Annotated in this window: 190 protein-coding genes, 12 tRNA genes, 3 pseudogenes and 2 riboswitches (1 of these 207 cut by a window edge); of the genes and pseudogenes, 83 read left to right on the plus strand and 122 right to left on the minus strand. The window is 43.1% G+C overall.

Going from position 1 to position 230,686, the window contains the following annotated elements; all coding sequences use genetic code 11:
- Nucleotides 1–581: 581 nt before the first annotated feature.
- Nucleotides 582–1,181, minus strand: a complete 600-nt coding sequence (locus tag KIH41_RS02285) for a TlpA family protein disulfide reductase (RefSeq protein WP_214161375.1) — start codon at nucleotides 1,179–1,181, stop codon at nucleotides 582–584.
- A gap of 485 nt (nucleotides 1,182–1,666) precedes the next feature.
- Between KIH41_RS02285 and KIH41_RS02290 the strand changes: the two genes are divergently transcribed.
- The 4 genes from KIH41_RS02290 to KIH41_RS02305 all read left to right on the plus strand — a co-directional run bounded on the left by KIH41_RS02290 (nucleotide 1,667) and on the right by KIH41_RS02305 (nucleotide 10,166).
- Nucleotides 1,667–5,500 (plus strand): T9SS type A sorting domain-containing protein, encoded by a 3,834-nt coding sequence (locus KIH41_RS02290; protein ID WP_214161376.1) that lies wholly within the window; start codon nucleotides 1,667–1,669, stop codon nucleotides 5,498–5,500.
- An 88-nt stretch (nucleotides 5,501–5,588) separates the two neighbouring features.
- Nucleotides 5,589–6,122 carry a COG1470 family protein gene (locus KIH41_RS02295; protein ID WP_214161377.1) on the plus strand — a complete coding sequence of 178 codons (534 nt, stop codon included), beginning with the start codon at nucleotides 5,589–5,591 and terminating at the stop codon, nucleotides 6,120–6,122.
- Between the two features lie 333 nt (nucleotides 6,123–6,455).
- On the plus strand, nucleotides 6,456–8,681 hold the full coding sequence (locus KIH41_RS02300) for a T9SS type A sorting domain-containing protein (RefSeq protein ID WP_214161378.1): 2,226 nt from the start codon (nucleotides 6,456–6,458) through the stop codon (nucleotides 8,679–8,681).
- A gap of 1,068 nt (nucleotides 8,682–9,749) precedes the next feature.
- On the plus strand, nucleotides 9,750–10,166 hold the full coding sequence (locus KIH41_RS02305; protein WP_213946166.1) for a hypothetical protein: 417 nt from the start codon (nucleotides 9,750–9,752) through the stop codon (nucleotides 10,164–10,166).
- A 1,541-nt stretch (nucleotides 10,167–11,707) separates the two neighbouring features.
- Here the strand turns inward: KIH41_RS02305 and KIH41_RS02310 are convergent.
- The gene (locus KIH41_RS02310; protein ID WP_214161379.1) at nucleotides 11,708–14,122 is read right to left on the minus strand and encodes a zinc-dependent metalloprotease; all 2,415 of its coding nucleotides are present in this window, start codon (nucleotides 14,120–14,122) and stop codon (nucleotides 11,708–11,710) included.
- Nucleotides 14,123–14,695: 573 nt separating this feature from the next.
- Nucleotides 14,696–16,846: a S9 family peptidase gene (locus KIH41_RS02315; protein WP_214161380.1), complete on the minus strand. Its 2,151-nt coding sequence runs from the start codon at nucleotides 16,844–16,846 to the stop codon at nucleotides 14,696–14,698.
- Between the two features lie 155 nt (nucleotides 16,847–17,001).
- Here KIH41_RS02315 and KIH41_RS02320 point away from each other — a divergent pair, with 155 nt between their 5' ends.
- The 8 genes from KIH41_RS02320 (at nucleotide 17,002) to KIH41_RS02355 (ending at nucleotide 31,484) form a co-directional block, all read left to right on the plus strand.
- Nucleotides 17,002–21,333: a PAS domain S-box protein gene (locus KIH41_RS02320; protein ID WP_214161381.1), complete on the plus strand. Its 4,332-nt coding sequence runs from the start codon at nucleotides 17,002–17,004 to the stop codon at nucleotides 21,331–21,333.
- Between the two features lie 62 nt (nucleotides 21,334–21,395).
- The gene (locus KIH41_RS02325; RefSeq protein WP_213946162.1) at nucleotides 21,396–22,703 is read left to right on the plus strand and encodes an outer membrane protein; all 1,308 of its coding nucleotides are present in this window, start codon (nucleotides 21,396–21,398) and stop codon (nucleotides 22,701–22,703) included.
- 116 nt (nucleotides 22,704–22,819) lie between these two features.
- Nucleotides 22,820–22,921: riboswitch (SAM riboswitch) on the plus strand.
- Between the two features lie 69 nt (nucleotides 22,922–22,990).
- Complete coding sequence (locus tag KIH41_RS02330; RefSeq protein ID WP_214161382.1) at nucleotides 22,991–24,043, plus strand: homocysteine S-methyltransferase family protein; 1,053 nt, start codon at nucleotides 22,991–22,993, stop codon at nucleotides 24,041–24,043.
- A complete protein-coding gene (gene metH, locus KIH41_RS02335) occupies nucleotides 24,040–26,721 on the plus strand; it encodes a methionine synthase (RefSeq protein WP_214161383.1) in 2,682 nt (893 codons plus the stop codon). Before KIH41_RS02330 ends, metH begins: the two co-directional genes overlap by 4 nt.
- The gene (metF, locus tag KIH41_RS02340) at nucleotides 26,722–27,675 is read left to right on the plus strand and encodes a methylenetetrahydrofolate reductase [NAD(P)H] (RefSeq protein WP_214161384.1); all 954 of its coding nucleotides are present in this window, start codon (nucleotides 26,722–26,724) and stop codon (nucleotides 27,673–27,675) included.
- Nucleotides 27,676–27,716: 41 nt separating this feature from the next.
- A complete protein-coding gene (locus KIH41_RS02345) occupies nucleotides 27,717–28,562 on the plus strand; it encodes a hydroxymethylglutaryl-CoA lyase (protein WP_214161385.1) in 846 nt (281 codons plus the stop codon).
- A gap of 378 nt (nucleotides 28,563–28,940) precedes the next feature.
- Nucleotides 28,941–30,560 (plus strand): LVIVD repeat-containing protein, encoded by a 1,620-nt coding sequence (locus KIH41_RS02350; protein ID WP_214161386.1) that lies wholly within the window; start codon nucleotides 28,941–28,943, stop codon nucleotides 30,558–30,560.
- A 105-nt stretch (nucleotides 30,561–30,665) separates the two neighbouring features.
- On the plus strand, nucleotides 30,666–31,484 hold the full coding sequence (locus KIH41_RS02355; protein ID WP_213946156.1) for a ZIP family metal transporter: 819 nt from the start codon (nucleotides 30,666–30,668) through the stop codon (nucleotides 31,482–31,484).
- On the opposite strand, the gene KIH41_RS02360 is transcribed toward KIH41_RS02355, so the two are convergent.
- The gene (locus tag KIH41_RS02360; RefSeq protein ID WP_214161387.1) at nucleotides 31,485–31,877 is read right to left on the minus strand and encodes a group III truncated hemoglobin; all 393 of its coding nucleotides are present in this window, start codon (nucleotides 31,875–31,877) and stop codon (nucleotides 31,485–31,487) included.
- Between the two features lie 235 nt (nucleotides 31,878–32,112).
- Here KIH41_RS02360 and KIH41_RS02365 point away from each other — a divergent pair, with 235 nt between their 5' ends.
- Both KIH41_RS02365 and KIH41_RS02370 read left to right on the plus strand, forming a co-directional pair.
- A complete protein-coding gene (locus KIH41_RS02365; RefSeq protein ID WP_214161388.1) occupies nucleotides 32,113–32,541 on the plus strand; it encodes a hypothetical protein in 429 nt (142 codons plus the stop codon).
- A gap of 532 nt (nucleotides 32,542–33,073) precedes the next feature.
- Entirely contained in the window at nucleotides 33,074–34,354 is a 1,281-nt protein-coding gene (locus KIH41_RS02370) for a DUF445 domain-containing protein (RefSeq protein WP_214161389.1), read from the plus strand.
- Between the two features lie 4 nt (nucleotides 34,355–34,358).
- On the opposite strand, the gene thiH is transcribed toward KIH41_RS02370, so the two are convergent.
- The 7 genes from thiH to KIH41_RS02405 form a co-directional block, all read right to left on the minus strand.
- Nucleotides 34,359–35,492, minus strand: coding sequence for a 2-iminoacetate synthase ThiH (gene thiH, locus KIH41_RS02375; protein WP_214161390.1), 1,134 nt, complete (start codon nucleotides 35,490–35,492; stop codon nucleotides 34,359–34,361).
- Nucleotides 35,485–36,255, minus strand: coding sequence for a thiazole synthase (locus KIH41_RS02380; protein WP_214161391.1), 771 nt, complete (start codon nucleotides 36,253–36,255; stop codon nucleotides 35,485–35,487). The genes thiH and KIH41_RS02380 overlap by 8 nt, the downstream gene beginning before the upstream one ends.
- Nucleotides 36,230–36,859 (minus strand): thiamine phosphate synthase, encoded by a 630-nt coding sequence (thiE, locus tag KIH41_RS02385; protein ID WP_214161392.1) that lies wholly within the window; start codon nucleotides 36,857–36,859, stop codon nucleotides 36,230–36,232. The genes KIH41_RS02380 and thiE overlap by 26 nt, the downstream gene beginning before the upstream one ends.
- Nucleotides 36,859–37,467, minus strand: a complete 609-nt coding sequence (locus KIH41_RS02390) for a thiamine phosphate synthase (RefSeq protein ID WP_214161393.1) — start codon at nucleotides 37,465–37,467, stop codon at nucleotides 36,859–36,861. Before KIH41_RS02390 ends, thiE begins: the two co-directional genes overlap by 1 nt.
- 1 nt (nucleotide 37,468) lies before the next feature.
- The gene (gene thiS, locus KIH41_RS02395) at nucleotides 37,469–37,678 is read right to left on the minus strand and encodes a sulfur carrier protein ThiS (protein ID WP_213946148.1); all 210 of its coding nucleotides are present in this window, start codon (nucleotides 37,676–37,678) and stop codon (nucleotides 37,469–37,471) included.
- A gap of 49 nt (nucleotides 37,679–37,727) precedes the next feature.
- Nucleotides 37,728–37,819, minus strand: a riboswitch (TPP riboswitch).
- A 36-nt stretch (nucleotides 37,820–37,855) separates the two neighbouring features.
- Nucleotides 37,856–38,614, minus strand: a complete 759-nt coding sequence (locus KIH41_RS02400) for a TIGR03915 family putative DNA repair protein (protein ID WP_213946147.1) — start codon at nucleotides 38,612–38,614, stop codon at nucleotides 37,856–37,858.
- Complete coding sequence (locus tag KIH41_RS02405; RefSeq protein ID WP_214161394.1) at nucleotides 38,611–39,333, minus strand: hypothetical protein; 723 nt, start codon at nucleotides 39,331–39,333, stop codon at nucleotides 38,611–38,613. The genes KIH41_RS02400 and KIH41_RS02405 overlap by 4 nt, the downstream gene beginning before the upstream one ends.
- 239 nt (nucleotides 39,334–39,572) lie before the next feature.
- Here KIH41_RS02405 and KIH41_RS02410 point away from each other — a divergent pair, with 239 nt between their 5' ends.
- From KIH41_RS02410 to KIH41_RS02485, 16 genes are all read left to right on the plus strand, one after another.
- Complete coding sequence (locus KIH41_RS02410) at nucleotides 39,573–40,118, plus strand: SAM-dependent methyltransferase (RefSeq protein ID WP_213946113.1); 546 nt, start codon at nucleotides 39,573–39,575, stop codon at nucleotides 40,116–40,118.
- Between the two features lie 232 nt (nucleotides 40,119–40,350).
- Nucleotides 40,351–40,596, plus strand: coding sequence for an AbrB/MazE/SpoVT family DNA-binding domain-containing protein (locus KIH41_RS02415; protein ID WP_214161395.1), 246 nt, complete (start codon nucleotides 40,351–40,353; stop codon nucleotides 40,594–40,596).
- Nucleotides 40,587–40,910: a type II toxin-antitoxin system PemK/MazF family toxin gene (locus KIH41_RS02420; RefSeq protein ID WP_214161396.1), complete on the plus strand. Its 324-nt coding sequence runs from the start codon at nucleotides 40,587–40,589 to the stop codon at nucleotides 40,908–40,910. Before KIH41_RS02415 ends, KIH41_RS02420 begins: the two co-directional genes overlap by 10 nt.
- 977 nt (nucleotides 40,911–41,887) lie before the next feature.
- On the plus strand, nucleotides 41,888–42,115 hold the full coding sequence (locus KIH41_RS02425) for a hypothetical protein (RefSeq protein WP_214161397.1): 228 nt from the start codon (nucleotides 41,888–41,890) through the stop codon (nucleotides 42,113–42,115).
- Nucleotides 42,115–42,519 carry a type II toxin-antitoxin system VapC family toxin gene (locus KIH41_RS02430; protein ID WP_214161398.1) on the plus strand — a complete coding sequence of 135 codons (405 nt, stop codon included), beginning with the start codon at nucleotides 42,115–42,117 and terminating at the stop codon, nucleotides 42,517–42,519. Before KIH41_RS02425 ends, KIH41_RS02430 begins: the two co-directional genes overlap by 1 nt.
- 253 nt (nucleotides 42,520–42,772) lie before the next feature.
- Entirely contained in the window at nucleotides 42,773–43,114 is a 342-nt protein-coding gene (locus KIH41_RS02435; protein WP_214161399.1) for a cyclic-phosphate processing receiver domain-containing protein, read from the plus strand.
- Nucleotides 43,115–43,167: 53 nt separating this feature from the next.
- The gene (locus KIH41_RS02440; RefSeq protein WP_214161400.1) at nucleotides 43,168–43,371 is read left to right on the plus strand and encodes a hypothetical protein; all 204 of its coding nucleotides are present in this window, start codon (nucleotides 43,168–43,170) and stop codon (nucleotides 43,369–43,371) included.
- Between the two features lie 262 nt (nucleotides 43,372–43,633).
- Entirely contained in the window at nucleotides 43,634–43,900 is a 267-nt protein-coding gene (gene rhuM / locus KIH41_RS02445; RefSeq protein WP_214161401.1) for a RhuM family protein, read from the plus strand.
- A gap of 501 nt (nucleotides 43,901–44,401) precedes the next feature.
- Entirely contained in the window at nucleotides 44,402–45,064 is a 663-nt protein-coding gene (locus tag KIH41_RS02450; protein ID WP_214161402.1) for a trypsin-like peptidase domain-containing protein, read from the plus strand.
- A 1-nt stretch (nucleotide 45,065) separates the two neighbouring features.
- On the plus strand, nucleotides 45,066–45,500 hold the full coding sequence (locus KIH41_RS02455; protein ID WP_214161403.1) for a hypothetical protein: 435 nt from the start codon (nucleotides 45,066–45,068) through the stop codon (nucleotides 45,498–45,500).
- Nucleotides 45,501–46,312: 812 nt separating this feature from the next.
- Nucleotides 46,313–49,378 carry a type I restriction endonuclease subunit R gene (locus KIH41_RS02460; RefSeq protein ID WP_214161404.1) on the plus strand — a complete coding sequence of 1,022 codons (3,066 nt, stop codon included), beginning with the start codon at nucleotides 46,313–46,315 and terminating at the stop codon, nucleotides 49,376–49,378.
- Nucleotides 49,379–49,410: 32 nt separating this feature from the next.
- A complete protein-coding gene (locus tag KIH41_RS02465) occupies nucleotides 49,411–51,033 on the plus strand; it encodes an HsdM family class I SAM-dependent methyltransferase (protein WP_214161405.1) in 1,623 nt (540 codons plus the stop codon).
- Nucleotides 51,026–52,327: a restriction endonuclease subunit S gene (locus tag KIH41_RS02470; RefSeq protein ID WP_214161406.1), complete on the plus strand. Its 1,302-nt coding sequence runs from the start codon at nucleotides 51,026–51,028 to the stop codon at nucleotides 52,325–52,327. Before KIH41_RS02465 ends, KIH41_RS02470 begins: the two co-directional genes overlap by 8 nt.
- A gap of 2 nt (nucleotides 52,328–52,329) precedes the next feature.
- Nucleotides 52,330–53,043: an AbiU2 domain-containing protein gene (locus KIH41_RS02475; RefSeq protein ID WP_214161407.1), complete on the plus strand. Its 714-nt coding sequence runs from the start codon at nucleotides 52,330–52,332 to the stop codon at nucleotides 53,041–53,043.
- Nucleotides 53,044–53,255: 212 nt separating this feature from the next.
- On the plus strand, nucleotides 53,256–53,543 hold the full coding sequence (locus tag KIH41_RS02480; protein ID WP_214161408.1) for a helix-turn-helix domain-containing protein: 288 nt from the start codon (nucleotides 53,256–53,258) through the stop codon (nucleotides 53,541–53,543).
- A gap of 99 nt (nucleotides 53,544–53,642) precedes the next feature.
- Nucleotides 53,643–54,086 (plus strand): CHY zinc finger protein, encoded by a 444-nt coding sequence (locus KIH41_RS02485; protein ID WP_214161409.1) that lies wholly within the window; start codon nucleotides 53,643–53,645, stop codon nucleotides 54,084–54,086.
- Between the two features lie 1,002 nt (nucleotides 54,087–55,088).
- Here the strand turns inward: KIH41_RS02485 and KIH41_RS18100 are convergent.
- The 3 genes and pseudogenes from KIH41_RS18100 to KIH41_RS02495 all read right to left on the minus strand — a co-directional run.
- Nucleotides 55,089–55,319: pseudogene (locus KIH41_RS18100) on the minus strand (GxxExxY protein); the annotation flags it as partial.
- A 38-nt stretch (nucleotides 55,320–55,357) separates the two neighbouring features.
- Nucleotides 55,358–55,480, minus strand: a complete 123-nt coding sequence (locus KIH41_RS18105; RefSeq protein ID WP_246538913.1) for a GxxExxY protein — start codon at nucleotides 55,478–55,480, stop codon at nucleotides 55,358–55,360.
- Between the two features lie 200 nt (nucleotides 55,481–55,680).
- A pseudogene (locus tag KIH41_RS02495) lies at nucleotides 55,681–56,001 on the minus strand (energy transducer TonB); the annotation flags it as partial.
- Nucleotides 56,002–57,772: 1,771 nt separating this feature from the next.
- On the opposite strand from KIH41_RS02495, the gene KIH41_RS02500 reads away from it, so the two are divergent.
- Both KIH41_RS02500 and treF read left to right on the plus strand, forming a co-directional pair.
- The gene (locus tag KIH41_RS02500) at nucleotides 57,773–59,638 is read left to right on the plus strand and encodes a PLP-dependent aminotransferase family protein (RefSeq protein WP_214161410.1); all 1,866 of its coding nucleotides are present in this window, start codon (nucleotides 57,773–57,775) and stop codon (nucleotides 59,636–59,638) included.
- 282 nt (nucleotides 59,639–59,920) lie between these two features.
- Entirely contained in the window at nucleotides 59,921–61,456 is a 1,536-nt protein-coding gene (gene treF / locus KIH41_RS02505; protein WP_246538915.1) for an alpha,alpha-trehalase TreF, read from the plus strand.
- A gap of 106 nt (nucleotides 61,457–61,562) precedes the next feature.
- Here treF and KIH41_RS02510 read toward each other — a convergent pair whose 3' ends face one another.
- From KIH41_RS02510 to KIH41_RS02535, 6 genes are all read right to left on the minus strand, one after another.
- On the minus strand, nucleotides 61,563–61,910 hold the full coding sequence (locus tag KIH41_RS02510; RefSeq protein WP_214161411.1) for a hypothetical protein: 348 nt from the start codon (nucleotides 61,908–61,910) through the stop codon (nucleotides 61,563–61,565).
- Between the two features lie 117 nt (nucleotides 61,911–62,027).
- Nucleotides 62,028–63,098 carry a 6-bladed beta-propeller gene (locus KIH41_RS02515; RefSeq protein ID WP_214161412.1) on the minus strand — a complete coding sequence of 357 codons (1,071 nt, stop codon included), beginning with the start codon at nucleotides 63,096–63,098 and terminating at the stop codon, nucleotides 62,028–62,030.
- Between the two features lie 72 nt (nucleotides 63,099–63,170).
- On the minus strand, nucleotides 63,171–63,416 hold the full coding sequence (locus KIH41_RS18110; protein ID WP_214161661.1) for a nucleotidyltransferase family protein: 246 nt from the start codon (nucleotides 63,414–63,416) through the stop codon (nucleotides 63,171–63,173).
- A complete protein-coding gene (locus KIH41_RS02525; protein ID WP_214161413.1) occupies nucleotides 63,413–64,207 on the minus strand; it encodes a hypothetical protein in 795 nt (264 codons plus the stop codon). Before KIH41_RS02525 ends, KIH41_RS18110 begins: the two co-directional genes overlap by 4 nt.
- The gene (locus KIH41_RS02530) at nucleotides 64,207–64,422 is read right to left on the minus strand and encodes a hypothetical protein (RefSeq protein WP_213946648.1); all 216 of its coding nucleotides are present in this window, start codon (nucleotides 64,420–64,422) and stop codon (nucleotides 64,207–64,209) included. Before KIH41_RS02530 ends, KIH41_RS02525 begins: the two co-directional genes overlap by 1 nt.
- A gap of 83 nt (nucleotides 64,423–64,505) precedes the next feature.
- The gene (locus KIH41_RS02535) at nucleotides 64,506–64,907 is read right to left on the minus strand and encodes a helix-turn-helix domain-containing protein (protein ID WP_214161414.1); all 402 of its coding nucleotides are present in this window, start codon (nucleotides 64,905–64,907) and stop codon (nucleotides 64,506–64,508) included.
- A 209-nt stretch (nucleotides 64,908–65,116) separates the two neighbouring features.
- Here KIH41_RS02535 and KIH41_RS02540 point away from each other — a divergent pair, with 209 nt between their 5' ends.
- Nucleotides 65,117–65,386 (plus strand): hypothetical protein, encoded by a 270-nt coding sequence (locus KIH41_RS02540; protein WP_213946646.1) that lies wholly within the window; start codon nucleotides 65,117–65,119, stop codon nucleotides 65,384–65,386.
- Nucleotides 65,387–66,448: 1,062 nt separating this feature from the next.
- The gene (locus KIH41_RS02545) at nucleotides 66,449–67,294 is read left to right on the plus strand and encodes a hypothetical protein (protein ID WP_214161415.1); all 846 of its coding nucleotides are present in this window, start codon (nucleotides 66,449–66,451) and stop codon (nucleotides 67,292–67,294) included.
- Nucleotides 67,295–67,799: 505 nt separating this feature from the next.
- Here KIH41_RS02545 and KIH41_RS02550 read toward each other — a convergent pair.
- Nucleotides 67,800–69,431 (minus strand): YecA family protein, encoded by a 1,632-nt coding sequence (locus tag KIH41_RS02550; RefSeq protein WP_214161416.1) that lies wholly within the window; start codon nucleotides 69,429–69,431, stop codon nucleotides 67,800–67,802.
- Between the two features lie 195 nt (nucleotides 69,432–69,626).
- Nucleotides 69,627–71,024, minus strand: coding sequence for a KAP family P-loop NTPase fold protein (locus KIH41_RS02555; protein WP_214161417.1), 1,398 nt, complete (start codon nucleotides 71,022–71,024; stop codon nucleotides 69,627–69,629).
- A 472-nt stretch (nucleotides 71,025–71,496) separates the two neighbouring features.
- Here KIH41_RS02555 and KIH41_RS02560 point away from each other — a divergent pair, with 472 nt between their 5' ends.
- Entirely contained in the window at nucleotides 71,497–74,025 is a 2,529-nt protein-coding gene (locus KIH41_RS02560) for a DUF4268 domain-containing protein (protein WP_214161418.1), read from the plus strand.
- 377 nt (nucleotides 74,026–74,402) lie between these two features.
- On the opposite strand, the gene KIH41_RS02565 is transcribed toward KIH41_RS02560, so the two are convergent.
- From KIH41_RS02565 to KIH41_RS02605, 9 genes are all read right to left on the minus strand, one after another.
- Complete coding sequence (locus KIH41_RS02565; RefSeq protein ID WP_214161419.1) at nucleotides 74,403–74,654, minus strand: hypothetical protein; 252 nt, start codon at nucleotides 74,652–74,654, stop codon at nucleotides 74,403–74,405.
- A 47-nt stretch (nucleotides 74,655–74,701) separates the two neighbouring features.
- A complete protein-coding gene (gene mnmE / locus KIH41_RS02570; protein WP_214161420.1) occupies nucleotides 74,702–76,084 on the minus strand; it encodes a tRNA uridine-5-carboxymethylaminomethyl(34) synthesis GTPase MnmE in 1,383 nt (460 codons plus the stop codon).
- Nucleotides 76,085–76,087: 3 nt separating this feature from the next.
- On the minus strand, nucleotides 76,088–76,537 hold the full coding sequence (locus KIH41_RS02575; RefSeq protein ID WP_213946656.1) for a thioredoxin family protein: 450 nt from the start codon (nucleotides 76,535–76,537) through the stop codon (nucleotides 76,088–76,090).
- Nucleotides 76,538–76,602: 65 nt separating this feature from the next.
- Complete coding sequence (locus tag KIH41_RS02580; RefSeq protein WP_213946638.1) at nucleotides 76,603–77,499, minus strand: metal ABC transporter permease; 897 nt, start codon at nucleotides 77,497–77,499, stop codon at nucleotides 76,603–76,605.
- The gene (locus tag KIH41_RS02585) at nucleotides 77,489–78,778 is read right to left on the minus strand and encodes a metal ABC transporter permease (protein WP_214161421.1); all 1,290 of its coding nucleotides are present in this window, start codon (nucleotides 78,776–78,778) and stop codon (nucleotides 77,489–77,491) included. Before KIH41_RS02585 ends, KIH41_RS02580 begins: the two co-directional genes overlap by 11 nt.
- A 1-nt stretch (nucleotide 78,779) precedes the next feature.
- Nucleotides 78,780–79,568, minus strand: coding sequence for a metal ABC transporter ATP-binding protein (locus tag KIH41_RS02590; RefSeq protein ID WP_213946636.1), 789 nt, complete (start codon nucleotides 79,566–79,568; stop codon nucleotides 78,780–78,782).
- A 1-nt stretch (nucleotide 79,569) separates the two neighbouring features.
- Nucleotides 79,570–80,484, minus strand: coding sequence for a metal ABC transporter solute-binding protein, Zn/Mn family (locus KIH41_RS02595; protein WP_214161422.1), 915 nt, complete (start codon nucleotides 80,482–80,484; stop codon nucleotides 79,570–79,572).
- A 261-nt stretch (nucleotides 80,485–80,745) separates the two neighbouring features.
- The gene (locus KIH41_RS02600) at nucleotides 80,746–81,411 is read right to left on the minus strand and encodes a metal-dependent transcriptional regulator (protein WP_213946634.1); all 666 of its coding nucleotides are present in this window, start codon (nucleotides 81,409–81,411) and stop codon (nucleotides 80,746–80,748) included.
- A 303-nt stretch (nucleotides 81,412–81,714) separates the two neighbouring features.
- Nucleotides 81,715–82,578, minus strand: a complete 864-nt coding sequence (locus tag KIH41_RS02605) for a glycosyltransferase family protein (RefSeq protein ID WP_214161423.1) — start codon at nucleotides 82,576–82,578, stop codon at nucleotides 81,715–81,717.
- A 287-nt stretch (nucleotides 82,579–82,865) separates the two neighbouring features.
- Between KIH41_RS02605 and KIH41_RS02610 the strand changes: the two genes are divergently transcribed.
- Together KIH41_RS02610 and KIH41_RS02615 are read left to right on the plus strand one after the other, a co-directional pair.
- Nucleotides 82,866–83,678, plus strand: coding sequence for a 2,3,4,5-tetrahydropyridine-2,6-dicarboxylate N-succinyltransferase (locus KIH41_RS02610; RefSeq protein WP_213946632.1), 813 nt, complete (start codon nucleotides 82,866–82,868; stop codon nucleotides 83,676–83,678).
- Between the two features lie 15 nt (nucleotides 83,679–83,693).
- Complete coding sequence (locus KIH41_RS02615) at nucleotides 83,694–84,296, plus strand: tetratricopeptide repeat protein (protein WP_213946631.1); 603 nt, start codon at nucleotides 83,694–83,696, stop codon at nucleotides 84,294–84,296.
- Nucleotides 84,297–84,560: 264 nt separating this feature from the next.
- Here the strand turns inward: KIH41_RS02615 and KIH41_RS02620 are convergent, their stop codons facing one another.
- The gene (locus KIH41_RS02620; protein ID WP_214161424.1) at nucleotides 84,561–85,259 is read right to left on the minus strand and encodes a tetratricopeptide repeat protein; all 699 of its coding nucleotides are present in this window, start codon (nucleotides 85,257–85,259) and stop codon (nucleotides 84,561–84,563) included.
- Nucleotides 85,240–86,208, minus strand: a complete 969-nt coding sequence (locus KIH41_RS02625) for a DNA/RNA non-specific endonuclease (protein ID WP_214161425.1) — start codon at nucleotides 86,206–86,208, stop codon at nucleotides 85,240–85,242. Before KIH41_RS02625 ends, KIH41_RS02620 begins: the two co-directional genes overlap by 20 nt.
- 490 nt (nucleotides 86,209–86,698) lie before the next feature.
- Here KIH41_RS02625 and KIH41_RS02630 point away from each other — a divergent pair, with 490 nt between their 5' ends.
- Both KIH41_RS02630 and KIH41_RS02635 read left to right on the plus strand, forming a co-directional pair.
- The gene (locus KIH41_RS02630) at nucleotides 86,699–87,907 is read left to right on the plus strand and encodes a BaiN/RdsA family NAD(P)/FAD-dependent oxidoreductase (protein WP_213946628.1); all 1,209 of its coding nucleotides are present in this window, start codon (nucleotides 86,699–86,701) and stop codon (nucleotides 87,905–87,907) included.
- A gap of 6 nt (nucleotides 87,908–87,913) precedes the next feature.
- Nucleotides 87,914–88,273 carry a hypothetical protein gene (locus KIH41_RS02635; RefSeq protein ID WP_213946627.1) on the plus strand — a complete coding sequence of 120 codons (360 nt, stop codon included), beginning with the start codon at nucleotides 87,914–87,916 and terminating at the stop codon, nucleotides 88,271–88,273.
- 6 nt (nucleotides 88,274–88,279) lie between these two features.
- Here the strand turns inward: KIH41_RS02635 and KIH41_RS18195 are convergent, their stop codons facing one another.
- The gene (locus KIH41_RS18195; RefSeq protein ID WP_262897954.1) at nucleotides 88,280–88,411 is read right to left on the minus strand and encodes a hypothetical protein; all 132 of its coding nucleotides are present in this window, start codon (nucleotides 88,409–88,411) and stop codon (nucleotides 88,280–88,282) included.
- 164 nt (nucleotides 88,412–88,575) lie between these two features.
- On the opposite strand from KIH41_RS18195, the gene KIH41_RS02640 reads away from it, so the two are divergent.
- Nucleotides 88,576–89,538, plus strand: coding sequence for a YheT family hydrolase (locus KIH41_RS02640; protein WP_214161426.1), 963 nt, complete (start codon nucleotides 88,576–88,578; stop codon nucleotides 89,536–89,538).
- Here KIH41_RS02640 and lhgO read toward each other — a convergent pair.
- The 3 genes from lhgO to KIH41_RS02655 all read right to left on the minus strand — a co-directional run bounded on the left by lhgO (nucleotide 89,535) and on the right by KIH41_RS02655 (nucleotide 93,873).
- Nucleotides 89,535–90,731: an L-2-hydroxyglutarate oxidase gene (lhgO, locus tag KIH41_RS02645; RefSeq protein WP_214161427.1), complete on the minus strand. Its 1,197-nt coding sequence runs from the start codon at nucleotides 90,729–90,731 to the stop codon at nucleotides 89,535–89,537. The genes KIH41_RS02640 and lhgO overlap by 4 nt on opposite strands.
- A 642-nt stretch (nucleotides 90,732–91,373) precedes the next feature.
- The gene (locus tag KIH41_RS02650) at nucleotides 91,374–91,634 is read right to left on the minus strand and encodes a hypothetical protein (protein WP_213946624.1); all 261 of its coding nucleotides are present in this window, start codon (nucleotides 91,632–91,634) and stop codon (nucleotides 91,374–91,376) included.
- A 223-nt stretch (nucleotides 91,635–91,857) separates the two neighbouring features.
- Nucleotides 91,858–93,873, minus strand: a complete 2,016-nt coding sequence (locus tag KIH41_RS02655) for a M3 family metallopeptidase (protein ID WP_214161428.1) — start codon at nucleotides 93,871–93,873, stop codon at nucleotides 91,858–91,860.
- A gap of 60 nt (nucleotides 93,874–93,933) precedes the next feature.
- On the opposite strand from KIH41_RS02655, the gene KIH41_RS02660 reads away from it, so the two are divergent.
- Complete coding sequence (locus KIH41_RS02660; RefSeq protein WP_213946622.1) at nucleotides 93,934–94,689, plus strand: DUF3891 family protein; 756 nt, start codon at nucleotides 93,934–93,936, stop codon at nucleotides 94,687–94,689.
- Here KIH41_RS02660 and KIH41_RS02665 read toward each other — a convergent pair.
- The 14 genes from KIH41_RS02665 to KIH41_RS02730 all read right to left on the minus strand — a co-directional run bounded on the left by KIH41_RS02665 (nucleotide 94,660) and on the right by KIH41_RS02730 (nucleotide 100,921).
- Nucleotides 94,660–95,838 (minus strand): class I SAM-dependent rRNA methyltransferase, encoded by a 1,179-nt coding sequence (locus KIH41_RS02665; RefSeq protein WP_214161429.1) that lies wholly within the window; start codon nucleotides 95,836–95,838, stop codon nucleotides 94,660–94,662. The genes KIH41_RS02660 and KIH41_RS02665 overlap by 30 nt on opposite strands.
- Nucleotides 95,816–97,225, minus strand: a complete 1,410-nt coding sequence (locus KIH41_RS02670) for a sodium:solute symporter family protein (RefSeq protein WP_213946620.1) — start codon at nucleotides 97,223–97,225, stop codon at nucleotides 95,816–95,818. The genes KIH41_RS02665 and KIH41_RS02670 overlap by 23 nt, the downstream gene beginning before the upstream one ends.
- Before the next feature lie 6 nt (nucleotides 97,226–97,231).
- Entirely contained in the window at nucleotides 97,232–98,851 is a 1,620-nt protein-coding gene (locus KIH41_RS02675) for an ABC-F family ATP-binding cassette domain-containing protein (protein WP_214161430.1), read from the minus strand.
- A 169-nt stretch (nucleotides 98,852–99,020) separates the two neighbouring features.
- Nucleotides 99,021–99,149: a GIY-YIG nuclease family protein gene (locus tag KIH41_RS18310; RefSeq protein WP_394369785.1), complete on the minus strand. Its 129-nt coding sequence runs from the start codon at nucleotides 99,147–99,149 to the stop codon at nucleotides 99,021–99,023.
- Nucleotides 99,150–99,289: 140 nt separating this feature from the next.
- Nucleotides 99,290–99,547 carry a GIY-YIG nuclease family protein gene (locus KIH41_RS02685; RefSeq protein ID WP_213946882.1) on the minus strand — a complete coding sequence of 86 codons (258 nt, stop codon included), beginning with the start codon at nucleotides 99,545–99,547 and terminating at the stop codon, nucleotides 99,290–99,292.
- 61 nt (nucleotides 99,548–99,608) lie between these two features.
- Nucleotides 99,609–99,682: transfer RNA gene (locus KIH41_RS02690), tRNA-Asp, on the minus strand.
- A gap of 282 nt (nucleotides 99,683–99,964) precedes the next feature.
- Nucleotides 99,965–100,038, minus strand: a tRNA-Asp gene (locus tag KIH41_RS02695).
- 27 nt (nucleotides 100,039–100,065) lie between these two features.
- A tRNA-Asp gene (locus KIH41_RS02700) sits at nucleotides 100,066–100,139 on the minus strand.
- A gap of 27 nt (nucleotides 100,140–100,166) precedes the next feature.
- Nucleotides 100,167–100,240: transfer RNA gene (locus KIH41_RS02705), tRNA-Asp, on the minus strand.
- 27 nt (nucleotides 100,241–100,267) lie between these two features.
- Nucleotides 100,268–100,341, minus strand: a tRNA-Gly gene (locus KIH41_RS02710).
- Between the two features lie 27 nt (nucleotides 100,342–100,368).
- A tRNA-Gly gene (locus KIH41_RS02715) sits at nucleotides 100,369–100,442 on the minus strand.
- A gap of 27 nt (nucleotides 100,443–100,469) precedes the next feature.
- Nucleotides 100,470–100,543, minus strand: a tRNA-Gly gene (locus KIH41_RS02720).
- 115 nt (nucleotides 100,544–100,658) lie between these two features.
- A tRNA-Asp gene (locus KIH41_RS02725) sits at nucleotides 100,659–100,732 on the minus strand.
- A 115-nt stretch (nucleotides 100,733–100,847) separates the two neighbouring features.
- Nucleotides 100,848–100,921 (minus strand) — tRNA-Asp (locus KIH41_RS02730).
- A 359-nt stretch (nucleotides 100,922–101,280) separates the two neighbouring features.
- Here KIH41_RS02730 and KIH41_RS02735 point away from each other — a divergent pair.
- The 7 genes from KIH41_RS02735 to KIH41_RS02765 all read left to right on the plus strand — a co-directional run bounded on the left by KIH41_RS02735 (nucleotide 101,281) and on the right by KIH41_RS02765 (nucleotide 107,099).
- Nucleotides 101,281–102,075, plus strand: a complete 795-nt coding sequence (locus KIH41_RS02735; RefSeq protein ID WP_214161432.1) for a HipA family kinase — start codon at nucleotides 101,281–101,283, stop codon at nucleotides 102,073–102,075.
- Nucleotides 102,041–102,436, plus strand: a complete 396-nt coding sequence (locus KIH41_RS02740) for a DUF3037 domain-containing protein (RefSeq protein ID WP_317194908.1) — start codon at nucleotides 102,041–102,043, stop codon at nucleotides 102,434–102,436. The genes KIH41_RS02735 and KIH41_RS02740 overlap by 35 nt, the downstream gene beginning before the upstream one ends.
- Nucleotides 102,437–102,821: 385 nt before the next feature.
- Nucleotides 102,822–103,769, plus strand: a complete 948-nt coding sequence (locus tag KIH41_RS02745; RefSeq protein ID WP_214161433.1) for an acetyl-CoA carboxylase carboxyltransferase subunit alpha — start codon at nucleotides 102,822–102,824, stop codon at nucleotides 103,767–103,769.
- 63 nt (nucleotides 103,770–103,832) lie between these two features.
- Nucleotides 103,833–104,678, plus strand: coding sequence for an MBL fold metallo-hydrolase (locus tag KIH41_RS02750; protein ID WP_213945496.1), 846 nt, complete (start codon nucleotides 103,833–103,835; stop codon nucleotides 104,676–104,678).
- On the plus strand, nucleotides 104,668–105,453 hold the full coding sequence (locus tag KIH41_RS02755; RefSeq protein WP_213945495.1) for a patatin-like phospholipase family protein: 786 nt from the start codon (nucleotides 104,668–104,670) through the stop codon (nucleotides 105,451–105,453). The genes KIH41_RS02750 and KIH41_RS02755 overlap by 11 nt, the downstream gene beginning before the upstream one ends.
- 4 nt (nucleotides 105,454–105,457) lie before the next feature.
- Nucleotides 105,458–106,018 carry a 1-acyl-sn-glycerol-3-phosphate acyltransferase gene (locus KIH41_RS02760; protein ID WP_213945494.1) on the plus strand — a complete coding sequence of 187 codons (561 nt, stop codon included), beginning with the start codon at nucleotides 105,458–105,460 and terminating at the stop codon, nucleotides 106,016–106,018.
- Nucleotides 106,019–106,082: 64 nt separating this feature from the next.
- On the plus strand, nucleotides 106,083–107,099 hold the full coding sequence (locus KIH41_RS02765) for a YihY/virulence factor BrkB family protein (protein ID WP_214161434.1): 1,017 nt from the start codon (nucleotides 106,083–106,085) through the stop codon (nucleotides 107,097–107,099).
- 43 nt (nucleotides 107,100–107,142) lie between these two features.
- Here KIH41_RS02765 and KIH41_RS02770 read toward each other — a convergent pair whose 3' ends face one another.
- From KIH41_RS02770 to KIH41_RS02785, 4 genes are all read right to left on the minus strand, one after another.
- Nucleotides 107,143–107,361 (minus strand): hypothetical protein, encoded by a 219-nt coding sequence (locus KIH41_RS02770; RefSeq protein ID WP_213945492.1) that lies wholly within the window; start codon nucleotides 107,359–107,361, stop codon nucleotides 107,143–107,145.
- Between the two features lie 111 nt (nucleotides 107,362–107,472).
- Nucleotides 107,473–108,177 carry a TetR/AcrR family transcriptional regulator gene (locus KIH41_RS02775; RefSeq protein ID WP_214161435.1) on the minus strand — a complete coding sequence of 235 codons (705 nt, stop codon included), beginning with the start codon at nucleotides 108,175–108,177 and terminating at the stop codon, nucleotides 107,473–107,475.
- Nucleotides 108,178–108,280: 103 nt separating this feature from the next.
- A complete protein-coding gene (gene tyrS / locus KIH41_RS02780; protein WP_214161436.1) occupies nucleotides 108,281–109,573 on the minus strand; it encodes a tyrosine--tRNA ligase in 1,293 nt (430 codons plus the stop codon).
- Between the two features lie 47 nt (nucleotides 109,574–109,620).
- Nucleotides 109,621–110,529: a TolB family protein gene (locus tag KIH41_RS02785; RefSeq protein ID WP_214161437.1), complete on the minus strand. Its 909-nt coding sequence runs from the start codon at nucleotides 110,527–110,529 to the stop codon at nucleotides 109,621–109,623.
- 54 nt (nucleotides 110,530–110,583) lie between these two features.
- Here KIH41_RS02785 and KIH41_RS18115 point away from each other — a divergent pair, with 54 nt between their 5' ends.
- The 5 genes from KIH41_RS18115 to KIH41_RS02810 all read left to right on the plus strand — a co-directional run bounded on the left by KIH41_RS18115 (nucleotide 110,584) and on the right by KIH41_RS02810 (nucleotide 113,381).
- The gene (locus KIH41_RS18115; protein ID WP_214161438.1) at nucleotides 110,584–111,648 is read left to right on the plus strand and encodes an oxygenase MpaB family protein; all 1,065 of its coding nucleotides are present in this window, start codon (nucleotides 110,584–110,586) and stop codon (nucleotides 111,646–111,648) included.
- 123 nt (nucleotides 111,649–111,771) lie between these two features.
- Nucleotides 111,772–112,080: a DUF2752 domain-containing protein gene (locus KIH41_RS02795; RefSeq protein ID WP_246538917.1), complete on the plus strand. Its 309-nt coding sequence runs from the start codon at nucleotides 111,772–111,774 to the stop codon at nucleotides 112,078–112,080.
- Nucleotides 112,073–112,462 (plus strand): TM2 domain-containing protein, encoded by a 390-nt coding sequence (locus KIH41_RS02800; RefSeq protein ID WP_214161439.1) that lies wholly within the window; start codon nucleotides 112,073–112,075, stop codon nucleotides 112,460–112,462. Before KIH41_RS02795 ends, KIH41_RS02800 begins: the two co-directional genes overlap by 8 nt.
- A complete protein-coding gene (locus KIH41_RS02805; RefSeq protein ID WP_214161440.1) occupies nucleotides 112,446–112,604 on the plus strand; it encodes a hypothetical protein in 159 nt (52 codons plus the stop codon). Before KIH41_RS02800 ends, KIH41_RS02805 begins: the two co-directional genes overlap by 17 nt.
- 30 nt (nucleotides 112,605–112,634) lie before the next feature.
- Nucleotides 112,635–113,381: a DUF4097 family beta strand repeat-containing protein gene (locus KIH41_RS02810; protein WP_214161441.1), complete on the plus strand. Its 747-nt coding sequence runs from the start codon at nucleotides 112,635–112,637 to the stop codon at nucleotides 113,379–113,381.
- 29 nt (nucleotides 113,382–113,410) lie between these two features.
- Here KIH41_RS02810 and rlmF read toward each other — a convergent pair whose 3' ends face one another.
- From rlmF to KIH41_RS02835, 5 genes are all read right to left on the minus strand, one after another.
- On the minus strand, nucleotides 113,411–114,283 hold the full coding sequence (rlmF, locus tag KIH41_RS02815; protein ID WP_214161442.1) for a 23S rRNA (adenine(1618)-N(6))-methyltransferase RlmF: 873 nt from the start codon (nucleotides 114,281–114,283) through the stop codon (nucleotides 113,411–113,413).
- Nucleotides 114,270–115,772, minus strand: a complete 1,503-nt coding sequence (locus KIH41_RS02820) for a M28 family peptidase (protein WP_214161443.1) — start codon at nucleotides 115,770–115,772, stop codon at nucleotides 114,270–114,272. Before KIH41_RS02820 ends, rlmF begins: the two co-directional genes overlap by 14 nt.
- Before the next feature lie 61 nt (nucleotides 115,773–115,833).
- On the minus strand, nucleotides 115,834–116,550 hold the full coding sequence (locus KIH41_RS02825; RefSeq protein WP_214161444.1) for a pseudouridine synthase: 717 nt from the start codon (nucleotides 116,548–116,550) through the stop codon (nucleotides 115,834–115,836).
- An 11-nt stretch (nucleotides 116,551–116,561) separates the two neighbouring features.
- A complete protein-coding gene (mnmA, locus tag KIH41_RS02830) occupies nucleotides 116,562–117,770 on the minus strand; it encodes a tRNA 2-thiouridine(34) synthase MnmA (RefSeq protein WP_214161445.1) in 1,209 nt (402 codons plus the stop codon).
- Nucleotides 117,771–117,862: 92 nt separating this feature from the next.
- The gene (locus KIH41_RS02835; RefSeq protein WP_213945480.1) at nucleotides 117,863–118,174 is read right to left on the minus strand and encodes a hypothetical protein; all 312 of its coding nucleotides are present in this window, start codon (nucleotides 118,172–118,174) and stop codon (nucleotides 117,863–117,865) included.
- Between the two features lie 99 nt (nucleotides 118,175–118,273).
- Between KIH41_RS02835 and KIH41_RS02840 the strand changes: the two genes are divergently transcribed.
- Nucleotides 118,274–119,434, plus strand: coding sequence for a THUMP domain-containing class I SAM-dependent RNA methyltransferase (locus KIH41_RS02840; protein ID WP_213945479.1), 1,161 nt, complete (start codon nucleotides 118,274–118,276; stop codon nucleotides 119,432–119,434).
- Nucleotides 119,435–119,466: 32 nt separating this feature from the next.
- Here KIH41_RS02840 and KIH41_RS02845 read toward each other — a convergent pair whose 3' ends face one another.
- The 5 genes from KIH41_RS02845 to KIH41_RS02865 form a co-directional block, all read right to left on the minus strand.
- A complete protein-coding gene (locus tag KIH41_RS02845) occupies nucleotides 119,467–121,551 on the minus strand; it encodes a M28 family peptidase (protein ID WP_214161446.1) in 2,085 nt (694 codons plus the stop codon).
- 46 nt (nucleotides 121,552–121,597) lie between these two features.
- Nucleotides 121,598–122,776: a C40 family peptidase gene (locus KIH41_RS02850; protein ID WP_214161447.1), complete on the minus strand. Its 1,179-nt coding sequence runs from the start codon at nucleotides 122,774–122,776 to the stop codon at nucleotides 121,598–121,600.
- Between the two features lie 84 nt (nucleotides 122,777–122,860).
- Complete coding sequence (locus KIH41_RS02855; protein WP_214161448.1) at nucleotides 122,861–124,171, minus strand: amidohydrolase family protein; 1,311 nt, start codon at nucleotides 124,169–124,171, stop codon at nucleotides 122,861–122,863.
- A gap of 33 nt (nucleotides 124,172–124,204) precedes the next feature.
- Nucleotides 124,205–125,584, minus strand: a complete 1,380-nt coding sequence (locus KIH41_RS02860; RefSeq protein WP_214161449.1) for an amidohydrolase family protein — start codon at nucleotides 125,582–125,584, stop codon at nucleotides 124,205–124,207.
- Between the two features lie 9 nt (nucleotides 125,585–125,593).
- Nucleotides 125,594–127,276, minus strand: coding sequence for an amidohydrolase family protein (locus KIH41_RS02865; RefSeq protein ID WP_214161450.1), 1,683 nt, complete (start codon nucleotides 127,274–127,276; stop codon nucleotides 125,594–125,596).
- A gap of 226 nt (nucleotides 127,277–127,502) precedes the next feature.
- Between KIH41_RS02865 and KIH41_RS02870 the strand changes: the two genes are divergently transcribed.
- The 9 genes from KIH41_RS02870 (at nucleotide 127,503) to msrA (ending at nucleotide 135,861) form a co-directional block, all read left to right on the plus strand.
- Nucleotides 127,503–127,865, plus strand: coding sequence for a response regulator transcription factor (locus KIH41_RS02870; RefSeq protein ID WP_213945473.1), 363 nt, complete (start codon nucleotides 127,503–127,505; stop codon nucleotides 127,863–127,865).
- Between the two features lie 42 nt (nucleotides 127,866–127,907).
- Nucleotides 127,908–129,788, plus strand: coding sequence for a HEAT repeat domain-containing protein (locus KIH41_RS02875; RefSeq protein ID WP_214161451.1), 1,881 nt, complete (start codon nucleotides 127,908–127,910; stop codon nucleotides 129,786–129,788).
- Complete coding sequence (locus tag KIH41_RS02880) at nucleotides 129,785–131,233, plus strand: glycosyltransferase family 2 protein (protein ID WP_213945471.1); 1,449 nt, start codon at nucleotides 129,785–129,787, stop codon at nucleotides 131,231–131,233. Before KIH41_RS02875 ends, KIH41_RS02880 begins: the two co-directional genes overlap by 4 nt.
- A gap of 7 nt (nucleotides 131,234–131,240) precedes the next feature.
- On the plus strand, nucleotides 131,241–132,491 hold the full coding sequence (locus tag KIH41_RS02885; RefSeq protein WP_214161452.1) for a YaiO family outer membrane beta-barrel protein: 1,251 nt from the start codon (nucleotides 131,241–131,243) through the stop codon (nucleotides 132,489–132,491).
- 313 nt (nucleotides 132,492–132,804) lie between these two features.
- Nucleotides 132,805–133,164, plus strand: coding sequence for a response regulator transcription factor (locus KIH41_RS02890; protein ID WP_213945469.1), 360 nt, complete (start codon nucleotides 132,805–132,807; stop codon nucleotides 133,162–133,164).
- Nucleotides 133,165–133,215: 51 nt separating this feature from the next.
- Nucleotides 133,216–133,758, plus strand: coding sequence for a class I SAM-dependent methyltransferase (locus KIH41_RS02895; protein WP_213945468.1), 543 nt, complete (start codon nucleotides 133,216–133,218; stop codon nucleotides 133,756–133,758).
- Between the two features lie 58 nt (nucleotides 133,759–133,816).
- Nucleotides 133,817–134,872 (plus strand): PA0069 family radical SAM protein, encoded by a 1,056-nt coding sequence (locus KIH41_RS02900; protein ID WP_214161453.1) that lies wholly within the window; start codon nucleotides 133,817–133,819, stop codon nucleotides 134,870–134,872.
- A gap of 2 nt (nucleotides 134,873–134,874) precedes the next feature.
- Complete coding sequence (locus tag KIH41_RS02905) at nucleotides 134,875–135,183, plus strand: DUF3253 domain-containing protein (protein ID WP_213945517.1); 309 nt, start codon at nucleotides 134,875–134,877, stop codon at nucleotides 135,181–135,183.
- A 21-nt stretch (nucleotides 135,184–135,204) separates the two neighbouring features.
- Complete coding sequence (gene msrA / locus KIH41_RS02910; protein WP_317194910.1) at nucleotides 135,205–135,861, plus strand: peptide-methionine (S)-S-oxide reductase MsrA; 657 nt, start codon at nucleotides 135,205–135,207, stop codon at nucleotides 135,859–135,861.
- Between the two features lie 11 nt (nucleotides 135,862–135,872).
- Here the strand turns inward: msrA and KIH41_RS02915 are convergent, their stop codons facing one another.
- The 3 genes from KIH41_RS02915 to KIH41_RS02925 are packed head-to-tail and all read right to left on the minus strand — an operon-like array spanning nucleotide 135,873 to nucleotide 137,767.
- A complete protein-coding gene (locus tag KIH41_RS02915) occupies nucleotides 135,873–136,559 on the minus strand; it encodes a TetR/AcrR family transcriptional regulator (protein ID WP_214161454.1) in 687 nt (228 codons plus the stop codon).
- 14 nt (nucleotides 136,560–136,573) lie between these two features.
- Nucleotides 136,574–137,329 (minus strand): YoaK family protein, encoded by a 756-nt coding sequence (locus KIH41_RS02920; RefSeq protein ID WP_213945465.1) that lies wholly within the window; start codon nucleotides 137,327–137,329, stop codon nucleotides 136,574–136,576.
- 12 nt (nucleotides 137,330–137,341) lie between these two features.
- A complete protein-coding gene (locus tag KIH41_RS02925) occupies nucleotides 137,342–137,767 on the minus strand; it encodes a lipocalin family protein (protein WP_213945464.1) in 426 nt (141 codons plus the stop codon).
- Between the two features lie 225 nt (nucleotides 137,768–137,992).
- Here KIH41_RS02925 and KIH41_RS02930 point away from each other — a divergent pair, with 225 nt between their 5' ends.
- Both KIH41_RS02930 and KIH41_RS02935 read left to right on the plus strand, forming a co-directional pair.
- A complete protein-coding gene (locus KIH41_RS02930; protein ID WP_214161455.1) occupies nucleotides 137,993–139,660 on the plus strand; it encodes a DUF6909 family protein in 1,668 nt (555 codons plus the stop codon).
- Between the two features lie 168 nt (nucleotides 139,661–139,828).
- Entirely contained in the window at nucleotides 139,829–141,199 is a 1,371-nt protein-coding gene (locus KIH41_RS02935; protein ID WP_214161456.1) for a DEAD/DEAH box helicase, read from the plus strand.
- A 41-nt stretch (nucleotides 141,200–141,240) separates the two neighbouring features.
- Here the strand turns inward: KIH41_RS02935 and KIH41_RS02940 are convergent, their stop codons facing one another.
- On the minus strand, nucleotides 141,241–142,464 hold the full coding sequence (locus KIH41_RS02940) for a serine hydrolase domain-containing protein (RefSeq protein WP_214161457.1): 1,224 nt from the start codon (nucleotides 142,462–142,464) through the stop codon (nucleotides 141,241–141,243).
- Between the two features lie 103 nt (nucleotides 142,465–142,567).
- Here KIH41_RS02940 and KIH41_RS02945 point away from each other — a divergent pair, with 103 nt between their 5' ends.
- The 3 genes from KIH41_RS02945 to KIH41_RS02955 all read left to right on the plus strand — a co-directional run bounded on the left by KIH41_RS02945 (nucleotide 142,568) and on the right by KIH41_RS02955 (nucleotide 145,675).
- A complete protein-coding gene (locus KIH41_RS02945) occupies nucleotides 142,568–143,860 on the plus strand; it encodes a protoporphyrinogen/coproporphyrinogen oxidase (RefSeq protein WP_213945460.1) in 1,293 nt (430 codons plus the stop codon).
- Between the two features lie 90 nt (nucleotides 143,861–143,950).
- Nucleotides 143,951–144,895 (plus strand): aldo/keto reductase, encoded by a 945-nt coding sequence (locus KIH41_RS02950; protein WP_214161458.1) that lies wholly within the window; start codon nucleotides 143,951–143,953, stop codon nucleotides 144,893–144,895.
- Nucleotides 144,896–144,985: 90 nt separating this feature from the next.
- Nucleotides 144,986–145,675, plus strand: coding sequence for an N-acetylmuramoyl-L-alanine amidase (locus KIH41_RS02955; RefSeq protein ID WP_214161459.1), 690 nt, complete (start codon nucleotides 144,986–144,988; stop codon nucleotides 145,673–145,675).
- On the opposite strand, the gene KIH41_RS02960 is transcribed toward KIH41_RS02955, so the two are convergent.
- Both KIH41_RS02960 and KIH41_RS02965 read right to left on the minus strand, forming a co-directional pair.
- Complete coding sequence (locus KIH41_RS02960) at nucleotides 145,664–147,859, minus strand: B12-binding domain-containing radical SAM protein (protein ID WP_246538920.1); 2,196 nt, start codon at nucleotides 147,857–147,859, stop codon at nucleotides 145,664–145,666. The two genes, KIH41_RS02955 and KIH41_RS02960, sit on opposite strands and share 12 nt — an antisense overlap.
- A gap of 21 nt (nucleotides 147,860–147,880) precedes the next feature.
- Nucleotides 147,881–148,591 (minus strand): hypothetical protein, encoded by a 711-nt coding sequence (locus KIH41_RS02965; RefSeq protein WP_214161460.1) that lies wholly within the window; start codon nucleotides 148,589–148,591, stop codon nucleotides 147,881–147,883.
- A gap of 63 nt (nucleotides 148,592–148,654) precedes the next feature.
- Here KIH41_RS02965 and KIH41_RS02970 point away from each other — a divergent pair, with 63 nt between their 5' ends.
- The 4 genes from KIH41_RS02970 to KIH41_RS02985 all read left to right on the plus strand — a co-directional run bounded on the left by KIH41_RS02970 (nucleotide 148,655) and on the right by KIH41_RS02985 (nucleotide 150,930).
- Nucleotides 148,655–149,182 carry a HEAT repeat domain-containing protein gene (locus KIH41_RS02970; RefSeq protein WP_213945456.1) on the plus strand — a complete coding sequence of 176 codons (528 nt, stop codon included), beginning with the start codon at nucleotides 148,655–148,657 and terminating at the stop codon, nucleotides 149,180–149,182.
- Between the two features lie 72 nt (nucleotides 149,183–149,254).
- A complete protein-coding gene (locus KIH41_RS02975; protein WP_214161461.1) occupies nucleotides 149,255–149,851 on the plus strand; it encodes a hypothetical protein in 597 nt (198 codons plus the stop codon).
- Between the two features lie 381 nt (nucleotides 149,852–150,232).
- Complete coding sequence (locus KIH41_RS02980; RefSeq protein WP_213945454.1) at nucleotides 150,233–150,463, plus strand: VF530 family protein; 231 nt, start codon at nucleotides 150,233–150,235, stop codon at nucleotides 150,461–150,463.
- 35 nt (nucleotides 150,464–150,498) lie between these two features.
- On the plus strand, nucleotides 150,499–150,930 hold the full coding sequence (locus KIH41_RS02985) for a hypothetical protein (protein WP_246535375.1): 432 nt from the start codon (nucleotides 150,499–150,501) through the stop codon (nucleotides 150,928–150,930).
- Nucleotide 150,931: 1 nt separating this feature from the next.
- Here the strand turns inward: KIH41_RS02985 and KIH41_RS02990 are convergent, their stop codons facing one another.
- Together KIH41_RS02990 and hrpB are read right to left on the minus strand one after the other, a co-directional pair.
- Nucleotides 150,932–151,159, minus strand: coding sequence for a cold-shock protein (locus KIH41_RS02990; RefSeq protein ID WP_213945453.1), 228 nt, complete (start codon nucleotides 151,157–151,159; stop codon nucleotides 150,932–150,934).
- 220 nt (nucleotides 151,160–151,379) lie between these two features.
- A complete protein-coding gene (hrpB, locus tag KIH41_RS02995; RefSeq protein WP_246538922.1) occupies nucleotides 151,380–153,104 on the minus strand; it encodes an ATP-dependent helicase HrpB in 1,725 nt (574 codons plus the stop codon).
- Nucleotides 153,105–153,110: 6 nt separating this feature from the next.
- Between hrpB and KIH41_RS03000 the strand changes: the two are divergent.
- Nucleotides 153,111–153,962, plus strand: a pseudogene (locus KIH41_RS03000) (molybdopterin cofactor-binding domain-containing protein); the annotation flags it as partial.
- 53 nt (nucleotides 153,963–154,015) lie between these two features.
- On the opposite strand, the gene KIH41_RS03005 reads toward KIH41_RS03000, so the two are convergent.
- The 9 genes from KIH41_RS03005 to KIH41_RS03045 form a co-directional block, all read right to left on the minus strand.
- Nucleotides 154,016–154,492, minus strand: a complete 477-nt coding sequence (locus KIH41_RS03005) for a hypothetical protein (RefSeq protein WP_214161464.1) — start codon at nucleotides 154,490–154,492, stop codon at nucleotides 154,016–154,018.
- Nucleotides 154,493–154,599: 107 nt separating this feature from the next.
- Nucleotides 154,600–155,850, minus strand: a complete 1,251-nt coding sequence (locus tag KIH41_RS03010; RefSeq protein WP_214161465.1) for an alkaline phosphatase family protein — start codon at nucleotides 155,848–155,850, stop codon at nucleotides 154,600–154,602.
- An 87-nt stretch (nucleotides 155,851–155,937) separates the two neighbouring features.
- Nucleotides 155,938–157,146 (minus strand): tetratricopeptide repeat protein, encoded by a 1,209-nt coding sequence (locus KIH41_RS03015; RefSeq protein ID WP_213945446.1) that lies wholly within the window; start codon nucleotides 157,144–157,146, stop codon nucleotides 155,938–155,940.
- Between the two features lie 11 nt (nucleotides 157,147–157,157).
- Nucleotides 157,158–159,713: a DNA gyrase subunit A gene (gyrA, locus tag KIH41_RS03020; RefSeq protein ID WP_213945445.1), complete on the minus strand. Its 2,556-nt coding sequence runs from the start codon at nucleotides 159,711–159,713 to the stop codon at nucleotides 157,158–157,160.
- Between the two features lie 96 nt (nucleotides 159,714–159,809).
- Nucleotides 159,810–160,727, minus strand: coding sequence for a hypothetical protein (locus tag KIH41_RS03025; protein ID WP_317194912.1), 918 nt, complete (start codon nucleotides 160,725–160,727; stop codon nucleotides 159,810–159,812).
- Between the two features lie 175 nt (nucleotides 160,728–160,902).
- Nucleotides 160,903–161,430 carry a hypothetical protein gene (locus KIH41_RS03030; protein ID WP_213945444.1) on the minus strand — a complete coding sequence of 176 codons (528 nt, stop codon included), beginning with the start codon at nucleotides 161,428–161,430 and terminating at the stop codon, nucleotides 160,903–160,905.
- A gap of 146 nt (nucleotides 161,431–161,576) precedes the next feature.
- A complete protein-coding gene (gene rpe / locus KIH41_RS03035) occupies nucleotides 161,577–162,230 on the minus strand; it encodes a ribulose-phosphate 3-epimerase (RefSeq protein ID WP_213945443.1) in 654 nt (217 codons plus the stop codon).
- Nucleotides 162,231–162,259: 29 nt separating this feature from the next.
- Nucleotides 162,260–163,897: a S8 family serine peptidase gene (locus KIH41_RS03040; protein WP_213945442.1), complete on the minus strand. Its 1,638-nt coding sequence runs from the start codon at nucleotides 163,895–163,897 to the stop codon at nucleotides 162,260–162,262.
- Nucleotides 163,887–164,561 (minus strand): hypothetical protein, encoded by a 675-nt coding sequence (locus KIH41_RS03045; protein WP_214161466.1) that lies wholly within the window; start codon nucleotides 164,559–164,561, stop codon nucleotides 163,887–163,889. Before KIH41_RS03045 ends, KIH41_RS03040 begins: the two co-directional genes overlap by 11 nt.
- Before the next feature lie 118 nt (nucleotides 164,562–164,679).
- Between KIH41_RS03045 and KIH41_RS03050 the strand changes: the two genes are divergently transcribed.
- Nucleotides 164,680–165,303, plus strand: coding sequence for a phosphoribosylanthranilate isomerase (locus KIH41_RS03050; protein ID WP_214161467.1), 624 nt, complete (start codon nucleotides 164,680–164,682; stop codon nucleotides 165,301–165,303).
- Nucleotides 165,304–165,361: 58 nt separating this feature from the next.
- Here KIH41_RS03050 and trmB read toward each other — a convergent pair whose 3' ends face one another.
- The 9 genes from trmB to holA form a co-directional block, all read right to left on the minus strand.
- Nucleotides 165,362–166,021, minus strand: a complete 660-nt coding sequence (trmB, locus tag KIH41_RS03055) for a tRNA (guanosine(46)-N7)-methyltransferase TrmB (protein ID WP_214161468.1) — start codon at nucleotides 166,019–166,021, stop codon at nucleotides 165,362–165,364.
- 2 nt (nucleotides 166,022–166,023) lie between these two features.
- Entirely contained in the window at nucleotides 166,024–167,301 is a 1,278-nt protein-coding gene (locus KIH41_RS03060) for a bifunctional folylpolyglutamate synthase/dihydrofolate synthase (RefSeq protein WP_214161469.1), read from the minus strand.
- A 10-nt stretch (nucleotides 167,302–167,311) separates the two neighbouring features.
- The gene (locus KIH41_RS03065) at nucleotides 167,312–168,265 is read right to left on the minus strand and encodes an energy transducer TonB (RefSeq protein WP_213945437.1); all 954 of its coding nucleotides are present in this window, start codon (nucleotides 168,263–168,265) and stop codon (nucleotides 167,312–167,314) included.
- Between the two features lie 9 nt (nucleotides 168,266–168,274).
- Nucleotides 168,275–168,667 (minus strand): ExbD/TolR family protein, encoded by a 393-nt coding sequence (locus KIH41_RS03070; RefSeq protein WP_213945436.1) that lies wholly within the window; start codon nucleotides 168,665–168,667, stop codon nucleotides 168,275–168,277.
- A gap of 3 nt (nucleotides 168,668–168,670) precedes the next feature.
- Nucleotides 168,671–169,363 carry a MotA/TolQ/ExbB proton channel family protein gene (locus KIH41_RS03075; protein ID WP_214161470.1) on the minus strand — a complete coding sequence of 231 codons (693 nt, stop codon included), beginning with the start codon at nucleotides 169,361–169,363 and terminating at the stop codon, nucleotides 168,671–168,673.
- 1 nt (nucleotide 169,364) lies between these two features.
- Nucleotides 169,365–170,138 (minus strand): SPOR domain-containing protein, encoded by a 774-nt coding sequence (locus tag KIH41_RS03080; RefSeq protein WP_214161471.1) that lies wholly within the window; start codon nucleotides 170,136–170,138, stop codon nucleotides 169,365–169,367.
- 98 nt (nucleotides 170,139–170,236) lie between these two features.
- Nucleotides 170,237–171,889 (minus strand): TonB-dependent receptor, encoded by a 1,653-nt coding sequence (locus KIH41_RS03085; protein ID WP_214161472.1) that lies wholly within the window; start codon nucleotides 171,887–171,889, stop codon nucleotides 170,237–170,239.
- A gap of 31 nt (nucleotides 171,890–171,920) precedes the next feature.
- On the minus strand, nucleotides 171,921–174,905 hold the full coding sequence (locus KIH41_RS03090) for a tetratricopeptide repeat protein (RefSeq protein WP_214161473.1): 2,985 nt from the start codon (nucleotides 174,903–174,905) through the stop codon (nucleotides 171,921–171,923).
- 28 nt (nucleotides 174,906–174,933) lie between these two features.
- Nucleotides 174,934–175,956, minus strand: a complete 1,023-nt coding sequence (gene holA, locus KIH41_RS03095) for a DNA polymerase III subunit delta (protein WP_214161474.1) — start codon at nucleotides 175,954–175,956, stop codon at nucleotides 174,934–174,936.
- A gap of 125 nt (nucleotides 175,957–176,081) precedes the next feature.
- Between holA and KIH41_RS03100 the strand changes: the two genes are divergently transcribed.
- Complete coding sequence (locus KIH41_RS03100; RefSeq protein WP_213945430.1) at nucleotides 176,082–176,768, plus strand: tetratricopeptide repeat protein; 687 nt, start codon at nucleotides 176,082–176,084, stop codon at nucleotides 176,766–176,768.
- On the opposite strand, the gene KIH41_RS03105 is transcribed toward KIH41_RS03100, so the two are convergent.
- From KIH41_RS03105 to KIH41_RS03115, 3 genes are read right to left on the minus strand one after another with little or no spacing between them, the layout of a single operon-like run.
- Complete coding sequence (locus KIH41_RS03105) at nucleotides 176,765–177,604, minus strand: universal stress protein (protein WP_213945429.1); 840 nt, start codon at nucleotides 177,602–177,604, stop codon at nucleotides 176,765–176,767. The two genes, KIH41_RS03100 and KIH41_RS03105, sit on opposite strands and share 4 nt — an antisense overlap.
- Before the next feature lie 15 nt (nucleotides 177,605–177,619).
- On the minus strand, nucleotides 177,620–178,543 hold the full coding sequence (locus KIH41_RS03110; protein WP_214161475.1) for a 2-hydroxyacid dehydrogenase: 924 nt from the start codon (nucleotides 178,541–178,543) through the stop codon (nucleotides 177,620–177,622).
- Nucleotides 178,540–179,145, minus strand: coding sequence for a DNA-3-methyladenine glycosylase (locus tag KIH41_RS03115; protein WP_213945427.1), 606 nt, complete (start codon nucleotides 179,143–179,145; stop codon nucleotides 178,540–178,542). Before KIH41_RS03115 ends, KIH41_RS03110 begins: the two co-directional genes overlap by 4 nt.
- Before the next feature lie 97 nt (nucleotides 179,146–179,242).
- Between KIH41_RS03115 and KIH41_RS03120 the strand changes: the two genes are divergently transcribed.
- Entirely contained in the window at nucleotides 179,243–180,094 is an 852-nt protein-coding gene (locus KIH41_RS03120) for a DUF2911 domain-containing protein (protein ID WP_213945426.1), read from the plus strand.
- Nucleotides 180,095–180,140: 46 nt separating this feature from the next.
- Here the strand turns inward: KIH41_RS03120 and KIH41_RS03125 are convergent, their stop codons facing one another.
- The 6 genes from KIH41_RS03125 to KIH41_RS03150 all read right to left on the minus strand — a co-directional run bounded on the left by KIH41_RS03125 (nucleotide 180,141) and on the right by KIH41_RS03150 (nucleotide 187,314).
- A complete protein-coding gene (locus KIH41_RS03125; RefSeq protein WP_214161476.1) occupies nucleotides 180,141–181,856 on the minus strand; it encodes a sodium:solute symporter in 1,716 nt (571 codons plus the stop codon).
- A gap of 81 nt (nucleotides 181,857–181,937) precedes the next feature.
- Nucleotides 181,938–184,415 carry a PIG-L family deacetylase gene (locus KIH41_RS03130; RefSeq protein ID WP_214161477.1) on the minus strand — a complete coding sequence of 826 codons (2,478 nt, stop codon included), beginning with the start codon at nucleotides 184,413–184,415 and terminating at the stop codon, nucleotides 181,938–181,940.
- A gap of 149 nt (nucleotides 184,416–184,564) precedes the next feature.
- Nucleotides 184,565–184,637: transfer RNA gene (locus KIH41_RS03135), tRNA-Thr, on the minus strand.
- Between the two features lie 8 nt (nucleotides 184,638–184,645).
- Nucleotides 184,646–184,718, minus strand: a tRNA-Thr gene (locus KIH41_RS03140).
- Between the two features lie 126 nt (nucleotides 184,719–184,844).
- Complete coding sequence (locus tag KIH41_RS03145; protein WP_214161478.1) at nucleotides 184,845–186,686, minus strand: DUF349 domain-containing protein; 1,842 nt, start codon at nucleotides 186,684–186,686, stop codon at nucleotides 184,845–184,847.
- Nucleotides 186,687–186,744: 58 nt separating this feature from the next.
- Nucleotides 186,745–187,314, minus strand: a complete 570-nt coding sequence (locus KIH41_RS03150; RefSeq protein ID WP_213945422.1) for a YqgE/AlgH family protein — start codon at nucleotides 187,312–187,314, stop codon at nucleotides 186,745–186,747.
- 102 nt (nucleotides 187,315–187,416) lie between these two features.
- On the opposite strand from KIH41_RS03150, the gene pdxH reads away from it, so the two are divergent.
- Nucleotides 187,417–188,052 carry a pyridoxamine 5'-phosphate oxidase gene (pdxH, locus tag KIH41_RS03155; protein ID WP_214161479.1) on the plus strand — a complete coding sequence of 212 codons (636 nt, stop codon included), beginning with the start codon at nucleotides 187,417–187,419 and terminating at the stop codon, nucleotides 188,050–188,052.
- A 34-nt stretch (nucleotides 188,053–188,086) separates the two neighbouring features.
- Here the strand turns inward: pdxH and bshB1 are convergent, their stop codons facing one another.
- From bshB1 to KIH41_RS03195, 8 genes are all read right to left on the minus strand, one after another.
- Nucleotides 188,087–188,803, minus strand: a complete 717-nt coding sequence (gene bshB1 / locus KIH41_RS03160) for a bacillithiol biosynthesis deacetylase BshB1 (RefSeq protein WP_213945420.1) — start codon at nucleotides 188,801–188,803, stop codon at nucleotides 188,087–188,089.
- 24 nt (nucleotides 188,804–188,827) lie between these two features.
- Nucleotides 188,828–189,862 (minus strand): peptidoglycan DD-metalloendopeptidase family protein, encoded by a 1,035-nt coding sequence (locus KIH41_RS03165; RefSeq protein WP_213945419.1) that lies wholly within the window; start codon nucleotides 189,860–189,862, stop codon nucleotides 188,828–188,830.
- A 7-nt stretch (nucleotides 189,863–189,869) separates the two neighbouring features.
- Nucleotides 189,870–190,814: a thioredoxin-disulfide reductase gene (gene trxB, locus KIH41_RS03170; RefSeq protein WP_214161480.1), complete on the minus strand. Its 945-nt coding sequence runs from the start codon at nucleotides 190,812–190,814 to the stop codon at nucleotides 189,870–189,872.
- Nucleotides 190,815–190,988: 174 nt separating this feature from the next.
- Entirely contained in the window at nucleotides 190,989–191,852 is an 864-nt protein-coding gene (locus KIH41_RS03175) for a sigma-70 family RNA polymerase sigma factor (RefSeq protein ID WP_143960983.1), read from the minus strand.
- Nucleotides 191,853–191,939: 87 nt separating this feature from the next.
- Nucleotides 191,940–194,081 (minus strand): polyribonucleotide nucleotidyltransferase, encoded by a 2,142-nt coding sequence (gene pnp, locus KIH41_RS03180; protein WP_214161481.1) that lies wholly within the window; start codon nucleotides 194,079–194,081, stop codon nucleotides 191,940–191,942.
- Between the two features lie 113 nt (nucleotides 194,082–194,194).
- Nucleotides 194,195–194,470, minus strand: a complete 276-nt coding sequence (rpsO, locus tag KIH41_RS03185; protein ID WP_213945416.1) for a 30S ribosomal protein S15 — start codon at nucleotides 194,468–194,470, stop codon at nucleotides 194,195–194,197.
- Between the two features lie 74 nt (nucleotides 194,471–194,544).
- Nucleotides 194,545–196,380, minus strand: coding sequence for an LptF/LptG family permease (locus KIH41_RS03190; protein ID WP_214161482.1), 1,836 nt, complete (start codon nucleotides 196,378–196,380; stop codon nucleotides 194,545–194,547).
- Nucleotides 196,381–196,460: 80 nt separating this feature from the next.
- Nucleotides 196,461–196,856: an START-like domain-containing protein gene (locus tag KIH41_RS03195; RefSeq protein ID WP_213945414.1), complete on the minus strand. Its 396-nt coding sequence runs from the start codon at nucleotides 196,854–196,856 to the stop codon at nucleotides 196,461–196,463.
- 307 nt (nucleotides 196,857–197,163) lie between these two features.
- Here KIH41_RS03195 and KIH41_RS03200 point away from each other — a divergent pair.
- The 3 genes from KIH41_RS03200 to KIH41_RS03210 all read left to right on the plus strand — a co-directional run bounded on the left by KIH41_RS03200 (nucleotide 197,164) and on the right by KIH41_RS03210 (nucleotide 198,638).
- Nucleotides 197,164–197,237: transfer RNA gene (locus tag KIH41_RS03200), tRNA-Met, on the plus strand.
- Nucleotides 197,238–197,291: 54 nt separating this feature from the next.
- Nucleotides 197,292–197,516, plus strand: coding sequence for a GIY-YIG nuclease family protein (locus KIH41_RS03205; RefSeq protein ID WP_214161483.1), 225 nt, complete (start codon nucleotides 197,292–197,294; stop codon nucleotides 197,514–197,516).
- Between the two features lie 24 nt (nucleotides 197,517–197,540).
- Complete coding sequence (locus tag KIH41_RS03210; RefSeq protein WP_214161484.1) at nucleotides 197,541–198,638, plus strand: hypothetical protein; 1,098 nt, start codon at nucleotides 197,541–197,543, stop codon at nucleotides 198,636–198,638.
- Between the two features lie 23 nt (nucleotides 198,639–198,661).
- On the opposite strand, the gene KIH41_RS03215 is transcribed toward KIH41_RS03210, so the two are convergent.
- The 11 genes from KIH41_RS03215 to KIH41_RS03265 form a co-directional block, all read right to left on the minus strand.
- A complete protein-coding gene (locus KIH41_RS03215) occupies nucleotides 198,662–199,108 on the minus strand; it encodes an Hsp20/alpha crystallin family protein (RefSeq protein WP_246535371.1) in 447 nt (148 codons plus the stop codon).
- A 165-nt stretch (nucleotides 199,109–199,273) separates the two neighbouring features.
- Nucleotides 199,274–200,824 (minus strand): N-acyl-D-amino-acid deacylase family protein, encoded by a 1,551-nt coding sequence (locus tag KIH41_RS03220; protein WP_213945411.1) that lies wholly within the window; start codon nucleotides 200,822–200,824, stop codon nucleotides 199,274–199,276.
- Nucleotides 200,821–202,365: a glutamate racemase gene (locus tag KIH41_RS03225; RefSeq protein WP_214161485.1), complete on the minus strand. Its 1,545-nt coding sequence runs from the start codon at nucleotides 202,363–202,365 to the stop codon at nucleotides 200,821–200,823. Before KIH41_RS03225 ends, KIH41_RS03220 begins: the two co-directional genes overlap by 4 nt.
- A complete protein-coding gene (locus tag KIH41_RS03230) occupies nucleotides 202,362–203,396 on the minus strand; it encodes a serine hydrolase domain-containing protein (RefSeq protein ID WP_214161486.1) in 1,035 nt (344 codons plus the stop codon). The genes KIH41_RS03225 and KIH41_RS03230 overlap by 4 nt, the downstream gene beginning before the upstream one ends.
- Before the next feature lie 118 nt (nucleotides 203,397–203,514).
- The gene (locus KIH41_RS03235) at nucleotides 203,515–203,982 is read right to left on the minus strand and encodes a DUF4843 domain-containing protein (RefSeq protein ID WP_213945408.1); all 468 of its coding nucleotides are present in this window, start codon (nucleotides 203,980–203,982) and stop codon (nucleotides 203,515–203,517) included.
- A 10-nt stretch (nucleotides 203,983–203,992) separates the two neighbouring features.
- Nucleotides 203,993–205,402, minus strand: a complete 1,410-nt coding sequence (locus tag KIH41_RS03240) for a RagB/SusD family nutrient uptake outer membrane protein (protein WP_213945407.1) — start codon at nucleotides 205,400–205,402, stop codon at nucleotides 203,993–203,995.
- An 11-nt stretch (nucleotides 205,403–205,413) separates the two neighbouring features.
- Entirely contained in the window at nucleotides 205,414–208,749 is a 3,336-nt protein-coding gene (locus KIH41_RS03245; RefSeq protein WP_214161487.1) for a TonB-dependent receptor, read from the minus strand.
- 183 nt (nucleotides 208,750–208,932) lie between these two features.
- Entirely contained in the window at nucleotides 208,933–210,012 is a 1,080-nt protein-coding gene (locus KIH41_RS03250) for a FecR family protein (RefSeq protein WP_214161488.1), read from the minus strand.
- Nucleotides 210,013–210,102: 90 nt separating this feature from the next.
- Nucleotides 210,103–210,726: an RNA polymerase sigma factor gene (locus KIH41_RS03255; RefSeq protein WP_214161489.1), complete on the minus strand. Its 624-nt coding sequence runs from the start codon at nucleotides 210,724–210,726 to the stop codon at nucleotides 210,103–210,105.
- A gap of 179 nt (nucleotides 210,727–210,905) precedes the next feature.
- Entirely contained in the window at nucleotides 210,906–212,495 is a 1,590-nt protein-coding gene (locus tag KIH41_RS03260) for a beta-N-acetylhexosaminidase (RefSeq protein ID WP_246538926.1), read from the minus strand.
- A gap of 62 nt (nucleotides 212,496–212,557) precedes the next feature.
- Nucleotides 212,558–213,826: a M14 family metallopeptidase gene (locus KIH41_RS03265; RefSeq protein ID WP_213945403.1), complete on the minus strand. Its 1,269-nt coding sequence runs from the start codon at nucleotides 213,824–213,826 to the stop codon at nucleotides 212,558–212,560.
- A 564-nt stretch (nucleotides 213,827–214,390) separates the two neighbouring features.
- Between KIH41_RS03265 and KIH41_RS03270 the strand changes: the two genes are divergently transcribed.
- Nucleotides 214,391–216,817, plus strand: a complete 2,427-nt coding sequence (locus KIH41_RS03270; protein ID WP_214161490.1) for an outer membrane beta-barrel protein — start codon at nucleotides 214,391–214,393, stop codon at nucleotides 216,815–216,817.
- Nucleotides 216,818–216,919: 102 nt separating this feature from the next.
- Here the strand turns inward: KIH41_RS03270 and KIH41_RS03275 are convergent, their stop codons facing one another.
- From KIH41_RS03275 to KIH41_RS03285, 3 genes are all read right to left on the minus strand, one after another.
- Nucleotides 216,920–218,071 carry a hypothetical protein gene (locus KIH41_RS03275; RefSeq protein ID WP_213945401.1) on the minus strand — a complete coding sequence of 384 codons (1,152 nt, stop codon included), beginning with the start codon at nucleotides 218,069–218,071 and terminating at the stop codon, nucleotides 216,920–216,922.
- 200 nt (nucleotides 218,072–218,271) lie between these two features.
- Entirely contained in the window at nucleotides 218,272–219,672 is a 1,401-nt protein-coding gene (locus KIH41_RS03280; RefSeq protein ID WP_213945400.1) for a M16 family metallopeptidase, read from the minus strand.
- A gap of 4 nt (nucleotides 219,673–219,676) precedes the next feature.
- Nucleotides 219,677–220,990 carry a M16 family metallopeptidase gene (locus KIH41_RS03285; RefSeq protein WP_214161491.1) on the minus strand — a complete coding sequence of 438 codons (1,314 nt, stop codon included), beginning with the start codon at nucleotides 220,988–220,990 and terminating at the stop codon, nucleotides 219,677–219,679.
- Between the two features lie 1,061 nt (nucleotides 220,991–222,051).
- Here KIH41_RS03285 and KIH41_RS03290 point away from each other — a divergent pair.
- The gene (locus KIH41_RS03290; RefSeq protein ID WP_214161492.1) at nucleotides 222,052–227,136 is read left to right on the plus strand and encodes a PAS domain S-box protein; all 5,085 of its coding nucleotides are present in this window, start codon (nucleotides 222,052–222,054) and stop codon (nucleotides 227,134–227,136) included.
- A gap of 194 nt (nucleotides 227,137–227,330) precedes the next feature.
- A protein-coding gene (locus tag KIH41_RS03295) for a PAS domain S-box protein (RefSeq protein ID WP_214161493.1) crosses the window boundary here: on the plus strand, nucleotides 227,331–230,686 show its 5' portion. It continues 907 nt past the right edge of the window; 3,356 of the gene's 4,263 nt are visible here — the first part of the coding sequence; its start codon is at nucleotides 227,331–227,333; its stop codon lies off the right edge, out of view.

Genomic DNA, 230,686 nt, shown 5'->3' on the forward strand with positions numbered 1-230,686 from the left:
ATGACTTGGTCTTTTCCTATCATCGCTGTAATGCCAGGTGGAGGCACGATAGCATTTGGCTTTTTTGCAGTGGCCATGATACTTCAATTTGGATTTGTGATTAAATATTTTCCTGAAACGAAGGGAAAAGTACTGGAAGAGGAACTTGCATAACTGACGGGCTACACCTTCTGGATTGGGTATTCGCCCTGCGGCCTGGTTTAGGGGTTTAGAAACCGCGAAGCGACGAGGAAGATGAGGCGTTGGTTTCACGCCACGAGCGCAAAGAGAATGCGCAAAGGGCGCGGCGTTGCCTACAGCTCCGTTAGGAGCGGCCGATATAATAACCGCCGGTGGCAACCGGCGGGCAGCAAACACCTACCACATCACAAGTCCCAGAGGGACGCACCATATAAATTCCTGAGTGAAGCCGCAGGATGGGGATGGCGTGGTTTGCTCTAAACTACTAAACCTCCCGATCCCCGCAGGGATGATCAAGGAATAAACTTCTAACCTACGTAGTTTAGGAGGTTATTCGGCCTGCGGCCTAGTTTAGGGGTTTAGAAATCGCGAAGCGGTGAAAACGATTAGGGGGGTGGGGGCTAGTGGGTAGCAACGGATATGTTATCCAGTTCCCCATCAATAAATTCCCGAATGATCCTGTTGTAAGAGGTGGAGGCACCTGGGAGTACTTTGCCTAGGGTTCCGTCGGATTTGATCAAGAGGTGGAAGGGTACTGCCCTGCCTTTTTTGTTTGTTTCAAAGGATTTGATGTATCGGTTTACTTCGAGGTTGCCGAAGACCTGCTCGTAATTGAAGATCAGGTCCGGGCGCTTATTGTTATAGTTTCTAAAGTTGAACATGCCCAATTTATCAGGGTGTTCATCGGAGAAAGCGATAAACCTTACTTTTTCATTTTGGTAGTCTTCCACTATCTGGTTGAGATCCGGGATTTCCCCTATACAGGGCTGGCACCAGGTTCCCCAAAAGTTGACGATCAATATTTCATCCTCCTTAATGTCTTCATCAATCATATCGCTGATGGCTTTTCTGACATTGGCAGGGGAATCAGCTTTATATAGGCTCGCATCTGGTAAGGCAAAAGCCAGAAATATTATGATGAAAGCGGCTGGAAAGGTATAAGGTTTGGTCATGTGAATCTTGTAAAAATCAGTGGGTTGATACCTAAATAATCTTTTCAATATAGATGTTTTAGTTTTGCGGTGCAAATACAGATGGTGGTACCCACCGCAAAGAAAATAAAGAAGCGCAAAGAATTATTAGTTTAATGGTAAGGGAAGCCGCAGGGTGGTGATGGCGTGGTTTGCTCTAAACTCCTAAACCTCCCTATCCCCGCAGGGATGATCAAGGAATAAACTTCTAACCTACGTAGTTTAGGAGGTTATTCGGCCTGCGGTCTGGTTTAGGGGTTTAGTAACCGCGGCCAGCCCTCTAACCCATCTACCATTTTAATATTCTGCAATCTCATGCATCTAAATGTATTTTATGGATACAAATATGATTTGCAAAATATTGTTTTAATTTATAGGGTCTGAAAGTTTGTAAATATTGGGGATTTAGTTTTAATTAGGGGCTAAATAAATACCAGTACTTCAGTGGTTTGGGTTAAAGGAAAAGTTAGAAGGTACAGGGAATATTCAATTATTGTCCATTTTAACTTTACCCTATGAAAAAAACTCTACTGTTTTGTATTGCCTTCCTTTTTGCCTTTTCAGCTTTTTCACAACATGTCTTTGACGCCAATTTTGCGCCTAAGTTTTATGATTATGCCAAAGCAGAGCAGGCCCTGGCCCAGCCCGACGGGAAAATCATTGTTGCAGGTAATTTTATCGAAATCGATGGGAAGGAAGTGTCCGGATTGGTCAGGCTTAACCCTGACGGTACGCTGGACCCAAGCTTCAAATTCGACTGGGCGCCCATTACCATGGTGCGGAGGATGGAAATCGGCCCTGACAACAAAATCTATGTCCTTAATGGCAGCAGGGTAGGAAAGGGGCAGACGCTCTTACGGCTTTTTGAGGATGGGTCGGTGGACACCTCCTTTGAAATCTCCCTGGATACGGAGATCATGGAATTTGCCATCCTCCCTTCCGGAAACATCGTGGCCCGTCATTTCCAGCGCCATGGCCCCTTGCTTCATATGTATGATGCGCAAGGGAAAAAGGTTGAGGATTTCCAGGTGGAAAGTAACACTGTAGACTTTACCCACCTTGCGGTGCAGGGGGAGAAAATCCTGGCGCTTATCCCTTCTTTTGAGGAAGGACCGTCCAGCTATAAGCTTAGCAGGCTTATGCCCGACGGCAAGTTTGACCCAACTTTTGATTCGCCGGTTCGCTACAGTACCATTCCGCATTACCACCAGATTGTGGTATGGCCGGACAATAAATTCACCTTATACGGATTCCTATCTTCTGAGCAAAGGCAACTTGCCAGGTTTATGCCTGACGGGGAGTTGGATCCCACCTATGCCAATCCGGTGTTCGGCTCAAATTATGACATCCTGAAATATTCACCGGCTCAAAACGGAGAGCTGTTTATCCTCGACAGGGAGGATTTTAGGGAGGTCACACTGCGCAAACTCAGCAACCAGGGGGGGCAGCAGTTTTCCTTTCCCGGTATGACGTTGAGTTCCGAGGAGAGAAGCGAGTCCGAACAGGGCATCATCCCCCTGGCTTTGCCTGACGGGGGACTGCTGGTGTATGGAGCCTTCAGCAAAATTGCCGATCATAATTCTTTCGGAATTACCAAAATTGACCTGTTCAACAGGATTGTGGAGAACTTCAATCCGGAACTTTTAAAAGCAGGTTCTACACAAGTGGCCAAAATGGACCATCAGGGAAGACTTCTGGTCGGGGGGGATTTTGTGAAGGTCAACGGGCATTTTGCCAACAGTTTGACAAGGTTTAAGAGAACCGGTGAAGTGGACGTCACTTTTACTGCAAATTACCTCAAGCAGCGGAAAAATGCGGTTACCGATATTTTTATAAATGAGGATCATGAGGTTTATGTGGGGCTGGAAGTTCCTTGGACCTCAGCGGATTTTCTCCACCAACTCAACGATCAGGGAGTGTTGATGGATGATTTCAAGGAGAAATTTATGGTGCTGTCCTTGGGCGATGGAGTCCGGAAAATTCTGCCTTTGGAAGACGGAGGATTTTTGGTTGGCGGAAACTTTATGGCCGATAAAAACAACCTGAAGCCCCAATACCATCTGGTCAAATTCAACAGGGACCATTCCTTTGATCAGGACTTTAACGTGACGCCCCACTTCAGCAATATGACAAGGCTTTACACCATGGGCATCTCAAACGGGCAGCTTTACACCTCCTCTTTTGACAGAGACGACAATTACCATTTGAAGGTGTTTGGCCTAGATGGCGAGTTTGTCCGGGATTCGGTTTTCCAGGAAAGCGCCAATTATTCCGTCAGGGCGATCACGGCCTTGCCGGGAGGTAAAACACTTATTTCCGGAGGACCCAACCGCCAATTCAGTGAAAATGACAGCTTCAGGAATTTTGTACTGGACAGCCTTGGAAACATAACTGAGGGTAATTTTTCGCATAGACGCTTTATGGTGAATGACGTACAGGTGCTGCTGGATTCAACGCTATTGTGGGGAGGAACCTTTTCTTCTTTCAACAATTTCAACACCCCATATATTGCCAGAACTGACATGGAGGGGATGATCAAGGCGGTGGATACCGAGCTCAATGGACCGATTGAAACCATCAATTATTTGGAAAATGGTTTTCTGGCCTTGTCCGGTACATTCACGGAAGCCAATAAACAGCCCAGATTTGGCTTTGCAATCCTACGAGGGCCGCGCATTTCCCCAAGAATCATTGGGATTAAGGGACCGGGCATTTTTGGCCAAAATGAAACCATTGACCTTGGGGACCTTTTGGAGGTCATCGATATGGACAACAGTTTTCCTACAGGATATACTTTCAAAATCTTGGGCAATGAAGTCGGCTACAGCATTGGGGAGGGAAGTATCACTACCGAAAAGGGTTATGTGGGCCCTCTGACATTTGAGGTGCAGGTCAACGACGGGGAAAGGGACAGCAATATTTTTGCGGTGGAGCTCCAAGTGGAAAGCTATACCAAGATTCAAGTGTTGGGGACCAGCCTTCCTGAGATGATTGCCAAAAACGGGTATCTGGAAATCAAGTTGGAGGACCTGGAACTGAACCTTGACCCAGAAGATGAGGGGTACAAAGATCTTCTGATCGTGATCGAGGAAGGTGAGCATTATTCTGTAGTTGATGGAAAAATCATACCTGACACCGATTATTTGGGTGAACTCAAAGTAACCTTCAGGGTGGATTTTGGCAGTGTAGAAGGATTGCCTTATATCCATAATCTGTTGGTAAGGGACTTTGAAATGCCTGTGATAGTAGGGACAACCTTGACATCTGACCGCTATTTGAATGAAAAGATAGGGGTGACCATTGGGGAGCTTGTTTTCGAAGAAAACCCAGAAATGAACCTCCAAGGTTTTGTGCTAAAACTTCATGCAGGAGCCAATTATATTATTGAAGGGGATACCATTGTTCCTTCAGACCATTTTAAGGGAACCGTTAGGGTAGGCATCAGTCTGGTCAAAGGAGAAGAGGAAACCAATGTATATATAGCTGAATTCAACATGGGTGCCTTGGAACTTCCACGGCCTCAAATCACCAGAGTAGCCTTGCCAAGGGTGATCAACCTGAATGATAGCCTGATCCTGACTTTGGAGGATCTGGTGTTGAGTATAGGACTTACGGAACAGGAGAAGGAGTATTATAAGGTAAATATCAGTGAGGGGGAAAACTTCCGGATAAATGGACAGAGCATATCCCCGGTGAGGGCCTTTACCGGAAAGATGACCATACCGATATTCCTTACCGCTCCGGATTACATCAGCAATGTTTACCTCTGGGAGGTCACCGTGCTTGATCTGGTAATTCCAAAGATTGCGGAAGTGAAGCACGAAAAGGTAATCCCTCCGGGCCAGAACCTTCGGATCAAAGCAGAGGATTTGGAGTTTGATGAAGATATCCCGGCAGATCAAATGGAGTTTTTGAAGATTAACATTCTTCCCGGCGAGCATTACGAAGTTGAGGAAGAGGATATCATCCCTGAGAAGAATTACGAGGGCATGATCACCGTGGGCCTTGAGGCAGAGTTTGGCAAATACAACACCCAGACCGCCTATATCAACTTCAGGGTTTCGGCAGTTACAGGCATTTCCATGCTGGAGAACGTCTCCAACAAAGTGAGAACCTATCCCAACCCGACAACAGGTGAGCTGAACATAGAGGTCAACTACCTGCAGCAGGGCACCACCATGATAGAGGTGATGAATCCGGCAGGCAAAGTGTTGCTGCAGCAGCTGATCGATAAGGACAGCGAGAAACTGATGCTCAACCTCTCCTTGGCCAATCTCCCAAATGGCCTGTACATTCTGAGAATCAGGACGCAGGACAAGGTTGCCATTAAGAAGGTTCAGAAGAGGTAGGGTTGTATCCCCCCTTGTAGGGGCGAAAAATTTTTCGCCCCTACAAGGGGGGATACTTTTTTATTAGAATCAAATACATTTTATCAAAATGAAAAAGTTTTTGCTTTTGGGGATCCTGCAGGTCCTGGTTTTACAGTTTGCTTTTGCGAAGGGAAGCTCTTTTGTTGATTTGGGTGATCGGGTGGTATGGCAAACAGCTGAATTCCAAGTAGAATTAAGCAATTCTGGTGAGGATGATCTCAATTTTGATGCATTGTGGGAGATAGGGCTCCCCAGTCTAAGGATTTTGGATGATTTTCCTTTGACCCTTTCACCAGGTGAGACTACATATCTTAGAATGAGTTTTGTCCCTGAAAATGTTGGGGAATTTAAAGGAGAGATAGGATTTGATAATGGGTTTAGAGTATATATTGAAGGAAGGATCCTGGATTTTGAACAAAAAGTATCTATTATCCTACTGGGCAAAAAAAGCTTTGGGTATGTAGGAGAGGAGCTTACTTTTGAGGTGGAAGTTGAAAATACAGGTGACATTGCCATTGAAAGTTTTACAATCAGGGAGGAGCATACAGGTTATGATGGTGATATTGGGCCTATTGAACCAGGAAAGAAGTTGAGCCTGTAGATACCCTATACGGTAACCCAGGAGGATATAGAGAGAAATAGTATCCACTTAACGGTTGTGGGGACTACTGAGAATGGGTTTCAATTTTTTCATGAAGAACTCTGGCGGTTTAAACCTGGTGCGATGGTTTCCGTGCCGGAGTTGATTGATTTGGGAGAAATATTTTATAAAGGGAATTTTACAGAATATCATTATTTTCTTATTGATATTTATAATCCTGGCACAGATACCTTGGAAATTAGGAGCAAACCGCAGAAAGGTTTAAACTTTTTTGAACCTACAAGTTCTGAACAATTTTTAAAGATATTACCTGGAACATCCCAAAGTTATTCAATGATGTTAACCTTTGGAAAATATGGAGTTTATGAAGGAGAAATAGTATTTGTCAATAACAGTGTAGACAATTCCGAATTAATAGTGAATTTAAAAGCTACAGTGACTTTTGGACCTCCTGATTGGGATATATCAGCGAGTGTTTCTAAAAAAGATTTTTCTAAATTGGGAGATTCTATCACTGTATCCATTTCAATTGATAATAAAGGTGATTATGCAATTGGTCTAATAACAGGGCAAGAAAATAGATTTTTCTATATAGCAGAATATTTAAAACCCAATAGTTCTATGGATTTCTCTTTTGATTCGCCTGTGACGGAAGATGATATTTTAAACGGAAAAAAAGAAATTGACTTTATCATTGATGAATTTTCAGGAGAAAGGGTTTTTATTAAAAAAGTAATTCCACTAAAAACTCCGGGAGATGACGCTTTGCTACGCAAAATAGAGCCTTCAATCACCCCAGAGGGAAAAACTCCATCTGCGATCCAATTTCAATATGACTGGGAAGAAGAAGTGCTTTCTTTGGCCATTGATCTGGAGATCAAGCCGGGTTTTGCTATAGATTGGAATGCTATTGAGCTTCCTTCTCCTTTAAATGAAAGCCATCAATTAATCGTAGAGGAGGCAGGGGCTGCGAACAGTAGGGTGATGAATACTTTCCAAAGAATTAAAATCGCATCAAAGGATGGCAAACCTTTGCCCAAAGGAGATGGCGTATTATTGGAAATACCTATTGAACCTGATTTTTCAGAGGAGTATGAGGTGATTTACGATAATATTATACTGCTTGCTGCCACGGGTGAGGTATTGCCGATCAAGGCAGAAACTTATAGGCTATCTGTCAATGATCCTACAACAAAAAAACCTTTGGTTTCAGCGCCGGAGTTGATTGATTTGGGGGAGGTGTATTTTGGTAATATTGATTCATTGTTCAATATTGAAATCCACAATCCTGGAACAGATACTTTGACAATTAGAGATATCAAAACAAGTGGATATTTTTATTCTGATGATATTGCCTTTTATAGAGAAGCTTTAATTATACCTCCTGGAGAGTCGGGGGGATGGCCAATTAGATTTAAGAAAAGAGCTGTGAATATGGTTTTTGAAGGGGAGGTCATATTAGTTAACAATAGTATTAACCAACCTGAAATAAGTGTTCAATTAAGAGCGGAAGTCGTCTATGGCCCTGCTATTTGGGAGTTAAATGGTTTTCTAAAGGAGACCTTTTCAAATGTTGGGGAAGAAATTGACATTAAAATACAAGCTGTTAACTTAAGAAATTATATTATAGGTAGACTGAGAGGTTTGGAAAGAAACTTTAATAGGGAATTATCTTTTCCATATTGGATCGGCGAATATGATACCTTAGAATTTGATTATAAACATATTGTCACAGAAAATGACATCTTGAACAGCAAAATCGACTTTGACTTTTTTACTTCTGATGTCACGGGAAATGAGGTTTCCCTTCATAAGGAGGTCACCTTAAAGATCCAGGAAGATGACGCTTTGCCACGCAAAATAGAGCCTGTTATCATCAGGGAGGGAAATACTCCTTCGGCCATACAGTTTAAGTTTGAGTGGGAAGAAGAGGTGCTTTCTCTGGCCTTTGATCTGGTGATTAAACCCGGCTTTGCCATCGATTGGAGTAAAGTAGAGCTGCCGATTCCCCTTAGGGATACCCATCAATTGACGGTAGAAGATAATGGGGCTCCAAATAGTAGAATGCTGGAAAATGTTGTCAGGGTAAAAATCACCTCCAAGGATGGGAAACCGTTACCTCAAGGCGAGGGGATACTGTTTAACATTCCCATTGAAGCTGAAGATTCTGAAGAGTATGAGGTGAACTTCGACAATATTGTCCTGCTTGCTGCCACAGGCAATGTATTGCCAATCAATGCTGGGAATTACAGACTGGCCGTGAATGATCCGGTGACCGGGATCTACCCGGAATTCAGGCACCTCAACATCTTAACCCAGAACTACCCGAATCCCTTTAGTAGGGCAACCACCATTAAGGTAAACCTGCCCAAGGAGATGAAGGCCAGGTTGGCGGTGTACAGCGTGACCGGCGAAGAGATCATGGTCCTGCTGGATGGCCCGCTGAAGGCTGGCGAACACGAGGTAATGCTGGACGGAATGGATTTGAAACCGGGGCTCTATCTTTATCAATTGCAGGCTGATGGGATGGTGTTTCATAGGAGGATGATAAAGCGATGATATATGGTGGTTTAGTCGGCCTGCGGCCTGGTTTAGGGGTTTAGAAACCGCGAAGTGGCGAAGATGAGGGTTTGGATCACGCAGCGGCGCTAAGAAAATCGCAAAGGCCGCGACGTTTAGTGTGGTTAATCTCTTCTTCCCCTCGCCCCGGTCCTTGAGCACAGGTTGGTTAAAATGGTTATTATTCCACTGGGCGTAGTTACGCTGTATTCCCAGCGGTGACTGATTAATGGATTAAGGAGCTGGCGTACCTAACCTTAATCCCTTAATCCTTTCAACCCTTCAACCTTATCACGGGTTGGTTTAAAGGTACAACGTCCAGAAGGGAATAGCTGCGCTGTTTTCCCAGCGGTGACTGATTAAGGGATTAAGGAGCTGGAGTACCTTACGTTAATCCATTCAACCCTTCAACCTTTTCACGGGTTGGTTTAAAGGTTCAACGTCCAGAAGGGAATAGCTGCGCTGTATTCCCAGCGGTGACTGATTAATGGATTAAGGAGCTGGCGTACCTAACCTTAATCCCTTAATCCTTGCAACCCTTCATCCTTATCACGGGTTGGTGTAACGGTTTAAGGTCCAGAAGGGACTAGCTGCGCTGGGTTCCCTGCTGGACTGATTAATGGATTAAGGTGCTGGAGTACCTAACCTTACGCCCTTAATCCTTTCAACCCTTCAACCTAATCACGGGTTGGTTTAAAGGATTAAGGTCCAGAAGGGAATAGCTGCGCTGTATTCCCAGCGGTGACTGATTAATGGATTAAGGAGCTGGAGTACCTAACCTTAATCCCTTAATCCTTTCAACCCTTCAACCTTATCACGGGTTGGTTTAAAGGTTTAAGGTCCAGAAGGGAATAGCTGCGCTGGGTTCCCTTCTGGACTGATTAATGGATTAAGGAGCTGGAGTACCTTACGTTAATCCATTAATCCATCCACCCCATCAACCTATTCATAGATTCGCGAAGCGGTTATCGGGAAATAACCCTGCCATTGCCGGCCGGCAAGCCTCTAAATCAACACTCTAAACCTTACTGATAATCAGATTGTTATAATTAAAATATTCTGATTGTGATGAAGGCTTTTGTTGTGGTGTTTGTGGTGATGTGGATGGCTGTTTTTGATGCGATGGGACAGCAGAATGATGTGAGAAGGGAGCTCGAGGAGATCAGTTTGGCAAATAAGAGGATACAGGAACAATGGGAGTCAAGAAGTACGAAGTACGAGGTACGAGGTACGAAGACGGAAGTGCAAGGTACGAAAGAACCATGGTATGAGGAAAGGACGATGCCGGACAGTGTGCCCATACAGCAATATGTGATGGCTTATTACAGGGACCTTTACCGACAGGAATATAGACCTGAAAATCTCCTGAGAAGGGTAGGTGATGTCAACTTTATCCATTTCATACAAAGAGGGGATTTTTCGGTTTTCATACTTGGAACACCCAGGCCGGTCACGCCGATCCGTGGGGCTGGTATATGGAAGTGACACGTCGTGTGGTTTAGGAGTTTAGTCGGCCTGCGGCCTGGTTTAGGGGTTTAGAAACAGCGAAGCCACGAATGGTTTCACGCAACGGGAATCGCAACGGCCGCAACGTTTTAGTGTACTTCATTCTCTTTTTCGACCGTCTTGGTCCCTGAGCAAAGACGAAGGGCACGAGCTGGTTTAAAGGTTAAAGATCCAGGAGGGAATAGCTGCGCTAGATTCCCTTCTGGACTGATTAATGGAGTTGGGAGCGGAAGTACCTAACGTTAATTCCTTAATCCATTCAACCCTTCAACCTTTTCTGGAGTTGGTTGTAGGGTTTAACGTCCAGAAGGGACTAGCTGCGCTGGGTTCCCTTCTGGACTGATTAATGGATTAAGGAGCTGGAGTACCTTACCTTAATCCCTTAATCCTTTCAACCCTTCAACCTTTTCAGGAGTTGGTTGAAGGGTTTAACGTCCAGAAGGGAATAGCTGCGCTGGGTTCCCTTCTGGACTGATTAATGGCTGTGGGAGCGGAAGTACCTTACGTTAATTCCTTAATCCATTCAACCCTTCAGCCTTTTAACGGGTTGGTTTAAAGGTTCAGCGTCCAGAAGGGAATAGCTTCGCCCTATTCCCTTCTGGACTGATTAATGGATTAAGGAGCTGGAGTACCTTACCTGAATCCCTTAATCCTTTCAACCCTTCAACCTTTTCAGGAGTTGGTTGAAGGGTTTAACGTCCAGACGGGAATAGCTGCGCTGGGTTCCCTTCTGGACTGATTAATGGATTTGGGAGCGGAAGTACCTTACGTTAATTCCTTAATCCATTCAACCCTTCAACCTTTTCACGGGTTGGTTTAAAGGTTCAGCGGCCAGAAGGGACTAGCTTCGCCATATTCCCTGCTGGACTGATTAATGGATTAAGGAGCTGGAGTACCTTACCTTTATCCCTTAATCATTTAAACCCTTCAACCTTTTCAGGAGTTGGTTGAAGGGTGTAACGTCCAGAAGGGAATAGCTGCGCTGGGTTCCGTTCAGAACTGATTAATGGATTTGGGAGCGGAAGTACCGTACGTTAATTCCTTAATCCATTCAACCCTTCAACCTTTTCACGGGTTGGTTTAAAGGTTCAGCGTCCAGAAGGGAATAGCTTCGCCATATTCCCTTCTGGACTGATTAATGGATTAGGGAGCTGGAGTACTTTACGTTAATCCATTAATCCATTCAACCCTTCAACCTTTTTACGGGTTGGTTTAAAGGTTAAAGGTCCAGGAGGGAATAGCTTCGCCATATTCCCTTCTGGACTGATTAATGGATGAGGGCGCTGGAGTACCTTACGTTAATCCATTAATCCATTCAACCCGTCAACCTTTTTACGGGTTGGTTTAATGGTGAAAGGTCAAGGAGGGAATAGCTTCGCCATATTCCCTTCTGGACTGATTAATGGATGAGGGCGCTGGAGTACCTTACGTTAATCCATTAATCCATTCAACCCTTGAACCTATTTCAGCAGGGATGATCGGGAAATAATCCTGCCTTTGCCGGCAAGCAGGCTTCTAAACTACCAGCAGAATATGTCATCCTGCCCAATTGGGGCGCCGGCGGGGATGTCGAGGGGTTTGGTGGGGGTGAGCTCCTCGGGTTGGGAGAGGAAATGGTGGATATGGCTGGCCAGATAGTTGTCGTGGGCTTCCTGGGCATAATTGCTGCCTCCTTGCCTCTTGGTAATCTGCCTTGATTTATATTCCCCACTGTACAAATCCTCCAGCTTCTTGCGCGTGATGGCCCGTACGGATGCTGAGGCCTCCGAACTTTTGGCCAGGGAAATCAACTCCTCCACCAAAATCCTTGAATTTATCATGTTGATTTCCTGTGCCCAGCCTTCTTTTCCGCTTTCAAAAAACTGGTTGGTCAACTTGTCCACCGTTTCCTGAAAGGAGGGAAGGGAATTGTCACTCAGGTGCTGCTGGTAAAGCCTGTTAGCCCTGGCGGGATGAAAAAGGAAGCCCAGGGTCATTTTGGCCACATTTTCCGCAGGGGCGGCGGGGTCAAAATTAAGTGCGTTTCTGGATGAAAAGGTCTCTCTTCTTCTCCCAAAGCCCATAGGCCGGGGGGGAATCAAATCCGCGATATGCCCAGGAAGCACCAGGTGTTCCGGGGAAAGGGTGGCCAGCAGTGCATCCAGTGCCTGGCGCTGCATGCTGCCTTCCACTCTGCTCTGGGATTTTTGGTTGTCTCCTTTTACCTGATAGGTATAGTCCACGCCTCCCAGCAGCTTGCTGGCGGCCTCAATCTGATATCGGTGCATGAGGTATAGTGGCACCAGCACTTCTTCCAAACTTGCCACAGGACGGCCTTCTTGCAGGGCGTTCAGGCCAAAATCCTCAAGTTTGCGCTTGCGGATGGTCAACAACCTGCTGAGTTCCTCGGCCGGATTCTCTTGGTTGTCCCAAAGGTGGGCACGGGGATGGCTGCCTCCCGGATGTCTGGCGTCCATATCGGCGATGAACTCCAAACCCTCCTCAGCGGCATCCCGGAGGATCCTATCCAATTCTTTATCTTCATCTTTTCCTTCCCCAAACTGTGCATAGCCATACTTTATCGCCACTTTATCCCAGTTGCCTATGGCTTGATCGTAGGCATTGCTAAGATCGATTTTGCCATTTGCATCCATGTCTATCTGGGGGTAAGGGTAGTCCATCACCGAACTCATATTTGGCGAAGCCGCATAATTATGGGACAGGCCCAGGGTGTGGCCGATCTCGTGGGCAGAAAGCTGGCGCAGGCGGTCCAATGCCATATGTAGCATGCCACTGTCGTATTCAGCTCCCTCTTCAAAAGGCTGGAGCAGCCCCTGAGCGATCAGGTAATCCTGCCGTACTCTCAGACTCCCCAAAGTCACATGGCCCTTGATAATTTCCCCGGTTCGGGGGTCACGAACAGACGCTCCATATGACCAGCCCCTGGTGGATCGGTGAACCCATTGGATCATGTTGTACCTCACATCCATTGGATCAGCACCCTCAGGGAGCAATTCCACGCGAAAGGCATCCTGAAAACCGGCTGCCTCAAAGGCATCATTCCACCAATTTCCTCCTTCAATCAATGCGGACCGGATAGGTTCGGGAGTGCCTTTATCAAGGTAATAAATGATGGGTTCAACAGCTTCCGACCGTTCCTGCTCGGGGTTTTTCTTCTCCAGCCGGTGGCGGGAGATAAAGCGTTTCTCAATGGATTGGTTGATTGGGGTGGCAAAATCCATGTAGCTGATGCTGAAGTAACCAGCTCGGGGATCAAACTTTCTCGGTTTATAATTCTCATCGGGAAGTTCGATAAAGGAGTGTCGCTGCCTTACTGTTACTGCTTCTGGCGAAGGGGTTACCGACCTGATGTGGCTTCCCTTTGGCGTGCCGGTTACGGTGATGTAAGCCTCCACCTCGGTGTTTTGGGGAAAGTTTTTGGTATTTTCAAAATTGAGCGCACTGCGGGAGGATTCCAGTTTGTAGGTCCCCTGATTTTGGTTGCCTAGCTTTTCGGCTATCTGGTGGGCGTCTTGAAGAAAAAAGGAGGTGGCGTCGACTTTATATTTTCCATCACTGTTTTCCTGAATTTCAAAACCCCAAAGCACCGATTCGGCAAAGGCATCCTGTACCGCTTTTCGTTCATCCTCATTATCGCTTTCAGCTCGGAAGTCAAGGTTTTTGTGCACCAATAGTATTTTGTTCCCCGCTTTGCGGAATTCCACTACCCGGGTATTGCCCAGCTGTCCGCGGTCCATGCCCAGGTCGTTGGAGCCTATCCCGGCCGGGAGGGAGTTGACGTATAGAAACTCCTTTTCCAGATCGTCTATCTCTAAAAAGATCTTACCCTTGTCCTCATCGGTTTGCATATTGATAAAGCCTTCAGAAGATTTCTGGGAAAAGGATAAATGGGTTAGAATTAATAGGGGAAACAATAAAAGTAAATGTATTTTCATGGTCGAAGCTTAGGTATGAATTGTGGTTTTATGTAATCTAATCTAGCTACAAAGGCGCTAAGACTCAAAGAAATGTTTGGGTTGAGAATGTCTTCAACATGAACTTCTTTGCGCCTCTGCATCTTTGTGGCTAGCTTATATACTAAGTATTTTCTTAGTGCCTTCGGGCCTTTGTGGCTCATCTAATCTAGCTACAAAGGCGCTAAGACTCAAAGAAATGTTTGGGTTGAGAATGTCTTCAACATGAACTTCTTTGCGCCTCTGCATCTTTGTGGCTAGCTTATATACTAAGTATTTTCTTAGTGCCTTCGGGCCTTTGTGGCTCATCTAATCTAGCTACAAAGGCGCTAAGACTCAAAGAAATGTATGGGTTGAGAATGTCTTCAACATGAACTTCTTTGCGCCTCTGCATCGTAGTGGCTAGCTTATATACTAAGTATTTTCTTAGTGCCTTGGGGCCTTTGTGGCCCATCTAATCTAGCTACAAAGGCGCTAGGACTCAAAGAAATGTTTGGGTTGAGAATGTCTTCAACATGAACTTCTTTGCGCCTTCGGGCCTTTGTGGCTAGTTAATTAATCTCTGTACCTCTCAAAGAATTCGATGATGCGGGCGATGCGGTCGATACGGCGGTTGATGTTTCCGGAGCGGGAAAGCTCGTGGCCCTCGCCAGGGTAGCGCACATACTCCACAGGCTTGCCGAGGATCTTGAGGCTTTTGTAAAGTAGCTCACTTTGTCTGACTCCGGTTCTGTAATCCACGTCCCCGTGCTTGATCAGCAGAGGAGTTTGGATCTGGTCCACGTAGCTTTGAGGGGAGTTGTAGTCCAGAATCTCCTTCACGCCTTCTTCCCAGGGGTAGCCAAAGTGGTTGGGGACCAATCTCCAGGCGTTTCCTTCTCCCAAAAAGAAAGTGAGTTCGTAAACCCCTCTTTGGGCAAATGCAGCCTTAAACCTGTGGTCATGGCCTACAATCCAAGCAGTAAGGTAACCGGCATAGCTTCCTCCTGTCAAAAACAACTGATCACCGTCGATCCAGTCGTAGCGGCTCTGGGCATCATCCAAAGAGCCTAGCACATCACTTGCCGGGCCGTCTCCCCAATCCTGGAAATTGCCTTTTTGGAATGCCCTTCCATAACCTCCCGAACCTCTTGGGTTGGCATATACCACGCCGTAACCTCTGGCGGTCATGGTCTGGTATTCATGCCACATGGAAAACTCTCCCGGTCCCCACATGGCCGAAGGTCCCCCGTGCATCTGCAGCACCGTAGGGTATTTTTCCCCCTCTCTGCGGTCCACCGGCTCCATTACCCAATAATCGATTTCAAAGCCATCCTGACTTATTTGATGGGCGGTAGGCTTTGAAATTTTGCGCTCTGCCAACCAGCTGTCGTTGAATGAGGAGAATTTTTGGGCATTTCCAGCATCCAGATCCGCTAGATAGATTTCACTAGGGTTCTCTATTTGGGTCAAGGCATATACCAGCCTGTCACTGTCGATGTCAAAACTTTGAACGCCTACTGGCCCTTCGATCAATGGGGTAGTGCTGCCTCCCTCTATGGAGGTTCTGAAAAGTGTCACGCCTCCAATATTTGGAGCGGTATAATAAATGTGTTGCCCGTCTTTGGTCCATTTGCCGGAATAAACGCTTCTGTCAAGGTCTTCGGTGATCCAGCGGAACTGTGAGCCATCTGGCTTCATTATGCCCAGCATGCCCAAATTGTAACTTGGCTCCGTGATGTCCTGACCGGACACCAACACCCATTCCCCATCAGGGGAAAACGATGGATTTCCAACCCTGTGGTCCTCTATATGCAAAACCTGCGTTGGGGAGCCGCCATCTAGCGGTATTCTGTACACATCCGTGTGCATGGTCTCGTCTGGGTGATCCTCATATTTCACCGACGAGGCCAGCAGGAAATTGCCGTCAGGAGCCCAGTCAGCGGAGAAATAATTCTGGAAACCATTGGTTAACTGGCGGCTTTCCTTGGTGTTAATGTCAATTACCGATAGGTGGCTGAATTGCATGTCGGGGCTTAAATCTTTTTCCCCGAGAAAATTAAGTCTGGTGATCACCTTTGGGTCCTTATCGGCGGCATTTTTGGCCAAATAAGCCCTCATTTCTTCCAAGGAGCCATCTACATTCGGCTTAACGTCTTCTTTGGCTTTTCCATCCTTAATTGCGCCATAATGTGGTTCATCACCAAACTCTCTGCCCGGTCTTTCGTATTCCCATGTGGGTTCGCCCTCCAGTTCCCAGATGGGCAGGGTGCTGCTGAAAAGGATTTTCTTGCCATCGGGAGACCATTTTGGGGAGGAAGCCCCGTGTTTGGCCGAAGTAAGCACTTGGGCCTCTCCACCTTCCAGTGAAAGGAGATAGATTTGGGCCTTGCCGTCTTTGGATCTCACAAAGGCCAATGTTTTGCCATCGGGTGATAGTTCTGCGCTACGGGTGGAATTGTCGCTGCTGGTGAGGGGCCGGGCGCGGTCGGGATTGTCAATGGGGGCTATGAATACCTGGCTTTTGTATTGGTATTTTTCCTTTTCCTGCTCGATGAAGTTTTTGACAAAAATCAGGTGCTTCCCATCCGGGGTTAACTTGTGGTCAGAAGTACTTACGATCTTGGTCAAGTCACTGATCTGTACAGGCTTTTTTTCTTGTGCCAAGGCCGATAATAGGCTTAGCTGAAGGAAGAGAAGGAAAATCAAACTGTTTTTTTTAATCATAGTCCTTAGATAAGTTGGGTTGAATAGGAATGAATATAAAAAATATTGCTATTATTAAGCACGTATTTTTATATAAATGGTAAAAAAAGTAAGTATAACAAATAGCTGGGTGCAAATCCCAGAAATGTTTATTTGTAGGAAAAATTGTGTATAGCGTGGAATCCAGCATCTTTCAGTCAATTGATATTGCAGAGTATTTTGATAAAATAAATGACCCTCTGTTTATATTCAGTGAGAGTGAAGTAATATATTTTAATAATAGTTTTAAAAATCATTTTGAAAGCCTTCCAAAGAGCTGGGAACAGTTCTTTAAGGAACCCAACTTGGTGGAAGAGCTTCAGAATTTTTTTAATGGGGGCAATTTGCCTTCTCCACAGGTGGCCAAAGATTCCCTGGAGCAGGCCGAGAAGAAATCATTCTATATCTGGGAGTTTGTAAAGATGCCTTCCAAGGAGGGGCAACCGCTCTGCATGGCCAAGGGCCGCAAGAAGGTGACCTTCACCGAGATTCTTTTCGACCACCTAAGTCAGGAATCGGAAGAGGTAAAAAGGAGTGAGGTGAGCCTTATCCACAATATCCTGCGAAACAGCCACGATATGATTGCCATTTTGGACAAAAATGGCATTTTCAGATACATCAGCCCTGCCACCGTACAGATATTGGGCTATGACCTCCATGAGGTGATCGGCAAATCCTTTATGTACCTGGTCAAAAACGGCTTTATCACCATTGAAAAAGGGAATTTCGAAGACCTGGACGACAGTGAGAAGGAGATTGAAATAGATTTTTGGATCAAGACCAAAGATGGGAAAAACCTGTTTTTGGAGAGCTTCGGGAAAAACCTGCTCAATGATCCCGAGATCAACGGCCTGCTTTTCAGTGCCCGGGACATCACTGCCATCAAGAAATCGGAAAAGTCGCTCAAGAAACGGTACGAACTAGAGCAACTGATCAACCGGATTTCTGCCCGGTTTGTAAACTCGGATGTCAAAAACTTCGACGAAGTATTCAATGAAGCCTTGCGCTTAATTGGGAAGTTTGAAAAAGCAGACCGCAGCTACATTTTCTTGGTTCATCAGGACCTGAAGGTGCTTGAAAACGTCTATGAATGGACGGCCGATGGGGTGGAACCCCAGATTGAGTATTTAAAGGAGCTGCCTTACTCTGAAGAGGAGATCATTATCCAAGGGCTACTCAGAAGGGACATTACGGTGATTCCTGATATTGAGAAATTGAGTGACCGCTATATGTATGAAAAGGAAATCTACCGGCAGCAGGGAATTAAATCCCTTATGGTGATTCCTATTTTTTCCGAACATCAGCTGATTGGTTTCTTTGGGCTCGATGCCGTAAAAGAAAGGCGGGAATGGCATGCCAATGACGAGTATGTATTGCGTCAGTTGGGGGATGTGTTTGCCGGAAGCTTTATCAACCGCTCTATCAAGGTAAAGCTTGAGCGGAATGAAAACCTATTGGCTTCCACGGAGCTGTTGGCCAAATCGGGTTCCTGGAGGTTCAGCAACACCAAAAAGCGGATCTATTTTTCCAAAGGCCTCAACAATATCTTTGAGCTGGACGAAAATCTGGAATACGCCAAGATCAACGATTTCTTCAAACTGGTGAGCCCCAAAGTGAGGATGGAAATCACTACCAATGTGAAGCGTTCCCTGAAATATAGGGAGTCCTCCAGCGGGGAGTTTTCTATCACTGCCAAGGGGGGAGGTTTGAAACACATCACTTATTCCATTCAGGTAAAGGAAAACTATACCAATTCCGAGTTGGAGATTTTCGGCTATTGCAGGGACATCACCTCCAAGAAAAATGCGGAGAAAAACCTCTTGTTGCAGTCCCAGATCCTGGCCCAGGTCAATGATGCCATATTTGTGACCGACAAAAACTTGAGGGTAATCTATATGAATCAGTCGGCGGATAGGGGTTATTCCACGGATGATTTTGAAGAAAATAAAACCACGCTTTCCCAATTGATCAGCGTCATTCTTCCCAACAGCAAAAAGCTGGAGGAGCTAAAGATAAAGGTGGATGAAAATGGGTCTTGGGTGGGAGAGGTGGAAATTGAAACCAAGCAGGGGAGGTTTGAACCCCATGAGCTTGCCGTTAATCCCTTTAAGGATGATGAGGGCAAGCCGATTGGGTATTCCTTTTTGGCCAAGAACCTTACTTTCCAGAAAAACAGTGAGGAGATAGCCAAAAAATCCAGACTGATCATTGAAAACAGCCCTGCGGTACTGTTTACTCTGGATCCCAATGAGAATTTCAGGATTAATTTCATTACGGATAACATCAGCCAGTTTGGGTACAATGCTGAAGAGGTAGTTCGAAATCAGACTTCCATACTAGATTTCATCCACCCCGATGATGCCAAGGAGTTGCTCCATTACCATAAGAGTAACACCACGGATACGGGGGTTCCTTCTTTTTCGGGGGAATACCGGTTTAGGACAGCTGATGGGGCCTACAGATGGGTGGAAGACAGGACTCGGGAGATCTATGACAAAAACGGCAAGATTCTTCTACATGAAGGCCTTTTCCAGGATGTTACCGAAAGGAAAAAGCACCGCCTGGAGATTGAAAGAAACGAAAAGCGGTATAGGGTGTTGGCTTCCAACATCCCTTTTACCAATGTATTTCTGATAGATAAAAACCTCAAATACATTGTGGCTGAAGGACCAAACTTCAAATATTGGGGGATGGATTCAGGTACATTTGAGGGAAAAACAATCTATGAGGTGCATACCACCAATTTGGAAAAGATAGAACCGGTAGTGGAGGCTGCGCTCAAAAAGAGGCGAACTGTACAGGAAACCATCACGCTGCTAAGCCGAGTTTACGAGCTTACGGCCAAGCCGATTATTGCGGGTGATGAGGTGGAATATATCCTAGGCATAGTGCGGGATATCACGGAGGAATACCGTGTGAAGCAGGATCTTCAGCGCAGTGAGGAGAAGTACAGAAACCTGGTGGAGGAATCCACCGAGATCATCTTCTCCCTCGGTGCCGATTTGGAATTGACCTATATCTCACCCAATGTCAAGCAGTTTTTAGGCTATGAGCCTCATGAAGTTACGTCGGCTAGCTTAAATAAGTTTTTACACCCTGAGGACACCGAAGTCTTTGTGGAGAAGATGAAGGAAAATGATATTTTCTTCCAGGACAACCAATATTTGGAGTTTAGGCTTGTCCATAAAAAAGGGGAATACCGAATCTTTTCTGCCAATGGAAAAGTGATCAAAGACCAGAACGGCAAATTTAAATATTACACCGGTATAGCCAGGGATATCTCAAAGCTCAAGGAAGCCCAGCGTGAACTTTACATTGCCAAGGAAAAAGCCGAACAGGCATCCATGGTCAAGTCGCAGTTTCTAAGTATCATGAGCCACGAGATCCGTACGCCTATGAATGCCGTGATTGGGATGTCCCACCTTCTGATAGAGGAGGATCCTAGGCAGGACCAGCTGGAGAACTTGAGGACGCTGCAGTTTTCGGCAGAAAACCTGCTGGGTCTGATTAATGATATTTTGGATTACAGTAAAATCGAGTCCGGAAAAATCGAGCTGGAGCACGTGGATTTTGAGCCGAGAAACGTGCTTAACCGCATGATGCACAGCCATACCTTCCAGGCCAGGGAAAAATCCCTTGAAATCATCCCCAAAGTGGATAACAGGGTGCCTGAGATACTCAACGGTGACCCGGTTCGGTTGGGTCAGATTATCAACAACCTGATTTCAAACGCCATCAAGTTTACAGAAAAAGGCCATGTGAAGATTTCCCTGAGTAACATAGGGGAAACCGATGACAAGGTTACGGTAAGGTTTATGTTTGAAGATACCGGTATTGGTATCGATGAGGATAAAAAGGATATCATCTTTGAGGCCTTTACCCAGGCCAGTACCGAAACTACGCGTAAGTTTGGTGGAACGGGGTTGGGCTTGGCCATTGTCAAGAAACTGGTTGAGCTGTTTGATAGCCGCATAGTGGTGCAGTCCCAAAAAGGGAGGGGTACGCTTTTCATGTTTGACATTGAGTTTAACAAGTACATCAAGAAATCTATCGTCCATAAGGACAGTCAGGATTCCAGTGTTAAGAATCTAACCCAGGCCAGGATATTGGTAGCCGAGGACAACTTGGTCAACCAGATCATGATCCGCAAGTTTCTCACCAAATGGGAGGCCGGGCATGTGGAGTTTGCCAATGACGGGGTGGAGGCCTTGAAGCTTTTTGAGGCGGGAGACTTCAACCTTATTTTGCTTGACCTGCAGATGCCCGAAATGGATGGATTTGAGGTTGCCAAGGTAGTCAGAAGCCATCCCAACGAGCAGAAAAGGACCATTCCGATCATCGCCCTTACGGCCTCCAGCCTCATCGAAGTCAAGGACCAGTTGGATGAAGTGGGCATGGACGATTACATTCCCAAGCCGTTTAACCCGGATAATCTATATGCCAGGATGATAAAATACCTGCAGAAGTAAAATTCAGGTATCATTTCTGTTATGTGAAGGAATAGCTTAATTTTGGGCCCAAATTCAAGTTGATGCGGATATTCTTTACCATTCTCATAAATGTATTGCTGGTCAGCCTGGCTTCCGCCCAAGGTTCCAGACACCAGAGAAGCACACTGCACCTCATCCAGGGTAATGCCGGTGCCAACCTAAGGGAGTTTAACCAGCTGCTGGAAGATAAGGGAATCAGCCCCCTTCGCAGGGGCTATTCCACTTTTGGCATAGGTTACCAAAACAGGTTCAACGATTTTGTGCTCGGCTTTGAGCTTTACCACAACAACGGTCCCCAGTCCACATTCCGTGACTATACCATTGATTACCGCACCTCTAGGGCCTACTTGAATGTCGGTTATGCCTTTACGGAGGAAGGGCGCTTTCACCTGATTCATTATATGTCCATAGGTGTAGGCTACCTCAATTTTGAGATGCTGGAGGAAAACCGCCCCGAATCGATGGCCGGCTTTCTGGCGGATCCCGAGATGGGTTTTATTTTGCGCCAAAACAATATTCATAAAGGCAGCCAGAAATTTGGTGGGCTGCTTACTGAAATAGGTTTTCAGGTCGGCTATGATATAGACCTGCCGGTGATGGAAGAATCAATTGAGGTGATTGCCAAATTCGGGTATTCATTCAGCCCCTTTGAAAATGCCTGGAACAGGAAAGGAATAGCTTTTGACAATGCCCAAAGTGGTCCATTTCTGCGCTTGGGAGCGGGGATAAGCCTTCCAGACTATAATTATTTCTACAGGGATGCCTCCCTGGGCGTACACTTGCTATATGGTTTGCACTTTACCCGGCCTAGCCAGTTGAATGAATCCTTGAGCACATATGGATATCAGCAGTTCCAAGGCAGGCCCAGCAATTGGGGCTTGAAGATCCTGGGGGAAAACCGCGGGACGCTATACGGTCTGGATATCTACAACCTCGCCTATGGCGGACAGGCAAATGCCGAAAGGTCGCATACGCTGAACAGTGTGCGGGTTTACGGCAACTTCGGTCAAAAGCTTTATGACCACAAGAATGTGGAAATGGGCGTATTGGGGGGCTTTGGATATGGCAACCTCCGCTACACCACTTTAAAGGATATGAAGCCAGACTTCCCATTGTTGTTTGAGGAGCCAAACCATGACGGGTATTTACGGACTTGGGGCTTTTTGGCCAAGCCGGAGCTTTACCTGGCCTATGCCATGCCGTTGAGCAAGCGTAAATCCTTTGACCTGATTTATAGTGCACATTTCGGCTATGAACTTCCTGTGGGAAGGTTTAGGCTGGCCGATATGGGGATGAACAAATACGTGGCAGGGCCCTATGTGCAGTTTGGGTTTGGGATCAGGCCGTAATGTGCAAAGAGGGGAAGTGATTTGGTTTTAGCTCCCACCCCTAAAGGGACTTTTGATTTTTTAAGAATGATGCAAGTTTATGTATTTATAAATAAATTTGCTTACTTTGTAATATTAGCTTATCAAGAAAGACCGAGGGAAGGGCCCGTTGACGTCTTAGCAACCTGTAGAAAGAAGGTGCTAACTCCCGTTCCGGAAACGCCGGAAAAAGATGAGCCGTATGAAAATACTCGTTATTTTTATCCGTTCGTGTCTGTCTATGATAAGCTTTTTAAACTACGAACTATATGCCAAACCGAACAGACCTATTACTCCAAGCCCTCCGTCAAAAGATCCTGATTCTGGATGGGGCCATGGGGACCATGATTCAGCGCTACCAGCTTACAGAAGAGGGTTTTAGAACTCCAGAACTACAAGATCATCCCAAATCCCTAAAGGGAAACAATGACCTTTTGTCCTTGAGTCGTCCCGATGTGATTGCGGCCATCCATAGGGCATATTTGGATGCTGGGGCGGATATTATCGAAACCAATACCTTTAGCAGCACCACCATTGCCCAAGCCGATTATGGACTTGAGCATTTGGCCTATGAGCTGAATCTGAAGTCGGCCGAGATCGCCAAAAAGGAAGCATTGGCCTATTCTGAGCAAAATCCGGATAAGCCCAGGTTTGTGGCCGGAGCCATTGGTCCCACCAACAGGACGGCATCCATTTCCCCTGATGTCAACGACCCGGGATTTAGGGCCATTACCTTTGACCAACTAGCCGAGGCATATGCCGAGCAGGTGAGGGGGCTGCTGGATGGAGGGGCAGATATTTTATTGGTGGAAACTATTTTTGATACCTTGAATGCCAAGGCCGCTCTATACGCTATTCAAGATGTGTTTGAAGAAAAAGGTATTCCCCTTTCCCCAGAGGAAGGAGGGATCCCTATTATGATCAGTGGCACCATTACCGATGCCTCTGGCAGAACCCTTTCCGGCCAGACTACTGAGGCTTTTCTGATCTCACTTTCACATGTCCCCTTGTTAAGTATAGGCCTTAACTGTGCTTTGGGGGCCAAGGAGCTGAGACCTTATTTAAAAGTACTTTCTGAAAAGGCCCCATTCTACGTGTCTGCCTACCCCAATGCCGGTTTGCCTAACGAGTTTGGGCAATACGACCAGGGTCCAGAAGAAATGGCCAAGCAGGCGGAGGTTTTTCTCAAGGAAGGGTACATCAATATCCTTGGAGGGTGCTGTGGCACTACTCCGGATCATATTGCTGCATTGGCACAAGTCTCAGCTAGCTATTCACCCAGAAAAGCAACATTGCAAACCGAATCAAACCTACCTATATGAATAAGACATTTCCATTGAAACTTTCAGGGTTGGAGCCTTTGCTCATCACTCCTGAAATCAATTTTGTCAATATCGGAGAAAGGACCAACGTGACCGGCTCCAAGAAATTTGCCCGTTTGATTTTAAATGGGGATTATGAGGAGGCTTTGGAAGTGGCTCTTGAACAGGTGAGAGGCGGTGCCCAGGTGTTGGATGTATGCATGGATGAAGGCATGCTGGATGGAGAAGCGGCCATGGTGAAATACCTGAACCTTATTGCCTCAGAACCTGAAATATCCAGAATCCCCATCATGATAGACAGCTCCAAGTGGAATATCATCCTGGCGGGACTCAAATGCATACAGGGGAAGGGGATTGTGAATTCCATAAGCCTGAAAAACGGGGAGGAGGAGTTTCTCCACCAAGCCAAAACCATCAAGAAATTTGGAGCGGCTGTCGTGGTGATGGCTTTTGATGAGGACGGACAAGCCGATACCTATGAGAGAAGGGTGGAGATCTGTAAGAGGAGTTATGACCTGTTGACCCAAAAGGCCAGGTTTAACCCTGCCGATATCATTTTTGACCCCAATATTTTTCCGGTGGCCACCGGGATGGAGGAGCATCGCAGAAATGCGCTTGATTTCTTTGAGGCCACCAAATGGATCAAATCCAACCTGCCAGGGGCAAGGGTAAGTGGAGGAGTAAGTAATGTCTCCTTTTCTTTCCGGGGTAACAACCCCGTAAGGGAAGCTATGCATGCCTCTTTTCTATATCACGCCATCAAACACGGGATGGACATGGGGATTGTGAACCCCACCATGCTGGAAGTCTATGATGACATTGACAAGGAGCTACTGGAAAGGGTGGAGGATGTATTTTTCGACCGGAGGGAAGATGCTACTGAGAGGCTGCTTGAATTTGCCGAAACGGTGAGGTCCAAGGATAAAAAAGAGGTGGCTTCTGAAGAATGGCGTCAGGAAAGTGTGGAGAAAAGGATAGAGCATGCTTTGGTGAAGGGCGTTATCGATCATATCATTGATGATACCGAAGAGGCCAGGTTAAAATATCAAAGTCCATTAAAGGTGATTGAAGGCCCATTGATGGACGGAATGAACGTGGTGGGAGACCTTTTTGGTGAAGGGAAGATGTTTTTGCCCCAAGTGGTGAAGTCAGCCCGAGTGATGAAAAAAGCAGTGGCCTACCTTGAGCCCTTCATGCCCAAAGCGGGAGATGAGGGCTATGAAGCCAGCCAGGGCAAGATCAAAAAAGTGCTTTTAGCCACTGTAAAAGGGGATGTCCACGATATTGGAAAAAACATTGTCGGGGTAGTTTTAGCCTGCAACAGCTACCAGATCGTGGATTTGGGCGTGATGGTGGATGCACAGAAGATCATCGATGAAGCCGTAAAACAGGATGTGGATGTGATAGGTCTAAGTGGTCTGATTACCCCTTCTTTGGATGCCATGGTTAATGTGGCCAGTGAGATGGAACGTCAGGGGCTAAAACTACCTCTCCTGATAGGCGGCGCCACCACCAGTAAAATCCATACTGCGGTGAAAATTGACCCCGTTTATTCCGGTTCTGTGGTCCATGTACAGGATGCCTCGAAGTCCGTTCCCATTGTGGGTGAGTCGATCCAGGAGAGCGGCAGGGAAGTGTTTAAAGAAAAGGTAAAAACTGAATATGCCTCCCTCCGTGTGGCCCATGAGGCTAAGCAAGAAGCCAAGCAGTTGGTTAGCTTTGGGCAGGCGGTGGAAAATGCCGCAGACCTATCCGCTACTAAACCGGTGGTGCCAAAAAGCTTGGGAAGAAAAACGATTGGGTTTGATATAGCGGTTTTGCGCCATTATATTGATTGGACTCCATTCTTTAGCACCTGGATGCTAAGCGGGCGGTATCCGAAGATTTTGGAAGACAAGGTGGTTGGGAATGAAGCCAAAAAGCTTTTCGCAGAGGCCAACGCCTTGCTGGATAGGATTGTAGAGGAGAAGTGGTTTGAGGCAAGAGGAGTGTATGGGATATTTCCCGTTCAAAGGATTGGTGAGGATGTAGAAGTAGAGGCCGATGGAAACCCAACCTTTCATTTTCTGCGTCAGCAGGGGAAAAAGGGAAAAGGGGTTCCAAACCGTTCCCTGGTGGATTTTCTTTCACCTAAAGAAAAAGATTATCTTGGGGCTTTTGCCGTGGCAGCTGGTATTGGCATGGAAGCCAAGCTTGCCGAATATGAAAAGGCAGGTGATGACTATAATGCCATCATGCTCAAAGCCCTAGCCGACAGACTGGCTGAGGCCGCAGCGGAATACCTTCATCAAAAAGTAAGAAAAGAAGAATGGGGGTATGCGGAAGGGGAGACTTTGGAAAATGAAGACTTGATCCGTGAGAAATACCAGGGGATCAGGCCGGCTCCGGGCTATCCAGCCTGTCCCGAACACTCGGAAAAAGCAACCTTGTTTGACCTGCTAAACGCTGGAGAGATAGGGGTGAGGCTTACGGAGAGCTTTGCCATGTTGCCTACTTCTGCAGTGAGCGGCTTTTACTTTGCCCATCCGGAGAGCAAGTATTTCGGTTTGGGGAAAATCGGCAAAGACCAGGTAGCCGATTATGCCAATAGAAAGGGGATCAGCCTGGAACTTGCTGAGCGCTATCTTTCGCCCAATCTTGCCTATACACCAGAAATCAAACCTATAGAACAGCTATAAATGAAAATTACAGAATATATAGAGCAGGCGGATAAATGTCTGTTCTCTTTTGAAATCCTACCTCCCTTGAAGGGGCAGAGTATCCAGCATTTAATGGAGGGAATCTCCCCCCTCATGGAATTTAATCCCCCATTCGTGGATGTGACCTACCATAGGGAGGAATTTATTTATAAAAAGCACCCCAATGGACTTTTAGAGAAGGTCAGCACCAAGAAAAGACCTGGCACAGTAGGGATATGCGCCGCCATCATGCATAGGTTTCATGTGGAGGCCGTTCCCCATCTGCTTTGTGGAGGATTCACGAGAGAGGAAACTGAAAATGCGCTTATTGACCTGAATTTTATAGGTGTCCAAAATGTGTTGGCCCTAAGGGGGGATGCCCCAAAAACCGAGTCCAAATTCACGCCTGAGGATAACGGCCATCATTATTCCAAGGATCTGGTCAAGCAGATTGTGGACATGAACCATGGAAAGTATCTGCATGAGGAGACGGAAGTAGGCTTCCATACTAACTTTTGTGTGGGTGTGGCCGGATATCCCGAAAAACATTTCGAGGCCCCAAACATGAAGTTTGACCTCAAGCATCTCAAAGCCAAAGTGGATGCTGGTGCGGAATATATTGTGACGCAGATGTTTTTTGACAATAAGAAATTCTTTGATTTTGTGGACAAGGTTAGGGAGTTGGGTATCACCGTTCCCATCATTCCGGGTCTGAAACCCATTACCACGCTTAGTCAGTTGACCAACCTGCCCCGTACTTTCTTTTTGGATCTGCCGGATGACTTGCTCGACGAACTTGAAAAATGCAAGTCCAACCAGGATGTAAAAGAGTTGGGAATAGAATGGTCAATCCACCAAAGCAAGGAACTTATCGAGAGGGGTACCCCTTGTCTCCATTACTACACCATGAGTAAGGCGGATGCAACTTACCGAATAGCAAAGGCCCTATTCTGAGGAAATTTGCCTAATTTTAGGCTGAACCTGAATATGACCCCATGAAAATAATCGAATGTCCGCGGGATGCCATGCAAGGCATGAGCGGATTTATTGATACGGCCATGAAGGCCGCTTACATCAACCAGCTGCTGGAAGTTGGCTTTGATACCATTGACTTTGGTAGCTTTGTAAGCCCTAAGGCCATCCCACAGATGCGGGATACGGCGGAAGTGCTTGAGCTTTTGGATTTGTTTAAAAGCAAGTCCAAGCTTTTGGCCATCATAGCCAATGTACGGGGTGCAGAGGATGCACTTCATTTTGATGAAATTGACTATTTGGGATTTCCGCTTTCGATTTCCGAAAGCTTCCAGCAGCGCAATACCAATAAATCCATCCAGGATGCCTTGGAAACTGTGGAGAATATCCAGAATCTCTGTGAAACCAAGGGTAGAACATTGGTCACTTATATAAGTATGGGTTTTGGGAATCCATATGGGGAGGATTTTTCCCCGGAGCTTGTGGCGGAGTTTGTGGAAAAGCTAGATGAAATAGGCGTCCAGATCATTTCATTTGCTGACACAATCGGTGTTGCCCAGCCGGAATTGATCAAGAGTATATTTGAGACCAATATCCAGGCATTTCCCCATATCGAGTTTGGGGCACACTTCCATAGCACCCCGGATACTATCCAGGAAAAAGTGGAGGCAGGTCTCCAAGGAGGCTGCCGCAGATTTGATGGAGCCTTGAGAGGGTATGGTGGCTGCCCTATGGCCAAGGATGATTTGGTAGGTAATGTGGCTACCGAGAAGTTGATTGAGGTATTAGAGGCCAACGGCCATGAGCTTGGCCTAAACAAAATGGAGCTTGGAGAGGCGATGAAGCTTGCCCAGGTGATATTTCCCTAGGTTAGAACTTATTATATAGTACTTAGTACGTAGTACCTAGTACAGAAAAAGGTACCAAGTACAACGTACCAGGTACCAGGTATTCGCGGCGGCGGATTAAGGTTGCCCACTGCGTGGGTATTTGCGGGTTTGAAGGCGCAGCCTTCATTTTCCTTATCCCGAGGCGCAGGCTCGGGAAAACTTTCGGCTTTATACTTGGTACGTGGTACCTGGTACTTGGTACCATAATTCCCTCTACAGTTGCATTTGAAACCATCAAAAAACATTTTTCAACAATAATTTTTGCATTTCAAATAATATTTCTTGCTTTCTAAATATTTAGGATTTAATTTGCGCCTAATATTTTAATCCTATTATTGGTTATTTTAAAGAAGTATTATGAGAATTTTACAGGTTTCTGCTTTGGCAGTTTTCTTTTTAGGCTTAATGGCCTGTAACAATGAGGATTCAGTTCCAAATGCTAGACAGGACTCAACTATTAGTATCAACAACGATTCCGAGAGTTTGTCCAAAAGAATTAAGACTTCTTCTGCAGGTGTGGTGGGAATGAGGGGTTTTTCAGATGCGGCCTCCAGAGGCTTGGATTCTGAAAATATGCCGGCAGGTACTATGGCTCTTGAGCTAGTGGGACAGGTGGCTCCGCCGGTGGTCCACGGTGTGACGCTTCAGGCAAACCACGTCGCTATCGATGGGGATTATGCATATGTGGCTTACACTACACAAGGTCCGATTTTCCACGGGGCTATTGAGGTTTTGGATATCAGCAATTTGCCTACTCCAAATATGGTGAGCCAGGCTATATTTAAGCATTCCAACATCAACTCCATCACTTACGATGCAGGTAAGCTTTACATGGCCATTTCTTCTGATATTTATAAGGAGGAAGGGGTTGAAGCTCCATCAAACCTGCTAAGTGTATCTGTGGCAAACGGACAACTTGCAAATGATTTTAAGTTTCACGCTGTGTCAGGTTCTGCCGGTACGGATGTGATCCATACTGAAAACAAGGTGATTGTAACCAGCGGTACTTCCGGTGCGGCCAGTATTTTTGATATCAATACGATGGAAATGGTGAAGGAGGTAGAAATGGAAGACCTTCGCTCCGTAGTATATGGCAACGGCAAATTGGCCGTGCTTGATGGAACTAAAGGTGTCAATTTCTTGGATTTGGCAAATTTCTCTGTGACGGGCAATATTCCGGTCAACTTGACCATTCCCCATTCCAAAAGAACCATGGATATTCATGGCGACCAGCTTTTGGTTGCCGAAGGACCTAATGGTGTTGGCGTATATGACATGATCAGCGGTGCGTTGGTAGACAGATTGGCTATCCCAGAAGGAGAAAATGAGGTTGCCATTGAGGACTTTGTAACCAATGCCGTTTCTACCAACCAAGGTCATATCTTCATGGCCAATGGGGGAGCTGGGCTGAGCGTATCTGAGTTTGGTGCAAATAAAATTGAGGAACTAGGCGTACTTGAGATCGGAGGATCGTCAAACTATGTAAGAGTAAATGATGATTACATTTTTGTAGCAAGTGGAAAAGAAGGCCTTCAGGTTATCAAAACCAACAGAATCGATGAGGTAACCGACCCTATATGTGATGGCCTTCCTAGATACACGGGAAATGCTACCATGAATGTGAATAACGGGGCACAGGGTTACTCCGGAACGGCCCTGGTGCACGTGGTAAACGTAAATGATGAGTTGACATATTGCGGTTCTTTGGCCGTAACCAACCGTGTAAATGTAAATCAACAAGGGCAGTTTAACATGAGAGGAAATCTTGTGGTTGGTAAGCAGGGAGAAAATTCAGGTTTGATTATCAATGGAAAAATGACTGTAAATGGACATTTGGTTGTCTACGGAGATCTTACCTTAAATAATAGAGCTGTGTTGGAGTTTGTTGGTGAAAACTCAACTTTAACGGTGTTTGGAAGAACAAGCATTCACAATCAGGCCTCCATGACAGGCAATTTTAAGAACTTAACCAAATAGAACTTCGAATATATTTTAACATAAAAGTTAGGTTACTAGCCTGGATCTTTGATTCAGGCTAGTTTTTTTTCCAAACATTTTTTGTCTTTTAAGGCTAGTATATTGATGGAAGACAATCTGATTTTTGCCTTTGTACTGACTTTGCTGGCCGGAATGTCAACCGCTTTAGGTGGTGCAGTGGCCTTTACCAAGTACGGAAAGAAAGAATCCCTATTATCATTTGGACTCGGTTTGGCGGCAGGAGCGATGATTTTTATTTCCTTTTTTGAGCTCATTGTGGAGGCCATGAAATTTTTTGCCGATGAGGAGGGGAGCTCGGCAGCCTTTATCAGAGTTTCCTTGGCCTTTGTGGGAGGAATGGCTGTTTTGGCTGTGATTGGGCATGTGAGCAAAGGCGTAACGGATAAACTTAAGGTCAGTAAATTTGAAATTGAAAAGCTTTCCCAAGATGAGGAAAGTGATGAGAAACAGACCAAACTTTATCGGGCGGGCATGGTCACAGCTGTGGCATTGGCAGTGCACAATATCCCTGAAGGCCTGGTTACTTTCTTGACTGCCATTCAAGATCCCAAATTGGGAATTGGGATTGCCATAGCTATAGGTTTGCACAATATTCCGGAAGGGATGGCGGTGGCAATGCCACTCTATCATAGTCTTAAGGTTAAAAAAAGGATCATCTGGTTAACTCTGATACCCGCCGCTGCGGAACCTTTGGGCGCGCTGGTTGCCTATCTGTTGTTCTTTAGAAGCTTCGACATGCATGCCATACAGATGGTCAATGTTTTCTTGGCCAGCATCATGGTGTATATATCCCTTTTCGAGCTGCTTCCCACGGCCTTTCAGTTGAAACATGAAAGTTATTCGAAATGGGGCTTACTGGTAGGCATGATCTTGATCGGGATTACTTTGGCAGTGACCGGGTAATTACCCTCTGCCTTCCATAATCCTAAAAAACAGGATATGCGCCATCCTGCGGGCGTGTTCTTTGGCGAAGTTGGTGTTGGGGCCTTGGAAATGCTGATCCAAGGTGGTGAACCAGAGCTCAAGCCAATTGCCAAAATGGGCCTGCTGGATTTGTTGGTCGGTTTCCTGATCCACATCCCTATGCACTTTTACGGGGTTGAATTTTCCAGCACCGGGACCGGTGTTTAGTATCACCATTTCCCAAAAGTCTGTCAGCCTTTCGAGATGGGTGGGCCAATCGTGTACAATGCCGTTGAATATAGGTCCCAAAGTATCATGAGCCCTTACTTTATCATAAAAACTATTCACCAGTAGGGAAACTTCTTTTCTACTTTCTATATCCGTTTTGATCATGGTTATTGGCCTTTAGGCGGCCAATTTAGCAAGATTTGGATAAAGCCTCTGCAGAATTTTGGGAAACCTTGGGAAATTCTTGTCGCAGAACTACCTTTAGGGAAAAGTTTAAAAGTTATGCTCCATGATGCCTTTTGCCAGTTTTTTGGGATTGAGGGGACGGAAGACCGAAGACGGGAGACGGAAGAGGGGAGATGTGGGCAGCAATTTTATCGTTTTACTGATGCAATTATAAATGAGAAACTTCCTGGTTTTAGCCATTTTTATCCTTGCCTCCTGTCAGGCCAGCACTTCTGATGACAAAAAGCGCGATAGCAAACGCTACCCAAATGATGATGCACCATTGGCTTGGCTGATGAGAGAGATGTTTGAGGACATGGAGGAAATTAAAGCTTCTGTGGAGAGGGGGGAGCAGATCAAGTCTTATGTGGAGAAGCATCAGGAGCTGTTGACCTTACGGGGTACCGAGCCTCATAAATCCCAGCAAGCCAGTTTTCAGGTGATGGGAAATGGGTATCTGGAAAGCCTAAAGGTACTTGAGTCCTCCGATGAACCTGAGGAATTGCTCTCCAATTATCAAACCCTGGTCAATTCCTGCCTCGCCTGCCACACCAACTATTGCCCCGGCCCGATGCAGCGTATAAGAAAGCTGGAAATGAATTAAAAATGGGTGACAAAGGACGAAAAAATGGGTCACGAAGGGCACAAAGTTTAAAAGAAGTAGCACAAAGTTGTTTTAATTACGAGGTGTAAAGTGGTCTAAGGTCAGTCACGTTTGTTAAAATGATGAATGTTGAATTATGAATGATGAATAAATGAAGGTTATTTACGTTGCACTGATGCCCCATCCGAAGGGCGCAGCTCGAAGGGAGGGCCCCGGGTAATAAAGACGTTAAATAATAGAAAAGCCTTCAAGTTACTCCTCAAGGCGGCTTGCCTTGCGGTATACTTTGTACTTGGTACCTAGTACTTTGTACCCATTCGTAAGTACGAAATTAGGAATACTAGGAGCGAAGTGGTCTAAGGACAGTCAAGCTTGCTAAAATGTCGAATAATGCTTGCCCGCTACGCCACGGCGCACAGGCGGGGCGAGAATAACGAAGTTTAATCCCGATGTACCTAATGCTCCATTCCTCCCCGCGAGCAACAATTCCCCAGCAGATTGATTATACTATCTACACCAAATCATTTTTAATTTGAAAAGCAAAATTGGGCTTTATTCTTTGATTGCGGCGATTAGCGGGTTTGTGGTAGCAGAAGTGCTGATCCATGTGGGCTTGTTGGAAGGTGTTGGTTGGAGGGTTTTGGCTACTGGTTTTGAGGCCGCCACAGTGGGGGCGTTGGCCGATTGGTTTGCCGTGAGCGCACTTTTCTATGAAATCCCCATTCCCTACGTGAGAAGGCATACCAATATCATTGTCAAGAACAGGGATAAGCTTACCGAGGGTATTGTCGAAATGGTTACCACCAAGTGGCTGTCCCCAGAGATTATTCAGGAAAAGCTCCAGGGAGTGGAAATTACCAAGTATATATTGAAGCTGCTTGATGATCCGGAAAACCTTGACAAAACCCTGATTGCTTTCCGAAAGGTTATCCTTAAATTTTCCGAAGGCCTGGATGATCCTAAAATGGCCAGGTTTATCCAAAACATGCTCCATGACCAACTGAAGGACTTTGAGGTGGCTGAACCGTTGGGCAAATGGCTGGAAGAAACCGTATCAACCCAAAAGCACCAACAGGTAGTCAGTATGGTAATCGGGGAGGTGGAAAAATCCCTACGCACTCCAGAAACACGCCAAGTTGTCTTTGAAAAACTAAAGCTGGTGCTGGAGGAGTACCGCAAACTCGATTGGATAAAAATGTCTGCCATCTGGGTGGGGAAACGGACCGGAGGAATTGATCTAGACATTCTCACCGAGCAATTGATTGAAGTGGCTCTGGTCATGGCCAGAGAAATTGAGGGGGACACCACCCACCCGGTGAGACGAAAGATGGACGCGTACTTTTTGGAATTTGCCAATAACCTGAGAATAGGGGACAAAAAATCCGTGCGGTATATTCAGGACCTCAAGGACCAAATGGTATTGAATGTGGGCGCCAGCCACATCATTCAGAGCATACTCACCAAGCTGCAGTCCACCCTTGCTTCCCAGCTCGAGCATGATGAGACTGAGTTAATGATAATGATCAAAGATGGAGTGAAGAAGTATATAAATCAGATCCGTAATGATGTTGATTTACAGTTGAATATAGATAATTGGTTAAAGAATAAAATTACCTATATGATCAATGAATTTCACCCCCATGTTGGGACCTTGGTCAGGGACAGTTTGGGAAGGTTGGATGATAAGGAGATCATGACCCAGATCAAAGATAAGGTAGGGGATGACCTCCAATACATCCGACTCAATGGAGCAGTGGTGGGTTTTTTGGTCGGGGTTACCATTGCTTTAGTCCGACTCTTTTCGGGTATCTGAAAATTTACTGACCTACAAACCAGTCTTTCCATACTGGCTCGTATCCCTTCTTCCTGATCATGTTGGCAATCGCAGATGCCGGGCGCTCATCACAGATTTCAAATTGCTCCAGGGTTTCAGGCTCCACGGCATAGCCTCCTGGGTTGGTTTTGGACTCGGCGCTCATGCTCGTTGCGCCCAAGGGTACCACGGATTCTCTGAATTTCTCCGATTCCCTCGTGGAAATGGAAAGTTCCACGTCAGGGTTAAACATCCGGTATGCACAGATCAACTGCACGAGGTTTTTGTCCGATACGATCACATTTGGTTCAATTATACCCTCAGCAGGTCTCATGCGCGGAAAAGATATGGAATATTTGCTTTGCCAGTAGGTCTTTTGCAGATAATCCAGATGCAGGGCACAGAAGAAACTGTCGGTTCTCCAGGCCTCCAAACCCAGAAGCACACCTAGTCCAATTTTGTGGACTTTCGCCTTACCGACGCGGTCAGGTGTTTCTAACCGATAATTGAAGTTGCTCTTTTTTCCCTTTGGATGATAAACTTTGTAGGTATCTCGGTGGTAGGTTTCCTGATAAACCAGCACGGCATATACACCCAATTCCTGCAATCTTTCGTATTCTTCCTGCTCCAAAGGTTGTACTTCGATCGATATGTTGGCAAATTTATCCCGGATCAGCTTGACCGCATTGGAGAAGTAATTGATGTTGACGGTATAATTCGCCTCGCCGGACACCAATAGCACGTGTTGGAAGCCCAGGGCCTTGATGGCTTCGACTTCTTCCAGCAATTCGGAGTCAGAGAGCGTCTTTCGCGGGACACGGTTGTTGAAGCTGAAGCCGCAGTAGGTACAGATGTTTTGGCACTCGTTGCTCACGTACATGGGCGCGTACATCTGTATGGTTTTGCCAAATCTCTCCTTGGTCAGTTGGTGGCTCACCTGGGCCATTTCTTCCAGAAACGGTTCGGCCGCAGGACTGATCAGGGCCATAAAATCCTCTAAATTTCGCTTTGGACTATTGATGGCACGGATTACGTCTGCTTCCTGCTTGCTGTTGATTCTTTCGCTGATTTCATCCCAGCTGTGGTTTTCAAATACTTCTACGAAACTCTTCTGCACAATTCGGTCTTGGTTATTCATTCAAAAATTGGGTGAGGGGAGAGGATGCCTCAGCGTGGCTGCTGATTTTACCCAATCTGGCTTCAAATGCCATTCTACCAGCCTCAACAGCTAATTTAAAGGCCTTGGCCATTTCCCTTGGATTTCCAGCCACGGCAATGGCTGTATTGACCAAGACCGCATCGGCACCCATTTCCATAGCTTTGGAGGCGTCCGATGGAGCTCCAATGCCGGCATCTATGATCACTGGCACACGGCTTTGCTCAATAATGATCTCCAGGAAGGTTTCGGCTTTGAGTCCTTTGTTTGTCCCAATGGGGGCACCCAGTGGCATCACAGCAGATGTCCCGGCATCCTCCAGCCTCTTGCATAGCACAGGGTCGGCGTGGATGTAGGGCAGTACAATAAAGCCCATTTTGGCAAGTTCCTCAGTGGCCTTAAGCGTTTCGATGGGGTCCGGCATCAGGTATTTTGGATCCGGGTGGATTTCCAGCTTCAGCCAATTGGTCTCCATGGCCTCCCTGGTAAGCTGGGCAGCAAAAATGGCTTCCTTGGCATTTCTGACTCCGGAAGTATTAGGCAAAAGGTTAATATGCGGATGTTGCAGATGGGTGATGATCTGGTCGGTATCGGTTTCCATATCCACCCTCTTAAGTGCCACGGTTACCATTTCACTTCCCGAAGCCAGCACAGCCTCCTCCATATCCTTATTGCTCCCGAATTTTCCAGTTCCCAGAAAAAGGCGGGAGGTAAATTCCTTATCTGCTATTTTTAGCGGCTTCATAAAGTTTTCTGTTAAAATTTTTAATACTTGAATTGGGATCGTCCAGAAGGGCAGATGATACCGCCACTCCATAAACTCCGCATTCCAGTAATTGCGGTATATCCTCGGCATTTACGCCTCCTATGGCATAAATGGGTACCTGACCCGAGGTCAGTTTGCTGCAGATGTCCGTGTATCCCTCAAAACCGAGGATTGGGCTTAGTTTCTCTTTGGTGACTGTAAATCTCAATGGGCCCAAGCCTACATAATCCACTCCCTCATCAAGTCTTTGCTGTACATGCTTCAAGGTATTGGCTGTTCCACCGATGATTTTCTTTACGCCCAAAATCTTACGTGCTTCGGGAATGCTTCCATCATCAAGGCCCAAATGTAACCCATCTGCATCAAGCTCCTGAGCGGCTTTGACATGATCGTTGATCAGAAGTTTGGCTCCATAGGCCTCAGTAAGGCTTTTGACTTCCGTTCCGATTTTTAGAATCTTGTTTAAGGAGGCGCTTTTCCATCTAAACTGCACCCATTTGCAGCCGGCATCCAAAACCAATTTAATTCCCTCAAGTTGCTCTTCGGCCGTATGGCCATGACTGATAAACTGCAATCTTTCCATCACACACTTTCTTTAAATTGTAATGCCAAATTTAGTTCTTCCAAGGCTTTGGGTTGGGTGGATTTCCATATGCCTCCTAACAGTGCGGCACCTGAAAAACCCATCTCCATCACCAGGGGAAGCTTTTCGTTGGTAATGCCCCCTATGGCAATGAGATTGTGGTCAATATCCCTTACCTTTTCCCATTTTTTTGGATCAAAGGGTTCCCCATATCCTTTTTTGCTAATGCTTGGAAAGACAGGTCCCGTGAAGATGTAATCAAAGTAGGGTGGTAGTGTTTCCAGGGTGTCAAATGAATGGACAGAGGTGCTTAGGTGAAATCCCTGATTTTTCTGGTTTTCAATTTCCTCGACCGGCGTACTTTCCCGAAGGACCTCAGAAAAGTGGAGTCTTTTGATCCCTAAGGGGCGGGCAATATGGTGATGGGAATGCAGGGCAAGTTTCTCCCTGTGCTCATGTCCTATGAGCTCAACCAAGCGGACAAGGGCATTTTCGGGAAGAAGGGGTTTTTTGAGGTGAAAACGTTCTACTCCACAGGCTAGATAGCTCCGGATGAGCTCAGCTTCTTTGCGTACCGGGACGGGTGAAGAGAACAGTATAATTTTCATCTCAGCCCCCTTGAGTTGCTTTGAATACTACCACTTTTGCGGAATCCCTGATGATGGTTTCCGTCCATTTATTGCGAGGAATCACCTGATTTTCTATAGCTAGGGCAATTCCTTTTCCATTATTGGGAAAAGTCACCGATACCAATTCTGCAGCGCTGATTTGCTCATACTGGGGTAGGGACTTGGGGGTGTTGTTCAGAATTATTTCCATTTATGGTGAAATTTTGACTCAGAAATACAACACTTTAGGTTTGGTCTCTATGTGGACCTAGACTTTTCCCTTCGACAGTCCGAACTGCATCAGGTTCAAAGGGTATGATCTCAGCCCGCCGGGGCACCCCTAAAGTATTTAATACAAAGATAATAGTTTTGGGCAGAAGACCTACCTTCATTTCTCCACTAAGTATTTCCAGTACCTCTTCGGTACGTGTTGCAGGTGCAGCTTTGGATTTTTGCGGCTGGCTATATTGGTGGATTTAAAGTAGTTTTTCCATAAGGATTGAAATTCCATTTCCGTATCGTCCCATTCTATGCTGATAAGGGCAGGGGTTTCTGAATTTTCAGTTTGGTGAAATTCTACGGGTACTACTTTAGTCAAATCATAAAAGACCCCGTAATTTCTCTTGAGGTCAAATATCATCCACTTTTGGTCTGCATACCGGTTTTTGAAATGCTCCGAAATCAGCGGCAGCACATCAAAGTCTGGCTCAATGGTGGCATAGTAAATCTGGTCTGAGGCCAACTTGAACCTGACAAAAGCGGTCATCCGGTGCCTTTCCCTGCTGAGCTTTTTCATGATTTCCTGCAAGGCCAACACAGATGGGTGTCCGTAATCCTTGAGCACATCTTTTTCTGACTTCAGGGCATAGCGCACCACTCCAGATACGATATTCCCCACGTTTGTCTGCTCCGAAAGGGTGGCTTTCCATAAACTCTGAAGACCACTTTTTCCCAAGAGTGATTGGATTTTCGTTTTTACTCTTTCTGCTTTTTCCTGATCGGCAGACACTTTATGTATTTTTTCAAAAAGCTGTGGCCCCAGATCACCTTCAATATATATTTGAGGCTCGGCTATTTTTAGGGCGTAGCTTTCAAAAATTGCCGTCAGCAAGCCGTCAAATGATCCGTCATAGGTAAAATAGCTCATTGGAAAAGGGAAAGTTGAGGGGAGAAGTTTGCGGAAAATTTGCTGCTGCCATTTTGGAGGATAAGTTGACGCAGGGTCAAGCTGTCCATGTCCCTGGCACCCACGTGATTTCCACAGGTGATAAAATGCTGGGCGCGGTTCATGGCAATTCCAAATTTGCGAAGCTTGTCCATATTCAATGCCCCAAATTTTCTGGCCGCTATTATCTTTTTGGCAGATTTCACTCCCACGCCCGGTATTCTGAGTATCAAGTGGTAATCAGCCTTATTGACGTCAATAGGAAAATATTCCCGGTTTCTCAAGGCCCAACTTAACTTTGGGTCAATTTCGAGATCTAGATTGGGATGGTCCTCATTTACAATCTCCTGGGGATTGAATTGATAAAACCGCATCAACCAATCGGTTTGATAGAGCCTATTTTCTCTCACCAATGGGACTGGCGTGCCTAGTATGGGCAAATTTTTATGCTCCAGCACAGGCACGTAACCCGAGAAATAAACCCTTTTGAGGTTAAATTTCTGATAGAGAGTGGTGCTGGTTTTGATGATGTCCAGGTCACTTTCTTTGGTCGCCCCGATAATCATCTGGCTGGATTGGCCAGCAGGAGCAAAAATGGGGGTGGATTTGATCAGTTTCTTTTCCTCCTTAAATTTCAAGATATCCTGATGAATAGAGGCCATGGGCTTGATCATGTCCTTGTGGTTCTTGTCAGGAGCCAACAATTTTAGGCCTGAAGCTGGTGGGATGACTTCCGGATTTGGAGAGCAGTAAAGAAGACCGGAGACAGAAGACGGGAGACCAGAGAGGAAAGGCCTCTTCGCATTAAATAATTAGAAAAGTGTCAACGTCCACCCCGGATGATTCACACGCACCTTGGGCGGATTTAAGATTAAATAAATAAGAACCGCTTTCTTGGAGAGCGGTTTCTTTTTTACGGTTACATCGTTAAATAGGAAGTATGAGAGTTTATATTACAGCTATTGTGATTCTGATATTTACAGGTACATTAAAAGCCCAGGATGAAACCTCACCTGGTTTTTCGGATTATGTACCATATGTACCCACACCCAAGGAAGTGATGGAAGTGATATTTGAATTGGCGGAGATTAAAGATGGGGATGTGCTCTATGATCTAGGTTCTGGCGACGGACGGATTCCCATAGAGGCCAGCGTGAGGTATGGCATCAGGTCGGTGGGGGTGGAGATCGATGATGAACTGGTAAGAAGGGCCCGCGTAGGAGCCGAGCGCAAGGGTGTGGAAGAGCTGGTGACCATCATTCAGGGGGATTTGTTCCAGCAGGATTTTTCGGATGCTACCGTTTTGGTGCTTTATTTATTCCCGGATATCAACGAAAAGCTCCTCCCCAAAATCCAACAGCTCCCCGCCGGCACCCGCATCATCTCCCACCGTTTCCCTATCGGCGATTGGACCCCCGATCAAACCAGGAAAGTGGAGATGGAGGATGGAAGGGTTCATGAGGTGTTTTTTTGGATAGTGAGGTAGATTTGGGGTACTAGGTACCAAGTACAAGGTACACCGCAGGACAATCTGCTTTTTGGAGAAATTTGGAGGTTTTTTGTTATTAACCGTCTTTATTTACGTAGCCCTCCCTCAGAGCTTCGCTCTTCGGATGGGGTGTCAGTGGAACGTGAATCAACTCGGTCCTCATATTTGCGCCTAAACTTTCCATGCAATCCTGCCGTTAAAGTAATAACTTTGTAATCACAAAAAAGCTATGGAAGCATCAATCATCAAAATAGGGAATTCAAAGGGTCTTAGGTTGAGTAAGGCGATAATTGATAAATACAATATCAAGGATAAGGTTGAAATTATCCTTGAGGAGGATAAGATTATCCTAAAGCCGATAAACTCTCCGAGAAAAGGGTGGGGAGAGGCATTCAAGAAAATGAATGAACGCGGAGAGGACCAACTCCTGATCGATGATGTCTTTGAGAGTGAAAACTTTGACGAATGGAAGTAATGCAGTATCAAATCGTCCTGGTGAACCTCGACCCGACTGTCGGCAGTGAAATAAAGAAAACCCGGCCTTGTGTCATTATTTCTCCTGACGAAATGAATGATAACTTAAGAACTATAGTGATCGCCCCGATGACTACCAAGACTCATAATTACCCCACAAGAGTTAAGGTAAACCAAAATGATCAACTTAGCTGGGTAATCCTTGACCAAGTCAGGACAATTGACAAATCCAGGATTATCAAAACGCTAGGTGGTTTATCCGCCAAGGAACAAGCAGCCTGTAAAATGGTAATCAAGGAAACCTATGTGGATTAATTTAACCGCAAAGCATTATAAGGAACGCAAATTTATCAATCAATTCTTCGCGCCACTTTGCTTCTTTGCGGTTGAAGAAAATAAACTCAAAAAAATACAATGAATTCTTGGTTTTTAGCCAAACAGGCGGGAATGTGTTAAGTATGTGGCTGACATCATGCCTACATCCCTTAGACATCCAGCCCTGGTTAGGCCTACATTTATCGGGTATCCTACTATAATAACACCTACATCTATTCACTATCGTCGGACCATTCCAATAACAAGCGTCTTGTATATTAACGTGTCCATCTTGCCAAGGCTTCCTTCGTTCGACCCCTTTCAGGGTCGGGAAAGAGCATAATTTGAACCTCCCTGGGTCCACTTTCCTGCATTTGCAGTCAGGCGGACCCAGGGTTACTGTTGTTCAACCCTTACAGGGTTGGTTAATATCAAATACCAAATTGACAGATTGTATAGTCTAAAAAAGAATCCTGAAGGGATTCAATTACAGTAACCCAGGGTGACGCCTGAAGGGCTAGCCCTGGGACAAGATCCGCCACCAAGCAACAACCCTGAAAGGGTTGAACAGCAATCGCTTAAAGCAGAGACCACGAGGTCCAGACGTATCTTTAGACCACCAATACCCTGACAAAAAATAAGTTATTAACTTGAGTTTTCAATATTGAAAATCCCGAAAAAAATGCTCCTCCACGATTAAATCCACATGGTAGACAAGGTGTTGAGAAGAAAAAATATTCCTACCGTGTTTTTCATAAGAAATAATAATTTTTACCATATGAAAAGAATCATCCTAGAACTTATCCATAAGCAGTAAGTGGTGTTATGGACACTAATTAAACGTACCTACCAATCGGATCTGGAAAACGAATCCTTCTCCGGTTATGCTTTTCAACTGAATCATACGCTGAGGAAAATAGGAAAATTAAACCTTGAAAGGTAAATTGGGGTATAATTAGGGAAAGGAGGTTAAAGTTATGAGCAATAACGAATTAAAGGATAAATTAAAAAGGCGGATAGACCACCTTTCCGAAGATAAACTTCATGATGTTTCTCAATTTCTAGAATCTCTCGAAAAAAGAAACAACAAGGGGAAGATATTATCTTTTGCAGGGTGCTGGAGTGATTTAGAAGATGATATTTTTAATGAGTTAACGAGGGATTTAGAAGGTAGAAGGAAAAACAATAGGACACGATTTTTTTAATGGAACCAGCTTTAATTGATACCGACATTGTATCCTATTTTTTGAAAGGAAATGAGAAGGTGGTGACTAAATTCCAAGAATACCTAAAGTCCTTTGACAGCATCAATCTTAGTATTATTACTTACTATGAAGTTGTAAGTGGTTTGACTTTTAAGAATGCTTCAAAACAGCTTGAAGTCTTTGAGGAATTTTGTTCTACTGCCAAAGTTTTGAATCTTACCAAGGAATCCATTAGAAAATCAGCAGAAATTTATTCCGTACAGCGATTTAAAGGAGAGCCTATAGATGATATCGATATCTTAATTGCTGGAATTGCCTTATCGCTCGACCTGACCTTGGTAACCAATAACACCAAGCATTTCGGAAGAATTGATGAGCTGAAACTAGAAAACTGGAATGAATAAACAGGATGTCGATCTTTCAGCCTGATGTTCAAGGAGCAGTAAGTATTGGGTATTGAGAGATGAGCATTGATTTTTATTATTAGTATTTCAACCATTAAGAAGTTAAGGGAATTAAGAGGAAGGTGGAGAAGGGGGCACTGTTAACCTTTAACCTTTTAAATTTTAAACCAAAAATATAACGACAGCTTCTGTCACTGTCATGGTTAATAAAAATATATAGGACTATCTTGAGCCTACAACTCAGAAAATCCCCATGAAAAAGCTCTTTCTCGATGATCTCCGCACTGTAGACTTGGTCTATGATTCATCAATGGTAGGGGAGTTTGAGGTAGTGAGGAGTTTTGATGCTTTTGTTGAATATATCAAGACTAACGGCCTGCCGGATTTTATCAGTTTCGACAATGACCTGGGAGAGGACGAAAATGGCAATCTGTTGCCGGATGGCTACGCTGCCGCCAAGTGGCTGGTGTACGAGTCCGGCCTTGACCTCCGCAACCTGAAATACCATGTCCACTCCGCCAATCCCGTCGCCGCCGAACAGATAAGGGGATTGCTGGGGAATTATATCAGGTTTTTAAATGAAGAAGGAAAGTAGTTCGGAAATATTCCCTAACCCATTCTTAGGAGACGATAATAGTTTTTTATCATATGAAAAAAATCATCATAGGACTCACCGACAAGCAGTACGAGGAGTTAGAGTCCCTTATCAACCGTACCCACCAAACGGATTTGGAAAACGAAACTTTGTCGGGCTATGCTTTGCACCTGAACCATACTCCGATTGACAGCTGGCTGGAGTTTGAGAGCAATGGGATTACGGATTTGGGGCCGGTGAATTGGGAGATTGAGTGATTATGGGCAGGAAAGAAATGAGGAACTACTTTTAAAATCGCTTTGGTAATTGTAAATCCACTAGTTCCTTAATATCTTTTCGGATTAATTTTTTACCGAAAATCCCAAAATTTATACAGATGAAACCCCAGGACATTCTTTTGTTCAACACCGAGGATAGGAAAGTCAACGTCTCGGTTTATTTCCAGAACGGAACCTTTTGGCTGACACAGAAGGCGATGTCTGAATTGTTTGGTGTTAATGTACCCGCTATCAGTAACATTTGAAAAACATATTAGAGACTGGGGAGCTAGAGGCAGATTCAGTTGTTTCCAAAATGGAAATAACTGCCGCTGATGGGAAAAATTACGAGACAAACTTCTATAGGCTTGAAGCCATATTGGCAGTAGGCTATCGGGTAAATTCCATTCAGGCTACCGACTTCAGGAAGTGGGCTATCCAAAAACTCAACGAGTTTATCAACAAAGGCTTTGTGCTGGATGATGAGCGTATGAGAAGTGAGCACTGGAAGATGAGCGCTGAGCACTGAGCACTGCGAGAAGAATGGAGGACGTGGGCACTGGGCGTTGAGCTCGCACTGCCGTTAATCCTTTAATCCCATAATCCCTTAAACCTCTTTCATAAATTCCTTAAACTTTTTCCCCCTTTTGAGTAAAAATACCCTGATCGCAGTATTGTGGGGGGAGCTGAGCAGGGAGCGCTGTGCACTGAGCACTGCGAGTAGAACGGGTAGGTGGTCGCTGGGGATATAGCTCGCAAGCCATTAATCCTTTAATCCCATAATCCCTTAAACCTCTTTCTAAAAATTCCTTAAATTTTTTTCATGTTTTGAGTAAAAATACCCTGATCGCGGTATTGTGGGGGGAGGGGGAATGGGTTAGTTTTAGGGGGTAAATGAAAATTAGGATTACTAGCGGTCAGCCAAGTGGGTTGAATTTTTCCAGATATGCGTACTTTATGCTTATTTTAGAGTTGTACGCAATGGGGAAAAGTCGCATAACATCGCTACTATTCTTCGACTAAACCAAAAATGAACATCAGAGATATGGCCATAGTATTACCCCTCGCATCAGATGACCAATTGGTTTCAAGCGCCGTGCTTGTATCACAAAAAGATGGATTTCCAATTTTTGTTTCTACATTGCATCAATTAGGCGCTTCAACAAATTATAAGATTGCAATTCCTCCACACTTGGGAGATATCAGTGCGAGTCAAAGATATCCCTTACAAGAAACTGCGGCAATTGAAATTGATCTAGTAAAGATTGATCCTGCACACGACTTAGCGATCTTTAAGGGAAGAACCACCGATTTTCGCGCAGCTTTTCCAAAGATACATACCCAATTTAACGAGATTAGTGTTGGCGAGGAACTCGTAGTTGTAGGTTACCCTTATTCAACGTTGGGTTCCTTCTTAGAGACAGCTCAGATAACAAATGTTTCGGCTAAAGGTGTAAGGCTGTTCATGGATACGCTGGAAATCAAAGAGTTGATTATTTCACACCAGACTCTTCAAGGAAGTTCTGGGTCAGCGGTGATTCGGAGGTCAGATGGCGCTCTTTGTGGCATATTAAGAGGCACTTTAGCTCCACCTAGCGTTGTTTCTATTGGAAACATTCCATTAGCTTCGGACACTAACGTAACATATGTGACTTATAGTTCAATACTTCCAAACCTCTTATCAACTATTTAAAATGCAAACTACGCTTGAGAAGTTTAAATACACTGACTTTTTAAATCAATTGGATGAGCCTTTAAGGTCGGCAGTTTTATCAATGGATAGCAGGGGGATACCACTTGATACAATTGGTAATGAGATTGCTGCCCAGCCTACATTTGGGATGTCAACAAAGGGTTCTAACAATTGGGACCAATCAATTTTTCAAAAGTTTTTACACGAATTGGCTTTGCTTATATGCGACTCACCAGAGAATGAACTATCAAAAAAGCTAACATCTGAAGCTAATGTTACTGTGCTAGTTGTTGTATCAGCTGCTTCTGGAATTATAGGTGATAAGCTTGGTTTTGCGGCGTCCATGTGTACACCATTCATTGTTCTTGCTTTTGCTACTATTTTGAAAGCGGGATTGAATACATTCTGTAGCCATTTCAAGCCTCAAGGAAAATGAGAATAGCGTTTTTGTTCAATCAGAGTCTTTAGCTTTTAGGTCTCCACGAGCAACATGGGCTATTGTACTATGGCCGGTCGTTTTTATTTAAAATTCTAATTTAGGTTAGGCCACAGCACAAAACCTTGGTCGGTAGCCGATATGATAAACCAAACTCAAACTCATCAACATATCATGTACGAACAATATTCAAGACAAGCATTACCGTCGAAGCAATATCGAGAATTACTAGGATCAGCAATTAGTGTTTTTAACTCTAATAATCACTTCGTAATTGAAAATATACTCCGAATTGACAATACAAATTTTAATTGGTATGATTTGATAGATAAAACATCTGGTCAATTAAACGAGCCTATTAAAAAAACAATAACAGAGAATTCATGCGATCAAATTGCTAATTTATTTTAGGGGTTAGTCGAAAAAAGAAATCGAATCATTCATAGTTATTAAGTAACACATGAAGACGAGCAAATACTAGCTACAAAAGATAAAAATCATAATTAATTTATAGTTACTAAGGAATATTTATTAGACTTTATAAAAGAGAATGAATTATTATCTTCTAAACTACATGAACTAAGGGGGCATTAATAAATCAAAATTGGCTACCAGGGTTTAGCAAAAGCAGGCTCAAATGCTTCAATTGAGCATTTTTCAAAGTTAACATTAGTGATTCTATTGAGCTTTTGTCCTAATATCCTCACCTTTTGCAAGCTTCAAAAAGTTAAATATAACCTATCCTCCCCCTTTTGCAAATCCCCTAATTCCTTAATATCTTCCCATCACCATTTTTCAAGTAACTTTTGCCTATGGCTTTCAACGAGGATTCTAGAGTTAAAATACCGGCAGTGCTGCACCTGGTGAGGTTGGGGTATACTTATCTTTCCCTTAAAGAGCAGCAGTGGGATCCGGAGACCAATATCTTTACAGATATTCTTTTTGAAAGGATCCATGGGCTTAATCCGGGGCTTTCGGAGGGGGATGTGGAGCGGATATATGCGGAACTCTCGCTTTCGCTGGAAAATGAGGATCTGGGGAGGGCTTTTTACCAGAAGCTGACCGAGCAGAGCGGGATCAGGTTGATCGATTTTGAGGATTTCGATAACAACCGCTTCCATGTGGTGACGGAACTTACCTACCGAAAGGATGAGGAGGAGTTCAGGCCGGATATCACGCTGCTCATTAATGGCATGCCCCTGGTCTTCATAGAGGTGAAGAAGCCCAACAACCGGGAGGGGATTTTGGCCGAACACAAGCGCATTAAAACCCGCTTCGAAAACAAGAAATTCAGGAAGTTTGTCAACCTTACCCAGTTGACGGTTTTCTCCAACAACATGGAGTATGACGACAATTCTCCTCAGGCCATAGAAGGGGCTTTCTATGCCACCTCGTCGTATCAAAAACCGCAGTTCAATTACTTCAGGGAGGAACATTCCTTTGACCTTGCCAAAATCCTACAGCCCGAAGACGATGCGCTGGAGTCTTTTGTGCTGAAAGATACCAACCTGGTCGGCATCAAGTATTCCAAGGAGTTTCTTCTCAACAAGAACCCCAACGGCCCAACCAACAGGATTTGCACTTCCCTCTTTCAGCGGGAGCGCCTAGCCTTTATCCTCCGATATGCCATTGTCTATGTGAAGAAGAAGCATTTGGAAAAGCATATCATGAGGTATCCGCAGCTATTTGCCACCAAAGCCATCGCTTCCAAACTGGATGCGGGTATCCGAAAGGGCATCATCTGGCATACGCAGGGTAGTGGCAAAACCGCCTTAGCTTATTTCAATGTGAAGTTCCTGACGGATTATTTCAGCAATCGGGGTGTGGTGCCCAAGTTTTATTTCATAGTAGATAGGCTTGACCTGCTCACCCAGGCAGCGGGGGAATTTAAGGACAGGGGGCTGGTTGTTCATACGGTCAATTCCAGGGAAGATTTTGCCAAAGACATCAAGGCCACCAGCGTTATCCACAACCACTCCGGAAGAGCCGAAATCACTGTGGTTAATATCCAGAAGTTCCAGGATGATCCCGATGTGGTGCGCAACACGGACTATCAGGTGAATATCCAGCGGGTTTACTTCTTGGATGAAGTGCACCGCAGTTACAATCCCAAAGGCAGCTTTCTGGCCAACCTCAAGGAATCCGATCCCAACTCTATCAAGATAGGCCTGACAGGCACCCCGTTGTTGGGTACGGATTATAATTCAAGGGCCCTGTTCGGGGATTACATCCACAAGTATTATTACAATGCCTCCATAGCCGATGGCTATACCTTGCGACTGATCCGGGAGGAAATAGCAACCAGCTACAAGCTAAAACTCAAGGAAGCTCTGGAAGAAATCGAGATCCTGAAGGGCAACGCCGACAAGAAAGTGGTGTATGCACATCATAAGTTTGTGGAGCCCATGCTGGATTACATTGTACGGGATTTTGAACAAGCCCGGATTACCATGAATGACGCTTCCATCGGGGGCATGGTTGTCTGCGATTCTTCGGATCAGGCGAAGATGATGTTTGAAATCTTTCAAGAAAAGTATGCCGAAAAGGAATTGGAGGAGGAGTTTGGGATGGCCGCTGAGCCGGTGCTTTCCTATAGCCGCCACAAAAACAGGATGAGCAAGGTTACTTCGGCTGCGCTGATTTTGCATGACATAGGCACCAAACAGGACCGGAAGGACCTGGTCGAGGATTTCAAGGATGGAAAGATTGATTTCCTCTTTGTCTACAACATGCTCCTGACCGGATTTGATGCCAAGCGCTTGAAGAAGCTTTACATCGGCCGGGTCATCAAGTCCCACAACCTTTTGCAGACTTTGACCCGGGTAAACAGAACCTACAAGGAATTCAGATATGGTTACGTGGTGGATTTTGCGGATATCCAGAAGGAATTTGACAAGACCAACCGGGAGTATTTCAACGAGCTTCAGAATGAGTTGGGGGATGAGATGCAGCATTACTCCAACATCTTCAAGTCCGCTGAAGAGGTAGAAACAGAGATCCGGGAAATCAAGGAGGTGTTGTTTCACTATGATACTGAAAACAAAGAAGCCTTTTCCCAGCAGATCAGCCAGATCAACAGCCGGTCGGAGATGCTAAAGATCACCAAGGCACTCAACGATGCCAAAAGCCTCTACAACCTTATCCGTTTGGGCGGAAATTATGACCTGCTGGAAAAGCTTGACTTCCAGCAATTGACGGTTCTATCCAGGGAAGCCAACGATAGGCTGGCCTTGATCAACACCAAAGAAGCCCTGGAGAAAAATGTAGATACCACCAATTTGCTTAATATTGCACTCGAGGATGTCCTGTTTGCCTTTACCAAAGTCAAGGAAGAGGAAATGGTGCTGGCAGATAAACTGAAGGACACGCTTCAGCGCACCAGAGAAGCATTGGCGGGCAATTTTGACCAAAGGGATCCGGTTTTTATCTCCCTTCGGGAGGAGTTGGAGCGCCTTTTCAAAAAGAAAAACCTCAATGAGGTGACCAAGGAGGAAATGGAGCTGAACATCCAAGCCTTGGACAAAATCCACCGCGAGGCAAAGGAATTGGAACGCAAGAACCAATTGCTGCGGGCCAAGTATGACAATGATGAAAAATATGCCCGGCTCCACAAGCGCCTGATGGAAAAGGACCCTTTGACCGACAGCGAGAGCAAACTGTTTGAGGCGCTGCAGGGGCTCAAGGAGGCGGTAGATGCCCAGATTCTGCAAAACTCCAGGATGCTCGAAAACGAGAGCTTTGTGGAAAAGATGATGGTGCGGCAAGTCATCGAACAATTGAAAAACAAATACCATCTGCCCCTGGATGCGGCCACTTCCAAGCGCATCAACAGCCTGATGGTGAAGGAATACATGAATGAATATTATGGAAGGATCTAGGACTTCCATTTCCCAATAGCTTAAAATTAAATATGACCCCTACAGTAGTTTTTGAGAAAGACACAAAAGCACTTATTGATAGCCTGAAAAGTGTATGCGCCAATTATGGATTGGGCAACGACGGCAACGAGTTTAAAATCATCACGCAGGTTTTCTTATACAAGTTTCTGAACGACAAGTTTGTACATGAGGTCAAAAAACTTGACCCAAAGATAGCCGAGGCCGAAAATTGGGAGGCCGTACTAAAAAGCTACCCTGCAGAAGAGTATGAAATGCTCTTGATGCAGATGAGCGAAAGCACCGCCCGCCTGCAGCCCGAGCATTTGATTTCAAGCCTTTTCCACCAGCAGGACAAGCCCAAGTTTTCCGAAATCTTTGACAATACCCTGCTGGATATCGCCAAGGAAAACAGCGACATCTTTTCGGTGGTGACCAATGGGGGCGAAAAGGTGGTACTATTTGAAAACATCAGCAAGTACGTGACCGATCAGCGGGATGAGTTCTGCCGGGCCATCATCAACAAGCTCATCAATTTCAGTTTTGAGCATATCTTCCACCAGAAGTTTGATTTCTACGCCACCATTTTCGAATACCTGATCAAGGATTACAACACCAACAGTGGGGGCAAATACGCCGAGTACTTCACCCCGCATGCCGTGGCCAAAATCATGGCCAAGTGTCTGGTGCAGGAAGAGGTGAGCAACGTGACCTGTTATGATCCATCGGCGGGATCCGGGACCCTTCTGATGAACCTGGCCCATGAGATAGGGGAGAACAAGTGTAGTCTTTACTCCCAAGACATATCCCAAAAGTCCTCCAACCTGCTGCGGCTAAACCTTATCCTAAATGATCTGGTGCATTCGATTCCAAATATTGTCAAGGGCAACACCATCCTGGACCCTTACCACAGGGACCCTTCCGGAGCCCTGCAGCAATTCGATTACATCGTTTCCAACCCGCCGTTCAAGCTCGACTTTTCCGATTTTGTGCAGGATCTGGACAGAAAGGAGAATGCAGAACGCTTTTTCGCTGGTTTTCCCAATGTGCCTAAGACCAAAAAGGAAAGCATGGCCATCTACCTGATGTTTTTGCAGCACATCATGTTTTCGCTAAATGAAAAGGGCAAGGCGGCCATCGTGGTGCCGACAGGTTTCATCACCGCCCAAAAAGGCATAGAAAAGTCCATCCGGGAGCGCATGGTAGAACAAAAGATGCTGGCAGGAGTGGTGAGTATGCCGAGCAATATCTTCGCTACCACCGGCACCAACGTATCGGTGATTTTCCTCGACAAGCAAAACAAGGGCGATGTGGTGCTGATAGATGCCTCTGGGTTGGGAACTACCGTGAAGGAAGGCAAGAACCAGAAAACCCTTCTTTCCCCTGATGAGGAAGACCACATCATCGCCACCTTCAACAAAAAGGAAGCAGTGGATGATTTTTCGGTGGTGGTAAGCTATGAGGACATCAAGGCCAAAAACTATTCCCTGAGTGCAGGGCAGTATTTTGAGGTGAAGATTGAGTATGTGGATATTACGGAGAGGGAGTTTGAAGCGAAGCTGAAGGGGTTTGAAGATAAATTAGCAGATTTGTTCACTAAATCTAATGAGCTTGAGAAGGAGATTCAGGAAAATATAAAAAGCTTGAAATATGAGTAAATTAAAAACCTATAAATTCAGCAATTTATATAGAATGAGTTCAGGAATATCTTCCAGACCTGAACAAGCTGGACATGGAGCTCCTTTTCTGTCTTTTAGTACAGCTTTTAACAATTACTTTTTACCAGAAAACCTACCTGATTTGATGGATACGTCAGAGAAGGAAAAAACTGTCTACTCGATAAAAAGTGGTGATATTTTTTTAACGAGGACTAGTGAAACCTTGGATGAATTGGGAATGAGTTCTGTTGCCATTAAAGATTATGAAATGGCTTCATTCAGTGGATTCCTTAAAAGATTAAGACCCACTCAAGAGGATATTACCTATCCAAAGTACATGGCATTTTATTTACGGAGTAAATTGTTTAGAAAAACAATGACCAATAATGCTATTATGACTTTACGGGCCAGTCTAAATGAGCAGATTTTTTCTTATCTGGATTTGGTGCTTCCGGAATTTGAAGAGCAGAAGAAGATAGGAGATTTCCTTTTTCAATTAAATTCGAAAATCGACCTCAACAACAAGATCAACACCGAGCTGGAAGGGATGGCCAAGCTGATCTATGATTACTGGTTTGTGCAGTTTGACTTCCCCATCTCCGTCGCCCAGGCCCAAGCCATGGGCAATCCTGCACTCAAAGGCAAGCCCTACAAAAGCTCCGGCGGCAAAATGGTCTGGAACAAGGAGCTGAAAAGGGAAGTGCCTGAGGGGTGGGCTAAGGGTAAACTGAAGGATGTTTTGGATTTTAATTATGGGAAACCATTAAAAAAAGAAGTTAGGAGTGGAAGTGGGTTTCCTGTCGTAGGCTCTGGGGGGATAGTGGGGTATCACAACAAAGCTTTAGTGAAAGGTCCTGGGATAGTTGTGGGAAGAAAAGGAACTGTAGGGAATATCACCTATTTATATACAGATTTTTTTCCCATAGATACATCATATTATGTAGAACCTAAAGATAATTTAGAAATTCAATACTTTTATTTCTTATTAAATACCCTCGGTTTACAAATGATGAATAGTGATAGTGCTGTTCCTGGTCTAAATAGAGAGAGAGCTTTGGGGACAGATATTCTTATTTGTGATAATAAATTAGTACAAAAATTTAATCAAACCGTCAGTCCTTTTTTTAAAAAAGCAAGTCAATTACTTGAAGAAAACGAACAATTAGCTTCTTTGAGAGACTGGCTGCTGCCGATGTTGATGAATGGCCAGGTGAAGGTGGGGGAGCAGTATCCGGAAGGTAAGGAGGAGCTATCTGTGGCTGCGGAGCCGGAGGTGGGGTATGGCGGGGAGTAATTATGGATTTAAAAGACGCGATAGAAAAAGGAATTGCGAGTGACCTCTTCCTAAGCCAGCGGCATTACTTTGTGTATAGGTCCATTGGGGAACATTATAATCTTCTGGATTCACTGGAAAAATCTTCCGATCAGGAATTGATGGGGTATCTGCAATCTTCGGCCCAGGATCTTTGTGTTTTGCATCTTGCGAAAGTTTATGATAATGCCCATTCAAAATATAAAATCAGGTCAATTAAAGGACTACTACAAGAAGCTTTCAAATTGCAATTGACCGATGTAATCCATCTAAAATATGCCGATAATATTCATTGCTTAGGCAAATTATCAGACTACAATCTTGATTGGGACGGGACAATACCCCAAATAGATTTACTGAGATATTTAAAAGCCGTCCTGGATTCAGAGGTTATAGAGTCCAAAGTTAAAAACCTTAAATTTGCTAGAAACAAATACATTGCACATAATGAACATAACCTATCAGATCCCGGGCTTGATTCTTTTTGGGATGATGTAAGGTTTCTTCAGGATATCGCATCCCTTTACTTGCGAATAATCGGTAGGCATTTTTTAGGATCTGAATATTTCCAGTTTGAAGCAAGGGGAAATGATCACGTTCATTTTGGATTATTTTCTAGTGTTTGGTGGGTTTACGAGCAGCTAGAAAGAGTTTTAGGAAAAGAAGACCTGGTGTATTGGTGGAATGGAGATGATTAATTTTCCTTCAACTTAGAAGCGGGCACATTCTGTCCATTCGCTTTTTTGGTTCATTCCAAGGTTTTCCATAAATCAAAAAAGCCTTTAACGCTCCAAGTCAAAGCAGTCGAGAAATCAGTACGATTAAGAGGGTGTTCCTGAAAGTGCAGGCTTAGGACATAACTGTAAACCATTTGGCTACTAAGGAAATGTGAAAGTCAAGCCTATCCGAAATGAAAGACCGGTATATCGGGCAGGAGGGAACTCCTGAGCGGGATGCCTATGAGTACGAACTTAGAATGGAGGTGCTGGGCAAAATGATAAAGACTGCCCGGAAAGAGCGGAATTTGACCCAAGAGCAGTTGGGCAAACTCGTCGGGGTACAGAAATCACAAATATCCAAATTGGAAAGTAGTGCAAACAGTGCAACCATCGGCACTATTTTAAAAGTGTTCAAAGCATTAAAAGCAGAAATAAACTTTCATGTAAAAATTGAAGACAATTTTGTAAAACTGGCCTAGAGAATTTATGCTGTAATTCTTGAATTTCTGGTTGAAAGAGCGGGCTTCTCTTAATTTTTGTATTTTTGCTCTCATTAAACATTTAGCCCAACCTACCCCATGAATAAAACCCTTTTCACTCTTCTTTTCCTGTTCCTTTTTTCCATAGGCAATGCTTTTGCCCAGGAAAAGGAACCTGAAGTATTCAACCTGGTCAAAATCGGGGATGTCAATGTCTTCGGCAAATCGGTCGACAACCATACCCGCTGTGTGCACTGGCACTCGGCACTGGATATCATCGCCATCAAATTCAAATGCTGCGACAAATATTATCCCTGTTTTTCCTGTCATGAGGAGGAGGCCGACCATGAGCATGAGGTGTGGCCGAAGGATGAGTTTGATGAAAAGGCGATCCTGTGTGGGGCATGCGGGCATGAGCTGAGTATAAGGGAGTATATGGATTCGGAGAATACGTGTCCTAAATGCGAGGCGAGTTTTAACCCGGGGTGTAGTAATCATTATCATTTGTACTTTGATGTAGCCACAAAGGCGGGAAGGCGCTAAGTTTTAGGGAAGAAGGTTTTTGGCCACTAAGGCGCAAAGGCGCTAAGTTTTTAGGGAAGAAGGTTTTGGGCCACTAAGGCGCAAGGGGCGCTAAGTTTTTAGGGAAGAAGGTTTTGAGCCACTAAGGCGCGGAGGCGCTAAGTTTTTAGGGGAGAAGGTTTTTGGCCACTAAGGCGCCAGGGGCGCTAAGTTTTTAGGGTAGAAGGTTTTGGGCCACTAAGGCGCAAGGGGCGCTCAGTTTTTTAGGGGAGAAGGGTTTTGGCCACTAAGGCGCAAGGGGCGCTAAGTTTGTAGGGAAGAAGGTTTTGAGCCACTAAGGCGCGGAGGCGCTAAGTTTTTAGGGGAGAAGGGTTTTGGCCACTAAGGCGCAAGGGGCGCTAAGTTTGTAGGGAAGAAGGTTTTGAGCCACTAAGGCGCGGAGGCGCTAAGTTTTTAGGGGAGAAGGGTTTTGGCCACTAAGGCGCAAGGGGCGCTAAGTTTTTAGGGGAGAAGGTTTTGGGCCACTAAGGCGCGGAGGCGCTAAGTTTTTTATGGAAGAAGGTTTTTGGCCACTAAGGCGCAAGGGGCGCTTGTTTTAGGGGAGAAGGTTTTGGGCCACTAAGGCGCGGAGGCGCTATGTTTTTTCTGGAAGAAGGTTTTTGGCCACTAAGGCGCGGAGGCGCTATGTTTTTTCTGGAAGAAGGTTTTTGGCCACTAAGGCGCGGAGGCGCTATGTTTTTTCTGGAAGAAGGTTTTTGGCCACTAAGGCGCGGAGGCGCTATGTTTTTTCTGGAAGAAGGTTTTTGGCCACTAAGGCGCGGAGGCGCTATGTTTTTTCTGGAAGAAGGTTTTTGGCCACTAAGGCGCGGAGGCGCTATGTTTTTTCTGGAAGAAGGTTTTTGGCCACTAAGGCGCTAGGGGCGCTAAGTTTTTAGGGAAGAAGGTTTTGAGCCACTAAGGCGCGAAGACCCAAAGTTTTTTTTTTCTCTTTGTGCCTTAGGGTCTTAGTGGCCAGTAAAAAAATCACCTCTTAAATCTTCTGATACCATTTTTGATTAGGGGAACTTTGAAATTTATGAGGTAGCCCAGGTTAAGGTTTGTAAGTTTTAGGTGACTGATGATCTGGGCTTCCCAGACGGGATTTACAGCGTCTACAGCTTTCAATTCCACAATAACTGAATCTTCGACCAGCAAATCCAATCTTAAGCCCTCGTCGAAACTAATCCCATCATATACAATGGGGATTGTCACCTGCCTTTTTACATTAAATCCGACTTTATTTAATTCATGGGCTAGGCAAACTTCATAACCCTTTCTAAAAGTCCAGGGCCAAGTTTTACGTGAATATTGTAAGCAGCGTTTACAATCGCTTTTCCAATTTTTTCCTCTTTTTCGGTTAAATCCAAAAATTCCATACCAAGATTTTAAAAAATAAATAAAAAAATAACTTGCTAACAGTGAGTCAATTTAGTGAAAAAAATATTGTGATATATAAATGCGGAAAGTTTTTTATTGCCACTAAGGCGCGAAGGCACTAAGTTTTTATTCTTTGCCACTAAGGCGCGAAGACGCTAAGGATTTCTTTTGCGCCTTCGGGCCTTTGTGGCAGGTTTTTTTAAGCTTCCGGCAATTGAAACTTGATGGGAACGCGCATCCGTACGTTTACGGTTTGGTCTCGTTGTTTGCCGGGCTCCCAGTCGGGGGCGTTTTTGACGACTCTCATGGCTTCCTCATCGCAGCCTCCGCCTATTCCTCTGAGGATTTCCACTCCCTGTATGGAGCCATCCACTTCCACTACAAAGGATAAATAAACTGTTCCCTCTATTCCATCCTGCTTTGCCTTGTCGGGGTAGATCAGGTTTTGGCTGAGGTAGGCGATCCATGCCTCATATCCTCCGTTAGGTACGGGTGGGGTTTCCACCAAATCAAATACTTCCCCCGAGGAGGCGCGCAGGGCCAGTTCACCACTCACATCCTCTTCAAGGATCAGTTCATGGTCCTCATCAGGCGCACAGGAGAAGACCAACATAAGGGTTGCAACCAAGGCTATCCCAAATAAACAGCTACGTTTGGCCAAGGCATTCTTTTCAGTTGTAAGCATCATCATGATTTGTTTTTTGGTTAGTGATTATTTTAAAAAGGTACTTAATTGTCTGTAATCGAGTATTTAATGCCCCGAAAGGATTCTTGAGCAATTCTTAACTAAAGATATAAAAATATTTTTACTTTTACTACTTAAAGTTTAGGTTTTATTGAGAAGGATTTGAAGGGTTTAGCCACAAAGGCGCGGAGGCGCTAAGGTTTTAAGGGGAGAAGAGGTTTTTTTGGCCACAAAGGCGCGGAGGCGCAAAGTTTTTTAGGGGAGAAGAGGTTTTTTGGCCACCAAGGCGCGGAGGCGCTAAGGTGTAAGGGGAGAAGAGGTTTTTTTGGCCACCAAGGCGCGGAGGCCCTAAGGTTTAAGGGGAGAAGAGGTTTTTTTTGCCACAAAGGCGCGGAGGCGCTAAGGTTTAAGGGGTGAAGAGGTTTTTTTGGCCACAAAGGCGCGGAGGCGCTAAGTTTTTTAGGGGAGAAGAGGTTTTTTGGCCACAAAGGCGCGGAGGCGCTAAGGTTTAAGGGGAGAAGAGGTTTTTTTGGCCACCAAAGCGCGGAGGCCCTAAAGTTTAAAGGGAAAAGATGTTTTTTTGGCCACAAAGGCGCGGAGGCGCGAAGTTTTTTAGGGGAGAAGAGTTTTTTTGGCCACCAAGGCGCGGAGGCGCGAAGGTTTAAGGGGAGAAGAGGTTTTTTGGCCACCAAAGCGCGGAGGCGCTAAGGTTTAAGGGGAGAAGAGGATTTTTTGGCCACCAAGGCGCGGAGGCCCTACGGTTTAAGGGGAGAAGAGGTTTTTTTGGCCACCAAAGCGCGGAGGCCCTAAAGTTTAAAGGGAAAAGATGTTTTTTTGGCCACAAAGGCGCGGAGGCGCTAAGGTTTAAGGGGAGAAGAGGTTTTTTTGGCCACCAAGGCGCGGAGGCCCTAAGGTTTAAGGGGAGAAGAGGTTTTTTTGGCCACAATGGCGCGGAGGCGCTAAGGTTTAAGGGGAGAAGAGGTTTTATTGGCCACCAAGGCGCGGAGGCCCTAAGGTATAAGGGGAGAAGAGGTTTTTTTGGCCACAATGGCGCGGAGGCGCTAAGGTTTAAGGGGAGAAGAGGTTTTATTGGCCACCAAGGCGCGGAGGCCCTAAGGTATAAGGGGAGAAGAGGTTTTTTTGGCCACAAAGGCGCGGAGGCGCTAAGTTTTTTAGGGAAGAAGAGGTTTTTTTGGCCACAAAGGCGCGGGGGCGCTAAGTTTTTAGGGAAGAAGGTTTTGGGCCACTAAGACGCAAGGGCGCTAAGTTTTTTAGGGAAGAAGGTTTTGGGCCACTAAGGCACGGAGGCACTAAGTTTTTTAGGGAAGAGGGTTTTAGCCATGGAGGCGCGGAGGTGCTAAGTATTTTTAGGGAATAAAGTTTTAGCCACGAAGGTGAGTAGTTTCTAAGTTATTATCTTTGTTTTTGGAATATCCATAATGTTGCCAGGGCACTTAGAAAAATATAAATGAGGGGTTGTAGGTCCCAAGTTAGCAGGTTAGCACCTTAGGTGCTGAAAAATATAAAGTGGTGCCTTTGCCTTAAATCCTACATAGAGACTTGGCGCCTTCGTGGCCAATTTATTAGAATTCTTTAATTTATTAAAATGAATAAAAAAGTACTAAACTATATTGAGAATGTGCTGGCCAATATGCCGGAGGAATGGTTGAGCCTGACTACGCATAGGCTGGATATTTATAATGAGGGGTTGGCGAAGACGGAATTTCTGGAGGGGTTGGAGGGTCTTTTCCATTCCGATATTTCCGATAAGTCAGCGCTCAGCGAATTGCCTACCGCCTTTGATTATATCCGACTCGGGCATCCGCTGTCCTGCATAATGGAGTGGGGGATTGGGCAGGTGAACGGGTTGAAGGCGGATAATGTCATCAGCTTTTCCTCCAGGACAGTGCCTGTTTTGGCCATCCTAAGGAAAAACCTTATGCTCGGCAGAGACACCCAAATCTATTATACCGGAGCGTTGCCCGATTTTTTTGATGCGGATGCCGTCAGACAGGTTTATGGTTATACCTTTGACTTGAACCCGGTTCAAAGCCTTATGGATGTAACTTCCACTGAGGAAACAACTGTTTTTATCGCCAATGGTGACAATGGGCTTTTGACTGAGCAAGCGGGGATGGTAAAGATGTCTGAAACGGTTGATTTTTACATCAGCGATCAAGGAAAGCTTGGAAGTCTGCTGTTGGTAAACGGTGAGAAAAATGAAAGCTATATTTCGGAAATCCAGCACGTGAGAAGGAGGGAGACCATCTCCATGACGCCAGTGAACTCTCTGATTGCCCTGCAGCAGTTGATCGGCAAGCCTGTTTCCCAAGATCCGGGAAGGAATGTTGATGCCCAGAAAACAGCCATTCAAAATTTGGTCAACGAAATTACCGCCACGGATGCTAAGCCGCTTTTCGGTTCGAGTGGCCTTTCCATGCAGTATGCCATCATGATGGGGTTGGTGCATGATGCGCTGGTGAACCATCCCGGAAAAGGGATCAGGTTTATCGTGCCGCCAAACTGTTACGGGGGCACCAATGACCAGGCCAGGAGAGTAGAAGCCTGCATTGATAACGTCAAGGTGCTGGATCTGCCTGTGGATGGGGACAACAACATGGTGCAGAGCATAGACCGTGTGCTTGCCCAGGTGGCAAGCGATGATGCCGTGCCTTATATCATTGCCGAGATCCCGACCAATCCAAGGGTAGAGGTTCCCGATCTGGACAAGCTCCGAGCTGCCCTGAGCCAAGAACGCAGGACAGCTGCTGGCGCGACTGCCATTGATCCGGTGTTTATCCTGGATCAGACCTTCTGTCCAAATGTACAGTTCCTGAGTGAGGAAGGGATTTTTTCAGAGATCAGGGCCATTTCCTATGTGAGTGGATCCAAATTTCCGAGTGGTGGCAAGGTTACGGCCGGATATTGTGTAGCCAACCGGAAAGCCGAGGCACTGCTAGAAAAAATCGAAAAGCATTTGATTCTTTGTGACAACGAGGCTACCGCACTTCAGGTGGAGTTGCTGGCCGAGCAGCTCCCATCCATGAACCAAAGGATAGCGGATGCTTATAAGAATACCAGGGAATATGTGAATTTTATCCGGGAGGTGTTGCCTCAAGCGAAGATCAATTTTGTTTCAGAGAAATTGGCGGAGGAAGGGTTTACACCATCCGTATTCTCCCTAGACCTGCCGACTATGGGCAGCACCCACGAGGAAAGGGAGATTTATAAGCGGGCGCTCAACCTGAAGCTGATCAGCCGCATGATCGGGGAAATCCCGAACGAGGGCAAGTACTGTGTGAGTTACGGGCAACTGAAAGGCTGCTATTGGACCATTCCGGCCACTTCCACCCAGGGGACGACCAAGGAAGGAGACAAGGATTATATCGTGAGGGTGGCTTTATCGGGTAATATGGATATGGAGCTGCATAAGCGGGTGTTTATGGATTTTGTGAAGGAGGAGGTTAGGTAACCACAGAGGACCAGAGGTTTAAATTTCACCGCGAAGGGCGCTGAGGGGCGCGAAGGATGAGTAGGAGGTAAGTGGTTGAAAATAAGTAGCCACAAAGGCGCCAGGGCGCAAAGATTTTATTGTAGAAAATAACCACAGAGGACCAGAGGAACAGAGATTTAAATTTTACCGGGAAGGGCGCTGAGGGGCGCGAAGGATGGGTAAGTTAGGGACGCGTATACCCAAATTTGGTAGGGAAAGATGGGTTTTAAAACCATGGGGGAGGTTTTGGGTTATAATCTAATGAATTCTACCAAAGACCCTCAAGTTTATAGTACTGTGCCGGCCATATTGCCCCCAGACCAGTTGTTTGGACCTTTGTTTCATGATGTCCAGATGAATGAAGTTTTTGACGATTCCATCACTTTTGCAGACTGCTTTCCCAAGCGGGCCCCGGAGGAAATCCTGAGTCTGTACGAAATGGAGAAGCATAAGAAGGACTTCAACCTGCGGGATTTTGTGGAAGAGTATTTCGATATTCCCGCCAAGGTGGAGACGGATTATGATAGTGACCAGCAGCTTCCAGTAACCAAACATATTGAAAAACTGTGGCCGCTTCTGACTCGGGAATCCCAAACGAATTGCTCCATGCTGCCCCTGCCCATGCCCTATGTGGTGCCGGGTGGGAGGTTTAGGGGCTTGTATTACTGGGACAGTTATTTTACCATGCTGGGGTTGCAGTGCAGCGGGGAGCATGAACTGATCCGGCATATGGTGGAAAACTTTGCCCACCTGATTGATGCCTATGGGCATATCCCCAATGCCAACCGGAGTTATTACATGTCCCGTTCACAGCCCCCGTTTTTTGCCAAGATGGTGCGGCTATTATCAGAGATTGACGGGGATGACATTTTGACCAAGTACCTGCCCCACATGCAAAAAGAGTACAACTACTGGATGGATGGGTATTTTCGACTTTCGGAACGAGAGACCAATTTTCGAAGGGTGATGCATATGCCGGACGGGAGTGTTCTGAACCGGTATTTTGACGACTTGCCTGCGCCGCGTCCGGAATCCTATGTGGAAGATGTGAATATGGCCCACAGCTGCGCCCCTTATGGCATCAAACCTGGTGAACTTTACCGGCATATCCGGGCAGCCTGTGAATCGGGTTGGGATTTCAGCTGCCGGTGGTTCAGGGAGGAAACAAAAATGGAGACCATTCACACCACTGAGATAATTCCCGTGGATCTCAACTGTCTGCTATACGACCTGGAGTTGACGCTATGTGATGCTTATGAGCACTACAAATATCCCGAGACTGCCGTATATTTTAGGGAAAAGGCCAATAAGCGGAAAAAGGGAATAATGGAAAACCTGTGGAGTGAGTCTAAAAAGTTCTTTATGGATTTTGATACCACTTCGAGCAAGTCTACCAAAATCATGTCCTTGGCCGGGGTGTTTCCGCTTTTCTTCAAAATGGCCACCGAGGAGCAGGCGGGGCATGTTCACCAGCATATCAAGGAAAGCTTTTTGAAAAAGGGTGGGGTTGTGGCAACCCTCCATGAAAGCGGTCAACAGTGGGATTCGCCAAATGGCTGGGCCCCCATGCAGTATATGACCTATGTGGCCTTGAGGAATTATGGGTTTGATGAAACCGCCGAGGAACTGAGAAGCCGATGGATTGCTATTAATGAGCAGGTCTTCAAGGAGACGGGCAAGATGATGGAGAAGTACAATGTGGTCGATCCCGAAGAATCCGCCGGTGGGGGAGAGTATCCCAATCAGGATGGCTTTGGGTGGACGAATGGGATTTATTTGTGGTTTAAGAATCAGTAATTATTAGCCACTAAGGCGCAAAGACGCTAAGGAGATTTAACCTGCCAGGTTTTTTTTGGAATTTTGAATTGAATCTGGCAGGTTTTAAAGGGCGGAATTGTGCTGGTTAGAAAAAGTCGTCATCATCGTCAAACAGGCCTCCTAGTCTATTCAGGTTGAGTTTTACGGGCTTGACATGGAAGACTATGCATGGTCCATAAACGTCATTGGGGCCAACATCACCCCATTCAATTCTCTTGACTTTTACCGATTCCAAAATAAACCCTTGTATATCATCCAACACAGCTGCTACATGATCTGGTACAAAGGGCCTGATGTTCACATAATCGCCTTTTGCCGGCAGTTGAACCTGTTTCCAAGTCATTGGAAACTCTTCCATCAAATGAGTCTGATAGTCTTCGGGAATTTGTTTAAATACGGATTCCCCAAACGTTAATCTGAAAAAAATATCCATAGGTTAAAAGTTTATGGAAATGAAAATATGGAAAAAATAGGGAATTACCAAATATGAGGGTATAGGACGTATATTTCACCGAAGTGCCCTTGAATTTTCCATAATTTTTTTTTTCAATTAATTATGGGAAGATGTTATGCAATATAACAAAATCAATGGATTTTTCTCCTCAGTTCCCGACTCATTCCTTAGTATAGAGTAAAATACATCCCCATCCAATGGTTTTGGAATAATTTCTTCGGTCAAATCCCTATCAAATAGTTGTCTTAAATGAATTATGGGGTGTTGGTTTTCTAAGTCAATTATTACGTGATAGGAACGATTATCATATCCAACACGCAAAAACACGAAGCTATTAGACATAACAACATGGTTTATGCCCAGTTGATGTGAATCGTCAAATCCAGTGAATTGAAGTGTATATTCTGGAACCAGTTGATAACCCTCCTTTTTAAAGATCGTATCAGTAGCATTATGCGACGATATATCTCCTCGAATAATTGGCTTGTAAAACAAGTCTACATTATTTACCCGACTTAAAATCCTTGGGATTGGATGGATAATTGTATAATTTGAATTATAACCGTAAAGTGGCTTTTCCCATTGTTTGACTTCAAGCGTTTTGGGTTCAATTAGGCTTACCAGCACCTGTCGAGGTTTCTCTTTATTACCATTAATCGTCTCCTGAATTACCGAAAGGGTGTCATCGTTTTCGTAAAAGGAAATCGGGTGCCCTTGCAATTTTTGACTTGAGAAGCTAAGGTCTCCCTCAAGGTCATAGGAAATCACTATCCTTTTCTGCCAATCTGCCACAAGCACGATATTTTCCTTCAAATGAATGGCATAGGGCATAATATATTCATCAGGACCTTCTCCCATCTTCCCGATTTTCCGGAGAAGATTACCTTGGTTGTCAAATTTTAAAAGCCCTTGTTTTCTGTCTAGCAAGAGGAAAAAGTTCTGCGCGAAGACCATATCCTGGATTGCCGAAATAGGGGGATTTTCTGTAGCCTCAAGGTTTATAGTGTCAAGAATTTCAATTTGTAATTCCGGTGAATCGCTAAGCAAAAAGTCTCTTTGGATCTCTATGGTCTTTTTAGACACTTGGACATCCGAAATGTCTTTATCTCCACAATTCTGCAACAAAAAAACTAGAAAAATGAATAGGGAAAGCTTGATGTTCCTCATTTTCAATATTTTAAAACATGTAAGATGAATTTACCTAGCTCACTGGCTACAACTCAATTAGGCATGAATAGCTTAGGCTGCAAACAAATCTACTTTGGACTGGTAAACCTCCTCTTTTAGAATTGGGTTCTTTAGTGATTTACTTGAGACAAGATCTACTTTTCTATTAAGAATTTTTTGAAGTTGATCTAATAAAGAGAAGTAATTGTCCGCATGGTCCAAAACATCAATATCATCAGAAAACTCAACAAGAAAATCGATATCGCTGCCATCATGTAAAGTATTTTTTTTTTGAGGAGGGGTGAGGGGATAGCTTATTTGATCTTTGCAGAATAGTAATGTTTAAACCATTCGGGGACTTCTTCATTTTTAATTTCAGTCCAAACCTTTTCCCCCTTGGCATTGAGTTTAAATTGAGCAAATAAATTGTGTTCTATGGATTCTTTTGAGTTGTCGAAAAAATAAGCTTGGTAACAATATTGGGAGGCTTCGTAAAGTAGCTCCATTGAGCGGTAATAACGTGAAATGATTTTACCTTCAGGCACATCATGTCCTTTTTGCGGAACCCGTACTTGTTTTACACGGTGGACATTGATTGTGGGGTCTTCGGTAGAAACAAAATATAAATAGACTTTATAGCCCTGCTCTTTTGCCTGTTTGATAATTTCTACTTTTCCAGGATGGGAAAATACCGTCTCGAAGGAAAGTTTTTTTCTTTCTTTTAATAGCTTTTTTCTAAAGTAATCAGCGATTATTTGAGCAATTCTTTCATAAGGTGAATCATCTACTTGTCCTGCTACTTTTTTAAGAATAGAAATTTTATTCTTAGAGAATTTAATATAACTGCTGAATCGCGAATAAGGGAAATCAGCATTGATTAATCCTGACCCCTGTACTATATCTTGAAACTCTTTTCTATTCAACTCTATTTCAAGCGAAGATAAATTAACACCATTAGAAAATAGTTGTTGTGCAATGTCATCGGCATTTACATAGATGCCAAAGTCAAGCTTTCTTCCAGCATGGACTTCTGTACTTCTTATAGCCTTGATTATTGAAGTTTTGCCAGATCCATTTGGTCCGGCAAATATCCTCATTCTTTTTTCCATTAATCCAACACCACTTTTAGATGTTCGGATCCATGGCTAATTTGCTTTAATTTTACTATTGTCCCGTCTTGATATTTTTTGACCACCCAGCCATCATGGGCAATTACTACATACCCGTTGATCTCCATGGCTTTTTTGGCACCTTCTTTAAATGCTTTGGCGGATTTTCTCTGTACCAATCTGCTACTTATATATTTTAAATCTTTTTTGCTCATATTCTTTCCCCTTATTGGGGCCTTTATGATTTTTTAACGTGGCAAACTATAGTCCTGTTCCCAAAATTTTAATCTTATTTGATTCATTTGTCGGCTTGACCACTTTTCACCATCCTTTCCAACAACTCTACCTTCTCCTTCTCCGCAAGTAATAGTCGCTCGTAAAGCTCAACAATTTTGTCCACCGGGTTAAAAGTACATCCATAATTTAGAGAAGAGGCATTATCATGATAAGTGTTTCCCATGATGTTAAAAACAGCCTCTTCCGAAAAAGCCTTTATCGCCTCCTTTTTCACCCCCAGCACCTTTGCGACTTGCTCGAGGCGGTCCTCTTCGATTTCGGCAGATTGTTCGAGTTTGGAGACGGCTTGCTGGCTTATGCCGAGTTCGGCGGCCAATGTGTCCTGCTTCATACCGCGGAGCTCGCGGATGCGGGAGATTTTTCTGCCTATGTGCATGGTCGGGATCGGGGCGGTGTTTTCCATAACTAAAGTTAGATCAAAATTTGGTAAATCGGAAAAAGGAGGCAAAAAAAGGACACAGAGTTTAAAAGAGTCTGGGAAAAGAGTTTCACAGAGATTCTTTATATCAGTAAAATACAATTTGGTATTTGTAACCCACAACCTCCATGGTTTTATACCCCACGTTTGTCTTTCGAAATTAGTGTCATTCATAACCGCAAAAACTATAATATATGACACAAGTAAAAGCACTTATTTTATCCAATATACATAACTCCACTATTGCATTTAATGGAGATGTGGTGCATAATCAAGGGGTTGATTATGACGAATTGTTGGCTCTTTTGCTCGCTTATGCGAGCCACAGCCGTGAACTATACCATTTGGTAAATGCGGAATGGGATGATGAGGAGGCCCAAGTTAAGGAATTGAGCCGGTTGCTGGAAGAAGGAAGGAATTTGGAGGGGAGAGTGCGGGAAATCGGTGGGCTCCCTCACCCCTAAATCCCCTCTCCCTGAGGGAGAGGGGACTTTTTAATCAGGGTGCTTTGGGAGTCAGAGACTCCTGACTCATCGTGCGCAAGTCGGAGACTTGGCACAACGGTTTGGTGCCATTTGAAAAGTACAACGGATTCTTGGATTTTAGCCAAACACTAACGAACCTATGGGACACCTATGGAACACCCATGGGACATCCCTTACACATCTATGGATTGTACATGGGGGAATGTTGCCGAACACTTGGGAGAGGGTAGGGAGTACCATTGGGGACTGGGTTTCTTAAATACCTACCGGTTAGTGGATATGTTGAATCTTAAGCATTGCAAGAATATAAATCTAGATTAGGGATCAGCAAGGCATAAAACTTCTCTTCTAAATATCTCTCTCTAAAGCTGAAAGTCCCGGGGAGTCGGAGACTCCTGACTCATGGTGCGCAAGTCGGAGACTTGGCACAACGGAAAAAATAGGTCACAAAGGGCACAAAGTTAAAAGAAGTCGCACAAAGGCTTCTTCGCGGAATGTAAAGGGACATAACTTGTCCCGACGCTTTTTGCGGATAGCGTGTGTACAAGTCGGAGACTTGGGGCAACGGCGGCTTGGCACAGCTTAGAGTTGTGGTACTAGAAAAATACAATGGATTCTTGGATTTTAGCCAAACACTGACGAACCTATGGGAGACCTTTGGGACATCCATGGGACACGCATGGATTGTAGATGGATTATTGCTGCTGTAAACCTGGGAGAGGGGTGGGAGTCAGACACTCCAGACTCACGGCGCACAAGTCAGAGACTTGGCACAACAGAGACTTGGCACATCGGAACAACCGGGCATTCGCGCAACTGTAGTTGCATGAAAAGAGCCCAAATCACCGTCCGAATATTACCTGTTTTTTCCTAAGATTCCGAAGATTCCATATATTCCACGGTCATTTGGTAGGTAAATTAAACCGTTGTTAATTAGGGGGTTGAATAGCTATGCTGCGGGTTTACCATGCGTTAAACACGCGATAAACACGGGATAAAGGCCGTTCGATTTTATAACAGTATCCACTAAAAACCCACTTAATGATGGCTAGAGTAAAAAGTATAATATCCTTTGAGGGCAGTCTATTTGATACGACCTTTTACCAAATGAACGGGAAAAGCTATGCACGGCAAAAAAAGCAATCCAATAAAAAGGATTTCCTGAGTAAGGACAGCTATAAAGGCAGTAGACGGTCCTGTTCGGAATTTGGAAGTGCAAGTTCCTTCGGCGGGGCCTTCAGAAGAGTGCTATACCCGATGATCAGCACGATCAATACAGGCTATTTTTCTTCCAGGCTCACTGCTCTTTTTAGGAAAGTGCTGAAGGGAGACATGAAAAGTGATTTGGGCGAGCGGAAAGTTTTGGAAGGAGACCTTACCTTACTGAAAGGGTTGGAAGTATCTACTATAGACAAAGTTTCCTTACTATTGATAGGGCAGGTAAAAGCTACAATTGATCCGGCTTTACACAAGGTTTTATTTGATTTTTCTGCAGTAAAAAGATTAAACCGAAATGCCTTTCCTGCTGGGGCCACCCATTATAGGATTGTACCTGGTGTGGTAATGGTGGGTGAAAACCCCAAGAAATCAGGGCAGCTTATAAATCCAGAGTTTACCGAAAATAAATTTAAGGAAATCGGCAACCCTGAAAGGGAGATAAACCGTATAATTCCTTTCAGGCAAAATTACTCTAATATGCTGTGCTGCCCTGTTTTAGGGATTTACTTTTACCAGCAGATTAACGGGGAGTTTTACGAACTGAAAACCGGTGCCGCTTTACAAGTGGTGGCTTCCGAAAGACTTTTAAGGCCAGATCTTCCCAGCGATGTTGGCCGGAACTGGAAGGACTGGATAAAGGGCTTAGCCTCTGGGATCCTGAAAGGCTAACCGCCCCTCGGTCCTCCCCCGTATCAGTTACGGATCACTTACGGATCACTTACGGATCAGTAACGGATATTACCTAAAATTGACTAGGAACTCGGCCGTAGGAGCTTGGAAAGCTTGAGATTGGGTGATTTTCGATGGGGCCTTCCGTAGATTTTCTTGGACTAGTTATATAATCAATGATTAGTTAGCCACAAAGGCTCAAAGGCGCGAAGAAAGGATTGCCATTAAGGTGCGAAGAAAGGATTGCCACTAAGTCGAGGAGATCAATGGTCACGGAGTCGCACAGAGTATTGCACAGCCTGTCCCGAGCAGTGGAGCGAATCGGGAGAGTTTCACAAAGTTCAATTGAAATGGGGCTAAGGGGAAGGAAACGTCTCGGGAAGACCCGTATCCCGAAAGCTTCGGGAGTGGTGTGAAACTTGTGTGCCGTGCCGTGGACGCACTCCCGCAGATAAAGCGGGACAAGCTGTAGGCTTATGGCTCACGGCCGTCTATTCAATTAGCCCTAGTTATTTCTTCCATGACACTTTTTGTATTTTATTCCACTACCGCAAGGACAAGGTTCATTCCGTCCAATTTTCTTTCGTAGGTTTTCTTGGACTTTTTTAACTCCAGAAATTTCTCCATAATAGTCATCGTCAAAAAATTGAGCCCATGTATTGTCGAGTGCAACCATATCAGAATTGGGGTATTTCTGAAGTCCTTTTTTTAAGTGAAAACATAAAAACCCTAATTCATTATCAGCTTTAAAATATTTACTGTATTTTATTCTTCTTTCTATATAGTCAATAAATTTTTTAGCAGTATTTAAATATTTAGCGACTACTTCTAAATCAAAAATATTCAAAGCGACTGGGAACTCTTCATATTCCTTTCCTAAAAGGATATGAGTTTGGTGAGCTAATGATGGATAATCATCCAAGACTATTGTCACAACGTAGCACTTTTGGATGATTAAATCAAAATGATAATCAGGATTGTCTTTTAATTCAAAAATAAAGTCATTTGGATTTCTCAAACATTTTGATGCCTTTAAACCTTGCTCATATGCATCTTTAACGGCCTTTTTGAAATCATTTTGTATTGAATCTAGATTTCCTTTTTTTGATAAAGCTGTTAACTTTTTAGATTTAACTTGAAATATTATTGCTTTTTCGTTTAAGAATGCTAGAATATCAATGTCTGTGACCATTGTACTTTTGGTCTTTTTAATTATGATATTCTTTAGAGAATTCGATTTACCGAATACCTTTTCAATTATATTTAGTGTGATTTTTTCCGCAATTTCGCCTCTATTGTATAATGCTTTTGAGGAATACTTCTTGTCAAGATTCATCCAATAGAATGGTGATTCATAAATTGCTTCTGATAAATCAAAAGGAACTGGAATAAATAAATTTCCGTTTGGCAATTTAATTATAGGTTTTTCTGAGAGTATATTAAAATCACCTATATCCGAGAAATTTTGATTTTGAGGCTCTGTTAAATCAAGTGTAAAATTTTCGAGGATTCCTAAAAAATCTTTATTATTTTTGATAATGTCTTCAGTTGTTAAAGTAAAGACATCTAGTAATTTAGATTTATAGGATTCTTCAGAATCGAATTCTAGTTGATTTAATTTAGATTGTTGGAGAGTTTTTATTGAATGATAAAAATCGGCTAAAATGTCGAGGTTTATAGACCTCTCTTTTTGTAGCCATTCTTTATCATATTTATATTTTTCTGAAACCCACTTGGTATATTGATAATCGTAGGCGCCAGTTCCAGAATAAAACATTGTTTCTTGAAAAAACAAACCATTGTTAAAAAAGTCAAAAGGACTTTCAGGTGGGTTTTCTATAATATTCGAAATATCAGGTATAAATGTGTAATGAAGTTGCTCCATTAACTTATAAACTTCTTCGAATATTTTTATTTCATCATCATAGTTATAAGCATTGTTCGGATCCCAATTTCTTATCCATAATCCCATAAGAAATCTAATCTCATTGTTATTGAAATGTTCTTGAACGTTTTTCGAAGAGAGCTCATTGAGAGTTCCGCAAAAATCTCTTAATACCATTGCCGAAAGAACATATATAAAATTAAAATTCGAAGTTATTTGGTTAAGTCTTTTTATAATTTGCTCTTTACTCATTCAATTAAATGTTATTTTTTAATAATTAGGGCTAACGGTTTCGGGCTTTGCGTTCGGGCGGGTTTCGGAGCGCAAAGTTTCAATTTATTATTAAAGTTCAATAGAAGTACAAACCTCCAAGTTTGCACAGCCTGCCTCGATTTTTCTTCGGTGTAACTCCGCCTGACGCAAAACACGTGTTAGCAGCTGGCATATTTAGTTTATTTTTATATCGTCCAATAAGTTTAATTTGTTCAGCAAATATGAAAGTTTCAAGTCTGAATAATTGTAATTAATACTATCACTTGTCAACATTGTCAAAAGTAAATCATTGTCAATTTTTGATTCTACTTTCAAAATGTACTTATTCTCAGTAGTACTTCTTACTAATAAGTCGGAACCTCTCCGATATTCCGACTTATAATTGTCGTAGAACTTTAATAAGTATGCTTCAATTTCTGCAAATAGTCGTTTTGTGTCATCGGTAATAAATGATTTAACCGTTTGATAAAATTCCTCTTGAACCTCTTTTATAGTTAATGATTTTGATGATAAGCTCAGACAATAATTTGGATTGATATTCCTTATGTATGCAAGGAAAACGAAAATGGTTGGAAGTAAATAATTATTATGATTAAGAGTTCGCAGTGCTAGTCTAGTATGTGCAAATATCTTTTCCTGTTGACGTAAAGTGAGGCTATTTATTAAAATTTTACTTGTAGCTATAAAATTTTCTCTGTCATACTGAAGTTCAGGATATTTGTTTCTTTCTGCGGACCTAAAAAAGCTATCATAGTCAAAGTAATCGTACAGGTAGTAAATGAATTTTTCTTTGTCAGGGTCAGGTACAGAATATTCAATATCAATAAATCGTCTTAAATATTCATTTGTGTCAATCTTTTCAGAACCGTAGACCCCACAAATTGCATTTCCTAATTGTGTCTTGTCAATTGATAAAACAAATACAATATTAGGGACAGAAAAAAAATGTTTTATCTGTTCAAGTAATAAAACGGCATAATTGGGTCTACACCTATCAAGCTCGTCAATTATGAAAATCAGCGGCTTGCCATTTGATTCATTCGCAACATATTCAGATAGACTTTTTTTAAATTCAGAAATTGATTCTTTTCGTTTAGAGTATTCCTTAATGTCGTCTTCATAAATTTCTAAAAAGCTCTTTGAGGTATCTGATATACCTTCTACTAAGGTTTCTGAATCAATATACTTATTGAGAAAGGCTTTCAGTACAGCTGGTGCAACATTTTTTGAAATCAATGCTGCATTTTTTACAACTTTATTAAACTTGTCTTTACCCTTTTTATTAATAATTTGAAGTTCTCCAACAAATGCAGTTAATGGATTATCCTCAAAGTCGTTTTCCCACGCATTAAAATAAATTGTCTTGAAGTCATTATTTATCAACATTTGCTCCCACATCTTGACAAATGTCGTTTTTCCTGTACCCCATTTATTGTTTATTGCTAATACAAATCCGTCTGGATAATTCTCTATAACACTTGTCAAAGTTCTTGCATACTTTTCTCTATCAAGTTTGCAATTTGCAAATGGAGTTTCCTTTGGAATTTCTAAGTCGTGGTGTCTAAATGCCATAATGTTGGTAAATGCTTGCTGCTAACATGTTTAAAACCATTACCCCAGTGGCGCCAATCCACCCAAATTTGGGTGGCTAAGCCTCATATTAATGGGATTCTTATCAGGGTTTAATAATACTAAAGATTTCTTAGACATTAACAAAGAATGAAGGTTTTCCTCTCCCCAAAAGCTTACACCCCATACCCCGATCACGGTATTTTTACGTGATTTCTCCCCTAAAATTGCTTTTCACCCCAAAATCTAGCAAATTGAAGCCTTAAACTTTTAAGTACCGACTTCCCATGAACCAGAAGATTTTACGGCCACGACAGGCGCTCAATAAGGTATATCTCAAAAGTAATACCTGCAAGAAAGGATGTTGAAGCTCCCAAGTCCAACCTGATCAAGCTCATTGATTAGATTAATGAGTCTGAATCTGAGGGGTTGTAGTACAGATGTAACCGTAACTGTTTAATTAAAATAAAGTGTAATGAAAGCCAACGAACTTCAAATCAACAATTTTTTACAAGCTCCCAATGTCCAATTTGTAATTCCAGTTTACCAACGGAATTACGATTGGACTAATACTGAATGCAGACAATTATTTAATGATATTATTGCTGTCGAAAAAGAGAAGCGAGGAACCCACTTTATTGGTAGCATCGTATTTATTCATGAGGGAATCTTCACAACCTCAGAGGTGAAAGAACTCGTCATTATTGACGGTCAGCAAAGGCTCACAACCATTAATATCCTTTATGTTGCTCTTTACCGGTTTTCAAAAGACCATGGAAAGACTCAGGATGCGGACCGCATTTATAATATGTTTTTGACCAATCAATATGTGCAAAGTGAATCGAGTAAGCTTAAGCTAAAACAAACCGATTCTAATTCTACCGCTTTTAGATCTATTTTGTTTGGTAATGAAAAAGGATATACGGAATATTCTAATATGATTGAAAATTTCAATCTTTTTTTAGGTCTTATTAGTACAGATAACTTTGAAGTAATCCTCAATGGCTTAAACCGTTTGATTTTTGTTGAAATTTCCTTGGAGAGGGATAAAGATGACCCGCAAAGGATTTTTGAAAGCTTAAATTCCACAGGACTCGACTTATCCCAGTCTGACCTGATTAGGAATTACATATTAATGGACCTTCCGCCAAAAGATCAGGAAAAGATATTTGATGTCATTTGGAGTCCCATTGAGGAGAATGCCAAAAACTTAACTAAAAAAACATCCTTGGTTTCTGATTTTATCAGAGATTACCTGACACTAAAGACTAAAAAGATTCCAAACAAAAACAAAGTATATGAAGAGTTTAAAAAGCTTTATTCAAGTAAAAAAGACGAATCGTATCACCAGGAGTTAGAAAATATTAAGTCTTTATCATTTCATTATAAAAAGTTTGTTAACCCCAGCTCTGTTCCTGACCAAAAAATTAAGCGCCAATTAGAATATATCAATAGGTTGGAAATCAATGTAGCCTATCCATTTTTGCTCCAGGTTTTTGAGGACGCGGAAAACGGAATGGTTTCCCATGAGGACCTTGTTAAAATTCTTCAATTGATCCAAAGTTACGCATGGAGAAGGTTTATTGTAGGCCTTCCTACAAATGCTTTAAATAAAATATTTATGACCCTTTATTCGGAAGTAGATATTGAAGATTATTATGAGTCGATTGCCTATGCGCTGGCTAGGAAGAAAGGATCTGCGAAGTTTCCGACTAATGAAGAAATAAAAATAGCACTTAAAGACAAGGATCTTTATAATATCCAGCCAAAAAACAGAAGTTATTTATTCGAATTGCTGGAAAACTTTCAAAACAAGGAATATGTGGATACATCTTTCGAAGGAATTACCATTGAGCACATTTTTCCAAGAAATCCTCATGAGGAATGGGAAAATGAACTCGAAACACAAGACTTCTTTGACTTTAAGGAAAAATATTTAAATACAATTGCCAATCTAACCTTGTCAGGAAATAATGGACATTTAGGAAATAAGACTTTCATTCAGAAGAAGTTGATGAATCAAAATGGTCGGGAGCAAGGATATGAATTTAGTAGGCTTTGGTTAAACTCTTATCTTCAAGATATTGAAAAATGGGACAGAACAGCATATGAAACTCGTCTTAATATCATTTATGAGAGATTTTTGAAAATATGGAAGTTTCCCGACATCCAAGAAATTGAAAAAGACGAGGCAGAAGAGCAGAATATCTTTGATGCTGATCAGCCTACTTATAAGAAATTGGAGTATTTTATCTTTGAAGATACCAAAGTAGAGGAGGAAGCTGTGGCCCAAATGTACTTCTTCGTTATTAGAAGATTATATGAAAAAAACTCAGAACTATTATTAAACAATCAGGAAACACTAAAGATTACAAGAAATAGTTCAGATTTTAGGGCCGCTCAAGAAGTGACCAATGGTTGGTTTGTTGAGTCCAATACTGATAGCAATTCAAAATTCAATGTACTAAAAAGACTTCTCAAACTTTTTGAAATGGAGGATGAACTCTTAATAAAATATCAAACGGGTTTGGTTAACAACGGTGAACCAAGTCGATATTCAATAAGAAGAAAATACTGGAATCAATTATTGCCCAAACTCAAGAACACCACTTTGTTTACTAATGTTAGTGCCTCAAAAGACCATTGGTTAAGCACTGGTGCTGGTTTGACAGGTGTGGCTTATACCTTAGTAATAACAAAATCTTGTGTAAGGATTGAATTAAGCATCACCACTTCAAGCAAAGAGGTGAATAAAAATTATTTTCATAAAATCAGGAAAAATCAAGCACAAATAGACGAAGCTTTTGGGGAAGGAATTGTCTGGGAAGAATTGCCAGGAAGCAAAATGAGTAGAATCAAAGTGGAGCGCAATAGTATAAACCTTTTTAATGAAGATGACTGGGGCACCATGAACGATTTTTTTATTCAGACCTTACCAAAGTTTCATGACGTTTTTGATAGGTTTGTAAAGGAGTTAAAAGGGCAACTTGGTTTTAGGTTATAGCTTTGATAATATTTCTTGAATTATTAAAGTGGATTGTAAAATTTAGGCATTTAGAATTTAAGATGTTATTATTAATTAGCATCGGAAAAAATAATCTTTCCGATTTACTCAGCTAATTAGACAAAGGTCAGGCTAAGGGACAAGAATGTCTTATATTCTAAAAGTGCCAAAGACAGGCAATGGGGTTTGGGAGTCGGAGATTCCTCACTTAGCCTGCACAAGTTAAAGACTTGTCACAATGGAACGTGAGCCTTGATAGAATGGAAAGGTACAATGGATTCTTTGATGTAGTCAAATACTATAAGCTGCCTGTTTCCAGTTTTTTTTGTGCTTTTGTATATCTTTTATGGCCGTATTGGTAAAAGTTACCTCGAAACTCACAGGCCCAGCAATTTTTTGCGTTCTTCTTTGGTCAGTTTTACAGTTTTTCCCTCCTTTGCCTCTTTAATTCCTTCGAGTATACTTTTGATGTTGTTTGGATTCTCAAAATATGGGTCCCCGCTAGGAGAGGGGTTTTCGTCATTGGCCAACTTCCATTCCTTAAATGAAGCATTGTGTTTGCGGGCAAGTTCTCTAAACTTATCCAATATTTCACTGTTATCTGTTTCTATTTCAAATAGTTGTTTCATTGTAAATTTAGTCTATACTTCTTTAACGATGCAAATATTAAAGTGGGTTACTTCCCGATGCAGAACTTACTAAATATATTCGCCAACAAATCATCCGTCGTTATCTCACCGGTGATCTCACCAAGGTAATGCAGCGATCTTCTGATGTCCATGGCGAGGAAGTCGTTGGTGATTTGGATGTCCAGGCCGTTTAATACATCCAACAGGGACTGCCGGGTTTTGACTAGGGAGTCGTAGTGGCGGATGTTGGTCACGATGGTGTTGCCGGTCCTGAACTTGTCGAGGTTGACCAGTTCGAGGATACGGCTGCGGAGGTCATCGAGGTTTTCTTTTTGGCCTGCAGAGATGAAAAGGCTGTCTGGATGCTTTTCTTTTAAGTCGTTGATTAATTGGGGGTTGGCTTTGTCTATCTTGTTTCCTACTTTAAGAAAAGGTACGCCGAGATTCTCCAATTTGTTGACGTCACGGTTGATTTCGACCATGTCGGTGTCGGTGAGGTCAAAAAGATAGAGGATCAGGCTGGCGGTTTTCATTTTTTCCTGGGTTCTGCTTACCCCGATGGCTTCGATTGTGTCGGTGGTTTCCCGCAATCCGGCCGTATCGATAAACCTGAAGATCACCCCTCCGATATTGATTTCATCTTCGATAAAATCCCGGGTGGTGCCCGCAATTTCGGAGACTATGGCTTTTTCCTCATTGAGCAATGCGTTCAAAAGGGTGGATTTTCCGGCATTTGGCTTGCCCGCAATGACTGTGGGAACACCGTTTTTGATGACATTTCCTAGGTCAAAACTGGCGATCAACTTCTCGATTACGCGCAGCAATTTCTCTATCAAAACCCTCAAATCGTCCCTGCTGGCAAATTCCACGTCCTCTTCCACGAAGTCGAGCTCAAGCTCGATCATGGAGGCGAAGTGTATCAATTGGTTTCTCAACTGTTGTATTTCCCCGCTGAAACCGCCTCTCATTTGATTAAGTGCAGCTTGGTGGGATGCTTCGGAGTCGGAGTGGATCAGGTCGGCCACGGCCTCTGCCTGGGCAAGGTCAAACTGCCCGTTTAGGAAAGCCCGCTGGGTGAATTCTCCGGGCTTGGCAGGCCGGGCACCTTTGCGGATGAAAAGCTTGATGACCTGGTTGATGATATAGGATGACCCATGCGTGGAAATCTCCACCACGTTTTCTTTAGTGAAACTTTTAGGAGCAATGAAGAGTGAAACCAAAACCTCATCTATGATTTTTTCCCCATCCCTAATGGTTCCAAAATGTATGGTATGGGATTCCTGCTTTTCCAGGTTTTTTCCCTTAAAAACACTGTTGCATAAGGAGATGGCCTCTGGCCCGGAAAGCCGGATTACGGCAATGGCACCTACACCCTGGGGGGTGGCAAGGGCAATTATGGTGTCATTCTTTTCGCTTAAATTAAAGCTCATGCTTTAAGGGTTGAATTGTTGAAGTACTGCTTGAAGTGTCTCTAGAAAATTGTCTGCCTCTCTGTAACCTGGCATTTGGGTGATGTTCTCCATCGCGGCATCCATGATGATGAAATTGGGGTAGGAGCTGACGCGCATGGCCCGTGACATGGTCTGCTCAGTATACTCATGTCCCCTGAAATTGAACTTCCGCTTGTTGTCTTCGGCGTTCATTTTTACAGGATAAAAATTCTCGTTTACATAACGGACCACCGCCGGATCGGTAAATGTTCCTTTGTCCATTTTCTTGCACCAGCCGCACCAATCGGTATAAACGTCCACTAAGACCATCTTGGGAGCCTTTTGGTTTTTTTCGGCAGCCTCTTCGAAAGTCAGCCATTTTATTTCCCCCTGGGCCTGGGCGGAAAATACCATCGCCACTAGAAGGCTTATCGTAAGTAGTACTTTTTGCATCATAACTTATTTGGGTCCACGGTCCACTGTGAGCTGTGGACATTCAAAAATAATAAATAAAAACTTCATCTCTTTAGTTCCGCCGGCATGATGATCCCTTTTCCAATGCTTCTTTTTTGGATGGTCACATAGAGGATGGCGGCCAAAAGGAACAGGCCGGAAACACTTGCCATGGCGCCAGCGATGGAGCCATCTATAAAGTAGGCCAGGTAATATCCCACCAACGAAGTTAGGAACCCGATCAATATAGTCAAAAGCAGCATGGGCTTCAATTTTTTGGTGAGGATGTAGGCAGTCGCGGGAGGGACTACCAAAAGGGCCAAAACCAAAATGGCACCCACAGCCTCAAAGGAACTTACCGTGGTGTAAGACACCATGCCCATCAAACTCAGGTTGATGAATCCGGTGGAAAATCCGATGGTTTGAGCAAACTGCTTGTCGAAGGAAGTCAGTTTTAATTCTTTATACATAAACCCAACATACAGAAGCACCAATATCACGTTGATCACAGCGATCCATAATACCCTTGGGCCAAGGATGGTGTTGTTTTCGGTTACGATCAGGTCTAGGGGGATGTAGGCAATTTCGCCATAAAGCACACAATCCTGGTCCAGGTCAATCTGCCCGGCAAATACGGTAATCAGAATAATCCCGATGGCAAACAGCCAGGTAAACGTGACACCGATGGAAGCATCGTTTTGGAGTTTGACCTTTGTGCTCAGGTAGTCGATGATGATGGTGGCCAGAATTCCCAGCAAGCCCGCCCCAATGATAATGGCTATTCCTTCCCTTTGACCGGAAAAGAAGAATGCCAAAACAATCCCGGGCAGTACCGCATGGGAAATGGCGTCGCCAATCATGGCCATGTTGCGCAAAATCAGGAAGGACCCGAGAAGTCCGCAGGAAATGGCGATCAGGGTTCCGGTGAGGATGATCAAAAATGCGTTTGGATCAAAGGTCATGGTCTCTGGGGATTTTGGAGTGATGTGGATCCTGGGTTGGATAATCCAAAGAGGCATCCAGTTTGGCTTCGAGCTCGGGAGTGAGCAGGTGTTCCATTTTCTCGGCCATGTCATGGACATGGTCAGGGGCCAGGTTGAGGTATTGGGCAAGGTAAAGTTCCCAAAGCCTGTGAAGCCTTACCACTCTTTTGGCCTCCACCAATCCGGTAGGGGTGAGCAGGAGGTGGTTGGATTTTTCCTCGATTTGGCCTTCCTTTTTCAATTTGGAGATAAAGCGCTTGGTTTCCTTTTCCTTTCCGGGAAACAATTCCAAAATATCGGCTTTGCCCAAGGGGGCGGCATTTCTCTCCCTTACCTGATAAAGTGATTTCAAGAGGTGGTCTCTATGGATTTTTTGCTGGTAATTTCTCTGGTTGTACCATTTGGAAAGAATGCCTTTTTTCCCTGCAAAGAAAAAAGAGGCAAACGCTATAAAGGAAATCGCCATCACCACCCATGGCCCGGTGGGCATATGGGGCACGGCAAAGGAAATGTAGGCACCGGCTATCCCGGAGAGCACGGCAAAAATCACGGCTAGCAGCAGAATGATTTTCAGCCTGTCGGACCAAAATCGAGCCGCTGCCGGAGGGGTGATCAAAAGGGCTGCCATCAGAACCACGCCAATTGCCTGAATTCCAGTGACAACGGCCATTACTAGTAAAGTATTGAACAGTAGTTTAAGTCTTTTGACCGGGAGTCCAACGCTTTGGGCGTAGCCAGGATTGAAAATGATGAGCTTGAACTCCTTGTAAAACACCAAAAGGCAGACGATAACCAGTAGAGCCAGAATGCCATAAACCATCAGATCTTCATAGACAATGGAAATGGCGTTGCCAAAGAGGAAATGGTCGAGTCCGGACAAGGCGGCGTCCCCGGTTTGTTGAAGCTGGGTAAAGAGCAGGATGCCTATTCCAAAAAAGACGGAAAGGACGGCAGCAATCACGGTGTCCTCCTTCAGTTTGGTCGATCGGCTGATCCATTCTATGGCGTATGTGGAAACCGCTCCAGTAATAAACGCTCCAAGGACAATCCAGTAGGGGTTTTTGCTGCCGGCAAACATGAAGGCTAGGCAGACTCCCGGAAGCACGGCATGGGAAATGGCATCTCCCAGCAAAGCTTTCTTATCCAAAAACGTAAAGGTGCCCACCATGGCCGCGCTGATGGAGAGCAGCGTGATGCCGGCCACCACCATGGCTACATTGGGGTCCTGAAAGGAAAAGAAGTAAACAAAGTCTTCCATATCAGCTTTTCAATGGGTTAAACCCTTTCTGTTTGATCAATTGCGCTGCATCGGACAGCAGGCTGAGTTTGCCTCCGAAGGTTTTTTCCAGTAGTTCCTCGGTGAGCACCTTTTCGGTGGGGCCCGAAGCGACCAAATACATGTTGAGCATGATGATCCAGTCGAAGTATTTGGGGGCAGAATGGATGTCGTGATGAACCACAATCACGGTTTTCCCCTCAGCGGTCATGGCCTTGAGCAGGTCGACGATCATGTTTTCGGTACTGATATCCACCCCGGCAAAGGGTTCGTCCATAAAGTAGATTTCAGCCTGCTGGGCGAGGGCCCGGGCAATGAAGACCCGCTGCTGCTGGCCCCCCGAAAGTTCCGAGATCTGCCTGTCCCGGTATTTTTCCATGCCCACTTTTTTCAGACAGTCCAGTGCCAGGGCCTTTTCGGCCTTACCAGGGCGCTTGAATAGTCCGAGTTTGTGGTATGTTCCCATTTGAACAATGTCCAATGCCGAGGCAGGAAAATCCCAGTCCACAGATTCCCTTTGGGGGACGTAGCTGATTTTCTTTCTGACCTCATTTAACCCTTGGTCAAAGATCTTGATGAAGCCGTTATTGATTTCCAGCAATCCCATAATGGCCTTAATCAAAGAGGATTTACCGGCTCCGTTGGGACCGATGATGCCGGCCAGTGAGCCTTTGGGTAAAGTAAAATCTATATTCCACAATACCGGGTTTCGGCCATAACTCACCGTCAGGTCGTGCACTTCCAGTACTGGGTTTTCAACTTGCGTTATCATGCTATTTTAGGTTTTCTACGATCGTTACCATGTTGTACAGGAGCATGTCGGTATAGGTGCCGGCCGGTCCGTCCTTTTCTCCAAGGCTGTCGGTGTAAAGTGGACCGGCAAGTTTGACCTCCTGGCCCCGTCTTCGGCAGCCTTCCACTAAAGCTTTAACACCTCTCGGGGAAATGCTTTGTTCGGAAAATATGGCCTTGATCTGGTTATTTACAATGAAATTGACAAGCTTGGACACATCATTCAGTCCAGGCTCGGAAAGCGTGGAAAGCCCCTGCAGTCCGTGGACTTCCAGTCCATAGGCTCTTCCAAAATAGGCAAAAGCATCGTGAGCAGTCACCAGGATCCGCTTGTCCTGGGGCAGATCCTGAATCTTTTCCTGTAAGCTGGTGTGCAGTGAATCAAGTGTTTGGCTATATTCTAGCACGTTTGAGTCAATGTACTCAGACCATTCCGGCTTGGTTTCTTTTAGGTCGAGCGCAAGGTTTTCGATGGTCTCCTTCCATATCATGGGGTCAAACCAGATATGGGGATCGAATGCCCCTTCGAACTCCTCGTCTTCGAGCAATAGGGTGGGGGAGAGCCTGTTTTCGACCGAGACCACAGGATTGGTTCTGGAGAATTTTTTGAGTACCTCATTCATTTTCCCTTCCAGAAAGATGCCTTGGTAAATTACCAGGTCAGCATCAAAGAGCTTGTCCAGATCTCTTTGGCTGGCCTTGTAAAGGTGCGGATCCACACCAATGGCCATCAAGGACTGCACCTCCGCGCTATCCTTCACTATATGTCTAACTGCATCCGCCAGGATATTGGTAGTGGTGACGATGAGGAATTTCTCGTTCCTCTCGCGATCTACGGATTTACAGCCTAGAGCTAGGACTAGGATGATGAGGGCGGTGTGTTTAGAGAAGTTCATTTATTTTCATTCAGTATTCGTTGGTTATTGGGTACCACGTACCAGGTACCACGTACCAAGTATTTTGGCAATTGAGGTTTTATTAAGCCATCTGGCGCATCTAATATTACCATTGTCACTACCTCATTTTGTACCTCGGGCCTTATGTTTCATCTCATTCTTTCCCCGTTAAGCACTGCTGGCAAAATACTAGGCTAATTCTAAAATCGGCAGCCTTCATCTGTACTTTGTACTTGGTACTTGGTACTTTGTACTAAGAAATCACTGTTGCAAAACCAAAATATTCGCAGCGACATCCTTGGACATGAAAAGGGTTTTTTTGTTGTCCACCAAGATCTCCAGGGAGCCGTCAAATTCGACTTTGTCCAAAACTTTTATTCTGGCGCCAATGTAAGCACCCACTTTGTCGAGGTATCGGAGGAAGGCCGCGCTGCTGTCCTTCACCGCAACTATCTGACCACCGTCGTTCAGTTCCAGCTCATTTAGGGGTAGGCGAGGCCTTGCCTTAACATCCCCAAACTCATCCGGGATGGGGTCACCATGGGGGTCAAATTTGGGGTGGCCCAGAAATTCGTCCAGCCTTTGTATGAGAATAGGGCTCTTGATATGCTCTAATTCTTCTGCCACTTCGTGTACCTCATCCCATGCAAACCTTAGCTTTTCTACCAGGAAGACTTCCCAGAGGCGGTGCTTACGGATCACCTGTAGGGCATACTTTTTACCCTCTTCGGTGATGTTGACCCCATAGTATTTCCGATAGTCGATCACCTGTTTTTCCGACAGTTTTCTCAGCATGTCCGAGACGGAGGCGGGCTTGGTTTTCATCTCGGCAGAGATGTCGTTGGTGGATACGTTTTTCTTGCCTTCCTCGGAGAGGTGATAGACGGCCTTCAGGTAGTTTTCTTCAGCAGATGTAAGCTTGATCATATAGCCCAGTTTGTGGGGGTGTATAACATTGTTTAGGCAATACTAAAAAAATATTTCCATATAACCTAATCCGATTGTGGAAAACTCATTTTGGATTGTGAACTCGGGTTTTATAATAGCTAAATATAAATTTAGATATGGCTAAATAAATATGTAATATATTGATATAAAGTGAAATGTAATAAATAGGGAAATATCGGAATAGGGAAATAGGGGTGATGAGGGGGATTGGAGGGAGTTTCCGGTTAGGGCATATTGGTTTCTAAAAAGGGTGTAAAGTTGATAAGTGTGGACAAAGGGGTATTACCCTAGTAAGTTATCCACAAGGAGGATCCATTTGGTGGATTCCTGCGACCAGGTTACTTCAGTGGAAGGGGAGATTTTGTAGAAGGCGTGTGTGTGCAAATTTGAAAGAAAATCCGTGTTGGTGGGAGGGGTCAAAAAGTCCAATTCCAAGGCAGCCGAATAGGGTGCGGTAATGTCTTTCCAAAGGGGATTTGGAGCGTGGATTATTGGCTTGGAGAGGGCTAAAGATTCATAAAGTTTGGTTGGTATTTTATACCTAATGCTGGCAATCTGCTGATAGGGCATTAATACCAGGTCTGCCATACTGACAGTCTTCGTTATTTGTGGATAAGGTAGGGGTGTGGATGAGAGTTCATGGTGGATGTGGGGATGTCCTTCCACAAGTTCCAAAAGCCTGCGGCGAAAACTTTGCATCGGAACGTGACCCACAATTGAAAGGTTAAAATGAGGAGCTTCTTTGTTTAAAAGAATAAACCAATTGACTGCCTCTTCCACTCCATATATAGGCGTGAGTGTTCCCGAAATCACAAAAGTTAAAGGTCGATTTGGGGACAGCTGGAATGGTGAAACTTGAATGGGCTTGAGAGTTGTTTTGTTTTCCAGGATTGTGAAAGCATCTCTTAGATCCAATTCCTTTTGGTAGCATCTTTCCGCGAGCAGAAAATGGTCCACATATTTAAAGGCCCGTTTCTCTATATAGCTTACCGCTCTTGAGAGCAGTCTTCCCAGCCAGTTTGGTAGCGTTTGGTTGAATTTGATGTTAAGGGAGTAGTTTTCCTGTACATCATACACCAGTTTAAAGCCGAGCTTCTTTTTGAGGTATACCGCAGCCGGCAAAAGCTCGTATGTGGTCACTACCAATAGATCGGGTTTGTATTTTTTAACAAGATTAATAAACCTTAATGAAGCCGTAAGCCGTGTATAATGTAAACGGTGGTTCGCTTGGAGTGTCGAGAAAACTATATTTGGCTCTGTTGGTGTATTTTTTGCAAAAAATCCTATGATGTTTACATGGTATTTATTTGTTTCACGCAGAGATAGGGCAAGCTTATAAAAAGCCCGGGTGTCGTTGAGCGGTTTCAGGACTGACGCGATTATTACCTTCTTCATCTATAGCAAAATCAAACTTAGCGAATCTACCAAAATTTATGGAATTACAGACCATTATTGAGAAAGCCTGGGACAACCGGGAATTATTGAAAGAGAAAGACGTTATTATAGCGATAAAAACGGTCATAAGCGAATTGGATCAGGGGACCCTCAGGACAGCAGAGCCTACAGCTGACGGCTGGAAGGTGAACGACTGGGTTAAAAAGGCCGTCATCCTTTATTTTCCAATCCAGAAAATGGCAACGATCGAAGTGGGGCCCTTTGAGTTTCACGACAAGATGGCCCTTAAGTCCAACTATGCCAAGCAGGGTGTGCGGGTAGTCCCTCATGCGGTGGCGCGATACGGTGCCTACTTGGCCAAAGGTGTGGTGATGATGCCATCTTATGTGAACATTGGCGCCTATGTGGATAGCGGCACCATGGTGGATACCTGGGCTACCGTTGGTTCATGTGCGCAGATTGGCAAGGATGTCCATTTGAGTGGGGGAGTTGGCATTGGCGGCGTGTTGGAGCCAGTACAGGCTGCGCCGGTGATAATTGAAGACGGTGCCTTTATAGGTTCAAGAGCCATCATCGTAGAAGGTGTTAGAATTGGAAAAGAGGCCGTGATCGGGGCTGGGGTTACTTTGACCGCAAGTTCAAGAATCATCGATGTGACCGGAAGCGAGCCTAAAGAATATACCGGATACGTGCCTGAAAGATCCGTGGTGATCCCGGGTTCACGTACCAAAAAGTTTCCTGCAGGGGAGTATCAGGTCCCTTGTGCTTTGATCATTGGTCAAAGAAAAGCCTCTACGGATAAGAAGACGTCCCTAAATGAGGCACTGCGGGAAAATAACGTAGCAGTTTAATCAAATAAATAATTAATGAATTTCAAAAAAAGTATTATAATCATGTTTGGGGCGGCCACTCTCATGTTTGCCTGTGGTCAGGATGATTCTGAGCAGGGAGATTCCTACTACGCACAAGGTCAATATGAGCAGGCTGTATCCTCGTATGATTCCTATCTGGAGAAATCTCCCAGAAATGTGAAGGCTCTCTATAACAGAGGCCGGGCACATGAGGAATTGGGGAACTTGGAGCAGGCTGAGGCCGATTTCAAGAAGGCTCTTGAACATGATTCAAAGAACGTACAGGTGATGATGAGTTTGTCCAACCTGTACCAAAAACAGAAAAACCATTCCGCAGCATTGTTGTATGCGGATTATGCAACCGAAACGTCCGGTGCCCCGGCCATGGCCAATTTCTTAAAAGCCAGAGCCCTTCACCAGTTGGGTAATACCGATGAGGCGCTTCAGGAATACAGTGCGGCAATCAAAGCAGATAAGGGATTTGCACAGGCTTATCATTATAGAGGTGTCCTTAAACTGGGTACCAAAAATAAGAGAGGCGGTTGCGATGACTTGAAGCAGGCTGTATCGATGGGCTATGCGCCTGCGCAGAGTGCATTGGATAAGTACTGTAATTGAAGTTGAATTCGTGACTTCAAATTGGTCACAAAGGACACCAAGTAATACCGAAGTTTCAAAAAGTCTGTCTCGGCAAATTAGATTGAACCATTATAACTGCAAGAATCTTGGTTTGATGCTTGGATGAAGCTTTCTTCGGTCGTCGGTCTTCGGTCTTCCGTCTTGCCAATCAAAGGAAAATAATCCGCTGGCATCAATGCGGATACTTGAGAATTAAATAATAAAAAAAGGCTTCCTGATCTAGGGAAGCCTTTTTTTGGTTGGTTAGGTTTGGGATTCTTCGTGGGAGCAAAGTTTGTCAGAGGTTACCCGGCCGCTGCCGTTGCAGGTTCTGCAGGTTTTGAGTTCGGTTTTGGAGCCTTCGCATTCTGGGCAGGTGAGGCGGCCTTCGGCTTTGCATCGGTCGCACTCGTAGTATTCCACCAGGTTGAAGACATTTTTCTTGGTGATCATTCCTTTTCCCGCACAACGGCTGCATCCTACAATCCCTTTGCCTTTGCAATAGCTACAGTCCTGTGGGGTATGGGCGTGTCCTTCGCAAGTGGAGCAGGTCTCGTAGGCGTATCCCTTTCTGTCGCAAAGCTGGCAAGCCCTGATCTCGGCCAGAGGTGCCTTAAGTTTGTCCTGCAACTCCTTAGCCTCTTCATAATTTTCACCATTGAAGCCATTAATCTCCATGTACTTTTGGAGAAAGTTGGAGCTGTTGTCGTATTGCTTGAGGTGAAACAGGGTTTTGGCAAAATGATAAGGCATCTCCTGTGGGATGGGAGCATTGCTGTCTATTATTTGCCGAAAGATGTTGTTGGCCTTGTCGTAATCTTCTTGGGCCATGGCTTCCTTGGCTGAGTTCATCATACGGGAGGAAGTGCCCAAGTTAGGTCTTTGTGCCAGGCTTACCTGCAAGGTGCAGAAGGTGCACAGCAGGCACAGTAAGGCAATGTATTTATTCAAACCAAATTTCATGATTCTTACTTTTTTCTAGTCTTTTTTCAAGGGTGTCGGGTAACATGGGAAAGAAATCCAGTCCGGCAAATCTTTCGAGGCTATCCACGGAGATTGCAAAGTCCAAGAGTGGGCGGTTGGATTTTTCATTTTTCATCAGAAAGGCGATGGCCTTGTACTCTGGCGGATGAATGTCCAATATTACCTTGTAGAAATATTCCGGGACCGTTACCTTGTTTTGACCTAAAGTTAAACTTTTTTCCTTTATCACAGGACCTGTCACCACAAAGATTTCTTCGTTGGCTTTGGCCCAGTACCGCACCTGTTCTTCGAGTTTTTTCCAGATTCCCCTGTTGAAAGCAGGTGTCTGTGGGGACATGTTGCTCATGTAGAAACTTTCATCCATTGCTGATTTGGAATAGGTGAAATCCCCTGCAGGTGCTAGGTGTCCACGGTCGTATCCGGAGAGCCTGTAATCCAAAGGAGAGGCCGATGCTGTAGATACGGTGGGATCCTCCCTGAAGTTGTTGCCTCTTTTGACGCCCCCGTTGAGCATATCGGCAGTGAGCTTATAACTTACCCAGTAGGCCTGTTCGTTTTCCTCATCATAGGCCAGGCTATAGGCACTGTGGGAGATCAATTCCCCTTCCTGATTTACGCTTAAGGTTGGGTGGGAAAATTCCGGTGAGGAGACCAGATCCAGCAGAAACTCATCAAAATCCATTACGGTTTCGGTTTGCCCAGCGGGGATCACCTTTTCCTTGGTGGGTGAATCTTTTACTGCGGCTTTCTGCTGGGCGAGTTCCTTTCTGGCTTCTGGTGACTTGATGCTTGGGCCTTCGATATCTTTTACCAACTGCATGGTATAGATGGACAGGGAAAAAATAGCCAATACCAGCAGGAAGAAAATGAGGAAGGAGTATTTGTTGCCTTTTTGGGGTTTTCTCTTTGATCGTTTCGTTTTCGCCATACCGGTACAAAAAAATAGGATAAAAGTGGGAAGTAAAAATTAATTGGCCACTTTAGTTTCAGGCAAAGGTCGCCACGAGCAAGCGCAAAGCCTGCAGTGGTGAATATTCTAATGGGTCACAAAGTAGCACAAAGTTAAAAAGAAGGACACAAAGTTTCTTCGCGGAGCACACTTTCAATCATAAGCTTTAAACTTAAAACCTTAAACCTTAAACAATGAAAAATGGGTCAAAAAGTCCCACGAAGTAAAAAGAAGTCGCACAACTTGTCCCGAGTAGTGAAGCGAATCGGGAAAGGTTTTTCTTGAGCCAACGATACTTAAATGGCCGTGGCCAGTTTCGGTCTTCCGTCTTCGGTCTTCCGTGCCACCAATCAAGGTGAAAACAGCAGATTGCCCTTGATGAAGGCAGTCAGGCATCATTCCTGGATTAAATCCCAATCTTTTTCTAAAGTCTTAAGTATGTTCCGATTGTATTGTTTATTTTTGCCGCATGATTAAAGTAGGAGTGATTGGGGGAGGTGCTGCGGGCTATTTTGCGGCGATTACTGCGGCTCAGCAGGGTGCACAGGTCACCATTTTTGAGAAGAGCCCAAAAACCCTCTCAAAGGTAAAAGTCTCCGGCGGAGGAAGGTGTAATGTCACCCATGATGCGAGAGAAGTTTCCAAACTCATCAAATCATACCCCAGAGGTGAGAAATTCCTAAAGAAAGTTTTCCGACATTTTGCTGTTCCAGATACCATCGAATGGTTTGAAAGCAGGGGAGTGACCCTGAAAACGGAAGCCGATGGGCGGATGTTTCCCATCACCGATTCTTCCCAAACCATTATCAATGCACTTCGAAATGAGGCAGACAAGCATGGGGTGGTCCTTCTTTCCAAAACAGCCATTGACAATATTGAACAGGGTTCAAACACGTTTGACCTTTATTCAGTTGGGGGTAAGCACTCCTTTGACAAGATCATCATCACCACTGGCGGTGCGCCAAAACTGGCTTCATATCAATTGGTAGAGAATTTAGGGCATACAGTTGAGGCGCCCTTGCCGTCTTTATTTACTTTCAATACTCCCAGTGAAACCATCAAATCCTTGCCGGGGTTGAGTGTGCCTTCGGCACATATAAAACTGGAGGGAAGCAAGCTGGATTATACTGGGCCATTATTGATCACCCATTGGGGTGTGAGCGGTCCGGCTGTATTGAAGTTGTCGGCTTTTGGTGCCAAATGGTTGGCGGAAAAGGAGTATAAAGCGAAGGCCCACATCAGATGGGACAGCGAAATAAATGAAGAGGAAATCAGGACTCAACTTACCAATTTTAAAAAAAATCACCCCAAAAAGAAAATAATTTCAAATCCTTTGTTTAATTTACCTGCAAGACTCTGGGAGCATCTTTGTGAAAAAGCTTCCATTGAAAATACCGCTTTGTGGTTGGATATACCAAAAAAGCAATTTAATAAACTTGTAGAGTGTCTTTTTAATTACGTGTTGACCATTGAGGGAAAAACTACTTTTAAGGAGGAGTTTGTGACCGCTGGCGGGGTGGACCTGTCCCAGGTGGATCCCAATACGATGGAGAGTAAGATTGTGCCGGGAGTTTTTTTTGCGGGGGAGGTATTGAATATTGATGGAATCACAGGCGGTTTTAATTTCCAGGCGGCCTGGAGTACAGGGTTTTTGGCAGGAGTATCAGTTTTAAAATAAAAATATATGGGTAACAATTCTACAAATTTGGATTATCAGTTGGTATTGGAAATGGCTGAAGGGGACAAGGAATTCGAAAATGAGCTTCTGGATGCCATAATCACCTCTGTACAGGATTTAAAGGAAAAGTATTCAACCGGCTTAGTCAATGCCGATGATGAAATGATCATGCAGGCCCGCCACAAAATCAAGCCTACACTTGCTCTATTCGGACTAGAACGATTGACAGAGATCCTCGAGGAGGGAAAGGTAATTATCGAAAGCCAGGGCTTTAATGCTTCAGGCATACATCCGCATAAAGAAGAATTCATGTTAGCCACCGGAGAGCTTCTCGAGGAGCTGTATGGAATAAGGCAATCGGTTTGAGGAGAATCAGTTAGCTGTCGAAAATTCAACAGTAACTGATTTGTTGAAGAAGTTTTCTTCTTCATTCATGTTAATTTTATCTAATAACATGAATCCGACTAGCAGCAACATAGCTGCTAAGGTGATTTTAATTTTCATAATTAAAAATTTAAAGGTTTAAAATAATTCAGTTCAAAAAGGCTTCTGAGAGGAATTGGGGTATCAACCGCAATACTGCTTAACAAAGTTCCTGCCCAAGTGAAAAAATATTCCCCTGCAGGAACTGATTGTTTGATAATAGCCTTTTGATACAAAAAAAAAGCATGCCTTTAATAGAATCCTCTTCCTACACCGGACCGCCGGTTTATCTTTTCAATGGACATTTTGAAACCATTATTCCCAGTATTTTCAGAAAAATTGAAGGGGTAGCTTATCAGCGGGAGAGGTTTACCACTTCGGATGGTGATTTTTTGGACCTGGACTGGTCAAAGGTGGGGAGCCGAAAATTGCTCATCGTGTCCCATGGATTGGAGGGAAGTTCCGAAAGACATTATGTGAAAGGCTTGGTTAAGCTGGCTAATTTGGAGCGTATGGATGCTTTGGCCTGGAACAACCGCTCCTGTAGCGGAGAGATTAATGTGGCCCCAAAACTTTATCATCACGGTGCCTCGGATGATTTGAAAGCAGTAATCGACCATGCCATTGCCCTTGGTGACTATGATGAAATTTTTTTGACGGGCATTAGCATGGGAGGGGCCCAAACACTGAAATACCTGGGTGAATCCGGAAAAAATCTGCCTAATCAGGTCAAAAAAGCGGCTGTTTATTCCACTCCCTGCAATCTTGCATCCAGCGCAGCTACTTTAAAATTGCGGAAGAATGCCTTTTACAAAAAAAGGTTTTTGGGAAAACTGAAGGTCAAGATGATCAACAAGGCTTCCCAGTTTCCGGATTTGATAGACCTGAAACTACTGGAGACCATTGAGGATTTTGACCGCTTTGACACCCATTTTACCGCACCACTCCATGGTTTTAAGGATGCGGCTGATTTTTACAAATCCGTAAGTGCGGACAACTGGATGGCCGATATTGAAATTCCTACCCTGATCGTCAATGCGCAGAACGATCCCTTGCTGGGAGAAGCCTGCTATCCCGTAGATTTGGCGAAGAGCCACACCAACATTCATCTTGAAATGCCCAAGCGCGGTGGCCACACCGGGTTTGTGCTTCGCAAGCAGGAGTTTACCTGGGTGGAAGGAAGAGTAATGGGTTTTCTGAAGGATTAAAATCTCTTCAGGGCCATTTCCGCAATTGTATTTCCAATAGAAAGTGAGCTGGTAGCCGCAGGTGATGGCGCATTCAATACGTTGATGGAATGTGTGCTTTCCTTGATGCTAAAGTCATCCACCAATCCTCCATCACGGTCACAAGCCTGAGCCCTAACACCCGCTCCACCATCCACAAGGTCATCTTCTGTCAATTCAGGAATGAGTTCCTGTAGGGCTTTGGTAAAAGCTGCCTTTGAAAAAGACCTGTACATTTCACCCATGCCTGTTTTCCAATATTTACAGGCCACTTTTTGAAAACCCGGCCAAGCCAGCGATTCCGCAAGTTCACTCAGGTTTACATCCGTGCGCTTGTAGCCTTCCCGTTTGAAAGCCAACACGGCATTGGGGCCAGCTTCCACACCGCCTTTCATCATGCGGGTAAAGTGAACGCCTAGGAAAGGGAAGTTGGGATCAGGTACCGGATAGATCAGGTTTTTGACCAGGTATTCTTTTTCCTTTTTGAGTTTGTAATATTCTCCTCTGAAGGGGATGATTTTAACGGTTGACTTTTCACCTGTAATCATTTCGGCGATTTTATCGGAATAGAGTCCAGCACAGTTGATCACCAGATCAGCAGCAAAAACGTTGTTACTGGTGATGACTTCCACCTTGCCGTTTACAGTTTTGGCTTTGTTCACCTTTTGACCCAAATGGATGGTACCACCTTTCTCCTGAAACTTTTTCCCGTAAGTTTCTGCCACCTTTTTGTAATCCACAATGCCTGTTTGCGGGACAAAAATGGCCGCTACACCCGCGCAGTGTGGCTCATATTCACGAAGCTCGGTCAGGCTGATCTCCCTGGTACCCTCCAAGCCGTTTTCAATTCCTCTTTTCAGCAGATTGTTCAGTAAGGGCACCTGTTCGGTTCTAGTTGCCACCACCACTTTGCCGGTCAACTCGAAAGGGATCTCCTCCGTTTGGCAGAAATTGATCAGGTCGTGGTAACCCTGTATACAATTGGTGGCCTTGAGGGATCCGGGTTTGTAGTAAAGCCCAGAATGAATGACACCGCTGTTGTTGCCGGTCTGGTGTTTGGCCAGTTCCTGTTCCTTTTCAAGGACTGTGACTTTTAAGGCCGGATTTCTTTCCAAAATCTTCAAGCCAGTGGCCAGTCCTACGATTCCTCCTCCAATGATGATGATGTGTTGCAAAGTATTGTGGTTTTTGGTTGTGCAAATATAAGGAAATGCGGGGAGTCAAAAACTTCTTCGCGGAGTCAATGGGCCACAAAGGGCACAAAGTTTACACAAAGTTTCACAAAGCCTCATCGCGGAGACAATGGGCCACAAAGATTACACGAACTTTTATAAAGGGCTTCTTTGCGGAAAGCAAGGGGACACGGACCTGCCTGACTGCCAAAGTGACTAGCTGAGGCAGGCAGGGTTTCGCAGAGTTTTGCACAACCTGTCCCGAGCAGCAAAGCGAATCGGGAGAGTTTCACGGAGTTTCTTCTTCGCGGAGAACTAATGAATTGGACAAATGAGGTCACTAAGGGCACAAAGCTGCTTGGACGGCAGTCAGGGCTTACAGGACAGAGGGTTTTAATGTTTTTGCCAAATGGGGTATTATACGCTACTACCTGTGCGAAGGGGGCTTTGTGCCCTTATTTTTACTTTGTGAAACTTTGTGGCCCATTCCTTCGGTGATGAGTACCTTGTACTTAGAACGGAAAAAGCCTCCCTGGTTAGGGGAGGCTTGTTTCAAAAATCCCTCTTTACAATCCCGTAATCGTGACACGGCTAAAAGAAGTAAAAATTAAAAAAGGGTTGTGTAGTGGTTAATCTTAAGTGTGGTCAATCTTTTTTGTTGGGGTTGGAAACCTCGGGAAAATCATCGTCATCCCGGTATTCCTCCTCTTTTGGTGGTCGAGGACCTCCGCTGTTGGGATCCTTCTTCTTTTTTTCCTCTTTCTTTTCCTTCTCCTTATCCGGAATTTCTGGACCTTCCATAGCTTCTAGCCTTTCAATGTCCTTGCTTGTGAAACCTAAAATTTGGGCTTTAGAAAACCCTTTAGAATAGAAGCCTAGGTCAAAATCATAATTCAACATTCCCATAAATCATTTCTTAAAATCCTCAATACTTATTTTAAAAGCTTTTGCTCTATTGCTTCGTATTGTATTCCAAAAGTATTCCAAAAATCTGGAAATACAATATGTTTGGTGATAAAAAATAAAGGAATTTTCATAAAATTAAACAAATGAATCCGTAAACCGTTGATTTCAAGCCTGCTAAAGGGTTTTACGTTTGTTTCTATTTATTGGGGTTTGGTTTGCCATATTACGTCGTAAATTTTCGCCTCAACAGGGCATCTTTGCGTGGAATCCGTCCTTTAAAGGCTCTGTACATCGCTTCTGCCTCTCTGCTGCCCCCTTTTTCCAGGATTTCCGTTCTCAATTTTGAAGACAATTCAGGGTTGAATATTCCCACATTTTGGAAGGATTCATAGGCGTCGGCGTCCAATATTTCAGCATAGATATAACTGTAATAGGATGCCGCATAGCCTCCCGAAAATATGTGAGAAAAGTAAATGCTTTTGTATCTAGGCAGTATGGGCAAGGAATTCTTTAGCTTTTCATTCAATTCGGCTTCAAATTGTGAGGCATTCACTGTGAGCGGTGTGGTGAGAGAATGGTATTCCAAATCCAGGTATGCTGCCAACAGGTATTCAGTCAGGGCAAATCCCTGGTTGAATTTTTGGCTGGCCTTTAACTTTTTCAGCAATTCTTCAGGGATGACCTTTTTGTTCATGGGGTGGATGGCGTAATCTTTCAAAACCTGTGGCTCCATTGCCCAGTTTTCCAAAAGTTGGGAAGGCAATTCCACAAAATCCCTTGGCACAGCTGTGCCAGCCAGGGATTCAAATTTCACATCGGAAAGCAGGCCGTGAAGGGCGTGCCCAAATTCATGGAAAAAGGTATTGACCTCGTCTAAGGTAAGTATGCAGGCCTCTCCATCAGCAGGAGGGGTGAAATTACAGACCAGGGAAATGATGGGAAGGGTCCGCTTGCCGTGTTCATACTGCTGTGACCTGTATTTGGTCATCCAGGCCCCGCCCTGCTTGGAATCCCGGGCAAAGAAGTCCATATAAAGTATCCCTACAGTCTCCCCAGTTTCCTCCAACACCTCATAGCTTACTACATCTTGATGATAGAGGGGAGCGGAATCCAGTTTCTTAAAATCCAATCCAAAAAGCCTCTTGCAGGTTGAAAAAACACCCTGCTGAACATTTTCTAAGGTGAAGTATTGGCTTACTTCATTTTCGTCCACTTCAAATTTCTGCCTTCTTACCTGCTCGGCAAGGTAGTACCAATCATAAGGTTCGAGTTTTTCTATACCCAAATCGCCAGCGATTTCTTTTAAATCCTCAAATTCCACTTCTGCTTGACTGTATGCTGCGGGCCAAAGGCTATCCAATAATTCCTTGACGTTTGCAGCCTGCTTGGCCATAGCTTCTTCAAGAACGTAATCAGCATAATGCGGAAAGTCCAAAATCTGGGCTTTTTCCAGTCTTAGATCAGTAATTATTTTGATAAGCTTCTCGTTGGAATGCTGCCCTCGCCTGGTGTAGGCAGTCCAGATTTTTTCCCTCAAACTCCTATTTTCCGCATAGGTCAAGATACTGAGATAGGTATTCTGGTTTGGGGTAAAAATATAGGCATCGGGAATCCCTTTACTTTTTGCATGTTCTTGTGCCGCCTTGATGATATTGTTGGGCAACCCTTTCAATTCCTGTGAATCCTTGATTACTATCTGCTTGCTGTTGGTCTCTTGAAGCAGATTCTGGCCAAACTCTAGGGTAGCTTCAGCAAGTTGGCTGTTGATGTCTTTCAGCCTGTCCTTCTCTTTATCGGGTAGGGCAGCTCCATTTCGCACAAAAAGATTATGGAATTTTTTGAGCAGCATATGTTCCTCTTCATGCAAGTTCAGTGTATCCTTTTCTCTCCACAAGGTCTCAAAGCGGGAAAATAGCTGGACATTCATTCTGATTGCATCACCATGTCTGGATAGGATGGGGTTCATTTTTTTGGCCGTTGCCAGCAGGATTGGACTGGTGTGGGCAAGGTTGAGATTGGAAAAAATGTTGAGTGTGCTGCGGATTTCCTTCCCTGACTCCTCAAAGGCTATTACGGTGTTTTGGAAGGTTGGAGGTGCCTGGTTGGCAATTATTTTATCAATTTTTTCGGCTTGGAGTTTCATGCCGTGCTTCAAGGCTTCTTCAAAATGGTTGTCTTCTATGAGTTCGAATGGTGGTATGGCGTGCAAGGTGTCGAAAGGATGCAGTAAGGGATTCATGGATTGGTAGATGTTTTGAGGCTTTAAAACCGAAATTAACCATAAAATACAAACTCCTATATGATTGTTTTGGATAGAGAAACCCATTTTAGCATTATTTTCCAGAGGGCACATGGGATGCTGGCGGCCAAAATCGCCGAAAAGTTGGAGCCGGCGCTGAGGCCACCCGCAAAATACTGGCTGGAAACCTTGGTAGCCATAGCCGATCATGATGATGGCAGGAGGGGGTGGAACGGTGATTTTCACCTCAATGACAAGGGGTTTCCAAAGGATTTTACAGAATTTGGATTTGACTACGAACAGGCCGTCAGAGTTGTCAATACAGCTGAGTGCAAGTCATCATGGGTCTGCCTGATGGTTTCTATGCATTTGGTGGAATTGTATAGTGCTCTGGAGGAAGCCAAAAAACTGGTTGAGGACGAATTGGCCAGGCAAAAAAAGCTTAGGGAATTCCTTCATTTGCCAAAGGAGGATGCAGAGGCCTATTATAGGTTGGTCAAGTGGTGTGATGAATTGTCTCTTCGGGTTTGCAAGGAACAGTTTCCCGACAGTTTTCCTGGTGATTTTTTGGAGAAATTACCAAGGGGGAAATCGTCTTACTTGGGTAGAAAATCCGAGTTGGTTGTTTACCCCTGGGTTTTTGAGAAGGAAAAAGTTTGCTTTGAATATGAGTACAGGGATATTCCGAAACGGGAATATAAGGATGATTCTGATTTGAGGGAGGAGCTGACCAAAGCAAAAATATGCATCTCCCCAGTTGATTTCAAAAGGGGAGATGTCACAAGGTTATTCAACGTAGAGCACCAGCCCTTTTAGGTATTCCGTCTCCGTATGGTAAATGTTGATGGGGTGATCTGCAGGCTGGGAGAGGTAGTGAAGGATTTTCACGTTTCTTCCCACCTCAATGGCTGCGGCAGTCACCGTATTGGCAAATAATTGCTTGTCCACCACCTGCGAACAGGAAAAGGTAAACAGGATACCGCCTGGTTTGATATGCTTGAAAGCCTCGGCGTTTAGACGTTTGTAGCCCTGCACAGCATTGTGACGGCTTTTGATATTTTTGGCGAATGCTGGGGGATCCAATACGATCACATCGTAATCCGCATCAATATCCCTGATGTACTTGACCACATCGGCGAGGATGGATTCGTGTTTGCCCTTATGGTTGGGATTCAGGGTCACATTTTTATCGGTAAGTTCGATGGCTTTCTCGGAAATATCCACCGAATGGACTTCTTTGGCGCCCTCATTTAAGGCTGCAATGGAAAAGCCGCCGGAATAGCAGAAGGTGTTTAGCACTTTTTTATCCTTGCTGTACTGGCCGAAAAGCTTTCGATTTTCTCTTTGGTCAATAAAGAAACCGGTTTTCTGTCCCTTTTCCCAGTCTATTTCATACTTGTCGCCATGTTCCAAAACAAGGTTAGTTTCCGGAGTTCCAAATAGAAAGCGATTTTCAGTCTGGACTACATTTTTGGATAAAGTCTCGGCGCTTTTGTCATATACGGCTTTCAATTTTTCCCTCATGACTTGCTGCAGAGCAGATGAGATATCTTCAATGTGGTGGTACATTCCAATGCTATGCGCTTGAATGACCGCGGTGCCGTTATAGAAATCGATAATCAGCCCGGGAAGCATGTCACCTTCACCATGCACCAACCTAAAAACATTGGTCTGGCTGTTGTCGGCTAAGCCGATATTTTGTCGCATTTGAAATGCTTTTCCAAGCTTTTCTACCCAGAAATCAATGTTGATATCCTTATCCTCAAAGCTGATCACGCGGATCATGATGGATCCGTTTTGGAAATGTCCGGTGCCCAAAAATTCATCCTTGGAGCTATAGACCTTTACCAGTTGGCCGTTTTGGAGGTCTTCATCTCTTTTGGCAATGGCACCTGAGAAAACCCAGTGGTGCCGTCTTTTTAGGGAGATTTCTTTTCCTTTCTTAAGATATACTTTCGGGTACATATTTCTTGGTTTTGATTTTTGTAGGCCTCAGGAATGTCCCGATCAACATCCCTGCAGCGCTGATAAATAAAGCGATGACGTGCGGATAAATGGGCAAAGTGACGGTAAGTAAAATCAAATAGGAACCCGTGCCCATGAAAATGGCCAACACAGCTCCGAAGCGTGATGCCTTTTTCCAGTATAATCCAGCCGTCAAAGGTATGAATAAAGAAACAAGGAGAAGGATACTGGCATCTGCTACCAGTTCATAGATGTTGGCCTTCCAGGAGGCCATGAAAATTGCAATAATGGCAACCGCTATCACCGTAATTCTTAGCACCCAAAGGAAGTGTTCGTCCTTCCAACCCTTGCCAAATGTAGGGCGTATCAGGTTTTCGGAAATGATGGCGGCTGGCGCCAATAAACCCGAACTGGTGGTGCTCATGATAGCTGAAAGCAGGGCACCGAAAAACAGCACCTGAACGGTCAAGCCACCATGCTGTAGGACCATTTCCGGCAGCAACATCTGTTTGTTTTCCAAATAAATTTCAGGGTATAATACTTTGGCTCCTAAAGCAATAAACAAGGGAAGCAAACCAAAGCTTAAATAGAAGCCTCCAGCCATATAAGTCGATCTCACGGCGACTTTTTCAGACTTTGCCGACATCACCCGTTGGTAGATGTCCTGACTTGGAATACTGCCTAGACCCAAAATCATCCATGCGCCAAGGTAGTTTACCCAAGCGTCCCAGCGGGGTGCGGGGAAAAACTGAAAGCTCCCCTCAGGGGCTGACTCCAGGATGGGCATCACCCCACCGGCCTCTGTGGCCACCATGGTAGCTACCCAAAGCAAACCGACCACAATCATGGTTGTTTGGATAAAATCAGTGATGGAAATCGCCCACATGCCGCCAAGGAAAGTATAAAATACCACGATGGCGGCACTTATGATTATTCCGGTGGTGAGTGGGATGGATACAATGGCTCCCAAAATCAGGCTGAGCGCCACCAATTGGGCGGCCACATAGCCAAAATAGGCGGGAACCATAAATAGGGAGGACAGGAAAGCGATCCTCTCTCCAAAAAGTTTTTTGAACACATCTCCAAGGGTAAGGACATTCATCCTATACATGGGGCGGAGATAGAACATTCCGAAAAGTATCAGGCATAGGGCCCCTCCAAATGGGTCTTCCATCACTCCCTGCAGGCCATGGTCCAGGTATTCGGACGATGCCCCAAAAATGGTTTCCGACCCAAACCATGTGGCAAACAGGGCAGAGGCACTTAGGAATAACGGAAGTTGCCTGCCCGCCAAAACAAAGTCCTTAGAACTTTTTACAAGTTTTGACGACCAGGCACCTATGCTGACCGTAATCAGGATGTAAATGATTACAGCTGTTAGTAACAATTTATATTAAGCCTTTTGATACATTTTTTCTCTTAGGGCTTTCACTTCCTCACTTTCCAAATAGTCATCGTAAGGCATACGGCGATCAATCGTCCCGTTAGGCGTAAATTCGATGATTCTGTTGGCAGTTGACTGCACGAAAGCATGATCAAAAGATGAGATAAATACCGTGCCATTAAAATCAATGATGGCGTTGTTGAATGCGTGGATAGATTCCAAGTCCAAGTGGTTGGTCGGCTCATCCATTACAAGCAGGTTAGGGTTTTGAAGCATCATTTTGGAAATCATGCAACGAACCTTTTCACCCCCTGAAAGAACAGCTGATTTTTTCAGGGTTTCCTCGCCTGTAAAGAGCATTCTTCCCAAGAATGTTCTTACATAAGCCTCTTCCTGATTGGTGGAATATTGTCTTAACCAGTCGATTAGGTTCTGATCAGAATTGAAGTATTTGCTGTTGTCGTTTGGCAAATAGGCCTTATTGATCGTCACGCCCCATTTGAAGCTGCCTTTCTGAACAGGAAGGTCATCCATGATGGTTTGGAAGAATTTGGTAACCGCCTGTTTGGTTTTGGAGATGAAGGCAATCTTGTCGCCTTTGTCCACCATGAGGTTTACATCCGTGAAATAAACCGTGGTATCATCTTTTAGTGAAAGTTCCTCAGACATGAAGATCTGGTCACCGGCTTCTCTTTCAGGTTTGAAAATGATGCCGGGATATCTTCTTGTAGAAGGTTCAATGTCATCCACATTGAGTTTTTCAAGCATTTTCTTCCTAGCAGTGGCCTGCTTGGATTTGGCCACGTTGGCGGAGAATCTCTCAATAAAGGACTGAAGCTCTTTTCTTTTCTCCTCTGCTTTTTTGTTCTGATCGGTTTTCTGCTTGGCAGCCAATTGGGAAGACTCATACCAGAAGGTATAGTTACCAGAGTATATTTTGATTTTCCCAAAGTCAATATCCACGATATGGGTGGATACCGCGTCCAAAAAGTGTCTGTCGTGAGAAACCACGATCACCAAGTTTTTGAAATTGACCAAGAAGTCCTCCAGCCAGTTGATGGTTTCGGAGTCCAGGTCGTTGGTAGGCTCATCGAGGATAAGGATGTCGGGGTTGCCAAATAGTGCTTGGGCCAATAGTACCCTTACTTTTTGGTTACCGGCAAGATCCTTCATTTTCATGTAGTGCAGGTCCTCACTGATGCCAAGGCCTGAAAGCATGGCTGCGGCATCGGATTCGGCGTTCCAGCCGTCCATTTCGGCAAATTCTGCCTCAAGTTCGGAAGCCCTGATTCCATCGGCTTCCGTAAAGTCCTCCTTCATATAGATGGCATCCTTTTCAGCCATGATCTTGTAGAGGGTTTTGTGGCCCATGATCACGGTTTTGAGGACATCCATTTCGTCAAACTCGAAGTGGTTTTGTTTAAGGACGGCCATTCTCTGTCCCGGGGTGATGTTGATTTGGCCAGAGGTGCTGTCCTGGTCGCCGGAGAGGATTTTCAAAAAAGTAGATTTACCGGCTCCATTGGCACCGATCACACCATAACAGTTGCCCGGGGTGAATTTTAGGTTTACATCTTCAAAGAGTGTTCTTTTCCCAAATTTGAGGGATAAATTATCTACTGAAATCATTTAGGTCGTCGCTTTTTTTAGAATTTGCAAAGATAAGAAAATTAAGGTGAAAAAGATTCCTTAGATGAGGGAGTTTCACGCAAAGGCCGCAAAGGTTTACGCAAAGACCGCAGAGAATAACGTTTTTTAAAATAGCATGGAATTAATACCATTTAACCAATGTCCACGGTTACTTTCTGCCTGTATATCCTTTATGAGGTAGATTATGTTTTTCTAATCTCTTTAAGGATTCAGCAGATGAACCCATATAAAAAGAATTGGCTTTCTGAGATTGTGTGATGTAAACGTAGTATTCCATTTTCAAAAAAAATATGGTTTAAGAACAAAAAAAAGCCTTAGAAAATCAATTCTAAGGCTTGCGGAATAGCTTGTCCCGATAAATTCGGGAGACGGGACTCGAACCCGCGACCTTCCCGAGCGTTGCTCGGGACAGGCATTCTACCCATCTGATTTTTTGGATATGAGATTAGCTATTAAAGCTTTGCTTTTCATTCTTTTTAAGTATAATTCTCTTTTCAGGGCATCAGTTTTATTGGGAAAGACTTCTGTATAAACCAGAACCCATGGCTGTTTTTTGCCTGTATAACCCTTGTGAGGCCGATTATGCTTTTCAAGCCTTTCTTCTGGATTTTCTGTTGAACCTATATAATAGGAACTGTCTTTTAAAGACTGGAGGATGTATAAAAAATACGCCATACAATAGAAAAGAAAATGACTGAAATGAAAAAAAGCCTTAGAAAATCAAATCTAAGGCTTGCGGAATGGACGGGACTCGAACCCGCGACCTCCTGCGTGACAGGCAGGCATTCTAACCAGCTGATCTACCACTCCATTTTTTCCAGAATTTAAATCCGCACCAGCGACCTTCCCGAGCATTGCTCGGGACAAGCATTCTAACCAGCTGACCTACCACTCCATTTTTTCCAGAATTTAAATCCGCACCAGCGACCTTCCCGAGCATTGCTCGGGACAAGCATTCTAACCAGCTGAACTACCACTCCATTTTTTCCAGAATTTAAATCCGAACCAGCGATCTTCCCGAGCATTGCTCGGGACAAGCATTCTAACCAGCTGAACTACCACTCCAGTGTTGTCAATGTGAAGATGTTTTTGCGGAATGGACGGGACTCGAACCCGCGACCTCCTGCGTGACAGGCAGGCATTCTAACCAGCTGAACGACCACTCCCGTGTTGTCAATTTGAATATGTTTTTGCGGAATGGACGGGACTCGAACCCGCGACCTCCTGCGTGACAGGCAGGCATTCTAACCAGCTGAACGACCACTCCCGTGTTGTCAATTTGAATATGTTTTTGCGGAATGGACGGGACTCGAACCCGCGACCTCCTGCGTGACAGGCAGGCATTCTAACCAGCTGAACTACCACTCCAGTGTTGTCAATTTGAATATGTTTTTGCGGAATGGACGGGACTCGAACCCGCGACCTCCTGCGTGGCAGGCAGGCATTCTAACCAGCTGAACGACCACTCCCGTGTTGTCAATTTGAATATGTTTTTGCGGAACGGACGGGACTCGCACCCGCGACCTCCTGCGTGGCAGGCAGGCATTCTAACCAGCTGAACGACCACTCCCGTGTTGTCAATTTGAATATGTTTTTGCGGAACGGACGGGACTCGCACCCGCGACCTCCTGCGTGGCAGGCAGGCATTCTAACCAGCTGAACTACCACTCCATTTTTTTCAGAATTTAAATCCGAACCAGCGACCTTCCCGAGCGTTGCTCGGGACAAGGATTCTAACCAGCTGAAGTACCACTCCAATGTGTTTCAAATTGACAATATTTTTATGCGGAATGGACGGGACTCGAACCCGCGACCTCCTGCGTGACAGGCAGGCATTCTAACCAGCTGAACTACCACTCCATTTTTTTCAGAATTTAAATCCGAACCAGCGACCTTCCCGAGCGTTGCTCGGGACAAGGATTCTAACCAGCTGAAGTACCACTCCAATGTGTTTCAAATTGACAATATTTTTATGCGGAATGGACGGGACTCGAACCCGCGACCTCCTGCGTGACAGGCAGGCATTCTAACCAGCTGAACTACCACTCCGTAAATACTTCTCGTTTGAAGTGATGCAAAGGTAGGAGTTCTTCCTTTTATTGCAAAATTTGACAAGAACAAAATCTTTACATTGTTTCATATGGCTCATAATCAGTAGAATATTTTTATTTAAAAATTTTAAGAGAGAGCTTTAAATAGTTATTCAGGCAGATAAATAGGTTGCATCTTGGTTGAATTTGGCGAAGCCCTCTGCGGATTGGCTGATGGTTCAAACTTTCTGGTTTAGGGCACCGAAAGTTAACCTTCATCTATAAACTCCTAAACCTTCCCGAAGCGCAGCACTCACCGGGAAATAAACCCCTAAACCAATTGAAATTCCTATCTTTGGTCTTCTGATAAAAAACGAAATGGTTTCAAAGCTGGATATTCGGACCGTTAATGTAGAACGGTATATTTTGCCCTTGCGGGAAGGGGGTTCTCTTCCGGCATTGGCGGATGCTGATGATGGGTTTAAATACGTCATCAAGTTTAGGGGGGCGGGTCAAAGAGAGAAAGCCCTGATTGCAGAGTTGGTGGGAGGGGAGATTGCCCGGGTACTTGGGTTCAGAATTCCTGAAATAGTTTTTGCCCAACTTGATGAGGCTTTTGGACGTTCTGAGGGGGACGAGGAAATCCAGGATCTGCTCAAAGGAAGCCAAGGGCTGAATCTGGCGCTTCATTTTCTTTCCGGGGCGGTCAATTATGATCCAGTGGCTATGAATATAGATGCAGAACTTGCCTCAAAGATCGTCTGGCTGGATGCCTTTATAACAAATGTGGACCGCTCCTTTAGAAATACCAATATGCTGGTGTGGAATAGGGAGCTTTGGCTTATCGACCATGGGGCTTCGTTTCTCTTCCATCATTCCTGGGCTAACTGGGAGAAGCAGGCAAAGAGTCCATTTCCTTTGATCAAAGATCATGTGCTCCTACCCGCTGCTGCCGATTTGGAGGAGGTTGACCAAGCATTTAGCGCTTTATTGACAACTGAAGCAATTCATAAAATTGTGGCCACCATTCCGGATGGGTGGTTGTTGGCTACTGGTGAGTCTGAAGATCCAATGGAAATGAGATCGGTGTATGCGTCTTTTCTCACCACTAGATTAAACTATTCCCAAACCTTTGTTAATGAAGCAAAAAATGCCAGAAAAGCACTTGTATGAGTATGCCGTCATCCGAGTGGTGCCGCGGGTAGAACGGGAGGAGTTTATCAATGTGGGGATATTGCTGTGCGCTTGGAAAAGCAATTTTCTAAAATGCAAAATTGCCCTAAATCAGGAAAAACTTAAGGCTTTGGATCCGTCGGCAGACCTTGAACTGTTGATGGATCACCTGAATTCTTTTGAAAAAATCTGTGTGGGTTCGCCAGATGGAGGGCCGATATCCAAATATGACCTGGCATCCCGTTTTCGCTGGATGACAGCCGTTAGGAGCTCCATCATCCAAACCTCCAGACCCCACACTGGGTTGACTGATGATTTGGAAACCACTTTTGAGCGCTTGTTTGAAGAAAACGTTTTATGAATTTGAATCGTGGTTTAGAAGGTTATTTCCCGATAACCGCTTCGCGGATCGGGAGGTTTAGGAGGTTAGATTGCTGCAAGCTGTTTATGGTTTATAGATTATAGTTTAAGGTTTAGGGGGGTGGGGTGAACCTTCATCACTAAACTCCTAAACCTTCCCGAAGTGCGCAGCACTCACCGGGAAATAAACTCCTAAACCATCGAAACAGCGAGCGCATTATCAGGTTTTAATAAGATAGATTTCAGTTATATTAATTTTAGGGTAGTTTGATAGTTAAATACAAATGTTTCATCCCTGGTTATAAGGCAAATGGAAACTGAGTTGCAAACAGAATATTATTCTTAAAATTAATTTTTATCTTTGTAAGCAGTTAAAAACTTTTACTATGGTATTAGAATTTGAAAAACCAATTGCCGACCTAGAGCAAAAGCTTCAGGAAATGAAGGACTTGGCCCAAGGAAAGAGCATTGATTTATCAGCAGATATACAGTCTTTGGAAGAAAAAATAAAGGCTTTGAAAAAAGAAACTTTCCAGAACCTCACCAGATGGCAGCGGGTTCAGTTGTCCCGACATGCCGAAAGGCCTTATGCACTGGATTACATCTATGAGATCACGCAGGATTTTATCGAAATCCACGGTGATCGTAGTGTAAAGGATGACAAGGCGATGATCGGGGGACTTGGGGACATTGACGGGCGTTCGGTGATGTTTATCGGACAGCAGAAAGGCCGAAACACCAAGCAGCGCCAGGAAAGAAACTTTGGAATGGCCAACCCTGAGGGTTACCGCAAAGCCTTGAGATTGATGAAGATGGCTGAGAAATTTGGAAAACCTATCGTTACGCTAATCGATACTCCGGGTGCTTTCCCAGGTCTGGAGGCCGAAGAAAGAGGTCAGGGTGAAGCCATTGCCAGAAACCTAAAGGAGATGTTTAAGCTCACTGTGCCGGTAATCTGTATTATTATAGGCGAAGGAGCATCAGGCGGGGCCTTGGGTATCGCCATCGGTGATAAGGTCTTCATGTTGGAAAATACCTGGTATTCGGTGATTTCACCGGAATCCTGTTCCTCCATACTTTGGAGAAGCTGGGATTACAAGGAGCAGGCGGCCGAAGCCCTCAAGCTTACAGCCAATGACATGCTTTCGAACAAACTGATCGACGGCATCATTGAAGAACCGCTTGGCGGGGCACACAAAGACATGAAAACCATGTCAAAAACATTGAAGGAAACCATCCTTAAAGCCTTGGCGGAATTGGATAAGATGAAGCCAGACAAACGCATTGAAACCAGAATCAACAAATTCTGCTCAATGGGTGTGGTGAATGAATAATTGAAATAATCTTTCAATCAAACCTCTGTCTTCAAATCACAGAGGTTTTTTTATGCAAATACTATGAATCTACATGTGATTGACACCGGTTTTTTCAAGCTGGATGGCGGGGCAATGTTTGGAGTGGTGCCCAAGGTTTTGTGGGAAAGATCCAACCCTGCAGACGATAAAAACCTCTGCACCTGGGCCATGCGATGTCTATTGGTAGAAGATGGCGATAGGCTGGTTTTGATTGACAACGGTATTGGGAACAAGCAGGACGCCAAGTTCTTTAGCCATTATTACCTTCACGGTGATGCCAGCCTTCACGGTTCTTTAAAGAATGCTGGTTTTTCTGCTGATGATATCACAGACAACTTTTTGACCCACCTGCATTTCGATCATTGTGGGGGAGGGGTGCAGTACAAAAACGGCAATGCGGATATGCCCGAGATGGTTTTCAAAAATGCCAAATACTGGAGCAATGAGGACCATTGGCAATGGGCTACTGTGCCGAATGCCAGGGAGAAGGCCAGTTTTCTGAAAGAAAACATCCTTCCCATGCAGGAAAGTGGGCAACTGCATTTTACCGATATGGAAGAGAAAAAGTTGTTTGATGGGTTTGAATATTTCTTTGCCGACGGACATACCGATAAGCAGATGATCCCCAAGCTTTCCTATAAAGGCCACACGGTTGTATTTGCCGCTGATCTCCTACCCTCTGTGGGACACATCCCTTTGCCGTATGTGATGGGGTATGATACCAGACCTTTGTTGACTTTGGATGAAAAGCAGCAATTTTTGGAAGAGGCTGCTGCTGAGCAGTATGTGATTTTCTTGGAACATGATTCCGAAAACGAGTGTTGCACCGTGAAAATGACAGAGAAAGGAGTAAGACTTGACAAAACGCTTAAGCTTAGTGAAATCTAGGAAGAAAATAGGAATAGCGCTTTCAGGTGGTGGCGCACGTGGCGTGTCCCACCTGGGTGTGCTCAAGGCGCTGAATGAGAAGGGGATATTCCCCAACCGGGTTTCGGGAACCAGTGCCGGTGCCATAGTGGGCAGCATGTACTGTGAGGGATATACGCCCGACGCCATTTTTGACATCATCGTGCAAACCAAATATTTCAAATTTTTGAGGCCTGCAGTAAGTTTGGTGGGTATTCTAAAAATGGAAATATTGGAAAAGTTGTTTTCCCAATACCTGGAGCACAATGATTTTTCCAAACTCAAAATACCTTTGACCATTGCTGCTACGGATATTTGCAGGGGAAAAGCCGTTTATTTTTCTGAAGGGGAAATAATTAGAGCGATCATGGCCAGCTCCTGCATTCCGGGGATGTTTGATCCCATCTTGATTGATGGGGAATACTACGTGGATGGGGGGGTATTGAATAACCTGCCGGTGGAACCTCTTGATGGTGTGTGTGATGTGATTATCGGCGTGAACTGTAACCACCTTCCTGAACAGCCTAATATCAAGAACATCAAAACCCTGATTGAGCGAACGGTCATCATGTCCATGAACTTCAATTCCTATAGCAGGAAGGAAAAATGTGATTATTTTATAGAACCTACCGAAATGGCCAGGTTCGGTGCTTTTGATATTAAGCGTGCAAAGGATATTTTTACGGCCGGATATGAAGGGGGCTTGGAATATATTGAAAATACGCCCTCTCTATTAAATCTAGTATCCGCACAGTAAGATTATGATGAAATTATTAGCAAAGTTTGTTTTCTGGATCACCGGTTGGAAGGTGGTCGGAGGCTGGCCTGAAGGGCTGAAGAAAGCCGTATTGATTGCCATTCCCCATACGTCCAACTGGGACCTGTTGTATGCCAGGGCAGCCTTTTATCTTATGGATGTGCCGGTAAGGTTCACCATCAAGAAAGAAATCATGGTAGGACCCCTGGGCTGGTTAATCAAAGCCTTGGGCGGGATTGCCATAGACAGGAAAAAGGTTACCGGCAAACGGAAGCAGACCTACACCGAAGCGATGATCAACATGCTCAAGGAGCGGGATGAATTGGTGATCATGGTGACCCCGGAGGGTACCAGAAGTTATGCGCCAAGGTGGAAAACCGGCTTTTACCATATAGCTCTTGGGGCAGAGGTACCGGTGGTCGTGGGCTTTTTGGATTACAAGAAAAAAGAGGCTGGAATTGGCCCATTGATTCAGCCAAATGGAATGATTGACGAGCAGATCCAGGAAATGATGGCTTTTGGAAGAACTGTAACCGGAAAATACCCTGAAAAAGGCATCAGATAGGAGTTTTTGTAAACATTTTGAGATAGGTCTACTTTATATGATAATAAGGTAGACCTATTTTTTTATGATCAAGAAAGGAATCAAAAAGCTTAAGAACTTAACCGCAGTAGAAATTATTAAGGAGAGCGTCAAGGATTTTACCAAAAATGACTCCATGACCTTTGCAGCCAGCACGGCCTTCTACACGATTTTTAGTATGCCGGGACTTTTGATCATCGTGCTTACCATCGCCGCTGCATTTTACAGTGAAGGGGAAGTCCGAGAGGAAATGCTCAACCAGGTGAGTGACACGCTGGGTAGCGACAGTGCGGAGACCTTTGATAACATCATGCAAAACGCAGCAGTGGATGAAACGAGCATTTGGGCCAGAGTAGTCGGGATTGCTGTTTTGATATTTAGTGCCACCACTGTTTTTGTGAGTCTTCAGAATAGTATCAACCACATTTGGCATATCCGCCCCAAACCTGAGAGGGGCATCCTTAAATTTCTGATCAATCGGGCCCTGAGTTTTTCCATGGTGGCCTCGATTGGATTTGTTCTTATTGTTTCGCTGGTTATTGATGCGCTGATTGTGATTTTCTTCAGGTATTTGGCGGGCTTGATCAATGAGGGCACACTCTGGCTGGCTTCGGCTGTCAATTTCCTGTTTGCCCAAGGCATACTTGTGGTGATTTTTGGACTTATGTATAAAATTCTTCCCGACGCACGAGTGAGGTGGCGTGATGTATGGCTAGGCGCATTTGTTACCATGTTGCTGTTTGCCTTAGGGAAATACTTGCTTGGTTTCTATATGGCCAATTCCGATGTGGGCAGTGCGTATGGGACCGCCGGTTCATTGGTTTTTGTGCTCATATGGATTTACTATTCGGTGGTTATCTTCCTATTCGGGGCACAGATTACATTTTACATTGCCGAAAAGATCGGAGGAAATATCAAACCTCTCAAAGAAGCAGTGAGGGTAGAACTGATGGAAGTGGACTGGAAAAGTGGGAAGATAATCAAAAATGCTGAGGACCGAGACCAAGAGGTTTCACAGGATGAAGAGGAAAAACCTAAAAATAGGGGTAGGTTCAAGAATTAAAGGTTAAAAAAAAGAGAAAGGCGATCGGTAAGATCGCCTTTAGTTATTTTATTTTCTTGTTGTGATCAGCCTCTTCACGGTGAGGCTTGCTTTCGTCCTTACCTTCTATTTTTTCATCTCCGGTTTTATGATCAAAGTGATGGACCTCCTTTTTGAGGACTTCCTCACCAGACATTCTTTTTTTGGTGAATACTTTTTTGAATATCAGAAAAAGTACCAAGGCTACACCGAGAATTATAAGTGCCCCATACAATAGAGTCATATTCTTGCTATTTAGTTACACAAAATTTAAATATCGAGATAAGTAAATAACAATAAAAATGCCTGAAATGTTAATCGCTCCTTGTTTATTTAATTTTTTACCAATTTAAGGTTAAAATAAACTTCCTTGGACTGCTGCAGTTTTCGGAGCGGCTAGAGAACCACGTAGCATAACATGTAGCAACCTTAGGAAGCCATGCTTCCAGGTTTCGCTGGTGATTTTTATATCATTCCTTTCCATATCAGCAGGTCCATTGAGTTTTTCAAATCCAATAAGCATGGACCAAATGGTATAAAATGTTATTTCCGGCTGCAGGTCCGGCCTCAAGCTGCCATCCCTTACGCCTTGGGAGATCATCTGAATCCCTATTTTGGCCGGCTCATGTTGCAGATCCAAAAGTTTCAGAAAATTGGGGCTTTCCATGATCAACGGATCAATTTTATCTTTGGTGGCCGTGTGGTTATAAAGATTCATGATGCTCATGAAATTTACGACCGCATCATGGTACATGGTGTTTTCTCTTATGAAGACAAAATAGGTTTCTACCAATTCATCAATGATCTCAATGCCTTTTTTGGCTTTACCTTTTGCCAAAATTTTGGAAAAGACATCCGTTAGCTCCTCATAGGCCTTTTTAGTCACCGCCATATAAAGGTCCTCCTTATTTTTGTAATAAAAGTAAATCAAGCCCTTACTCATTTTGGCCTGCTTGGCTACATCGTCCATCTTGGTGGCATGGTAGCCTTTGGCCGTAAAAAGTTTGATAGCTGCACTGAGTATGTCCTTTTCCTTCTGTTGTCTTTCGTAAACACCCATAAATGATAAAATTAGCGACTTAAATATAGTTTAGATTTTTTGAATCTAATTTAATTATTTGTTGGAATTAAGGGGAAATTGAAAGCATTTCCCCTTAAATTATTTAGACAATCTCAATAATGTAATAATTCTTCTTTCCTTTCTGAACCAGCATATACTTGTCCTGCAAAAGTGTAAACGCTAATCCCTGATTAGGATCTGCGAGTTTCTGCTTGTTGATGCTTACTCCACCGCCTTGGATCATCTTGCGGGCTTCACCCTTGGAGGAAAATACCAATCCTTGAACTTTGTCGCCTAGGAGGTCAAGCACGTTTTGTGATTGTTGGTAGTCGTCTTTTGACAATTGCTGCTGAGGAACCCCGTCAAACACTTGTAAGAAGGTTCTTTCATCAAGCGAGGCCAAGTCCTCTGTTGAAGATTTTCCAAAAAGAATGCTGGAAGCCTTCAGGGCCATTTCATAATCCTGCTCGCTGTGAACCATGATCGTCACCGCTTTTGCAATTTCTTTTTGAAGAATTCTTAAATGTGGAGCTTCTTGATGCTCTTTTTCAAGCCTTTCTATAGTCTCTTGATCCAGCGTAGTGAAAATTCGGATGTATTTTGAGGCATCCTCATCGGATACATTTAGCCAAAACTGGTAGAATGCGTAAGGGGAGGTTTTCTCCGGGTCAAGCCATACACTGCCACCTTCGGTCTTGCCGAATTTTGAACCGTCAGCCTTGGTGATCAAAGGTACCGTCATGGCATGTGCACTTCCTCCTTCCACTCTTCTGATGAGTTCGGTTCCTGTTAGGATATTTCCCCATTGGTCGGAACCCCCAAGCTGGACGGTGCAGTTTTTCTCCTTGTATAAATGGAGAAAATCATAGCCTTGGATAAGTTGATAGGAAAATTCAGTGAAGGAAAGGCCATTTCCTTCCTCCAGTCGTCTTTTCACACTGTCCTTGGACATCATGTAATTGACCGTGATGTGCTTGCCGATGTCTCTGATGAATTCCAAAAAGGAGAATTTGGACATCCAGTCGTAATTGTTGACTAATTCGGCATTGTTTTCACTTTGGGCGTTGAAGTCCAAAAATTTGGAAAGCTGCTTTTTCAAGCCATCAATGTTTCTTTCCAAAGTCTCCGCGTCCAACAGGTTTCTTTCGGCAGATTTAAAGGAAGGATCCCCAATCATACCTGTGGCTCCACCCACAAGGGCTAAGGGCTTGTGGCCGGCCCGTTGGAAATGAAGCAAAACCATGACACCTACCAGGTGCCCAATATGCAAAGAATCGGCTGTGGGGTCAAATCCAAGGTAAGCCGTGGCCATTCCTTTGGCCAGGTGCTCTTCGATTTCAGGGGTCATGTCCTGCAACATGCCTCTCCACTTCAATTCTTCAATAAAATTATTCATAGTGTCTCTTCGTGCTTTTATAAATAAAGCTGCAAATATACGTTTTTCTATCTCTCTTGCCTATCCATCACCAACAAGAGTTTGTTGCTTTTGGGGCTGATGGCCATTCGGGAAATGTTTGCGTAACCCGGCACTTCAACAGTACCCAATTCCTTCCAATCGCTGTTTTTTCTGATGTTTTTAATATAAAGTCTGTTGTTTTCAGCCATCAGAATTTGATTTTTATCCACCCAGATGAAATCCTCTGAACTGGTATGCGTGAGACCAATAACTTCCTTCCTTCTTTTTTCGAGATCATAGGCCATGATCTCTAAGACAGGCTTACCATCCACAACCACGCTATTTGCCTTATTGATATAGGTAATTTGATCTGTTTTGGGTCTTTTCCGGATGGAGCGGCCAATATTTTCAGCTATGGTGATTACCTCATCGCGACTATAGGGATATATCAATTTGTGCGGTTGTCCTACGATAAACATGGCTGCTTTATTGTCGTACCAGTCATAGTACCCCACCGGGGCAATGTCATCGTAAAGCACCTCGGGTTCACCCATGTTGATGGGGTAGAGCCATAGTCTCTGCGTGCTGTCTTCTTCTACCGTAACCGCTGAAATATATTGGCCACAATCTGTAAGGGAAGGCGAGAACTCGCTTTTGCTATCTGTGCGGGTAATATTGGTGAATTTCTCTGTTTCAAAATTGTAAAGAATGATATCATGGAAACCTGTATCATCCTGGCTTGAAAATACCATTTGTTTATCATTGATGAAGCCGGGCTGGTTGTCATACCCTTTTCTGTCCGTGATTTTCTTGGCAGACCCAGCGTCAATTTTGAAGGTTCCCAGCACAGGCAAATAGGTGGTTTCTACTGCAATAATATCTGTGGAGCCTTGGGCAATTAAATTTGAATTGGCGGCCAGGACAAGTCCCAGCGTGAGTGCAAATAATCTATACATCAATTATCAATTAATTTATGAAAACCTAAATTAGTAAATAGGGGTTAAATTTAAGTGGAGAAATTTAAATTATATGCCCCAGGGGCCCTTGATGAACTCCGGCAGCGTCAGGATCCTTTGGCCGACCAAGCAGTTTTGTCATTACTTGAAACCCCCGGACTTTCAGAAACTATTAACGAATGGAAAGAAATTCCCGCTCAATTGCCCGTGGATTTTCCTGCAAATCTGAAAGCATTTCTTGATTTTTACCAACATGATAATCTTACGCTAGACCCTTTTAAGCTTCAGACCTCTCAAACCTTTTTTGCAAAGGAAGGCAATAAGTATATGGCGCTGTTGGGGTTATATAGTTTGCCTTATTGTTATGCGTTTGCCGATGGGACCAAGGTGTTGGCCCGATCCAAACGCATTCTGAACAATCCCGGTGAGCGATTGATGGAAACCGCTTGGTTTGTTTTGGACGCTTTCAAGCCTGGAAGTTTCCTGAAGAATCGATCCTCCCTGTTAACCTTAGCCAAGGTGCGACTTATTCACGCGATTTCCAGGTATTATATTCAAAAACATGACCGGGGTTGGAATCCTGAGTGGGGGAAGCCAGTCAATCAAGAAGATATGTTGGGTACAAATTTAGCTTTTAGCCTCATGGTTTTTAGGGGCTTCAGGAAAATGGGAAAGCCTCTCAGCAGGGATATGTCGGAATCCCTTCTTCATTACTGGAAGGCCATTGGATATTATCTTGGTTTGGATGTTGAGTTGTGGCCAGAGACCTTGCATGAAGCGGGTATTTTGGAAAAGGCAGTTCGAAAACGACATCTCAAATTTTCACCTGAGGGACAGTTATTAATGGATAATTTGCTTTCGTATTATGAAAAGGGCAAGCAACCATTTGCGCCGCTGTCCAAGTACCTGGTGCGTTTTTTCGTAGGAGAGGAGGTTGCCGATACATTAAATATTCCAAAAGGGCCAATTCCGGATAATTTAACACTTGCACTTTTGAATATCGGTTTTACCCGTCCATTTTCTACCAGCAGCCATCAAAAATTGACTTTTGAATTGCAAAAGCAGGCTGTGGAAACTTTTGGTCATACCGTACAGATTAATTTGCCTACAGTGAAATAATATGTTCAAAATCGGACATTTCAATGTATTCTAACCGTGCAGTAAGATTTACCAAAAATGCCTTTATTTATCCTGTTGGGCTATTTTTTCTAATGGCATTCTTTTCGTACTTTTCTGTACAGAATGATGCAAAACTTTCAACATATCCTTCAGAAGTTCCCGCTTGAACTGGTATTTTGGATCATCGCCTTGGTAGTGATCTGGTACTTAGAGCCAGCAGGAGCAGCTCATTTTTCATTGTGTCCGCTTGATCAGCTGGGAGCCAGTTGGTGTCCCGGATGTGGCTTGGGCAGAGCAATGAATCTGTTGATGCACGGAGAGTGGCTTGCCTCATTCGTCAAGCATCCTTTAGCCGGATTCGCCTTCGTGGTGATTTTGCTTAGGATCGTAAAACTGATTAAAAACTTCAAAAATTATCATTACTATGGCTAATGTATTGAGACACCTACCCGAGCTGGAAGGTATGGAGCTTGGATATATCCAAGGGATCCTGAAAAACATGAATGAAGAGCAGGCGCACATGTTTGCGCAAGTGTACCGTGCCCGCCGAAAAGACGCCCAGATGGTATTGATTCTGTCGCTGGTGGGTTTTGTGGGCTTTGCCGGTCTACACCGATTTGTCCTCGGGCAAATTGGGCTTGGTATTCTTTATTTGCTGACTGCAGGTCTTTGTTTTATCGGTACCATCGTCGATTTGGTCAATTATAAAAGCTTGGCTTACGAATACAATGTGAAAGTGGCCCATGAAACCCTTTCCATGATGTCCCATATGAATAACCCTGAAAACCCCTTTACCAATGAACCGACTGTTTAAAGTTTGCCTATACGGCATATTTACCCTGTTTCTTTTTCCATCGTGCGGGTTTTCGCAGATGAACACCATTGTGGATATTGAGAAGACTTTTCATGATATAGAAGAAATTGAGGTGATAGGGGGATTGCTTGAGGTATCTTAAGAGGGAAGGGCCAATGACAAAAATGTGTTTTTGAATGCCTTTTTGGAATCAAACTGGGAGAATAGTCACGATATTATTTACACGGTTTCAGGAAGGAAACTTAAGGTGGAATTGGAGCGAAAGGAAACTAGAGGAAATACGAATACCAAAGGCTTTATCAGCCTATCCGGCCCAGAGCGGATGAAGGTCAATATCAGATCCAGTTCCGGCCGCGTGTTTCTAAGTGGAATCCAACACAATACCGCAGAAGTGAGGGTAAGTTCAGGCAGAATGGAATTGAGTGATATCATGGTGGATAAATTAAAACTGACCTCCTCTTCGGGTCAAATAAAGGGCAAAATGATAGGAGGGGACGTAGAAGGATCTGTTTCTTCCGGCCGGGTGGAACTTGAAGGTGTTGATGGAAATGTGGATTTCAAGGGCTCGAGTGGCAGAATCACCCTTAAAGAGATAAACGGTGTGGTGAATGTGTCCACCAGCAGCGGATCCATCGATCTGACTGATGTCAATGAAGCAGGAAAGCTAATTGTGTCTTCAGGAAAGATTTCCGGCAGCAACGTTGGCCTTGGACCAAATACCTATTTGAAATCCAGTTCTGGCAGGGTAGATATCACTACAAGCAGCAATTTGAATGACTACAATTTTGATTTCACGGCTGGCAGCGGTAGTCTAACGGTGGGGAATGTGAAAAAGGGTAAAAGATTAAACCTGAATAACAATTCAAACCATACTATCTCAGGAAGTGTGAGTTCGGGCAGGTTGAGCATTACGAATTAATAGAAAAAGGGATGACATAAGTCATCCCTTTACATTTTACCATAACTCCAGGCAAGCATTCTACTTTTCTTTTGCCCCTGGGACATGTCTACAATTTTAGGAGATGCTCCCATTTCCTCAATCACTTTTAATAGATGAGGCAGATTTTCCTTTTTGGATATCAGGGAAGTAAACCACGTGCAGTTTTTTTGAAAACCCTCACTTTCACGGATCATCAATGAAACGAATTTCAATTCTCCCCCGGGATACCAGAGCTCATTGTTTTTGCCGCCAAAGTTTAAGGTTTTGGTATTTAGCTTAAGGTTTCTGTTTTTCCGCTGAGTTCCTTGGGCGGCTTCTTTTGCAGATGTATGAAATGGGGGATTGCAAATGGTAAAATCCATCCTTTCATCCATTTCGAGCACATTCCTAAAAATAAACCTGGAATTTTCTTGGTGCCTTAATTCTATTTTGTCCTGCAATTGAGGATTGTGGGAAAGAATTCTGGCCACGTTTTGTAGGGACTTTTTGTCAATGTCGGAAGCAATAAAATCCCAATTAAAGAGACTAGCTCCCAATAAAGCATAAATTCCGCTTGCCCCTGTTCCGATATCCAAACCTTTTAAGTTTGCTTTATCCGGAAACAAATCACTGACATAATGCAAATAATCTGCCCTCCCTGGGATAGGAGGGCAGAGGTGATCAGGGGGTAAACGCCATCCCTTTATTTGATAGTGTGCCAAAAGCAGGGACCGGTTGAGGGCCAGGACTGCCTTTGGGTCTGCAAATTCAATGGAAAGGTTTCCGTATGGATTGGGTTTCACAAATGCCTTTAATCTTGGATCGGCCTTTATCAGCATTTCGAAATCGTACCCAAACCTATGGATGTTTTCGGGATGGAGGTTATGCTTAATTTCCTTCATTTACCGCTTCCATGCCATATAATTCTCTTCCGGCTTCTTCATATTTGTCGCCAGGCAACCAAAATGGTCTTTCGTCCATATCAGCCACTTTTTGAGCGGAAAGCAAGTAACTTTTCCAATAAAGCATGGCATAATCCAGGTCAAAATTATCCACTCTATCGGCTTGTTGGTGGTAATATTTTCCAATTTCATCATCAAATGCCGTGAAGCCTAAGCTGTAAGTAGGCGATGGGATCCCTTTTCTGGCAAAATTAACATTATCAGACCTGTCGTATAGGCCTTGCTCCGGAGAAGGGTCGGGAGTAGGTTTAAGGTCAAATGCTCTCACTGCATCCTCAATCAAAGGGTCGGCGGTAGTTCTTCCCAATCCAATGACCGTGATTAAACTGGTATCGTTATAACCGCCATTGTCAATGTTCATGTTAAAAACAATGTTATCCAACGGAACCAGTGGGTTGTCCGCAAAATAGGCACTACCCAACAAGCCTTTTTCCTCAGCTGTCCAGGCACAAAGCAATACGGACCTTTTCGGAGGGTTCTCTGCAAAATATTTAGCAGCATTGATCACTGCCACTGTGCCCACAGCATTGTCCCGAGCACCATTATAGATAGAGTCACCTTCGGCATTGGGCTGGCCCACGCCGATATGGTCGTAGTGGGCGGAAAGCATGATGTACTCATTCTTCAGCTCAGGGTCGGTACCCTCGATGACAGCCACCACGTTTCTGCCTTGGATTTTGCGGTTAATTTTTCCTTCAATAGTGATTTCGGCTTCTGACTTATTTCCTTGATTTACCGATGCATAGTGTTCTCCACTTAAATCTTTTAACCAAATGTAAGGCAATGATGCTTCATCCTGCGATTCATCCACGGTCATTTGGGTTCGGTTCAGGTAATTGGTCAGCATTCCCCAAGGGGCAGTGGGTGCATTGAACATTTCGATCAATCCAGCCGCTCCGTGTTCTTTGGCCAAAGCTTTCTTTTTTCTGCCCAACGCCATCAATTCTGAAGGGCTCATTTGGTCTGGTGCACCAACTTTTACGACTACGATTTTTCCATCTACATCCAAGTTGCTGTAATCATCTTCCAAGCCGTGTCCAGCGGCAACCAATGAATAGGAACCGCTAAGGTCGGAGCCGTCAAGAACCAAAATATCGGTACCCTGTTCGTAGGTTTGGTCTCCAATTTTCAGCTCACCTTTGCTGGGAGGGCCAGAAACGCGGAAAGGCACAAACTGGTAAAAGCCGTCTGCTCCTTCAACTTCCTGAGCCCCATAGCGCCAAAACTGCTCGGCAATATAACGGGCTGCCAGATCAATTTCTGGACGCATAGGGTCCCGGCCTTTCATCTCGTCAGAAGCAAGGTATCTGAAATGGGAGATTGCCTCCTTTCTCTCAACGGATTTTTCGATTTTCTCTTTGTGCTCCTGGGCCATGGCTATGGAGCAGGAAAGTAAAAAGCTTAAGGTAAAAAGGTATCTTTTCTTCATTTTACAGTTTTTAGTAATAACCCTAAATATAAGTAAAAATGTCGATTGGGCAGGTTTTCTATCAATCACAAGGCAATTCAAGCAGCTCGGGATTTCTTAATTTTTCCAAAATATCGGCAAAATATTCTGGCAAGGGAGCTTCCGCCTTTATGAGTTCCTCTGTAAAAGGATGGAAAAATTCAACCTGCCAGGCATGGAGCATGAGCTTATGGAGATCGAATTGGCTTCTGAAAAACTTGTTCTGCTTATTGTCTCCATGGGAAGTGTCCCCAACTATATAGTTTCTAAGGTGTCCCAAGTGCCTTCTGATCTGATGGGTTCGCCCGGTATGGGGAAAGGCTTTGACAAGGGAATATCGGCTTGTAGGATGTTTTGGGGAGGAGGGAAGGGGCACTTCAAAATGGGCCATTTTCCAAAACGTAGTTTGGGCCTCCTGCATTTCCTGGCTCTCTTCTTTCTTCAAAGGGTAATCTAAATAAACTTTTTCTTCAGTGAAAAAACCTCTCACCAGGGCCAGATAGTACTTTTTGATTTTCTTTTCTGAAAATTGTGTTTCAAAAGCACTTGCTGCTTCCGAAGATTTTGCAAAAATGAGAACCCCAGAAGTAGGCCTGTCGATCCTGTGAAGGGGATAAACCCACTGGCCCAACTGATCGCGCAGCAGCTGCATCGCAAATTCGGCTACGTCATGTTTGGCCAGCTTGGTTCGATGCACAAGCATGCCAGCGGGTTTATTTATGATGATATAGTGTTCGTCCTGAAAAAGGATCTCGAGCATGGTTTTTTACTTTAAAATATTGTTCCTGAGCCAATTGTCTCCTCATCTATATACCAGGCGACAAATTGTCCTGAGGCAATTCCCTTTTGAAGCTGGTCAAAAACCACGTAAAGACCTTTTTCCCTCATGATCAGCGTGGCACCTGAAAGAGGCTGCCGATAGCGTATCCTGGAAAGGTATTTGGCCGATTGACCAACTTCTAGCTTCAGGTCTTCCCTCACCCAGTGGATATCCTCAGTTTTGACAAAAAGACCTTTTCTCATCAGGCCGGGGTGGTCTTCACCTAATCCGGTGTATATGATATTGTTCTTGGTATCCGTGTGGATAACAAAGAGCGGCTTGCCGGTCCCGCCCACATTTAACCCTTTTCTTTGACCCACGGTGAAGTAATGTGCACCATTGTGCTCGCCAATCTTCTTTCCTTGATCAGGACTATAATGAATCGGAAGGCAAATTGCGTCTAGTGTTTCCTCCGACCAAGTTTCAGGAAGGCCCTCTGGAATGTTTTGGTTTTGATAAATGGGAAGTTCATCCGAAACCACCTTGATCTCACCCTTTTTGGGTTTGAGTTGCTGCTGGAGGAAATCTGGTAATTTCACCTTTCCTATAAAGCAAAGACCTTGGCTGTCTTTCTTATCCGCAGTGATTAAATCTTTTTCCTTGGCTATGGCCCTTACTTCCGATTTTTGAAGATGCCCGATTGGAAATAGGGCTTTGGCTAATTGGGCCTGATCTAGTTGGCAAAGAAAATAACTTTGGTCCTTGTTATTGTCTGCCCCGGCAATGAGGCGGTGAATTTCTTTGCCGTCCATTTCTATGGTATCTTTCTGGCAATAATGGCCCGTGGCCACAAAGTCAGCTTTCAGCTTTTGTGCTGCCTTGAGGAAAATATCAAACTTGATTTCTCGGTTGCATAGGATGTCGGGATTGGGCGTACGGCCTGCTTCATATTCGGCAAACATGTAATCCACGATCCTTTCCTTGTACTCTTCCGATAAATCGATGGCCTGGAAGGGGATCCCAAGCTTTTCAGCGACCAACATGGCATCAGTGCTATCTTCCATCCATGGGCATTCATTGGAAATGGTCACGGTTTCGTCATGCCAGTTTTTCATGAACATTCCGATGACCTCATACCCTTGATCTAACAATAAACTTGCCGCAACACTGCTGTCGACACCTCCCGAGAGGCCTATGACTACTCTTTTCTTTGTATTCATTCTTGAAATTTTTCATGGGTTCAAGGCCCATGAGGTTTCACAATTAACAGCTTCTTTGCCGTTTTGGGTTCACAAAGATAGAATAGAAAAACTCAATTTTCTTGTATGGTCTGTAATTGCTTCTCAAAGCGCTCCAGAATTTCGCTCATCAGGTCTATTTTCTGCTCTGTCCGGCTGTTTGCTGAAAGGGAGTTGCCCTGCTTGTTTCCAGTGCTGTCGAGCATTTCCAAAGACTGCCTACGGAAAAGATCCTGATATTTGTTCCTAAACTCTCGCGCCCTTTTGATTTTTTGGTTCAGTTCCGCAGCGCTGTGGGCTTCCAGTTTCCTCCCAAGGCTGTCATCAAATAGATCCAGCTCAGAATCGTTGCAGATTTGTTTGGCGGTATTTCTGTCAAATTTCATGATTTTATAGGTTAGGTTTCTAATAAAATCCTGTCGCTTTAAAATTGTTTGCTAAATGCTAAGGCATTCCCTTCATCAATTTTGTCTACTTTTGTGGTTATGAATGATTTTGGACAAAAGGGAAAAGTAGTCATTACCTGCAAAGACAGGTTTGCTCCTTATCTGGAAAAAGAACTTGTAGAACTTGGCTTCAAGCCCAAAAAAGTGAACAGGACTAGCATAGAGCTTTATGCATCATTGAATGAGTGTATCTATTTGAACCTTCATTTGAGAACCGCCAGCCATGTACTGTTTGAAATCAAGTCTTTTTATCTGCAACATGCAGATGATATTTATAGAAGGGTGAAGGCCCTTCCTTGGGAGAATTACATAGCGAATGATACTTATTTTTCAGTTTCCAGCCATGTTGAAAATGAAAGTGTCGATAATCCGCTTTTTGTAAATGTGCGGATAAAAGATGCCATTGTCGACAGGTTTAGAGAAAACACCGGTTCTAGGCCTGACTCCGGTTCAGAATATCTTGGAGCTGTTTTTCAGATGTATTGGAAAGACAAGCAAGCCATACTGTATATTAACACGTCAGGTGATACCATTGCTAAACATGGTTACCGCAAGATACCTGGCAAGGCACCGATGCTGGAGGCGCTTGTCTCGGCTACGCTGATGGCTGCCGATTGGAATGGGGAAGGCGTGCTGGTAAATCCAATGTGTGGCTCGGGAACGGTTGCTATTGAGGCAGCCATGGTGGCCACAAACAGATATCCAGGGCTTTATAGAGACCAATATGCATTTCAGTATATAAAAGGTTATGATGAGGCAGTTTTTGATCAAATGAAAGCTGACCTTAAGTCAAAAGTAAATGACAATATAGCTGTTACCATCATTGCCAATGATATAAGTGAGATTGCCATCAATGGGGCCTTGGAAAATGCCAAGGTAGCTGGGGTGAAAGACCATATCATTTTCGAAAAGGGTGATTTTGCTGATGTGGAGCTTCCCGAAACTGAAAAGGGCATTATTTTCATAAACCCTGAGTATGGCGAAAGGCTGGGCGAAGAAACTGAGTTGGAGGAAACCTATAAGAGAATAGGGGATTATATGAAGCAAAAAGGGGCAGGGTATACAGGTTATATTTTTACCGGTAACCTTGACCTGGCCAAAAAAATTGGCTTGAAAGCCAAAAGAAGGATGGAGTTCTACAACGGCACCTTGGACTGTAGACTTTTAAAATATGAATTATACAAAGGAAGTAAGGAGTAAAAAAATGGCCGGAGCTTATCCGGCCATTTTCATTATAAAATATTATTTAGCTCTTCAATTTTGGCATTTAGATCAGAAATGGCAGCTGAGTACCGCTCATCCCACTCTGCCAACCGCTCAGTTTCCTTTTGTTCGATTTCATACATTATGCCCGGCAGCATCCAGGAAGCATAACCGCTGAATGGATCTGTAGATGCATAAAGTGACCTATACCAAGAGCCAAAATACATGCCTTTTGGATCGATAAAGCTCTTTTCCAAGCCTAAAAGTTTGGTGTTAAGATCATCTTTTACTTCCGGGGAAAGGTCGCCGCTTTCCATTTTACTTTTCAAGGCAGCTTCATATTTTTGACCCAGGTCCAGCAGTTTCTCAAGTGCCATCTGGGTTTTTGTGAAACCTGCAAAGTCCGATTTATACCCTTTCACTTGGTTTTCGGCATTCTCAAAATGTAGCTTTAAATCCTTGCCGTACCTTGCCACATCATACGGGATTACTTCAGCATTGGCCAGCCTCAAGGAAATCAACCCTATCAATTGCTCAACTGCTGCCCCCATTTTGAATGTAGGGTCCACGAATTTTTCATAGAAATGAAAAGTGTCGTAATTGGTGTGGTAAAGTGTAGGGCCACCGGTGCCACCATTTAGAGAAGGCACCCCAACATGCATATAGAAAGCAATGTGATCCGATCCACCACCTAAATTACCAATTGAAGGCTCCTCCTTGTCACCAGCCCAAATTTCGAATACGGTTTTGGCTGAATCAGGGAAAGTGATTTCCTTCGAAGACTCGATGATGAGTTTTTTTAGGGTAGGGGAAGAGGCTGCTCCAAAGTTTCTACCAGAGACAGCCGCATCCAAATTGATATAAGCAACCGCTTTGGCTTCCAATTCCTCTTTCATCTGTTCCACCCATTCCGTAGAACCAATTACCCCATGTTCCTCTGCATCCCAATGGCCGATTAAAATGGATCTTTTAGGCTTGTTTTCCATTTGCCCCAGGGTTTCTGAAAGACTCAAAAGCATGGCAGTTCCACTGTTTGGATCTGTGGCTCCATGACCCCAAGCATCATAGTGGCAGCCCAGAATAATCCATTCGTCAGGTCTTTCTGACCCTTTTAAAGTCCCTACTACGTTGTGGACACGAACAAAATCTCGGGGTTGGTCCACTTTAACTCTCACTTTCAGGTTTTCGCCGCCTTCCAGTCTATAAGTATATGGTAGTCCTCCCTGCCAGGAAGGAGGTACAGGCTTGCCTTTCATGTGCTCTAGAATTTCCCTTGCCGAACCATAAGGTATTGGGGTCACAGGGATTTTGTGCAGGTTGGTTTCTTCCGGATCCAAGCGTTTGACATCCGTGTCACCATCCAGCGGCAATGCCGGATCAAATGGTGTCAAGGGGTCCCCGGTGAAGTCTTCCGTAAGAAGTGATCCTCTTTGAATGGCGCTTTCGTTATAAAATAGCCCCTCTGGGTAAACCAGCCCCCTGGTGAAGCCGCTATCCTTTGGGTCTGTGAATATCAATAATCCGGCAGCACCATATTCTTGGGCAAATTTGGCTTTGTATCCACGGAAATTGCCCCCATACCGGGCCAATACAATCTTGCCTTCGATATCAATTCCCATTTCTTTTAGCAGCTCAAAATCTGCTTTGGTACCGTAATTTGCGTAAACTACTTCGGCGGTGACATCTCCCGAACCCGAATAGGCATTCCAACCTTTGAGAAGATTTGGATCAGCCGAAAAGGGGTCCTCCTCCAAAATATACTCTTGCTGGTTCAATGGTTTCCGGATGGGCAAAACCAATTCCACCACTGATTCACCCGGATTCTTGGACATATAGACATCGTAAGGATATACTTCCACGTCCCATCCAGCTTTTTGCATGGTTTCCATCATGTAATCTTTAACCCTTTCATTTGCGGGGCTACCGGCCACATGAGGCTCTTTGGTCAAGGTCTTGAGGTGTTGCTTGAAACTATTAAAATCAACAGTTTTCAAGAACTCTGCTTCCACTTTTTTCTGGTCATTTACCTGGCTTTGGTAAAATCCATCATAATCTTGGGCGTGAAGGGTACCGGTTACTGACAGTAGGAGGCAATTGATTAAAAGTTTTTTCATATATGTTAATCAATAAGTTAAGTGTGTTGGGTTAAAGTGATTTATTTTATTGTATGAATTTTTCTACCGCGAGGATATTCTGGCTCTCTTTACCCAAAACTCTTTTTGTTCTCAGATATCTGTTTAATTCATATTCATCGTAATGCTCACTTTCTGGGTCAAAGGAACTGATTCTTACTCGGCCTCTTGAGTGAATAAATTCATTGTTTCCGATCCACATACCCACATGAATCACACGCTCGGGGGTGGTGTCAGTAGCAGGCTTGCCAAAGAAAAGCAGGTCGCCCACTTGAAGGTTTTCCCAGTCCTTTTCTCGGTCTACTTCTTCTCCTTCATGGATTTGTTGGCTGGCATCGCGTGGGATTACCTGGCCGTTGAGGAAAAAGATGGTTTTGGTAAAACCACTGCAATCCACGCCTTTGATGGAAGTGCCTCCCCACAGGTAAGGAACCCCCATCATGTTTTTGGCTGTGGAAATTAGGTTTTCATGGCTCGTCTCACGGCTTGCTAGCCAAGTGTGTAGTGGCTCAGACATGGACTTGTCCACGAAGCCTATTCTTCCATCAGGGAGCTTTACTTCATAGGCATTTCCTCTTTCCTGTAGCAGCTCCAACACATTCCCCGCTGTCAAATCAGAGACCATGCTTGCTCGGGATTCATCCGAAAACACATAACCCACCAGAGAGGTGAAGACAATTTTTGAAGCCTCGTTCCAGTTTTCCATTTCCTTTTGGGTCATTATCTCAATTCCGGCAGCATCAACCCAAGAAATGTACTGATCAGGGGTCTGGATGAGGTACCAGCCATCTTCTTTTTTCAAAACGTTGACAGGCGTTCCCATAGTAGCCTGTGTGGCCAACTCCGCACTATGCTTAGGGGCGCTTCGGATATTGGCAACGGAAATGGTCACCAAGCCGAAGTTTTTATCACCTTCCATATTGGGTAGGATTTCAACTTGGTCAAGGTAATTTATCCCTCGTTCATCCAATCTGTGTTTTAGATCCTCTAGTGCTTGGGGCAAATTAGTTTCACCAACTAATATCCCGTCTTCATAAGACACGTCAAAAAGGGCCACCCGCTTATCAGGGGCATATTCTTTCCTTGTTTCTGCAATAATTTCTTCCGGATTTTCCTGCTGGCTTTCACCACAGGAGGAAAAGGTTAAAGTTAAAGCGAAGTAGGTTAAAATTGGAATGAGTTGTATTTTATTCAATTTGAAATGCATATTCTTGTTTTGATATATTAGAGAATATTGTGGGCTATCCATTAAAAAAGCCCTTGGACTCACATCCAAGGGCTTAATTTACTATTATTTTGAATGCTTTTCCAAACCAGGATCTCTTTCCAAGAATTCTTGGTAAAGCTGGATGTGTCGATTGCTCATCGGCACTCTATAGCCCTCAATAAATACATGCTTGATTTGGGTTTTGGTTTCAAAAGGATCACCGTCCGAAACAAAAAGCGTAGCGGATTTGCCTTCCTCAATTGACCCCAAATTGTCCTCGACACCAAAAATCTCAGCAGGGACGATGGTTACAGCCTTCAAAGCCTCCTCTTTGCCCATTCCGTAGGCTGCTGCAAAGCCGGCATTGAATGGAAGGTTTCTCACATTTTCAGTATCATTGGTCCTGATGGCGACCTTTACCCCAGCTTTGAGCATTTTGCCCGGGTTGGTGTAGGAAACGTCAAATCTGTCTGAACCTCTTGTAGGAATAGAAAGCATAGGTCCTGTGATTACCGGATAACCTGCCTCAGCAATTTTATCGGCAACTCTCCAGCCTTCAGCCACACCCGTTAATATTACGTTTACATCTTCCTTATCTTCCAACCACTTCAAGGCCTCCAAAATATCGTTGGCCGCATTTACTTCAATCAATAGGGGAAGCTCGCCGGTTACAGCTTTAGCCAAGTGCTCCATTTCAGGATAGTACTCCAAGTCACCTTCCGCAGCGTTAATTTCGCTGTACATGGTAGCTCTTTGCCATACTTCATTGATATTTTTAAGAGCCTTTTCGGCATCTTTTTTAATATCCTCATCGCTTCTTCTGTCCCAAGTGCTTCTTCTAGCTGAAGAAGGATAGTTCATCACGATCCCCTTGAAACCAGCATACATTTGGTCAGGCGTATAGCCATTCAGGTTGATGAGTGCAGCTGTACCGGAAAAGATGCCGCCACCTGGCACTGCTAGGGTGGTGGTGACCCCACTTACTCTAGTGACTGGTATGGCTACAGCATTTGGGTTGATGGTAGTCAAAGCCTGCATATTTGGCGTTACGGAGCCCAGTTCGGTATGGTCAACTGTTTCTTGTACGGAGTTTATTTCTACCATTCCGAGCTTTGTCCCTGAATCAAACATGCCTGGATATATATAGTGTCCTGTACAGTCGATTTCCTCGGCATCGGATGCTGAAAGGCCTGTGCCGATTCCCTGGATTTTTCCGTTTTCAATAAGGAGGCTGGCATTCTCCATGGTACCGTTGGTGACAGTGACGATGGTTGCGTTGGTCAGCAGAAATTTACCTGACCTTGGCTTGATCACTTCCCCGTCGATCTGGGCACTTGCCAAAAATGGCAGGAGGCAGAAAAGGAAGCTTGCTATGATTAAATTAATTTTTCTCATGTTGAAGATAATTATTTTAAAGTCAGATGATTATTAATGGTTGTGAAAGTTGAACAAATGCTCAGCTTCTGTGAAAAGGAAATCCAGATCATGCATGCATTTGTGATCGTGTTCCTTCAGGAAGATTGGCTCTACCAATTCGGTAGGGTTCACCTTCAACCTTTGGTCATCTTTATCCTCATTTATATCAAAATACTTGACACCGTCCACAAAGGTCATTTGTGGAATGGCATAAACTGAAAGCGGGTGGTTGTCAAATATAACCAAATCCCCTTGTTTGCCTTCTTCAATTGAGCCGACCATGTCCCCAATTCCAAGCTGCTTGGCAGGGTTGATAGTGATCAAGGCCAGGGCCTCGTCATCGGTTAGTCCGCCATATCTTTGGGTTTTGGCAGCTTCATGGTAGAGGTGACGGATCAATTCCCCACTGTCAGAGTTGATGGAAGTCAGCACACCATTTTGATTCAAGATTGCAGCGTTGAAAGCCGTGGAGTAATATACCTCAAACTTGTAGGCCCACCAGTCGGCAAATACAGAGGCTCCCATGGTGTATTCAGCTAATTCAGGCGCTACTTTGAAGCCTTCGTTTACGTGCGAGAAAACTATGTTTTTGATCCCAAATTCTTTACAAACCTGAATCAACATGTAAATTTCATCTGCACGGTAGGAGTGGCAGTGGATTATAATATCTCCATCTAATATATCAACTAAGGTCTGTAGTCTTGAATCATACTTTGGAGCGATGGCTTTGCTGTTACGCTGCTTGCTGGCTTGCTCGTAATCTGCCCATCTTTTTTTATACTGTAGTGCTTCGTTGAACCCATTTCTGATCACCGCTTCCACGCCCATTCTGGTTCTAGGCTGAATGTTGTTGCCACGTCCGTGAACCCGGGTTGGGTTTTCACCTAAAGCAAACTTAATAGTTCTAGGAGCCTCTTTCATGAAAAGATCCTCAGGATCATGCGTGCCAAATCTGTGCTTTAAGGTCACATTTTGGCCGCCAATGGCATTGGCCGATCCGTGCATGGCGTGTGAAATGGTCGTTCCTCCGGCCAAGGCTCTGTAGATTCCCACATCATAGGGATCCACCACATCACCCATCCAAACCTCTGAAGTAATCGGACTGGTGGCCTCATTGACCACGTCCAAGGCAATATGAGAGTGGGCATCAATTATTCCGGGCATCACATATTTGCCGGAGGCATCCACTGTGGTCACGTTGTTTCCGGCAGAAAGGCCCTGACCAATTCTTCGGATCACGCCGTTTTCTACCAAAATGTCTGTATCTTCCAAGGTACCGTTGGTTACTGTGAGTACCGTGGCGTTTTTGATTAAAACCGACCCTTTGTCTGTCTGCGCATTCACAGTATTCCAGCACATGAGGGCAGCTATTGCATATATAATCTTTTTCATCAGTATCAATTATTTTGTCTCAGGTTGTTTGGTGGCTCTCATGGGGAAGCTTCCAAAATCAGCTACCACAAGGTTTCCGTCAAATTCATTTCCTGAAATGTCCCCAGAAACATTAAATGTAATATTGTTACCCCCTGCGTCAATGTTAAATTCAAAGCGAAGGCTGCTGCCATCCACTGAGATGTTTTTCAACTCCGAGGTGATCTGTCCGCTACCGGCAGGATTGTCCAAGGTGATTTCTCCTCTGTAGTCCTCACCGTCTTTTCTGAATACCAAAAGACCCTGGGAATCACCCTGCGGAGATTGGGCGCTATATTCCCATCTTCCTTCAAGGTCTGCCGGTTCGCCATTACCATTGGATTTCTTCTTTTCGGTAGTTTCGTAATCGAACATGTGCCCATCGGCAAAGACATGTTTAATTTGGCTATCTTCTTTGAAAATACTGTCGGTAGCAATGACCATATTAGCCAGTTTTCCTTTTTCAAGGGTACCGGCATAATTGTCAATGCCAAGGATTTTAGCAGCATTGATGGTCAGCGCCGCAAGTGCAGCTTCCTCAGAAAGGCCATTTTCAATCATGAGCCTGATGTTTTTTCTGACATCCCCAACTTTGGCACCTTGAGAGGTGAACCCAAACGGAATTCCTGCTTCGTGAAACTTGGCGGCTTCGGCCAATCTTGCCTGGTAGGCTTCCTTAATTCTTTCAATCCTTGCTTTTCGCTCATCGTCGCTTTCGCTATCTTCCATTTTGGAGGACTTATCTTCCGGCAAATCCAAAGTCAAAAGGACTGCGGCTTGGCTGTCTTTGATCTGCGGAATTATTGGGTAGGCGCCTGATACGCCGTTTAGGATCAATTTAAAGCCCAACTCTTCCTGCAGTCGGATGGCTCTTCTGGTGGTCAAGTCATCTTCCACTGCAAAAACAATCGGTGTGGAGCCATCGTGGGAGCCGTAGAAAGCTTCCAAAGTCTTATTTTTCTCTGGTCTTCTGATGCCAGGGTTGCTGGCAAAAAGGTTAGCATGTTGGCTGGTGTATTCCGAATTTTTATAAAGATCTCTGAACTTAGCCATCACCCCAAGGATTGTAGCTGGGTACATGCCTCTGGAGCCTTTAAAAGTAGCTACCAGGGCTGCATTTTCTTTATAGATATTGCTTGATGATTTGTGGCCATACACCACGATTGCAGTTTTTCCCGGGAGCATTCCTCCTTCAGGAATCAATTGGCCCATGGTAAAACCAGCTTTTCTCCAATCGTTGATTTGGTTGCTGTTGGCATCAAAATAATCCAGCACATTTCTGTAGGGGGTGATTCCGGCAACTTCATCAGGGGGGGAGGAGGCGTTGAAATTGGAAGGTTTTTCCACGTCTTTTGGTCGGGAAACTCCAGCGCTGGAGCCGCCGTCAATAAATCCCGGATAAACATACAGGGAATCCCCAGCAATGCGGTGTGCATTTGAGGGTATGGACACATTGGGTCCGATGGCATCTATGAGGCCATTTTTGATAATTATGGTGGTGTTTTGCTGGGATTGCCCAGGTGAGGTGAAAACCGTCGCGTTGGTAATGGCAAAGGTACCTGTAACCCTTTTCTCACCGCTGGCATCGCTTTGTGCCTTGACCGGTGAAACCTGGAGAAACCCTACCAAAACCAACAAGCCTAGGATAAGGCGCAGTTTGTAAATGTTACTCATGTTGATTGGTTAGTTGTTGTTTATATTCCGTAAACTACTAAAAGTATTCAGGAATCTGGGAGAGATTTTGTGCCAACTGCCGAGGATTTTGAGGAACGGCAAAATAAGGCCTATATAAATCAGTGGATTGAGGTACTATTTTAAAGTTTAAAAAATGTCTCATTTTTTTTTAATTGTATTTTATTTATTCGAGAATTGCATATATTTACTCCCAGAAAACGCCAATATGAAGAACATTTTACTGATTGAAGACGATGCGCTGATTTCAACTATGGTAAGGTTCCGACTAAAGAAAGACGGGTACAATATCACAGTGGCTGAGGACGGGGATGCGGGGATAGAAGCCATACATAAATGTTCTCCTGACCTAATTATTACCGATGTGATGATGCCTTTCAAAAACGGCATTGATATCATCAACTACGCACAAAAACACAAGCCAGATTGTCCAATTATCGTGTTGAGTTCCTTGGGAGAGGAAGAAAATACAGTATTGGAAGCCTTTAATCTGGGGGCCTCAGATTTTGTTCCCAAACCCTTTAACCCTAACGAATTAGCTATTAGGGTCAAAAGATTAATTAATAATTGATGTAATCAGTTGAGCAAGCTTTCTTTTCTTCAATCAACTTATATGGCATATAAGGTTGAAATTGTGTCTTTCGCTTTTAGCGTTTTAGTGTGTGCGATCCCTAAGGTGTCTTATTCCCAAGGCCAAGATTCCGATCCAGAAAATACCTTAGACTTTCTAGAAATGGGGGAGTCCCTTAAAGGCTTGACCTACAAAGTCCAGGTGGGAAGTTTTTCTGCACCCAGATTCCATGATGTTTTTGAGCTGGAGGAAAACGAGGAGGGTTATCTGTGGACTTTCGGTGAATTTGAGTCATTGCCAGAGGCCTCTGAGAAAAGGGATTCCCTTTCAGATTATTTTCCTGATGCCTGGGTTAGCTTTTACCTCAATGAAGAAAAAGCGACCTATAAAGAGATAGATTCGGCGGTGCAATCTCACCTTGCCCAATCCAAATTGGCCTTAAAAGAAGGCCTAGAGTGGATTGAGAGCGCGGGTTATTTGCCTGAATTAAGGTATAAAGTGCAAGTGGGAAGTCACAGGAGACCCGTTTCTGTACTTGGATTTTCTTCAGAGGAATATGAAGGCAAGCATTTACTGCTATTTGGCGAATTTGTGGATTATCATGAAGCCTTGGAGGCAAGGGATAGCTTGACCAAAATTGGATTTCCGGATTCTTGGGTTTCATTTTATCTGAGTGGGGATAGGGCTGATTTGGTTGCAGTTAATGATTATATCAAAGGGAATTTTGTGCAAACTGAAATTCCGGAAGTACAAGTAGCTGAAAGTTCAGACGAGAGCATAATTCAGGCGCTGGATAATAAGTTATCAGCAGATACAGAAAAATCCTTTCTCAAAAAGCTTTTGTATTTTGAGGCAGAAAGAAAAATCTATAGCATTGCTTTATACTTTATAATTATATTTTTCGGAACCACTATTTCCTTGATCATGGTGCTGATTTCGCACCGCAGGTCCGTGGAAATGGCGAAGGCCCGCAAGAAGGTTTACCAGAGAAAAATAGATGATTTCTTATCCAGTTTGCTGCTTGAGGATGACTTGACTGACGAACTCTTGGACAAGAAGCTACAAAAATTTAAAACCAAGATCCCATTTGACCGCAATTGGTGCAAGGAGCTATTGATCAAAAACATCGTAGACTTAAAGAAAAACTTCAAAGGGGAGATGGCGGATATGTTTATCACTATTTACTTGAAACTGGAGTTGTTGAGCTATACGGAGCGGCTGATAAATGATTCCAGCTGGTATGTGAAAACAAAGGGGATCTTCCATTTTCAGGAACTTGGATATGCTGAGGGATTGCCTTTGATCAAGCCATACACCGATAGTTCCAATGACTTCCTCCGAAACGTGGCAATCATAGCCTATATCAGTTTGGATGAAAAAGATCCCTTGGCGATTTTCAACAATTATAATGGCCAAATCGACAAAATCGATGAATTGAAGATTTTGGATACCATCAAAAAGAGTAAGATAAAGGTGCCGAAAAACATCATACTTTGGTTAAAATCCGATAATGAGTCTTTGGTTTCCCTGACCTTGAAGATGGTTACTTATTTTAACCATGCGGAAGCAGGGCCTACAGTGATTGAACTTCTTGATCACCACTCTTCAAAAATCAGAAAAGAGGCTATAGGGGCCTGTGGAAAGCTATTTCTAGTGACAGCAGAGGAGAAGTTACTTGAAAAATTCGTATCGGAGACTGAAGACAATCAAATTGAAATATTAAGGACTTTAAGAACTATAGGGTCTTATTTGACTAACTTTTTCCTGGAAAAACTGCTGGAACAGAACCATAGCAGAGAAGTGAAAATAGAAACGATGATCACACTGAAAGAGCTGGGAAGTGAAGTCTATGAGCAGAATTTTGATGACAAGTCCGAGCTAGGTTTAATTAAATTGCATGTTGAAAATCCCTACATCAAATGATACAGCATCTATTTTCAGATTTTCTAAGGGGGTATGAGGTCTTTATAGGCTTTTACGCTCTTAGCTATATAGTCTTTTATTTCGCCCTATCTGTGTTGTCTTTTGTCGCCATTAAAATTTACAGTAACAGAAAGCACAACATCAAAGACGATATCCTTATCAAATCAAACCACGTGTTAGGTGTGTCGGTAGTGGCGCCTGCCTATAACGAGGGGGCCAATATTGTATTCAACGTGCAGTCACTCCTTTCGCTTAATTACCCTAAATTTGAGGTAATCATCATCAATGATGGGAGTACGGATGATACCCTAGATAAGCTGATTAAGGAATTTGAGCTGGTAAAGGTTGATTTCTTTTATGAAAGTAAGATCCACACCCAGCCTGTAAAAGGGCATTATAAATCAACCAACCCAGTTTATAGCAAACTTTTGGTGGTTGATAAAGAAAACGGGAAGAGCAAGGCAGATGCCTCAAATGCGGGGATCAATTCGGCTCAATACCCACTTTTCTTGTGTACTGACGTGGATTGCATCCTTAGAAAGGATACCATCGTCAAACTGGCCAAGCCTTTCATGGAGAACAGAAGGCGTGTTATCGCCACTGGGGCTGCCATCCGTGCCAGCAATTCCTGTGAGGTGAGGGAAGGATTTTTGGACAAAATCCACTATCCCAAAAACTGGCTAGCCAGATTTCAGGAGTTGGAATATATCAGAGCATTCCTTTTGGGAAGAATGGCTTGGAGCAAGATCAACAGCTTGCTACTCGTGTCAGGTGGATTAGGCCTTTTCGACAAGGAGATAGCCATTAAGGCTGGTGGTTATTGGCACAAGTCGCTTGGAGAGGATATGGAGCTCATCACCCGTATGCGAAAGCACATGTATAGCATCAAGGAGGACTTTATCATCCAATATATTCCTGAATCCCTTTGTTTCACAGAAGTACCTGCAACGATCAAGGTTTTGGTACGTCAAAGGTCAAGATGGGGCAGGGGGCTAATCCAAACGCTTTATTTACATAAGGATGTTTTCTTCAACAAGAAATTCGGAAGGATGGGATTTTTGATTTTCCCGCACTTTCTGTTGTTTGAATTTCTTGTGCCCATATTGGAGGCCATTGGTATAATAACCCTTTTGGTGAGCTTCTTAATATTCAATACTGATTATGAGCACCTGTTATTGTTGTCGACATTTGTCTATTTCTTTTATTTGACTGTAACTTTGTTTTCAATCCTTTGGGATGAAATCCTGTACAACCACTATGCAAATGTTCGGGAGGTGGCAATCTTAATCGCCATGGCCTTTATCGAGCCATTTGTCTATCACCCAATCAATATTTTTGCCACTCTAAAAGGATATTATCATTTCTTTAGGGCTAAAGAGCAGAAGTGGGGCGACATGGAAAGACAGGGATTTGTGAAAGTTGAAAAAGTGGCTACTGCAGCCTAATTCATTTATGAAAAGAGTATTATTCGTTTTGATTGCCTTTTTGGGCACGCTTGGGGCTGAAGCTCAGACCCAGAAATTGAATACAGACAGTCTTTTATACAAATCCCTTGAGGATTTTCAAAAAGGCTCCTATGATTTGGTGATTAAGCAGTCACATAAAGCGATAGCCGTGGCGCCGGATTATCTGGATTTCCATTTACTCTTGGGTAGATCCTACTTGATGAAAGACAATTATGACAGCGCCAGATATTATTTGAGCCACGTAGTTGAAAAAAATGAAGCATACATAGAGGCTTTTCAGTTTCTAATTGATACGGAACTTAGGTCTGGGAATTATGATCAAGCAGGAGGGGTAGCAGAAAAGGCGATAGATATCCATCCTGGTGAAAAAATCTTCTACAGGAAGAAAATTGCCTCATTACAGCTTCAGGAAAGGGAGAAGGAAGAAAAAGCATTTCTTGCCAGCTCTTTGGAGAAATTCCCAAATGACCCGGACTTTCGTCAGCGACTTTATTTTCTGGAGACAAAGAACAAGACAGACCGGGTAGGAGTCAATTATAGTATAACTACATTTGACCGTGAAAATGTTGGCCCTTGGCATCTGGTGGGTGCTCAATATGTTCGCGAAAGGGACTGGGGTAGCTTGATTGGAAGAGTGAATTATGCCGATAGAATGTCTGCAGGTGAAAGCATTACTACAGGTTACCAGTTTGAATTGGAGTCTTATGTGTTCATGGGAAAAAATGGCTACAGCCATATCTCTGGAGCGTATAGCAATAGCATTGTGTTTCCGTCTGTTCGCGCGGCGTATTCCTATTATCACAATTTCAGAAATGGCTGGGAAACAGAAGTTGGTGCCAGGTATGTGGAAATGGCAGGCAGAAACTTCAGGTCTGGCATCGTAGGCGTTGGAAAATATTTTGGGTCTTTCTGGCTTAATGGCAGAACATTTATCCAAAATGAAGGGACACAATTCTTCCCCGCTTTCCAGCTAACTTCTAGGTATTATTTTGACAGTAGATTTGACTACCTGAATTTTATTGTAGGCTATGGTACATCCCCTGATGAAAGGGCTACTTTAAACCAGTTTGAGTCCAGAGTTGCCATGGATAGCTATAGGACTGGGATAGGGTATTTCAGGTTATGGAATGACCGGATAATTACCGGAACACAGTTTACTTTCAACTATCAGGAACTGATGCCGGGGCTTCAGCAAAATGAATATGAGGTGTTCTTAATGGTACATTATAAATTTTAAATGTCTGATTATTAGCAAGGCAGTCAGGCTAGCAGGAAAGGCAGATAGGCATATATTCTTGGATTGGCTGGACGGAAGACCGAAGACCGATGACCGAAGAATGTTATATTATAACATCACCAGGATTCTTGCAGATTCAGCTGTTTACTGAAAGAATTACTGATATACATTTTATTCTGTGAAAAGTCTTTCATTTCAATTGAAATTAAAGACTTTTTGTTTTATATAAATTGAATCTTGCATTAATAAAAATGCATTTTGATTTTTATTTTCAAATTTTTGTCTATTTTTGTTACAAGTAAATTTTTAAAATATGAAGCGAATACTGATTGTTGAGGATGATCCCTTGACATTGAAGATTACCGAGAATAAGCTTAAAAAGGAAGGATACCAAGTTTACATCAGCAAGGATGGAAAGGATGGTATTGAAAAGCTTCACACACTTAAACCGGATTTGGTAATTACTGATTTGATGATGCCTTATAAATCGGGCATGGAAATCACCTATTATGTAAAGAAGAATTTCCCAGGGGTTCCGGTAATTGTTTTTTCCGCATTGGGTGAGGAAGAAAAAACGGTTGTCGATACATTTAACGTGGGAGCCAATGATTTCATTTCTAAACCGTTTAACCTAAATGAGCTTGCTTTGCGAGTTAAAAGGCTGATTAAGTAAAGAAAATTTATTAAATTTATTCATTGCAATCATCTGAAAATTTCATAGTCAATGGATAAAAGCCTTCTTCATAAAGAATTATTCTCCAATATTAAGACAACAGGGGCCATTACTTTTAGCTCAAAGGCCCTAGTCAGTAAAATGCTCTCCTACGCCGAGCTCAAAGGAGCAAAGACCATCGTCGAACTTGGCGGTGGAGATGGTAGCATTACCCGTGGTATTGTTGAGAAAATGGATAAGGACGCTGATCTTTATGTGTTTGAGATTAGTCAGAAATTTTGCGACTCCCTGAAAAAGGAATTTCCGCAAAACAACATTCATATTATCTGCGATTCGGCCTCCAATTTTGATAATCACATCAACGGCAGCAAGCCGGATGTGATTTTTTCTTCCTTACCTTTCAGCTTAATCCCAAAAGAGGAAAGGGAAAAGATTTATTCCGTAAGCTCTCAAAAGCTCAATGGCCAAGGCCCATTTATTCAAATCTGCTACTCATACCTGCTCAAATTCCAGTTTGCAAAACATTTCAGCAAGGTAAAAGCCAGCTGGACGCTTAAAAACTTTCCCCCGGCATTTATTATGGTTTGCAACTAATCGCAAACAGATTGCCTTCTATATAAGATGATTTGTTTCATTGAATAAAAGGTACAGAATGGATTCGGATAAATTTAAAGGTAGAGGTTCCCACATTCAGCCTGAAAACAGGTTTCTGAAAAGGAAAGAGGTTTTTCAGTTTGTAGAAGGGCTGGACATGCCCAAATATGAGGGTAGGCCTGTTACCAAGTATTTTTCCGATTCGGTGAAAAACCCTTTGAGCAAAAACGATAGCCCGGATTTGCCACTTTCTTTTTCCATCAACCCATACCAAGGTTGCGAGCATGGCTGTATATACTGTTATGCGCGCAATAGTCATACGTATTGGGGATTTGATGCGGGATTGGGGTTTGAAACCAATATTGTGGTCAAGCATAATATTGTCGACAAGCTAAAAGAGACCTTTAAGAAAAAAGGATATCAGCCCACGCCGATCATGCTATCAGGCAATATGGATTGTTATCAGCCAGCTGAGAAGAAATTCAAATTAACACGTCAGATTCTTCAGACTTGTTTGAATTATAAGCACCCAGTGAGCTTGATCACTAAAAATTCCCTTGTTGAAAGGGATATGGATATTTTGGTCGAATTGGCAAAGCTAAAATTGGTACATGTCTATTTTAGCATCAACCATCTCGACCCTGGATTGAAGCAGGTTTTGGAACCCCGAACGGCCACTGCTGAAAAGAAAATTAACCTAATTGGGAAATTTACCGACCACGGTATCCCAGTGGGAATAATGATTGCACCGATAATACCTGGGATAAATAATAACGACATTCTGCCCATTCTCAAGTTGGCTTCCCAAGCCGGGGCATTACGCGCCGGATATACGGTGGTCAGGTTAAACGGTCAGTTGGAGGAAGTCTTTACCGAGTGGTTAGAACGGGAATTTCCCGACAGAAAGGAGAAGGTCCTGCATCAGATTCAGAGTTTGCATGGCGGCAGTGTGAGGGATAACGACTGGGGTAGAAGAATCAAAGGAGAGGGGCCTATTGCAGAAGTAATCAGAGGAATTTTCCAGCAGGGTGTCAAGAAGTATTTGGATGGCAGGTCAATGCCGGAATACGATTTATCTCTTTTTAATCCGGGTAATCAATTGAGACTATTTTGAAAATGGAAGAAGCAGCTTCAGACTCTACACTTTATGTCACACAAACTTTATCCGAGGAGGGTAAAATACCCAACGTGTTGGAAACTGCAATCATGGACATGGGCCGGCAAAGAGGTGACAAGACCTTTTGCCCATCAGAAATTGCTAGATGGATGTATCCAGAAGATTGGCGGGCATTCATGCCTGATGTTCAAGAAGAGATGATGCGACTGTATCAAGAGGGGAAAATTGTGGTAACCCAAAAAGGAAATGAGGTTGATAAAAACCAAATGCCCGCTGGACCAGTTAGAATATGGGTTCCAAAATCCTAAGTAACCAATTGTGATAAAGCAATGGAAAGATTAACATTATTAACCTTCGCATTCCTGATGACCTTTGCTGCCTGTGGGCAAAAGGCATCCAATAAGTCCAACAAGCCAATGAATGAATTACCCAAAACAGAAGTAAATGTCCCTGAAGGATATGAAGTGGCCACATTAGGTAGTGGTTGTTTCTGGTGTATTGAGGCCATTTATCAAGACCTCAAAGGGGTGGAAGATGTCAGGTCCGGTTATAGTGGTGGGCATGTATCCGATCCGAGCTATAAACTCATCACGTCTGGAACCTCCGGACACGCCGAAGTGATTCAGTTCTATTTTGATCCGAAAGTGATTTCCTACAGTGACGTGTTGGAGATTTTCTGGTCAACCCATGACCCCACTACTTTAAACCGTCAAGGCAACGATGTGGGCCCCCAATATAGAAGTGCAGTCTTTTATCATACTGATGAGCAGCGAGAATTAGCAGAACATTTCAAGTCAAAATTGAATGAAGAAAAGGTTTTTGATAAACCGATTGTAACAGAAATTACGCCGTTTTCCAACTTCTATGTGGCGGAAGATTACCATCAAAATTACTACAAACTCAACGCCGGTCAGGCTTATTGCCAATATGTGATTAGGCCTAAAGTTGAAAAATTTAAAAAGGTTTTTGCCGACAGGCTAAAATAAAAAAAGGGATCCTAGTTTAGGGTCCCTTTTGTCAATACAGAAAACATAAGCGTTTCCAGGAAGCGCTTTACTTTTGGCTTGCTGTCCGAATTTTGAAACTCAGTCAAGGTTTGGAAATGCTTTGAGAAATAGAATTGCTCGTAAGTTGTCTCTATAAGGTTACATGCCAATGCGCGAGGAAATTCATATTCCTTATTTACCTCTATAAAGATTTTGGAGATGGTATCCACAAGTCTTTCATAGCTTTTGAAATACCCTTCTTTATCCTCAAATTCCACATTTTTGGTCAAGTAAGCTTTGGCAGATTCTGAAATCATGATGTCATGCAAACTTTTGATATCCATGTTTCTTATCGACGGGGAAGCTGACTCTGTATTTACCAAAATGTCGATGACCTTGTCCAGTTTATCTTTTGGGGTGTGGATGTACTCTGTGGAAAATTCGATTTTCATATTGAGCACTTCCCAATAGACTGATATGAGGTAGACCAGTAGATTGTGCTTGTTATTGAAATAACGGTAAACGGAAGCTTCATTTGACTTGATTTTAGTGGCCAGTTTTTTGAAGGTAAACTCCTCAATCCCTAGATCCCTGATCATGCTTATGCTGGAAACGATGATTTTTTGACCTAAAGCCGATTTTTCTGGATTGATAAGATACAGCTTATCATTTTTGGGTAAATGAATATCTATTTCCATAGGCTAATTGAAGCTTAATTCTGTTCTTGGATTTCGTGTGCTGGCCGCTTGATCTTCTCGATGGTTTTTTTGGTCACCATCATTGTCATATCATAATAGGCTACAAATAACATGACTGCAGCTACCAGGTAAAACACCATAAAATCAAACCTTAAAAAGAACCAACCACCGATTAATCCTCCGAATAGATAAAAAGACAATATAGTAAATCTTAGCGTAAGTCTGTCTTTCAAAATCTTAGTGCTTTCTGTTTTGGGATGAAACCATTGGGAAAGCTCTGCTCCCAAATCGGTGAAAAGACCTGTTACGTGTGTGGTCTTTACTACTCCACCTGTAATGGTTGAAACCAGACTGTTTTGAAGCCCCATACAAAATAGTAGGGCTCCCACTAGCCATTCCGTTTCCCTAAGTGTTTCTGAATAATAATGGTGCCCATAAAAGGCTACCCCAAGTAGCACCACAATTTCTAAAATGACAGGGACGGAATGCGCCACATACGTGCCTTTCCGCACTACAGAATAAATTAAATAATTTGCCAAAAAGGCTCCGAATAGGAAAAGCAGAAGCCATATCATTACGATATACACCTGATGCCAATGCCCTTTTACGATTTCTTCGGCAAGAACTGCCACATGTCCGGTCACATTGGAGGTAAAGGCGAAAAATGCGACTACGCTTGCCACATTGACCATACCGGCTGCGGTAGCGGTAGACCCAGCGAGCATAAGGTTGTCTTTTGTTGATCTTTTTTTCTGATCGTTTCTTAACATTCTGGGGTTTGATTATTTTTTAAAAGTTAATTTCGCAATACCTCGTGACTCCATGCCAATGTCAAAATTTAATATCATCTCATTGTCATTCAGCTCTTTAATGTCATATCTTTCTATATGCCCATCTTCATGCGTAAGCTTTAATATGTGACCACGGCCTTTGATTATCCAAGTGCCTTTGCCTAGGATTTCCCCGTTTTTCACAAACGTAATGGTGTTGTTTTCTCCAAAAACCCAGTTTTCGGCTTCGTGCTTTCTTACTGTGGTAAGGTCATAGTAAAACATGGATGGTTCGTTGGTCTTTTCATAAGTCCAAGAATCCTCTTCCCAATTTCCCAGGATGATATTTTCAGGATTGTTGGAAACAAACCCCAAGGAAACGGCCACGGTGACGATCACTATTCCTGCTGTGATGATTAAATTACTGAACTTTGGCATAGGGGATGAATTTTGGAATACTTCCTTTCATATGTGAAAGTAATACTTTTATCACTGAAAGTTAAACGTTTAAGCTGGTATTTTGGTTACGCCCCGCATTATAGGCTTATTTGGTTAATTTAAGTTGTTGTAAATAAGCTCTCTATGTATTCTTAATAAACTATTAACAATTTGGTTGAAGTATTTTATTTAACTTTGTAGAATTTTAATCTTATATTATTTGCTATGAAAAGAACTAGAGCACAAGAATCCCGAGCTGCAATTGAGAGACTTTATATCACCATGCGGCATTTGTTTACCAGAGGAACATACAAGCCAATGGGAGTATCAGGGGAGTCATTGATCAGTTCACTTTTAGTGTTGAGTCCAGAGATTTATGGTTTGATTACCGACAAGGAAAAAATTGAACTTGACGGACTTTTATACATCATGGAAAGGCTTCCCAAAGGAATAGAGGAATGCCGATTTGTAAGACTGATCAGCCGTGAGGGGTATGAAAACAGCGATTTTCCAACCTTGGTGCCGCCAAAAAGGAAGCGTAATTGCTACCGGGTGGACAAAAGCCAGATGTATGTAGAGATGACCAGGGGCAAAAGTGATATTTACGATATCCTTACCCACTTGACTTTCCTTTATATTGAAGCAGAAATCATAAGAAACAATAGTACAGACCACAAAGGAAAGGAGAACCTTAATTGGCAAAAGCTGGCTGAGATAGTAGAGAAGGAAAAAAGAGGAGAGGAGTTTGACCGGGAAGCGGCCTGCTCTTATTTGAGCCATATTACCGGCAGGACATATGAGGAAACCATACAGGCTGTCCGCAAGTTTGATGATTCATCCAATAGCAACAGCCTTTTTTCCATCATTTACCACTTGGGCAAACTCTCAATTGACGAAGCTGTAAATAGTAACGACAGAGAGATTTCTTTTTCGGCCACCTTGCGAGAAAGAGTAGGGCACCATGTATACGGGGAACTTTGGGCCAACAGGATCAAATCTTTCTTGTTGGAGGAAAAGCTTATAGACAGGCCGATTCACATCATTTCGGCCAATCTCCACAGTGTTCTCAACCTGGTGTATGGGCATCAAGCCTTAGGTCTAGATTCCTACGAAGAATTGGAAACCAGCGCCATGGATATTTCGGTGATGTCCAAAACAAACAAGTTTAAGGAAATCAGTGCTTACGCCAAATCACATGGTTTTTACGACCTTCCGGATTTGTCGGGAACAAATATTGGCGTACAGGTATTTGATACAGCCAAAATGAAGAAGGATACCCTCATTCCAGGGATCAAGATTCCAGCCGACAAAAAGAAAAAGCCTGTGTTTGTAGTGATGGATTATGCCTTTGGAGAGCAGGCTTATGAGTGTATGGATGAATTGCTGAAACCTTATGAGTCGGGAGAAGAAAAGATCTCGCTTGATGTGGTTTCCGTATCCATTATGGGTAAAGCAGGCATCCTCAAAGGCAACAAGGGAGATATCATGATACCTGATAGCCATGTTTTTGAAGGCACAGCAGATAATTATCCCTTGAAAAATGAATTGTCCGTCAAAGATTTTCAAGGGTATGGCCTTGGAGTGTATGAAGGGCCGATGATTACTGTTTTGGGGACCTCACTGCAAAACAAAGACGTGCTGACTTATTTTATGGAATCCAGCTGGAAAGCAGCAGGACTTGAAATGGAGGGAGCCCATTATCAAAAAGCCATTCAAGCTGCCAGTCAAATCAGACACAGTATCCGGAAGAATGTCAAGGTGTTATATGCTTACTATGCTTCTGACAATCCTCTTGAAACAGGAAGCACGCTTGCTTCTGGAGCTTTGGGCGTAGAAGGAGTGAGGCCAACCTACTTGATCACGTATAAGATACTTGAAAAAATAATGAAGTAATAGCAGCAAGTAATCTTGATCCTTGGTTTAAATTGATATATTTAGGCTGAGGATCACTCTTTTTAAAGATATTGAAATGAATGATTTTTGTTCATCTTTTGTTAGGACAACAAATATGGAAATATATCCTAATTTTCATGTCTTATTCACCATTAACAATTATAGATTTTGACTTTTGATAAATTTAATTTCGTAGATACTTTGCAAGAAGGTCTCGATGCAATGGGTTTTGACAAACCTACCCCAATACAACAAGAAGCCATACCGGCCATAATGGATGGCAAAGACTTAATCGCAACAGCTCAAACCGGTACCGGTAAAACAGCTGCATTTATTTTGCCCATCCTTCACAAAATTGCAAAAAGCGGTTCTTCCGACATTAATACGCTTATTTTAGCACCCACCAGAGAGTTGGCCATTCAGATTGACCAACAGATTCAGGGTTTTGCCTATTTTTTGGGAATCAGTTCTATCGCCGTGTATGGAGGAGGAGATGGCGTTGTGTGGGAACAGCAGAAAAGGGCGCTGGAAACCGGTGCTGAAATTGTGGTTGCTACCCCAGGTAGATTGATCGCCCTGCTTGCTAGTGGCAAAATCAAATTTAATAACTTGCAGCACCTCATCCTCGACGAGGCCGATAGGATGATGGATATGGGTTTTTCTGAAGACCTTTTGAAGATAGTCACCTATTTGCCCAAGAATAGACAAACGGTTCTCTTTTCAGCCACTATGCCTGCCAAGATCCGTCAGTTTTCCTCCAAAATCCTCACCGACCCTATTTCAATCAGTATTGCCTTGGGCAAGACAGCCAAGGGGATTACCCAAAGCGTTTATCACGTACACGACAACCAAAAGGAGGGTTTGGTAAAACACATACTTTCACAAAAAGCTTATGAAGCGGTGATCATTTTTGCATCTACCAAAGATAAGGTCAAATCACTTTACAAGGTCTTGAAAAAAGAATTTGAGGTTGAGGCTTTCCACTCGGATCTGGAACAGGTAGAAAGAGAGAAGATCATGTCTGCCTTTAAAAATCGAGCCATTAAGATTTTAATTGGTACGGATATTATTTCACGTGGTATCGATGTGGTAGGTATTGAATTGGTGATCAATTATGATACTCCTTCCGATCCTGAAGACTATGTGCACCGCGTAGGTAGGACTGCTAGGGCTGATAGCCAAGGTGAGGCCATTACTTTTGTAAATCCAAAAGACAGGTATAAGTTCAACAATATTGAGAAATTGATAGGCCTTGAGCTCGAACAACAAGTGCTTCCAGAGCATCTGGGTGAGGCGCCAAAAGTTGATGATAGGTCAGAAGGTACCAGCCGCTCAAGTGGCAACAAAAAGAAAGGTGGTAACAAGAAGTTCTCTAAGCCGCGCAATAATCAAAGCAGGCCACCAAGAAAAGATGGAGAAAGTAAACCAAAGCCAAAAGCTGAAAACAATAGTTCAGAGGCCAAGGGTACTCCCAAAACTGTTTCCAGTCAACACTCAAAGTTCAGGACAAGAAAGAATGTGAATTCTGAGACCGAATAATTATAAGGGAAGTTAAACTTCCCTTATTTTTTTGGCCTAAATTAATTCAAACTTTCTAAAACTCTTTTGATAAATTCATTCATTTGGGAGTTTTCTAGCCATCTGGCCACAACTACTAGATCATTTTCCCTATCTACATAAATCATGTTAACTCCTGCACCTAAATGGTAGAATGCCGTTTCGGGTGCATCAGGAAGCAATTGTTTATCTGTATTCAAAAAGTAATTCATATACCCATAGGTGGGTTGGGCCGGTGTTGGGGTCAATGATTTTTCAATCCATTCTTTGGAAAGCACCTGTTCTCCATTCCAAGCCCCTTTATTCAGGGTTAAAAGTCCAAAACGTGCCTTGTCGAAAGCATTGATAAACATGCCACCTCCCCAATGGGATCCGCCGCTGACTGCCTGAACGATATGGCCATCCAATATGACGAAGCTGTTTTCATACCCCGTCCAGCGCCAGGTGGGGCTAGCCCCAATTTTATCCATTAAATGGTCTTTTAATACCACAGGGAGGGCTTTTCTCCAAATATTCATACTTGCCAAAGCCAAAACATTTACTCTGGTGTCATTGTATTTGTAGACAGACCCGGGTTCATCTCTTTCTCGATCTAGCCAGTTTTCTGAATCTTTGGAAGGTCGGTCTGCCCAATCCGGTTTTCCCCATAAGGTACCTTCCCAATCGGAAGTCTGCCTCAGCAAGTGATCCCATGTGATTTTTTGGTTATGCTCTGTTTGAAAGAGCTCAAACACATCTTCTTCCTCCAAATGGTCAGCTTTGTTCCGTTGCAAATGAATCGGAGAATAAGGGATGATGGGGGCCATATAGGGGTGGACCAAATCATGCTCGCTTTCTATCAAACCTTGGTCAAAGGCCAAACCTACCGTTGCTGAAACCATACTTTTGGCCACGCTAAAAGTCAAATCCACCCTTTCGGGCTGTCCCCATTCGGCAATGAGGTAACCGTTTTTGATGATCAGTCCACTGGCTTCACCTCGCTCTTTCATCGGTCCGATAGGGAACCCAAATGGCTCTCTGCCGAAAGCAGATTGGTAGTGTGCCATTTTAAGATTTTTATCAGCTTTACTGGCATGATCTTCTGCAAATTGGATAGCTTTTTGTAGTAGTTCCTTACTCATTCCGGCTTGCTCAGGAGTTTTTGTTTCCCACCGGTTTTTTTCTGGGAAATATTGCTGGGCTATTAAAACGCCAGATAATCCATTAAACAAGAAAAAAGCTAGCAAGAAGGTGTTTATAGTTTTCATACTTTGATTATTGGGGAAGAGGTGGTTTTACTTTAAGCCCAGCAAACGAGGGACTCAAACAATTTTTTAATAAGTCAGTAATATAAATAAATCAGAGAAAATAATGAACGATAAAAAAGTTTACATCATAGGAGCGGGGATGGCCGGTCTTGTAGCTGCGTATGAGCTTGAGGCTGTTGGTTACCGCCCGGTTATTTTGGAGGCTTCTGATAGTGTGGGGGGGAGGATAAGGACGGATTTGAAGGACGGGTACTTATTGGACCGTGGATTTCAAATCTTTTTGACGGGTTATCCGGAGGCAAAAAGATATTTGAATTATGCGGAGTTAAACCTCAAATACTTTGACCCGGATATGATAATCCTGAGGACCGATGGGAGTCTGCACGTTACTGACCCTTTTTTAAACCCTGCTGGCATTTTTTCCATGGCTTTATCCAAAGTCGGAAACACGAAAGATAAAATTAAGCTTTTTACCCTTGCTGCAGGTCTGCTGAAAAAACCAGAAGAAGAGATATTTAAATCCAACGCGCTAACTACGCGTGAATATTTCTTGGCTAGAGGCTTTTCCCCTGAAATTACGACTAACTTTTTGAATCCACTGTTTAGAGGGATCTATTTAGAAAATGATCTGAAAACCCCCTCCAGCATGTTTGAATTTGTATTCAAAATGATGCATAAAGGTAAAGTAGCGATTCCGGAAGTGGGCATGCAAGAAATACCCAACCATCTATATGGAAAACTGAAAAATACTGCAGTAAGGTTTGATACCAAAGTTAAGGAGGTAGATGGCAATATAATCCGACTGGACGACGGAGAGGAAGTTATTGCTGATGAAATAATCTGCACTACGCTTCCAACTTATCTCAAAGACTTTAAAAAAGAGGGTGCTTTTAGCTTTCATAAGGTCACCAATATATATTTCGCCATTTCCAGGTCATTTTTGGCCCAGCCGGCCATTGGATTGGTGCCAGGGGAAAATTTCTTGATCAATAATCTAGTGTTCTTAACCGATGTGAGTCCTGCTTATTCCACCACAGGAAAAGCTTTGTTATCGGTAAGTATTGTTAATGATACCGATGGGATAGATAACCTCGAGGAAAGAGTTGCCAAAGAACTGCAGGTATTGAGCGGGATAAAATCGGAATACTTTGAGCACATTCATACTTATGAAATCAAGGAAGCACTCGCAGATATTCCCGAACTTAAGCATGACATCTTAGCGGTAGATTGCCGCTTGGGAGAAAATGTCCACCTAGCAGGAGATTATCTTTTAAATCCTTCCTTAAATGCGGCCATGCGCTCTGGCAGAAGGGCAGCGGAATCTGTCATTCTAAAGCATAATATGGAACAGGATGGCGGATTGAAGCCAGTAGTGGTAGAAACAGAAATAGGCTGAAAATAAATTGCCCCCGTCAATTATTGTAGTATCACTTTTGATAGGGGAAAAGTTGAGGAATTCATGTTAGTTTTTAAGATATTTTAGATAATGAAATCAGTAAAATTTGAGAATGGGGATGAGATGCCCATATTAGGCCTAGGAACTTGGAAAAGCAAACCGGGCGAGGTATATGATGCCGTGCTTCATGCCCTTAAATGCGGTTATAGGCATATCGACTGCGCGCCAATCTATCAAAATGAAAAAGAAGTTGGAAAAGCCCTGCAAAAGGCTTTTAAAGATGGAATTGTAACTAGGGAGGAAATTTTTGTGACCTCCAAACTATGGAACAATGCCCATAAGAAAGATCAGGTGATCCCTGCATTGGAAAAAACTTTAAAGGACCTAAAGCTGGATTATTTGGACTTGTACCTGATTCACTGGCCTGTGGCCCAAAAAGAGGTTAACGTGAGCCAGCCAGCTGATTTCTTGTCGCCAAAAGAAGTTCCTTTACTTGAAACTTGGGAAGGAATGGAGGAAGCCTTTCATGAAGGATTAACTTTACATATTGGGGTTTCCAATTTTAACATCAAAAACCTAACGGAAATTTTGGACAACTGTGAGGTAATGCCGGAAATGAATCAGGTTGAACTTCACCCTTTGTTGCCGCAGAATGATTTGATTGAGTTTTGCCATGAAAATGGGGTTCAAGTAACTGCTTATTCACCGCTTGGAAGCACTGACCGAACCGCGGCCATGAAAAAGGATGATGAACCTAATTTGATGGAAAATGAAACGATCAAAAGCATAGCCAGAAAACATAATATTTCTCCAGCTCAGGTATTAATAGCATGGGCAATGGAAAGGGACACGGTGGTCATTCCAAAATCTGTGAATGAGGGTAGGATCAAGGAAAATTTTGAAAGCTTGAAGGTTGAATTAGATCAGGTAGACCTTGAAAAGATCGCAAAAATTAAAGGTCCTTATCGATTTGTAGATGGTACCTTCTGGACTATGGAAGGAAGTCCTTACAAATTAGAGGACTTGTGGGATTAACTAGTCTTTAGACCGGAGGTTTCTCCGGTTTTTTTCTGCTGTTTTATGATTTTTGATTTCAGAACCAATCCAACTTTTTTATATTCAGCAATGAATTACCAAATACTTTCTGCAAAAGCTTTGATCTTTGTTTTCCTGATCAATTTTTCCTGTACTAGCAAAGCCACTTTTAGGACCTTTGATAAATATATAACCTTTGACGAGGAAAGGATTGAACTGAGTTTAAGATATTTGAATGAACGTCACGGCATTGATACTGAATCTATTGAGATTGAGCCTAAAATGGTGGTGCTTCACTGGACGGTGGTGCCCAGTATTGAGAAGACTTTTGATGTATTTGATCCTGCCATATTGCCTTCTGCAAGAGAGGGGCTGCAGGGAGCAAGTGCCCTGAATGTCTCCAGTCAATACCTAGTGGATAGGGACGGCACCATTTTCAAGCTAATGCCCGAAAACCATTTTGCCCGACACACCATTGGGCTAAACCATTGTGCTGTGGGAATCGAAAACATTGGGAGTGATGAAATGCCATTGACCAAAGCCCAAGAAAAAGCCAATGAACAAATAATCCGTTATTTAAAAAGTAAATATGCCATCACCCACGTAATAGGCCATCATGAATACCAGTTGTTCAAGGACCATCCTTATTGGAAGGAAACTGATCCCAATTATCTAACAGTCAAAACTGATCCCGGCGACAAGTTTATGCGGGCAGTTAGAAAGAGGATTGCTGATTTGAATTTATTGGGTGTAGAAGAAGCAGGTGCCTCAAACAACTAATAAACCCATATGTCTCAATTCGCTCCATACATTGGAACTTTGCAGCTTACTCAATGAAGGGGATTGGCCTGATTCCAGCTTTTCATCGAATTCTGACCAAGGAATTGTTTTGTTCTCATGTAGGTTTTCGAAAAGCCAGATTAATAGGCTTTCAAACTCTTTCTTAAAACGGATCTGAAGGGTGGCCGTCTTATTTTCGATGGCTAAAATTCCCTTGTTAGAACCTGTTAGTTTGATTTCTGGTTGATTTCCAAGCCAGATGAGTTTGGAGTTGGAGCTAACTTTTTCCGTTGAATTTGAACTGATGGCATTAAATATAAAGTCATTTGGAACGGTCGTTTCTGGTATTTCAAAATCAAACCATTCTTGTAAATCAAACTCAAAACACAGTCCGTGCATGTAATTGAATAGCGCTTTTTTCAGTCCATCGCTGTACCATTCATGCTCCGCACCAGTGGGGTCCTCATGGATCAAGTCATTGTCGGCAAACCCGCCAAAATCAGGACCGACCCTTGCCACACCGAATTTCGAAGGATTAAGACCGATGGGGCTATGGGCTGTCATGGCAAATAAATGCCAGAAACCTGACTGCAAAACATTGTGCTCAAAAAGTTGTCTCACCATTTCAAGGCTGTCTATGGTTTCTTGGTCGTTTTGAGTCGGGAATCCATACATGAGATAGGCATGCACCATGATGCCTGATTCCGTAAAATTGTGCGCCACCTTGGCCACTTGTTCGACAGTTACACCTTTCTGCATCAGTTTTAGCAATCTGTCAGAGGCCACTTCCAAGCCCCCTGACACAGCAATGCATCCAGAAGCCTTGAGAAGTCTGCAAAGGTCAAGAGTAAATCGTTGCTCAAATCGAATATTGGTCCACCAGGTGATTTTTAAATTTCTTCGCAGTATCTCTATTGCCAATTCCCGCATCAAAGCAGGAGGAGCGGCTTCGTCAACAAAATGGAATCCCGTCTGACCGGTTTGATCTATCAATTCCTCTACTCTATCACAAATCAGCTGTGCGGTGACAGGTTCATAGTGTTGAATGTAATTCAACGACACATCGCAAAAGGAACATTTTTTCCAATAGCAGCCATGTGCCATCGTCAGTTTATTCCACCTTCCGTCTGACCACAGCCTGTGCATGGGATTCACAATTTCAATTACCGAAAGGTAGTCCTGCAGAGGCAAGCCTGTATAATCAGGAGTGCCTACTCTACTGAATGGCACATCCAAATCCTTTCCTATTGAATAGCAAACTTTTCCGTTTTTCTGATAAAAGGTTCTTTTAAGACTTTCTATGGAAATTTCTTCCTTCAAAAACTGTAGGAGGTTTTCCAATGGCCTTTCCCCATCATCAAGGGTGATATAATCGACAAACTCAAATAATCTTACGTCCTTCAATGACCTTAATTCGGTGTTGGGATAGCCGCCTCCCATGGTGACTGTAATGTGAGGGTAATTTTGCTTTAAATACTGCCCAGCCCGAAGTGCCCCGAAAAGATTCCCTGGGAATGGGACAGAAATACAAACTGTTGTGATACCCTTTAATTTAGGTTCTAGCAATTCAAATATCAAACTGTCAATGAATGATGGCTGCTGCTGCAAGGCCTCATAGAGCGGATCAAATGTACTTGCAGATCGGCCCAGTCTTTCTGCATACCTGCTAAACCCAAAGTTTGGATCCACAACTTCCTGAATAAAATCACTTAAGTCTTCCAGATACAAAGTAGCCAAATGCCGGGCTTTGTCCTGGATCCCCATCGTCCCAAATGCCCAATCCAGTTCCTCCAACTGATGAAACCTGGATGCCTGGGGCAAAAAATCCTCATCACAGATGTTGTAGGCCAAGGTGGGGTTTTTGAATTGTAGGAAGCTGATTACGGGAGCTATGGTATCAATGTAATCCTTTCTGATTTTATAGATTCTGGCCGAATTGGCGCTCAAATCCTTGATTTTTAGGTCTGGGATTTGGGCAAATAATTCTTTTAGTCCTCTTCTCGAAAAAAGTCTCAGTATTACCTCAATACCCAGATCGGCTTGAGCTGAGTCGATATGTATGGTGTTCAAAAACCCCTTCAAATAAGCCGTAGCCGGATATGGGGTGTTTAGCTGGGTAAATGGAGGGGTGATTAGGAGGACTTTCTGCTGCACGATTCTATAATTTGATGCAAAGTTCGCCAAGGTTTTGTCTTAAACCAAATATTACCAGTTTTCATCCTCGGCATCTTCATTTTCAAGGGGCCCGTCTGGTAAATTAGGCAGTAATTCGTTTACGAGTTTCATGCCTTCTTTCCCAATTCTCAGTTCGCCCTTCTTAAGAAAGTCGCTTGTATTCATTAAAGTTTCATAGGTGGGGTTTTGTATATGCCGGGGCACGGTGATTATTCTTGGATCACTTTTATCAAATGGGGTAGGGGTCTTGCCATTGAAAAGGTATGGAATTAGCGTGGTGGAGCAGCTTAAAGCAATTTTATTGATGAAATATTGGGAAAAATATTCCTGTAGCCTTTCGTTTATTTCTTCAAAGAACTCCAAGGTTTCCGCTAACCTAATCCGAGAGCCGGCTCTGCTTTTGCCTTTGGTTTTGAGGTGCTTGATCTGGCTTTTACCCTGTTTTTTCCTGACCATATAGGACCTGAAAACCTTATGGTCAATATTCTCTCCATTTTCAAAATAGCCTACAGAGCCGATTCCTGACCTGATTAGTAGCACAACATAATTTTGAATGTCTGTAGTTTTAAGATTTCCACAATGGTCCAAATCTAATTGAATGGGGGGCCTAAACTTTAAAACCGTTTCGTTTTTATCAAAAAAGCTCCATTGAAGATCCTTAAACTCCTTTCCATGAGTAGTTTTTGGAATTCTTTCCAATAGTGAAATACTTTCTTGAACTGAAATTAATTTTTGTTCCATACCAAGCTTTACGGCAATCGCATATTTAGGCTTATATTTGTAAAAATAGTTCGGATTTACAGCATGGAAAAAAATATTGAATATTTACTCGAAAAAATGTGCAATCCTCAGGAAGAGGAGGCTTATAAATATGCAGATGAATTGGCCGAAATAGGAGGGGAGGAAGTTCTTCAAAGGCTGATAACTCTCATAAAAAGCGAGGATAAGGAATGTGCATTTTTGGCTGCCAGATCCCTTTCGAAGATAGAAAATAACCAAGAAGCCCTTGACCCCTTGCTGGAAGCGATTCACGAAAAGGATAACAAGAATCAAAACGGTGCATTTGTACAGGCATTAGAGGGGTTTGACATCAGTTCAAAATTCGTAGATATCCTCAGAATTTATCTTTTTGGGAATTTCAAAGCTTCTACGATTGCAAAATCTTATCTTGATTATACTGAATTTGATATTACACCTAGGGTCATCAAAAAAGCTGAAAAACACTGGAATCATTTTACCAATAACAGCAAACAGGATGAGGCTTTTGAGTTAAAGAAAGCGGAAGTTGAGGAAATGCTTTCAGAAATGAAGAGCATGTTTGAGGAAGAATAGGTTCCAGCTAGTTTTTGAGCGGAAAGATGAGTAGATTTAGTAAGTGAATTTTAACGCTAAACTTTAAAATTTATGAGAACTACTTTTCTATTTTCGCTCTTGCTGGTAATTTCCACAGGTCTTTTTGCCCAAAAGATACCATCTGCCGAATCACAAATCAAAACTGCTGTTTTGGCCGCTCCAGAGGAGTTTAGGGAAGGGGCCAAGGTCTATGGCTATGATACAAATGGTGGGTGGACGGTCCTTCGGGAAGGCAACAATGAGATGGTTTGTATTGCAAGCGATCCTAAAAGGGACGGGTTTAGTGCCTCCTGCTATCACAAAGAGCTTGAACCGTTTATGGAGCGGGGACGCGAATTAACCAGAGAAGGGAAGTCTTTCGAAGAGATTTTTGAGACTAGGGAAAAGGAGGTGAAGGAAGGGAAACTTCAAATGCCAAAAGATGGAGTAACGCTTTTTGTACTCTCTGCTGATAAAGAGGACTATGATCCTGAAAAGGGGGCCGTTCAAAACACCAATTTCAGATATGTGGTCTACATCCCATATGCCACTGTGGAAAGCACTGGGCTCCCCTTGAAGCCTCAAGCTCCAGGTATGCCATGGATCATGGATCCGGGAACGCACAGGGCTCATATTATGATCACCCCACCGCCCAAAAACAAAGATTAATAAAAAAGAGGTGTTGTTAAACACCTCTTTACCTTTTACGCTGATTTCTTTTTCTCTTCCTGCTTGGCTTTCTTTGCCACCCTTTTTTCTTTTAGGCTTTTGGCTGGCTCTTTTTTAGCACTTTCTTTCTTGATGCTTTTCTCTTTTGACATGATGTTTACTTTTTGGATTATACTAGAACTTGGCGTTCTCTATACATCATAAAGTCGGTTTTGTTTAATCCCCAGACTTTAAGGGAATATATTGAATCTACATGAAATTTAGCAAACAAATTCCTAATATCTTCTTATTGTTGATTAAATATTTTTGATGGTAATGTAATGAGATAATCGAGGGAAATGAAGGTCTATTAAAGTGGCGGAATAATATTACTTTTGTGAGATGAATGATAGCACTCAGCAGAACAACCCCCTTCATGGAAAAACCCTTGAGACGATTTTAAAAGCTCTAGTGGATTATTTTGGATGGGAGTCTTTAGGGCAAAGGATAAATATCAGGTGCTTTACCCACAATCCAAGCATTAAAAGCAGTCTTACTTTTTTGAGAAAAACTCCCTGGGCCAGGGAGAAAGTTGAAAACCTATACATCCGATTTATTGCCAATTCAAAATGATACCCACAGCCTCATTAGTCCAAATCAAAAAAGAATTGAAGTTTCTCTCAGAGGAGGATCTTTTTAACCTGGTCATTAGGTTAGCTAAGCTTAAAAAAGACAACAAGGAGCTGTTGAGTTATCTGCTTTTTGAGGCGGATAATGAACATCAGTATGTAGAAGGGGTCAAAAAGCACCTGGATGAAGAGTTTGCATCTCTCAATCCAGGGGTTTACTATGCTAAAAAGGGGTTGAGGAAGATTTTGAGGAACCTCAAAAAACAAATCAAGTATTCCGGCAAAAAAGAAACAGAAGTGGAGCTACTTATCTATTTCTGTAAAAAAATGAAAACCTCTTCAATTAGATTTTCGAGCTCAACCGTCTTACAGAATCTGTATGACAATCAAATAAAATCTATTGAAAAGGCTATAGGCAAATTGCATGAAGATTTGCAATTCGATTTTAAGATGATGATGGAAGAGCTCTAGGCTATTCCTCAGTTTTCTTTTTGTTCTTTTTGTCTTTCTCGTCGACAGGAGGCTCAGGCGGAGTGTCCGAAATATTCCCAAATTCATCCACGTAAGCAATCATATCCTCCAGTTTTCCACTGCTAGGCTGTTCTTTCTTTTCTAGGCGGGTAACGAGCTTTTCTTTACGTTTTTTTGCCTTTTTATCTGCTTTTAATTTTTTGATGAAACTGTTGTTCGATCTTCCCATAAGTGTTTTTTAGGGTTCTAAAATTGAAATACCCCAAAAATCTTATCTTGGAAGAACTTATTTATTCTGAGCGAAGGTGTAAAACAACGAGCATGATAAACGGAAAAGTATTGTCCTTTTGAGATAAATTTGTTGATTGGGTATATTTCCTACTGAGCTACAAAGGTCTTAATTTAACTTGACTTTAGCTAATTGTAGCTTATAAATCTTTGGAAGCATATTAGTTTCTCCTTTTGACTCCCCGAACAGCCTCCGCTTGTAAGGGTTCTTCCGGCCAGGAATGTTTTGGATATCGGCGTTTAAGTTCTTTTTTCACCTCAAAGTAGGTGTTCTGCCAAAAACTCCTCAAATCATCCGTAACTTGGACTGGTTTGAACCCCGGAGATAGCAAATGGATCAAAACCCCCTGTCTTCCGTCATTTACCAGAGGGGTCTCCACCATACCGAAAAGCTCCTGTAGCCGGACAGCCAAAATGGGTTTTTCGCCATTTGGCTGGTAGTGAAGTTTGATATATGAGCCGCTTGGCACTTCGATTTTTTCAGGGGCCAGTTTTTCAAGCAATTGTTGCTTTTCCCAAGGTAAAGCGTTTATTAATATTTCTTTGAGGTCAAGTTTAAATAAATCCTCCTCACGCCTAATGTTGGAAATATAAGGGGGCAGCCATTCCGGGGCTCTATTCAAAATTTCTTCAGTAGTAAATGCGGGAAAAATCTCATCGCTATTCCATGCATTTAAACTCTCAATCCTTTTTTGTAATTGAACTACGGATTCGCTGAAATCCAGCAGCTTGTCCCCATCGGTTTTTACTGCATTCAATATAGCTTTTTCAGCTAGTTGGGGATCTACATGCTTTAGCGGTTGTGATTTTAGCACAATATTACCGATCCTCATCACCTTCTCAGCAGCCAATTTTCCCTGTTTGAAATCCCACTCTATAATTTCTCTATTTTCCACCATGGGCATCAGGTCTTTAGGGTTGATCGGGGAGGCAAGGAATATTTTCCCCATCCCATCTCTGGCATCCATATTGGCCACGGCAAGCCAGGACTCATGAGCCAGGTCGTCTCTGTGCCCAATCATCGCAATCCTCCCATTGGAGAGCTGAAACTGGGCATTGTTGCCCGGTCGGGCGCATGCAATTCTGTCCGGGTATGCAAATGCTAAAAGGATTCCCGTTTCAAAAATGTCATAAACATCATTTGAAGCCTCGATGCCCAACATTTTGCGGTAGTGCTGTGCCACTGTGTCCACTTTTCTGAAAGGACCATGAACGTTGTTTTCCTTTCTAAGTCTTCTCAATTTTTCGATCCGGTGATTAATATCTGTTCCCGCATCCTTGCCAAGCGGATCTTTTTCTTCTATGACGGCTGCCAAATCCGTAGCCAATGCCTGCTGCCCAATATTTTTGGACTTGATCAACATATGGGCAATCCGGGGATGGCAGGGTAGCTTTTGCATTTGAAGGCCATGTTCGGTGAGTTTTCCGTTTAGGATGGCCTCCAAACTTTCCAATAACTCCACTGCTTGCTGAAATGCACCTTGAGGCGGAGGCGTAAGCCAAACCATCTGCTGGTACCCTTCAATTCCCCAGGCATAAAGATCCAGCACGAGAGAAGCCAAATCTGCTTCCAGAATTTCTGGTGTACGGAAAGTTTCCAGTCTCTCTTGAGTTGCCTTGCTCCAAAGTCTAATACAGTGTCCCGGGCCAAGCCGACCAGCGCGTCCGGCCCTCTGGTCAGCGGCATCCTGGGTTACCTTTATCGTTTTCAGCCTGGAAAGACCTGATCTGGGGTCAAATTTTGAGGTCTTTCCATAACCGCTGTCCACTACCAGGCTAATTCCTTCAATTGTCAAACTGGTTTCGGCAATGCTAGTGGCCAGGACAATTTTGCGTTTGTGAGGGTTTGGGACAATAGCAGCCTGTTGCTTTTGAAAGGGCAACATTCCAAACAATGGATGTTTGAGGCGGCATTGGATGGAGCTGGAAATATGATCGGATATAAATTGCGCGGTGCAGGTATAAATGCAGGAAACACTACCCGTCAGGATAATTTCCCTTCCGGTGCTGTGGAGAATCTTCTTATCGAATCTGTAGAACATAAATCCCATGTCACCACAAACGCGTGGCGAGCACCAATTACCAATTTCTTGGCATATGCTGAGCAATCATTTCTTGATGAAGTGGCAGAAGTTGCCAAAAAGGATCCGGTAAAATTCAGATTGGATCTTTTAGAAAGAGCCAAATCTAATCCGGTAGGAGAAATCCATTATGATATTGACCGGATGAAAGGAGTCATTGAGTTGGCAGCTGAGAAATCAAATTGGGGCAAAGATTCAAGCATCAAGCAAGGGTTCAGTGTATATTTCTCCCATCGTTCCTATGTTGCGCAAGTGGCCAATGTAGTGATGGAAAATAACCAGCCTGTATTGAAAAAGATCGTAGCCGCCACTGATTGCGGGATTGTCGTCAACCCAACCGGTGCCAACCACCAAGTAAGAGGTGGAATAGTGGATGGGATGGGACATGCGATGTTTGGCAATTTAACCTTTGAAAACGGAAGTCCGAAGCAGAAGAATTTTGATACATACAGGCTAATCCGCATGAAGGAAGTGCCTGAAATTGACGTACATTATGTGGAAAATGGCATTGATCCAACTGGTTTGGGAGAGCCTGCATTACCGCCAACAGGTGGCGCAATAGCCAATGCTATTTATAGTGCTACGGGCAGACGTCTTAGAAGCCAGCCATTTATAGAACAAAAGGAGTTTTCTGACTTGGAGATTAAAATGGAAAGAGTTTAGTTCTAAATATTTAGTTGAAAAGCAAGGAGAGGGGTTTTAAAAGATTAAAAACCTTAAATCTTTAAAATTCGGCTCAGAATTACAAGTTGGCCCGTATGATAGGAGTTGTGTTCTATTAAAAGCAAAGCTTCCCTGAGCAAATTGTGATTTTGATTTTCCTGTATAGGTGAAAACAGTTTATTGCTGTTATGGCTCAGCCATTTATTGAATCTTGAACGGTCTTCATAAAACTGGTCAATTTTTGCGGCATAATCTTCCTTGGAGATTATGCCGTTTTCTTTTGGCCAATAGTCTTCAGGCCAGCTGAGCTCTTTGTAATTTTCACTGCAGCAATAATCCAGTATATCTTTTTGTGCAAGACGCATATGTTCGAATAGATCATAAAACGTGTAAGGAAGCTTGTCAACCTTTTTTTGAATATGGTCATATGGAAAGTCATTCAATACTTCCTCGAGTTTGATGTAGGCGTGTCCACCAAGGATATGAGTGATGAGTTGGGCAACTGTCCGGTAATTGAAAGAATTCTCCATAAGAATAGAAACAAGCGCCTAAGTCAAATGTTTATTATATGTTATATAATTTATATTATGTTAAATAAAGGTTTTATGACATAGGCCCCATTACTGAGGCCCATGATTTATTTCAATGCGTTTTGTATGTTTTCTAACTTTCCATCTATCTCCTCAGTTATCTCTAGTCCTAGAATTTTGGCAACCAATGGATACACATCCGTATTCTCCACCGACTCAATTTTAACTCCCTCTTTGAAAGCCGGACCGTTTGCATAAAATATTCCATGCATGTCTTTATGTGTCGGTGCGTAACCATGTTCACCAAAGACCTCAGTATCAAACATAGAGGCTTTTTGTTGGTAGCGCATCATGTCTCTAGGAAATGCCAAATAGTAACCCAGATCTGGCAGAATAAGGAAATCCCCCAACAAATCTCTATACTTTTTTATATTCTTGTAGTACTCTTTGTCTTCAATGTCAGCAATGATGAAATTTTGCTTATTCTTATTTAAAGCTTTTCCCACCTTCTTCTTATCCTTTGGATTTTTCAGGTGGACATGGGCCAATGCTCCATTATTGTAAACTTCAACAGGTAAGTCTTTTACAATCTCATCAAGCGGTATAAGCCTATCCTTGGTCACATCGGTCATGCCGTGGTCAGAAACCAGGATAATGTTAACATTAAGTCCAAAACTTTTCACACCCTGGAATAATGCCCCAAGCTGTGCGTCTAAGGTATTCAGCTTTTCCTGTAGCTTTTCATCATTATTAGGCCCATAAATATGGCCGACATCATCCATGTCAGAGAAGTACAAAGTGATCATCCTTGGCCTTTCCTCATCGGGCATATTCAACCATTCAAAGACTTTACTGATCCTTTGCAAATTGGGCACCTCACCATCATATTGATAATAAAAAGTCGGATGTATATCTTGCACCGGAGCCTCACTACCCACAAAGAAATAACTTGCTGCAGTGATACCCTGTTTTTCTGCCAATACCCAAAGTGGCGTTCCCCCATACCAATATTTATCCTGAACAACCTCCCTATTCCCAATGGAATAAATCTGATCTTGCTTGGGATCATAAAAAGTATTGTCAACCAACCCGTGATTTTCAGGTTTCAAACCAGTGGCAATAGTATAGTGATTTGGAAAAGTCTTGCTGGGAAAAGAAGGAACCAGCGATTCGGCAGCCACTCCCCCACTTACGAATTCACTTAAGTTTTTGGGTTTAAATCGCTCAATGTAATCATATCGAAAACCGTCCAGACTAATGAGAATAACATGGGGGTCTTTTTCTTGCCCAAACAATTCCGTAAATGACAAAAATGCCAATAGGAGCCCTAATACAACCTTTAAACGTGTTTTTTGCATTGTAATAACTTTGATCTACAAATATAGGATCTTTTGAAAGTACTAAAATAAAAAAGGCCACTGTCAAGTGGCCTTTTAAGTTATTTATTATCCTTCCATCCAGTCAGGACCTAATAGCTCCTGAAGTTTCTGGTCGTATTCCTCAGCTTTCTCAGTGTTTTTCAACCTTGTGTGGATCTGGAAAAGAATTTCCAACACCTCTGTGTTTTCAGGCTGCAATTCTGAAGCTTTCGTGAAATAAGGGATTGAGCTTTCATAATAGCCGTCCGCTTCTTTTAACATATCATCAGACTTAGCTTCCCACTCATCATCAGGAAGGTTATTTACATCAGCAATGATAGTTCTAGCTTTATCCAAGTATATTGCTCCAGCGTAGAAGTTTCCTTCGAAGAATTCAGGGTCTGATTCCACCGTTTTCTTATATTCTTCCAAAGCACCTTCAAGGTCGCCAGACTGCTCTTTCAAATAACCGTATCTCAAACGGATAGCTGTATCATTTGGATCTTCTTCCAACGCCTTCTCGATTGAAGCCATAGCTTCGTCCATTTTGTCAAGTTGCAACAACAATTGGATCTCAAATTCTTGAAGACCCTTGTCAGTAGGATACTCTTCTCTAGCCTCAGAAACCAATCTATAAGCTTCTTCCTGATCTTCGTCTACTGAAGTGGCAATTTGGATTAAGAAATAATAAGCGTTCAGCTTGTTGTACTCTTCATCATCAAGCAATTGAGTGAAGTATTTTTTTGCTGGCTCATATTTCTCTATCATGTTTGCAGTATAACCTGCGTTAAACACCATGGAAGTGTCAGCTGGGTCGATATCAGCTGCCAAAGAGAAAAACTCATGGGCAAGCTCCATGTCATCTTCCTCGTATCTTTCGATAGCTTTTTCCAAAGAGGCAGCTTTCAATCTTAGGATACCTTCGCCCTGAAGGTTTTCAGGCATTCCTGGTAGCACTTCTTTATAGATCTCCTTGCCGATTTTGCTTGACTTATCATTACCATCAAGCTCCATGGCTTTTTCGAATGAATCGTAAGCATTTCTTCCAGTAGAAACCGTCTCTTGATTGTTGTTTTCGTCTTGCTCAAACATCATGGTCTTGATTTTACCTTTCACCATGTGGGTGTTAGGATCATCACCGGTTTCTTCACTTTGTAGAGCGGCTTCGATATCCGTCAAAGCTTCTTCATATTGCCCTTTTTTAAAATTTCGTTCTGCAGAACGCACCACCTTCTTTTGTGCGAAGGCTCCTGTGGCAAATGCCACTAATACTAACGATAGAATTAATTTTCTCATTTGTCGTATGTTTATTCTATATTGTTTGGTTTTTCTGTGTTGTTGTCGTCACCCTCTGACTGGCTGTCATTGCCTTCAATCTGATTTTCGGCATTCTCAGTTAACTCCTCTACTATTTCTTCAATTCGCTCAATCTTTTCAATTGAAGAAATCTCGTCCGTTTCGCTGAGCTTGATCAACCTAACGCCTTGGGTAGCTCTACCCATAACCCGAAGATCAGCCACTGGAGTTCGGATTGTGATTCCAGACTTGTTAATAATCATTAAATCATCTGTATCAACTACTTCTTTAATGGCAACCAGGCTTCCAGTTTTTTCGGTGACATTCATGGCTTTTACTCCTTTTCCGCCCCTGTTTGTGATTCTATATTCCTCTAGTGCTGAGCGTTTTCCGTAACCTTTCTCAGAAACAACTAAAAGGGTTGCATCTTCGCGTAACGCACAAACCATGCCAACGACATAGTCATTTTCGTCCGCTAGACTGATGGCTTTTACTCCTGTTGCGGTCCTTCCCATCGGTCTCACGGTAGACTCGTGGAAGTGGATTGCCCTTCCAGATTTGGCTGCTATGATAATGTGGGCGTCTCCATGGGTCATTTCCACATTTAACAGTTGATCATCTTCGCGGATGTTCAAAGCTATGATTCCATTTGTCCTAGGACGGGAATATTGCTCCAAGGTTGTCTTTTTGATGATACCGTTTTTGGTTACCATCACCAAGAAGTTATTATTGATGTAATCCTCATCATTCAGATCAGTAACCTGGATGATAGAACGGATCTTGTCATCGCTTTCAATATTGATCAAGTTTTGGATAGGACGGCCCTTCGAGGTTTTGCTTCCTTCCGGAATTGCATAGGTTTTCAACCAGAAAAGTTTTCCTTTATCCGTAAAGATCAAAAGGTAGTTATGTGTGGATGCAGAAAATAAGTATTCTGTGAAATCATCCTCTTTGGTGGTTACCCCCCTTGATCCGACCCCTCCTCTACTTTGAGTACGATATTCAGTCACAGGGGTCCTTTTTACATAGCCCTGGTGTGAAACCGTGATGATTACCTCTTCATTTGGAATCATATCCTCGTAAGAGAAATCCTCAGCATTATGCTCTATATCAGTTCTTCTTGGGTCAGCATAGCGATCCTTCATTTCCTGAAGTTCATCCTTGATGATCTGCATTCGCTTACCTTCATCCGCCAAAATCGCTTTTAGCTCTTCGATAAGTTTCATGATCTCATCGTACTCATTCTGGATCTTCTCACGCTCCATTCCGGTAAGTCTCTGCAATCTCATGTCCAGAATAGCTCTAGCCTGAATTTCGCTAAGATCAAACCTCTCCATCAAACCGTTTCTTGCAGTTTCTGGATCTCTAGAATTTCTAATCAAGGAAATCACCTCATCCAAATGATCCAAGGCAATCAAATAACCTTGCAGGATGTGTGCTCTCTTTTCCGCTTCTCTTAATTCATACTCTGTCCTTCTGATCACCACTTCGTGTCGGTGATTTACATAGTGGACGATAAGGTCTTTGAGATTAAGGGTATGTGGACGGCCTTTGACCAATGCCACATTGTTGACACTAAATGAGGTCTGAAGACCTGTGTGCTTATATAGGTTATTTAAAATAACATTCGCGATGGCATCTTTTTTCAGCTCATAGACAATTCGCATACCTCTGCGATCAGATTCGTCACGGATGGCAGAGATCCCTTCGAGTTTCTTCTCATTGATCAATTGGGCCGTCTTTTCAATCATATTGGCCTTGTTGATCAAATAAGGAATTTCGTGAATTACGATCATCTCCTTACCGTTATCCTTGGTTTCCACGGTGGCTTTCCCTCGCATCACCACACGGCCACGACCGGTTTCAAATGCGGATTTCACCCCGTTGTATCCGTAGATGATACCCCCTGTAGGGAAATCCGGAGCCACGATGTATTCCATCAATTCCGGTATGGTGATGTCACGGTTGTCAATATAGGCTGTGATACCATCTACTACCTCACCCAAGTTATGGGGAGCCATATTGGTGGCCATACCTACGGCAATACCGCTGGCGCCGTTAAGCAAAAGATTGGGTATCTTAGCTGGTAAAACGACGGGCTCTTTTAGTGAGTCATCAAAGTTCAACTGAAAATCAACAGTCTCTTTATTGATGTCAACCAGCAACTCCTCAGCTATTCTCTTAAGCCTGGCTTCGGTATAACGCATGGCGGCAGGAGAATCCCCATCCACTGAACCAAAGTTACCTTGTGGATCTACTAAAGGGTATCTCAAGGACCAATGTTGAGCCATCCTCACCATGGTTTCGTAAACGGCAGAATCACCATGTGGGTGATATTTACCGAGTACCTCTCCGACTATTCTTGCTGATTTTTTATAAGGTTTGTTATGGGTTACTCCCAATTCCTGCATTCCGTAAAGAATTCTTCTATGAACAGGTTTTAGGCCATCCCTAACGTCGGGTAATGCTCTGGAAACGATAACTGACATCGAATAATCGATGTACGCTCCGCGCATTTCCTCTTCTATATTAATGGGTATAATGTTCTCGTTTTCTCCTTGAGCCATAAGTAAATTTCTCAATATTAGTTTGCAAGATAATAAAAAGAATAAGGTTTTAAAACTGTAAATAAGCGTGATTTAACCAAAAATAAGGTTTTCATCCTACCATTGGCCGATCTTACGATTCTGCATGTTGAAGATTGAGCTGCCGCGGTATTCCACCCCGTCGTGTATGTGCTTCATTTTCACCCCACAGCCGCTCACTTTGCACCGCTTGGTTCCTGGCATACGTAGGGAAAGTCCCGCATTCAGTGTCATCAGCTGTTGGATAAAAAGTTGGTTTTCCTCAAGTGTGGGATTTTGTAATTCCATGCGCCTCACTTCAAAATTGGGCTTAATAAATACCTTTACATATTCTGAAAGGTCTCGCTCTACTCTTAAACCAACTCCATAAAATGGATCTGTTGCAACCAAATTTGGATCAAAAGATTCCCTAATCATAATCTGCCCAGCTTCGCCCTCCAAAATAAATCTCCAAGGATAATGCTGCCGGAGCCTTAATTTTCTTTCGGCCTGCATATAAGTATTGCTGCCGGAGTATTTCCGGTATCGCCAATTCAGAAACGACGCCCTCTTGCGCGCATCATAGATAATGATACCTACTGTGCCGTATAATTTATCAAAAACATAGGCATGCGTGGCGTAATTGAATGCATAATCGTTGTAAGTTGGGGCATTCATCCTCCCCCACTCCCGGGCTACGCCGCCGCCGATGGTAGCAATTCCAAAAAGGTCAATTTTGACGCCTGCATTCACAGGGAGGGCGAAATTGGAGCCCCTAAAATTGACTTCCTCCCCGAAGCTAATCCCCGGAGCAGCCTCTTCACCCTGAAAGGTTATGGGGTAAGCGGTATAGTCTGTTGAAATGAAATTCAAACTGTGAAGATGGTATCCATACCCTCCAGTAACGTCCAGACTGATGGCGCTGATCACATTCCGGGCCGCATTGCCTATACTGCTGTTACTTTTAGGTTTCCTGGCCTTGGTATCAATGCCAAAATAGTCCTCCTGTGCTTGCACTGTCGAAGATAGGCAGCTTACGAGGAAAACAATTAATACGGATAATTTTAAGCTTACTCTCATCTTTTCCAACAATTCTGAATTCTAAAAATACAGCTTAATGCTCAATAAAGGAAACAAAAAAGCCTCCCGTGTTACAGAAGGCTTTTTTATTCCTATATTTTACTAATTTGTATTACTCAGCGTCAGTTGCATCTGACTCTTCACCTGATCTGGCCTCTCTTTCTTCTTTCTTTTCAGCAATTTTAGTGTCGACCTTTTCTTTTACTTCTGGGTCTTCCTTCATGGCTTTATTGATCTTGTTGTAAGTTGCAGCACCTAACTGGTCTTTGTCCATGATGATGTTGGTTTTCAACTCTCTAACTTCCTTGGCAAGCTCTTCCATGAAATCAAGGATTTCCTGGTAGGCTTCCTTTTCTTCGTCAGTTACGTTTGCAGCTTCCATTTTCTCATCATCACCCCAAGCGGCCTTGATTTCATTGTATCTTCCTGCACCTTCGATAGTCTCATTGTTTTTGATCATATCTACAAGCTCTTCGTTCTTTCTTTCATAGAAAGCCATAACAGAGTCTTCCATGGCGGCAAACTTTTCAAGCTCTTCTTCAGTGATCTCATCAGAGTTGGCTTCAGCTTCTGTTTGCGCATAGGCATTTACATTCAACAAGCCAGCAAGTAAAATAGCTAATACAAATAATCGCTTCATCGTATTTATTTAGTTTAGGTTAATTTTCGTAATTCAAGGTTTCAATTAAATTGATTCCAGTTAAGATAACAAGAAATATTTCAAAAAATACGCCATTTCAATCGTTAAAGCTTCTTAAACGGAAATAAACGCATTTTTTATTGTACTTATCTAATTTCTTTCAACCTGGCAATTGTTCCTTTTGGATCATTTGCGCTGAAAACAAAACTCCCAGCCACAAGAACATCCGCTCCAGCTTCAAATAACTTTGATGCATTGTCCTGGTTGACTCCCCCATCGATCTCAATCAAAGTGGAAGAACCTGCTCTGTTTATCATTTCTTTAAGCTTTCTAACCTTTTTGTAGGTGTTTTCGATAAACTTTTGCCCTCCAAAGCCTGGATTGACTGACATTATACAAACTAGGTCAAGATCCTGAATCACATCTTCTAAAACATCAACAGAGGTATGAGGGTTCACTGCCACACCAGCTTTGCAACCCAAATCTTTGATGGCCTGCAGTGTGCGGTGCAAATGGTTACATGCCTCAACGTGAACGGAAATAATTTCCGCTCCTGCCTTTTGAAATGCCTCTAAATATTGATCCGGATTAACAATCATCAAATGCACATCCAAAGGCTTTTTGGCGTGCTTTTTAATGGCTTCGGTGACCGGGATACCAAAAGAAATGTTGGGAACAAATACTCCATCCATGATGTCGACATGGATATAATCGGCTTGGGAATCATTTAGCATTTCAACCTCACTTTGAAGGTTGGCAAAATCAGACGCCAAAACTGATGGCGCAATTAATACACTCATTACTTGGGGGTTATATGTAATTGATTAAACTATTTTTTGACAAATTTAATTCTCTCTGGCTTGTTGGATTCTCGGACTTGGATAATATACATACCTGCTCTCAGATCTCCTACCGATATGGAATAGGGTTGCTCAAAGGAATTTCTGTTAAGATTTGCGCTGGAAAGAAGTTTACCATTGAGGTCGTAGAGGCTGAATTCACATTCATTCAAGCGTCCATAATTGATAAAGAGCTCGTTTCCATCCGTGGGATTAGGAAAAATATTTAATTTGGCTTCTTCAATTTCCTTTTCAACTTCGGTCACTACGCCAAAATAGGCTCTGGTGAAATTTGGAATTCCATAACCCAAATTATTGTCTGGTTCGTCAGCTTGGCTAGAGGTACTTAATATAAGCTCTAAAAGTTCTGCTTTGGATAATTCCGGTTTGGCCTCCCAAAGTCCGGCTGCTAGTGCCGCTACCTGTGGGGCTGAAAAAGAGGTGCCACTAGCCGTTCCAATGGAAGAATTGTTTCTCCATAAAGTCACGCTGCTACCCAGTGCCGTCACCTCTGGCTTTGTCCTTCCGTCGGCAGTAGGGCCGATGCTACTGAAATTGGATTTTTGTAAATTATTGGTCACCGCCCCCACTGAAAGAATTCCATTGGCATCGGATGGAGCTGTGATAGTTTTCCAAGAACCATTTCCTTCATTTCCGGCACTAGAAACGATTAGAATGCCCTTTTCAGCGGCAATGTTTGCTCCCCTGGTAATCACAGCGGTTTTCCCATCAAGGTCTTCTTTCGAATAATTCATAGAAGACTCATTGAATAAATTGTAGCCCAACGAACTGTTAATAATATCCACTCCCAAACTATCGGCATATTCTGCAGCCCTCACCCAATTGTATTCTTCTATTCGGTATTCTGAGCTCACATCTTCGGTAATGGCCAAAATATAATTTGCATTATAGGCACCAGCTACTAATGAATTGGGATCAAAGGCAGCTATAAGTGACAATGAGCCGGTGCCGTGGGTGTCAGTTCGAAAAACCTCATCCGAGCCCGGGATAACGAAATCACGTGTGGCAGTGATGCGGCCATTGTCAAATAGGTGCCGAAGTGCATCGATTCTATCTGCATTTTGGAATCCTCCGTCAAATACGGCAATGGTCACCCCTTCGCCTGTATAACCTTCCTCATGCATTTCAGGGATTCCCAATAGCTCATTTTGGAACATATAGGCCTTGTCACTTTTTGATTTCAGCCTAATTTTGATGGGGATTTTTAATGCCTCTTTTCTGGCAGTCTGCCCATAATCATAAAAACCACGACCAACCAACTCGACGTCTTCCACAAAGGGCAAAGCTTTGACCTCTTCAACCTGCTCTTCGGAAGCTACCACAATAGAGGCGTTTAACCATTTGGTATGGTAATGAACTTTCTCCACTAATGGAGTGATGGTTTCGATATAAGCGGGCGAAACGGGGAGATCTAAACTGTCCAAGCTAACTTTTTCCCTTGCTCTTCTTTGTAAAGTTCCTTCTGTCAAAAAATCCAGAGGAGAATCAAGTTCAAATGCGGATTGGGGCTTGTATTTATACTTTATAGCAAATCTGTCTTGGGCCTCAAGGGTAAGACTAAGCAGGGAAAACCCAAGTGCTAGAAAGGCTATTCTTTTATTGATCATAGGAAAGCAACTTTATATGCGTTAAACGGCCCGATTCGATCCTTTGTTCCCCTAGGCAATCATTTCGCGAACAGTAATTGAATCTTTCATAATAACTCTCTACCAATCCTATGCCCTTTGCAAAAATCTCATGCCGCACATCCCGCAAGGTAATTAAATCATCGAATTCCTCATGTAAAACCTTCAACACTTCGGAAAAGTTAAGCTGGCCTACCTTATAATTTTTCTCCCTAGAAATCTTGAATATTTCCCGGGAAGCTACATTGTAAAGGTTTCCGTTCCATTGGCGGTTTTCATTCGGGGGAAATATCAATGGAACAATGAACTTATTATCTTTTCTTCTAAGCAACTTCCCCTCCTCTATATGCATGGTATACTGGCTATCAAATTTCCAATCTCTGCGATCAGGGGATTTTCGTCTCACTATAACAAAAACATCCAGATTATTTTCAGCCTTGTACCGCTGTGCTACGGAATCCCTGATGAAGAAATTGGCTGATTCGCAGTCATTTTCCCCAAAACAAATGGTTTCCGAAAGCTGGTAGGTCCACCTGAAGCCTTCCTGAAGAGGCTGATAATCATAACCTTTATCCAAGATCAGGTCCTCGGATTCCTGACAGGAGAAGAACACAACAAAAAGTAAGACGATGTACGAGGCTTTCATGAATGGGGCTGTAAACCAGTTTGATTCAAAAATACATCTTTCTTTTGAAAGTGCTTTGGCAAAAGGAAGAAAATAAATTCTATGTATCTTTGATTTTTAGAGAAAAAACAAAAGAATAATGGCATTAAGAACCTTTGTTAAAATCAGCAGCGTAAACAACCTCAGTGACGCCCGCTACTGTGCTGGCATGTATGTGAACGTCATGGGCTTTGCATTGGAGCAGAATGACTCCAATTATATATCTCCCCAAAAATTCAGAGAGCTTTCCGACTGGGTTTCGGGAGTTGAATTTGTGGCGGAGTTCAAAAACTCACACCCCGAAAATATCTTAACTACCCTACAGGACTATGAGGGATTTACCTTTATTCAGATTGAGGAGGAAGCGCACCTTCAAATGCTCTTGAATACAAATTATGGGTTGATTTGGAAGGTGGAATTGGAAAAAATAGAACGCCTGGATGAGGTAATCATGATGGCTGAATCATTAAAAGATGGCGGAATTGTAGTTCTGCTGGAGGGTGACCTTTCGCTTGACCAGTCAGTCAAGGCAAAAATCAATGAATTGAGCAGCAAGTGTGATGTGCTGGTCGGCTTTGATATTACGGCTGAAAATGTAAATGAGCTTTTGGAGGAAACCCAGATCAAAGGAATTGCACTGAAAGGTGGTGATGAAATCAAGCCAGGAATCAAGGATTTCGATGAGCTGGCTGATATTTTAGAAACACTTGAAGTAGAAGACTGATCCAAAAAAAAAGCTCCCACATCGAAGGTGGGAGCTTTTTTATCATCTGAGGGGTATCTTATTTAAAAGAGAATCTCAAGTATTTAATTTTTTCCCCTTTATCACTGAAAATCTTTTCATATCTGGTCTTGATACCAAAATGTTCGTGTTGAAAAGATGATTGATAGAAGTCGAAAGTATGCTCCAAATTGGTGATGTCCTCCCGTAAGTTCAATAATTCTAAGGTGTATTCAAACAATCCAGTGTTATCTGTTTTTAGGTGGACTATTCCACCTTCATCTAGCATAGGCTTGTACATTTCCAAAAATCTGGGAGAAGTGAGGCGTTTTTTCTCATCTCCATCTCTTGGCCTAGGATCAGGGAAAGTGATCCAAAGTTCATGAATTTCTTTTGGGGCAAAAAACTTCTCCAATTGCTCTATTTGAGTCCTTAGAAAGGCCACATTCTGCAAATCCTCAGCTATGGCGGTTTTGCTGCCCTTCCATATTCTGGAGCCCTTGATGTCCACACCGATGAAGTTCTGCTCGGAGTTTTCCCTTGCCAAACCAACGGTAAACTCCCCTCTTCCGCAGGCAAGCTCCACTACTATAGGGTTATTGTTTTTAAACTGGACTTCCTTCCAGTTGCCTTTTATGGTTTCAAAAGAAGGTTTGCCTTCCTGAACAACATTAAAATTTTCCTCGTTTTCTTTAAATCTTAGGAGCTTGTTTCTTCCCATTGTTATAAATTCTCAATTTCTGCAACCACAAAGGTACTCCCTCCGACAAAAATAAAATCATTTTTCCCCGCCTTTTTCAAAACTTCCGCAATTGCCTGGTTGACATCAGGGATGATTTCACCTCTCAGGCCCATTTTACTCGCGGCCTCGTAAAGGTCTGAAGCAGGAAGAGCTCTGGGTATATTTGCCTGGCAAAAAATGTATTCTGCATCTTTAGGCATCATTGACAGTACTTTGCTGATGTCCTTGTCATTGACCATGCCCAATACCATGAAAAGCTTTTCATGAGGTGTCTCCTCAATTTGCTTGAGAATATATTCAAATCCTTCAGAATTGTGGCCTGTGTCACAATACGTTAGTGGTTGATTGTTAATCTTTTGCCATCTTCCTTTTAAACCTGTCAAAGAAACCGTTTTAAGAAGACCATTGGATATGTTTTCTGCCGAAATCTTTAGCCCATTTTCCTTTAATACATCTATGGCCTTCAAAATTCCACCCAGGTTTTTTTGCTGATATTTCCCCGTAAGGTCAAATTTAATTGGAGCTCCATTGGCTATAAAAACGGCTTTTCCTTCCTCATCGACTTCCTTAAACTGCACATTGTAATATTCCTCAGCAAAGAAGATCGGCGCATGCTTTTCATCTGCCTTTTGAATAAAAACTTTAAGTGTAGCTGGCTGCAATTCAGAAATTACCACTGGCACTCCTTCTTTTATGATGCCTGCTTTTTCAGCGGCAATTTTGGGTAGGGTATCCCCTAGGAATTGGATATGGTCCAGCCCAATATTGGTAATCACGCAGATTTCAGGAGTAATGACATTGGTGCTGTCCAGCCTGCCCCCAAGGCCTACTTCAATTACAGCAAAATCCACTTTTTCATTGGCGAAATGCTCAAAGGCCATACCTACAGTCATTTCAAAAAAGCTTGGCATCAAATCCTCCAGAAAGCTTTTATGCTTTTCTACGAATGCCACAACAGCTTCCTCAGGGATCTCAGCCCCATTTATTTTTATTCTTTCTGTAAAAGATTTGAGGTGTGGGGAAGTGTAAAGGCCGACTTTATAGCCGGCCTCCTGTAATATCGCCGCAATGGAATGGGAAGTACTCCCCTTTCCATTGGTACCGGCCACGTGAATCGATTTAAATTTGTTTTGCGGATTGCCCAAGTGCTCGCAAAGCGCAATAGTGTTGGTCAAATCCGTTTTATAGGCCGCCGCACCAATTCTTTGATACATGGGCAGAGCATTGAACAAATAGTCCAATGATTCTTGGTAAGTCATGAAGTCTTTATTAATCTACTTGGATGACGAATGTGATTTTTCCGGTTGAATATTCTGCAGACGGATTACCACTTTGGCGCTTAAAGGTCAATTGATTGACAACTGTTCTGTAATAGGCTAGCACATCATTGGATACATTGTATTCCAACGGTATTGCCTGTACTATTTTTCCGCTATCATCAATGGTGATTCTGAAAACAATTCTACCGTTTCTCGAGGAAACCTGATCTTTGATATTAGGTTTGGATGCAAAATCCCAACCTGCAAGTTCAAGGTTGTAGCCTGCCCCAGATCCCGCATTCCCGGTTCCAGATTGCATTAAAGCCCTACCGTCCACGCTTCCCTGAGGATTTCCTTCATCGCCGCGTTGATTGGAGGTGCCTTGGTTGCTGCCCGCTGACTGCTGTTGACTGCTACCCGTAGACCCTCCGGCACCGAATATGGCTCGTTGGTCAATTTTAGGTGTTTCTTCAGCTTGCTTTACCGTTTTTTCATCTTCAGCCTTCTGAGGTTGAGTGACAGGCTGGTCAGACTTTGCTTTGGCCGTACTTTCTTTATTAGCCTCCGTGGTTTTTTCACCACCCTTCAACGGGCTGGCTACTTTGGACTGCGTTTCAAAGGTAGTTTGGGATTGGCTAGGTGCTGGCTTAGCCGTTTTGGTTTCAGGCTGGGGAGCTGGAGTTGCTGGCTGGGTTGGCTGCTGAGTGACCTCACCAGGGGCCGGAGCCTCCTGTCTCACCACTTCACTTTCGGAAGGGGGGGCGGTAGTCTGAGTGGTTCCACTTCCCATATCGGTAAAGCCCAAACTTAGTTCGAGTCCGAATTGGGGTATAGGGGGTACTTGTGGTCGCCAAACCACTATGAAATAGATAGCCACAAGCAATAATACGTTAAGGATAATGGTAATTATCAACGCCTTTTTATTGCTGTCAGCTTCATCTTTACTTAAATCCCAGTAAGCCATTGTAAATGATTATTTATATGGTTTAGTGGCGATGGACACATTTGCCTCCAAGGTGGCCGCAATGCCCCCGATTTCAACGAGATATTCTACAGGAACCTCCTTGTCAATATGCAACACCACTGTTCCCTTGTGATCCTTTAACAACGCAGTTAATTCATTTTTAATTTCATCTCGATTAACTGTTCTGTCATTGACTGAAAATCTCAGGTCTTTCGTTACGGTGACCGTCACCTCTTGCATCACAATATCAGAGGTCTCACTGCTTGGCAGATTGACCGGAAGTCCAGATGGGGTGATGAATGACGAGGTCAACATAAAAAAGATCAGCAACAGAAATATAATGTCCGTCATGGAGGACATGGAAAATGCTGCTTCGATCTTATTTTTGGATTGTAATGCCATAGCTTATTTTTCCTGCAAAAGGTCAATAAATTCCACTGTGGTGTACTCCATGCTGTGGATCAGTTTGGATACCTGTCCGACAAGGTAGTTATAACCCAAATAGGCTACGATACCCACTACAAGACCAGTGGCCGTAGTGATCATGGCTTCATAAATACCGGTAGAAAGAAGCTTTGGTGATACCATGCCCTCTTCTTGGGCCACTCCGATGAAGGCACGGATCATACCTGCCACCGTACCCAAGAAACCGATCATCGGTGCCGCACCTGAAACTGTTGCCAAAAGGCCTAAGTTCTTTTCCAGCTTGTAAATTTCGATTTTGCCGACATTCTCGATAGCCACTTCAATGTTTTTCAGAGGGCTGCCGATTCTGTCCAGGCCTTTTGCGATCATGTTGGCTACCGGGGTGTTTTCACCACGGCAAACCATTTTAGCACGCTGGATGTCGCCACCCTGTACCATCATTTTCACCTGGTCCACCAAGCCTTTTGGCGTTTTGGCGGCTTTGCGGATGGTAATTACCCTTTCCACAAAAATGAAAATGGCAAGAATAAACAACAAATAGAGGGGAATCATCATATAGCCTCCTTTGATCATTAGATCTAATAGGCCAATGTTTGAACTCGCGGAATCTAAGTTGGTTAAGGTGTCTGCAACCACTTGGTTGTCAGTGGAGATAGTTTGTAATAAGATCATGTTAATATTTCAATACCCATAAATTTTCTTGATAATCTGCTTGAACTCGCTCGAGTTCTTCCAATGCCAAGGCGACGTTTTCAAACTCCCCTACGGCTAATCTATAATAGGCTATCTGTCCATATGGATAAACTATGTACGTATTTATTCCTTTTTCAATTAAGCGCTCCGAATAATCCAGCGCCATGTCCTCATCAATAAAGCTGCCAACTACTAAGAAATAACGTGGCGCCTCCGCTCTGGATTTTATTTGGGTCAAGGTAAATGTTTCGGGCTCCTCTTCCACTACTGGCTCCTCCTCTTCCACCACCAGAGGCGGAGTAGGTGCCGGCTGTTCAGTCACCTGAGGAGCCGGTGCAGGTTCCTCATTCAAATACACATACCAAAATAACACCGCTGAAAATCCCACAAACAACAGAATCAAAGCTGCCCAAACCCAACCTTTTTTGCCATCTTTCTTTTTCTCCTCTTTTTTGGAAACAGAGGAAAAGGTGGTTGTTTGGTCCTTATCTTTTTCTGGCTTTTTCGCTTCAACTTTTGGAGCCGCCGCCACAGGGGTAGATTCTTGCTTCTTCTTTTCCGGTTCCTGCTTTTTAGGCTGCTCCGCTTCGGGTTGTTTTGGCTCCGGTTTGTTAACTGGAGCTATTGGCGTTTCTGAAGGTTTTTCCTCCTTGCTTTCCGTAGGTTGCAAAGGTGTAATTTTTACTTTAGGAAGCCCAAAATCCTTGTCTGCATCCTCGTTTGACGGGGTATTTTGGTTATCTTTTTCAGCCATTCTTAAAAATTATATGGTGACAATTAATCTACTAAGCTAAGACAAAAGCTTTAATTAGCCAATATTGCCCACAATATTTATGAACGGCCGGATTTAGACTAAAACTTGAACGTGATTCCCCCAATTCCCTGAATGCCTCGGACCCTGTAGTTCCAGAAACGCTGGTAATTTTGGTTCAGCAAATTATTTCCCATAGCAAAAGCAGAGAATTGCTTGGTGAAGGCATAATCCACTCTTGCACTCAAGTCAAATAAAGGCCCCAATTTATCCTGACGGCCTGATTCCAGATTGATTACCCTGATCCCTCCCATTGCCAATGCTGAGGCGTTGATAAGCAATTTCTCGTTCGGGGTAATGTTGTTGTTGATTTTGAGCTCCCACTCCGGTCTATGCCAAGCCCCTGTCAATTCATTCAGGTTGTATTGGTAATAATCCGCTGTGGCCTCCAGTTGGTACCAATCCTCAAAATGCCATCCCATGCCCGCATTGATGTTCAATACATCCGTTTGGTCATCGTACATCAGTTCAAAGCGTGTGCTGTCGTTGCTGTTGTTTCCATAGAAATGCATGTTGTTAAACCTGCCGTATTTTGCACCCACTGTGTAAGTAACTTCATCATAGATGTCTCCATTGACCCCTGCGCTCAATTGGAAGTTCTGAATGGTGTTTAGCAAGCCTTGGCTAGGACCTAGAAACGGGTTTTCCATAACAAAGTCATAGTAGGTGTTTCTGATCACATCCCCTTCCAAACCTGCAAAAATCCCAATTTCCTCCGTGAATTTATAGCTGGCATACACGGTCGGGAAAATGTGGAAATCAGAATTCTTATTGGAAACTACATCATTTTCCACCACCAAGTTTGCACCTGCTTTGACCTTCAACCCTTCTTTTATATAAGTTACTTTTGGCGTTACTCTCAGGAAATTTCTGTTTATATTATCATAAAACTGATCTTGAGGAGTCGTAAAATAAGCATCCGTATTTACATAAGCTCTGAGGTTTTCATTGGCCCTGAAACCCAGATTTGCCTTCAAGCCAATCTCTGCCTCCCTAGCCAAATACGAATCTCTGAAAATTCTGGATGAAAATGCCGCATCATAATTAAAGGACTGTTGCTGGTCTATGTTTCGGATCCCCACATCACCGTAGGCGGTATGCATAACCTGTGCAATATCTTGGGCATTAACTTCCAAGCCTGGCGTGTAACCATAGAAATGATATTTATCTCTATTGTAGCCCACATGGCCATAGACTTCTGTTGATTCGAGGTAATAACTACCGTCAAGTCTTACCGTGGTGTGATCTTCGGCCGAATTTTCCCCGTCTACAGGTCCTTGATAAAAACCCTGATGCTTAATAAAAGCCCCAAAGTTCATGTAATCACTTTCCTTGCTGTTAAGGTGGATTTCCGCTAACGGCGAAAGGTAATTTCCAAAACCCAATTTTGTATAGCTGTTGAAAAGTTGAGGCTTCTGACTTTCAAATCTTTTCTGATATGCCTGAATGTTGGTTTCCACTGGAGGCAGCGTCAGAAAGAAATTATGGACATCATACCGTAGGTTTCCAACCCCCTGTGCAGATGGCAGGTTTGGGGTACGCTGGAAGTTTCGCGGCATAGTAGGCAGGGTCAACACCCTATCCTTGCGGATGACAAATTCCTGGTCCTTCACCTCTCCTCTTGTATCCTGTCCAAGTGCCGTTTGGGCAAATAAACCCATGCATAAAGTAAAGAATATTAATGGCTTATTCATTGTTTTCAAAATATAACTTCAAGGAATGGGTTTAAATGCTTTCCAGCTTCTTTTTGGCTTCTTCTTTCACTTTTTCATTGTTGGACCTTTCCACAATTGATTCCAAAGTAGCTTTGGCCTGGAAGGTTTCACCTAGCTGGATGTAGTTTTCAGCCAAAAGAAGGAAGCTTCTGCCATACCAGTAATCGTAGGCCCCATAAGGTCCAGAAAGATCAAATATGGTCTCGTTGGACTTGTTGAATCGCCCACTATCGTGATGGCTTTTGGCCAAAAGATACAAGGCTTCAGCGCCCTGCTCACTTGGGGAAGCCTTTACCAGATTGGTAAGCACTTCTTCCGCCTGAGAATCCTTTTTCTGCTTCTTGTATGCTTTCGCTTTCAACAGCATGGCCTGGCTCTCCGCATCAGCAGTCACATTGCCCAATTCAATTACTTTGTCAGAGAAATGGATAGCTGAATCATATTTTTCCAATTGATAGTAAGATTGCATCAGCCTCCTATTTGCCTCAAACTCCTCTATCTTGTTTCTGGCATTTTTGGAGGAGGTTCTCAAATATGGAATTGCTTTTTTATAGTTTTCCGCTTCATACTCGATTTCCCCAATTTTGATAGTTGCACGCATCGTTTGGGAAGATTCTTGACCTTTTTGAAGGTTATAGAAATACTCTAAAGCTTTATTCTTGTCTCCCATTCGGTAATATGCATCGCCAATGAAGTAGTTGGCTTCCTGCTGTTGACCGCTTTGGGGGTAGTTTCGCAAGTAATCCTGGAAGGCTTTAATAGACTCTTTGTAGGCCTGGTTAAAGAACAGGTTTTTAGCCGACTCAAATTCAACCCCTTGGAGACTTTCATTGCCTGGGTTGGCATTTCTGTAATTGGCTAGATAGCTGGAAAATTCTCCAGACCTGCCCTGAAGAGACAAGGTCTCCTGCAGACCCACAAGTGCCGCATTGGCATTGGAGGAATGCGGGAAATTATCCAGGATTCTTTTGTAATCATTTATCGTCTGGTCATATCGCTTTAGGGAATAATTGGCCACTGCCCTACCCTCAAGTGCGAACGGTACAAACGGACTATTGGGCCTAGAGTTTATCAATCTTGTAAACCCATCCACCGCTTCACTGTAGCGGGTTTCTTCCATGTTGATTTGAGCCTTTTGGAAGATGGCATCCTCCAGATATCGGCTATTTGGAAAATTTTCAGTTACCTGACTCAGGGAGCGGATGGCATCGGAATTTCTGTTTTGGAAATTCAAAACTACACCATTTCGGAAATAGGCGTAATCGCTATTTCTGTTTCCCTCGTTGATTGCTCGGTTAAAGGTAGCTTCGGCTTGACCAAATTTCTTCTGCACATACTGGGTATCCCCAAGGCGCATCATGGCATCCTCATAGTTTTCCCTTTCAACATTTGGGTTGACTTTTTCGGTAAACTGTTTGAATTGCTCTTCAGCGCGGCTATAGTTTTCATTGTTAAAGTAGGCATAGCCCAAGCCATAATGAGTGCTCACCAAAATAGGCTCTCTTCCTCTGGCGTTGGAATTGATCACCGCTTCGTATGCGCGGATGGCTGCCGGCAAATCCTCTAGACCAGAATAGGCCTCCCCTTTCCAGAAATTGGACTGATTTACTATATCCCTGTCAAGCGGATAAGTTTGGCTTTTGTCAAAATAGCTGATGGCTTGCCTAAACTTGGAGTCATTGAAATAAGTGATACCTTGATAAAAAGACACCTTTTGGTAAGCAGCCTTGATCCGGTCTGACTTGCGTGGCAAGCGCTCTATATGCTCAATGGCCTTGAGGTAATTGTTTGTATTTACCAAGGCGTCAGAAAGCATTTCGCCTACTTCCTGCACATGGGTTCCAGAAGGATACGATTCCAAATAACTATCCAGAGCCATAATGGCATCCTGAAAAACCCCTCTTTCAAGGCTTACCTTTGCATAGTTATACAATGCCTCCTCTGTAATTCGGCTGTCATGGTTGCTTTTGTAGGCTGCGCTAAAGCTATTAACAGCAAATTGTGGATTGTTGAGCTTCAAATAGGAATGTCCCAAGTAATAGCTACTCACCTGACCCAATTTATCGTTTTCCAAAGCCACCTCTTTAAAATAGTTAGTGGCTTGCTGATAATTTTTGGTTTCAAACTGGGCAACGCCGGCCTTGTATTTTTGATCTCTCGACAGAGGTCTTCTTTTTGCGGCTACAAATGCATCGTAATATCTAGCCGCGTTGGGAAAATCCCGACGTTCGAAATAAGACTCAGCCATTAGCAAGTAGATTTCTTCCTTGCGGTCCAAGTTGTTTCTGCTATTGATAATTGGTTCGGCATACTGGATCAGTTCATTGTAATATCCCTGACGGTAATACATGGCCGAAAGCATGTAAGGGACCTTATCGGAATAAGTCCTGCTTTTGTCTGCCTCCTTAAAATCGGCTATGGCCTTATCAAAATTCCCCTGTTCCATGGCGATATAGCCTGAGTAATAATAGGCATCAGGAACCATATTGGTGCGGGATCTTTTTACCCTATCGAAATAGGTTTGCGCATTTCTATAGTCATTAAGCTGGAAAAAGGCATATCCCAATTTGAAGGGAACCTGCTCTCCATCCTCATCTCTGAGGGCTATTTCATTGACTTTTTGAAAACTGGCAATAGCTGCCCTATAATCTCTTTTTTCAAAATGGAAGTTTCCCAGCACCCACAGTGCCTCATTGGCCTTTGGATGGTCGGGGTTGGTTTCCGTGAACTCTATCAATCTGCTAGGCCCGTCTGGATTTTCAATTTGGAGTGCCGATACGGCATGAAAATACTCCGAGGCTGCCTCCCTGTTTTCGGAAAGCACCCGGTTTCTCAGGTGGTCAAAGCTAAATTTTGCGGCAGTGAGATGCTCTTTGTGAAAAAGCTCGTAGGCATCGTCAAACTGTTTGAGTGTGCTGGTCTGGTATAACGTGGACTGCGCGTTGGTCTGCAAATAAAGACCACACGCAATGAGTAATAAGGAAGACTTCTTCATTCTTATATCAAAACGGAAAATATTAATCTTAATGGGTGAGTTTAAACACCAGCTCCTTGAGAATTTGTGCATCATCCAGTCCAGCGGAATCCACGCCTTTGGACCTTAAATCTGCCTCTTTCAAATAGCCCATATTATCAATAACCTTGCCTAAGGGGTAGTTTTTGGCCGCCAGGATGTATTCTTTCACAAAATAGGGATTCACCTTCAACATGGATGCTAACGCTGAATCCGGTTTATCCTTGTTGCCGTGCACCAATAAAATCCTGGAGTAATGTAGGTACAATAGAGCGATGATCGGAATTAAGGGATTGTTCTTCCTATTCTGCGCAAAATAGGTAATGATTTTGTTGGCCTTAATCACATCCCTATAGCTCAAGGCCTTGGTCAGCTCAAAGTTGTTGTATTCCTTATTGATCCCGATAAACTGCTGGATATGCTGGCTGTTGATCTCCACTGGCTCCGAAAAGTTGATAAGCATCTTATCCACTTCGTTGGTCAACACCTCCAGGTTATTGCCAATAGATTCTGCCAAAATCTGGGCGGCCTTCACATCAATGGAAAAACCTTTGCTCTTAAAATAATCATTTACCCAAGGAGCCAATTTGTACTCAGGAACCTTGTCTGACTTTACCAAAATGGCTTTTTTATCCAATTCCTTGGCCAGAGGTTTTCTTCCATCAAGGGTTTTGTACTTATGGGAAAAAACCAGTATGGTGCTAGGAAGGGGATTTTGAAGGTAGGATAAGAGCAAGCTGTCGCCAGCTTCCTTGCCCAAATCCGATATGGACTGGGCTTCTTTTACAATCACCAGCTGCCTCTCAGCCATCATAGGAAAGCGTTTGGCATTAGTGATTACCACGCTCATGTTGGCATCCTTGCCATACATCATCACCTGGTTGAATCCCTTCTCATGTTCAGGGATTGCATGCTTTTCAATGTGGTTTACGATTTGGTCAATGAAATAAGGTTCCTCACCTTGCAAAAAGTAAACAGGGGCATATTTTCCTGCCTTTAAGTTCTTGAGGACTTCTTCTGGTTTTGCGGGCATAAGTTGGAATTTGGTTCAAATATATAAATTATTAGCCTTTTAAAAAGGGATAATAAAGACCTATAACTGCCAATTAAACTTAATTACTGTTAAATTTGTATTCTTATCAAACCAAACCAAAAATTGTGAAAAAACTAGAGATAGCAGTAGGACTTTATAAAATAGGTAAGTTTGAGGAAGCATTGGTTCATTTCAATGAGCTGGTGGATGAAGATCCCAAGAATACTGAATACATGCTGTTTAGAGGCCGGATTTTATCCAGGTTGGGTCAATTGGAAAATGCGTTGAGCGATTTCGAGACAATTTCCGGCATGGAGCCGCACAATACCGATTTTATCAGTGACAAGGCAGTGGTGCTTCACTTGATGAAAAGAAACGAGGAGGCCTTGGAGGCGTTCAATAAGGCCTTAAACCTTGATCCACAAAACCCCTACAGATATTCCAGCCGAGCTTATTTCAAGGATAGAATTGGTGATTTGGAAGGTTCAATCGCAGATTATGAAAAAGCTATAGAAATGGATCCGGAAGATGCCGTTTCTTATAACAACAAAGGCTTGGTAGAAGAAAAGCTCGGCTATCAGCAGAGAGCCAAGAAAAGCTTCCATAAAGCAGATGAATTGGTGGGCTATAAGCCCAAAGAAACTGAAATTCCACAAAAAAATCCTGAAGATCTTCCCACCATTGGTGATCAGGAAAACGATCAGGATTCAAAATTGTCGCTGAAAAACTACCTCTCTACTGTCAAAGATGTATTCACCGATGGCAAGACCCGCAAAGAGTTTTTCGATTTCTTATTTAGGAAAAAGGATTAAACAGATTTTATGACCCATAAAGGCTTATTAATAAAATAAGACATCTTTTTGGACAGGTTATCAGTAAAGAGTTGGTCAAACCAGCTCTTTTTTTTGCTTAAGGTGACCAACACATCCCCTTTTGCTGTGATCAAGTAATTTTCAAGGCCCAGGCCTGGCTCATCCCTATAGCTTTTTAATACGTAATTGACCTTTTCATAGCGGATAAATGGCTCCAGTTCGGCCATCATCGTCTGATGAAGCGCCTTGTCTATCTGCTTCTTCTTGGTGCCTACATGGACAATGTCTATTTCGCTGTCATAAAAACTGGCCAATTCTACGACTTTTTGGATGGCAATCTTATCTTCCTCCATATAGTCGGTAGCATACACAAACTTGCGAGGCTTTTTGAAGAAAACTTTCCTTGGGACAACAAATACGTCATGGTCGGATTTTGCGACTACTTTTGAAGTGCGGGTGCCTATATAATTGGATTTGAAATCGTTGATTCCCTCGGTGCCCATGATGATCATGTCTACCTTGTGCTCATCTGCATATTCTAGAATGGTCGAACTCGTTTTGCCTTCCTTAATTTCACTGGTCACGGCGGCCAGTCCTTTCGGAATGCTCTCTTTTTCTACCTCCTTGACTAGGCTCTCTATTTTCTTCTCAGCAAAATTGAGCAAATCATACATTTTCGGATCCCTAGACAATAGCTTTTGATAATCATCTGTATTTGGAACATGAAACAATATCAATTCTGCTTGGTATTTTTCACCCAGTTTGGCCGCATACTCAATCGCATTGAGTGAGCATTCTGAAAAATCAGTCGGACACAATATTTTAAAAGTACTCATAAATGCTCTTTCGTTTTAATAGCCTTTTTCTTGGTTCACTACATTCCTCAAAGGTTTCCCCTCCATCCACCTCCTGCAATTTTCCGCAATCTTCGGTGCGGCTGCCAGTGGGTTGGTCACACTGGCAATATGGGGTGTCATGGTAATTTTCTCATTATCCCAAAATGGATGGTCTTTGGGAAGGGGTTCCTTACTATAAACATCCAGCAAAGCACCCGATATATGCCCTTTTTTCAAGGCTTTTATGAGATCCTCTTCCACCAGATGTTTTCCACGCGCCACGTTAATCAAATAGGTACCCTTTTGGCAATCCTCAAAGAAGTCGCTATTTAAGAATCCCTCAGTCTGCTCTGTCAGGGGCAAGAGACAGGCTATCACGTTTACTTTATCCAGAAATGACTTTAAACCTTCCTTTCCATGGAAATACGTAAAAGGAAAATCTTCTTTTGGACTGTTTCCATATCCATATACATCAAAACCCATGTAGGATAATTTATCCAAAACATCTCCACCCAAAGCTCCCACTCCCATCACGCCAACTTTTACATCGATTTCAGGGTTTTTCATATCCCATCGTTTCTTTTTTTGGTTTTCCTGAAAGTGGCTCAACCTTCGGTGGAAATTCAGCACCCCCATAACCACATAATTGGTCATGGAGAAGGTCAGTTTTTCATCCTTAATCCTTGCCACAGGAATTCCTTCTGGCAGATACGGGTCGTTGAGAATATGGTCCACCCCTGCCCCCATCGAGCTGATGAACTTTAAGTTGGTGAATTTCTTCAAAATCCCCTTAGGATGCTGCCATAGCATCACCATATCCACATTTTCGGGTGAACTGATTTCAGGGTATACCTGAATATTCACCCCTTTGGCTTCTTTTTCTATCGTTTCTTTCCAGACGGTAACATCACGTCCTGGCGCTATAATAGCTATGTTCATTTTTTGCTGATAAACAGGTTATCTTTTATGTAATACCTCCAGGGTAATGCCGCATCTTCTTCGGCATAATCTACTCCTATCCTAGTGGTTTCCACAATTTCAAATTTCGGTTCGCTTTCCAGCTTGCCTATCCAAATCGGGGACTCTTTATTATAAAGGACGGTATCGTTGTATTGTTTATGGATGCCCATCGCCATAGCAAGCTTTCCCGGTCCATTGCAAAGCGTTTTTATATTTTCCATGCCGCGGCGAATCTTCATTTCCTCAATGCCTTTTAGCGGCTCCAGAGCTCTAATCAAGACTGCATTGGCCTGATTTTCAATATGCGTGACAATGTTAAACAGATGATGGATCCCATAGCAGAGGTACACATAACTGCGCCCTCCTTCCTTAAACATTACTTCAGTTCTTTTCGTATTTCGATTGAGATATGCATGACAAGCTTTATCTTTATTCCCGTCATAGGCTTCCGTTTCTACGATTCTGCCCGCTGTGATGGATTCGCCAATTTGGGAGACCATTATTTTGCCAAGCAGCTCTTTGGAAATCTGAGTAACCTCATTTTCCAAAAAGAATTCTTTAGGCAATACGGTTAGGTTCATGACGCAATAAAAACTAGCTTAAATTAAGAATTAATTGAATTATAAGCAATAATATTACCATAATATAAGTCATATTTAAAATTAATAATAAAATTTTATGAAGAGAAAATTAGCTCTGTTTGTTATCCTGTTGAGTATGATGGGATATGCTTCTGTAAATGGCCAACAAATCCAAATGCCTCAGGCGAGCCCGGAAGCTACATTGAGTCAAAAAATCGGTTTGACCGATGTGAAAATTGAGTATAGCCGACCTAGTATGAAGGGTAGAAAGATTTTTGGTGAACTGGTGCCCTACGGAAAAGTTTGGAGAACCGGGGCAAATGCAGCTACTATAATCACCTTTTCCACAGATGTGAAAGTGGAAGGTAGAGACCTTGAGAAAGGCAGCTATGCCATTTATTCTATTCCTGAAAAAGAGGATTGGACCATCATTTTCTCCAAAAACACCAAGCTTTGGGGCTCCATCGGTTATGATCAGGCCGATGATGTGTTCAGGTTTAGGGTAAGACCTTCGAAAACTGCCAACAAGTATGAAACCATGGAGATTAACTTCGTGGACATGACCGATACCGGCGCCTCAGTAGCTATGAAATGGGAAAGAACTTCGGTTAAATTCCGCATCGAGACCGAGGTGGATCCAATAGTGATGAAGCAAATCCAAGAGATGGTAATCGACCAGGATCCTCAAAATCCCGGCTTATATTATCAGGCTGCCAACTATTATTACACCAATAAGAAAGACTTGAATCAGGCTTTAGAATGGATTAGCAAGTCCGTTGATAATGATCCAAAATACTGGACGCTACATTTGAAAGCCAAAATTGAGAATGATCTTGGTAAAAAGGAGGAAGCCAGAATAAGCGCTAGAAAATCTCTGGAAATGGCCAAGGAAGCCAAAAATGATGATTATGTAACGCTCAATGAGAGGCTGTTAAGGTCAATCAGGTAGAAAATGATAAGGCTGAGGAAAATTCCTCAGCCTTTATTTTTTACTGTTATTTCGGTGTTGTTTGGCCAATTATCGGCTGAAGTAATGCGGAAAGCCCCATCACCAATAGACAACCAATAGCATTGTACCAGAGGAAGCCAATATCAATTGCAACCCCGAATAACTCTTCGCCGTTGTGCCAATGAATGATCAGGATACAGGCTTCGGAAAGCAAGGCGGCAATAAACACTGCGTTTCCTTTCACCCACTTCATATAAAAGCCCACCAAAAATATCCCTAGAATGGTACCATAAAACAGGGAGCCCAAAAGGTTGACAGCTTGAATAAGGTTTTCAAACAGGGAGGCATAGGTCGCAAATATGATGGCAAATACACCCCAAATGGCGGTAAACCATTTTGAGGAAAGCATATAATGAACAGAGCTTTCTTCCTGCTTGATGGACCGCTTATAAACATCCACCGTGGTAGTTGAGCCCAATGCATTTAGCTCCGAGGCTGTAGAGGACATGGCCGCACTAAAAATCACGGCAAATAGCAATCCTATCACTCCTGTTGGCAGATAATCCATTACAAAACGCATGAAAACATAATCGGTATCCCTGGTTTCAGCAGCGGGATTGTTTTTAAGGATCAATGATTTTACCTCCGTTCTGATTTCTTCCTGTTCCAAGGAAGATTGCTGTATGGACTGCTGATAAGTGCGAATACTGTTTTCATCCTTGGCTTTCACAGCCTCCAACATAGCCATGATATCCTGATTTTTTTCAACAAACTTCTGGTCATATGCATCCTGAAGTAGTAAGAAATCTTCCTGATAAGGACTGCCAATGATATTCTCTGTTTGGACTTTATTGAAAAATATGGGAGGTTGGTAGAATTGGTAAAACACGAAAACCATCACGCCTATAAAAAGGATGATAAATTGCATAGGGACCTTGAGAAAACCATTCATGATCAACCCCATCCTGCTTTCAGCCAAGGATTTCCCTGTAAGGTACCGCTGAACTTGGCTTTGGTCTGTACCAAAATAGGAAAGAAACAGAAACAGGGCCCCAGTCAGTCCCGACCAGAAATTATACCTGTCTGAAAGGTCAAATTCAAAGTTGACAATGTTTAATTTCTCCATTTTTCCGGCTACATGGAGGGCTTCGGTAAATTTGATGGGAAGCAAATAGATTACAAAGCCACCGGCCAATATCATTCCTCCCATCATCACAGCCATTTGTTGCTTTTGAGTGATGGAAACGGCTTTGGTCCCGCCTGATACCGTATAGATAATTACTAATACCCCTATCAGGATATTTGTCCAAGTCAGATTCCAGCCAAGGAGAGTCGAAAGAATGATAGATGGTGCATAAATGGTAATTCCAGCAGCTAATCCCCTTTGAATCAGGAATAAAAGTGCTGCCAGAGTCCTAGTTTTTAAATTGAATCTATTCTCCAAAAACTCATACGCAGTATACACTTTGAGTCGGTAATACAGCGGAATGAAGGTGACAGAGAGAATGATCATGGCCACCGGAAGCCCAAAATAGAACTGTATAAAACGCATTCCATCTTCAAATGCCTGGCCTGGAGTACTTAAAAAGGTGATAGCAGAAGCTTGGGTGGCCATAATGGATAAGCCAATTGTCCACCAATTCATATCACTGTTTCCCTTGAGGTAGCTTTCCATGTCTTTGGCCCCATAGGTCTTATATACTCCGTAAGAAACGATGGAAATCAGGGTCCCAAATAAAATTATCCAATCAATATTGCTCATGAGTAATATTGGGTCATCCAGTATAACAACATGATCAAAACCCCGAGCACCACCACCAATCCAATGTAATATTTACGCCAATCAATCTTGTCCATCCTGGGTTTGCTCGATTAGATTCACAAATAATTTAATCGCACCCGGCACACCGGCAGGAAGCAAACGGAACCAACTGATTCCGGAATAAGCAAAAGTGCCATTTCCATGGTCAGTATAAAGCAAGGAACCTTTTTTGGGACTTTCACCCGGATCATTCATGGTAAATGGTGTCTGGTATTTAGAATCCCACTCTCCGGCAAAATATAGGCCCCTTTCCTGAACCCAATTTTCAAAATCACTCTCCGAAATCCGATGAGGATAAGTAAGAATCCTGCTGTCACCATCGAATTTAACCGGCGCTTCTTCCACCGAAACTCGATCCCTGGATAACTTTATAGGATAAGGTCCCAATTGGTTGGTTAGCAGAGGTGAGCTGGTATTATATTGTACGATCATATTGCCACCGTCCTTCACATAGCCAAGCAATTGGTCCATATTATTGGCCAAGTTTTCATTGACATTGAAGGCTCTGATACCGGTGATGATGGTGGAATATTGCTTAAGATTATTGGAGGTCAGGCTACCATTGTCAAGCAGGGTAACCTGGTAACCCATCTGCTGCAAGACCTCTGGGATATCATCTCCTGCACCTGGAATATAGCCAATATGCTGATCACTTAATTGAAGGTTCAGATTCAAGATATTAAACCTGCTCTTGGGGAAATAGGTGAGGTTGGGGATATGCTTATATTTAATGCGGATAATATCTTGATCAAACTCTCTCCCATCTTCCAAGGTGTATTTGGCCACTACATCAAGTTTTTCAGTACCCGTGGGCAATTCACCAATTGCTATTGAAAAAAACTTCTTCTTTTTGACTTCATCGGTTCTATTGTGAAGAATCTTGTATTGACCTGGATTTAATCCGTCCAAAGTAAGCTTTCCGCTTATGACATCCTCAAAAAAACCTATCTCTACTTCCACTTGGGTTTCTTTTCCCTTTTTTAGAAACACATTTTTAGCCCCCACGTGAACTACCACTTCAGGAGTGATGGTGAACGGCTGTTTGGTTTCGCCATCGACCTGGTCATTAAACTTATACATCAATGGCAATTCGTATTGGAAATGCTGCCCTTGGAGTTCAAAAGCCAATAAGCCGGATAGACTAGGTTTATTGAAGGCTTGCCCTATACTTTTTTGATTGCTTATTGAAAAGACATTGTCCAGAATTTCCTCCTCCAACCAATACGGCTGGCTAACTGGATATTCCAGGGGTAGGGTGATTTTAATGTCTTTTTTGAATGGTTTGTTTTTTTCTACTGACTCTTCAAGTTCAAGTTTCTTATCTAGGATTGTATACGACTGCAACCTTATGTCTGTATTGGATGGGGAGTTAAATACGAGGGTCGATTTTATTTCTTTTCCAGGAAATGATAACTCTTCATCGGCATTGAATTCTGCAGTTAAGCCCAAAATATCAAAAATAATTTCATCTATTGCCATTCTCTTTTCAATTAACCAATCCTCATTTCCTGGTTCAAGATTTAAACTTCTTCTAATCTCCAAAAGGTTTTCCAAATTGGCTCCTAGATTAACAAAGTCAAAAGCGTCAATTGCTTCAGAAATTTTCGATTCCATTATTTGCCCATTGGGTATCCCCTCCCATCGGTTCCTCACTGTTTCGAAAGGATCATTCGTGAATTTAGGCCCATCAATTAGCTGGATAAAGTCTGTTCCTGCTCCAATTTGAGCTGTGGCCCCAAAACCCTGGGACTTGTGCATCGTACGGCTTGCTGCTGCAATTTGGGAATAAGTTCGACCCAGAAGGGAATTGTAATCGCCTACAGGAAATGTATGGTATTTCTTGTCCGCATCAGGTTCATATTCCCCGCCCCAGTTATAGGCATTCCAAAAAATCCTTTTTGGCTGCCAAGTGGAAGTATGTAATAGTTGCTCGGGGAATTTAGTGCTATCGCCTGCGATCTTAAACGCTTCACCAGCCAGAATTGCTGAACTGGTGTGATGCCCATGGGTCCCCCCCGGTTCGGTATTGAATCTAGTGATAATGATATCAGGCTTGTAATTTCTGATCACCCACACCACGTCGCTCAAAATGGTTTCTTTATCCCAGTTGTTGAACGTCTCATCGGGATTTTTGCTGAAACCAAAGTCAATGGCTCTAGTAAAAAACTGTTTTCCGCCATCTACTTTTCGGGCCTGTAGGAGTTCTTGGGTCCTGATCATTCCCAGTTCCAAGCCTAACTCCTTGCCGATGAGGTTTTGACCGCCATCGCCCCGGGTAAGGGACAGGTAAGCCACCTGAGCATGCTCATCATTGGCCAAGTAAGAAATCAGGCGGGTGTTTTCATCATCGGGGTGGGCAGCCACATACAGGACTCTTTTGGTTTCCTTAAGCTTTAATAGCTCATGGTAAATTTCTGAAGAGGTTCTGTTGCGATGTTGAGAATAGGATTTGGGCAGAAAGATCAAGCAGAGCAGAATTGCCAGCACGGAAGTCCGCATACAGTTTATCATGGGTTCAAAAACTAATTGACCCTAAATCTAAATCAATAAAGCCAAATTTTAAAAGAATATTATATAAATGGAGAGGCCTTTTCCAGGTTTTTTAAAACCAAAAAAGCAGTCTTTAAAAGACTGCTTTTACAATTTTGAGCCCCTTGCCGGGATCGAACCAGCGACCTACTGATTACAAGTCAGTTGCTCTACCAGCTGAGCTAAAGAGGCTAAAATTGAGCCTCCTGTCGGGATCGAACCAACGACCTACTGATTACAAGTCAGTTGCTCTACCAGCTGAGCTAAGGAGGCTTTGATGTTTTTGATAAGGGGCTTTTCCCTTATTGCGAGTGCAAATATAGGTCTAAGGCACAGTTTATTCAAATAATTTGGAAGAAAATTTAGGGAGATGCAACTATCTCCCTAAATGTGAACTTCTTAAAATTCTCTCAGAATGGAAAGTTTTTTCTTCAACCTGTCAATTTCTTTCTCTGCTTTCACGATTTTTTCGTCAAACTGATCTTTCAATTTATCAGCAGTGCGTGATGCAGCAAAAAATTCCAAGTTGTTTTTCCAAAGGGTAATATTGTTTTCCAGATCGGCAATCTGTTTTCTGATACCATGCTCTTTTTTGTTCAACTCCCTATTTCCGTGTGGGTCTGCCTGTAGTTTGGTGAGGTTAAGCCTGAAGAGGAATTCTTCTTTATCACCGCTTTCTACCCCCAGTTTATTTACATATTGATCTACTGCCTCGTTGAACTTGGCAGCGATGTCTTTTATGTTTTTTCTTGGTACAAAACCAATGCTGTTGTATTCCGCAATAAAGCCCTCAAGCTCTTCCTGGGAAAGGTTTTCTCCAGTTGAAGCCGTGGATTTGATCTTTTCGCAAAGCTGCTCCTTTTCATTAAGGTTTTGATCAAACTCCTTGTTAAGCTCCTTATTGGCTTGTCTTCTTTTATCAAAGAAAGTGTCACAGGCTTTCTTAAAGCGCTTGTAAAGATCATCCCTCACTTTTTCAGGAGTTGGTCCAATCTTTTTCCAGTCCTGCTGCAGCTGAATCAGTTCCTTGCCGGCCGCCTGCCAGTCGGTACTATCAGAAAAAGAAGTAGCTTTAGCAATTAGCTCTTCAGCCTTGGCCTTGTTTTGAAGCCTTATTTCGTCAAGTTCTTTGAAAAACAGGTTTTTGTTATGGAAAAACTGTTTGAACAGTCCCCAAAACTTTTTGTTGATTTCTTTTCCGCTTTCACGGGGTACAGGCCCCACTGCCTCCCATTGTTTCTGGATATCCAAGATTTCCTTGGTTTTATTATTCCAGTCTTTAATACGGTCAGCTTTGAAGTCTTTATACTGATCAAGTTTTTCGATCAAAGCCTCTTTTTTAACTTGATTGGCTTTGAAAACTTCAACTTGGTCTTCATAATAGTTTTTCCTTCTAGCGTAAATGGCATCTGAGGCTGACTTGAATCTTTGCCATACTTGCTCCTGTTCCTCTCTCGGCACCGGACCAACGTGCTTAAATTCATCATGGAGATCATTCAAAACCTTGATGGCTTCTTTTAAGTCTTCAGACTGTCCTAAATGCTCCGCACGCTGACAGATTTCCAGCTTATGTTCCAGGTTTTTTTTACGATCAAGCTCTTTAAGCTCAAAATAAATGCTTCTATTATCATAAAACCTATCCATCAAGGCATTATAAGATGCCCAAAGGTTTTTATTTTGGGAAGCTGGGACAGGCCCGATTTTCTTCCATTCTTCCTGAATTTCCTTTATCGTGCTTATGCTGTGGGTGGTCTCTTCCCCATCCACCAATTCACGAAGCTTTTGCAGGATTTCATTTTTGGCGTGAAGATTTTTTTCCTTGTTCTTTTCTAACTCTTTGATCTGGTTAGCCTTGCGCTCACGGAATTCGTTGTAATATTTGAAAAAATCTTTATCTTCATTAGTATTTCTATATTGAAAGTCATCAGGATTACCTCCCTCCTGCTCGAATTTGGCTGCAGCCTCTTTTTTCTCCAGTTGATAAAATTCATCAAAATGAGCTTTAATTTCATGAACTTCCCCATCCTTTTTAATTAGCTGATCCGCTGCCAATATTTCTTTTAGAGCTGAAATCAGCTCTTTTTTCGAATGGTTGGAATAATCGACATGATGGTCTTCTTCCTCATGTGGATTTTCATCTGAATCATGCTCCTGATTTTGGGCTGCTTGAATACCCTCTTGAGTTTCATTAACTTCCGGGGTCACCTGATCTTGCTTTGACATTTCTTTATCGTTGTCCATAAATACTGGGGTAATATAAAACTTTTGAAAAGCTATAAACAAAAGTAAGAAATTTTGGCTAATTCAATCTTGGGTCTATCGGATAATTTGCCAGAAGTTGATATTCGCCCCCCATGTTCTTTAGAATTATTTTCCAAAGCTCATCCGGATCCGAATTAAAAATATGCTGAGAAAGCTCAGAGGGACATACAATCCAAGTTTTTAAGTCAATTTCTTCCTGCAGCTGGCCTTCGGACCAACCACTGTATCCCAAAAAGAATCTAAACTTGTCTACATCCAAATCGCTGGTTTTCAATTTATCCACCAATTCTGTGAAATTTCCACTCCACCAAATATCTGGAGCCAAAGGAATGCTGCCGGTGATAAGCTGGTCGCCATGGTAGATAAAATGCAGGGTGTTTTGCTCAACGGGTCCTCCCACGTATACAGAAGTGTCATAACTACTCAGGTCTTGAATGAGGTCCCCTAAGCGGACTATGGAAAGTTTATTTAAGACAAGGCCAAAAGAGCCTTTCTCATTGTGCTCACAGAGCAGAATGACTGATCTTACAAAATTTTCGTCTTGCAAAAAAGGTTCGGAGATCAGCAGATCACCCGCCACTGGACTTTTATTAGAAGTTAATCCCATGAAAAATAACGTTTATATTATTCTGTCAATTTATATCAAAATTTTTTAAATGCAATAAGTATATTAATTTTATATCAGCACCCAATTACCAACATCATAACCATGAATATAGCTGCACTTAGGAATGAATATTCCCTCAAGACTCTGGATGTGGACCATGTTAACCACAATCCAATTGATCAATTCAAAAAGTGGTTTGAGGAAGCTTTAGAAGTAAAGGCCGTAGAGGCAAATGCCATGAACTTGGCCACGGTCAATGATAGCAACAAACCCTCTGCCAGGGTGGTACTTTTAAAGGGAGTGGATCACGGATTTGTCTTTTTTACAAATTATGAAAGTAGAAAAGGCCAACAAATAGCCAAAAACCCCTTTGCTGCCTTGACCTTTTTCTGGCCTGAACTCGAAAGGCAAGTGCGGATCGAAGGGAAGCTGGAGAAAATCGCGGCAGCTGAATCGGATGAGTACTTTTCCTCCCGACCTGTGGGCAGCCAGATTGGGGCCATTACCTCCCCCCAAAGTAAGGTAATTCCGAATAAAGAGTTTTTACAGAAACGTCTTTCTGAAGTTGAGCAATCTTATAAAGATAAGAATATTGATAGACCTGAACATTGGGGTGGTTACCGACTAATTCCCAATGTAATCGAATTTTGGCAGGGGAGGCCAAGTAGGCTCCATGATAGGCTAGAATTCCAGTTGGACGAAACTGGGAATTGGCAAATCAATAGATTGGCCCCATAATAAAAACAGGCCTGAAGGTATTTCAGGCCTGTTTTTATTTTATATTGAAAAGGTTACCCGTCCCTATTGTTCGTTCGACGGTAAAACCCTCACCATACTTCACATTGATACTGTGGCCAAACTCTTTGGCTCTAGCTTCGATAAAATCCAAAAATTCCGGAGAAGAAATGAAGCTTTGGGGTTCGTTGCTGTCAGGATCGTGGAATTGGGACTTAAAAGCGCGAATGCTTTCCACCTTTTTCTCCCAAAACCCAGAAATATCCATTACAAAATCAGGCTTGATGTAATTGTTCTGTATGTAATGATAGACATATTTAGGTCTCCAAGGTTCCTGCTCCTCCCCCTCTAGTTCCGTAACCACTCGCCTTAAGCCACTGGTAAAACAGGCTTTTGTAGCAACCTGAGCTCCTTTTCCATGATCAGGATGCCTATCAGAAATCGCATTGGCCAATACAATTTCAGGCTTGTATTTCCTGATTATCTTTACTATTTCCAAATGGTGTTTTTCGTCATCTGTAAAAAACACATCTCTAAATTTAAGGTTTTCCCGCATGCTAAGCCCCAAAACTTCAGCGGCTGCGGCACTTTCCTCCATTCTTATGGCTGGCGTGCCGCGTGTTCCCATTTCCCCTTGAGTAAGATCCAATATACCTACCTTAAAACCTTGGGCCACATGTGCAGCTAGGGTTCCTGAGCAGGAAAGTTCGGCATCATCAGGATGGGCGGCTATCGCCAAAATGTCAAGTTTCATATATTTTAAAGCTTAAAAAGGTAATCATTTAATTTTCAATCGTTGTCCAACTTTGATTATCGATCTGGTAGAAATTCCATTCAGACGCGCAATCTGGTTGACAGATACTCCATACCTTCTCGCAATTAGACCCAGATTTTCCCCACTTCTTACTCTGTGATAAACTGCTTGTTGTGCTTTGATCACATGATCAAAACTGTTAGCGGTGATCGTGTAAGAATCACCTTTGATTCGCCCGATATTAAAATCAAAAATTTCCGTAGGGTTGATGGATAGTCCTTGGTACCGTATTTCATAATGCAAGTGCGGTCCGGAGCTCCGTCCCGTACTCCCTCCTAGACCTAGCACATCACCTGCAATCACTTCTTGCCCTACTTCAACCAGTATCTTGGACATATGTCCATAGAGTGTCTCCAAACCATTTTTATGCCTTACCACGACATAATAACCATAACCATTCCTATCATAGGATTTGATACGGACAATTCCATCAAAGGTACTATGAATGGGATCACCGGTGTTTAGTTTTAAATCTGTACCGTGATGCCATCTGATCCTTCTGAAACCAAAGTCTGAAGTGATCCGAGTTTCTTGCAAAGGCACGTGCCAATTACTTCCGAAGAATTGATCGTATAGCTTTATATGAACCGTGTCTTTAAAGTCTTTGGGGTTAAAGTTATAAATATTGATTTTTTGGCTATCCCAAGATGAGTAATACTCAAAAGCAGTGACCCAAATGCTGTCAATCATGATTTGCTCAGAAACCTTCACCAACTGATTGGTAGGGGCCCATATTAATGTTGTAGTATCCTCACTAATGGGGCTCAATCGCCTTTTCAAGTTGACATAGTCCTTATAAATAAGGGAATCGGTTTCCTTTCTTAGGTCTTTTAAGTATTGTTGGACATCGAAGGTTTCCAAGCTCCGGGTGGCTGGGGCTTCAATGGGCTGGGTTTTGGGTGCGTTTTTTTTGAATATACGGGGAAATTGCTGCGCTTGGGAGGCATAGCTCATCAAGCACAGCAATCCAATAAATAAAATTCGGAATTGGAAACTCATTCGCCGTCTATACAAGCTCTTTTTCAGCCAAATATCTTTCTGCATCTAATGCAGCCATGCAACCTGTTCCAGCGGCAGTTACGGCTTGGCGGTAGATATGATCCTGAGCGTCTCCACATGCGAAGACTCCTTCAATATTGGTTCTGGTGCTTCCTGGCTGGGTGATGATATAGCCGGATTCATCCATGTCAATGTAGGATTTGAAAATATCAGTATTTGGCTGGTGGCCTATGGCAACAAAAAATCCAGTTACATTCAATTCAATGGTTTCACCGGTTTGATTGTTTCTCAATCTTGCACCGGTCACTTCCTCGTCACCCAAGATTTCTTCCGTTTCTGTATTCCAGAGAATTTCGATTTTCGGGTTGTTCATGACACGCTTTTGCATGATTTGAGAAGCTCTCATCTCGTCTCTCCTCACGATCATGTAAACCTTATTACAAATGTTGGCAAGATAGCTAGCCTCTTCACATGCTGTATCACCTGCCCCAACGATGGCTACATCTTGGCCTCTGAAGAAAAATCCATCACAAACCGCACAGGCTGAAACACCTTTTCCATTAAGACGGGTTTCGCTTTCAAGCCCAAGCCACTTCGCAGAGGCTCCGGTTGAAATCAAAACGGTATCTGCATGAATGGTTTTTTGATCGTCTACAATTACTTTGTGGGGTCTTTGAGAAAAATCAACTTCTGTAACCAGACCGTATCTCACATCAGTACCGAATCTTTCTGCCTGCTTCCTAAAATCCTCCATCATTTGAGGGCCCATTACCCCCTCAGGGTAACCTGGGTAATTCTCAACATCTGTGGTAATGGTCAACTGTCCACCAGGCTGGCCTCCAGTATATAAAACAGGCTTTAAACCTGCTCTTGCAGCGTAAATGGCTGCGGTATATCCTGCAGGACCTGACCCAACTATTAAAACTTGTATGCTTTCTATATCTTGGCTCATGGATTCATAAAATTTAAGGTTGGCAAATTTTAACAATTTATCTCTTTTAACAAAGGTTATTCTTGTTAAAAATAGCTAATTCAAAGGTAAAATGCTCTGCGGTTTATTTCGATATAAACCATAAAAAAAGGGGATAAAATCCCCTTTTAACATTGTTTCTAATAAGATATTGTATTATCCGAGGTAAGGTTTCAAAGTCTTGCTTCGGCTGGTATGTCGTAATCTTCTGATTGCCTTTTCTTTGATCTGTCTTACTCTTTCCCTTGTCAAATTGAATTTCTCTCCAATCTCTTCCAAAGTCATGGCATGTTCACCATTCAGACCAAAATACAAAGTAATTACATCAGCTTCTCTCTGTGTCAAAGTTGACAATGCCCTCTGAACCTCCTTGCGAAGGGAATCATTCATCAGGCCATCATCTGGTTTCTCTTCACCATCATTTTCCAAAACATCCAAGAGGCTGTTTTCTTCACCTTGTACAAATGGTGCGTCCATTGAGACGTGTCTACCCGAAATCTTCATGGTATCCACTACCTCACCAGCAGTGACTTCCAATACCTCGGCAAGCTCCTCAGGAGATGGCTCTCTTTCGAATTTTTGCTCAAGTTCTGAGAAAGTTTTGCTGATTTTGTTCAAAGACCCTACCCTGTTCAGTGGAAGTCTAACAATCCTGGATTGCTCGGCAAGAGCTTGCAAAATGGACTGTCTGATCCACCATACGGCGTAAGAGATGAATTTAAAACCTCTAGTTTCATCAAATCTTTGGGCAGCTTTGATCAGGCCTAGGTTACCTTCGTTGATAAGATCCCCAAGTGATAAACCTTGATTTTGATACTGCTTAGCTACAGAAACGACAAACCTTAGGTTGGCCTTAGTTAATTTTTCAAGAGCTAGTTGGTCGCCTTCACGGATTCTTTTGGCAAGAATCACCTCTTCATCGGCTGTCAAAAGGTCAACCTTACCTATTTCCTGTAAATATTTATCAAGAGATTGACTCTCTCGGTTAGTAATCTGTTTGCTAATTTTAAGCTGCCTCATTCAATTTCGTTTGTTTTGTAAAGACTGGTGTAATAACAGATGTATATTGAAAATAAGTTCAAAATACTAAAATGGTTTCAGATTATTTTAATCTTTTTTCTCCTGCTTTTCTGGTTTAGGTAATAGAGCCTTTCTGGAAAGCTTGAATTTGCCGGTTTTCTTATCTACGTCAATCAATTTGACCATGATCTCTTCACCTGGCTCTAGCACGCCTTCCATGTTTTCCAGTCTTTCCCACTTGATTTCAGAAATATGCAACAGGCCATCTTTGCCTGGCATGAATTCTACAAACGCCCCAAATGGCATAATATTTTTAACTTTACCCGTATAGGTCTCCCCTATCTCTGGCTGAGCAACAATCCCTTTGATTCGGCTGATGGCAGCATTCATGGAATCCTCATTATTAGAGAAAACATTGATTTTGCCTGCATTATCCACTTCTTCTATTACAATTGTAGCACCGGTGTCCTTTTGGATTTCTTGGATTACTTTACCACCTGGCCCGATCACTGCACCGATCAATTCCTTAGGAATCATCATGTTGTAAGATCTTGGTGTGTGCGGCTTAAGTTCCGCTTTAGGGGCATCAAGAGTCTTGCTGATCTCTCTCAAAATGTGGAGTCTACCTTCTTTAGCTTGGTACAAAGCTTCTTTCAAAACATTGTAGTCTAAGCCTTCCACTTTCAGATCCATCTGGCAAGCCGTGATACCTTTTTCAGTACCGGTTACTTTGAAATCCATGTCACCCAAGTGATCCTCATCACCGAGGATATCAGAAAGGATGCTGTATTTCCCGGTTTTTGCATCGGAAATCATCCCCATAGCAATACCCGTCACAGGAGCTTTGATCTTGATGCCTGCGTCCATCAGGGCCAAGGAACCAGCACAAACTGTGGCCATGGATGACGAACCGTTGGATTCCAAGATGTCAGAAACGATTCTGATAGTATAAGGATTTTCTTCCTCAGGAGGCAATACTTTTTTCAAAGCTCTCATGGCCAAGTTACCATGTCCAACTTCTCTTCTTCCCGGTCCTCTGTTTGGCTTTACTTCACCTGTGGAGAATCCTGGGAAATTATAGTGTAAAAAGAATTTGTTGTAACCCGAAATGGTAGCTCCATCGATCATCTGCTCATCCATCTTGGTTCCCAAGGTACAAGTGGTTACAGATTGGGTTTCCCCTCTGGTGAAAACAGCCGAACCGTGGGCAGATGGCAAGTAATCAACTACAGACCAGATCGGACGGATTTCGTCAGTCTGTCTTCCGTCAAGTCTTTTCTTTTCATTCAAAGTAAGGTTTCGAGCCGCCTCCTTGTGGATCTTGCTGAAATATGGACCGATAAGGCTGGCCTCATACTCATGCTCTTCACCTAATGATTCAACGAACTCAGTTTTGATGGCTTTGATCAATTCACCTCTTTGTGATTTGTTAGCCAATTGGCGACCTACCACTTCGTAGATTTTATCGTAGAGCTCAGTCTTCATTTTATCAAATAAAGGCTGGTCTTCTTTTTCGTGAGAATACTCCCTTTTGGTTTCTTTACCCACTGCAGCTTCAAGTTCTTTCTGAACCTGGCAGTGTCTTTTGATCTCCTCATGGGCAAATTGAAGCGCTTCTACCATCTCGTCTTCTGAGATCTCGTCGCCTTCACCTTCCACCATAAGGATGTACTCCATAGAACCAGCAACGATCAACTCCATTGAAGCTGACTGCAATTGGGTTGGAGTGGGGTTGATGATAAGATTGCCATCAATTTTGGCAACCCTTACTTCTGAAATGGGGCCATTGAAAGGAATGTCGGATACGGCAAGAGCCGCAGAAGCCGCCAAGCCCGCAAGTGCATCCGGAAGCACATCTGCATCGCCTGACATCAAAGTGATGGCGATTTGGGTGTCAGCATGATAGTCATCCGGGAAAATAGGGCGGATAGCTCTATCTACGATACGGCTGATTAGAATTTCATAGTCGGAAAGTCTCCCTTCTCTTTTTAGGAAACCTCCTGGGATTTTACCTGATGCGGCAAATTTCTCTTGGTAATCCACTGACATGGGTAGGAAATCAACCCCTTCAGCAGCTTCTTTTTTAGAAACAACAGTGGCTAATAGCATGGCATTTCCCATCCTTACCACCACAGCCCCATCGGCTTGCTTGGCTAAGGCACCAGTTTCAATAATAATTTCTCTTCCGTCCTCTAACTTGATGGACTTTGAAATGACGTTTGGTAACATACAATTTTGTTAAGAATAACTTAAGATAGTTTTAAAAGTAAGGTTTAATAGCTGGGGGTAGTAGAATCAAAAAAGTAAGGTTCTCCCTAGGAAGAACCTTACAGTCATGTTTTTTATTTACGTAATCCTAAGTCTGCAAGTACAGCTCTGTATCTTTCGATATCATTTTTGTAAAGATAATTCAAAAGACTTCTGCGCTTACCTACCAGTTTCAAAAGACCCAATCTTGAAGAGTGATCTTTTTTGTTGGTTTTAAGGTGGTCAGTTAAGTGCTTGATTCTGAATGTGAATAAAGCGATCTGAGACTCAGGAGAACCAGTGTCTTTATCAGATTTTAACCTACCATGATTTTTAAACAACTCTGTTTTTTTCTCTGATGTTAAATACATGCTTAGTTAATTAGATAATGATAATTTTTTAAAACAGCTACAAAGATAGCGGTTTTATTTCTAACAATAAAAACTTATTTTGATCTTTTACGCCCAAAACGACCCCAGAGCCCCTTTATCTTACTAAATAGCTTCTGATAGAGTTCAGCTTCAAATAACCTGGCATCTTTTCTTGCCTGCTTCAAGAAAAAGAAACCCACAGGTATAAGACAAAGGTTGGCAAACCAAGTACCTATCAAAGGATCCACAATCCCTTCCTTGGCCCATTTTTCCCCCGTAATGGTCAGCATATAGAAAATGATAAAGAAAATGATGGAGAAAAGTACCGGCATTCCCAATCCGCCCTTTTTAATAATTGCTCCTAAAGGAGCTCCTATCATAAACATGACTATACAAGCAAATGCCTGCGTATATTTTTGGTACCAAGCAATTTCAAATCTTCTGAATTCCCGCTCCAGATTATCGATTTTAGTCTTTTGAATATTGAATTGGTTCTTCATCGTTCTAGCCGAATTCAAGGCAATGGACGCTCCTCTGACATTGGTTTTCGAATTTTCAAAGAGGGAATCCAAGTCAGCAATCTTCTTTTCAGAAAAACTAAGCCAAACGGGCTGCTGGACTAAAATTTCTGAAGCAACTTCTTCCTCTGTTTCAGGGGCCACCGTATCTGCAGTTGCCGCTGTAGTGGTATCTGGCTGATTTGCGGCAGTCTCCCCTCTCCGGATTGCCTCCAATGTATCAACGGCTGCCAAAGAGTCGGGCATACCTTCCAAGTATTCCTCGTCATCTTCAAATTCCTCAAAATCCTGTTCTTGGTAAAAGAGTTCAACATGGTCAATTGGGATATTGAGGTCCACCTCTTCGAGGGAAGTGGAGTCACCTTCGGCCAAAGCGACACTATCGACCTGTTTAGCTTCTTCGATTAGCTTTTGCTTCCAGCGTTCGTTTCGTATGGAATCCGCACGTTCCTTTTTGGCCAAAATATCACGCGGGGCAGTAAGCTTCCTGTTTTTGGTGAAATAGGAATAATTGGACTCCGTATTAATGTAGTTGTAATAATGGAAAGAATTCAGATCCCGCCCCATAGAGTCTAAATCAAACCGGATTTCCCTGATGTTCTTAATACTCCGGTTATTGGACCATTGGTCATCTGTAGTCCGATTAAGGTTAAAGGCATCCAAACTGAAAACCATTTCATTCTGGTTAAAGCTGGTCCTGCTAAAATCCACCGGTTTTTCCTTAATCCCTCTATGGCTACCACTCTCCTGATAACTGTTGCCATGGAAAAGGGTCAGCTTCATGTAGCGGTCATTGAAAAAAGGTTCCATTCTTCCCGAATCCGCCATGGTAATACTTGTGTTGCCTTGGCCCGATGAATGGTCGTAAATGATGATATCTTTCAGGGTGACATCATCCAGCTTTCTATTTACCTTAATACTGTAATTAGGAATGCCATTATAGAAAACCCCCTCCTGAATGTCCAATGCAGGAGACTTCATGCGGATATCATACAATAAACTGAAAGTTTTGAGGTTTACCCGGGGGACTAGGTAATTGTTTGACAGGTAAGCAAAAAACGTAAGGATCACCACAAATATCCCAATAGGCAAAAGAGCCCTCAATAGGGAGATGCCACTACTTTTGATAGCAGTCAATTCAAAATGCTCTCCCAAGTTGCCAAATGTCATCAGGGCAGAAAGCAACACCGCCAGCGGCAAGGCCATAGGACTAATACTGATCACGAAGTAGCTGATCAGCTCCATATAAATACTAAAACTCAATCCCTTTCCGAATATCTCATCAAAATATTTGAGCATATTCACAATAAGTAGGATAAAGTCTACTACTATAAATGTAAGGAGAAAAGGGCCGATGAAAGACCCAAGTATTAATTTATCTAGTTTTTTCATGAAGTGCTTGAGCGCTCCTTTCCTGATTATGACGCTGCAAAGGTCACAATATTATGGCAAAAAAGATAATTGATGTTAAATTATCCTCCTATTATCTCCTTCAGGTTATGGATAAGGCTGTCCCAAATGGATTCCTGTTCCTCTTCGTCATAACCGTTACTATAGTCCACCACCCTTAAAAATAGCGTCTGGGTCAATTCATTTTCATCCAATCGGAATTCCAGGTAACTTTTGTCGTCCTCATCGGGCATTGCAGGATCAAAAAATTCAAATTTCACGCTGTGATTAGATCTCAGGCCTACCATTTTGGCGTAGTGTTCTTCACCATCATATGTGAATATATAACTCTTGTCCTCGTTGATGGTGACATTGTCAGCAAACCATTGATTAAGTCCGCTAGCAGAGCTTAAATAAGGGAAAATAACCTTTTTGGAAGTATTCACCTGATAGTCAGAAACAAACTTATACTTTACCATATCACAACATTAATCATTGAATAAAAATCTCATATTTTTATGCACTAGCACTTGCATTTATATTGGAAAGCCTCCATATTTGCAGTCCCAATTGAGAGCAAACAAACTCTCAGGCGGTCTAAAAATAGGTTTCTAAATGATAGAAACATAATTTACTTAAAAAATAATTAATTTATTTACTTTTAAGTAAAAATTTCACTTAATGTCTAGGTAGCTCAGATGGTTAGAGCGCAGGATTCATATCCGCCGCGGCGGACGGCAGTTCGATTCACGTATCGAATTGTTTAATATTGAAATAAAAATTAATGGCGAGGTAGCTCAGATGGTTAGAGCGCAGGATTCATAACCCTGAGGTCGGCAGTTCGATTCTGCTCCTCGCTACAAAGGCTTTCTTAACAGAAAGCCTTTTCTTTTTTAAACTTAAATTTTTCAAGTATGTATACCGTTTACGTGCTTTACTCTTTTACCTCAAAAAAGCTTTACCCCGGCTTTTCTTCGGATTTTATTACGAGGTTTCACTTTCACAATGAAAAATCCACCAAAGGGTTTACTAAAAAATTCAGACCCTGGTACTGTATACATGTAGAGTTTTTTCAACTTATTAAGGAAGCCATGAGTCGTGAAAAAAACTTAACCCAGCTCTTCTCCCATTACTTTTAGACCAACATATTTATATTTGCAGATATGATGGAGAATGGTAGTAAAGGTAAATTGATTGAGAAAATCCAAAATTGCGATAATCCCTATTTGCTCAAGCAACTCGAGGCTTTGGTTAATAGGGAGAAAGCACTAGACCCTTTAGGTAACTTTTCTCAAGAATACCCCATATTGTTGGAAAGTCATACTAGCCGGGATTTACGGATTTTTAAAAACATGGAAAGCCCTGTGGACAATCCCCTTTCGAGGTATGACACAAAAGTAACCCCTTATTTTTTCTATATCAGTGTATTGATGCTGATGATTTCAGCAGCCATTCTAAACTCCATTTCGCATGATGAAGAAAATCTTTTCATAGCTGTTTTTCAAGCTAAAACTGCTGCTATATACTGGTCTATCTGGTTTGTTTATTTATTGGACTTTGGGTTGATATTATTTTTGGCTAGAAAACATAACCAGAAAATCGCAACTGGGGAGTTTATTTTCAGGATTTTTGCACTGGCGTTTCCGCCTTTAAGGATGGTATCAAGGCACATCCAAAACATCGAACTGGTATGGGTCCCCTTTTTCGGTTGGAGCCAAAGCAACGAGGGTTTGCTCAAACTGCTTAAAAGGAAATTCTCACTGCCCATGATATTTATCGCTCTTCTAATTCTGCCTGTGCTTATTGTGGAGTGGAAATTTTATGATGAGGTATCCACATTTTTGGAAACCGATCTAACATTTCTTTTAGACATGGTGCAGGCATTTATATGGATGGCTTTCGCTTTTGAATTTATCCTCATGTTTTCAGTGTCTAACGAGCGCCTTGATTACGTGAAGCGCAACTGGATAGATGTTGTGATAATCTTGCTTCCCTTCATTGCATTTGTAAGATCTATACGGCTGATTAAAATTGCCCGCTTGACCCAGATTGCAAGAGGTTATAAATTGCGGGGTATTCTTATGAAAGCGAGGCAGGGGCTCATATTTGCCAATTTTTTCTACAGGATTCTGACCATTAAACCCACCTTTCAAATCAAAAACCTCAAGAAGCAATTGGACAAAAATCAACGGGAAAGGGAAGAAATTGAGGAGCAGCTTATTGAGTTGTATAGAGTCCTGAAAGCAAAAAAGGCGACCTAACTCGGCCGCCCAGTCATTATAACCTAACTAATTTCAATTCTTTTGGTGTTCTTAGGTGCTGAAGGTTCTTTTTTAGGCAGATTTACCTTCAGAATCCCGTTGTCGTATTTGGCATCAATTCTCTCCTGCTCTACAGTTTCAGGCAGTCTGAATGACCTGCTGATGCTGGAGTAAGAAAACTCTTTCTTTCTGTACTTATCATTAGTCTCATCCGAGGAATGCTCTTTTTCCGCACTGATCGTCAGTACACCTTCATCAATGTCAATCTTGAAATCTCCCTTTTCAAATCCGGGCGCAGCGATTTCAAGCTTGAAGTTCTGCTCATCTTCCAACACATTGGTGGAAGGCACTTCGATGTTTTGATCGATATTCCAAAACTTGTCTTCCCAGGTAAATGGGTTCTCGGAACCGAAGAAATCCTGGACCATCTTGGGCCAAAATCCTCCATTTTTTTTGCTTAATGTGGTCATGGTTGTAGGCTTTAATTCTTTCGTAAATTTAACCCTAACCTACTGATATTAAAAATGATATATGTCAGTTTTTAAGTTTTTTGGATAGAAACTATTAACAAGGAGTTATTAAGCTCTTTTAACAAATAGGACATAAAAAAAGCGGGTAGAGAACCCGCATTTAAATTATTTTTTTATGGCCTTCCCGGCTAGTTCACCCGTGTATTCCCCTTCATCAATGGCCAATTTTCCATTAACCATAACGTATTGCATTCCGCCTGACAAGGCACTTGGGTTGTCGTAATCCGCATTGTTTTCCAGTTCATCTAACCTGAAAAGTATCAAATCGGCATAATAGCCTTCCTTGACAAATCCCCTATCTTTTATTCCCAAGGTCTCTGCCGTCAAACCGGACGAGCTGTGAATAGCAAACTCCAATGGGATAACATTTTTTTCCAAGGTGTATTCCACAAGTTTTTTGGTAAAGGAGCCATACTTGCGCGGATGTGCCACCACACCATCTGACCCCGTCATCATCCAAGGCTGCCTCATAAAGTTTACAATATCTTCCTCTTGCATGTTAAATGAAACAACACGAACCGCAGATGATTCTTTTAGGATTTTGAAGACTGCTTCCCAAGGTTCCATTTGCCACTCTGCAGCCATTTTCTCCAAGGATTTGCCGTCTATTTCAGGCATTTTTGAATCACTTAAAATAAGAGAGGAGGGACCTCCCCTTCTTCTGATGTTTTCCGTCATTCCTTCCGAAAGAGTATCGAGTAGATTGGGGTCCTGGAGCCTTTCTAACAGGGCCTCATATCCCCCGTCTTCGGCCCATCGTGGGACCACCGCCGCAATCAGGCTGGTTCTGCTGGCTTCATAGGGATATTGATTAGCAGTCACCTCCATGCCAGCGTCCTGGGCCTCTTCGATCTTTCTGATTACTTCATCACTCATTCCCCATACATCGGCTCCAAGAGCTTTGAGATGGGAAAAGTGGATGGGAATCCCGGATTCTCGTCCTATTTCCAAGGTCTCCTCAACAGAGCTTAGGAGACCAATAGAATAGCTGCTTTCATCACGCATATGGGTATCATAGATTCCCCCATGTTGGTGGGCTACTTTTGCAAGTGCCACCACTTCACTTTTTTCTGCGAAGCTACCCGGACTGTAAAAAAGACCCGTGGAAAGTCCCAAGGCTCCTTCCTCCATACCCTTTGCTACCAGAGATTTCATTTCCTCCAATTGATTTTCATCTGGAGCCACATCCTTATTGCCCAATACCAACCGTCGGACGGTGCCGTGTCCTACAAAGAGGCCCGCATTGGTCCCTATACCGTTTTTTTCCCATTCGTCTAGCTTTTCTCCGATTGGAAATGGTCCACTGCCATCGTTGCCTCCTATCACCGTAGTGACTCCCTGCATGAGGTAGGCCAAATTGCTCCTGCGATCCGGGTGGCTGAGGTCCCCTTCCACATGGGTATGGGGATCAATAAAGCCAGGAGCCAAAATCATCCCTTCGGCTTCTATCTCTCTTGAAGCGGCAAAACCAGCTTTTGCCTTTCCAACAAATACGATCTGACCGTCCCTGACCCCCACATCTTTAACTTTCCCAGGGCTATTGGTGCCATCATAGACTTTGGCACCTTTTATTAATATATCTAGATCCTGTCCTATCACCTCTCCTGAGATAACAAGGGCAGAAACTGCCATAAATGTCTTTAAAATCTTTCTCATTGGATCCTTTCCTCTTTAGCCAACTCGGAAGTTTTATCGCTATTTTTATTGAACTCAGTGATTATTTGATAGGTTGTGGGCACTGATTTTTCCAGCCTTCCCAATGTTTCGCTTGGTATGTTGGAATTACTAAATGGTACTCTTTTCACATATTCCTGAACCTCCCCGGCTGTCCTTCCATATTTGAAGTCATACGGGAATCTTCCTTTATCATCCACTTTGACGTTTGGATTGTCTGTATTGGGCACACTGATATAAAACTCGCTTTCTTGCATATCACCATCCAAATTGAAAAGGTCCTGCTCATCCAGAAAAGCATATAATTCTTCAGCGACATTGATAGCCGGATCAACGATGGCAATATTATCGGCCATGTGCTTTCTATAGACATACTCGCCGTTTTGCTGATAATTGCGCAATTCTTCAAGGACTTGCTCGATTTCCTGGGTCAAATAGGGATAGTGCGTACAGCCCAACATCACTACTTTAAGTGGTTTGGGGTTTTCTGCCTTTCTGATTTTTTCCATCATGGAAACTAGGTGATACCGGACATAATTATCAGAACTGTTGATTTGAAGAACTTCACAGTCCCCACCGCTTTGGACATCACATAACATCTTATTATGGTCAAAATCAAAGTTGTAGACGTCCATAAGCGTCTGGTCAATTTTGAAATCCTCATGATCTAAGGATGGACCTCTGTAATCCTCTCGAGGGCTATCCAGGTCACGGTTGATATAATCAGGCTCCTCGTCTACTGCCTCGGCAATTCCATGGCCTCCCTGATTATAAACTTGGATGTCACCAGTAAAACCCATTTCCTCCATTTTTTTCAAAATAGTGTTTTCATATCCTTTGGAGGCAATGGTGCCTACTGTGGCAAATACGGCAATAGCCCCATCTTCATCTTGCTCAAAATGGCTCAAGGCGCCCTTGGCTCCGGCATCAATCACGCCGATTACTTTTAAGGGAACCCCGGATTTATCGATAAAGGCCTCAATGTTTTCCTTTCCGTAAGCCGTTGCTGTATTGCAGGCAATTACCATAGCCTTTACAGGCTGCTTATCCCTTCTGTATTCTGAGGCGTTCTGGGATGGGTAATACTTATCTGAAAGTAAAAATTGGGCATCTTTGATAATGTGCTCAATCAGCAGATCCGACTTGTTTTCAGCATAATAATTACCATAAGGCATATTGGCTTGATCGGCCAGATAAATGAACTTCTCATTGGAAAAATCCGGTACCTGATCCGAACCGGATTTACGGCTCATGTTATCATGTTCATCAAAATCCAGCAGTGAGTTCAAAATGGTAAGACCACCAGTACCGGAGTCGAATACTCCAATGGGCAACTTTCTGTCCTTATGCGGGTAATTCTCAAAGTCAACATGAAAGAAGCTGTCCTGATCTTCAATGATCGCTCTTTCTATGGGCAATAACTCTGCCTGAGCATGACCTGCCTCCTGCTGCTGACAGCTTTGAAGGGACAGACCCGCGGCTATTCCTAATAAGAGGGTATTAATCTGTTTTGTACTTATCATGTGGGTTCACTGTATTTTATGATATAGTTTTCAATTAAATCGGCAATGGACGCAAAATGCGAGGAAGGCGCGCTTCCTTTTGGCCGGGAGGTCAGCACAATGATCATATCCAGATCTGGAATAGTCATCATGTATTGGCCTCCAAATCCTATGGCGCAATAAGTCGGGTAACCAGCCGCTTCAATCAACCACCAAAGATAACCATATCCCAATATTTCGAAAGGCCGTGAGATTCCTTGTGGTTCTGTTTGGAAAGAAATGCTTTCTTCAATCCATTCCTCTGAAACAATCTGCTTTCCATTAAAAACTCCCTTTTTTTTGACCAGTACCCCGATCTTGGCAAAATCTCTAGGTCTCAGGTGAATGTTATTTCCGCCTTCATTATAGCCCTGGGGGTCCTTTGACCATTTTCCTGGAGTTATTCCCATAGGTTCATAAAGATACTTTAAGGCAAATTCATCAGAAGGTACCCCAACAGCATGGGACAAGGCCGCCGACAGCAAATGCGTATCACCCGTGCTATAGCCATAAAGAGTTCCAGGATCCGCCTCCAACTCTTGGTCTAAAGCAAACTGAAGCCAATCATCACTTGCCACCCATGGTGCATAATTGCTCAAACTCGTTGGTTCCAAACCACTTTGCATCAACATGAGATGCCGTATGGTAATTTCTTCCTTCCTTGAGTCAAGATCATCGTGGAAAAGGTGGGGGAGAAAATCCTTGATTGGCTGGTCTATGGATTCTATATAGCCATTCTCAATAGCTAATCCAATCAGTAGATTTAATATGCTTTTTGAACCAGATTTTACATTACTGAATCCGGTTTTTTCAAATTCATTGTAATAGTTTTCAAAAACCAGGCTATCATTTTTTAGGATCAAAAGACTGTTAAGCCTTTCCATTTGATTGGCTCGCTTTTGAATAGCGTTTTGCTTCTCTTCTGTATAGAATTCCTTTTCTGGCAATTGGGATTGCCCCATAGAGAGCGCAGAAATTAAGAAGCAATAAGTCAAAGCTAATATTTGTTTCATTTCAATTATTGGTGGTTAGGTTTTAGAGGGTTTCAGCAACGTTCCTTAAGGAAGAATTCATGCATAAAAATACCCCTGACCATTAAAAACAGCCAGGGGCTGAATTGTCAATTGAATCTTAATTCAATACAACACCTATTCTCTTATGGTTGTAACTGGCTTCAACCTGCTCGTTACCTACCAATTCCAGTACGAGGACAATCTGATCTTCCTCTTCATCAAACTCAAGTCTCTCTACCAAAACCTCCCCAAAACTGCTGTTAGCCTCAATTTCAAAGAAGTTGTCATTTGGTAAAGTGTAATGAACGCCTTCTATAGCATTGGAAGCTTCAGCATCCACCCGAAACTCAAGGTTTACCGGTTGAGGCAGCTGCTCACCAAACATATTTACCTGGTAGCCTGCCTCACCTAAGGCCTGGGTAGGAAGTAAGGGATAATCCCTTCCCGGGGCATTGTTTCTAACTACTGCTTCCTGAAACTCAATTCTTTGATCGGTAAACAAATAGCGCTCTTCATAATTTTCAAAACATGATGTTGTAAGAGCCATTATGCCCATCAACATCAGATATATATATTTCTTCATCATAGTTTTTGGATTAATAACCTGGATTCTGTTCTAAATTAGGATTGATATCAACCTCACGGATAGGTATTCTGGCCAAGGTTCTGAAATCGTCAAATGGTATGACACCAGACTCTTTTACTATATCTCTTCCCAGTCGTTTTAAATCAAAAGAGCGGTGGCCTTCAAATGCGAGCTCTACCCTTCTTTGTCTTAAAATTTCCTCCAAAAGCTCGTCTCCAACTAATTCAACTTCATCCAAACCCGCACGCTCACGAATTACATTGAGATCCGCATTTGCTTCAGCTGACATTCCCAACATGGCATATGCCTCAGCCCTATTTAGGTAAACTTCTGAAACTCTGATCACGGGAACATTATCCAGGTTGTTGATGCCGCCTCTGCTGAAAAACTTGGTGATTTCATACTTGTCGCTGTTGTCACCCAAGCCCATCCAAACAAGCTCTCTTCTAACATCTCCTTCATCATACTGAGCCAGCAGGTCATCACTGAGTACGGCCAACCCTTGTGATGTAGCCGTATTGGTAGTCTCATTGAATCTGGTAGTGAATGTTGCTCTCAATGACTCATTTTGTCCAATATTCTCATTGGTCATAAATACAACTTCAAACATGGACTCTGGATGAACCTCCTGCCTCCAGGCACTGATATAGTTTTCATTGGACTGGAATGTACCCACCCCAGATGATAGGGCATTTTCAGCTTCCTGGATCACTCTTTCATAATCGCCATTATACAAGGCAACTCGGGTAAACAAGGCCGAAGCAGCTCCCACTGTCGCATAATGTGGCGCTCGTGCATTCGAAGTTTCTTGAAGTAAAGTCTGAGCAGACTCCAGATTGGTGTAAATATAACTGTAAACCTCTTCTATGGATGCTCTTGCAGCTAACTCTATCTCATCAGTTCCCCTTACACCTTGTGTCATCAAGGGCACTCCTCCTCTATTGGAGGCTTCGATAATTGCTGTTGGGTCATAGGCATATGCTCTCATCAAATCATGATAATAAAGGCCAATCAAAAACCTCATTTGACCTTCTATTCGATTTCTGAACTCCACATTTACGTCTACTTCATTCAATGCCCGTAAAATCAGGTTGGCTTCATTAATCGCATAATATGCCGATTGCCAATTGGACAAATGCGCACCTGCCTGGTTGTTGGCCTGACCTACAAGACGTATACCTGTACCGGCTGGAATGGAATTGTCTGACAAAACCTCTGGAATTGCAACCATATCCCTTCCGTATTGACTAACTAACCTCAGTCTTGAATAAACTGAATTAGTTGCTGCCTCTATCGCCTCAGGGCTGGTCAAAGCCTCTGTGGCATCAATGGATTGCTTTGGATTAACTTCTATTATCTCCTCACAGGAGGTTGAAAAAAGAAGCAATGCTGAACTAACTATATAAATTATTTTTCTCATCCTTTCTTATTTTAAAATCCTAACTGTACACCAAAAGTATAACTACGGGTTTGAGGCACTACACCTTGATTGTTGGTAAATGTGCTGCCGTCAGAATAAAACTCAGGATCATATCCTGTCCATTCGGTCCATGTCAAGAGGTTCATAGCTTGGGCATATACGCGCGCATTGGTCAACCCAAATCGGCTAAGAAACTGCGGGCTGATATCGTAACCCAAGGTCACTTGCTTTAATCTGATAAAAGAAGCATCTTCCAAGAATCTGCTCGATCTTCTGATATAGCTATCCCCGTTTACTTCAGCACCACCTTCCATGGGTCTTGGGTGAGGAGTGATCTGGCCAGGTTCCTGCCATCTTTCCTCATATACCCTTGTCAAGGAATTTCGGATGTTAAATCCGTTTCTATACCAACCTACATTAGCCTGATTATAGAATTCTCTTCCCATGTCATAGGTAAAGAATATGTCAAGATTGAATCCTTTGTAGGTGAAGTTATTACTCCATCCTCCAAAATAATCCGATAGCTCATTGCCAAATACCGCATAATCGCCAGGGTTGAGTGGGTTATACGTGATGTTACCCTCTGCGTCATACCACATCGGACGACCGGTCGCTGAATTGACACCTGCATATTGAGCTTCAAAATTTGTCCTCAAAGGATGGCCCACACGTATAGACTGGTTGCCGGGAAGAACCTGCTGATCATCCACTAGCTGGGTCACTTTGTTGTCCAAGAAGGTGATGTTGAAGGCAGATTTCCATAGGAAATTTTGGCGTCTCACAATGTCCGAGGCAACTTCGATTTCAATACCTCTGTTGACCACCTCGCCAATGTTGGAGCTGATATTTCCATATCCTCCAATCCACGGAAGGGGTTGGTCTAAGAGAAGGTTGGAACTTGTTCTGTGGAACACATCTACTGCACCATACAGCCTTCTTTCAAAAAATGAGTAGTCAATACCAATGTTGGATGAAACATTTCGTTCCCAGCCAAGATCGACATTGGCAACTCCACTTGGTTGGATACCAGGGTTGCCACCATAGTTACCAGCACCACCATACAGGCCTCTAGCTGCAAAGTTTCCTACTTGATCATTACCGGTTTCACCATAACCAGCCCTTACTTTCAATTGATCTAGCCAAGTGTTATCCTGCAAAAACCCTTCTTGGGACATGTCCCATCCTGCCGATACTGCAGGGAAGAAACCAAATTTGTTGTTGGTACCAAACCTTGAAGACCCATCGTATCTCATTGTACCACTCAAGAAGAATTTCTTCTGATAATCATAGTTCGCCTGTGTAAACACACCAAATCTTCTGAAACCTGTCCAAGTACCAAATGCGGTCAAAGGAGTAGACGCAGATGACATTTTTCTAAACTGATGAGTTGGGAACCCCTCGGCAGTTGCTCCTTCTCTTTCTCTGATGTCACTTCTGTATTCAGCACCCAAAAGGACTGTCAAGGAATGTCCGCCATCAAATGAGGTATTATAGTTTAAAGTCTGGTTGGTGATAAAATTTGTATTCTGCATGTTTTCGATTTGCAGAAATCCTTGTCTTCCGTAACCGCCTTCAGTTCTAGGATCGATATAAAACTCTGAAGACACCAATCTAAAGTCAATACCGTAGAATGACTTGAAGGTCAAGTTATCCAAGATATCGTAGCTCAGGCTGAAATTACCGATAGCAGATTTACTTTCTGATCTAGCCGTATTATATAAAGCCGTCTGAACAGGATTGTATCTTAAAGTACCTGGAAGTCCACCTAGAGGTGCATTCCACGAACCGTCTTCCAAATAAAAAGGCTCAGTTGGAATAATCATCGGAGAGGCAAATTGAGGCGCGGCAAACAAACCTGTGGTACCTACACCATCGTTACCATTTTGCACAATTGAACTCAAATTCATATTCATGTCTAAGGTAAGCCGATCATTAGCCCTATGTGTGATACCCATACGAGCCGTCGCTCTTTCAAAATCAATCCCTACAACATTTCCTTCATGATTGTTATAGGATCCAGACATGATGAAATTTGTCTTGTCATTTCCTCCGGAGGCTGACAATTCAATGTTATCTACTATGCCGGTTTTAAAACCGATATCCTGCCAGTCATATGTAGGCAAGCCAGCAATCTGGGCATCTGTAAGATCAGGAGAAAGTCGAGATTCAGTAAGTACCCCTCTTCGAACGGTTTCTGGGGATCTGTCGGGGAATCTATTTCCAATAGCCTCCATCCTAGAGTTCAGATATTGCTGAGAGTTCATCATATCTACCTTTGGCATGGGCTCAGTTACACCTTTGTAGTAGTTAAGGGTGAACCTGGTTTTGCCTGCTGTACCTTTTTTGGTTGTAATCAGCACCACACCATTTGCTGCCTGGGCCCCATAAATAGAAGCTGCTGCTGCATCCTTTAAGATCTCCATTGACTCAATGTCATTGGGATTTAGAAATGATAAAGGATTGTTTTCCGTTCGGTTAGTGTTAACGCTTTCAGCATTGATTTGAACACCATCTACAATGTACAAAGGCTGGTTTCCAGCAGTGATTGAACCCTGGCCACGGATATTGATATTCACTTGACCACCTGGTACACCAGATGAGGACTGTACCAAGACCCCAGCAGCTCTACCTTGCAGCGCTTTGTCAAATGACTGCACGGGCATGTTTTCAATCTCTGCTCCGCTCACTTGAACCATGGAACCGGTAATAGCTCTTTTTTCCTGCACTCCATAACCGGTGATTACCACTTCCGAAAGGTCAGAGACATCGGGAGTCATGGAAATATTGAACTCAGTTTGGTTGCCCACCCTTACTTCTTCAGTTCTATAACCCATAAATCTGATTACAAGCGTGGCATCTTCTGGCACGTCTAGGGAAAACTCCCCGTCCATATCTGTAGTGGTACCCGTTGTAGTCCTTCTCACCATAATGGAAACCCCAGGTAATGGTTCTCCATTTTCATCTGTGATTACCCCGCTAATGGTCTGGTTTTGCTTAATTGTTTGGCTTTTGGGTTGTTTAGCTGGGGAGACTGAAGTTTCCTCCTTTTCCAAAATAGCTATTTGGCGGCCTGAAATTTTGTAGCCTAGAGAAGTTTCCTTCAACACATCCTGGAGAATAGATTCAATTTCTCGGTCTTCGGCAGATACGTTGATTTTCTTACCTTGGTTTTTACGGATTACCTCATCCTTGTACAGGACCAAAAAGTCACTGTTTTCCTCTATTTTACCGAACAAATCAAATAGGGAACCGTCTTTAAGTTGTAGGCTAACACGGTTGTTTTGGGAATAGCTTTCGGCGGCTACTCCAAAAATGCCTACGAAAAGGAAAATGAAAGTCAGTTTCATACATAAAAAGACTTTAGCCCCCACCCCAATCGGGTAGGGTTTAGAATAGATTTTTTTCATACTTTTGTATTGACTTTTGGTTTACATAAGTTAATGTGCCTCAAGGGGTATTGGTAGTACCACTCAGGCGGTATACGGGATGTGTTGGCGCACATTCCGTATGCTTTTTTTTAAAGGAAATGATCATTTCATCAATAAGTACCTCCTTTCATTTTTTGAATATTTTAATGATGTTGTGGCAGTAAGGATATCTAGAACCTCCTCTAAATCTTGCTTTAAATCGAGTTTCCCTGTGAAGGTTTCTTCGTTAATGGAAGGGTCTACAAGTTCTATTTTGACATTGTAAAATTTCTCCAATCTTTTGCTGATGGTTTTAAGATTGGTATTTCGTAATTTGATATAGCCGTCTTTCCAAGCTACATAGTATTCTGTGTCTACCGGCTTAATCTTTACTTCTCCGGTAGCAGGACCAAAAACCGCCCTGTCGTTGGGTTTAAGCATATGTCCTTTTCCTTTGAAAATGGCCTTTTTGCCTGTATGGATTTCTACACTGCCACTGACCAAAACTGCAGAAACTGTAGACTCATCTGGATAAGAGGAAATATTGAAAGCAGTACCCAACACACGCAAATCCATATTTTTGCTTTGCACCGTAAAAGGTCTTTTTTCGTCCTTGGCTACTTCAAAAAACGCCTCCCCTTCCACAAACAGCTTTCTTTCTTTATCATTGAAGGAAACAGGATATATAAGTTTGGAGCCTGAGTTAACCCAAACTTTGGTGCCGTCTTCCAAAGTAAGGCGGCTTTTCTTGCCATAGGGCACAATTAATGTATTGTACTCACTGGAGGCAGCCGCTTTTGCTTTCCGATCAATATTGATTTCTCCTTTCTTTGAATAATCGATATCGGAATCATCATTTTCTAAAAGTAAAGTTTCATCTTCCGACAAAATCAATTGGGTTTCAGTCACAGAACTCATATCAGCCCTTGCTGCCAGATCCTCCATCTGATCAGATTGGCTAATTAGAAACTGATATGTAAAAAAGACAAGGAGGAAACTGAGTGAAGCTGCTAAACCCAGTGGTAGGTAGTTGCTCTTAGAAATAAACGGTTGATTTATTTCTTGGTCAATATTCTGCCAAAGACGATCCTTCCGCTCAGTTGAAATTTTCTTCTGACTAAATATTACCTTAAATTCTCTTTGGAATTTCTTTAAAAACCTTTCGGCATTCCCAGAACCATCATTTGGAATCTTTTCCCGCATCCTCTATTGTTTTACTCTTGTTTATAAAGAGATGCAATAGCTGGAGGTATAGACAAGATTATAAGATTAATTTCAAAAAAAATTTTTTCCTTAGAATAAAACCGGAAGGAAAGTACGTAGAACTTGGGTAAATGTACTTTTTTGTAATGAGGGATTTTGAAGAATTTGAAGGTCGTTCAATTCTTCCTTTAGGCATTTTGCAGTTCTATACATCAGGGTTCTACAAGAAGCCGGGGACATGTCCAGAATTTCGGAAATGGCTTCATAATCCATGTCTTTGACAAACTTCAAAAAAATGATTTCCTTTTGTCTCGGGGTAAGCTTTTTCAAAGCCATTTTTAGCTTCAGTAAGATCCGCTGATCGGTTTCTTGGGAAATTAGGTTCTTCTCCAAGCTTTCCTCAATCAAAAAATCGGTAGCATCCGGCTTCAGACTAAAAAGCCTGCTCTTCTTAAGGTTTGAAAGTAATTTTCTGCGTAGACACGAAATTAGATAAGCTTTGGGGTTAGAAGGGGGAGAAATTTTACTCCTGTAATGGAATAAGTCAATGAACACATCTTGAATCCCATCTTCCACTAGGCTGGAATCATGGCACATACAGCATCCATAATGGTAAAGATCTTCAAAGTATTTTTCATAGATGTCTTTCAACGCCCTCTGCTTCCCTTTGCGAAGCTCTTCCCACATACCCTTGTCCAGCGTTGATTGAATCATAAATTACTTTAGCTACCAGCTATATTCTTTATCAGTAAGTTATCTTGATGTTAAACCTTTAAATTTAGTCCTTTAAAAGTTAAGGCCAAATGTCAAAGCTAGAAAATTGATAAACGGTCGGATTTGATAAACAAAAAGGGGGCGCCCAATATGGACACCCCCTTTTTGTTTATGCATTTCTAATCGAGCTTAGGCGACCTATAATAATTCATACCCATCTTATCCCATCTAGCGGTGTGCTTCTTTAGCCTTTGCTTGTAATCTTCAAAGCTTCTGTGCCCCTGGGGCGTCCAACCTATTTCGGCAAGGGCGGTAATGCGAGGGAATACCATGAACTCAATATCTTGGCGGTTTTCCACACTTTCCGTCCAAAGGGGCGCTTCCACTCCTAATATTAGCTCTTTGCCTACTCCCTCTACCAGTTCGGTAGGTTCCCAATTGTAGGCCTGGTCTATCTCGATGAGGCCTGCCCAAGTGTGGCCGATTCGGGTGGTGGAATCATACTTCATGTCCAAATAAATATGCTTGGATGGGGACATGATGATCTTGTTTCCCTGATCAGCCGCCAGCTTAATGTTTTTTTCCTTCGCCCAAAATTGTGCTATTGTGTTATCCTCAAGCTGTGCATGGGCTATTTCATCCCAACCTATACTTGTCTTGCCATATTTGGTCACTATGGCTTGGGCTCTTTCGATAAAGGGTTTATAATCGTTGAGTTCCGTCACCAACGATTCGTCTCCCCCAATATGGAAATATGGGCCAGGGGTAATTTCGGCGATTTCACGGATCACATCCTCGATAAATTGGTAAGTGATCTCCTTTTTAGTGTCTAAGGTACTGAAACCTACTTTAATGCCCGTGTACAAATCGGTGGCACTTTCATCCTCTCCATCTACTCCCAGAGCTTTTCTGTCAACAGCTAGCCTGTTTTCTTCAGGAAGTTCTATCCCTGGATTAAACTGGCCGTATGAAGCCAAAACCGCATTAGTATGACCCGGCATATCTATTTCAGGGATTACGGTAATATATCTGGAGGCTGCATAGGCTATGATGTCTTTATAATCTTCTTGGGTATAAAATCCCCCTTTGCCCCCTCCCACTTGGGTACTTCCACCGATATTGGTTAGGTTTGGCCATGATTTGATTTCAATTCTCCAGCCCTGGTCATCGGAAAGGTGCAAATGCAATTTATTGACCTTGTATTTGGCAACTTGATCGATTAGGCTTTTGACATCTTCCACAGGGAAAAAGTGCCTAGATACATCCAGCATCACCCCCCTGTAGCCATACTCAGGTTTGTCGGTGATTTTTCCTGCCGGAATGGCTATATCTGCTGTTTTTCCCTTTTCAGCTTCTGCTGGCATGAGCTGTCTTATAGTCTGAAATGCATAAAACGCTCCCTGGCCAGCTCCTGCACTGATGACGATCCCAGCTGGAGTAATTTCGATGGAATAACTTTCCGGCTCTTTTGATCCATCGATGGCTATGTTTATTTCCGCATTATCCTTCTGGACTAATTCTATCCCGGTTGATTTTTTTACAAATTTTGTGAAAAACTCAATGCCATACTCCAAATCATCTGTGTCACCATCAATTTGGTAGCCCATTCCATCTTTAAAGGCAAATGAACCTTCCCTATCCACTACCTCTAATGGTTTTGGAATGATACTGTGCTCACTTAACTTCGCCTGCTTTCTTTCTAAAGGCAACCCAATAAATCCCACCAGGCAAATGCAGGACATGACTAGAAAAAACTTCAATCCATTCATAAGTTTTTTAATTGATTACTTAAACTTAATTAATTTTTTTATAAAAGTATGCTAAGACCTTTCTATTTCACTTTATTAATCAACAATTTCATCATTTCCTCAGCGGCAACTTTGCTTTTCTCATCCAGAAAATCCCTTGGAGTGTTGTCTCCTATTTCATACACGAGTGATTCAGCTCCAAAAGTCATATAAAAATAGTTTCTTGACACCAGCGTGGGTTCCATTTTGTTGTTGGGTGCAATGTTGGGCTCATACCCGGGAATAGCCGATTGAATGTTTTCCAACCACTCCCCTACCATACCAGGAATATTTCCGCTCTGGTAATCCTCTCCTACTGTATAATATATATCATCCCATGTGGAATGGAAATCAATGCCAAAATAGAAAGTCCCATTGTTCTCCTCTGCCTTTTTATGCATGAAATCCCTTACGGCTCTGGTTTCCGGTTGGTAATAGTCTGCCCAATCCCTGTTTAAATCCACCCCATGCATATTATGGCGCCAGTGGCCATTGTCCACTCCATCGGGATTGACCATGGGTACTACCAACACGGTAAACTTTTCCCTAAACTGCTCTGCCAAATCACTATCCCCTACCAAGGTTTCGACAAATGACTGCATGGCCAATTGACCAGTCACCTCGGGAGGATGTTGACGGGCAATTACCATCACCATTTTATCCTTGTCAGGATTTCCAATAGTTAAAGCATTTATTTCCCGCTTTTCAAGGCTTTCTCCAATCTTTTCCATACTCACAAAAGGCTTGGAACTTATCTGCTCAGCCCATGAATGGACCCTTTTGGAATCATGGATCTCCTGTCCTGCTACCCATAAGGTATCAGGGGAGACGGCAAGTTTCAAAGTGGCCGCCTCTGGCCTGTTGCGGAAATTGAAGTTTTTCAGGCTATCAGGCACCATAAAGTTGGCTGAGTCCAACGGGGCCCAGGAAACCCCATCATAGCTTATTTTGGGATAATATCGGTGCTTGCTACCAGCTTGATAGGTTAACCTTAAATAAATCTCCTTTTCTTCCTCTGCCCAAATCTGAAAAGCATACCAGGGACTTTCATTGATTGGGGTATTTTCAGCAGTGATCAGGGCCACCAGGGTGCTGTCATTTTCCTGAAACAACCCATTCAGACTTCCCATAGGAAAATCATTGCTTACCGTTACCCCCATTTTCTCAAACTCAAACTCTCCCCGCCACTGCTTCTGCACTGGCCTTGAAATCGTCACCGTCCGCACCGAATCTCCCACCTCAGGCAACACCCCCGTTTGGGAATAACCTTCAAGAGTGACCATGGCGGCTAATAATATTAAAAAGCGTTTCATATATTCTTAAATTAATTTATTACGTATTCCATTTCCTTCCGCGAAGGAGCTATGTGCCCTTCTTTTTAACTTTGTGCGCCTCCTTGTGACCTTTGTGACCTATTTCTTTATTGTTTATGGTTTAAAGTTTAAGGCTTATGATTTGAAAGTGCTCCGTGAAGAAACTTTGTGCCCTTCTTTTTACTTCGTGGGACTTTGTGACCCATTTTTTTATAGTTTACGGTTTAAAGTTTAAAGCTTATGAAATTGCTCCGCGAAGAAACTTTGTGTCCCTCCTTTTTACCTTTGTGCGACTTTGTGCCCAATTTATTTCTACATAGATTTCTAATTTACCACTTTTCCCCTCTCCTACTCTCCCCTCCTTTTATAACCCTCACCAAAACATGAAGCTCGGTTCTTTAGCAGGATAAATGGCATTCAAAAAGTGTCCGACATTTCCACTTATAGTGTTCGCCCGCGTACAGAGTTTTTTGCATAAGGTGCCCCTATTGCATCCAATTAAGGTTTTTTCTGTTCGGCACATGTTTTCGATTAGTATGGATATCCACCTTAATCTTATTTGTTATGAAAGCCTCTACTATTTTTATATTTTACATGGTGTTTTTCATCAACCCCATCCTTGGGGAAGCCAAGATAAAAACCCAAATCTCCGGTCAGGTCATGGATTCTCAGGGAGTAGCTCTCCCTTTTGCCAACGTGGCTTTAGTCGAAGTGGAGTCCGAAAAATTGATAACTGGTACCGTTTCGGAAGACAACGGAAAGTTTGACTTTTCCACCTCCCAAAAAGGAACCTTTCAATTAAAGGTCACCTCAATTGGTTTTCAGCCTTTCCTTTCGGATCCTTTTGAAGTGGAAAATGATGAATCCAGAGATTTTGGCAAAATAGTCCTACAAGAAGAAACCGCTGATCTGGGTGAGGTGACCGTTAGGTCCTCGAGACCGGAGGTGATTATTCAAGCTGATAAAACAATCGTAAATGTGGAAGGAACGGTGATGGCCGAAGGTAGCACAGCCTTGGATGTAATAGGCCGCTCTCCTGGAGTGTACGTAGACAGCGATGGAAACATTAACCTCAACGGACGTTCTGGCGTCATAGTGCTGATCGATGACCGCCAAACCTACATGAGTGCGGCTGACCTGGCCAACTTTCTCCGCTCCATGCCGGCTGATAACATCAAGAGCATAGAGGTAATCAATAGCCCAAGCTCCCGATATGATGCAGAGGGATCCGGAGGGGTTATTAATATTAGGTTGAAAAAGAACACCATGAATGGTGTCAATGGTAGTGTGCAGGTAGGCCACCAGTATAACGGCTTGAATACCCCATTCACTGGAGCCACCGTGAATGTGAGATCTGGCAAATGGACGACCAATGCCAGCTTGAATTACAATGAGTGGGCAAGAATCATTGATTTGGACATTTATAGAAGATTCCAAGTCGAGGGTGGGCTTTCCAATTTTGACCAAGAGGCCAACATCAATATCCGTCGCCGTAACCTGTTTTTCAACGGCGGGGCTGATTACCAAATCAACGATAAGCATTCTGTAGGGATGAGCATTCAGGCTTCAGGTTCAGATGGGCCTGACCGTGGCCTTTCCCTTACCAATATCAGCAATCCCAATACGGCTGACCTGAATTTCCTCGAAGCCGTCAATAACAACGAAACCAACAGCCAGCGGATTTTCACCAACCTCCATTATATAGGAAATCTCGATACCCTGGGTACCAAAATAACCTCCGACATCGATATCACGAGAATGGAAACAGGAAGCTTGGGCTTTTTGGATAATTCCTACTGGCTCAATGAGCGGGTGAATCAAGAATCTGACAGGATCCGGACGGACAACGATATGCTCTATACCATATATACAGCCAAAGTTGACTTTACAAAACCTTTTAAAAACGGCAATGTGATAGAAACTGGGGTTAAAGGTAGCTGGGTAAGATCAGATAACAACCTTGATATCCAACGGGGAGTGACTGGTGAACCGCTGCGACCTGATCCCAACAGCAACATGTTTATATATAATGAAAATGTGCTGGCGGGGTATGTTAATTATAAAGGCAAATTCAGCGACAAGTTCGAATACCAAGCGGGCTTGCGTGGGGAGCATTCCGACATTACGGGCAATTCGGTAACCTTAAACCAAGTAAATGAACAAAGGTATTTCGATTTGTTCCCCAGTGCATTCTTGAAGCAAAATGTCAGTGAGAATTATAATATTGTTTACAACTACAATAGAAGAATTACCAGACCCAATTACCGTCTTCTGAATCCTTTTGTGTTCTATGTGGATCCTTTGACCACCGAAAGGGGAAATCCGAATCTTCAACCCCAATATGCGCAAAACTTTGAAATGAGCCACAATATCAAGAACGCCTATCAAATTACTTTGGCCTATGGCCGGATCACCAACTCTTTCAATCAGATCATGTCCCAAAACGAGGAGACCAGAGAGTCGGTATTTCAGGTACAGAACTTGGATAGAGCGGATAATTTCAGTTTGAGGTTCACCCTTCCCTTTGAGCTAACCGAATGGTGGAGCACAAGCAATATGCTTCAGGTGTATTACAACCGGTTCCAATCACCTTTGGGGGATGAAATGCTGGATATGGAACAGTGGTCTGGCATGGTAAGAACCCAGCATAACATCACCTTGCCAAAAGGTTTCAAAATGGAAATCATGGGCTTGTACCTTTCACCTTTTCTTGAAGGCCAAGCCAAAATCAGAGGCGTGGGTTGGGTAGATGCCGGGGTGACTAAATCATTCAAAGATGATAAAATCAGCTTAACGGTGAATGCAACTGACGTATTCCGTACCCAAGTGTTCAGGGTGAATGTGTTGTTCGATCAAATTGACACTTCGGTACAGCAGTATAATAGCAACCAGGCTATCCGCTTCACGCTACGATATAAATTTAACCGTGGAGAAAACTTCAACGTCCGCTCCCGCTCCGGCAGCTCCGAAGAACAGCAAAGGCTGGAGTGATGTTTATTAACCGCAAAGTCCTCAAAGTTGCACAAAGAACTAATGGAGTTTTTTTTAAAAAAACACTCACTTTGCGCAACTTAGCGACCTTTGCGGTTAATTTCACTCAACCTCAACTCTATACACTCTAAAAAAATCCTCCTCTTCCTCTGCATTTGGCTCACCCATAAACCAGAGTTGGTCATTTCTTACAATGAATTGCCTATTATTCAGATTGGCAGGCATCTCCATGTTTTTTAGAGTTTCCAATTCCGTATTCATAATGTTAAGTCTGGCAGGGTACTTTGATTTCAACTCCTCATACAATGCAACTTGCTTGTTCGGGTCTGTTTCAGAGCGAAATCTCTCTGCATCTACGTCATTAAAACCTGGCAAATAACTGAGCAGCAGATAGTCTCCGTATTTTTTTAAGCTATTGATTCTTCCAGTCTCCATATTGACTTTGATCGCATTTGGGTCTAATTCACCAAAAGAAACACCAGGGTCTTGCTGGAAACCTTCCAAGTCCAACTCGGCGGATTTTATTAATGCATACGGTGGATTGGCTTCGTAGACATTTAGCCTGGCATCCTTACCGACTACCATATAGATTTTCCCATCCTCATAGTGCATAGCAGGGATCATATCTGGCAGCTCATGGCCTTTGCCATTCCTGAAAAGACTGTTCTCCTCCAAACTCATAAAATGGGTGTTGGTCATGGATTTTACATCCAACCAGTTGAGAAGTTTAAAATTGTCATAATATTCCGGTGTGTTTCTGGGGTGTTCGCTCCAAGCTTGAAGCCCTACAGATAATATGCTATCTTCCGCTACTTGATAAAATTCCCATTCAGCCGTACTTCTTCCCATATAACTGATCGGCTGTTCAAAGGTGTTTTTATTCACAAGGTTTCCATCAGTGTCGTACTCAAATATGCCATTATAAGAGAGCAACTGAAAATTCCCCCTTTCATTGAATTTACCGGGTGTGTTTGGGAAATTTCCAAAACTATCTGGTCCATCGCCGGTTTTATTGAAAGTATTCAGCTTATTCCCCTGCTTGTCAGAAATAATAAAATCTCTAGTCTTAAAATCAAAAAATAAGATTTTGTCGTTATCAGGATCAATATCCATCAAAACCAACTCTCCCAAATGATCAATCTGAAGGGAGTCTTTCAATACCAAATTAACCTCTTGGTTATTATCTTTAGAATCTTCCGAATGCCCAGAACAGGCCACAACAAGACCCAAAAGTGGATACAATAGCTTTTTCATATCTTAAAGTTTTTAGAAAATTGAAACTAAGAATTAAATAATAAGTATCCAAATACATTTAGTTTTAAAATACCTGGAGAAAAAAATAACCGCAAAGCTCCCAAAGAATCGCAAAGAGATTTTATTATCTTTCGCGCCCCTTCAAAAACTTTGCGGTTTAAAAAAACTCCTCTACTCTCTTTCTCTGTGGTTAATCAAACTCAAAAACCATCCTCGGTTATTTCCTTTTCCACTACCTCACCATATTTCTGCGCGATACTCTTGATATCCTCACTTTTGCCAATGAGCAGAAACTGAAGATTCTCTTTTGGGAAATACTGCTCAATGATCTGTTGGGCTTTTTGGGTATCCAGTTCTTCCACGTTGGCTTGGAAAGTATTGATATAATTCTCATCAAAGCCATACCAAAACATCTGGGTCAACAGCCCGGCCAATTGGCGGGAGGTTTCATAATTTGGCGGAAATTGGCCCTTTACATAGTTTTTGGCAGAAGTCAACGTTTCCTCATCGATGCCCTCGCTGTGCATTCTTTCATACACCTGCAGGGCTCGATCGATAGTTTCCTCTGTATTTTCAGTGGCTGTGAAGGTCGAAATGGCAAATGTCCCAGCATACTTCATGGGAGTAAACCGGCTATTGGCCCCATAAGTCAAGCCGGTATTCACGCGCAACTCATCATTGAGCCAAGAAGTAAACCTGCCTCCCAAAACTGTGTTGACCACCTGAATGGCCACATAGTCAGGATTGTCTCTTTTCACGCCTTTCCCACCTATGAGAAAAGTGGTCTCCCTGGCATCACCTTTATTAACTAGCATCACGCGGCTGGAATCCAAGGCGAGTTCAGGTTCGTTAAGGTTTGCTGAGTTGTTGCCGCTTGTTTTTTCCCATGAAGAAAACATCTCTTCGATTTTGGTTTTCATTTCTGCCAAATCAAAATCTCCAACCAGAGCTATTGCTGAGTTGTCTGGGGCATAATGTTGCTGGTAAAATGACTCTAAATCTGAAGCGGTAAATGACTCAACCGTAGAAACAGTGCCTCGGGCTGGGTTGCCATAAGCATGGTCGGCAAAAAGGAACTTTTCCCAATAGGAACTAATCACCGAGCGAGGGCTTTCCCTGTCACGCTCCAAGTTAGAAATCATCCTTTTTCTTTCCTTTTCCACTTCTTCGGCATCAAATTTTGGGGCTGTGATCACCTCCTTGATTATCGGCAAAACCGTCTCCGTATCCTTGCTTGCAAACCGGGCTGACACCTGGGCATATTCTTTCGTGGATGAGGAATTAAGATTTGCACCTATGAAATCCAAGGCCTCCTCTATTTCAGATTTGCTGTAATTTTCAGTACCGAACTGCAAGGCAGCTGCCGTTAGGAATGAGATTCCCGAGTTTTCACCATCCTGAATGGCTCCGGCAGGAATTAAAGCAGAAAAACTAATGGTCGGCACCTCTGCCTGCTGCATCATATAAACCGTCAGCCCATTGTTCAAAGTGAATTTCTCGTATTCGGGAAGCTGAAATCCTGCTGTTTGACCCATAGAGAATGGGATAACTATAAAATAGGCCAGCACAAGGATAATCAATCTATCTATAAACTTTCTCATAAAATTAGTCCTCAACATTAGCTTTTAATACACCTACAGTTCTGTTGGATTTTTTGAAGTACTCATTGGCCACCCTCTGAATGTCATCCATGGTCACCTTCTCGTATTCTTCAGGAGCGTCAAACATTTTCCGATAATCTCCAAAAAACAGCTCATACGTCCCAATATTATTGGACTTTCCGTTAATCGTTTCTATCTGGGAATAAAAGTCCATCAGCTTCTGGTTTTTGATTTTTTGAAGCTCATCCTCTTTGATGCCCTCAGCCTTCACTTTTTCGATTTCCTCATAAATAGCTTCTTCTAGATCCGCCTCATCCACTTCCCTGGCGGCAACAGCGTATACCGAAAACAAATTAGGATCAAAGCTTTCCCCGAAGTTGGTGAAGACCCCTGTAGCCAATTGCTTTTGGTCCACGAGTGCACTGTAGAGTCTGGAAGTTTTGCCTCTCGATAAAATGGAGGAAAGGATATCCAAGGCATAAAAATCCCCATGTTGGGTATTGGGGGTATGATAACCCACAATCATATAAGGACTGCTTACTTCTTTTTGTACCGTTATGCGTCTCTCGCCGGTTTGGGGAGGCTCTACCAGGTGTACGGGTTTCGGTTGGCGGGTAGAGGGGATAGGAGCCATATAGGATTCGGCTAACTGCTTTACCTCGTCAAATTTGACATCGCCTGAAATTACAATTACACAGTTGCTGGGGTCGTAATAGGTATTGAAATACTCCTCCAAATCTTCCTTCTTCCAGTTTTTGATATCAGATTCATAGCCTATCACGGACCAATTGTAAGAATGTTCTAGAAATGCGGTACTGTTCACCGCTTCTCCAAGCACACGCCATGGAGAGTTTTCCAAGCCGGTACTTCTTTCCGAAAGCACCACTCCTCTTTCGCTTTCCACCATGGCGGAATCAATCGAAAGACTTCCGATCCTGTCGGCCTCCAGGTCAAAAATCACCTCCAAGGCTGAGTTTGGAAACCAGTTGGTGTACACAGTCACATCCTGGGTGGTGTAGGCATTGTTTGCCCCACCATTGTATTCCATCACCCTGTCAAATTCCTTTGGCCCATATTTCTCCGCTCCATTGAACATCATGTGCTCAAAGAAATGACTGAGGCCTGTAATCCCCGGGTGTTCATTTCGGGATCCTACCTTATAGAATAAATACATGTTGGCATTGGGGATGGAACCATCCTCAATCACCAAAAACTTCATCCCATTGTCCAGGGTGAAGGTCTGCACATCATCAGCTTTCATTTGCCCAAAAACAGGCACGCTGAGGCAGACACAAAGAATGCTTAATAGCTTTTTCATTAGTTATTTCTTAAAAACACTTTTTACCGATTAAATTTAGCGAATTTTAGGTTGGAAATAAGGATTGGGAGAATAAAAATGGGGCACGAAGGGCACAATGGAAAAAGAAGAACACAAAGGAGAAATTAAAAACATCTGTTCAGACGAGTACAAGGGATTATAGGCAAAGAGCTTTTGAAAAAAGTGTAGGCTAATTGAGGTAATGGCAATCTTAAACTTTAACCTGGGCCGCAGGCACACAACCCATAAACCAAAAAGAAACAAGCTGCCTTTAGGAAAAGCAGCTTGTCGTGGTAGTTAGTTGGTTAGTGTGAGGTAATTCATGTTTTGTGCCTCGGGTTCCGACTCTTGAGGAGTGGAAGAGTAACCCGAGGGCTTAAGATCTATATATTTTTTATTTGCTTCAAATCATATCCTGATCACTTCTATGTAATAATAATGCCAAAATAAAAATAGCTATTTTAATTAGTAATATTTCAATACTCATTGGGTAATTTTGTATTTATATAACATTTACTTTCCTCTATATTGATTTGCATTTCTTTTCGCTTTTAGGATTAAAAACCTTTTTTGAAAAGTAAGGATGTCACAAAACGAAATCTTCTTTCGATTTAAAAACTTTTATTTTTCTTGAGGATAAAAATGTTCATATCTGTATTCTTCCAGTTTGTATCTCTTTTATGGGGATTGATTTGCTCAATGTCGGGATTTTTGGGTAAACAATACACGTCGCGACCAAGTTAATGGATCATCCGATAGGATGCTGGAAACCAAACTCAAAAGAAAAAATTATTACCCCCTGTAAATTTTAAGGGCAATCCAAGCAACTATTACCAGCAGGACAGCTTTTTTGTGTAGTATTGATTGAACAAAAATAAACAACTTTCAGCATCTCGTATAACACATGGATCGGATTGTACTGCACTGTTTATACACGATAAATTATACTTTTACTGGATTTTAAAGCACTTAATTTCAACATTTATCCTTAAATTGCGCCAATTCCCAGTTAGACCTATTTGCGAAATAGTATAAACATCATTCTAAAGACTTATACATAAATGTTACAAGCTTACCGGAAAGTGTTTAAAGATTCAGTGGTTCCTTCGGCAATCTTCGATGTGGATGCTCCCACCTTCACCATCTTGGATGTAAATAAGGCCTATACTGAAGTTGTGAAGTCAAGTTTCGAGAAGATAGTCGGAAAAGGCGTCTTTGAGGCTTTTCCGGATTTGGGGGAAGGCGAAAATCATGGGCAAAGTGACCTGCTTGCGGCTTTAAAGGAGACCATCGCCACCAAGGATGTTTTTAAGATGCCAGTCATCAAATATGATGTCATCAACCAGCAGACTGGAAAGCGCGAGGAAAAATATTGGGAGCTGAGTTCCTCTCCTATGCTTGATTCTTCTGGAAAGGTAGAGAGCTTACTGATCCAAATAAATGATATTACTCCTCACCTGCGCACTCTTATGGGAGGCGGGAATATCGGTATGGGTAAAAAATCAACTTCCCTGTTTGAGGAAATTGATTTTAAATTTAAGAATATTTTTGATTTTTCTTCAGCAGGCATTGCCCTGTTGGATTTAGAGGGCCACTGGATGGAAGTCAATCCCAAGATTCCTAAAATGTTCGGGTATAGCCGTTGGGAACTCTTGAAAATGAACTTTCAAAAAATGACCCACCCTGGGGATCTCGACCATTGCCTAGAATTACTCGATGATTTGGTTGAAGGGAAGAAAGATTCTTTCGAAACCGAAAAAAGATACTATCACCGCAATGGCAAGGTGATTTGGGTAGTGTCCAGTCTGACCATAGTGAGAAAACCCAATGGTGAACCCAATTATTTCGTAGCTCATTTCTTAGATATCACAGAGAAAAAACAAATAGAACTTGCCCTCCAAGAAAGCGAACAAAGGCATCAGTCCTTAGTGACTCATAATCCCGATGCAGTTTATTCTTTTGACCTAGAAGGAAGATTTATAAGTGCCAATGTAAGTACCTATAAGCTGGTGGAAAAAACAGCCGAGGAGTTAATAGGTTCGCTGTTTTTACCTTTTATTCAATTTGATGATAAAAGAAGGGTTTATGAAAATTTTTTAAAAGCTTCAGCAGGTGATTCTATCACTTATTCTTGTGGGGTCATGACCTCAACTGGTAAGGAAAAATTTATCCAGGTGACCAATATGCCCATTATTTCACAAGATAAGATTGTAGGGGTCCATGGTATTGCAAAAGACATCACAGACAAAGTATTGGCAGAAAAGCAACTTCTGGCTTCCAAGGATCAATACGAACAATTGATCTCCACCGTGGATGGGATTGTGTGGGAGTCAGATGATAACCTGAAATTTCATTTTGTAAGCCCCCAAACCAGCCACATTCTCGGATATGATCCAAATGACTGGTACGCCAATGAAAACTTTTTAATGGACCACCTCCATCCGGAGGATAAAATGCGGATTTGGAAAGAGTTTCTAGTCGGTATGGAAAAAGGGTCCAACTTCAGTTTTGAGTTCAGAATGATCAATGCGGATGGCAACACCGTGTGGCTGAGGACTAATGTAGCCGTAATCCGGCAGCGCAAACGCACCCTGCTCCGGGGTGTATTGTCCGATATTTCTGAAGCAAGAGAAGCCATCATCGCCCTACAGGCCAACGAAGCCAAGCTGTCCAAGATCATGGATAGTGCAGTGGATGTAATTTGCACAATTGATGCCGAGGGTACTTTCGTGGATTTAAACCCAGCTGCAGAGCAGATGTGGGGTTATAAGCCGGAAGAAATGAAAGGCAGAAAAATCTATGAATTCATATTGGAAGAAGATCTTCCCAAAACCTACCATGAAGCCGAGGCCATTGTAAACGGGAAAAATATCAAGACATTTGAAAACCGCTACCACCATAAAAATGGCCACTTGGTCAATAATATATGGTCTGCAAGTTTTGATCGCCAGACTGGGCTGATGTATTGTGTTGCCAGGGATATATCGGAAAAGAAAGCCGTAGAATATCAATTGCAGCAAAGTGAGCAGCGCTTCAAAAACCTAGTACAAAATGGCGCCGATATCGTTGGTATCATGGATGAAGAAGGGGTATTTAAATATGTCAGCCCCAATACTGAATCCATCACCGGATTTAAAAGCGAAGAAATAGTGGGTAAAAATGGATTTGAATTTGTCCATCCTGATGATTTGGAGAAGATATCCAATAAGGAGGAGGAATTGGCCAATACCAATAAAGTAGCTTTGCCCCCCCATAGGTTTAGGTGTAAAGATGGATCCTTTATATGGATAGATAGCGTGATTACCAACCATCTTTCTGACCCCGCTATCAATGGGTTGGTATTCAATAGCCGAGATATTTCTTTCAAAATCGAGGCCGATCAGGAACTGAAAAAATCTGAGGAAAGGCACAAGCTTTTATTTCAGTTGAGTCCGGTCCCTCAATTTGTATATGATAGTGAATCTTTGGAGATTTTGGATGTTAACCAAAAGGCAGTTGATTTTTACGGATATTCCTATGAGGAATTCACTACATTGACTATCAAAGACATCAGACCAAAGAGCGATTTGCCAAAACTCCAGGCCTCATTGGAAAAAATGAAAGGCAAGCAGTTCAAGGATTTTGGAATATTCACGCATCAAAAGAAGGATGGCACCTTGGTGAAAATGGAAATCTCAGGCTATGAAATGGACTTCCATGGAAACAGTAGTGTAATGACTGTGGCTGTGGATGTAACCGAAAGAGAAAAAGCCCTGGATGAAATCAAAAACCAAAAAGCCAAACTTATCAAGGCCCAGGAAATGGCAAAGATGGGATATTGGCAAATTGATTTAAAGGACAACTCCCTGTATTGGAGCGAAGAAACCTATAAAATCTGGGAGCAAGAAGCGGAAAATGTGTCGAACGTGGATTGGTTTTACACGACAATTTACCCACAGGATGTCCATATTATCCAGAATTCTTTTACCCATTCATTGGAAACGGGGTCTGAACTGGATATTGAATTCAGGATTCAACTCAAAGATGGCCGTATAAAATGGATCCATGAATTGGGTAAAATGGTGCTGGATGAGCAGGGTAAACAAGTTTATTTTGAAGGGACCGTCCAGGATATTACCGAAAGAAAACTCGTTCAGGCCAAGTTGGAGGAAAGCAACCAACGGTATGAATTGCTGATCCAAGCTACATCTGAGGCTATTTTCGACTGGGACATGGTCAATGGAGACATTTATTATGGACAAGGCTTTGAAAAAATGTTTGGGTATGATATCGATGAGCTCGGACAATCCCGAAAAGAATGGATCAAGTTCATTCACCCAAACGACAAAAATGACCTCGACTCCAGTTTGGATGAATTCCTGGAAGGCACTGCTCAAACTTGGGAGCATAACTGCCGGCTTATAAATGCCCAAGGGGTTAAGTACTATGTAAATCTCTATGCAATTGTTGTCAGAAGTGAAGAAGGAATCCCTTTGCGTTTGGTGGGCACCATCCATGATATTACCTTAAATGAGCAACAGGAAAAAGAAAAACAGTTGAAGTTTGAGTTAGGAAGGTCATTTGCCCTAAACGATTCCCCACAACTTTCCATGGCAGGTTGTTTGGATTCACTTCTTCGGTATACCGAAATGATCTATGGTGAAGTATGGGTACCTGCAATCGCTGGCCAAAACCAATTGACTTTACTTACTCATAAAGGTAAATTAAAGGTAGACCCTAATCGATATCCTACCCTAATGGATTTGGACCAAGGAATGCAGGGGGCAGTCTGGAATCAAGACCAAGTTTCCCTTCTAAATGAACTTTCGAATAACGATGTATATTATAGGAAGGAATTTGCCAAGCTCAACAAGCTCGAAACTGCTGTTGCATTCCCTTTAAATTCAGTTGGCCAAAGCCTTGCCATGGTCATCCTGTACTCTAAAGAAAAGATAACAGACCTGAATAATCTTAATTATATAAGCTCGGCCACCCTGGAACAAATAGCAAGCGACTTCCGGCGTAAAACGGTTGAAAATGAGCTTAACCTCTTTTTTGATTTGTCCAAGGATATTTTGGCTATTACAGGTTATGACGGATATGTTAAAAAAGTAAATAATGCTATTCAATCCATTCTTGGATATACCCCTCAGGAGTTATTGAGTATTCCATTCGAGACCCTTATTCATCAAGAGGACGTAGATAGGACCAAGAATTTCATTGAAGAGACGCGGAAAAATCAATCCTTAGCCCACTTTGAAAATAGGTATATACATAAGAATGGACATGAGGTGTGGATGGCATGGACGGTGAGTCCTTACGTCCAAGAAAATGTCCTATTTTGTGTAGCTCGGGATATCACAGAAAATAAATTGAAGGAACAGGAGCTGCGGGAAAGTTCCGAGCGAATATTCAATATTCTGGACAGTATAAAGGATGGGTTTTATGCTTTGGACCGAAATTTCAAGGTCACCTATTTTAATGATGAAGCAGAAAGGCTTCTGCAAAGAAAGAAAGAAGATGTCATAGGACAATCCCTTTGGAAGGAGTTTCCCGAAGCCGAAAGTCCAGAACTGAAATTTTACACCAATTATAAAAAGGTGATGGACACTCAAGAGCCAATTACTTTCATGGAATATTTCGAACCATTAGAAGGCTGGTTTGACATCACTGCCTATCCTTCAGAAGAGGGGGTATCGGTATATTTTAAAAATGTTACCGACAAAATCCTTAAAGATGAAGAAATTGAGAAGGCCAATAGCCGGGTGAATAAGATTTTGGAAAGTATTCAAGATGCCTTTTTTGCCATAGAAGAAGACTGGACAGTCACCTATTGGAACAAGGAGGCTGAAAGATTATTGGGTATAGGCAGGGAAAATGTGGAAGGTAGAAATCTGTGGGAGGTGTTTCCTGAAGCTACAAAGCGTCAGTTTTACCCCAAATATAAAGAGGCCTTGCAGGATAGAAAGGTGGTAACGGTCATAGATTATTATCCTCCTTCTGATAAGTGGTTTGAAGTGACGGCCTACCCTGCCGAATCCGGACTTTCCATTTATTTTAAAGATTATACGGAAAAGAAAAAAATGGAAGTGGAATTGGAAAAATTCAGGAAGGCCTACCAGGGAAATCCCGAAGATTTTGCTGTAGTGGATGTTAACAATAATTAATGGTTTAATCTTTGGTAGATTTCAACTTTAAAGCAGTTATTAGCCTCTGGTTTGAAATTAAAATATTATCTCATCAAAAGCCTGGGCTATTGTCCAGGCTTTTGTTTTATGGCAAATCGGGATAATTTGGAGATTTTTCTGTATTTTGCCTGAATTAAACCCTTATAACCTAACTACATCAAGGCCTTAGAGCTATGGATAAAACTTACTCGCAGATCTTTCAGCATATTTCCTCACCTGCGGCCATTTGTTTAGCTGACGCCCCCCAATTTACCCTTCTTGATGCCAACCCAGCCTATCTTGCGGCGGTACAAGCCAAAAGTGAAGACATTATTGGGAAAAGTGTTTTTAAGGCATTTCCCGATCTTGGCGAAGACCGCAATGCCGGGGGAGGTTCCAAGGAACTTTATGCCTCTTTGAAGAAAGTGGTGGAAACCGGCAAAGAGGTCAAACTCCCAGTTTTTAGATATGACATCCATGACTCCACATCTGGTGAGGTAATCGAAACTTTCTGGGAAAGTCATTATATACCGCTTTTTGGTGAGAATAATACCGTAACCAGAATATTAGCCAAAATTGAAAATGTAACCGACCATGTTAAAACTATGGTCAATCCCAACCCTGGTATTTCTTTGCTAGATGAGGTAGATTTAAAATTCAAAAATATATTTGATCTTGCCTCCGAAGGCATCGCTTTGGTGGATTTAGAATACAACTGGAAGGAGGTCAATCCTAAATCCTGTGAAATATTAGGATTTAGTCGCTGGGAATTATTGAAGAAAAACTTCAAGCAAATGACTCATCCAGCTGACTTGGACACCCTTGACCTCGGACTGAAAAATCTACCGGAAAGCTTCAAAGGTGAAATAAGGTTTTATAGCAAGCAGGGGGGCATCGTTTGGACCTTCCTGAGCATGAATCTGGTGAGGAAGAAGGATCGCAGTCCCTATCATTATGTGGCCCATCTGCTAGATATCACAGAAAAAAAAGAAATTGAAATCGCCCTGCAGGAGAGTGAGCAACGATATCAATCCCTGTTTTTGCAGAATCCCGATGCCGTTTTCGCTTTTGACATGGATGGGCGCTTTGCATCGGCCAATGAAGCTACTTTGAAACTCAGTGAGTCTACCATGGAAGCCCTTATTGGCTCATATTTTCTCCCTCTTATCCCCTTTGAAGACAAAAGAAGGGTATATGAGAATTTCCTCCAAGCATCCATGGGTACGGCCATCACCTATGAGACAGGACTGATATCAGCCAAGGGGACGGAGCGTACCCTTTCAGTAACCAATATGCCTATTAAAACAGGTGGTAAAATCATTGGTGTCTTTGGTATTGCCAAAGACGTAACCGAAAAGGTAAAGGCAGACCAGGCCATCCAAAAATCCAGGGATCAGTACGAGCAGCTCATCTCCACTATTGATGGTATAGTATGGGAGGCAAATGAAAACCTTAAAACGGCATTTATTTCTCCCCAATCCGAAAAAATCCTCGGCTATAAGCCCAAAAAATGGTATGCCAATGATAATTTTTGGATGGAAAAAATTCATACCGAAGACCATCAAAAGTTTTGGAAAAGCTTTCTCGAAGGTATGGACCAAGGCGGCAATTTTACCATGGAATACCGTATGGTAGGATCCCTTCAACAGATCGTTTGGATCCGAAACCAGGTTACCGTAATCAAACGCCCCGGGCGGGCCACGGTTTTGAGAGGTGTAATGAGCGATATCACCGCTTCCAAAATCACTGCACAAGAACTTGAAATCCAGCAGGCCAAACTTTCCAAGATCATGGAGAGATCCTTGGATGTGATTTGCACCATTAATGAAGATGGACATTTCGTAGACCTCAGCGATGCCTGTGAACGCGTTTGGGGGTATACCAAAGAAGAGTTGACAGGAGTTTCTTTTTATAATTTCGTGCATCCAGATGATTATGATGGCACCGTAAATGCCATGGGAGAAATCTTGACTGGCAAGGATATCCGCTCTCATGAGAATAGGTATATACACAAAAATGGCCATGAAGTCCCTATGATCTGGTCAGCCCATTACGATCCTGAAACCAAATTGATATACTCTGTAGCCAGTGACATCACCAATAGAAAAGCTGCCGAAATTACCATGCAACTGAATGAACGCCGGTACCGCGCTTTAGTGCAAAACGGGGTGGATGTGGTGGGTATTGCCAATTCAGAAGGTGTGTATGTGTATATAAGTGATAACATTTTTGGGGTGACCGGCTACACCGCTGAAGAATTAACCGGAAAAAACAGTGAGTCTTTGATTCATCCAGAGGACGAACACATTTTGATTGAAGCCCTCCAAAATATTCACATCCAAAAGCAGCTTACCATGCCCCCCCACCGGTTTAAAAAGAAGGATGGCACCTTTATTTGGGTGGATACCATCGTAACAAACCTGTTGGATGATCCAGCTGTTGAGGGATTGGTTTTTAATTCGAGGGACATTACACATAAAATTGAAGCCGAAAGTGCGCTGAGGATTTCGGAAGAAAAATATAGACTTCTCTTCCACTCCAGCCCCCTTCCCCAATGGATTTTTGATGAAGCATCACTCAAGTTTTTGGATGTAAACCAGACGGCTATCAATAAATACGGCTACACAAGAGAAGAATTTCTGTCTATGACCATCAAGGACATCAGGCCGAAAGAGAATATTCCTAAGCTCAAAAAATCCTTAAAAAAATATGACCCCAGTAATGGGGTGCACAACTATGGAGTACACACCCATCTCAAAAAAGACGGCACTCCTATAAAAGTGGAAATTTCTGGCTATGATTTTCATTTTAGGGATAAAAAAGGGGTAATGATCGTGTCTGTAGATGTAACCGAACGTGAAAATGCCCTTAAGCAGATCCAACAACACCAGCAACAGTTACTGACAGCCCAAAAAATGGCTCACATGGGCTATTGGGAAGTCCGGGTGAATGAAGAAAGGCTTTATTGGAGTGAAGGAGTTTATGAGATTTGGGAAATTAACCCAGATATGTCAGTTGATCTGGAATACTTCTTTTCTACAGTGCATCCAGCAGACTTAAATTATGTCAGGGAGCAGGTGGGTAAGTCAATGGAAAGTGGAGAACCACTTGATATTGAGTATAGAATCCAGCTTTCGCAATTTAGAACCAAATGGGTGCAATCTCTGGGGAAAGCAGTGAAAGATAGCAAAGGTAATCTTGCCATTTTTGAAGGAACAGTTCAGGATATTACCGGAAGAAAAAATGTGGAAGCAGAATTGGCGGAGAGTAACAAACGTTACGAATTGGTAATTTCCGCAACCTCGGATGCCATCTATGATTGGAACTTGGAGAAGGAAACCATTTTGTTTGGCGATGGTTTTTACAAGATTTTTGGTTTCAAAGACCAACCCTTTTCCAATTTGTCAGAATGGGAAAGTAAAGTACATCCAAATGACCGCAAAGAAGCCTTGCAGAGTATCGCTAGATTCATAAGTAGCAAGGAAATACATTGGGAATGCAGGTATAGGTTTCAACGTGCTGATGGAGAATATGTGATGATTCTTGATAA

This window comes from Litoribacter ruber, assembly GCF_018500185.1.
Lineage (GTDB): Bacteria > Bacteroidota > Bacteroidia > Cytophagales > Cyclobacteriaceae > Litoribacter > Litoribacter ruber.

What these genes read in the sequence shown, in the direction of transcription:
- KIH41_RS03225 (WP_214161485.1), bottom strand. Translation starts at nt 202,365, where the DNA reads ATGATAAGTACAAAACAGATTAATACCCTCTTATTAGGAATAGCCGCG.
- KIH41_RS02515 (WP_214161412.1), bottom strand. Translation starts at nt 63,098, where the DNA reads ATGAGGAACATCAAGCTTTCCCTATTCATTTTTCTAGTTTTTTTGTTG.
- rpe (WP_213945443.1), bottom strand. Translation starts at nt 162,230, where the DNA reads ATGAGTGTATTAATTGCGCCATCAGTTTTGGCGTCTGATTTTGCCAAC.
- KIH41_RS03220 (WP_213945411.1), bottom strand. Translation starts at nt 200,824, where the DNA reads ATGAGAAAGATTTTAAAGACATTTATGGCAGTTTCTGCCCTTGTTATC.
- KIH41_RS02330 (WP_214161382.1), top strand. Translation starts at nt 22,991, where the DNA reads ATGCCAAACCGAACAGACCTATTACTCCAAGCCCTCCGTCAAAAGATC.
- KIH41_RS02415 (WP_214161395.1), top strand. Translation starts at nt 40,351, where the DNA reads ATGGAAGCATCAATCATCAAAATAGGGAATTCAAAGGGTCTTAGGTTG.
- KIH41_RS03015 (WP_213945446.1), bottom strand. Translation starts at nt 157,146, where the DNA reads ATGAGAAAATTAATTCTATCGTTAGTATTAGTGGCATTTGCCACAGGA.
- KIH41_RS03240 (WP_213945407.1), bottom strand. Translation starts at nt 205,402, where the DNA reads ATGAGAAAAATAATTTATATAGTTAGTTCAGCATTGCTTCTTTTTTCA.
- KIH41_RS02465 (WP_214161405.1), top strand. Translation starts at nt 49,411, where the DNA reads ATGACCCCTACAGTAGTTTTTGAGAAAGACACAAAAGCACTTATTGAT.
- KIH41_RS02400 (WP_213946147.1), bottom strand. Translation starts at nt 38,614, where the DNA reads ATGAGCTATTTTACCTATGACGGATCATTTGACGGCTTGCTGACGGCA.
- trmB (WP_214161468.1), bottom strand. Translation starts at nt 166,021, where the DNA reads ATGGGAAGAAACAAGCTCCTAAGATTTAAAGAAAACGAGGAAAATTTT.
- KIH41_RS03150 (WP_213945422.1), bottom strand. Translation starts at nt 187,314, where the DNA reads ATGGGATTAACTTCTAATAAAAGTCCAGTGGCGGGTGATCTGCTGATC.
- KIH41_RS02460 (WP_214161404.1), top strand. Translation starts at nt 46,313, where the DNA reads ATGGCTTTCAACGAGGATTCTAGAGTTAAAATACCGGCAGTGCTGCAC.
- KIH41_RS02920 (WP_213945465.1), bottom strand. Translation starts at nt 137,329, where the DNA reads ATGTTAAGAAACGATCAGAAAAAAAGATCAACAAAAGACAACCTTATG.
- KIH41_RS02295 (WP_214161377.1), top strand. Translation starts at nt 5,589, where the DNA reads ATGAAAAAGTTTTTGCTTTTGGGGATCCTGCAGGTCCTGGTTTTACAG.
- KIH41_RS03290 (WP_214161492.1), top strand. Translation starts at nt 222,052, where the DNA reads ATGTTACAAGCTTACCGGAAAGTGTTTAAAGATTCAGTGGTTCCTTCG.
- KIH41_RS02450 (WP_214161402.1), top strand. Translation starts at nt 44,402, where the DNA reads ATGAACATCAGAGATATGGCCATAGTATTACCCCTCGCATCAGATGAC.
- KIH41_RS02980 (WP_213945454.1), top strand. Translation starts at nt 150,233, where the DNA reads ATGAATGATAGCACTCAGCAGAACAACCCCCTTCATGGAAAAACCCTT.
- KIH41_RS02800 (WP_214161439.1), top strand. Translation starts at nt 112,073, where the DNA reads ATGGCTAATGTATTGAGACACCTACCCGAGCTGGAAGGTATGGAGCTT.
- KIH41_RS02890 (WP_213945469.1), top strand. Translation starts at nt 132,805, where the DNA reads ATGAAGCGAATACTGATTGTTGAGGATGATCCCTTGACATTGAAGATT.
- KIH41_RS03230 (WP_214161486.1), bottom strand. Translation starts at nt 203,396, where the DNA reads ATGAAACAAATATTAGCTTTGACTTATTGCTTCTTAATTTCTGCGCTC.
- KIH41_RS02315 (WP_214161380.1), bottom strand. Translation starts at nt 16,846, where the DNA reads ATGATTAAAAAAAACAGTTTGATTTTCCTTCTCTTCCTTCAGCTAAGC.
- KIH41_RS02840 (WP_213945479.1), top strand. Translation starts at nt 118,274, where the DNA reads ATGAATGATTTTGGACAAAAGGGAAAAGTAGTCATTACCTGCAAAGAC.
- treF (WP_246538915.1), top strand. Translation starts at nt 59,921, where the DNA reads ATGAATTCTACCAAAGACCCTCAAGTTTATAGTACTGTGCCGGCCATA.
- KIH41_RS02675 (WP_214161430.1), bottom strand. Translation starts at nt 98,851, where the DNA reads ATGATTTCAGTAGATAATTTATCCCTCAAATTTGGGAAAAGAACACTC.
- tyrS (WP_214161436.1), bottom strand. Translation starts at nt 109,573, where the DNA reads ATGAATAATTTTATTGAAGAATTGAAGTGGAGAGGCATGTTGCAGGAC.
- KIH41_RS02625 (WP_214161425.1), bottom strand. Translation starts at nt 86,208, where the DNA reads ATGGCGAAAACGAAACGATCAAAGAGAAAACCCCAAAAAGGCAACAAA.
- KIH41_RS02380 (WP_214161391.1), bottom strand. Translation starts at nt 36,255, where the DNA reads ATGAAGCCGCTAAAAATAGCAGATAAGGAATTTACCTCCCGCCTTTTT.
- KIH41_RS02485 (WP_214161409.1), top strand. Translation starts at nt 53,643, where the DNA reads ATGAATAAAACCCTTTTCACTCTTCTTTTCCTGTTCCTTTTTTCCATA.
- KIH41_RS02945 (WP_213945460.1), top strand. Translation starts at nt 142,568, where the DNA reads ATGAACGATAAAAAAGTTTACATCATAGGAGCGGGGATGGCCGGTCTT.
- KIH41_RS02855 (WP_214161448.1), bottom strand. Translation starts at nt 124,171, where the DNA reads ATGAGAAAAATTAATTTAATCATAGCAAGCTTCCTTTTCTGCCTCCTG.
- KIH41_RS02975 (WP_214161461.1), top strand. Translation starts at nt 149,255, where the DNA reads ATGAGAACTACTTTTCTATTTTCGCTCTTGCTGGTAATTTCCACAGGT.
- pnp (WP_214161481.1), bottom strand. Translation starts at nt 194,081, where the DNA reads ATGTTACCAAACGTCATTTCAAAGTCCATCAAGTTAGAGGACGGAAGA.
- KIH41_RS02640 (WP_214161426.1), top strand. Translation starts at nt 88,576, where the DNA reads ATGCCTTTAATAGAATCCTCTTCCTACACCGGACCGCCGGTTTATCTT.
- KIH41_RS03285 (WP_214161491.1), bottom strand. Translation starts at nt 220,990, where the DNA reads ATGAAAAAGCTATTAAGCATTCTTTGTGTCTGCCTCAGCGTGCCTGTT.
- KIH41_RS03195 (WP_213945414.1), bottom strand. Translation starts at nt 196,856, where the DNA reads ATGGTAAAGTATAAGTTTGTTTCTGACTATCAGGTGAATACTTCCAAA.
- KIH41_RS02750 (WP_213945496.1), top strand. Translation starts at nt 103,833, where the DNA reads ATGAATCTACATGTGATTGACACCGGTTTTTTCAAGCTGGATGGCGGG.
- KIH41_RS02895 (WP_213945468.1), top strand. Translation starts at nt 133,216, where the DNA reads ATGGATAAAAGCCTTCTTCATAAAGAATTATTCTCCAATATTAAGACA.
- KIH41_RS02500 (WP_214161410.1), top strand. Translation starts at nt 57,773, where the DNA reads ATGAATAAAAAAGTACTAAACTATATTGAGAATGTGCTGGCCAATATG.
- gyrA (WP_213945445.1), bottom strand. Translation starts at nt 159,713, where the DNA reads ATGGCTCAAGGAGAAAACGAGAACATTATACCCATTAATATAGAAGAG.
- KIH41_RS02555 (WP_214161417.1), bottom strand. Translation starts at nt 71,024, where the DNA reads ATGGCATTTAGACACCACGACTTAGAAATTCCAAAGGAAACTCCATTT.
- KIH41_RS02630 (WP_213946628.1), top strand. Translation starts at nt 86,699, where the DNA reads ATGATTAAAGTAGGAGTGATTGGGGGAGGTGCTGCGGGCTATTTTGCG.
- KIH41_RS03110 (WP_214161475.1), bottom strand. Translation starts at nt 178,543, where the DNA reads ATGAACATAGCTATTATAGCGCCAGGACGTGATGTTACCGTCTGGAAA.
- KIH41_RS02880 (WP_213945471.1), top strand. Translation starts at nt 129,785, where the DNA reads ATGATACAGCATCTATTTTCAGATTTTCTAAGGGGGTATGAGGTCTTT.
- KIH41_RS02530 (WP_213946648.1), bottom strand. Translation starts at nt 64,422, where the DNA reads ATGAGCAAAAAAGATTTAAAATATATAAGTAGCAGATTGGTACAGAGA.
- KIH41_RS02795 (WP_246538917.1), top strand. Translation starts at nt 111,772, where the DNA reads ATGATGCAAAACTTTCAACATATCCTTCAGAAGTTCCCGCTTGAACTG.
- KIH41_RS03090 (WP_214161473.1), bottom strand. Translation starts at nt 174,905, where the DNA reads ATGAAGAAGTCTTCCTTATTACTCATTGCGTGTGGTCTTTATTTGCAG.
- KIH41_RS02300 (WP_214161378.1), top strand. Translation starts at nt 6,456, where the DNA reads ATGATGTTAACCTTTGGAAAATATGGAGTTTATGAAGGAGAAATAGTA.
- KIH41_RS03175 (WP_143960983.1), bottom strand. Translation starts at nt 191,852, where the DNA reads ATGAGGCAGCTTAAAATTAGCAAACAGATTACTAACCGAGAGAGTCAA.
- KIH41_RS03165 (WP_213945419.1), bottom strand. Translation starts at nt 189,862, where the DNA reads ATGAGTTTCCAATTCCGAATTTTATTTATTGGATTGCTGTGCTTGATG.
- KIH41_RS03145 (WP_214161478.1), bottom strand. Translation starts at nt 186,686, where the DNA reads ATGGACAACGATAAAGAAATGTCAAAGCAAGATCAGGTGACCCCGGAA.
- KIH41_RS02355 (WP_213946156.1), top strand. Translation starts at nt 30,666, where the DNA reads ATGGAAGACAATCTGATTTTTGCCTTTGTACTGACTTTGCTGGCCGGA.
- KIH41_RS02820 (WP_214161443.1), bottom strand. Translation starts at nt 115,772, where the DNA reads ATGAAGAAAAGATACCTTTTTACCTTAAGCTTTTTACTTTCCTGCTCC.
- metH (WP_214161383.1), top strand. Translation starts at nt 24,040, where the DNA reads ATGAATAAGACATTTCCATTGAAACTTTCAGGGTTGGAGCCTTTGCTC.
- msrA (WP_317194910.1), top strand. Translation starts at nt 135,205, where the DNA reads ATGGAAAGATTAACATTATTAACCTTCGCATTCCTGATGACCTTTGCT.
- KIH41_RS02350 (WP_214161386.1), top strand. Translation starts at nt 28,941, where the DNA reads ATGAGAATTTTACAGGTTTCTGCTTTGGCAGTTTTCTTTTTAGGCTTA.
- KIH41_RS02655 (WP_214161428.1), bottom strand. Translation starts at nt 93,873, where the DNA reads ATGAATCCCTTACTGCATCCTTTCGACACCTTGCACGCCATACCACCA.
- KIH41_RS02535 (WP_214161414.1), bottom strand. Translation starts at nt 64,907, where the DNA reads ATGGAAAACACCGCCCCGATCCCGACCATGCACATAGGCAGAAAAATC.
- KIH41_RS02805 (WP_214161440.1), top strand. Translation starts at nt 112,446, where the DNA reads ATGAACCGACTGTTTAAAGTTTGCCTATACGGCATATTTACCCTGTTT.
- thiH (WP_214161390.1), bottom strand. Translation starts at nt 35,492, where the DNA reads ATGAATAACCAAGACCGAATTGTGCAGAAGAGTTTCGTAGAAGTATTT.
- KIH41_RS02965 (WP_214161460.1), bottom strand. Translation starts at nt 148,591, where the DNA reads ATGGAACAAAAATTAATTTCAGTTCAAGAAAGTATTTCACTATTGGAA.
- thiS (WP_213946148.1), bottom strand. Translation starts at nt 37,678, where the DNA reads ATGGAAATAATTCTGAACAACACCCCCAAGTCCCTACCCCAGTATGAG.
- KIH41_RS03125 (WP_214161476.1), bottom strand. Translation starts at nt 181,856, where the DNA reads ATGAGCAATATTGATTGGATAATTTTATTTGGGACCCTGATTTCCATC.
- KIH41_RS02970 (WP_213945456.1), top strand. Translation starts at nt 148,655, where the DNA reads ATGGAAAAAAATATTGAATATTTACTCGAAAAAATGTGCAATCCTCAG.
- KIH41_RS02435 (WP_214161399.1), top strand. Translation starts at nt 42,773, where the DNA reads ATGAAAAAGCTCTTTCTCGATGATCTCCGCACTGTAGACTTGGTCTAT.
- KIH41_RS03030 (WP_213945444.1), bottom strand. Translation starts at nt 161,430, where the DNA reads ATGAAGCGATTATTTGTATTAGCTATTTTACTTGCTGGCTTGTTGAAT.
- KIH41_RS02735 (WP_214161432.1), top strand. Translation starts at nt 101,281, where the DNA reads ATGGTTTCAAAGCTGGATATTCGGACCGTTAATGTAGAACGGTATATT.
- KIH41_RS02770 (WP_213945492.1), bottom strand. Translation starts at nt 107,361, where the DNA reads ATGACTCTATTGTATGGGGCACTTATAATTCTCGGTGTAGCCTTGGTA.
- KIH41_RS03080 (WP_214161471.1), bottom strand. Translation starts at nt 170,138, where the DNA reads ATGGCTGAAAAAGATAACCAAAATACCCCGTCAAACGAGGATGCAGAC.
- KIH41_RS02595 (WP_214161422.1), bottom strand. Translation starts at nt 80,484, where the DNA reads ATGAACTTCTCTAAACACACCGCCCTCATCATCCTAGTCCTAGCTCTA.
- KIH41_RS02365 (WP_214161388.1), top strand. Translation starts at nt 32,113, where the DNA reads ATGAGAAACTTCCTGGTTTTAGCCATTTTTATCCTTGCCTCCTGTCAG.
- KIH41_RS02765 (WP_214161434.1), top strand. Translation starts at nt 106,083, where the DNA reads ATGATCAAGAAAGGAATCAAAAAGCTTAAGAACTTAACCGCAGTAGAA.
- KIH41_RS02510 (WP_214161411.1), bottom strand. Translation starts at nt 61,910, where the DNA reads ATGGATATTTTTTTCAGATTAACGTTTGGGGAATCCGTATTTAAACAA.
- KIH41_RS02420 (WP_214161396.1), top strand. Translation starts at nt 40,587, where the DNA reads ATGGAAGTAATGCAGTATCAAATCGTCCTGGTGAACCTCGACCCGACT.
- KIH41_RS03280 (WP_213945400.1), bottom strand. Translation starts at nt 219,672, where the DNA reads ATGAGAAAGTTTATAGATAGATTGATTATCCTTGTGCTGGCCTATTTT.
- trxB (WP_214161480.1), bottom strand. Translation starts at nt 190,814, where the DNA reads ATGAGCCAAGATATAGAAAGCATACAAGTTTTAATAGTTGGGTCAGGT.
- KIH41_RS03065 (WP_213945437.1), bottom strand. Translation starts at nt 168,265, where the DNA reads ATGGCTTACTGGGATTTAAGTAAAGATGAAGCTGACAGCAATAAAAAG.
- rlmF (WP_214161442.1), bottom strand. Translation starts at nt 114,283, where the DNA reads ATGAAGGAAATTAAGCATAACCTCCATCCCGAAAACATCCATAGGTTT.
- KIH41_RS02745 (WP_214161433.1), top strand. Translation starts at nt 102,822, where the DNA reads ATGGTATTAGAATTTGAAAAACCAATTGCCGACCTAGAGCAAAAGCTT.
- KIH41_RS02835 (WP_213945480.1), bottom strand. Translation starts at nt 118,174, where the DNA reads ATGAAATTTGACAGAAATACCGCCAAACAAATCTGCAACGATTCTGAG.
- KIH41_RS02905 (WP_213945517.1), top strand. Translation starts at nt 134,875, where the DNA reads ATGGAAGAAGCAGCTTCAGACTCTACACTTTATGTCACACAAACTTTA.
- KIH41_RS02545 (WP_214161415.1), top strand. Translation starts at nt 66,449, where the DNA reads ATGATGGCTAGAGTAAAAAGTATAATATCCTTTGAGGGCAGTCTATTT.
- KIH41_RS02455 (WP_214161403.1), top strand. Translation starts at nt 45,066, where the DNA reads ATGCAAACTACGCTTGAGAAGTTTAAATACACTGACTTTTTAAATCAA.
- KIH41_RS03205 (WP_214161483.1), top strand. Translation starts at nt 197,292, where the DNA reads ATGTATACCGTTTACGTGCTTTACTCTTTTACCTCAAAAAAGCTTTAC.
- KIH41_RS03010 (WP_214161465.1), bottom strand. Translation starts at nt 155,850, where the DNA reads ATGCAAAAAACACGTTTAAAGGTTGTATTAGGGCTCCTATTGGCATTT.
- KIH41_RS03005 (WP_214161464.1), bottom strand. Translation starts at nt 154,492, where the DNA reads ATGGAGAATTCTTTCAATTACCGGACAGTTGCCCAACTCATCACTCAT.
- KIH41_RS02600 (WP_213946634.1), bottom strand. Translation starts at nt 81,411, where the DNA reads ATGATCAAGCTTACATCTGCTGAAGAAAACTACCTGAAGGCCGTCTAT.
- KIH41_RS02660 (WP_213946622.1), top strand. Translation starts at nt 93,934, where the DNA reads ATGATTGTTTTGGATAGAGAAACCCATTTTAGCATTATTTTCCAGAGG.
- KIH41_RS02785 (WP_214161437.1), bottom strand. Translation starts at nt 110,529, where the DNA reads ATGTATAGATTATTTGCACTCACGCTGGGACTTGTCCTGGCCGCCAAT.
- KIH41_RS03260 (WP_246538926.1), bottom strand. Translation starts at nt 212,495, where the DNA reads ATGAATGGATTGAAGTTTTTTCTAGTCATGTCCTGCATTTGCCTGGTG.
- KIH41_RS03120 (WP_213945426.1), top strand. Translation starts at nt 179,243, where the DNA reads ATGAAGAGAAAATTAGCTCTGTTTGTTATCCTGTTGAGTATGATGGGA.
- KIH41_RS03270 (WP_214161490.1), top strand. Translation starts at nt 214,391, where the DNA reads ATGAAAGCCTCTACTATTTTTATATTTTACATGGTGTTTTTCATCAAC.
- KIH41_RS03040 (WP_213945442.1), bottom strand. Translation starts at nt 163,897, where the DNA reads ATGATCAATAAAAGAATAGCCTTTCTAGCACTTGGGTTTTCCCTGCTT.
- KIH41_RS02845 (WP_214161446.1), bottom strand. Translation starts at nt 121,551, where the DNA reads ATGAAAAAACTTTTAATCAATTGCCTCCTACTGTCAGTAACCGGTACC.
- KIH41_RS02345 (WP_214161385.1), top strand. Translation starts at nt 27,717, where the DNA reads ATGAAAATAATCGAATGTCCGCGGGATGCCATGCAAGGCATGAGCGGA.
- KIH41_RS02310 (WP_214161379.1), bottom strand. Translation starts at nt 14,122, where the DNA reads ATGAAAATACATTTACTTTTATTGTTTCCCCTATTAATTCTAACCCAT.
- KIH41_RS02925 (WP_213945464.1), bottom strand. Translation starts at nt 137,767, where the DNA reads ATGCCAAAGTTCAGTAATTTAATCATCACAGCAGGAATAGTGATCGTC.
- KIH41_RS02685 (WP_213946882.1), bottom strand. Translation starts at nt 99,547, where the DNA reads ATGGCGTATTTTTTATACATCCTCCAGTCTTTAAAAGACAGTTCCTAT.
- metF (WP_214161384.1), top strand. Translation starts at nt 26,722, where the DNA reads ATGAAAATTACAGAATATATAGAGCAGGCGGATAAATGTCTGTTCTCT.
- KIH41_RS02850 (WP_214161447.1), bottom strand. Translation starts at nt 122,776, where the DNA reads ATGCATTTCAAATTGAATAAAATACAACTCATTCCAATTTTAACCTAC.
- KIH41_RS03130 (WP_214161477.1), bottom strand. Translation starts at nt 184,415, where the DNA reads ATGCGGACTTCCGTGCTGGCAATTCTGCTCTGCTTGATCTTTCTGCCC.
- KIH41_RS02635 (WP_213946627.1), top strand. Translation starts at nt 87,914, where the DNA reads ATGGGTAACAATTCTACAAATTTGGATTATCAGTTGGTATTGGAAATG.
- KIH41_RS18310 (WP_394369785.1), bottom strand. Translation starts at nt 99,149, where the DNA reads ATGGAATACTACGTTTACATCACACAATCTCAGAAAGCCAATTCTTTT.
- holA (WP_214161474.1), bottom strand. Translation starts at nt 175,956, where the DNA reads ATGCCCGCAAAACCAGAAGAAGTCCTCAAGAACTTAAAGGCAGGAAAA.
- KIH41_RS03050 (WP_214161467.1), top strand. Translation starts at nt 164,680, where the DNA reads ATGGCATTAAGAACCTTTGTTAAAATCAGCAGCGTAAACAACCTCAGT.
- KIH41_RS02410 (WP_213946113.1), top strand. Translation starts at nt 39,573, where the DNA reads ATGAGAGTTTATATTACAGCTATTGTGATTCTGATATTTACAGGTACA.
- KIH41_RS03060 (WP_214161469.1), bottom strand. Translation starts at nt 167,301, where the DNA reads ATGACTTACCAAGAATCATTGGACTATTTGTTCAATGCTCTGCCCATG.
- KIH41_RS02775 (WP_214161435.1), bottom strand. Translation starts at nt 108,177, where the DNA reads ATGGGTGTTTACGAAAGACAACAGAAGGAAAAGGACATACTCAGTGCA.
- KIH41_RS02825 (WP_214161444.1), bottom strand. Translation starts at nt 116,550, where the DNA reads ATGCTCGAGATCCTTTTTCAGGACGAACACTATATCATCATAAATAAA.
- KIH41_RS02560 (WP_214161418.1), top strand. Translation starts at nt 71,497, where the DNA reads ATGAAAGCCAACGAACTTCAAATCAACAATTTTTTACAAGCTCCCAAT.
- thiE (WP_214161392.1), bottom strand. Translation starts at nt 36,859, where the DNA reads ATGGAAAGATTGCAGTTTATCAGTCATGGCCATACGGCCGAAGAGCAA.
- KIH41_RS03075 (WP_214161470.1), bottom strand. Translation starts at nt 169,363, where the DNA reads ATGATCTTATTACAAACTATCTCCACTGACAACCAAGTGGTTGCAGAC.
- bshB1 (WP_213945420.1), bottom strand. Translation starts at nt 188,803, where the DNA reads ATGAAACTTGACATTTTGGCGATAGCCGCCCATCCTGATGATGCCGAA.
- KIH41_RS02575 (WP_213946656.1), bottom strand. Translation starts at nt 76,537, where the DNA reads ATGCAAAAAGTACTACTTACGATAAGCCTTCTAGTGGCGATGGTATTT.
- KIH41_RS02475 (WP_214161407.1), top strand. Translation starts at nt 52,330, where the DNA reads ATGGATTTAAAAGACGCGATAGAAAAAGGAATTGCGAGTGACCTCTTC.
- KIH41_RS02990 (WP_213945453.1), bottom strand. Translation starts at nt 151,159, where the DNA reads ATGGGAAGATCGAACAACAGTTTCATCAAAAAATTAAAAGCAGATAAA.
- KIH41_RS02425 (WP_214161397.1), top strand. Translation starts at nt 41,888, where the DNA reads ATGAGCAATAACGAATTAAAGGATAAATTAAAAAGGCGGATAGACCAC.
- KIH41_RS03275 (WP_213945401.1), bottom strand. Translation starts at nt 218,071, where the DNA reads ATGAAAAAGCTATTGTATCCACTTTTGGGTCTTGTTGTGGCCTGTTCT.
- mnmE (WP_214161420.1), bottom strand. Translation starts at nt 76,084, where the DNA reads ATGAGCTTTAATTTAAGCGAAAAGAATGACACCATAATTGCCCTTGCC.
- KIH41_RS02865 (WP_214161450.1), bottom strand. Translation starts at nt 127,276, where the DNA reads ATGAGTAACATTTACAAACTGCGCCTTATCCTAGGCTTGTTGGTTTTG.
- KIH41_RS02360 (WP_214161387.1), bottom strand. Translation starts at nt 31,877, where the DNA reads ATGATCAAAACGGATATAGAAAGTAGAAAAGAAGTTTCCCTACTGGTG.
- KIH41_RS03045 (WP_214161466.1), bottom strand. Translation starts at nt 164,561, where the DNA reads ATGAAAGCCTCGTACATCGTCTTACTTTTTGTTGTGTTCTTCTCCTGT.
- KIH41_RS02290 (WP_214161376.1), top strand. Translation starts at nt 1,667, where the DNA reads ATGAAAAAAACTCTACTGTTTTGTATTGCCTTCCTTTTTGCCTTTTCA.
- hrpB (WP_246538922.1), bottom strand. Translation starts at nt 153,104, where the DNA reads ATGTTGCCCTTTCAAAAGCAACAGGCTGCTATTGTCCCAAACCCTCAC.
- KIH41_RS02440 (WP_214161400.1), top strand. Translation starts at nt 43,168, where the DNA reads ATGAAAAAAATCATCATAGGACTCACCGACAAGCAGTACGAGGAGTTA.
- KIH41_RS18105 (WP_246538913.1), bottom strand. Translation starts at nt 55,480, where the DNA reads ATGGAATTTTTGGATTTAACCGAAAAAGAGGAAAAAATTGGAAAAGCG.
- pdxH (WP_214161479.1), top strand. Translation starts at nt 187,417, where the DNA reads ATGAATATAGCTGCACTTAGGAATGAATATTCCCTCAAGACTCTGGAT.
- KIH41_RS02870 (WP_213945473.1), top strand. Translation starts at nt 127,503, where the DNA reads ATGAAGAACATTTTACTGATTGAAGACGATGCGCTGATTTCAACTATG.
- KIH41_RS02665 (WP_214161429.1), bottom strand. Translation starts at nt 95,838, where the DNA reads ATGTACCCGAAAGTATATCTTAAGAAAGGAAAAGAAATCTCCCTAAAA.
- KIH41_RS02470 (WP_214161406.1), top strand. Translation starts at nt 51,026, where the DNA reads ATGAGTAAATTAAAAACCTATAAATTCAGCAATTTATATAGAATGAGT.
- KIH41_RS02740 (WP_317194908.1), top strand. Translation starts at nt 102,041, where the DNA reads ATGAAGCAAAAAATGCCAGAAAAGCACTTGTATGAGTATGCCGTCATC.
- KIH41_RS02610 (WP_213946632.1), top strand. Translation starts at nt 82,866, where the DNA reads ATGGAATTACAGACCATTATTGAGAAAGCCTGGGACAACCGGGAATTA.
- KIH41_RS02915 (WP_214161454.1), bottom strand. Translation starts at nt 136,559, where the DNA reads ATGGAAATAGATATTCATTTACCCAAAAATGATAAGCTGTATCTTATC.
- KIH41_RS02900 (WP_214161453.1), top strand. Translation starts at nt 133,817, where the DNA reads ATGGATTCGGATAAATTTAAAGGTAGAGGTTCCCACATTCAGCCTGAA.
- KIH41_RS02950 (WP_214161458.1), top strand. Translation starts at nt 143,951, where the DNA reads ATGAAATCAGTAAAATTTGAGAATGGGGATGAGATGCCCATATTAGGC.
- KIH41_RS03190 (WP_214161482.1), bottom strand. Translation starts at nt 196,380, where the DNA reads ATGAAAAAACTAGATAAATTAATACTTGGGTCTTTCATCGGCCCTTTT.
- KIH41_RS02955 (WP_214161459.1), top strand. Translation starts at nt 144,986, where the DNA reads ATGAATTACCAAATACTTTCTGCAAAAGCTTTGATCTTTGTTTTCCTG.
- KIH41_RS03070 (WP_213945436.1), bottom strand. Translation starts at nt 168,667, where the DNA reads ATGGCATTACAATCCAAAAATAAGATCGAAGCAGCATTTTCCATGTCC.
- KIH41_RS02305 (WP_213946166.1), top strand. Translation starts at nt 9,750, where the DNA reads ATGAAGGCTTTTGTTGTGGTGTTTGTGGTGATGTGGATGGCTGTTTTT.
- KIH41_RS02860 (WP_214161449.1), bottom strand. Translation starts at nt 125,584, where the DNA reads ATGAAAAAGATTATATATGCAATAGCTGCCCTCATGTGCTGGAATACT.
- KIH41_RS03085 (WP_214161472.1), bottom strand. Translation starts at nt 171,889, where the DNA reads ATGAATAAGCCATTAATATTCTTTACTTTATGCATGGGTTTATTTGCC.
- KIH41_RS02650 (WP_213946624.1), bottom strand. Translation starts at nt 91,634, where the DNA reads ATGGGAATGTTGAATTATGATTTTGACCTAGGCTTCTATTCTAAAGGG.
- KIH41_RS03250 (WP_214161488.1), bottom strand. Translation starts at nt 210,012, where the DNA reads ATGCGGGAAAAGATTCCAAATGATGGTTCTGGGAATGCCGAAAGGTTT.
- KIH41_RS02540 (WP_213946646.1), top strand. Translation starts at nt 65,117, where the DNA reads ATGACACAAGTAAAAGCACTTATTTTATCCAATATACATAACTCCACT.
- rpsO (WP_213945416.1), bottom strand. Translation starts at nt 194,470, where the DNA reads ATGTATTTAACATCAGAGAAAAAAACAGAGTTGTTTAAAAATCATGGT.
- KIH41_RS02615 (WP_213946631.1), top strand. Translation starts at nt 83,694, where the DNA reads ATGAATTTCAAAAAAAGTATTATAATCATGTTTGGGGCGGCCACTCTC.
- KIH41_RS03215 (WP_246535371.1), bottom strand. Translation starts at nt 199,108, where the DNA reads ATGACCACATTAAGCAAAAAAAATGGAGGATTTTGGCCCAAGATGGTC.
- mnmA (WP_214161445.1), bottom strand. Translation starts at nt 117,770, where the DNA reads ATGAATACAAAGAAAAGAGTAGTCATAGGCCTCTCGGGAGGTGTCGAC.
- KIH41_RS02550 (WP_214161416.1), bottom strand. Translation starts at nt 69,431, where the DNA reads ATGAGTAAAGAGCAAATTATAAAAAGACTTAACCAAATAACTTCGAAT.
- KIH41_RS02580 (WP_213946638.1), bottom strand. Translation starts at nt 77,499, where the DNA reads ATGACCTTTGATCCAAACGCATTTTTGATCATCCTCACCGGAACCCTG.
- KIH41_RS02875 (WP_214161451.1), top strand. Translation starts at nt 127,908, where the DNA reads ATGGCATATAAGGTTGAAATTGTGTCTTTCGCTTTTAGCGTTTTAGTG.
- KIH41_RS03115 (WP_213945427.1), bottom strand. Translation starts at nt 179,145, where the DNA reads ATGAACCTAACCGTATTGCCTAAAGAATTCTTTTTGGAAAATGAGGTT.
- KIH41_RS18195 (WP_262897954.1), bottom strand. Translation starts at nt 88,411, where the DNA reads ATGAAAATTAAAATCACCTTAGCAGCTATGTTGCTGCTAGTCGGATTC.
- KIH41_RS02565 (WP_214161419.1), bottom strand. Translation starts at nt 74,654, where the DNA reads ATGAAACAACTATTTGAAATAGAAACAGATAACAGTGAAATATTGGAT.
- KIH41_RS03105 (WP_213945429.1), bottom strand. Translation starts at nt 177,604, where the DNA reads ATGAGTACTTTTAAAATATTGTGTCCGACTGATTTTTCAGAATGCTCA.
- KIH41_RS03245 (WP_214161487.1), bottom strand. Translation starts at nt 208,749, where the DNA reads ATGAAACTGACTTTCATTTTCCTTTTCGTAGGCATTTTTGGAGTAGCC.
- KIH41_RS02930 (WP_214161455.1), top strand. Translation starts at nt 137,993, where the DNA reads ATGAAAAGAACTAGAGCACAAGAATCCCGAGCTGCAATTGAGAGACTT.
- KIH41_RS03255 (WP_214161489.1), bottom strand. Translation starts at nt 210,726, where the DNA reads ATGATTCAATCAACGCTGGACAAGGGTATGTGGGAAGAGCTTCGCAAA.
- KIH41_RS02430 (WP_214161398.1), top strand. Translation starts at nt 42,115, where the DNA reads ATGGAACCAGCTTTAATTGATACCGACATTGTATCCTATTTTTTGAAA.
- KIH41_RS02940 (WP_214161457.1), bottom strand. Translation starts at nt 142,464, where the DNA reads ATGAAAACTATAAACACCTTCTTGCTAGCTTTTTTCTTGTTTAATGGA.
- KIH41_RS02620 (WP_214161424.1), bottom strand. Translation starts at nt 85,259, where the DNA reads ATGAAATTTGGTTTGAATAAATACATTGCCTTACTGTGCCTGCTGTGC.
- KIH41_RS02480 (WP_214161408.1), top strand. Translation starts at nt 53,256, where the DNA reads ATGAAAGACCGGTATATCGGGCAGGAGGGAACTCCTGAGCGGGATGCC.
- KIH41_RS02885 (WP_214161452.1), top strand. Translation starts at nt 131,241, where the DNA reads ATGAAAAGAGTATTATTCGTTTTGATTGCCTTTTTGGGCACGCTTGGG.
- KIH41_RS02525 (WP_214161413.1), bottom strand. Translation starts at nt 64,207, where the DNA reads ATGGAAAAAAGAATGAGGATATTTGCCGGACCAAATGGATCTGGCAAA.
- KIH41_RS02585 (WP_214161421.1), bottom strand. Translation starts at nt 78,778, where the DNA reads ATGGAAGACTTTGTTTACTTCTTTTCCTTTCAGGACCCCAATGTAGCC.
- KIH41_RS02325 (WP_213946162.1), top strand. Translation starts at nt 21,396, where the DNA reads ATGCGGATATTCTTTACCATTCTCATAAATGTATTGCTGGTCAGCCTG.
- KIH41_RS03265 (WP_213945403.1), bottom strand. Translation starts at nt 213,826, where the DNA reads ATGAAACGCTTTTTAATATTATTAGCCGCCATGGTCACTCTTGAAGGT.
- KIH41_RS02390 (WP_214161393.1), bottom strand. Translation starts at nt 37,467, where the DNA reads ATGAAAATTATACTGTTCTCTTCACCCGTCCCGGTACGCAAAGAAGCT.
- KIH41_RS02760 (WP_213945494.1), top strand. Translation starts at nt 105,458, where the DNA reads ATGATGAAATTATTAGCAAAGTTTGTTTTCTGGATCACCGGTTGGAAG.
- KIH41_RS02590 (WP_213946636.1), bottom strand. Translation starts at nt 79,568, where the DNA reads ATGATAACGCAAGTTGAAAACCCAGTACTGGAAGTGCACGACCTGACG.
- KIH41_RS03210 (WP_214161484.1), top strand. Translation starts at nt 197,541, where the DNA reads ATGATGGAGAATGGTAGTAAAGGTAAATTGATTGAGAAAATCCAAAAT.
- KIH41_RS03235 (WP_213945408.1), bottom strand. Translation starts at nt 203,982, where the DNA reads ATGATGAAGAAATATATATATCTGATGTTGATGGGCATAATGGCTCTT.